The sequence below is a fragment of the Xanthomonas sp. MUS 060 genome (genome assembly GCF_000963215.1).
In the GTDB taxonomy this organism is placed as follows: domain Bacteria; phylum Pseudomonadota; class Gammaproteobacteria; order Xanthomonadales; family Xanthomonadaceae; genus Xanthomonas_A.
The window spans coordinates 1-164,764 of sequence record NZ_JZIM01000006.1 but is presented as its reverse complement, the minus strand read 5'-3'; the positions used below and the strand labels follow the sequence as shown (position 1 = coordinate 164,764).

Sequence of the window (164,764 nt, the reverse complement as noted above, 5' to 3'; positions counted from 1 at the left end):
GCCCATTCTTCATCGGATACGTCGGTCGGATAGGAGCGTGCTGGCTTCATCCGCTTACGATAGCCGCGAAAGCCTCAAGTTCATAACACGCTCTAGGATCAGATGCGCGTTGGCGGCGTGATCGACGCTGTATCGTCCGCGAGTACGGTTTCTGTTTCCTGCACGTCCGCTTCGAACAACTGCATCAGGTCCGCACGCGCGGCGCGCGCGGTTTGTACCACGGCCGCGTCGTCGTCGTAGACCAGGTGTTGTGCGCGCAGCAATTGTTCGTCGTGCTCGCGGAAGCGGGCGATGTGGTCGCGTGCAGTGGCCTGGTCCATGCCGAGGCCAAGCAACACGTGTTCGCTCAGTTCCAGGCTGGAGGCGAATACCTCGCGGAACGGCTCGGCCCCCAGGTCCATCAGCCGCCAAGCGTGCTGGCGGTTGCGCGCGCGTGCCAGCACCCTGGCGCTCGGATACAGGCGGCGGATCAGCCGGGTGGTCTTGATGTTGGTCTCTGGGTCGTCCATCGCCACCACGAACAAGCGGATGCTGTCGCTGCCGGCCGCACGCAGCAAATCCGGGCGGCTGGGATCGCCGTAGTAGAGTGTGTTTCCGAACCGGCGCAAGTCTTCCACGGTGTCCGGGTTGTGTTCCAGCGCCACGAACGGGATGCGTTGCGCGGTCAGCAGCCGTGCCACGACTTGGCCGAACCGGCCCATGCCGGCAATCAGCACTTGCGCACGTTGTGCCTCCACGGTGTCATAGCGGGTGGCTGGTATCGGTGGTGCACGTTTGGCCTTGGCCTCCGTGTCGCCATCGAGCAGGCGTTGTATGCCGATCAGCAACAGTGGCGTCAGCGCCATCGAGACGCTGACGATCGCGACCAGGCGATCGTGGCTGGCGTCGTCGAGCAAGCCCACGCGTTGTGCTTCGATCAACACGACGAAGGCGAACTCTCCACCCAGCCACAGCAGGCTGCCCAGTAGCAGCGCATTGCGCCACGGCAAGCGCAGCATGCGGCCGATGCCAGTCAGCAGGCCGAACTTCACCAACAGCAGGGTCGCCACGCCGGCGATGATCAGCCACGGTTCGGCGACGATGCGATGCAGGTTGATACCCATACCCACTGCGATGAAGAACACGCCCAATAACAGGCCCTTGAAGGGCTCGATCTGCGCTTCCAGCTCGTGCCGGAATTCCGAATCGGCGAGCAACACACCAGCTAAAAATGCGCCCAGGCTTGGGCTCAGTCCAGCCTTCTGCAGGAACCAGGCATTGCCCAGTACCACCAGCAGCGCGCTGGCGGTGAAGACCTCGGGCATGCGCGTGCGCGCCACCACGCGGAACAGATGGCGCAGCACGAAGCGGCCGCACAGCACCACCAGCGCCAGTGCGCCGAGCGCCTGGGCTACTTCTGTCCAGGTCAGCGTGTCGTTCTTGGCGCCGCCGAGCAATGGCACCGCAGCCAGCAGTGGGATCGCGATCAGGTCCTGGAACAGCAGGATGGCGAAGCCGAGCCGACCGTAGTCGCTATTGAGTGCCTTGCGCTCGGCCAGCAACTGCAGGCCTACCGCAGTGGAGGACAGCGCCAGCGCCATGCCCACCACGAGCGCGCTTTTCCAGTTCATGCCCAGGCACAGCAGCAGCACGCCCAACGGCAAGGCGCTCAGCGCGACTTGCGCGGTGCCTGCGCCGAATACCGCATGCCGCATCACCTTCAACCGTGCCGGCGACAGTTCCAGGCCGATCAGGAACAGCAGCATGACCACGCCGATTTCGGCGGCGTTGAAAATGCGCTGGGTATCCTGCGCGAAGCCGAACCCGTCCGGGCCCAGCACCACGCCTGCAACCAGATAGGCCAGCACCGCCCCCAGGCCAAGCCGCTTGAACACCGGCACCGCGATCACGGCGGCCAGCAGCAATACCAGCGCTAGTTCCAGCCCGCTGCTATGCACGCGTTGTCTCCATCGTCCTATTATGCGACTCATGCGACTGTTGATGCGAGCAGTGGCGGGTCTGGCTAAGCGTCGCTAACAAACGAATGCGCCGCCGCCGCATCGGCGCGGGCAGTACTCGGAATCTTGATGTACCCCTGTACACGGCGGTTCCTGCGCGCTGTCCACGCCCACCCGGCAGCGACTGTGACGTTTCGTTAGCCACGCTAAGACATCCGCATCTGCGCGCAGACAGGTGTCTCAATCGTGTCCAGGCCATCTTGCCGGTGCTGCCCACGTCGGCGTCAGGCGTGTACCGTGATGGCATCCGCTCGCAGGTCTGCTGTCACCATGAGTACCTATCATCTGCAGTCCGTGTTCCGTCCTGCCGCAGTCGCCGTCGTCGGTGGCAGTCCGCGCGAGCGCTCGGCCGGGCGTGCCGTGGTGCGCGCGCTGCACGCGGCGGGCTTTCCCGGCCAGATCGGCTGGGTCAGTCCGCGTTATCGGCAGATCGATGGCGTACCCACGGTGCGCCACCTTGCCGATCTGCCATGGGTGCCGGATCTGGTGGTCATCACGGCACCAGCGCGGATGGTGCCGCGCATCGTCGCGATCGCGGCACGCCGTGGCGTGGCTGCGGCGATCATCCTGACCGCTGGGCTCGGCAGCGGGCCGGGCTCGCCAGCGGCGCGGGTGGAGCACGTAGCGCGTGCCAAGGGGGTGCGTGTCCTCGGTCCGCACTGCCTGGGGGTGATCGCGCCGCACGCGCGGCTCAACGCCAGCATCGCCGCACACTGTCCGCAGCCGGGCGACCTGGCGCTGGTGTCCGAATCCAGCGCCATCGCCGCGGCGCTGGTGGAATGGGGCGTGGCGCGCGCGGTCGGCTTCTCCGCAGTGGTGTCGCTGGGCGATGCGCTGGATGTGGATTTCGCCGATTTGCTCGACTATTTCGCCACCGACGAACGCACCCGTGCAATCTTGCTGTACGTCGAGCATATCCGTGACGCACGTAAATTCATGTCCGCCGCCCGCGCCGCGGCGCGCGCTAAACCGGTGGTGGTGGTGAAGTCCGGTCGGCTGTTGCGCATCGGCTCTTCTGCCGATACCCATGTGCAGGCGTTGGCCAGTCCCGATGAGGTTTACGCTGCCGCCTTCGCCCGTGCCGGGTTGCTGCGAGTGCGCGCGCTGGACGAGCTGTTCGCCGCCGCGCAGACCCTGGGGCGGTTGAGCACTTTTCCTGGCCGGCGCCTGGCCATTCTCAGCAATGGCAGTGGTGTCGGTCGTCTGGCGATGGACACGCTGGTCGAGCTTGGCGGCACCCTGGCGGCATTGTCGCCGCAGACCCAGCAGCGGCTGCAACAGGCGTTGCCGCAGGAGCAGCCGCACGCCAATCCGGTGGACATCCTGGTGGATGCCGATGGCGAACGTTATGCCGCCGCGATTGCCGCGTTGTTGGACGATACACAGAACGACGCGGTGTTGGTGGTCAACGTGCCGACGGCGTTCACCTCTTCTGCGGAAGTGGCGCAGGCGCTGAACCGCGCGCTCGATCAGCGTCCGCGTCAGCATCGCGACAAGCCGGTGTTCGCGGTCTGGTTAGGCAACGACGCAAGCGCCAGCGCCGCGCGCATTCCCACCTATGCCACCGAGGCCGACGCGGTGCGTGGGTTCATGCACCTGGTGCGCTATCGCGAGGCGCAGGCGGCATTGATGGAAACCCCGCCCAGTCTGCCCGACGATGTCGTCTTCGATGTTGCCGCAGCGCGCGCGATTGTCGATGCCGCGTTGGCTGCTGGACAGGCATGGTTGGACCCGCTCGCGACCACGCAGCTACTGGCCGCTTACGGGATTCCCACCGCGCCTGTGGCGCATGCCGCGAGCGCCGACGCGGCGGCGGAGTTGGCTGCGCCGATGCTCGCACAGGGCGTCGCGGTCGCAGTGAAGATTCATTCGGCCGATATTCCGCACAAGTCCGATGTGGATGGCGTGCGCCTGAATCTGGTCAGTGTGGAGGCGGTGCGCGATGCCGCCGAAGGCATCCTGGCCCGCGCACGCGCCGCACGTCCGGATGCGCGCATCGATGGGGTGTTGGTACAACCATCGTTGTTGCGACCGAAGGCGCGCGAATTGATTGTCGGGATCGCCGACGATCCGGTCTTCGGTCCGGTGATTGTCTTCGGTCGTGGCGGCACTGCGGTGGAAGTGATCGACGACAAAGCGCTGGCATTGCCACCGTTGGACTTGCGCCTGGCGCACGAACTGATCGGCCGCACCCGCGTCAGCCGCATCCTCAAGGCTTACCGCGACGTACCCGCCGCCGACGAGCGCGCCGTGGCGATGGTGTTGGTCAAGCTCGCGCAACTGGCCGTGGACCTGCCGGAGATCCGCGAAGTGGACATCAATCCGTTGCTGGCCGACCGTGACGGCGTGATCGCCGTCGATGCGCGCGTGGTGGTGGCACCATCGCGGCGCTTGCACAAGGGGCGTGGCCATCCGCGTTTTGCGATTCTCCCCTATCCCAAGGAATGGGAGCGAAGCATTGTCCTCAACGATGGCGCCGAAGCTTTCGTGCGCCCGGTCCGGGCGGAAGACGATGCGCTGTTCCGGCGCTTCTTCACGCGTGTGAGCGAGGAGGATCTACGTTTGCGCTTCTTCCAGGCGTTCAAGCATTTCAGCCATGAATTCATCGCGCGCCTGACCCAGCTCGACTACGCGCGCTCGATCGCGTTGGTGGCAATCGAACCCAGTACGGGCGAAATGCTCGGTGCGGTGCGTTTGCATGCCGATGCCGATTACGGCCATGGCGAATACGCGATTCTGATTCGCTCCGATCTCAAGGGGCAGGGCATTGGCTGGCAATTGATGCGGATCATGATCGAATACGCCGGTTGGCTCGGCCTACAGGTCATCGAGGGCCAGGTCCTGCGCGAGAACCGCACGATGCTGGCGATGTGCCGGCAACTGCACTTCAGTGTCACCGCCGATCCTGACGATCCGATGCTGATGAATGTGATGTTGCCGGTGGGCAAGCATTGAGGCGTGTCGTTGCAGGATCGCGTCGATGCACGCCTAACTTGGCGGCACAGTGCAGATTGGCGTGTCTGGTTCAATCTGCACGGGCCTGGCACAGGCGTTCGATGACGCGTGGCTTGCGCGCACCGCAACGGCAGCGTGTCAGGGCGATGCCGTTCGCCGCTGCTCAGTCCTCATGGCTGTCTTCTTCGCGAGTGAACGCTGCCAGCCGCAGTTTCACCCGGTGCTCGACCCCGGCCGGGCATTGCCCAGGCGCGGGGCCGCGAAAATAGCTGCGTTGCCAGCCTTCGCGGCTGGCCGCTGAATCCGGCTGCGCCAAGTCCTGCAGAAACTGGCCACGGCTGCGCATCCACGTTTGATGTTCACGCTCCAGTTGCGGGGTCTGCGACAACGGTTGCCAGCGCGGCTGCGTCTGCGTCAGTAGCTGGCGCTGCACCGGGAAAAAGTGGCAGAACGGTTCGCCAGCGTCGAAGCGCACGCGTCCGGGCCGGGTGAACTGCCAGTTCATGGTGAAGGTGTAGGGACTCCAGTCGGTTTCGATCAAGCCGGTGAGGCCGGCGATACCGTCCTTGGGCCGGTTGACTGGCGCGGTCACGTACAGGTCCACACCCGACTCGGTGCGGAACAGGCAGGGCACGTGGAAGGTGAGCACGCCATAGCCGAAGTGGCTGACCGCTGGCGCTGGCGTGTCCAGTGACGGATGTACGCGCAGGTCCTCTAGCGCATTGCCGCCGTTCCACTCGGCCTCGAACGCGGTCTGGCACAGCAATTCCCAACCGTGCGCGTTGGCGATGTCCAGCGGCAGACAGCGGTAGGCGTAGCGTTCGGCGGTGCGGTCCATCCATGGCCGCTCGCGCGGCGCTGGACGCACGTCGAGCGTGTGGCCGTCGAGAACGTGAGCGGTGAGTTTCATGGCAGTGGCATGGCGAGGGGCGAATGCCGAGTGTGACGCGTCGCCGGCGCGCTGGCGACTGTGGCGGCGTGGCGCGATGGATCAGGCTGCTTCGAATTCCAGCAGCGCGACGCCATCGGCGACCAGCTCGCCTTCGCGCACGCGGTAGCCGTGGACGATGCCGTCGGTGGGTGCCTGCAGGGTGTGCTCCATTTTCATCGCTTCCAGCACCAGCAACGGCGTGCCGCGGGTCACTTGCGTGCCGGGTGCGACCAGCAGCGCCACCACGCGGCCTGGCATCGGCGCAGTCAGTCCGCCGCTATCGATGGCCGGCTGGTCCGCTTCTGCGATGGGATCGTGACGTTCGAACAGATAGCCCCGGCCGTCCACGAACAGATGCAATTGGTTGCCGACGAACACGGTGTCGGCCTGCACGCGCTGTGTGCCCAGGTGTGCGGTCAGGCGATCATCTTGCCATTGTCCGGTGACGTCCAGTTCTGCATTGGCATCGGTGTCGTGCATGCGCCAGCCGTTGGCATTGGCACTCAGACGCAGGCAACGACGCAGTTCGCCATGCTGCAAGGTCAATCGGCGTGGCGCGGGCGCGCCCAAGCGCCAGCCATCGCGCAGATCCCAGGGCGAGTGCGGATCGTCGGGGTGCGCGGCCTGCATGCGCTCGTGCAGTCGCCAGGCCAGTGCGGCCAGGTGCCAGATCGCGTCTGCGGTCGGCACCGTGCTGTCGAACAGCGCGGCGTGCTCGCGCTCGATCAGCGCCGTATCCAGGTCCGCCTGGGCGAATGCGCCGGTCGCGACCAGACGTTGCAGGAACGCCACATTGGTCGCGACGCCGACGACCTGGCATGCGCTCAGTGCCGTCTGCATGCGCCGCAGCGCGCCTGCGCGGGTCGTCTCCCAGACGATCACCTTGGCGATCATCGGGTCGTAATGCGGACCGATCACATCGCCTTGCTCGACTCCCGCATCGACGCGCGTGTGTGCATCGGCGGCGGGCAGGCGCAGGTGTCGCAATGTGCCGATGCAGGGCAGGAAGCCGCGTGTCGGGTCTTCCGCGTACAGCCGTGCTTCCAGTGCATGGCCGTGGATTGTCAGTTCGTGCTGGCGCTGCGGCAGCGGTTGGCCGGCCGCCACGCGCAACTGCCATTCGACCAGATCGGTGCCGGTGATGTACTCGGTGACCGGGTGTTCCACCTGCAGCCGGGTGTTCATTTCCATGAAGTAGAACGTGCCGTCGGGTGCGACGATGAATTCCACCGTGCCGGCGCCGACGTAGCCGACCGCACGCGCGGCTTCCACCGCAGCGTGGCCCATCGCGGCACGACGTTCTTCGTCCATGCCCGGTGCCGGCGCTTCTTCGAGCACTTTTTGGTGACGGCGTTGTACCGAGCAATCGCGCTCGAACAGGTACACGCATTCGCCATACTGGTCGCCGAACACCTGGATTTCGATGTGGCGTGGGCGTAGCACGTATTTCTCCACGAGTACGTGCGCATTGCCGAATGCGGTTTGCGCTTCGCGTTGGCAGGCGAGCAGTGCCGTGGCGAAGTCCTCGTTGCGGTCGACCCGGCGCATGCCTTTGCCGCCGCCACCGGCGCTGGCCTTGATGAGGACCGGATAGCCGATGGCATCGGCTTGCGAACGCAGGAATTCCATCTCCTGGCGTTCACCGTGGTAGCCAGGCGTCAGCGGCACGGCGGCGGCCTGCATCAGTGCCTTGGCCGCGCTCTTATCGCCCATTGCGCGGATTGCGGCCGGTGGTGGGCCGATGAAGACGATGCCGCGTTTGGCGCAATCCTCGGCGAAGGTCGGGTTTTCGGAGACGAAACCGTAGCCGGGGTGGATTGCTTGTGCTCGGCAGTGCTGTGCGGCATCGAGGATGCGCTCGCTGCGCAGGTAGCTTTCGCTTGGTGGAGCGGCGCCGATGTACACGGCGGCGTCGGCCATGCGGACATGGCGAGCGTTGCGATCAGCATCGGAATATACGGCCACGGTAGCGATGCCGAGTCGGCGGCATGTGGTGATCACCCGGCAGGCGATTTCGCCGCGATTGGCGATCAGTATCTTGTCGAACACCGTCAGATTGGGCGTTGCCATGGTTGAGTGCCTGGGGCAAGAAAGAGGCGATGGGCGAGGGAGTCGACAGACTGCGCGTGGCGATGGTGTGTTCGCTGTGGATTTTTATGTGTTTACGACCTTTGCATATCCTCAAACATCTACGTGCATATAAGGATTTCCAGCGAGCAGAGTTCACGAGCAAAATTGTTGCTGTTGCTGTTGCTGTTGCTGTTGCTGTTGCTGTTGCTGTTGCTGTTGCTGTTGCTTGTGCTTTTGACTTGGCGGGTTCCCTTCCGAAGCGGCGGCCATGACGGGGGGAAACCCCGCAGGGGCGGCGCACAGGGATGTGCGCCGTTCGCGGCAGGGGCATGATGCCCCTTCCGCGAATCCCCGGCATGGACGCGGACCCGGAGCGCGTAGCGCGGAGGGCGCGAGGCAGGGCGTGCTTTCTTTTGGTGACTTTTCTTTGCACGAGCAAAGAAAAGCCACTCGCCGAGAGGCGAAAGCTTTTGCTTTTGCTTTGTCTGTGTCCTGAAGTTTCAAAGCAAGAGCAGAAGCTTCCGCTCACGCGGGTCACTTTTCTTTGCTTGTGCAAAGAAAAGTAACCAAAAGAAAACACACCCCGCAACGCGCCTTCCGCGCTATGCGCTCCAGGTTCGCAGCCACGATGAGCATTTTTCGACGGCACATCCATGTGCCGACGAAAAACGACGCGCATCGTGCGCGTCGCCCTTCGAGTATTCGCCCATCGTGGCTGCCGCGTCGAGGGGGCCCGGTCAATCAAAAGCAAAACAGCAACAGCACAAGCAACAGCAAGGCTGGTTCTTGCGGACATGGCCGAATGTGTCACCCTCGACCACGTTGAAAGGCAAGTCAAACGCTTATACCGGCTCACATCCGGAACACTCCGAACCGACTCGGCTCCACCGGCGCATTCAATGCCGCCGACAGCCCAAGCCCCAACACACGCCGCGTCTGCGCCGGGTCGATGATGCCGTCGTCCCACAGCCGCGCGCTGGCGTAGTAGGGATGGCATTGACGCTCGAATTGCTCGCGGATCGGTGTCTTGAACGTGTGCTCCTGCTCGGCCGACCACTGCCCGCCCTTGGCGTGGATGCCATCGCGACGCACGGTCGCCAATACGCTGGCCGCCTGTTCGCCTCCCATCACCCCGATCCGCGCGTTCGGCCACATCCACAGGAAATTGGGCGAGTACGCCCGCCCACACATGCCGTAATTGCCGGCGCCGAACGAGCCGCCAATCACCACGGTGAACTTGGGCACCTTCGCACAGGCCACCGCCATCACCAGCTTCGCGCCATCCTTGGCGATGCCGCCATGCTCGTATTTGCGCCCAACCATGAAGCCGGTGATGTTTTGCAGAAATACCAGCGGAATGCCGCGCTGCGCGCATAACTCGATGAAATGCGCGCCCTTGAGTGCGGATTCTGAAAACAAGATGCCATTGTTGGCGACGATCCCCACCGGGTACCCATGCAGATGGGCAAAGCCGGTCACCAAAGTAGTGCCGTAGCGTGCCTTGAACTCGTCCAGGCGCGAGCCGTCCACCACTCGCGCGATCACCTCGCGCGCATCGAAGGGTTTGCGTGGATCGGCCGGAATCACCCCGTACAGTTCTTCGGCTGGATACAACGGTGGCTCCGGTGTGCGCAGCGCCAGTGCCGGCGTTGGTTTGCGCCAGTTGAGTTGTGCCACGATCGCGCGCACGCGCGCCAGCGCCTGCACATCGTTGTCGACAAAATGGTCGGCTACGCCGGAAATACGCGTGTGCACGTCGGCACCGCCCAGTTCTTCGGCGCTGACATCCTCGCCGGTGGCGGCTTTCACCAACGGTGGCCCACCAAGGAAGATGGTACCTTGTTCGCGCACGATCACCGTCTCCTCGCTCATCGCCGGCACGTAGGCGCCACCGGCAGTGCACGAGCCCATCACGCAGGCGATCTGCGCGATGCCTTGCGCCGACAGGTTGGCCTGGTTATAGAAAATGCGACCAAAGTGGTCACGGTCGGGAAACACCTCGTCCTGCAACGGCAGGAACGCGCCGCCGGAATCGACCAGATACAGGCACGGCAGCCGGTTCTGCTGCGCGATCTCCTGTGCGCGCAGATGCTTTTTGACCGTCATCGGGTAGTAGGTGCCGCCCTTGACCGTGGCGTCGTTGGCCACGATCACGCATTCCACGCCGCAGACCCGGCCAATCCCCGCGACCACGCCGGCGCATGGCACCTCATCGTCGTACAGGCCCAGCGCGGCCAACGGGGCGATTTCGAGGAAGGCGCTGCCTGGATCGAGCAGGGTGTCGATGCGCTCGCGCGCCAGCAGTTTTCCGCGTGCCTGATGCTTGGCGCGCGCGGCTTCGCTGCCGCCCAGGGCGATCCGTGCCTGGGTGCGTTGCAGATCGTCCACCAGCGCACTTAGCGCGGCGGCATTGGCCGCGAAGGTATCGCTACCGGCTTGCAACTGGGTCTGGATCGCAGGCATCGCGGGGGCCGTCGAGGAGAGTGGAGGGGAAACGTGTCTTGCGGAAACAGTGGGTGTTATTTGGTCTGCTCGAACAACTCGCGGCCGATCAACATGCGGCGGATCTCCGAGGTGCCAGCGCCGATTTCGTACAGTTTGGCGTCGCGCCACAGGCGTCCTGCGGGATAGTCGTTGATGTAGCCGTTGCCGCCCAGGACCTGGATTGCCTGGCCGGTGAGCCAGGTCGCTTTCTCGGCCGCATACAGAATGGCGCCAGCAGCATCCTGGCGCGTGGTACGGCCAGCGTCACAGGCGCGGGCCACGGCGTACACATAGGCACGGCAAGCATTGAGGCCCACGTACATGTCGGCCAATTTGCCCTGTATCAGTTGGAAGTTGCCGATCGCCTCGCCGAACTGGTGGCGCTCGTGCACGTAGGGCAGTATCACGTCCAGCGCCGCCGCCATCAGCCCCAGTGGACCACCGGAGAGCACCACGCGTTCGTAATCCAGGCCCGACATCAGCACGCGCACGCCACCGCCGACCTCGCCGAGGACGTTCTCCGCAGGCACTTCGCAGTCCTGGAACACCAGCTCGCAGGTGTTGGAGCCGCGCATGCCGAGCTTGTCCAACTTCTGCGCGGTGGAGAAGCCGAGCATGGTCTTCTCGACCACGAACGCGGTGATGCCGCGCGCGCCGCCAGATGGATCGGTCTTGGCATAGACCACCAGCACGTCTGCGTCAGGACCGTTGGTGATCCACATCTTGTTGCCGTTGAGGACGTAGCGGTCGCCGCGCGCTTCGGCGCGTAGTTTCATCGACACCACATCCGAGCCGGCGCCGGGTTCGCTCATCGCCAGCGCGCCGACATGTTCGCCGCTGCAGAGTTTGGGCAGGTAGCGCGTCTTCTGCGCGGCGTTGCCGTTCTTGCGCAACTGGTTCACGCACAGATTCGAATGCGCGCCGTAGGACAGGCCGATGGCACCGCAGCCACGCGAGATCTCCTCCATCGCCACCACATGGGCCAGATAGCCCATCGCACTGCCGCCGTATTGCTCCTCGACGGTGAGACCGAGCAGGCCTTGTTCGCCGAGTTTGCGCCACAGCGACACGGGGAAGGCGTTGTCGCGGTCGGCCTGTGCGGCCAGTGGTGCGATCTCGCGTGCGGCGAAGGCGGCGACGCTGTCGCGTAGCAGATCGATCTCCTCCCCCAGCTCGAAGTTCAGTGACGGCATCAACATGCGGCAGGCTCCGGAGGTGGCAGGTGGCCGGCGATGCCGCGCATCCGGGCGGCATCGGCGAAGTGAACGCAGCTCCAGCGTAGTCGGGGACGGCAAAGAAGTGAATACGAATTCACTAATTGGACATAAAATCACGTCATGGCCTACAAACGCTCTGCGCTGATGCAAGAACGCCTTGCCGGCAACCGTCAGCGCATCCTGTTGGCGGCGCGGCGGTTGATTGCCATAGGTGGGTTCCGTGGCGCGCCGGTGATCGCGGTGGCCGCCGAGGCGGGTGTCTCCACTGGCCTGATCTACCGTCACTTTCCGTCCAAGGCCGAGCTGTTCGTGGAGGTGTTGACGGCGGCGGTGGAGCACGAATTGACCATCCTGCGTGCGATCGCCGCCGAGCCGGCACCGGCGGCGCAGCGTTTGCGGCGGGCCATTGCCGCGTTCGTGCGGCGTGCCTTGGCCGGCCCCGGGCTGGCCTATGCCTTCATCGCCGAGCCGGTGGAGCCAGAGATCGATGCCGAACGCATCCGCTGCCGGCGCCTGCTCGGCGAGGTGTTCAAGCATCTGCTGACCGAGGGTGTGGCTGCTGGGGAGTTTCCGCCGCAAGATTTGGAGGCGGCAGCGGCTTGCTTGGTCGGTGCCTACACCGAGGCGCTGGTCGGCCCGACTGCGCCCAGCCGCGATGGCCTGCGCGACAACGAGCGGCTGGTGGAGGCGGTATGCAGTTTCTGTCTGCGCGCGGTCGGTAGCGCCTGACCTGTAGCTGCCCGCAACGGTGGGCTGTTGCGATGCAGCACGTTTCGTCTGCGCTTGAGGGCATTGCCCGCGTGCCGTGCGAGGCAAACGCTGGCTATACTCGGCGCGTAGCGGCGGTCCGATCACCACGTGCCAAAGGGGTGTGATGTGCGGAATTACGACCTCGAATTTCTCAAGCGCTTTTCACTGGTGATCGGCCTGCTGATGCTGATCACGGTGGGGCTGATGGTGTTGGCGTTCTACTTGCAGCGGGCGATTCCGCCGGAAGTCTCGCCGGTCGCGCTCAAGCGCACCCAGGAGCGCATCGCGCCGGTCGGCGCGGTCTATGCGGGCAGTACCGGCGCTGCGGCGCAGGCCGCTGCGCAGGCGGCGGCCCTGGCCAAAGCCTCGGCGCAGGCGGCCTACGGTGGCACCACCGACGGCAAGACGATCTTCAACAACCTATGCACCGCCTGCCACACCAATGGCGTGGGCAAGGCGCCGACACTGGATCACGCGCACTGGGATGCACGTATCGCCCAGGGCAAGCCGACGCTCTACAAGCACGCGATCGAGGGCTACAACGGTCCCGATGGCGGGATCATGCCGCCCAAGGGCGGCAACCCTGGGCTAACCGAGGCGCAGATCCACGCCACCGTGGATTGGATGCTGTCCAATCTGAAGTAAATCTGGCGTCGTGTCGCGCGCCGCTGTCGGGTGTCGCATGCGTCAGCATGCAGATGCCGATCCCGCGTTACAGCAAAAGATGCTCAAACGACTGAAACCCTCGCATCTCCCCGATGGCATCGATTACAAGGCGTATTCGCTTCTGGTGGATCGTGTGCGGATCAACCTGAAAAAGCCTCAGCTCTACGGTAGCCAGTTTCATCGGGTCGACAACACGTGGGTGCCTTACCCTATCGATCATCCTGCCGATGTCGATCAACGGCGCCAAGCTCTAGGGTTGATGCCCTTGCGACTGTACGCGTGCGTGGTGGTCGCTGCGAATACGTACAACGGCAATTGAGGCAATTGAGTTGCGTTGGCGTGCGCGTTGCAGTCGTTCGGCTCAGGAACTGCAACGTTGCCGGTGCCGCCGCCAGTTCCACAGGTGCGCGCCGGCCAAGGCCAGACTGCCCGCGACGGTGATGGGGGTTTCGTTGTCTTTGCCGGCAAGATCGAGCGCACCGATCAGTAAGCCAGCCAGCCCCAGCACGGCCAGGGACCACAGCGGCCAGGGCAGCGGCTCATGCCGGTGTGCGCGCCACAGCGCCAGCCCGGCCAGCGGCGCGGCGATGCTGACAAACAATACATGCACCCACTCCGCTTGCGCCCAGGTGCCGAACAGCGGCAGGGCCGCCGCCAGCAACGGTAACGCCAGACAATGCAGCAGGCATAAGCCGGACAGCAGCATTGCGGATGCATCGAGGAAGGGTTGCGACAAGGATTTCACGGTCAACGGTTCGGGCACGTATTGCGTTATAGGCTAACATTCTCAGGCGCACCTGAGCGCGTCTCACGCCGATGTCCGCCATGACCATGTCTGCCGTCTCCGACCGCCGTCTTCCCGTCACCGTGCTGTCCGGCTTCCTTGGCGCCGGCAAGACCACGCTGCTCAATAACGTGCTGCGCAACCGCGAGGGGCGTCGGGTGGCGGTGATCGTCAACGATATGAGCGAGATCAACATCGATGCGGCGCTGGTGCGCGAGGGCGGCGCCGCGCTTAGCCGCACCGAGGAAACGCTGGTCGAGTTCAGTAACGGCTGCATCTGCTGCACTCTGCGCGATGATTTGCGTCAGGAGGTGCAGCGTCTGGCCGGTAGCGGTCGTTATGACTATCTGCTGATCGAATCCACCGGCATTTCCGAGCCGATGCCGGTGGCGGCGACCTTCGCCATGCGCGATGCCGATGGGCACGGTCTGGCCGATGTCGCGCGGCTGGACACCATGCTCACTGTTGTCGATGGGGTGAGTTTCCTGCGCGATTTCGCTTCGGCCGAGCGTCTGGCCGATCGCGGTCTGCGGGCCGGTGACGATGACGATCGTGGTCTGGTCAACTTGTTGGTGGAACAGATCGAGTTCGCCGATGTGATTGTCATCAGCAAGAGCGATCTGGCCGATACGGTCACGCTCGAACGCACCCGTGCGGTGTTGCGCGCGCTCAACCGCCAGGCGCGCATCGTCGAAGCCATTCGTGGCGATGTACCGCTGGATTTAGTGCTGGAAACCGGTCGTTTCGATTTCGTGCGCGCGCAACTGGCACCGGGCTGGATGCAGGCACTGCGCGGCGAACATGCGCCGGAAACCGAGCAGTTCGATATCGGCAGCTTCGTGTATCGCGCACGGCGTCCGTTCCATCCGCTGCGCTTTGCGCAATTGACCCAGCGCGGCTTGCACGATGTGATCCGCAGCAAGGGCTTTTTCTGGCTGGCTAGCCGCATGGACTGGGTCGGCGAACTGTCGATTGTCGGTCCGGCGATCCAGACCCAGGCCGCTGGCTTCTGGTACGCCGCGCGCGAGCGTGTGGACCAGGGATTGTTGGAAACCCCGTTGGTGCTGCCGCCGTCGCCGCTGGTGTACACCGAATTGGGCTGGCAACGGCAACACACCGCATGTTGGAACGCCCCGCCGCCGCAGGCCGAGGACGTTGGCGATGCGCGCGAGTATGCCGCGCTGCGCGCCATGTGGCATCCGTTGTGGGGCGACCGCCGTCAGGAGTTGGCCGTGATCGGGGTCGGCCTGGACGAGGCGCGGGTGCGTGCCGAACTCGATGCCTGCTTGCTCGACGATGCGGAGTTGGGTCAGGGTCCGGTGGCATGGCAGGGGCTGGACGATCCGTTTCCGGCGTGGCGTCGCTGAGGTCGGAGTCGGGCTTCGACACGGCACATTGTCCGTTGAGATAGCGCGCCTCACGCGCAACATCCGGTTCGGAAAAGAACGCTGCGTGCGTCATGTGCGCATGTGGTTCGCATCCCACCCCGGTATGATGTGAGGATGACATCTCCTGCTTTCCCAGCGGTTTCTGCTGTATTGACCCTGCATGGCCCGGCCGGCCCGATTGAGGCGGCCGTGGATCTGCCCGATGCCGACGTCGTCGCATTGCCAGTCACCGCGATCATTTGCCACCCGCTGTCCACCGAGGGCGGCAGCATGCACAACAAGGTGGTGACGATGGTCGGGCGCGCGCTGCGCGAACTCGGCGTGCGGGTGGTGCGTTTCAATTTCCGCAGCGTGGGTGCTTCCGCCGGCGGTTTCGACCACGGTGTGGGCGAGCAGCAGGATCTGGCCGCCGTGGCCGCCTGGGTGCGCGCGCAGCGTCCGCACGATGCGCTGTGGCTGGCCGGTTTCAGCTTTGGTGCCTATGTGTCGCTGTGCGCCAGCGCTGCGCTGCAGCCGCAGGTGCTGATCTCGATCGCACCGCCGGTCGGGCGCTGGGATTTCGATGGTGTGGCGCCGCCGCCGCAGTGGCTGGTGATCCAGGGCGATGCCGACGAAATCGTCGATCCACAGGCGGTATATGCTTGGTTGGAGACGTTGGCGTCGCCACCACAACTGGTGCGCATGCCCGATACCAGCCATTTCTTTCATCGTAAGCTAATCGATCTGCGCGGTGCCTTGCAGCACGCGGTCAAGGGCTGGTTGCCGGCGGCACAGGCGTGAGTGCGGCGACAATCCCTTCGCGGCGCTACGCCGATGGCGTGGCGCGTGGGGACTGGCTCGACGATCCGGCACAGCATGCTGCGCTGGCCGAACTGGATCGTCTCCACACGGCGATCGTGGAGAGCGAGCAAGACGGCTGGCTGGACCGCATGGCGGCGTTCTGGAAGAAGCCCGAGCCGGTGCGCGGCTTGTACTTCTGGGGTGGAGTAGGGCGCGGCAAGACCTTCCTGGTCGATCTGTTCTACGACGGCTTGCCGATCGAGCGTAAGTACCGCACGCATTTCCATCGCTTCATGCGCGGTGTGCACGAGCGCCTGCGCGAGCATGCCGGGCATAGCGATCCCCTGGCCAGAATCGCGCAGGAGTGGCGCACCCGTCTGCGGGTGCTGGTGCTGGACGAATTCTTTGTGACCGACATCGGCGATGCGATGTTGCTGGGACGATTGCTGGAGCGCTTGTTCGCCGAGGGTGTCACCCTGGTGACCACTTCCAACACCGCGCCGCAGAATCTCTACCTCAACGGTTTGCAGCGGGCGAGCTTCCTGCCGGTCATCGCGCTGCTGCAAAAGTACTGCGTGGAGTTATACGCCGAAGGCACCGAGGACTACCGCATGCGCGCGTTGACGCGCTCGCCGGTATACCGCACGTCGCTGGCCGAGGAGACCGACGCATGGCTGGAACAGCGTTGGAGCGAGCTGACCGGCAATGCCGAGGCGCGATGTGGCAACATCGAGATCGAAGCGCGCAAGATTCCGGTGCGCGCACGTGGCAAGAGTATCGTCTGGTTCGATTTCGCCGCGTTGTGCGAGGGGCCGCGCAGTCCGAATGACTACATCGAAATCGCGCGCGAGTTCACCACTCTCCTGCTTGGCGGTATTCCTCACTTTGGTCGCGCCAACGAAGACGCTGCACGGCGCTTCGTCAACCTGATCGATGAGTTGTACGACCGGCATGTCAATCTGGTCTGCACAGCGCAGGATCCGCCGCCGCTGCTGTACACCGGTGAGCGCCTGGCCGGTGCGTTCGAACGCACCGCCTCGCGCCTGATCGAAATGCAGAGCGCCGAGTACCTGGCCGCCGCGCACCGCGCCTGAGTGCCGGGGCTGCGCGGCGGCATGCCGGTCGCGATGACGGGACTGCCTGCTTGGGCTGTGCTCAGCGCACCGCCCCGGGCGCACACAGCCCGGCGACGAAGCGTGGCATCAGTCCCGCGCCATCGATTTCTTCCAGATAGGCGGCCGCCAGGCAGCTGGCGCCGTCTCTGTCCGCGCAGCGCGCTGGCCCCAGGTCGCCCTCCTGTGGCAATTGCCGTTCCATGGCCTGGCGCTGTGCTGCGGGCAGGGCGTCGCGGAAAGTTTCTTCGGCATCGAGCAGGGCGGATGGGAAGAGCCGGTTGGTCGGCACCGTCGGGCATTGGCGGCGTGTTTCACGGGCCAGCGCCTCGGCACCGGGGCCGACCAGGGTGTCGCCGTCGGGCAGCGTATTGGGCTCGGTGTCGGTGGGCGTACCGCTGAGCGCGGCCAGCAGCAGCAATGGTGCGAGCATGCGACACCCTCCTTGAGTATTGCCTGGCGGCATAATCCCACCTTAGCCGAGCCGGTGGCGGATCTGACCCGCCGCCAGCGGCCGGCCTCGGTGACGAGTTGGTTCTCGAATAAATATAGCTTGCTATTTAATAGCTAGCGATTTAATATCGTGGACATGAATCGTCCTGCCGCTGCTGCCACCGACCTGCTCCGGCTGGACAACCAGTTGTGCTTCGCCCTGTATTCGGCCAACTTGGCCATGCACAAGCTCTACAGGCGGCTGTTGCGCGCGCTCGGCCTGACCTATCCCCAGTACCTTGCGATGCTAGTGCTGTGGGAGCAGGACCAGTGCAGTGTTTCAGACATCGGCGAACGCCTGTTCCTGGATTCGGCCACGCTGACGCCGCTGCTCAAGCGCCTGGAGGCGCTCGGTCTGCTGACCCGCCGCCGTGCTATGGAGGACGAGCGCCGGGTGGTGGTCGCGTTGACCGAGCGCGGTCGCGCCTTGCGCGAGCGGGCGCAGGTGTTGCCGGAGCGTGTGTTGTGCGCGGTTGCCTGCGATCTGGAGCAACTGAACCTTTTGAAACACGAACTGGAGGACATCCGCGGCAAATTATTGGCCTCGCCTTGAGTCTGGCCTGCGTCTACCTCGCCGATTTTGCTGTGTCCTAACTCTGTGTTCGACTCTCCCCATCCCTGACGCTGCGGCGTCGTCCTTCGAAGGAGTATCACCATGGCTTCACCGACCACCATTGCTTACACCGCCACCGCCACCGCCACCGGGGGCCGCGACGGCCGCGCCGCGACCCCTGACAAGGCGTTGGACGTCAAGCTATCGACTCCGCGTGAACTGGGCGGCGCCGGCGGCGACGGCACCAACCCGGAACAACTGTTCGCGGCCGGTTATTCGGCCTGTTTCCTCGGCGCGATGAAGTTCGTCGCCGGTCAGGAGCAGCTCAAGCTGCCGGCCGAGCCGACCATCGAAGGCCAGGTCGGCATCGGCCAGATCCCCGGCGGATTCGGCATCGCCGTGGAACTGCGCATCGCGGTGCCGGGCATGGAGCGTGCGGCGTTGCAAGCGCTGGTGGACAAGGCCCATCAGGTATGCCCGTATTCCAATGCCACCCGTGGCAACATCGATGTGAATCTGGTTGTGGTCGCCTGACTCAGCAGTGCCCGACCCGCCGCACGACGGCGGTGTCCGGCACTGCGATGTCCTCTGCTCCTTGAGTATTGCCTGGCGGCATAATCCCACCTTAGCCGAGCCGGTGGCGGATCTGACCCGCCGCCAGCGGCCGGCCTCGGTGACGAGTTGGTTCTCGAATAAATATAGCTTGCTATTTAATAGCTAGCGATTTAATATCGTGGACATGAATCGTCCTGCCGCTGCTGCCACCGACCTGCTCCGGCTGGACAACCAGTTGTGCTTCGCCCTGTATTCGGCCAACTTGGCCATGCACAAGCTCTACAGGCGGCTGTTGCGCGCGCTCGGCCTGACCTATCCCCAGTACCTTGCGATGCTAGTGCTGTGGGAGCAGGACCAGTGCAGTGTTTCAGACATCGGCGAACGCCTGTTCCTGGATTCGGCCACGCTGACGCCGCTGCTCAAGCGCCTGGAGGCGCTCGGTCTGCTGACCCGCCGCCGTGCTATGGAGGACGAGCGCCGGGTGGTGGTCGCGTTGACCGAGCGCGGTCGCGCCTTGCGCGAGCGGGCGCAGGTGTTGCCGGAGCGTGTGTTGTGCGCGGTTGCCTGCGATCTGGAGCAACTGAACCTTTTGAAACACGAACTGGAGGACATCCGCGGCAAATTATTGGCCTCGCCTTGAGTCTGGCCTGCGTCTACCTCGCCGATTTTGCTGTGTCCTAACTCTGTGTTCGACTCTCCCCATCCCTGACGCTGCGGCGTCGTCCTTCGAAGGAGTATCACCATGGCTTCACCGACCACCATTGCTTACACCGCCACCGCCACCGCCACCGGGGGCCGCGACGGCCGCGCCGCGACCCCTGACAAGGCGTTGGACGTCAAGCTATCGACTCCGCGTGAACTGGGCGGCGCCGGCGGCGACGGCACCAACCCGGAACAACTGTTCGCGGCCGGTTATTCGGCCTGTTTCCTCGGCGCGATGAAGTTCGTCGCCGGTCAGGAGCAGCTCAAGCTGCCGGCCGAGCCGACCATCGAAGGCCAGGTCGGCATCGGCCAGATCCCCGGCGGATTCGGCATCGCCGTGGAACTGCGCATCGCGGTGCCGGGCATGGAGCGTGCGGCGTTGCAAGCGCTGGTGGACAAGGCCCATCAGGTATGCCCGTATTCCAATGCCACCCGTGGCAACATCGATGTGAATCTGGTTGTGGTCGCCTGACTCAGCAGTGCCCGACCCGCCGCACGACGGCGGTGTCCGGCACTGCGATGTCCTCTGCCCGCGGCATTGGCGCCGGGCAGAAGCGCATCCCCCGCAGCGGGCGGCCATCGGCCGCCCGTTTGCGTTGTGCCGACAGCCCGCCGTCCCCCCGTTTTGGCCGCGCGCCCTGGTTGTTTCACAAGGCCATCACGGCCTCGATCCCGGTGATGGAGGCCGGTTGCGCAGGCAAACCATTGGCAGGCTTAGCTTTTCGTGATTACACCTACATTTAGCGTTGACGCCACTATGACACCCCACTATCTTGGGGTTGTCGGTTCCTGAGGCATCTCGCCTCGGGATCAAAAGGGAAGCCGGTATGGCGTGTGAGCGCCAACGCCGGTGCTGTGCCGCAGCGGTCATTGGGAACGAACCTCCAACTGCCTGAGGCGCACGCCTTGGCGGGCGAGGGGCTCGGAACTGCCCAGTAGCCGCGGTCTATCAGCCCGAAGACCTGCCGACAGCCGCGTGAAGCACACCGCGTGGCGCCGACCTTGTGTCTCCGGGGGGAGATCTTGGTGACGCAGATGACCGCTCGCAGGCCCCGCTTGTGCGGCTGGTTTTCCGTGACACCGCATCACCTTCGCCGATTCGGTCGGACCGCTGCCTGAGGGGGGGGCGGGTGGTTGTGTGCATAACGCTTGGAGAGATTTTCATGAGCCAGACCCACAGCCTGCCGGCTGCCGCTTCCATCGACGACGCCGTCGATTCCACGACCGCCGCCGCCATCGCGCAGCCCACCACGGCCAGCAGCGAGCCGAGCAACGATCAGCGCGCCGTCACTTGGATCGTCAAGGACGGCGGTAACCGCCGCATGGCTTTCGACCGTTCGCGCCTGCAGCGCACTTTGGATCGGATCCACGCCGAGTTTCCGCAGCTGGACGTGAGCGACTACGAGCGCAAGGCGTTCGCCTTCATCGAGAAGAAGGAAAGCCTGTCCGCCGACGAGATGGTCGACTACCTGATTCGCGAAGCCGAATCGCGCGTGGACATCGCCACCCCGGAGTGGGAGTACTTCGCCGCGCGTCTGTACCTGGACCGCTTGTACAAGCGCGCCAGCAAGAACCGTTTCTACGATGCCGGCGAGAAGTACGGCTCCTACGTCGGCCTGCAGGAGAGCCTGGCCGATCGCGGTGTGTATTCGATCGACATCCTCAAGAATTATTCCAAGGAAGAGCTGGCCGAGGCTGGCCGGATGATCGATCCCGAGCGCGACAAGTTGTTCGCCTACAACGGCTTGTACTTGCTGGCCACGCGCTACCTGGCCACCGACAACTCGCGCAAGGTCTACGAACTGCCGCAGGAGCGCTGGCTGACCATCGCGCTGTACCTGATGCAGGACGAGAAACCGCGCGAGCGCCGCATGCAACTGGTCGGCGAGGCGTATTGGGCGCTGTCCAACCTGTACATGACCGTCGCCACGCCGACCCTGTCCAACGCCGGCAAGATCGGCGGGCAGTTGTCGAGCTGCTTCATCGACACCGTCGACGACAGCCTGCAAGGCATCTACGACTCCAACACCGACGTGGCGCGCGTGTCCAAACATGGTGGTGGCGTCGGCGCCTACCTGGGCTACGTGCGTTCTTCCGGCTCGGCGATCCGTGGGGTCAAGAACTCCAGCGGCGGCGTGGTGCCGTGGATCAAGCAGCTCAACAACACCGCCGTGTCGGTGGACCAGCTCGGCCAGCGCAAGGGCGCCATCGCCGTCTATCTGGACATCTGGCACCGCGATATCGAGGCGTTCCTGGATCTGCGCCTGAACAACGGCGATCAACGCCTGCGCGCGCATGACGTGTTCACCGCGGTGTGCGTGCCGGATATCTTCATGGAAGCGGTGGAGCGTCGTGGCGAGTGGTATCTGTTCGACCCGTATGAAGTGAAAGAGGTCAAGGGTTGGTACCTGCAGGACTTCTTCGACGAAAAGCGTGGCGAAGGCAGTTTCCGCGCCAAATACGAGGAAGTGGTGGCCGACGAACGCATCGGTCGCAAGGTGGTCAAGGCCATCGACATGTTCAAGCGGATCATGGTCAGTCAACTGGAGACCGGCAATCCGTTCATGTTCTATCGCGATGAAGTCAATCGGATGAACCCGAACAAGCACCAGGGCATGGTCTATTCCAGCAACCTGTGCACCGAGATCCTGCAGAACATGAGCCCGACCCGGGTCATCCAGGAGATGATCAGCGGCGATCAGATCGTGACCACCAAACAGGCTGGCGACTTCGTCGTGTGCAACCTGTCCTCGGTCAACCTGGGCCGTGCGGTCACCGCGCAGCCGGATCTGCTGTCGCCGGACATCCTGGAGCGGCTGATTCGCATCCAGGTGCGCATGCTCGACAACGTCATCGACCTCAACGACCTGCCGGTGCCGCAAGCCACCATCACCAACCAGAAGTACCGCGCCATCGGCCTGGGCACTTTCGGCTGGCACCACTTGCTGGCGCAGAAGGGTATCGAGTGGAATTCGCGCCAGGCCGAGGACTACAGCGACACGCTGTACGAGCGCATCAATTACCTGACCATCCAGGCGAGCCTGTCGCTGGCCAAGGAAAAGGGCGCCTACAAGGTGTTCAAGGGCAGCGACTGGCAGAACGGCGAGTATTTCAGCAAGCGCGGCTACGACAGTGCGCAGTGGCAGGAGCTGGCCGCGCAGGTGAGCGTGCATGGCGTGCGCAACGCCTGGATGGTGGCGGTGGCGCCGAACATGAGTACCGCACAGATCGCCGGTTCCACCGCGTCGATCGACCCGATCTACAGCGCGTTCTACTACGAAGAGAAGAAGGATTTCCGTCGTCCGGTGGTGGCGCCGGGGCTGACCGTGGACACCTACCCGTACTACGAAAAGGGTGCCTACAAGGTCGACCAGTTCGCCAGCGTGCGCCAGAACGCCCGTCGTCAGCGCCACGTCGATCAATCGATCAGCTTCAACTTCTACGTGCCCAGCGGCATTCGCGCCGGCACGCTGCTGGACCTGCACATGACCGCGTGGAGGGAAGGCCTGAAGACCACCTACTACGTGCGTTCCAACGACATCGATATCAGCGAATGCGAGTGGTGCTCCAGCTGATCGCTGGCACCTAGTGCCCAGCGACGCGCACGCCAGGGATATCCCGGTGCGCGTCGCGCGGTTCCGTCGCGCCGCATGTCGGCGCCGTTCACCCGATTTACGAAGCAAACACCATGGCCATCGCGCTCGATCGCATCAAAATTCTCGAACCGCTGCACCCCAACCGGTCCACCGGCATCATCAACGGCACCACCAGCGGCATCCTCAACTGGAACGACATCCCGTATCCGTCCTTCTATCGGGCGTACAAGGAGTTGTCGACCAACTTCTGGATTCCCGACGAAGTGGACATGAAGGGCGATGCCAAGCAGTACAGCGAACTGTCGGCGCGCGAGAAGAATGCCTACGACTCGATCATCGGCTTGCTGGCCACGCTGGATTCGCCGCAGACGCGCTTCATCTACAACGTTGCCGAATACATCACCGACCCGGCCGCGCACGCCAATGCCGCGATCATCGGCCAGCAGGAAGTGATCCACAACGAGAGCTACTCCTACGTATTGGCGTCGATCGCCGGTCTGGCCGACCAGAACCGCGTGTTCGAAATCGCGCGCACGCATCCGACCATCATCGCGCGCAACCAGCCGATCATGCAGGCCTACGACGACTTCATGCGCGAGAAGACCGCCGAGACCCTGCTGCGCTCGCTGATCCAGTCCTCGATTCTGGAAGGCATCAACTTCTATTCGGGCTTTGCCTACTTCTACAATCTCGTGCGGCAGAACCGCATGACCGGCACCGGCAAGATCATCAGCTTCATCAACCGCGACGAACTGGCCCACACCAAGTTCATCAGCGAACTGATCCGCGCCATCATCGGCGAGAACGCCGAGCTGCAGACCAACGAACTCACCGATTACGTGCACCAGGCTTTCGAGCACGCGATCCGCCTGGAAACCGAGTGGTCCTCGGAAGTGCTCGACGGCATCGAGGGCATCGACGTGGACGAGATGATTCAGTACGTGAAGTACCGCGCCAACAAGATGTCCGGCATGCTCGGTATCGAAAAACTGTACACCGGTGCCAGCGACAACGTGATGCCGTGGATCAAGGCCTACGCCGACAACTTCACCGAGACCAAGACCGACTTTTTCGAAATGCGCAACGCCAGTTACAAGAAGACCAACTCTGACAACGGCTTCGACGACCTGTAAGCAGACCGCGCGCGGTCCGATCCGCATCGCGCGCGCCACTTGTTGCACACATCCATCGTCATGCAGATCCTGCTCGCCTACGCCTCGCTCAGCGGCAACACCCGCGACGTCGCCCGCCGCGTGCATGCGCAGTGCGAGGCCGCTGGTCATCAAGTGACCTGGATCCACACCGATCTGCAGACCTTGCACGGCGCACTGGGCGATCCGGCGCGTGCCGCCGGCTTTGATCTGCATCTGCTCGGCAGTTGGACCGATAACGCCGGCCGCACGCCCTCGGAAATGAAGCGTTACATCGCCGAACTGGTCGAAGCGGCAGGCCGGCATGCCGAGGTGGCAGTATTCGGTACCGGCGAGACGCAGTGGGGTTTGGAATACTATTGTGGTGCGGTCAAGCGCATCGCGCGGTTCTTCGATAGCGCCTATCCGCTGCTGGAGATCGAGCAGATGCCGCATGGAGACCGCGATACGGCGGCGATCGATGCCTGGTGCGCGCAGGTGTTGGCGTTGCGCGCCGCGCGCCCTGCGTCGGCCGGTCAGGCCGGTCAGGCCGGTCAGGCCGGTGTTGCGATGCTGCCAGTGCATGGCAGTGATTGATTGCGCCGTTTTTTCCTTTCCGCTCTCGCGCTGGCCGTTGCCGCGCCGTGAGTCACGCGCCATACGAGGTTCTGTTGCATGCTTACCACCATCACTGTTTCCAGCCCAGAGCAGTTCGCCGAGGCACTCGCCGCACACCCGCGCGTGTTGGCCGATTTCAACAAGGACAATTGCCCCGGCTGTCGCATGCTGGACAAATCGCTGGAGCGCTTCGCCGAGAGTGACAGCGCGCAAGGCGTCACCTTGCTCAAGGTGAAAATGGAAGACGTGGGCGAAGCGTTCTTCCGTGCTCAGGGTCTGCGCCAGACTCCGACGCTGATGCTGTTCCGCCACGGCGCGGAAGTGGCGCGCGTGCCCGGCTTCGTACCGCCTGCAAAGATCGATGAAGCAGTACGCGCGCACCTGGGTTGAGTCTACTGTGCGTGCGCGCTGCCGTTAGTCAGCAACGGTCTGGTGAATCCTGCAAGACGCGCCACCACAGCCTCAGCAACCATCAGAACCGTAGCGTACCCTGTAAGTCGCCTGGCACGAGGTCGCAGTGAAGGCGCGCGCATGCCGGTGTCAACACTTGCATCCAATCGCTGTTCAGCGCGATGCACAGCAGCCTCGCGTCTGCACCGCTGCCGCTCGCCCCGCGGCGGTAGCAGAGCGATGCCGGGGTGAGATCGCGTCACGCTTGTGCGCTACCTCGCGCGTCTGCCGCGATGGCGATGGGGTCTTGCGTCTACGCGCCGCATGCCCAAGATAGAGGCGAGTGTAGCGTCGTCGATGGGCTCGGCTGAGCGGTTGCGGCGCATCCAGACCATTTCCGGGAGCTGCGCCATGCCCCAGTTGCTGCAGGATCCGTCCGACTCCGCGCATGCGGCGGTCACCGCGTTGGAGGCGTTCGTTGCGCGCCATCGTCGCCTGTTCATCCTCACTGGCGCCGGTTGCAGCACCGATTCGGGCATCCCCGATTACCGCGACGCCGCCGGGGAGTGGAAACGCACCCCACCGGTCACCTATCAAGCGTTCATGGGCGCGCTGGCGACGCGGCAGCGCTACTGGGCGCGCAGCTTGATCGGTTGGCCGCGCTTCGGTCATGCCCGGCCCAACGCGACGCACGCCGCGTTGGCACAACTGGAGGCGCGCGGGCAGGTCGCGCTGCTGCTCACTCAGAACGTGGATGGCCTGCACCAGACCGCCGGCAGCCGCGCGGTGATCGACTTGCACGGTCGCTTGGATGTGGTGCGCTGCATGCAGTGCGAGCAGCGCATGCCGCGCGAAACGTTCCAGCAGCACCTGCTGCAGCACAATCCGCATTGGGCGACGCTGCAGGCCGGGCAGGCTCCCGATGGCGATGCCGATCTGGATGATGTGGATTTCGCTGCGTTCGTCGTGCCGGCGTGTCCACATTGTGGCGGCGTGCTCAAGCCGGACGTGGTGTTCTTTGGTGAAAACGTCCCGCGTGAGCGCGTGGCTAGCGCATTCGCGCATCTGCAGCAGGCCGACGCGATGTTGGTGGTGGGTTCCTCGTTGATGGTCTATTCCGGCTTTCGCTTCGTGCAGGCGGCGGCCAAGGCGGGCATGCCGATTGCCGCGATCAATCTGGGCCGTACCCGCGCCGACGATTTGCTGGATCTGAAAGTGCCCCAGCCGTGCGCGCAGGCGCTGGCATTCCTGCAGCCCCCTGCTGGTCTGGTGTAGCACGATGTGTTGCGAATCCGGACACGAACTGATCCATCGGCAGTGGTTGATCCACCGCCGTGGTAAGCGTGCAATAGCTGTCTGCCCGAATCGTGCGGGCGTCTTTTGCGGAATGCCATCGTGAGCCTGTTGTTTTCGCCCCTCGCACTGGGGCCGTTGTCGCTATCCAATCGCATCGTGATCGCGCCGATGTGCCAGTACGCCGCCGATGCCGGCCGCGCCAATGACTGGCATCTTCAACATCTCGGGCAGTTGGCGCAGTCCGGTGCCGGATTGCTGATCCTGGAAGCCACGGCGGTGGAGCCACGCGGGCGCATCAGCCCTGCCGATCTTGGGCTGTGGGACGACACCACCGAGGCGGCGCTACGCGAGGTGTTGACGTCCGTGCGGCGTTGGTCGCCGATGCCGCTGGGGATCCAGCTTGCTCACGCCGGACGTAAGGCATCCACGCACACGCCTTGGGACGGTGGTGCTGCGATTGCGCCGACCGAGCCGAATGGCTGGCAGACCGTAGCACCATCGCCGCAGCCTTTCGCGGCCGATGACGTGCCGCCGCAGGCGCTGGATCTCGCGGGTATCGATGCGATTATCGCCGCGTTCGTTGCTGCGGCGCAGCGCGCCGAGCGGCTTGGTTTCGCGCTCATCGAGTTGCATGCCGCGCATGGCTACCTGCTGCACCAGTTTCTGTCGTCGCTGAGCAATCTGCGCGAAGACGCCTACGGCGGCAGCTTGAACAATCGCATGCGTTTATTGCTGCGCGTGCATGCGGCAGTGCGTGCGGCGGTCTCGCCCACGGTCGCGGTGGGTGTGCGCATCTCGGCCACCGATTGGATCGAAGGCGGTTGGGACGCCGCTCAAAGCGTGGTACTGGCGCAAGCGTTGCAGGCGCAGGGTTGCGATTATCTGCATGTATCCAGCGGTGGACTGGACCGCCGCCAGCGCATTCCGGTCGCGCCGGGTTATCAAGTGCCGTTGGCCGAGACCTTGCATCGCGCGGTGAACATGCCGGTGATCGCGGTGGGTTTGATTACCGAACCGCAGCAGGCCGAAGCCATTCTGGTCGAAGGCCGCGCCGATGCGATCGCCTTGGCGCGTGGCATTCTCTACAACCCGCGCTGGCCGTGGCATGCCGCTGCGGCGTTGGGCGCCACCGTGCGTCCAGCACCGCAGTACATGCGCTGTGCGCCGTATGCGGCGCGCAGCCTGTTCGATGCATGATGCGCTTCGACTCAAGCATGTCGATTGTGGCCAGCCTGTGGATTCCTTCAAGGAGCATGCAATGAATATCGGGTTTCTCGGACTGGGAACGATGGGCCGGCCGATTGCGCACAATCTATTGCGCGCCGGACATGCGTTGACCGTCTGGAACCGCAGCACGGGCGCGGCGCAGCCGTTGGTCGAGGTGGGTGCGCAACTGGCTGCGCAACCAGCCCAGGCCGTGCGCGCGCCGGTGCTGTTCTCGATGCTGGCCGACGATACGGCGGTGCGCGAGACGCTGTTCGAACGCGGCGCACTGGATGCACTGACCGCCGGCAGCGTCCACGTCAACATGGCCACGATCTCGGTGGCGCTGGCGCGCGAACTGAGCGCGTTGCATGCCGAGCGTGGCGTTGCGTATCTGGCGGTGCCGGTGCTGGGGCGTCCCGAGGTGGCCGCTGCCGGCCAACTCAATTTGCTCGCTGCCGGTGATGACGCCGCGCTGGCGCGGGTGCAGCCGCTGCTGGACGTGCTCGGGCGCAAGACCTGGTACTTCGGTGCGGCGCCGGAGCAGGCCAACGCGGTCAAGCTGGCGGCCAACCTGTGTTTGGCCAGCGCGATTGGCACCATGGCCGAGGCGGCAGCGCTGGTGCGCGGGCATGGTGTGGAAGCGGCGGAGTTTCTGCTCATGTTGACCAGCAGCGTGTTCGCCGCGCCGGCCTACCAGACCTATGGCGACATGATCGCACAGCAGCGTTATAGCCCGGCCGGTTTCAAGGCCACGCTGGGATTGAAGGACGTGCGATTGGCCTTGAGCGCGGGCGAGACCCGGCATGTGCCGATGCCGCTTGCGGCGGTATTGCGCGATCAGTTCATCGAGGCGATTGCCCATGGCGACGGCGACTTGGATTGGTCGGCGTTGGCCAAGGTGGCTGCGCGCCGTGCTGGGCAGGCGTAACGCGCCATCGTTTCCAGCACTTCTTGGCGACGTCGAGCGGCGGGCATGGTGGTTGGCGCTGATTGAGCACGAGCGCATCGAGCCGGTGCGTGCGTGGACATGTCGAACACCCGCATCCTGCTTTGTGGTCAGTGTCCGCTGGTGGTGTGTCGGTCACTGAGCTGGGGAATCGGAATGCGCCGGCATGGCGCACTCCGATTCCATCCGACGGTCAGCGTGCCGCGCTGGCGTTCATCGTCGCGTTGCGGCTCGCGTCCAGGAACTGCGCTGGATAGTTCATGCCTTGGTTATGGCATTCGCCGGTGGTGTGGCCCATGTTGACGCCACCAGGCAACTGTCCGTTGACTTTTTCAACGATGCCGTCATTCGGATCGCTCAGCACCATTTCCGTGCGCTTGTCGCAGTAACTGTCGTACCACCGCTTCTTGGTGAAAGAGGTGGTGTAGTAGTTAACTTTCGCACGTGCCGAATTGGGAATGCCGGCCAGCCATGCCTTGGCGCCATCGTAGGTCATGTCCCTGTTGGAACCGCAACCCTGGCCGAAGTACTTGCCTGCCGCGGCCATGACGCCGGCCAGGTTCGTGCCCTGATAGGGCGTGCCCACGGATTGCATCACCAAGCCACCGCTGGCGTTGTCTAGGCCGCTCCAGTAATAGGCGTAAAGTTGCAGCGCGGCCATGCCACCCTGACTATGCGCGATGGTGCCGAAGGAATGCCATTGGCTACCGAACTGCCCAAGCAGCTGCGCGAATTGGTCGTTGCTGCGATTCTGGTTGATGTCCAAAAACAACGCCGCATTGGTGAACTGCTGCAGCGGCCATACATTGCCGTCCGAGCAGTAGCCGTGTACCAGCACCAACTGCTGGCCAGTTCCTTGCGGTTCCGTACCGTCCAGTGTGCGCAGGGTCGCCGGGCGTTCGCCCATTCGCATGCTTTCGTCGATGGCACCACCGCGGGCGATGCTGTCGCTGCGCAATGTCGGCAACGTCAGCGCCAGCGTGTCACGCGTGGCCAGAGGCACGAAATTGTCCGGATCCTCGACACGCAGATGATGCAGGGTGAAGGGCGCTTGCGCACCGGCACGCACGATCCAACGTTCGTCCAGGCTCAATGGCAAGCGTCCGTCCTGGGGCGCGATCATGCCGCCGAGCCAGGCGACCGGCACCGCCGTGCCGTTGTGGCCGGTGCCCCACAGTTCGCCAAGCACGCGATAGTGCGCTGGCGTTTGACTACCGCCAGTGCGCATCGGAATCGGCAGGGTTAGGCGAGTACCGGGTTGCGCGTTGGCGGCTACCGTATCGGCGGCGATGCGCAGGGTCGTGTCCAGCACCGGCAGCACATGCTCGCTGGTGCGGACGAAAGCCTGACCGCTGGCGTCGTGGCCGTGCACCACCACTTGCGCGACGTAGGTGCCGGTCGCCGTCGCCGGGAAATCGCCGGCATACACGCCGTCGCCAGCGGCACCATCGTTGTGGCGACCGTCATCGGCCATTGGCCATTGGCTGACTGTGCCATCTGGCGCGATCACCCGTAGTTGTGCGTTGTCGATGCGACCAGCGCCGGCCTTGCCGAGCGCGATGGCACCTTGCGTGTCGATGCTGCTGAGCATGGCCGTTAGGCCGATGCGTTGACCACGTTGCAGTTGCCCCCGGTCACTCTGATACGAGGCCAGTTGGGTGCGGGCGTCGCCCTCCATCAGCACGTAGCCGCGTTGGGCGGTGTTGTTGTCCGCCTGAAGGGTCAGGGTCCAGTCGCCGTTGGCGGCGCTGTCCACTTGGTAATCGAGCGTCTGCACGGCGGCTTTGCCAGACCCCAGGCGACCTGTCTGGGCGCTGGGAGTGAGCACAGTGGTGGTCGCGTTGGCTGCCGCTGGCGTGCTCAGGCGTGGCTGCCAATCGTGTCCGTTGGACAGGACCAAAAAATGTAATTTGCCGTTCTCCACCGGGAGCGTGGCATGCCACTGCGCGGGGCTGCCGCTATGCGCAGCTGAGAATTCCACTGGCAGTAGCGCGCTTCTGGAGAGGATCGCGGTCTCTGCTGGCGCTGGTGCGCGCATCTGCGCGAATTCTTCCGGCGGGCCGGCCAATTGTTTCGGAATCAGTTCTGCCGCCTGCAACGCACTGGCGGGAATGACCAGACACAGGATGCAAGCGGCGTAAAGTTTAGGACGTCTGATTAGCATGATGCACTCTCCATATGAGGGGGAATCACACGTGGATGCAGAGAGTAGGGTGCTGCCTGCATGGCTGCGAGGGCGCTGTATGCCCCTCGCCAAGCGATTGGGCCTACTGATAGCAGTCTGATCGTGATGGGCAAGAGTATGTTGTGCCTTCATCGTTCCGTGATGAAAACAGGTGCTGTTCGAAGATGCCCGGCGCACTGCTGCGCCGGGCATCCTCATTTCACGCGGCCTGGGCGTGTTGCGTGCGCAATTGCTGCGCCGCCTCCACCATCGCCTGGAGCGCACTGCGCGTCTCCGGCCAGCCGCGGGTCTTTAGGCCGCAGTCGGGGTTGACCCAGATATGTTGCGGATCCAATACCGCGCGCGCTTTGTCGAGCAACTCCACCATTTCCCGGGTGCTGGGCACGCGCGGGGAATGGATGTCGTAAACGCCCGGGCCGATCCCGTTCGGATAGCGGTAGCGCACGAATGCTTCGAGCAATTCCATGCGCGAGCGCGAGGTTTCGATCGAGATCACGTCCGCATCCATGGCCGCCACCGATTCGATGATGTCGTTGAATTCGGAGTAGCACATGTGGGTGTGGATCTGGGTCGTATCGCGCACGCCCGCCGCGCTGATGCGGAAGCACTGCACCGCCCAGTCCAGATACGCCTGCCAGTCGGCGCTGCGTAGCGGCAAGCCCTCGCGGAACGCGGGTTCGTCGATCTGGATCACGTTGATGCCGGCGGCTTCCAGGTCGCGCACCTCATCGCTTAACGCCAGTGCGATCTGCCGGCAGGTTTGCGCGCGTTCCTGGTCGTCGCGCACGAACGACCACTGCAGCATCGTCACCGGGCCGGTCAGCATTCCCTTCATCGGCCGATCGGTCAGCGACTGTGCATACTGCGACCAGCGTACCGTCATCGGTGCCGGACGTTGCACGTCGCCGTAGATGACCGGTGGTTTCACGCAGCGCGAACCGTAGCTCTGCACCCAGCCGTATTGGGTGAAGGCGAAGCCGTCGAGTTGTTCGCCGAAGTATTCGACCATGTCGTTGCGCTCGAACTCGCCGTGCACCAGCACGTCCAGACCGAGTTGTTCCTGGATGCGGACGCAACGCTCGGTCTCCGCGGCGATGAACGCGTCGTACTCGGCATCGCTGAGCTTGCCCGACTTGTGCTGCGCACGCGCCTGACGCACCTGCTCGGTCTGCGGGAACGAGCCGATGGTGGTGGTCGGATAGGCCGGCAGTTGCAGTACGGCCTGTTGCGCTTGCTTGCGTTGCGGATACGGTGCTTGACGGTGTCCGGCATCCTCCTTGAGCGCGGCCAGGCGTTGCGCCACTTCGGGGCGATGCACGCGCGTGGAAGCGCGCCGCGCCGCCAGGGCATCGCGCGCGGCGGCGAGCGCCGTCTGCGCTTGCGGCAGATCATCCAGCGCATCGGCCAGCGTGCGCAGTTCCTGCAGTTTTTGTTTGGCGAACGCCATCCAACTGAACAGATCCGGATCCAGGCGGGTTTCTTGCTGCAGATCCACCGGCACATGCAGCAACGAGCACGACGGTGCCAGCCACAGCCGTTCGCTGCCGAGATGGCCGCTGGCATAGCGCGCCAGGGTCAGCGCGTTGTCCAGCGGCGTGCGCCACACATTACGGCCGTTGACCAATCCGGCGGACAGGATGCGGTCTGCCGGCAGCGCCTGCAGCACGGCATCCAACTGCGCCACGCCGCGCACCAGATCCACATGGATGCCGTCCACCGGCAGCGCCATCGCCAATTCCAGATTGTCGCCGAGCTCGCCGAAATAGGTGGTCAACAGCAGCTTCGGTCGCGGCGTCTGCGCGAGGAAGGCATAGGCGCGGCGGTAGGCGTCTTGTGTCGCCTTGTCCAGATCCAGCACCAGCGCAGGTTCGTCGATCTGCACCCATTGCGCACCGGCGGCTTGCAGTTTCTGCAGCAGTTCGGCGTAGACCGGCAGCAGGCTATCCAGCAGCGCCCAACGGTCGCTACCGTCCACGGTCTTGGACAGTGCCAGGAACGTCACCGGCCCGATCAGCACCGGACGGGTGATGATGCCCTGCGCCTTGGCTTCCAGGAACTCGACCAGCGGCTTGTCGCCGCGCAGACGGAAATGCTGATTGCGTGCCAGCTCCGGCACCAGATAGTGGTAGTTGGTGTCGAACCACTTGGTCATTTCCAGCGCGTGCAGATCCAGGCCGTTTTCCTGCGTGCCGCGCGCCATCGCGAAGTAGCCGGCCAGCGGGTCGGCATCGGCGAGCGCGCGATAGCGCTGCGGGATCGCATCGAACAGGAATGCGGTATCCAGCATCGTGTCGTACAGGCTGAAGTCGTTGCTGGGCGGCACGTCGACCCCTGCATCGCGTTGCAGTTGCCAGTGACGCTGGCGTAGTTCGCGCGCGGTGTCTTGCAGCTGCGCGCTGTCGGTTTCGCGGCGCCAGTAGCGTTCCAGCGCGCGTTTGAGCTCACGCCGCGCACCGATGCGCGGGAAGCCGAGATTAGTCACGATCGTCATGTTGCGTTTCCTCATTGCGGTCAAGGGCATTGAGGAACGAAGGAACCGCGCGCCGCGCGCCCGTTTGCACGGAACGCTCGTCACACCAGCGACCTTCGCCCCCGCGGGCGAACCGATACCCTGCGGGCAGGCAGAAAACGTAGCGAAGCGCGAGGCCGCGTCACGGTTCCAGCCGCCTCCCCGCGGAGGTGCCAGGTCGAATCAGAGGACGCACTGTCCTCCGGCCGGGGCCGGTATTCGGGCTGATGGACGTGCGCACCGTGCCGGCTGCGCGCCTACTATCCGTCGCTTCCCAGGCCGGCATGCGCCACCCAGTGCCATTGACGGAGGTCGTTTCCATTCACCGCTGCGGGGCAGCTCCGGAATGGGCGGGCGCTTGCGGCGCCAGCATTCACCGGATTCCCGTTTAAATCCATCCCTTCATCCGAATGAAGCGATGGATACCTTCGGCGAGCGCACCATAGGCTGAATTTGGCTGGCGGTCAAGCAGCATTGCCGGTGTGTCTGCCGCGATGGTGAATGGTGGCCCGGCGATGCGCGCGCCGACCGATCCGGTTGCGCGCCGTTGCGCTGCGGTTGGCGGCGGCATGCGGTTGTTCAAGGTGCACGATTGGCTGTAGCGCCGGGCGACAGAAAACACACCAGGGTCAAATGCGATGCCTCTGCAATCGGGCCGTGTGTTGCATCGTTGCGAGCGTTGAATGACCGTCAAAAGACCGGATAAACCGATACGCCAATTGGCACGCTACGGCCCTGCATTCCACAGGAAGGGAGCCCTTGAGGCCGCAGTCGATCCGGCTGCGGCAATCTCCGGCGGGAATGCGCGCTCGCACCGGCAACGTGCGTGGCGAAGGTGTAAGCTATTGATCCCAAAGTCAAAGCCCTAGTGCTGCGGCGTGCCGCCGAACCACTGCCCTGCCGTGCCGACCACGCTCCCGCTCCTCGCTGCGGACCTGCCCGCGCGCTACGCCGCTTCGTTGCGCCTATCCGTCGCCCCGATGATGGATTGGACGGATCGCCACTGTCGAGTGTTCCACCGGCTGCTGGCGCCGTCGGCGCGGTTGTATACCGAGATGGTGCATGCCAATGCGGTGGTGCTGGGCGATCGCGCACGTCTGTTGGATTTCGATGCGGCCGAGCACCCGCTGGCGTTGCAGTTGGGGGGAAGCGATCCGACGCTGCTGGCGCAAGCAGCGCGGATTGGTCAGGACTGGGGCTACGACGAGATCAATTTGAATTGCGGTTGCCCGTCCGACCGGGTGCAGGCCGGGCGTTTCGGCGCCTGCCTGATGCGTGAGCCGGGCTTGGTGGCCGAATGCGTGGCGGCCATGGCGGCGGCGGTGGACGTGCCGGTGACGGTGAAGTGTCGGCTGGGTGTCGATCAGGACAACGACTATGCCGCATTCCTGGCGTTTGTCGATCACGTGGCGGCAGCGGGATGCCGTCTGTTCGTCGTGCATGCGCGCAATGCCTGGCTGCAGGGCTTGTCGCCCAAGGAGAACCGCGAGGTGCCGCCATTGCGCTACGACTGGGCATATCGGCTCAAGTGCGAACGTCCGCAATTGCAGGTCGTCTTGAACGGTGGCCTGGCCGACGTGGAAACGGCGCAGGCGCAGTTGGCGGCGGTTGATGGGGTCATGCTGGGGCGGGCGGCCTATCACGACCCTTACGTATTGCATCGGCTGGACGCGGCCCTGACCGGCGCGACGCCACGACCACGCGTGGAATTGCTGCGTGCATTACAGCCCTACGTGCAGGCGCGTTTGGCCGAGGGGCTGGCGCTCAAGCACATCGCTCGGCACTTGCTCGGGTTGTTCCATGGCCAGCCAGGTGGCCGCGCCTTCCGTCAGGTGCTCAGCGAGGGCGCGCATCGCTCTGGCGCGGATTGGGGGCTGCTGGAGCAGGCGATCCAGGTCACGGAAGGCGTGCGCCGCGTGGTCGCCTGATCACAGGCGCTAAATCCAGCGCTTGTTTGGGGTCTGGTGAGCTGATGGTGTATCCCCCGGCTGCTGTGGCTGTGTTCCGCATGCCACTGGCACGCGCGACCTGTGCGCTGCTTTTTCGTTCCTAGTCTGTTGCTCCGTTCAGGTTGCTGCGGTGTCCGGCGATCTCGTGTCCTGTGCCCGTAAACCCCTGCGTAGAGGGGCGCTCGCGGCGTGCGCTTGCTCTTCATGAGTGATGCAAAAAATTCATTTTACTAAACCTGTCGGGGCTGGGATGGGAAAGTTCAGATCGGATTCACCCCGAAAAATCAAGAATTTGCCTCAGATTTGACGCCGCCATCGCGTTCCTGAAAGGCGTCATATTTCACAAGTTTTGAACGTCCCTGAATAGTCCGTTAGGATGCCAGTTGTGATCTTCTCCGCTCTACGTCATCGCCGTTTCGCCCCCGTGATCGCGCTTGCGTTCGCGTCGGTTGCGGCTGGTCACGACCGGGGGCCGCAGCAGGCCGCTCAGGGGGCGGTCGTCCGCTCGGAGCCAGATGCGGGGCGAGTCCGCGAGTCCGTCGGCAGCTCGTTGTCCGATGCGGTGCGTCGCGTGCAACGATCCACTGGCGGGCAGATTCTGGGGGCTGAGCGTGTGCCGTTCGATGGGCGCGACATCAACCGGGTCAAGTATATGGATGGACGAGGACGGGTGCGCTACATGGACGACCCGCAGCCCGGTCGCGCGCCGTCGCAGGCGACCAGACCGAGCGAGCCGGACCAACCACCACGCGACAATCATCTGTGAGTGTGGATAGTCCGTTCAGTCTGTTACACACCGTTCCGGCCATTGGCCATCTGTCAGTTACTAGGGAGAGTTCATGCGTATCCTTCTGGTCGAAGACGAAGCTCCGTTGCGAGAGACCCTGGCCGCTCGCCTGAAGCGCGAAGGCTTTGCGGTGGATGCGGCGCAGGATGGCGAGGAAGGCCTGTACATGGGCCGCGAGGTGCCCTTCGATGTGGGCATCATCGACCTCGGTTTGCCGAAGATGTCGGGCATGGAGCTCATCAAGGCCTTGCGCGACGAGGGCAAGAAGTTCCCGGTGTTGATCCTTACCGCGCGCTCCAGCTGGCAGGACAAGGTCGAAGGGCTCAAGCAGGGCGCGGACGATTATCTTGTCAAGCCGTTCCACGTCGAGGAGTTGCTGGCGCGGGTGAACGCGCTGCTACGCCGTGCCGCCGGCTGGAGCAAGCCGACCCTGGAATGCGGCCCGGTCGCGCTGGATCTGGCGGCGCAAACCGTCAGTGTCAGCGGCAGCAATGTCGACCTGACCAGCTACGAGTACAAGGTGCTCGAGTACCTGATGATGCACGCGGGCGAACTGGTCTCCAAGGCCGATTTGACCGAGCACATCTACCAGCAGGATTTCGACCGCGACTCCAATGTGCTGGAAGTGTTCATCGGGCGCTTGCGCAAGAAGCTGGATCCGGACGGCGAATTGAAGCCGATCGAGACCGTGCGCGGTCGCGGCTATCGGTTCGCGATTCCGCGCACCGAAGGCTGATTGCAGCCGCTCGCGAACAAGCCAAGGAAGCGACCGCGTGGCGGCACGATCCAGTTGGTATAAGCGCTGGCGCCCACGTTCGTTGCAGGCGCGCCAATTGCTCGCCGCCAGTCTCAGTCTGGTGGCGTTCCTGGCCGCAGCCGGCTACGCGCTGGATCAGGCCTTCGCCGATACGGCATTGAGCAATCTGCGCGAGCGCCTGAAAAGCTACGCCACCGCCTACGCCAACAATATCGACGTGGCCCGCGACGGGTCGCTGTACATCAACAACGACAAGCCGCCGCCCGATCCGCATTTTGATCGTCCCGGTAGCGGTTTGTATGCGCAGATCGTGATGCCCAACGAGCGCTGGATCTCGATGTCCAGCGAAGGCCCATTGCCGCCGCGTGGCGGCATGCTCGAGCCGCGCCAGGAAACCTTCGACGGCCCTTGGCCGATGACCCAAATCGACGGCAGCGTCGGCGAGGTCTATCGCTACGGCATCGGCCTGGCTTACGTGCGTCGAGACAAGGAAACCCCGGTCACCATCTACATCATGGAGGACACGCGCGCGTTGGGTGCGCAGTTGCGTGTGTTCCGCGGTCGGGTGTGGTTCAACCTCGGTGGTGCCGGCTTGATCCTGCTGGTGTTGCAAGCTTTCATCTTGCAGTGGAGCTTGCGGCCGCTGCGGCGGGTGATCAACGAACTGACCAAAGTGCAGCGTGGCGAGGCAGTCCGCATGGGCGATCGCCACCCGCGCGAACTGGAGCCGCTGACCGACAGCATCAATGCCTTCATCGAGAGCGAGCGTGAGAATCTGGATCGTCAGCGCAACACACTGGCCGATCTGGCGCATAGCCTGAAAACGCCGCTGGCGGTGCTGCGCACCCAGCTCGACAGCGATGCGCAAGGGCCGGAACTACGCGAGGAACTGGACGCGCAACTGCGGCGGATGAACAACCTGGTTTCCTATCAGCTCGCCCGTGCCGCTTCCAGTGGCCACAAACTGTTCTCCGCGCCATTGCCGATCGAGCCCAGTGCCGAGGAGATCGTGCGTGGGCTGGAAAAGGTCTACGCCGCCAAGGGCGTGCTGTGCGAGTTCGACATCGAGCCGAGCGCACGGTTCCACGGCGAACCAGGCGATTTGCAGGAATTGCTCGGCAACCTGCTGGAGAACGCGTTCAAGTGGGCGCGCCGACGGGTGCTATTGAGTGTGCGCCCGACACCGGCAGCCGGCAGCCGCCGTGCCGGCCTGGTCATTGTGGTGGAGGACGATGGTCCGGGTATTGCTCCGGAGGAAGTGGTACACATCCTGCAGCGCGATGTACGTGGCGATGAACGCGTGCATGGGATGTCCAGCGAAGGCCCATTGCCGCCGCGTGGCGGCATGCTCGAGCCGCGCCAGGAAACCTTCGACGGCCCTTGGCCGATGACCCAAATCGACGGCAGCGTCGGCGAGGTCTATCGCTACGGCATCGGCCTGGCTTACGTGCGTCGAGACAAGGAAACCCCGGTCACCATCTACATCATGGAGGACACGCGCGCGTTGGGTGCGCAGTTGCGTGTGTTCCGCGGTCGGGTGTGGTTCAACCTCGGTGGTGCCGGCTTGATCCTGCTGGTGTTGCAAGCTTTCATCTTGCAGTGGAGCTTGCGGCCGCTGCGGCGGGTGATCAACGAACTGACCAAAGTGCAGCGTGGCGAGGCAGTCCGCATGGGCGATCGCCACCCGCGCGAACTGGAGCCGCTGACCGACAGCATCAATGCCTTCATCGAGAGCGAGCGTGAGAATCTGGATCGTCAGCGCAACACACTGGCCGATCTGGCGCATAGCCTGAAAACGCCGCTGGCGGTGCTGCGCACCCAGCTCGACAGCGATGCGCAAGGGCCGGAACTACGCGAGGAACTGGACGCGCAACTGCGGCGGATGAACAACCTGGTTTCCTATCAGCTCGCCCGTGCCGCTTCCAGTGGCCACAAACTGTTCTCCGCGCCATTGCCGATCGAGCCCAGTGCCGAGGAGATCGTGCGTGGGCTGGAAAAGGTCTACGCCGCCAAGGGCGTGCTGTGCGAGTTCGACATCGAGCCGAGCGCACGGTTCCACGGCGAACCAGGCGATTTGCAGGAATTGCTCGGCAACCTGCTGGAGAACGCGTTCAAGTGGGCGCGCCGACGGGTGCTATTGAGTGTGCGCCCGACACCGGCAGCCGGCAGCCGCCGTGCCGGCCTGGTCATTGTGGTGGAGGACGATGGTCCGGGTATTGCTCCGGAGGAAGTGGTACACATCCTGCAGCGCGATGTACGTGGCGATGAACGCGTGCATGGCCACGGCATTGGCCTGGCGATCGTCCAGGATCTGGTCAAGGGTTATCGTGGCGAGCTGCAGGTGAGCCGCTCCGAGGAACTGGGCGGCGCCAGTTTTCTGGCGACCCTGCCGCCTGGTTTGTAGCCGCGCAGACCGTAGGTCCGGCCGAGGTGAATCCCGTGGAAATGAACGCGAAATATCCAACGGCGACTTAACCCGGCAAACTTCCAGATGCGGATACTGCGCCGACTTTCAACCCGTTTTACCGACTAGGAGTATCCGCATGCCCGAGTTTCGGCATCGTCCTGTCGCATCGCGCTTGCGCGTGCATGGTCGCCGTGTATTGCATACGACCCAGCGATTGATGCTATCGCTGCTGTTGGTGCTGTTCACGGTGGGTGCCATCGCCGCCAGCCAAAAGTTACTTGAGCGCGACGATGCGCGCTGGTTGCAATCGATGACCAACGGTCTGGACGGCCCCAGCGTGGCGCAGTTCCAGCACGATGGACGCAAGCGCTTCCTCCGCGCGCAATTGCAGGCACCCGATGGCGATGCGACCTTGCCTGCGCCGGTGCGTGCGGAACTGGACGGCTATGAGGCATTGCACACGCCAGTGGAGGAATTGCTTCGGCAGCAGGCCAACGCTCAGGAGGCGATTAAGGCGATGCCCGACGGCGAGGCCAAGGTCGCGGCGAAGAAGGCGACTCAGCATCACGCCGATGTGCTGCTGATGCAGGCCCGGCAGGCGCAGGTGCTACGCGCGATCTATGCGCCTGACCAATTGCGCGAACAGATGGTGTGGTTTTGGCTCAACCATTTCAGTGTATTCGCCAATAAGGGCCGACTGCGCTGGACCGTCGCCGACTATGCAGACAACGCAATCCGTCCGCATGCCTTGGGCAAGTTCTCCGATCTGCTGCTGGCAACGTTGCAGAGCCCAGCGATGCTGGAATATCTGGATAACGCCCAGAACGCCAAGGGGCGTATCAACGAAAACTACGCGCGCGAATTGATGGAGTTGCATACGCTGGGCGTGAATGGTGGCTACACCCAACATGACGTGCAGCAATTGGCGTTGATCCTCACAGGCGTCGGCATCGCTCCTGCTGACCGCGCTGCACCGCCGAAGTTACCGCCGCTCTTGCAGTCGCAGTACCTGCGCCGCGGTGCATTCGAGTTCAATCCGGCGCGACACCAACCAGGCGATAAAACGCTGCTCGGTCAACGCATCGCCGGTGGTGGTTTCGATGAAGTCGAACGTGCGGTGCAATTGATTGTGCGTCAGCCTGCGTGTGCGCAGTTCGTGTCGCGACGCTTGGCCGAATCCTTCGTCGCCGACGATCCACCGCCGGCGCTGGTACAGAAAATGGCGCGGACCTTCCAACATCGCGATGGCGATATCGCAGCGGTGCTGCAGGTCATGTTCACTGCACCAGAGATGACGGCCGGAGCGCCGCATAAGTTCAAGGATCCATATCGTTTCCTGGTGTCGGCGCTGCGCTTGGCTTACGACGGGCAGATCATCCTCAATCCGCAGCCGTTGCTGGGATGGTTGAATCAGATGGGCGAGCCGAGTTTCGGGCGCATTACTCCCGATGGCTGGCCATTGCAGTCCAGTGCCTGGAACAGTTCGGGGCAGATGGCGCAGCGCTTTGAGATCGCACGCGCGATTGGTAACGGCAACACGCAGTTGTTCACTCGCGATGGACAGCAGGGCGGCGGCTTTCCACAACTGAGTTCGCCGCTGTATTACCAGGCGATCGAGCCGCAACTGAGCGCCGCCACGCGCCAGGCACTGGCACAGGCGCGCTCTGCGCAGGAATGGAATGCGTATCTGCTGGCTTCACCCGATTTCAATTACCGTTGATTTGCGGCTAACGTCGCACGGAGATTCGTCATGCACCGCCGCCATTTCCTGCTCGCATCCGCCACCGCTGCGGCGGGCCTGCCGTTCGCTGGGCGTTTGTTCGCTGCGCCAGCGCCTTCGCCACGCTTGCTGGTGGTGTTCCTGCGCGGCGGTTATGACAGCAATAACTTGCTGGTGCCGTATGCCAGCGACTTCTATTACGCTTCGCGACCGAGTCTGGCGATCGCACGGCCGGACCCGACCAATCTGCAAAGCGCCATTGCACTGGATACCCAATGGGGCTTGAATCCACGCTTGCGCGACACGTTGCTGCCGCTGTGGAACGATAAGCACCTGGCATTCGTGCCATTTGCCGGCACCGATGATCTGTCGCGCAGTCATTTCGAAACCCAGGACAGTATCGAGGCCGGGCAGCCGGCGGGATTGCGTAGCGACTACCGGACCGGATTTCTGGCGCGTCTATCGCAGGTGGCCACGGGTACGCCGTCGATCGCCTTCACCGATTCCTTGCCGCTGAGTTTTCAGGGGGGGCGCGATATTCCCAATCTCTCGCTCAAGCGCAATCCGACGCCTGCTTTCGACCAGCGTCAGGCCGACATCCTGGCCGGGATGTACCACGGTACACCGCTGGCCAGCGCCGCACATGATGGCCTGGTACTGCGTCAGCAGGTTTCGCAGGCACTGGGCGAGGAGATGCAGCAAGCCAACCGCGGTGCCGCCAGTGCGCGCACCTTCGCCGAGGAAACGCGCCGCATCGCCACGCTGATGCGCGAGCGCTACCGGCTCGGCTTCGTCGACGTTGGTGGCTGGGACACGCACGTCAACCAGGGCAGTACCGATGGCGCGCTGGCCGACAACCTGGCCAATTTGTCCGAAGGTTTGACCGTCTACGCCGACACGCTTGGCCCGGAATGGCGCAATACCGTGGTGGTGGTGCTGTCCGAATTCGGCCGCACTTTCCGCGAGAACGGCAACAAGGGGACCGATCATGGTCACGGCACCACCTATTGGGTGATGGGCGGTGCGATCAACGGCGGGCGCATCGCTGGCGAGCAGGTGGCGGTGAGCAAGGATAGGTTGTTCCAGGATCGCGATTATCCAGTGTTGACCAATTATCGCGATCTGTTCGCCGGACTACTTGCACGCATGTGGGGGCTGTCGCCGGCACAATTGCAGACGGTGTTCCCGCAGGCGCATGTGCGGGATCTGGGGCTGGTTTGATCGATGCCGGCCGTGCGCCTAGTCGGCGGCGAACGGGGAGGGGCCATAGAACCGTTGCAGGTGCGCGGCCACCTCGGGCATCTCGCGCTGCAACCGTTGCGGTGCCGAGAAGTGGTATTCGCTGACCACGGCAAAGAATTCTTCCGGTGCCTCGGCGGCGTAGACGTCGATCTCGCTCGCGCGAGCGCTGTCCACACGTTTGCAGAAGGCGTCGTAGTTGCGTTGAAAATCTATCGCCCACTGTCGCTGCCATGCGTGTGGCAGCAGTGGCGTGCCATCCAGCACGCCGTCGAGGGCATCGAGTTTGTGGGCCATCTCGTGCACCGCCACGCAGTAGCCGGCGCGCGGATCGTCCAGGTCGGCCTGCACGTCGGCCCAGGACAGGATCAGCGGCCCGCTCTCCCAGGATTCGCCGATCAATTCGTCTTCCCATTCGTGTAGTACGCCTGTGGCGTCGATGTGGCTGCGTTGCACCCGGAACGCATCCGGATACACCAGCAATTGCGACCAGCCCTGCAGGCCGCCAGCACCGAATTCCAGCAGCGGCAGACAGCACAACGCAGCGAGTACGCTGCACTGGGCCGCATCCAATTGCAGGCCAGCCAATGGCGAGATGGTTTTGCGATGCAGGAATTCGGCGGCGAGCGCGCGCAGACGTTGTTCGCGCGGGGCATCCAGCGACGCCACCCATGCACAACGACGCCGGACTTCCCTCCAGAGCCTGTCGTCTATGGCCGCAGGCGCCGGCCATAGCGCACGCAGCCAGCGTGAAATCAGCGGAACATTCCTGGCAGGAAGCTGTGCCATTTGGGCATGCGCATGTGCGGGGCCAGATCACTGTCGCCACCACCACCACCACCGCCATCGGATGCGTTGTCGGATTTGGCCGTGGAGGCGTGCGTGCGCGAGGCGGGTGTCGGGCGTATCCGTGCCTCGTCCATCTCGGTCGCGTCGTTGTAGGCGCAGTCGCTGTGTTGCTTGTCGGCCGTCACATTGGAAGCGTGAGCGACAACGAGCAGAAGCGGCAGCAAGATCAGGCAGGGCAGGAGACGGCGCATCGTCGGCATCTGGTGCGGGCGGCGGTGACCCTCGATTCTAACGCGATTTTCATGTGCTGCATGGAACAGCGCTGGGCGTGCGCTGTGTGTTCGCGCATACTTTTCCGCTCCGAGGTCGCGCCCTGACGGGTGCCAGGATTGAAACGAGGCGATGGAACCTGCGTTGGACGAGCGCGAACTATTGACCCGGCTCAGCCAAGGCCGCCTGTCCGGCGATGCCCTGGCCCGCTCGTGCGGGTTGACCCGGGCCGCGGTGTGGAAGCGGATCCAGGCGCTGCGCGCGGCTGGCGTGGAGATCGATGGCCGCGCCGGCGAAGGCTATGGCCTGGTGCGGCCGCTGGAGCTGCTCGATGTCCAGGCCATCCGCGCCGGGCTGGTCCCGGCGGCACGCGAAGCGCTGGCCAGCCTGGAGGTTGCCTGGACCCTGGTGTCCAGCAATACGACCCTGCTGGCGCGGCCGGTCCCGGCGCATGGCGGCGAGGTGTTGCTGGCCGAGCGCCAGACCGGTGGCCGTGGGCGTCGCGGCCGGGTCTGGGCCTCGCCGCTGGCGGCGCATCTGTATTTGTCCGTGGCCCGTGGTTTCCAGGGGGGGCTGGGGCGGCTGGGCGGCTTGAGTCTGGCCGCCGGCGTGGCGGTGGCCGAGGCACTGCACGCCGCCGGTTTCGCCACGGTCGGGCTGAAATGGCCGAACGACCTGCTCGCCGACGGCTGCAAGCTGGGTGGGCTGCTGGTGGAAGGTGGGGGCGAATTCGCCGGGCCGGCGCGCGCGGTGATCGGCCTGGGCTTGAATGTGCGCATGCCTGCGGCCAGCGCTGGGGCGATCGATCAACCTTGGACCGACCTGACGACGCTGGCCGCCACGACGGTATCGCGCAACGCCATCGCTGCGCTAGTGCTGTCGCATCTGCTGCCAGCGCTGGCGTTGTTCGATGAGCAGGGACTGTCGCCGTTCCTGCCGCGCTATGCCGCGCTTGATCTATTGGCCGGGCGCGCGGTGCGTATCGACGACGGTGGTGTGGTGCGTGAGGGAGTGGCGCTGGGACTGGCCGAGGATGGCGCGTTGCGGGTGGCGTTCGCCGATGGCGAGCGGCCGCTGCATGCCGGCGACGTCAGCGTGAGGCCGGTATGAGTGATTGGTTGTTCGACCTGGGCAATTCGCGTTTCAAATTCGCCGCGTTGGAGCACGGCCAGCTAGGGCCGGTGCAGGCGTGGCCGCACGGTGCCGAAGCGATGGACATGGCGGCGGTGGCGGCCTTGCCGAGCGGCGCTACCGCGTATGTCGCCAGCGTCGCCGCACCCACTTTGAGGGCCGTGGTGCTGGAGGCGCTGGAGGCCCGCTTTGCACAGGTGCAGGTGGTACGGACCACGGCCGTCTGCGCCGGCGTTCGTATTGCCTATGTGCAGCCGCACTCTTTCGGGGTGGACCGTTTTCTGGCATTGCTCGCCGCGCATGGTCAAGGCGACGTGCTGGTGGTCGGTGTCGGTACCGCGTTGACGATCGACCTGCTCGATCGCGATGGCCTGCACCGTGGTGGTCGCATCGCGCCGTCCCCGACCACGATGCGTCAAGCCCTGCAACACCGCGCCGCGCAACTGCCGGCCGAGGGTGGCATGTATCACGAATTCGCCGCCGACACCGCCGATGCATTGGCGTCGGGATGCGATGGCGCCGCGCTGGCGCTGATCGAGCGCAGCCTGCAGCAAGCCGACGCGTTGCTGGGGCGGTGGCCGCGGCTACTGTTGCATGGCGGCGGTGTATCACCCCTGTTGCACGCGCTGCCGACGGCGGAGTTGCGCGCCTCGCTGGTCCTGGAGGGTTTGGCGCTGTGGGCGCAGGCGCATGCGGTACCCAGGGATGCTCGGTAGACTCTGGCCATGCTCGTTCGTGCTCTGCTCGTCGTCCTGACGACACTCAATCTCGGCGTCGCGTTGTGGTGGGCGATGCAGTCGCCTGCCCCGCTGACCACGCCGTTGCCGGCATTGCCGGTCGGGGTGGCGACATTGCAATTGGTGCAGCCACCATACGCTGAGGCACCGCCACCGCCCGACGACGCCCCTGCGGCGAGTGTAACGGCTGCGGAAGCCACGGTGCTGTCGGTGCCTGCTGGTACCGAAAAGGCGGTTGCTGTTGGCGCAGCTGAGGTTCCGTCGCCTTCGGCCGCTGTCGCGACGGAACAACAACCAGTCGCGACGCCTGCGCCCGCCGCACCTGTCTGTCTGAGCTTGGGGCCGTATGCGGACCGCGCGACCGCCGAGGCCGCGCTCGCCGCAGTGCCGGCGACGCAGGCGCATCCGCGCGAGGTTGCCGATAGCGGTACCACCACGTTCCGTGTGTTGCTGCCGGTCATCGGTGGTGAGGACGGCCTCAGGGTCGCCACCGAGCGCATCGCCGCTGCCGGCATTGGCGATTACTACCCGATTCACCAGGGCGAGACCGGCAACGCCATCGCCCTGGGCCAGTACCGCAGCCGCGAAGGTGCCCAGCGCCGCATCGCCGAACTGGCCCTTGCCGGCGTCAACGCCGACCTGATTCCCGGCACTGGCCACACGCAATGGTGGCTGGACTTGCGCGTTGACTCGGCAGCACAGGCGGCGGCGCTGCGCCGGCACCTTGGCAGTGTGCGGCAACACCCGTTGGATTGCGCCACGTTGCGCTAGAATAGCGCTTGCATGCAGTGGCCACCGAGCGATAACGGTGCATACTGCGCCATCTCGCATGCCCGTGTGGTTCTTCATTGCCGCTTTAGCTCAGTCGGTAGAGCAACTGATTTGTAATCAGTAGGTCGTCCGTTCGATTCGGACAAGCGGCACCATTCTTTCCAAGTAAAAACAGCCAGTTGCGCGAGCGCTGCCGATCTGGCTTCGTGCTCTGGCCTGAGGTTGGTGCCTAACCGGTACCGACATGTTCCTGGCTGGCGCTGCCCTAGCTCTTCTCGACGGCCTTCCGAACGCAGCATTCGTGCAACCACGACACCTGCCACGACGCTTTCCGGCCAACCGTGAGCGGCTTGGAGAACGTGCCGGCCTTCATGTCCCGGTAGATTTTCTGCTTTCGGCTGGCTTGGTGCCTCCATTGCGCGCGGCAGCGGTGCAAGTTATTCGCGTTCACTCTCCGCCATGGCCGCCTCCATGCGTTTGGAGCATGCGATCGGCGAATCGCTAGGTGGCTTCGCTGCATTTTTTTCATGCTTGCCCATGACCCAGGCCATAGCAATGATGGCGATGCGCTAGCGAAAGGATGTGCTCGCGTAGCTCAACGTTGCGATCTTCGCGCACGCACTAGCGCTATTGCCGATGGCTAGCAAGGCCGGGGCTCGCTGACACCACGTCCGATCCACTCGCGCACCAGCGAAAGACATAGTGGTGTGCGCACCATTTTTTCGCAGTGCATCCTTAGATCGGGTCGTTCCTGGACATTTCATGTCCATGAAAAATACTGAATCCGGAGGTATCCATACGCAGCAAGCGTTATGCGGATGAATGCAAGGCGGTCCGTCGCCGGCTTTTTTCCCGCTGGGGGCCGGCAAGCGCAGCCTCGGGGGACCGCATGATAAGGTGGCAATAGCCGCGTATCCTGCGCTTATGGCGGTGGCGGGGCATGCCTAAAAATCCCACGCACCGCCTGCTCCCGCCAGCACCTGGCCCACCTTCGATCACACAACGCCCGCCATGCCCGACTATCGCTCCAAGACTTCCACCCACGGCCGCAACATGGCGGGCGCCCGCGCACTGTGGCGCGCCACCGGCATGCAGGACGCCGATTTCCACAAGCCGATCATCGCCATCGCCAATTCCTTCACCCAGTTCGTGCCGGGCCACGTCCACTTGAAGGATCTCGGCCAGTTGGTCGCGCGCGAGATCGAGCGCGTCGGCGGCGTGGCCAAGGAGTTCGACACCATCGCCGTGGACGATGGCATCGCCATGGGCCATGACGGCATGCTGTACTCGCTGCCCAGCCGCGAGATCATCGCCGACTCGGTGGAGTACATGGTCAATGCGCATTGTGCAGATGCGCTGGTGTGCATCTCCAACTGCGACAAGATCACGCCCGGGATGTTGATGGCCGCCTTGCGCCTCAATATTCCTACCGTGTTCGTTTCCGGCGGGCCGATGGAAGCGGGCAAGACCAAACTCGCCGATCACAACCTGGACTTGATCGATGCGATGGTGATCGCCGCCGATCCCAATGCCTCGGACGAAAAAGTCGCCGAATTCGAGCGTAGCGCCTGCCCCACCTGTGGCTCGTGCTCGGGTATGTTTACCGCCAACTCGATGAATTGCCTCACCGAAGCGCTTGGCTTGGCCCTGCCCGGCAATGGCACCGTGGTCGCCACGCATGCCGATCGCGAGCAGTTGTTTCTCAAGGCTGGACGCACCGCCGTCGAGTTGTGTCACCGTTGGTACGGTGCAGAAGATCCGACCGCCCTGCCGCGTGGCATCGCGACTTTCAAAGCCTTTGAAAATGCGATGACCCTGGACATCGCCATGGGTGGTTCCACCAACACCATCTTGCACTTGCTCGCCGCCGCGCAGGAAGCCGAGGTGCCATTCACCCTGCAAGACGTGGATCGTCTGTCGCGGCGCGTGCCGCAGCTGTGCAAGGTCGCGCCGAACACGCCGAAGTACCACATCGAGGACGTGCACCGCGCCGGCGGCATTGTCGCCATCCTCGGTGAACTGGCGCGTGGCGGCTTGCTGCACACCGATCAATCCACCGTGCACAGCCGCAGTCTGGCTGACGCCATCGCTCAATGGGATGTCGTGCAGAACAACGACGATGCCGTGCACACGTTCTACAAGGCTGGTCCGGCAGGGATTCCCACGCAGATTGCCTTCAGTCAGGCCACGCGCTGGCCGAGCCTGGATACCGACCGCGCCGCCGGTTGTATCCGCGCGGTGGCACACGCCTATTCGCAGGAAGGTGGCTTGGCGGTGCTGTATGGCAATATCGCCCGCGACGGCTGCGTGGTGAAGACCGCTGGCGTGGACGAATCGATCCACGTCTTCGAAGGTAACGCCAAGGTCTTCGAGAGCCAGGAAGCAGCGGTCAAAGGCATCCTGGCCGACGAAGTGCAGGCCGGCGACGTGGTGGTGATCCGCTACGAAGGCCCCAAAGGCGGCCCCGGCATGCAGGAGATGCTGTATCCCACCTCGTATCTGAAGTCCAAGGGCCTGGGCAAACAATGCGCGCTGCTCACCGACGGCCGTTTCTCCGGTGGCACTTCCGGTCTGTCCATCGGCCACGCCTCACCCGAAGCCGCGGCTGGCGGTGCCATCGGCCTGGTCCGCGACGGCGACAGGATCCTCATCGATATCCCCAAGCGCCGCATCGATCTGCTGGTCTCCGACGAGGTACTGGCTGCCCGCCGCGCCGATCAGGATGCCTGTGGCTGGAAACCGGCCGAACCGCGTCCGCGCAAGGTCAGCACCGCGCTGAAGGCGTATGCGCTCCTGGCCACCAGTGCCGACAAGGGGGCGGTGCGGGATCGGGCAATGCTGGAGGGGTGACGTCGATTACGCTGCCGCATCGGATCGACTGCTCTGGCTCACATGTTGGCGCAACACCCCGCAGATCGGCTCGCCTCGTGGGCACCATGATGTCGCGCCACAAACTCGATCGGGACCGGAAGCTGTGGTCGATCTCCGCGTGGGCCGCATCGCACTGCCCTGCACGACATGCTGCTGCGTACAACCTATGGAGATGAGGTCATTGCTTTTACTGGCGTTCTGCTCGTCGACGAATAGGACAGCGTGCTCGTCATCGCCAAAAGATCGTTGAAATTCCGCCAATGCCAATGCCAATGCGCAGCACACATTGAGAAACGCCTCAAAATCATGTTGATGGCGTTTTCTTGATCTTGTGGTTTTATTGGTCCCATCCGAAATACGGTGCTTGGCGAAAATCGCTTCGTTTGATTTTTAGTGACTCCAAGCCCGATGTATGGCTCATATCAATGTGCGCTTTCATCGCGAAGGCGCACTGGTTGCAGCTCTTTCGTCTGGTGCAGTTTCCGATCTCACTCACAGTCCTCAGCATGGATCGAGCTGGGCGCGGTCATGATCCTAGCGTCGACGATCAGGCCGCCACCCAGACTCCGGCCCTTGCCCCACCGCGATGGGTTGACTCGGTCGAGCAGCGCGATTGCGCTATCAAACCACCGAGGCCACCTGCCACACTGGTAATCTTCTACCATCGTCCACTGGCGTGGCGTTACTGTGTCCATCACGATCAACTTCGATCTGTACCCATATGAACACCACGGCCCCCAGCATTGCATCTCCTCTACGGCTATTCGTGGCACGTGTCCTGGTCGTCATGACGCTCGGCGGGTTGGCGTTGCTGGCCTGGCAATTGTCCGAACTGCTGTTGATCGTGTTCGGTGCCATCGTCGTCGGTGTGCTGTTGCACGGCCTGGCGTCCGTACTATGTAAACGGCTGCCGGTACCGGAGTGGGTAGCGCTTGCGTTGGTGATCTTGTCGTTGCTGCTGGCGTTGTCGGCAATCGTGCTGCTGTTCGGCTCGGAAGTCGCAGCGCAGATCGATGCCTTCCGTACCACCCTGCCGGCAGCCTGGAACAAGTTCCATGCCTGGTTACAATCCGGCCCGCTGGGGCCGCAGATTGATCGTATCCCCGAACAATTACGCAATGGTGCATCGACCCTGGCCGCGCATGCCGGCGCCATCGTCATGTCCGCTGGCGGCGGCCTCACCAACGCGGTGCTGATGATGGTCGGCGGCATCTATCTGGCCGCGCAACCACGGCTGTATCGGCAAGGGTTGCTGCGGCTGCTGCCGCGCGACCAGCGTGGTGTTGCCGATGCGGCCTTGGGAGCCAGCGGCCAGGCCCTGCGTGCCTGGCTTGCCGGTCAACTGTTGGCGATGGCGGTGATCGGCACGTTGACCGGGGTGGGCTTGTGGCTGCTGGATGTGCCAGTGGCACTTGGGATTGGCTTGCTGACCGCGTTGCTGGACTTCATTCCGATCGTCGGCCCGATCGCGGCGGCGGTCCCGGCGATTTTGCTGGGCTTCACCGTCAGTCCGCAGGTGGCGCTGGGTGCGTTACTGCTGTTCGTGGTGCTGCAGCAACTGGAGGGGCATGTGCTGCAACCGCTGATCCAGGCACGCGCGGTGGATCTGCCCCCGGCGCTGCTGCTGTTCTCGTTGTTCGGGATCGGCATGCTGTTCGGGCCGATGGGTGTGGTCCTGGCAGCGCCCCTCACGGTTGTGACCTACGTGCTGATCAAGCGCCTGTACGTCCAGCATGCGCTGGGCGATGCCGAGGCAGCCGAGTCCGCCGCGCCGACGGCGTGATGCGGGCCAGGGAGAGCCGGTGGTCGTCGCGCGGCTGAACCCGCATGACGCGATTCCAAGAGCCTGTGAGACGCATACTGAACGCGTCATACATCTCTCGCGCCATGTGCTTCCGATTGTCATTCACCCAGCCCACACTGGCGGGTGCCCTTTCCCGCCGTTCGTGACATCGTGAAAAAATCGCCTCAGGACCCGACGTCCACACCCACCGACCCCACTCCCGAGAACCCGCAACGCCGGCGCCTGCTCGGTGGCATGGCCTTGGCCGGCGGCGCGCTGGCGATTGGTCCGGCGCAGGCGCACACCGACACCGCGCGGCACAAGCCCCAGCGTGCGCTGTCGGCGACTGCGGTGGACCGGCACTTGCGGGAAAAGATCCAGCATGTCGTGGTGATTTACGCGGAAAACCGCAGCTTCAACAACTTGTTCCCGGATTTTCCCGGACTGCAACACCCAATGTCGCAGGTGACGCCGGCGCAGGCGCGGCAGGTCGACCGCGATGGCAATGTCCTGGATGTCCTGCCGCCGATCTGGGGCGGATTGGCACCAGAGGAACAAGTGGTGGAGCACCGTCGCTACAAGATCGGCGAGGACGCGATTGGGCCGTTGCCCAACGCGCCCTATCCACTGCGCACGGCCGATGGCAAGCCCTTGCCGCATGGCGTGGTGACCCGCGATCTGGTCCACCGGTTTTACGAGAACCAGATGCAGATCAACGGTGGCCGCAACGACCGCTTCGCGGCCTGGAGCGATGCCGGTGGTTTGGTGATGGGCCACTATGGCGATGCCCCGGCGACCTTGCGGCTGTGGAGCCTGGCGCGCGAGTACACGCTGTGCGACAACTTCTTCATGGGCGCGTTTGGCGGTTCGTTCCTCAATCACCAATACCTGGTGGCCGCACAAGCACCGTATTACCCGAACGCCGATAAGAGCCCGGCGCGGCTGCAAATCAGCAAATTGGCCAGCGACCGGCCCGACGAAATCCATCTGGCGGAGCAGGAAGATTCGCCCGGTTCCGCCCTCAACGGCAAACCGCGCTTCGTGCGCAGTGGCGCGTTGACCCCGGATTTCTGGGCGATCAACACCATGAGTCCGCCGTTCCAACCCAGCACCAGCCAGGATCCGACGCGCCGGGATTACGCCGCAGCGGACAGTCCCAACACCTTGCCGCCGCAGACCCATCGCCACATCGGCGACGCACTCGACGCCAAGGGCGTGGAGTGGGCGTGGTATGCCGGCGGCTGGGGTCTGGCAGTGCAAGGCAAGGGCGACACCGGCGACACCAGCGAGTTCCCGACCAGTCCTAATTTCCAGATTCACCACCAGCCGTTCAACTACTTTGCCAATCTCGCCCCCGGTACGCCTGCGCGTGCGCGACGCTTGCGCGACGGTGGGCTGGGCGACAGTGCTCCGGAGAACCGCTTCCTCGCCGACGTGCAGGCCGGCACGCTACCAGCCGTCACCTTCTACAAGCCGCAGGGCAACCTCAACATGCATGCCGGCTATTCCGATGTGGCCGCGGGTGATCGCCACATCGCGATGGTGATCGATGCCCTGCGCAATAGTCCGCTGTGGGAGAAGACCGTCGTCTTCATCACCTTCGACGAAAACGGTGGCTGGTGGGATCACGTAGCGCCACCGAAAGCCGACCGCTGGGGTCCTGGCTCGCGTATCCCGGCACTGGTCGTCTCGCCTTACGCCAAGCGTGGTCATGTCGATCACACCGTGTACGACACTGGCTCGATCCTGCGCTTCATCAGCCGCCGTTTCGGGCTGGAGAAACTACCTGGTCTGGCCGAGCGGGAGCGGACGATGCAGGCCGCCAGTGGCGTGGTCCCGGGCGATCTGACCGCTGCGCTGGACTTCGGCTAAGCCAGGTCGGAGGCCACCCTGCGAGCAGCAGCACGCCGCTGCGAGCGTGCTGCATGCGGCGGATTGCATCGGCAGTGGTGTAGCGGCAGAACCGGCTCAACCGGCGCTGACGCTCACCCCGCCGCGCTGGCGGCGGAACAGCAGCAACGTGCAGCTCAGGCCGATCAGCGCCGCCAGCGACAGCCACAACGCTGGCGCGGCCGGGCTGTGGGTGGTGTGGATCAGCCACGTGCACACGACCGGTGTGAAACCGCCCATCGTCGCCGTGGCCAGACTGTAGGCCAACGAAAAACCGGTGGTGCGTACCTCTGTCGGCATCAATTCGGTCAAGGCCACCACCATCGCGCCGTTGTAGGTGCCATACAGGAGCGACAGCCATTCGCCGACCAGCAGCAGCCGCGCGAACGAAGGAGCATCGACCAGCCAACGTAGCGCCGGCCACACCGTCAGCAGCATGGTCACTGTGGCGAACACCAGCAACGGCTTGCGACCGATGCGATCACTCAGCGCGCCCATTACCGGCAGCCACAGAAAGTTCGATAGACCGATGCAGCCGGTGACCACCAGGCTGTCCAGCTCGCTCAAGTGCAGCTCCGAGCGGCCGTAGGTCGGCATGTAAGCGGTGATCAGATAGAACGACACCGTGGTCATCAGCACCAGCCCGACGCTGGCCATCACCAGCCCGGCGTTGGCGCGCAGGGACCGGGCGATGCCAGCCATGTCCGGTGCCTGGCGCGCGGCGAACTCCGGTGTTTCTTGCAGCGAACGGCGGATCAGGAAGATCAACGGCACGATCAGGCTGCCGATGAAGAACGGCACGCGCCATCCCCAACTGTCCATCATGCTCTCGGGCAACAGCGTATGCAGGCCGACGCCGAGTGCCGCAGCAAACACCACCGCGACCTGCTGGCTGGCCGATTGCCAGGCCACATAAAAACCGCGCCGGCCCGGCGTGGCGATCTCGGCCAGATACACCGACACCCCGCCCAGTTCCGCGCCAGCAGAAAAGCCCTGTAGCAGACGGCCCAGCAACACCAGCACCGGCGCGAGCATGCCGATGCTGGCGTAACCGGGCATAAAGCCGATCAGCAACACACCCAAGGACATCAGGCCCAGGGTCAGGATCAGACCCTTGCGACGCCCATGCCGGTCGATGTAACCGCCCAGCACCAAAGCGCCGATCGGACGCATCAGGAAGCCCGCGCCGAACGTCGCCAGCGACATCATCAGCGAGGCGAATGCGCTGTCTGAGGGGAAGAACGCATGACCGATGGCGGTGGCATAGAAGCCATAGACCATGAAGTCGTACATCTCGAGAAAATTGCCGGTGACCACACGGAACACTGCGGCGGCGCCATGCGGTGAAGCATTCATCGGGGCAGTGGGAGTATCGGAAGACGTCATCGGTCGTGGTCTGCTGAAGATTAAGAGTCATCGCCGCGCAACAACACGCAAACGCTGCGGCCGGACTTGCGCGCTGTCACAGTACAACACGCCATATATGCCCACCGCTAGATGTAACACGTCATGCTCGGGAGCTACGGTGGCGGAGGTCATATCCACAACAGTCTATCCATGCAGTGGTGCTCAGGCTTCTGAAGACATTGCAGATGAAACGGTCGAGCAAGACAGCACGCTTGCATCGGACCGATGATGACCGGGCTTTTCCTGTTGTGGATGCCCAATGACGACCGTGTTGGGGTAGTAACAGTCAAATGATTTATCGGGAGAGTGAGTTGCTTTTATTAGCCGATGAGTGGGTTTGAGGCTGGCGAGGCGGTGTGTGTCGTGGTTTCGACCATCGATGCACCTCAGCAGCGCCGTCCTGGCGGCAACGCTGCGAGTTGCAGATGTTAAAGCAACAGGATCCGGGTGGGGATGTCGTAAATTTGCAGGGAGGGCGTTAACCGCAGCGCTTGCGGATACCGGATGAGCCCGTCTGTCAAGCCTGCATCCGCTGCGTGGATGAATGCCATCGCACCGACGTGGAGCGCCACCCTTGGCGTTGGCGAGGTGATCCCCATACCGTGCGGTGCCGGCAGTGGGCCGGTCCTCACATCCGGATACGCGTATGACTCCGCAAGAGCAGCAGCTTCTCGAAGACTTCCTGGCGCGCTTGCGCAGCGCCAGCGGGGTGGTCAAAGACCCGCAGGCCGACGCGTTGATCCATGCGCGTCTGGCAGATCAGCCCGATGCGGCTTATTTGCTGGTACAGCGATCATTGTTACTGGAACACGCGCTGGAGGCCGCCAAGGCGCAGATCGCGCAGTTGCAGCAAGCCACCCCACCGCCGCCGCCAGCGACCAGTTTCCTGGGCCAGGGCTTCAATGCCGCGCCACCGCCGGTGCCGTCCGCGCCTGCGCCTGCGGCACCTGGGTGGCGGGAGCGTTTGTTCGGTGGTGGCGCGGCGACGCCCGAACCTGCGCCTGCGGCGGCCCGTGGTCCAAGCTTCCTCAGCACGGCCGCCACCACCGCAGCCGGCGTGGCCGGCGGCATGTTCTTGTTCGAAGGTGTGGAAAGCCTGCTGGGTGGGCGCCACGGTGGCTTCTTCGGCGGTGGTGGTGGTGGACAGCAGGGGGTCGTGGTCGAGAATGTCACCAACAACTACTACGACGCACCGATGCAGGATGATCAGGACGTAAGCCAGGATGATCAGGACGATACCGACATGGGCGGCGACGACTGGGTCTGAGAGGCGTCGGGTATCGGGCATTGCCGGCGCCTCGGTTCACCTGCGCCGAGTGCTTCGGTCCAAGTGCCGTCATGATCGGCGCGTGCGCAGGCGATGCGCACGCGCCGATTCAGTGTGGTCGCCGCGACAGGGCGCGACAAAGCGTGCGCGATCTCTGCGCCATTGGGGTTAGGCCGTCGCCGCTGGCATGTGGTCGTCCGTGGCAGTGGCGTTCTCGTTGTCGAGTGGACACGCGTATTTCCCGGACCGGGGGGCGGATCGCCATGAGACACCGTCTGCCTCGCATCGACACGAGACGGCCACCATCGCCACGATGCGATGTCGTGGTTGTCCGCATGCCGCTGCATGCGCGGTGATTGTGCGTAGTTGCGCATCAGAGTGCGGCAATATGCACAAGTGCCTGCGGTTGCGGGCGCGCACAATGCCTGGGCGCTGCGCGTCGCACGATGACGTGCGGCTTTCCGCCATCTGACGAGTGCTCTATGCCCCAGTCCCGGTTTCCGCAACGCGTGGGCGTTGTGTTGTTCCTTGCGCTGCTGTTCGTGGCGTGCCCGATGCGGTCGCTGCACGCGCAGGCCACGCGCTATCGCGAGGCGCCGCCGCTGCTGCTCGGTGCGGCCTGGTATCCGGAACAGTGGCCGGAGCCGCAATGGGAGCACGATCTGGCGCTGATGGAAGCCGCGCATGTGCGCATGGTGCGGATCGGTGAGTTCGCCTGGAGCCGGATGGAGCCGCGCGAAGGGCATTACGACTTTGCCTGGATGGACCGCGCGATTGCCGCCGCCGCCCGCCATCACATCATGGTGGTGCTGGGGACCCCGACCGCCGCGCCGCCGGCATGGCTGACCCAGGCCTATCCGGAGACCTTGCGGGTGAGTCAGGACGGTGTGCGTGACGAACACGGCAACCGGCAGCATTTCTCCTTCGCCAGTACGCGCTACCGTCGGTTCGCGCACGCCATCGCCGAGCAGATGGCCCAGCGCTATGGTCACACTGCCAATGTGGTCGGCTGGCAACTGGATAACGAGTATGCGCAGGCCTCGTTCGATCCCGAGGCCAAGGCGCAGTTCCACGCGTGGCTGCAACGCAAGTACGGCAGCATCGACGCATTGAACCAGCGCTGGGCGACCGCGTATTGGAGCCAGACCTACAACGATTTCGGGCAGATCCCGGTGCGCGAAAACGAAGAGAACCCGGCCTTGCTGCTGGAGTGGAAGCGCTTCGTCAGCGACACCTGGGCCGATTATTCGCGCAACCAGATCGAGGCGATCCGCCCGCATGCCGATCCGCGCCAGTTCATCACCACCAATACCATGGGCTGGTTCGCTGGTTTCGATGCCTACACCGTGCATGCTCCGCTCGATATCGCCGCCTGGGACGATTACGTTGCCGGCGAGCGCTACGATTGGGTGGACAATGCCGTGCGTCACGATCTTGCCCGTGGTTACAAGCGGCGCAATTTCTGGGTGATGGAAACCCAGCCGGGTTTCGTCAACTGGCGTCCGACCAACATGGCGTTGCACAAGGGCGAAGTGCGGGCGATGGCATGGCAGGCGGTGGCGCATGGCGCCGATGCGGTGTCGTACTGGCAGTGGCGCGCCGCGCCCAACGGGCAGGAGGAATACCACGGCACGCTGGTCGGCGCCGATGGCGAGCCGGTGCCGGTGTATGCCGAGATCCAGCAGATCGGTGCCGAGTTCGCCAAGGCCGGTGCCGCGCTGGCGGGGACCACACCGCAGGCGCAGGTGGCCTTGATCAACGACTTCGACAGCCGTTGGGCAATCGGTTTCCAGAAGCATGCGGCCGATTTCGATCCGGTCGCGCAGATGAAGGCGTTTTATCGTCCGCTGCGGCAGCAGGCGCAGGTGGTCGACGTGGTTTCGGCGCTGGCACCGCTGGATGGCTACAAGTTGGTGGTGGCGCCTTCGCTCAACGTACTCAGCCAAGTGCAGATAGAGCGGCTCAAGGCCTATGTCGAACACGGTGGGCATTTGGTGTTGGGGCCGCGCAGCGGCATGAAAAACAGCGACAACGGCCTGTATCCGCAGCGCCAGCCCGGTCCGCTGGCGACGTTGCTCGGTGGCCGTGTGCAGCAGTTCTACGCCTTGGAGACAGCGATTCCGGTTGTCGGCGACGGCGCCGATGGCAACGCCAAGATCTGGGCGGAACAGTTGCAGGCGACCCGGTCCGACACCGATGTACCGATGCACTATGGCACGGCCAACGGTTGGTTGGATGGTGCTCCGGCGCTGTTGACGCGGCGTGTCGGCAAGGGCCGTATCACCTATGTCGGGGCTTGGTTCGACGAGGCCACGCAGGATCGCCTCACCGCTGCGTGGTTGCGTCAGGCGCAGGTGCGTGCGCCGCTGGCGGATGTGCCGGCGGAAGTGGAGGTGGGCGTGCGTAGCGCTGGCGCGCGCCGTATCGTGGTGCTGATCAATCACGGTACGGTTGCGCAGACGGTGCGCCTGCCGGTACCGATGCGCTCGCTGTTGCATGCGGACGCCGCCAGCGAGGTGGTGCGTCTGGACCCTGACGACGTGGCGGTAATGGAGCAGGGCCGCTAAGCATGCGCCAAGCTCGTGGGCTCGTCCGCAGCGTTGCGGGAGATGGGGGGGCGCGTGCACACCGGCGTGGCGGTGAGTCTTGCGTGCGCTGGACGTGGATGTCGCAGCGCTGCAGAACCCTAGCCGCACGGCGCTGCCTACCGCGCTGGCGAACCAAGCGCAGACATCAGCGCGGGCGATCCTGCCGCCCGCGCTGTGTCTGTGTCATCCGCATGCTTAGACTCTCAACTCCCACCAAGTGCAACGCCGCGCAATCACGTAATGCATGCATGCCAATCGCGTCATGCACAGCAAAACTCCGCCGCCGGTTGGATTCTGCGTGGTGGCACTGACATCGGCAACGCGGCAGCCCGTGACGCGATTGGCAGTCGCGCGTATTAACGGTTGTTGTCTTTAACTTTACGGATAGATGTTTAGCATTGTGTTGGTAATATAAATAGTTGTACTAGTAATATTCTTGTTAGGCACTTTGTAATAATGCGAGGACAGGTTGTTTATACGCTGACCACCTCCTGTGCAGTCGGTTGAGCTCAAGGCATACACACTGTAACTATAGCCGTATAATATTGCTGGGCCATCGCTTTCACCGGGGCTTGCCACGGATATACACGCCCATCCGTTAGGATTATTTTCGTTTTGTATCCAAACGCCTTTCACGTTGGAGTTGTCGTTTTTTATATGAACCTGCACAGCTTGTGCGCTAAACGATGTGGAGGCACTTGCCGCCAGTGCGAACACGGTGCACAGCGCGGCTTTGCGGAAATGACGAGTGGCAGAATATGTTGTCATGATGATTGCGCTCAATTTGATGGGGGAATGCTGCTTGTTTGTCAACTGTTGGGGACACTGCACTAATGGAATGTGCTGGTAATTATTATTAAATTACTTGCCATTGCGTCTACCGCAAAGTAAATATTTATAGGAAATTTGGAGTAAGCTTCACAAATATATTGTGAAGCACCTGCTGCAACGGTTTCCAGGTGCAGCCGCATTGTTCCTGCCTGCCAAGAGGCGCACCATGGGATGCTACGCAATGCATGCTTAAACTCAACTTCCAAGAGCAACGCCGCGTAATCACCGCAATCACGTAGGGTGTATGTATGGGAGAAAAATATCGCCAGATGAGTTTCGAGGAACGCGCGTTGCTGCAGATCGAGCTCGGCAACGGTGCGAGCATCCGCCCCATTGCGCGCCGACTCGGACGAAGCGCATCCACGTTGTCGCGTGAAGTGATACGCCAGAACGAGCCTGTGTACACTGCCAGTCTCGTGGCAAAGCGCTATCGGCAGTATCCTAGCGCTTGTGTTGGAGGGCTTTACGCGACAGATGAAGAAACTTCCTCATTTTCTGCTTGGTAGCCTGACCTGCGATCTTGGTACTGAGATAATGGTTATCCAGAGCTGATGAAGCGACTGAACATCGCCTTTGATTCGCCGATCCGCATGCATCATGGCAACGGGGAGCAATGAGAATGTCAACGGACTGCTGCGCCGGTTGATGCCAAAGGGTCGGGACTTTCCCAGGCAAGTCAGGAATATCTCAACAACCTTGTTGACCTGATGAACGCTCGACCACGTCGCACGCTCGGCTGGAATACGCCAAATCGGGTGCTGGAAGAACAGATCACTCGATTCAACTGACGTGTTGCACTTGCACGTTCAGACGGCCACGCCCTGTGCCGCGAGCTTAGCGGCGTGTTGCCAGCACGCCATCCAGCGCCAGTTGCGTGGTGAATCCGGCTTTCTCCAGGCGCTTGGCGACTTCCCTGGGCACGTCGCGGCCACTGGTGAGCTTGTTCGGGCTGCCGGTGTAGTGGAACAAGCGGCCGCCGCGACGCAGCACGCGCGCGAGTTGATCGTAGAATGTCTGCGCGTAGAGTTCGCCGGCGATGCCGAAACGTGGCGGGTCGTGCAGGATCGCGTCCATCGCGGCATCGGTGATCCCGGTGATCGCTTCAACGATATCGGCATGGGTCAGTTGCAGGCGACCGTCGCTCGCGGCCGGGTCAGGCGACCATGGATTGAGCGTGCGCAGCCACAGCACGTTGGCGTTCTTTTCGAACGAGTGCATCCGCGCCACATCCGCCTCCAGCGCGCAGGCGGCGAAGTAGCCCAGCCCGCCGCAGGTGTCGAGCACTTGCTTGCCGCGTGGTTCGATCAGTGCGACTTTGTGCCGTGCATCTTCGAACGGCGACAACTGCGCGCTGGGCAGCATCTTGATGCCATCGATCTCGAATGTGGGCGCGCCCCATTCGGTCGGCACCAGCTTGATCAGCGCGTCGCCGAAACGCGAGACCGCCGCGAAGTCCTCGCCGTCCCAGTAGTAAAGCGTGCGGTCCTTGAGCTTGGGTGGGTAGGGATAGTTCTGCCCGCGCCACTGCCAGTGGTCGTCGGCGAGCTGTGCTTGTTGTTCGCTGCGCTGAAGATCCAGCGATCCTGACCAGAGGACGGCGCCTGCATCGCGCGCGGCGAGTAGCGCCGCAGCGAGAGGTTTGGTCAGCAGGGGGCCGCAGTAGTGGGTCACGTCGGATCTGCCGACGCGGACGGCGCGGCATGTTGTTCGGAAGCGGGAGCGCATCGTAACCGATGCGTCTGCGTCCGTGGCACCGTCGCAACGGTCGCGATCAGCCATGTCACCGTGCTGCTACCGCCTTGTGCGCGATCAGGATTCCAGCGGATAGCGCAATGCCAGGACTTGCGCGATCAGGGGTAAAGTGGCCGGATCCAGCGGTGTTTCGCAACGTGTTTCGGCCATGAAGTGGCCACCGCGACCGGCGGGGTTGAACGCGCGCACGCCGTCTTTGGGAATCGGACCTTCGATCCACCAGCCTGGTAGCGCCAGGGCCGGCTTCACCGGGATGGTCTGGCCAAGCGTGTGTTGCAAATGACGTCGTAGCCATTCGGCTTGCTGCTTGGCCTGCTTGATCGGTTGGTCGCTGCGAAAATCGGGGAATGCCAGGGATGTGCCGTCGTAGATCACCTTGAAGTGGTCCTTGCCATCGCCGGCGCGCGGCTTGCGAAACGACTTGGTTTCCACCGCATAGACGCTGGTCGCGCCGATGACGACATGATCCAGGTTGAAGCCGTCGCCTGGGACATCGTGAAACACAAGGCAACCGTGTGCTTGTAGCCTGTTCAACTCCTGCGCCGTATACAACTCTGCCCGTAGCCCCTGCAGTGCATCGCGTCGCCGTTTGCTATGTACGATGATGCGATACGCCGCCGTACTGCTGATCGCGACGAACACGGCGAGAAACAGTGCTTCTCCCAGCCCGAAACGAACATGTCGGATGTCGACATGCAGCAGGGCCCAGATGGACAGTAAATAAGGGCCGATCAAGACGGTCAGGGTGATTCCGTCGGTGATTTGATCGCCATGTTCTTCGATGCGTTTGCGCAATTGCTCGCCAGCGCCGTGGATGCGCTTATTGGCGATGGGGGAGCGCCGCCCGTCGCGTGCGCGCCATCTCCGATGCAGCGTCAACAGGCACAGGGTGATTGCCAATGGCGCCACGCTGATGGTCACCACGATCAAGATTGGAACGAACGTCATGACATCCATGTATGGGGCATGGGAAGCGAAGGGTGGAAGCTGGAATGCTAGCCTTGTGGTGTCAGGCGAGGGTGGACAAGTCGTCGTGGCCCTGGCGGAATCGGTATTGTCAGCGCCAGCTCAGCCGTATCCACAGCCACGGCGGCAGGCGCGCGGCAAAAGAGGGATACTGCAGCTCCTCCATCTGCAGGGCCTCGCGGTGTCGCGGCGGCCAAGGTCATTGATGCTCAAAGGTAAGGCAACCGTGTGCTTGTAGCCTGTTCAACTCCTGCGCCGTATACAACTCTGCCCGTAGCCCCTGCAGTGCATCGCGTCGCCGTTTGCTATGTACGATGATGCGATACGCCGCCGTACTGCTGATCGCGACGAACACGGCGAGAAACAGTGCTTCTCCCAGCCCGAAACGAACATGTCGGATGTCGACATGCAGCAGGGCCCAGATGGACAGTAAATAAGGGCCGATCAAGACGGTCAGGGTGATTCCGTCGGTGATTTGATCGCCATGTTCTTCGATGCGTTTGCGCAATTGCTCGCCAGCGCCGTGGATGCGCTTATTGGCGATGGGGGAGCGCCGCCCGTCGCGTGCGCGCCATCTCCGATGCAGCGTCAACAGGCACAGGGTGATTGCCAATGGCGCCACGCTGATGGTCACCACGATCAAGATTGGAACGAACGTCATGACATCCATGTATGGGGCATGGGAAGCGAAGGGTGGAAGCTGGAATGCTAGCCTTGTGGTGTCAGGCGAGGGTGGACAAGTCGTCGTGGCCCTGGCGGAATCGGTATTGTCAGCGCCAGCTCAGCCGTATCCACAGCCACGGCGGCAGGCGCGCGGCAAAAGAGGGATACTGCAGCTCCTCCATCTGCAGGGCCTCGCGGTGTCGCGGCGGCCAAGGTCATTGATGCTCAAAGGTGTGCTGCTCGGTTTCTCTTGTTACGCGGCCTATTCGATCAGCGATGCGTTCGTGAAAGGTCTGGACGGTACGCTGCCGGCCTATGAAGTGGTGTTTTTCGGTGCGCTGCTGATGCTCACGGCGCTGCCGTTCCTGAAGAAGCCGAGCGACCGCTGGCGCGAAGTGGTGGTGGCGCAGCGGCCGAGTATCTGGTTGTTGCGCGCCTTCACCGGTGCGGCTGGGAATCTCTCGGCGGTCACCGCGTTCACCTTGTTGCCGATGGCCGAGGCGTTCGCGTTGATCTTCCTGATGCCGATCTTCGTCACTGTATTGTCGGTGTTGCTACTCAAGGAGGAGGTGCACTGGCGGCGCTGGCTGGCGGTGATCGTGGGTTTCATCGGTGTGCTGATCGTGTTGCGCCCAGGGTTCCGGCACCTGAGCGAGGGGCATGTCGCGGCCATCGTCTGCGGATTGGTGGGCGCGGTATCGGTCATCAGCCTGCGTATGGCCGGGCCGGGCGAGAAGCGGTTGACTCTCTACGGTGCCAGCGTGTTTGGGCCGTTGCTGATGGGCGCGTTGTTAATGTTGCCGCACTTCGTCTGGCCGACGCTGACGCAATGGGGGTTGTTGATCGGCTACGGTTCGTTGGCCGGACTGGCGGCGATCTTCATGATGCGTGCTTCGCACGCCGCGCCGGTCAGCGCGGTCGCGCCGACCCAGTACAGCCAGATGCTATGGGCCATCGGCTTCGGCTACTGGGTGTTTCACGATCACCTGGATTGGCCGATGGCGGTGGGGATCGCGTTGATCCTGGGTGCCGGGTTGTTCACGCTCGTGCGTGAGGAAAAAGTCACCCAATGGTGGCGGCGGACCAAGATCGTGTAAGCGAATCGTCTCACCGCTTCGAGCGCGCCAATGCGGGGCCTGCACACGGGCATGTCCGCGGCCAGGCCGGCCTGGATCAGGAAATCGCCGATATGTCCGCATGCGCAGCACGTCGATGCTGTGCGTTCAAGGATGAAGTGCGGCAGCGGCACATGCGAGGCACGGCATCGGGCCGGCCGCATCGGCGCTGCGGCACGGTCCTCGTGTCTGCCGACCGTCACGACCATCGGATGGATTTCCTTCTATCGAACAGGAGCGTGTGATGAGCAACAATGCGATGGAGCAATTGCTCGATGCGACACATGGGGCCATGACCAATGTGCGTGTGGTGGCGGGTGTGGTTGGCGCGGACGCCGTGGTGCGTCACGGGTCCGGATTCTCGGTGACGCATGTCAGCACCGGGCATTACCGAGTGAATTTTCAACCGCCGTTCCAGGTACTGCAAGGCGCCTCGGTCACACAGATCTACGGCGCAGACGGCAATACGTGCGATAACGCGGTCATCATCCTTGTGGAGGCGACGCAGTTGCTGCTCAAGACCGGCGATGGGGGTGGCAATCAATCCGACCGCGATTTCACTTTCGTGGTGATCGGGCAGGGTGGTGCGCCGGCCTGATTCGGATTGCTTCGGCATTCCCGGTGGCGACGTCGTTGGGGATGTCTGGGGTCCATTGTTCGCCTGTGTCGCTGGCGCGCGCTGCCGCCATCTTTTATGTTTGTAGGCCATTCCCTCGCGATGGCCTGTGCCCATGACCGATCCATCCGCTCAGCCCGACCACCTGCAGCGCAGCCTGTCCAACCGTCACTTGCAGTTGATCGCGATCGGCGGCGCGATCGGCACCGGCCTGTTCATGGGCTCGGGCAAGACCATCAGCCTGGCCGGGCCGTCGATCCTGTTCGTGTACCTGATCATCGGGGTGATGCTGTTCTTCGTGATGCGCGCGATGGGCGAGCTGCTGCTGTCGAACCTGGAATACAAGTCGTTCATCGATTTCTCCACCGATCTGCTTGGTCCGTGGGCCGGGTTCTTCTGCGGCTGGACCTACTGGTTCTGCTGGATCATCACCGCCATCGCCGACGTGATCGCGATCGCCGCCTACGCGCAGTTCTGGTTCCCGACGCTGGTACCGTGGATTCCGGCGATGGTGTGCGTGTTGTTGCTGTTGAGCTTGAATCTAGTGACGGTGAAGCTGTTCGGCGAAATGGAATTCTGGTTCGCGTTGATCAAGCTCGTCGCCATCTGCGCGCTCATCCTCACCGGCGCTGGCTTGGTCGCCTGGGGTTTCCACACGCCGTCCGGGCACGTGGCCTCGTTGGCGAACCTGTGGAACGATGGTGGTCTGTTCCCGAAGGGGCTGGATGGCTTCTTCGCCGGTTTCCAGATCGCGGTGTTCGCTTTTGTCGGCATCGAACTGGTCGGCACCACCGCCGCCGAGACCGCCGACCCACGCCGCAACCTGCCCAAGGCGATCAATTCGATTCCGGTGCGGATCCTGGTGTTTTATGTGTTGGCATTGGTGGCGATCATGGCGGTGACGCCGTGGCGGCAGGTGGTGCCGGGCAAGAGCCCGTTCGTGGAATTGTTCGTGCTCGCCGGTGTGCCCGCTGCCGCCAGTCTGATCAACTTCGTGGTGCTGACCTCCGCTACCTCTTCAGCCAATAGTGGCATCTTCTCCACCAGCCGCATGCTCTATGGCCTGGCCGAAGAGCGGCACGCGCCGCGTGGTTTTGCTCGGCTTTCGCACGCGGCGGTGCCGGCGCGTGGGTTGCTGTTTTCGTGCGCATGCCTGCTCGGCGGCACGCTGTTGATGTATCTGATCCCGAATCTGGTCACCGCCTTCACCTTGGTCACGACGTTGGCGGCGGTGTTATTTATGTTTGTCTGGTCGCTGATCCTGTGTGCGTACATTGCTTACCGGCGCAAGCGCCCGCAGGTGCATGCGGCGTCCGCCTTCAAGATGCCCGGTGGCGTGGTGATGTGTTGCGTCTGCCTGGCGTTCTTCGCCTGCGTCCTGGCGTTGTTGACTCTGCAGGCCGACACCCGTCAGGCATTACTGGCCAGTCCGGTGTGGTTCCTGATCCTCGGCGTGGGGTATGCGCTCAAGTGTCGCAACGAGGCTGCTTGAGGCCATGCGTGTGCGGCTGCCGTTGACGCTGCGCGCCCGGCAGCGGATGCTCGCGTTCTTGCCGTCTGCGAGCCGCGCCCGATGATGACGATCCACCGCATTGGCGGAACGACCGACGCACCACTGTGCTGGGTGGATCTGTGTCAGCCCAGTACCGAGGAGTTGGCTGAAGTCGATCGCAAGGTCGGCTTTGCCGTGCCTACGCGTGCGGCGATCAGCGAGATCGAATTCAGTAGCCGCGTGCGGATTGAACGCGATGTGGTGTTCCTCAATGTGCCGCGCTTCCAGGACGACGACGGTCCGACTGCGCCGCTCGGCTTTGCCGTGTCGCCACGGGTACTGGTGACTCAACGCGAGCAGCCGATGGGCTCGCTGGATGCAGTGGCCGCGCAGTTGCAGCGCAGCCCGTGCCGCAGCAGCGACGACCTGCTGCTGCGCCTGCTCGATCAACTCGTCGGACGCTTGGCCGACCGGCTGGAAGCGCTGGAGGTGCAGATCACCGAGACCACGCGTTTAGCATTCGACAAACCGCATGCGCGTCACAAGGCGCGCCATCTGGAGCGGATGCTGCGCGATGTCGGCGACATGGGCCGACGGCTCGGCGGAATGCACAACGCCGGTCATGGATTGCTGCGCCTGACCACGTACCTGGACGATGCCGCGCCGGAGTGGTTCGGCGCGGACGCGGCCAAACGTATCGGCCTGCTGCGCAAGGATCTGGTGACGCTCAGCGAATTCGAGCAGCAATTGAACGACCGCATCGAATTCCTGCTCGACAGCGTGCTGGGCATGATCAACGTGGACCAGAACAACGTGATGAAGGTGATGGCGGTGGCGTCGGTAGTGGGCATTCCGCCGACGGTGCTGGTGGGTATTTGGGGTATGAATTTCGCGCACATGCCCGAATTGAAATGGCACAACGCGTACTACTGGTCCCTGGGCGTGATTGTCTTGAGCATGTTGTTGCCGCTGGCATGGTTCCGTCGCCGCGGTTGGATCTGAGCACGGCGCGGCGAGCGGGGTGACTTGTCGCACGCGATGGCGCTGGTCGGCTCGACGGCGACGGGGCACGACCAGCATGTAGGTCAGCGCGAATGCGGCATGATCGGGTGTTGCATGCCGATTGATTATCTCGGCATTCTTACTCACTCTCGCGGCGTGAGCGTTGCTGGCTTGGCCGGCGAGGTGTCGGTTTCCCCCAGCCAATCGGCCACGATCCGTGCGTAGGTACCGCTGGCCTTGCTCAGGTGCAACCACTGATCGACGTAGGCTTTCCAGGCGACGTCGTCGCGCGGCAGTAGGAACGCTTTCTCGCCATACTGCAGTGGCTGCTGCGGGTTCACCGCGCATAGCCCGGGCGTGCGTCGTTGTTGGAAGCGGGCTTCCGAGGCATCGGTGATCATCACGTCGGCTCGGCCTTCGCGCAGTTCGCGGAAGATCGCGGGGTTGTCGTCGGACAGGGTCAGTTGCGCGTGTGGCAATGCACGGCGCGCGAAGGCTTCGTTGGTACCGCCGCGCGGTTCGATCACGCGGACCTTGGGTTGATCGATTTCGGCGACGGTACGGTAGCGTTCGCGGTCGCTGCAACGCAAAAGCGGGATCTTCCCGTCGACCTCGAGTGCGGCGCTGAACCATGCCTGGCGCTGCCGCGATAACGACACCGAGATGCCGCCGACCGCGATGTCGCAGCGGTCCGCGAGCAGGTCCGGCAGCAACGTCGGCCAGCGTGTGCGTACCCATTGCACCCGTACTTCCAGGCTGGCCGCCAACGATTGTGCCAGGGTGATGTCGATGCCTTCGTAGCCGCCGTCCGCGCGCAGCACGCTGTATGGCGCATAGTCGCCCGTGGTGCATACGCGTAACGTGCCACGGTGCATGATGTTATCCAGATGCGACGGGCTGGCGTATAGGGGCAGCGCGAGGACGGTGCCGAGCAGGCCGGCGGCGAGGCCTCGTGTCATAGGATTCTCCTCGATGGCATGCGGATGTCTGTGCGCGCCGACGATTCGCTGGCGGTTGTGCCGCCGACGCGGACTACCTTAGCGGGTTTCTGCGCGATAGCGATGCAGCCTGCGGACGTGCTTTCTAAAGCAACATTGCATGTTCAGCGCAGCCAACTCGGCAGTGATACCAATGACGATGCTTGTAAGGCCTCGTCGATTGCGTTCGAGAAAGCGCCTGAGCTGGGTGGGGAGATAAGACGCTTGATCCGTCAGTTGCTGATCGAGCATGAGCAGCGCCGCGATGTAGGTGTGGTGCCGCAGTATGCGTGTGTGCTCAGAGCATGGCCGGTTCCAGCATCGCTTCGGACATCGATCGGTGCTGCGTCTGTGGCGATGTAGCACTCTTCGGCGCGTACAGATCCAGCAGCAACAAGGTCACGCCGTTGGTCCAGCCGAAGCCATCCTGTAGCGGGTATTCGCCGCCGCCGCCGCCGTTGGTCTGGCCATCTACCGCGTATTTTTCCACCAGTGTGTGCCGCTGCGCGAATAGTGCCTGCACGCGTGCCAGAAAGCGGCTGCCGATGCGTTGGGCGATGGCGTCCTGGCCGTAGCGGCGCAGGCCGTCCACTGCGATCCATTGCAGCGGCGCCCAGCCGTTGGGTTCGTCCCATTGTTGGCCGGTATGCAAGCGGGTGGTGGCCAGGCCACCTGGGCGCAGCAATTGCGCCTGCAAGGTGTCGGCGCTGCGCTTGGCGCGGTCGTGTGAGGCGAGACCCACAAACAATGGGTACAGTGCCGCTGCGGTGACCTGCTCGCGCAACTGGCGCTTTTGCCAGTCGTAGTCGGCGTAGTAGCCAGCGCTGCTCCACAGATGCTTGTCGATCGCGGTCTTGCGTGCGCGGGCCAGGGCTGCGTAGTCGGTGTCGCAGCCGGCAGCGCCCGGGTTCTTCGCGCAGGCCAGGGCCAGCGTGCGTTCCAAGTGATACAGCAGGCTGTTGAGATCGATCGGGACGATGGCGGTGGTACGGATGCTGGCGAGTGTCTTGCGGTCGCCCAGCCAGCGGCTCGAATAGTCCCAGCCGCTTTCGGCGCCGGCGCGCAGATCGCGGTAGACTTCCGCGGCGACACGGTGCTTGGCGGCGGCGGCGGTGCGGACATCGTGTAGCCAGGCTTCTGGACGCGGGGTGTCACGCGCATCCCAGTAGCGGTTGAGCAGGCTACCGTCGGCCAGCCGCACCACGTGCGCCTGTGCGCTGCCCGGAGTCAGTGTCTGCGCGCCGTCCATCCAGTACGCGTATTCCTTCTGCAACTGCGGCAGATAGCGCGCATAAGCCGCATCGCCTTCCACCTGTGCCTGCAATTGCACCATGTGCGAGAAGAAGGGCGGCTGCGAACGGCTCAGGTAGTAAGTGCGGTTGCCGTTGGGAATGTGTCCGTAGGTGTCGATCAGATAGGCGAAGTTGTCGAGCATCTGCCGGCTACGTTCGCTCTGGCCGCTGTGCACCAGGCCGAGCATGGTGAAGTAGGAGTCCCAGTAGTAGATCTCGCGGAAGCGTCCGCCGGGCACGACGTATGGGTGCGGCAATGCCAGCAGACTGCTGTGGGCCGGCACTTGCGTTTGCTGCCGCACCAGCATTGGCCACAGTGTGTCAATGTGCGTGCGCAGGTCGCTGTCTTCGTGGATCGCCTCGGGCGGCACCGGGTCGGACTCCTCGAAGTTGGCGGAGATGAAGTGGTGCAGATCGAAGTCGGGTTTTTGGCGCTGCGCCAAATAGTCGTGATTGATGAGCGCGGGATCACGCCGTGGTGTCGCATCGGCGAAGTGTTTCTGGTCGTCGAACAGGGCCTGTTCCTGCACGTCCTGGAAAAGTTCCGGATAGGCCAGATCCGGCGTTTGCGGCGGTTCCTGCATGGTCTGTGTGAGCACCGGCACGGCCTTTTCGGCAGTAGCGTCGCAGTTGCCGAGTAGCAGGCCGAGCGACAAGCTCAGCAGCGGTGTGCAAGAAGCAGGAGCGGCATGGCTCATGTCGGGTTCAGAGCAGGATGCGTGAGGCATGGTAAACGACCGAAGCAAAATGTTAGCACGAACGAATGCAGGCCGATCACTGGCCCATGATAGAATCGCATGCAAGAAATGTGCCGTTTGCGGCCAATGGCCTCATACCTGCGGCAGTCCAATGCCGTCGCCGCATCTGCGGATGGGGACCCAATGCCTAGGTCGTGTCTTGCTGATAGCGGTCCTTTTCGCCACTGAGCGCGGCTTCGGCGCGGATAAAGACTTGGCCGATTGGTTCGTCTGCACAGGTGGCTTCGGCATCGCCCACCAGCACGGTCAGCCCCAGTGCACGCTGTCGTGCTGCGATCTGGCGTAAGCCGTGCAATTTCCGCTCGGCATCTGCACCGTGCAGCATGACGATGAACTCTGCATTCTCGGTCGCGCGATCCACGCTATCGGTCCCACCGTCTTGCACGTAGCTGGTGAGGGTGCGGTCGAGCTGTTGCAGGGCACTACCCAGCAGACGTTCGCTTTGCTGATCGACCAGGGCTGCCAGCTCCTGCACTTCCAGGATCACCACCCAATAACGACCATCGGCGTCGGTGTGCTGGACATCGGTTGGCTGGTGCGATTGCAGGATCGCTTCGCGCTCACGTTGTAGTGCGTGCAGCCGCTCGTCCAGCAGGCGCATGGTCATGCGTCCCAGTGCGTGCAGACCCTCGCGCTGGGTGTCGTTGAGTCGGCGCGGTGCGATATCCAATACACACACAGTGCCTAGCGTGATGCCCTCGCCGGTGACCAGCGGCATGCCAGCATAGAAGCGTGCACCGATGTCGCCGCTCACCAGAGGCATGTCGGCGAAGCGCGCATCCTCGGCGAGGTTGGGGATTTCCAGCAATTGTCCGGGGTGACGGATGGCGTGATCGCACACCGCCTGGCTGCGTGCGAGTTGCTGTGCCTCCATGCCCACCCGTGCCTTGAACCACTGCCGGCTGCGATCCAGCAGCGAGATGAGGGCAATGGGCGCATCGCATAGCGACGCGGCGATCTGCACGATGTCCTGGTAGGCCTCCTCGGGCGGGCTGCCGACGATGCGATAACGGTCTAGCACTTGCTGGCGCATTGCTTCGTCGGTCATGGCAAGGGTGTTCATCGATTTTGGTAAAGATCGCGTAACACCACATACCATAACCCACACCACTGCGGCACGTCATAGACGTACCGCAGTCGTGATGTTGCGCCCGCACCATGTATTACCTCGTGGTTGTCGCCATCTCCACGGGCGCTGTGTCCGCGCTGCGATTTGCGCGCAGGCGCGGCGCACGTGGTCGTGGATCAATGCTTGATCGGTTGGCCGTCGCTGTCCAATACCTGCACATCGCCTAGTTTCAGTGCGCGCACTGGAGCTTGGATCTGTTTGAGGTCGCCGACGATGACCCAGGTCATCGCCTGTGGTGCGACGATTTCCTTGATCGCCGCTTCCGCAGCGGGTTGATCGACCGCTTCCAGGCGCTTCTTCAAGGTCTGCACGTAATCATCCGCACGCCCGTACTGAACGATGCTCTCCATCGCGCCGAGCACCGCGCTGGTGGTCTCGAAGCGACCTGGCAGGGCGCGGATGCGTTGGTTCTTGATCTTGGCGATTTCTTCGCTGGTCAAGGGCTTGTCGCCGATCACCGCCTTGGATTCCTTCAGGATCTCGGCGGCGGACTCGGCGGTCTTATCGGTCTGTACTGGTGCGAAGAGCAGGAATGGACGCTGGCCCTGTGCATCGAGCATGAAGCTGTTGGCACCATAGGCCCAACGCTTGTCTTCGCGCAGGTTCATGTTCAAGCGCGAGGTGAAGCTTCCACCGAACGCATCGTTGGCCACGCTGATGGCCGGATTGTTCGGCGCCTTGGTCGAGGGGGCCAGCAGGCCGGCCATGATCAACGATTGCGGCGCGTTCTCGTGCTTGATCAGGAACACCCGTGGCTTGGGTTGTGCGGCGACCTGCGGCAGTGACTTGGTTGGGCGCTTGCTCTTCGGTGGCTGCCAGTCGCCGAAGACCGTGTCCAACTGCGGAATGATCTGCGCCAGCGTCGTATCGCCGGCGACCAGGATGCGCAGATTGTCCGGACGCAGCCAGTTGTTCTGGAAGGCGCGCAAGTCGGCGGCATTCAAGTCCTTGATCGCCGCTTCTGTCCCGGTGCCGGTGAGCGGCACGCCGTAGGGATGCTGTGGACCGTACAGCAGCGGTGGCAGGATACGCAGCGCCAGCCCCTCTGGTTGGGTTTTTTCCTGCGCGATGGAGGCCAACCATTGGTTGCGGATGCGTGCGATATCCTCTGCCTTGAATGCTGGGTGACGCACGATGTCGGCGAATAGTTCCAGCGACGGTGCCAATTGGTCGTTGAGCGCATTGAGTGAGGCGTCGCAGCTGTCCAGTCCGCAAGACATGCCGGTCATCGCACCCAGGCGCTGGCGGCGTTGTGCCACTTCCACCGAATCCAGGGTACGTGTGCTCTCGTTCATCAGCGCCGCAGTGAAGTTGGCGGTGCCGAGCTTGTGGCCTTGGTCGGTTGCATAGCCGGCGTCGAACAGCAGTTCGATCTGAGTGACCGGAATGGTGTGGCGCTCTGCCAGCATCACCTCGATACCGTTTTTGAGTTTGCCGCGCTGCAACTGCGGGAAACGCAGGGTAGGGAACTGGGTGATGTTCGGTACGCCGGCGGTGCGGTCAACCTGATTCTTGCCGACGCTGTAGCTGGCTTTGGGCGGGAGCCTGGTCGCGGGCTTGCCCGGTGCGGTGGGTAATGGCGTGACCGCTTTGTCCTCGGCGGCTTCATCGAAACCCTCTGGCGCTGGTAGGACGGTCAGCACATAGTCGCCTTTGCCGAACCAGGTGGCAGCGGCCTTGCGCACGCTATCGATAGTGGCGGATTGTGTGCGCTTTAGATCCTGCAGGTAGGCGCCTGGATCGTTGCGGTAGACCTGGCCCTCGGCCAGGATCGCGGCCTTGCCGCCGAGGCCGCCGACTTTTTCCAGTGCACGCACGAAGCCGCCGCGGTAGCTAATCTGAGCGCGTTGCAGTTCGTCGGCGCTCGGGCCTTCGGCGATGAACGTCTGCAGTTCGTCGCTGATGGCGGCTTCGACCTTGGCCGGGTCCACGCCGTCCTTCACGTCGGCGGTGATCTGCAGCTGACTGGCCAGCGCGAACGTCTGCACGCTGGCAGAGACGTCGTCGACCAGCTTGTCGCGATAGACCAGACGCTGATACAGACGGCTGGTCTTGTTGCCGCCAAGCACGGTTGTGGCTAGATCCAGTTGTACTGCGTCATCGGTGCCCAGTTGCGGTGCCACCCAGGTGCGGTAGATGCGCGGTTGCGCGACGTGGTCGTGCTGCACGCCGCGGGTTTGCTTGGTTAATGGTGTGATCCATGGTTGCTGGTGCGGCACCGGCCGGCCCGCCGGGATATCGCCGAAATAGCGCTCGGCTTTGGCGCGTGCCTGCGCCACGGTGATGTCGCCGGCCAGCACCAAGGTCGTATTGGCGGCGCCGTAGTTGTCGTGGAACCAGCGTTTGACGTCGTCCAGCGAGGCCGCATCGATGTCGGCCATTGAGCCGATGGTGGTGTGCTGGTAGGGATGATTGGCCGGGAAGATGTGCGCCTGTATGTTTTCTTCCACACGGCCGTAGGGTTGATTTTCGTTCTGGCGTTTTTCGTTCTCGACCACGCCGCGCTGGGTATCCAGTTCCTTTTGCCCGATCGCGCCGAGCAGGTGACCCATGCGGTCCGATTCCATCCACAGTGCCGTATCCAGCGCGGTGGTCGGTACGGTTTCGAAGTAGTTGGTGCGGTCGAACCAAGTGGTGCCATTCATGTCGGTGGCGCCGACTTTCTCGAACGGTTGGAGATAGGTGCCCTTGTGGTGCTCCGAACCGGAGAACATCAAGTGTTCGAACAAGTGCGCAAAGCCGGTCTTGCCGGTTGGCTCGTCGCCGGAGCCGATGTGATACCAGATGCTCACCGCCACGATCGGTGCCTTGTGATCCTCGTGTACCACCACGGTCAGGCCGTTGGGCAGAGTGAAGCGAGTGTAGGCGATGTCCGGCAAGGTCGGTGCTGGGGCGACGGCCATGGCCGCAGCGGGCAAGCCGCCACTGCTGAGGGCGAGAATGCTGCAGATCAATAACGATCGTGGTCGGAGCATGCGCATAGTCCGATGATGGAAGTGCCTCATCATAGAGGCCAGGGAGGCGATTGAGTAATATCGCCGGATCGCACGGCACAGGCGTCTCACTGCAAGCTTTGGCCAACGATTGCTAGTGATGCGTGATATCGGTTGCGGCTGGTGTCAGCGTGCGCGCATTGCGCTGGATGCGGACCTGCATGGCTGCACCGCGACGCCCCTGATGATCGGTGGCTGTAACGGGTGCCCATGCGTTGCGATGAACAAAAACGTCAACGGCAGCGTCTTGCGACGCTGCCGTTGGCAAGTCACCGTTTAATCCACACGGTGACGGTATTACCGCATGACTCAGCGATTGGCACAGAAGCCGAACTCGGTCATGGCACCGGGCGCCAGCGTCTTGTTCGAATCCAGACCACTGGTGCTGAGCGTGCTACCGGACTGCGTCCAAGTGGCATTCCACAGGTTGTTGACCTTGCCGCTGATCGTCTGAGTCAATGACCAGTTGCCGGCGGTGCCGCCGGTGTTGGTAACTTGCACACGCTCGCAATAGCCAGCTTGCCAATCGCTGTCGACGATGACCTTAGTACTGAAGCTAGGGCTGCCGCTGCTGGTGCCGCCGCCGCTGGTGCTACCACCGCTGGTGCCACCGCCGCTGGTGCCACCGCCGCTGGTGCTACCACCGCTGGTGCCACCGCCGCTGGTGCTACCACCGCTGGTGCTACCACCGCTGGTGCCACCGCCGCTGGTGCCACCACCGCTGGTGCTACCACCGCTGGTGCTACCACCGCTGGTGCCACCGCCGCTGGTGCCACCACCGGAACCGTCGGTGCCCCACAGCTTATGCAACAAGTTAACCTTATCGGTACGCACCGTAGTCCAGTCGCTGTTGAGGATGCCGCCGGTATCGCCGCTGTCCGCATTCCAACACCAGTAGAAGGCGCTGCGCATGTTCTTGCCGACCAGGTAATCGACCAGCGCGTTCTGCCAGGTCACGTCCTTCGAGTCGCCCTGGCCGTATTTGCCACCGACCGAACTCGCCCGGTATCACCGCATAGTTGGCCGAGAAGCGACCGAAATGTTGTTCCCAGATTTTCGGCATGTTATTGGGGAAGGTGGAATCGCTGAAGTACACTCGCCCGGTATCACCGCATAGTTGGCCGAGAAGCGACCGAAATGTTGTTCCCAGATTTTCGGCATGTTATTGGGGAAGGTGGAATCGCTGAAGTACGGCTGCCCNTGGAGCCGCCACCACCCGTGGAGCCACCGCCACCCGTGGAGCCACCGCCCTTGGAGCCGCCGCCGGAACCGTCGGTGCCCCACAGCTTATGCAACAAGTTGACCTTGTCGGTGCGCACCGAACGCCAGTCGTCGTTGAGGATGCCGCCGGTGTCGCCGCTGTTCGGATTCCACGACCAGTAGAACGCGCTGCGGAGCTGCTTGCCGACCAGGTAATCGACCAGCGCGTTCTGCCAGGTCACGTCCTCGTGGAGCCGCCACCACCCGTGGAGCCACCGCCACCCGTGGAGCCGCCACCACCCGTGGAGCCACCGCCACCCGTGGAGCCACCGCCCTTGGAGCCGCCGCCGGAACCGTCGGTGCCCCACAGCTTATGCAACAAGTTGACCTTGTCGGTGCGCACCGAACGCCAGTCGTCGTTGAGGATGCCGCCGGTGTCGCCGCTGTTCGGATTCCACGACCAGTAGAACGCGCTGCGGAGCTGCTTGCCGACCAGGTAATCGACCAGCGCGTTCTGCCAGGTCACGTCCTTCGGGTCGCCCTGGCCGTATTTGCCACCGAACTCGCCCGGTATCACCGCATAGTTGGCCGAGAAGCGACCGAAATGTTGTTCCCAGATTTTCGGCATGTTATTGGGGAAGGTGGAATCGCTGAAGTACGGCTGCCCGTACACGTCCGGGCCGTACACGTGCGAACTCAGCACCAGGTGATCTGCGGGGATCTTGAGTGGGGCGCACTCCTGGGCCTCCAGGTTTTCGCCCCAGAAGTGGGCGTCGTTGCTGGAGCAGCTCGGATTCGAGGAGACACCTTCGACAAAGATCAGCCACTTCGGTGCGGCGCTCAGCACGACTGCGGAGGCGCGTTCTGCGGCCGAGTTCCAGTCGGTGGCAGCGTTGCCCGTGCCCCAGGTCGCTGCGCCGTGCGGCTCGTTCTTCAGGTCAAGGCCGATCACGCCCGGCACGTTGGCGTAGCGCTTGGCGACGAATGCCAGATCATCCTTCCACTCACTCCTGGGCCTCCAGGTTTTCGCCCCAGAAGTGGGCGTCGTTGCTGGAGCAGCTCGGATTCGAGGAGACACCTTCGACAAAGATCAGCCACTTCGGTGCGGCGCTCAGCACGACTGCGGAGGCGCGTTCTGCGGCCGAGTTCCAGTCGGTGGCAGCGTTGCCCGTGCCCCAGGTCGCTGCGCCGTGCGGCTCGTTCTTCAGGTCAAGGCCGATCACGCCCGGCACGTTGGCGTAGCGCTTGGCGACGAATGCCAGATCATCCTTCCACTGCGCTTCGCTGTAGGAGTCGGTGTACCACAGTTCGGAGATCGCATTGCAATCGGGCCTGTGGTGATCGAGCAGCACGTACATGCCGCGGCGGCTGAGTTCGTTGATGATCGTGTCCATCACCTGCAGCGAGCTCATTCCTTGCAGGTCTGAGTTTTGGCTGTAGTCGATGCTGCCGGGCGACGCACCATGCAGAGTCTGCGGGCAGAATGGCAGGCGCACGGCATTGAAGCCCAGGCCTTGCATCTGCGTGATCATGTCCTTCCAGTTGCGTGTCCACAGACCATGCGTGATATGTTCCGGGGTCTCGAAACCGAACCAGTTCACGCCGCGTAGCTGCACAGCGTTGCCGCTGTCGTCCACGACCTGCCCGTTCTTGACGGCGTAGCTCCAAGCTGAACTGCTGGCCACCATTAAAGCTGCTGCCAACAGGCAGCGGGTGATGCGGGGCTTGATTGACCGAGTCATTGTGTTTCTCTCCAAGAGTGGTTGGCCCAAAAGAGGCCAGCCTAAAGTTTTAGTGGGTAATGGACTGCCTGACTGCCATCATCAAGATTGTTTGAGAAGGAAGTCGTGAATTTCCGCACATCGGTTTTATTTGTCCACGGATTGCCCATCACAACGTGACGGCGATACGTGTTTATGCGGTTTGGATTTGCAAGCGATTTGGAAAATGCGAGCTGTGTCGCTATTTGGGTGGTGCGTTTAATTGCATCGCCATGCACTGGAAATGCGTCAGTTCGATTTTTTGCTCGCGACCAGCCATGCACGTGCAGTAGCTAAAGGCTTGGTCAGTACGCCCAGCTTGATCCAAACCCAAGTCAGCGGCTCGATGTTGCTGCCTCGGGAAGGAAGTTGCCGTCGTTGCTGGAGCAGGTCGGATTGCCGACGCTTGCCACTACCAGCGACCAGCGATTGCGGCGTCGGCTTCAGCGCCGCTGTCGAGCCGAACAAGTGGATGCTGCGCAGTCCCGCGCGTTGGCGTCGCGGTTAGGGGGCGGGCCTTCGAGACTGGCGAAGGCCGTATGCTGGAGACCTCGGCTCAGCTCCCGCTGGCCTGTTCTAGCGAGGGGGTGCGCCAGCCGGAGCGCACGCCCCAGAAATAAAACACCAGTGCGACCACACCGACCACGATCAGGTCCGGTCCGTAAGGCAGGTAGCCCTGTCCGCCGAAGGTGGTGCTGCCGGCCCACGACAGTAGTGCGATGGTCGGCATGTAGAGGATCAGCCAACTGGCGCCGCGCAGGTGCCGGTGGAAATCCTTCCAGCCCTGACGATCCTGGTAATAGGCGTACACCGGCAGCGCCACCAGCATCAGCAGGATAATGTTGCCGGTCAGCGGCCAGCGCGCCCAGTACAGCAGTTCGGTGGCCAGCACGAAGGCCGCTGCTGCCAGCACCGGCAGGCCGATCAGGCGCAGCGGTCGGTGTATTTCCGGTGCGTGCCGCCGTAACGCCATCACGCTGATCGGACCGGTGAGGTAGGAAATAATGGTTGCCACTGAAATCACCGCCGCCAGGGTGCCCCAGCCGCGGAAGAAGAACAGGAACAGGTAGGACACCGCCAGGTTGAAGAACATCGCCGGGCGCGGTACGCCCCAGTGTGGGTGTAACTGGCCGAATATCTTGGGCATGGTGCCATTGCGCTCCATGCCATAGATCATCCGCGCTGTGGTGGCGGTGTAGGTGATGCCGGTGCCGCTTGGGCTGATGAAGGCGTCGACATACAGCAGCATGGCCAGCCAGTGCAGGTTGACGATGATCGCCAACTGCGCGAACGGCGAGCGGAAATCGATGCCGTGCCAGCCGGCCTTGGCCAGTAGGTCGGGTGGCACCGCGCCGAGGTAGGCCACCTGCAGCAGCAGGTAGACCACGGTTGCCAGCGCGATCGAGCCGAGCACCGCGAATGGAATGCTGCGCCCGGGATTGCGCGCCTCCCCGGCCAGATTCACCGGACTCTGGAAACCATTGAAACTGAATACGATGCCGGCGGTGGCCACCGCCGTCAGCACCGCGGCGAAGTCGGTGCTGTAGGCACCGCCGTGCAGTCCCACGTGCAGGTTTTCGCTGTGGAAGCCGCTGGCGATCAGCGCGATGCCGCTCAGCGCCGGCACCACCAGCTTGAACACAGTGATGAGGCTGTTGGAGCGGGCGAACAGTTTCACGCTCCAGAAGTTGAGCAGGAAATATACACCAGCACCAGGGCTGCGGCGATGATCAGGCCCGGCACCGACAGCTCGCCGTGGCCGCCGGGTTGCTGCATGTACAGATCTTGCGCCCATTGCCAGGGCCAGGACGCCATGTATTGCACCGACGCCTCGGCCTCGACCGGAATCACCGACACGATCGCAATCCAGTTCGCCCAGCCGGCGATGAAGCCGACCAGCGAGCCATGCGAGTAATGGCTGTAGCGGACCATGCCGCCGGATTCTGGGAACATCGCCCCCAATTCGGCGTAGGTCAGGGCAATCGTGGTGATGATCAGGGAGCCCAGCACCCAGGCCCAGATCGCGCCAGGGCCGGCCAGCCCGGCGGCGCGCCAGGCGCCGAACAGCCAGCCGGAGCCGATGATCGAGCCCAGACCGGTCAGCATCAGAGCGAATGGGCCGACATCGCGGCGCAGAGCGGGTTGGGTCATGGCAGGGTCCGGATGCGGCGGCAGACCCGAGATGATCGCAGATACATGACAAGGTCGCACCATGGACTGTGCTGGGAGCCCGGCTTTCCAAGCCGATGGTCTTACGCAAGATTTATGTCCATGTGCCCCGTTGATCATAGCGTGCTTACGCCGCACGGGCCTAAAGTGCGGCACGTCGTTTCCGTTGGATGTATGTCATGTCGATTCTGCTGATACAGGGCCCGCACCGCGATGCGCCGGCCATCGCCGCGGCTCAGCGTCTGGCCGCCTCGCACGCTGCGCATGTCGTGCCAGTGGCCTGTGCCGATGCAGCGCAGATCGTGGCCCGGTTGCAGCAGGGGGCGCACGACGAGACCGAACTGGTGCTGCTGGATTCCGGCGAATTGCCCGCCGCAGATTTGGCCGATCACGCCCCGCAATTACGCGCGGCACTCGATGCGCTGGGTCATCCTTACATCGAAGTGCACGACGCCAGTGCGCAAGCGCTGGAGCCGTTATTGCAGCCGCGCCATGCGCCGTTGCTAACGGTGATCGCCAATGGCGCGTTGGCCGATAGCTATGCGATTGCGCTGGGTGTGGCGACGCGTCGTCTCGGCGCGCGTGCGGCAGTGGCAGTTTGAGGGTGCGCCCATGGCCATTGTGTTGCTTCGCGGTCCGCAAAGCGTAGCCGGTCATCGTGGTCGCCCGGGCCGTATCGCTGCGCCGGTGATGACCCAGTTATTGGACCATGCTGGCCGCGCCGGCAAGAGTCTGGCGGTGCGCAGTTGCGCCAGCGAGGGGGAACTGCTGCAGGCGCTGATCCAGGTCGATTGGAGCGGGGTGGAGGTGTTGTTGCTGGATCCGGGTGCGTGCTCGGATAGCGCCGCGACCGCTGCCGCTGTGGCGCAGTTGCAGCGGCCATACGTGGAGGTCCACGACGATGCGTGCGATTGTCGCGAACCGTGTTTGCGCACGGCATCGCCGCAACGTCTGGGGCAGGTCGGTGGCTATCGCGCGCAGGGCTATGCGCTGGCGCTGTCGATCGCGCTCGAACATCTTGGCTGCCATGGTGATGAAGGCGATGTCCACGTCGGCACTTGAGTGCACGCGTCACTATCTGGCCGACTATGACGCCTATAGTTACGGCCAACGCGTTGCCTGGGGTACGTTGGCGCACAGCTGGTGCGACGACGCGCCACTGGATCCGGACCTGTTGCTGCAGCGCATGCGCGATCAGGCTGCGCGGCGACATGGTGTGGACAGTGGCGATATCCGTATCCGTAGCGTCAGCCGTTTGTAACGGCTGCTGGCGTATTGTCGGTCAGCCCGGCGATGGCCGTGATGTGCCGATGTAGTAGTGCGCTTGCGTAGCGGTCATTGTCTGTGCATGCGTATGTTCAGTACACCAGCACCAGGGCTGCGGCGATGATCAGGCCCGGCACCGACAGCTCGCCGTGGCCGCCGGGTTGCTGCATGTACAGATCTTGCGCCCATTGCCAGGGCCAGGACGCCATGTATTGCACCGACGCCTCGGCCTCGACCGGAATCACCGACACGATCGCAATCCAGTTCGCCCAGCCGGCGATGAAGCCGACCAGCGAGCCATGCGAGTAATGGCTGTAGCGGACCATGCCGCCGGATTCTGGGAACATCGCCCCCAATTCGGCGTAGGTCAGGGCAATCGTGGTGATGATCAGGGAGCCCAGCACCCAGGCCCAGATCGCGCCAGGGCCGGCCAGCCCGGCGGCGCGCCAGGCGCCGAACAGCCAGCCGGAGCCGATGATCGAGCCCAGACCGGTCAGCATCAGAGCGAATGGGCCGACATCGCGGCGCAGAGCGGGTTGGGTCATGGCAGGGTCCGGATGCGGCGGCAGACCCGAGATGATCGCAGATACATGACAAGGTCGCACCATGGACTGTGCTGGGAGCCCGGCTTTCCAAGCCGATGGTCTTACGCAAGATTTATGTCCATGTGCCCCGTTGATCATAGCGTGCTTACGCCGCACGGGCCTAAAGTGCGGCACGTCGTTTCCGTTGGATGTATGTCATGTCGATTCTGCTGATACAGGGCCCGCACCGCGATGCGCCGGCCATCGCCGCGGCTCAGCGTCTGGCCGCCTCGCACGCTGCGCATGTCGTGCCAGTGGCCTGTGCCGATGCAGCGCAGATCGTGGCCCGGTTGCAGCAGGGGGCGCACGACGAGACCGAACTGGTGCTGCTGGATTCCGGCGAATTGCCCGCCGCAGATTTGGCCGATCACGCCCCGCAATTACGCGCGGCACTCGATGCGCTGGGTCATCCTTACATCGAAGTGCACGACGCCAGTGCGCAAGCGCTGGAGCCGTTATTGCAGCCGCGCCATGCGCCGTTGCTAACGGTGATCGCCAATGGCGCGTTGGCCGATAGCTATGCGATTGCGCTGGGTGTGGCGACGCGTCGTCTCGGCGCGCGTGCGGCAGTGGCAGTTTGAGGGTGCGCCCATGGCCATTGTGTTGCTTCGCGGTCCGCAAAGCGTAGCCGGTCATCGTGGTCGCCCGGGCCGTATCGCTGCGCCGGTGATGACCCAGTTATTGGACCATGCTGGCCGCGCCGGCAAGAGTCTGGCGGTGCGCAGTTGCGCCAGCGAGGGGGAACTGCTGCAGGCGCTGATCCAGGTCGATTGGAGCGGGGTGGAGGTGTTGTTGCTGGATCCGGGTGCGTGCTCGGATAGCGCCGCGACCGCTGCCGCTGTGGCGCAGTTGCAGCGGCCATACGTGGAGGTCCACGACGATGCGTGCGATTGTCGCGAACCGTGTTTGCGCACGGCATCGCCGCAACGTCTGGGGCAGGTCGGTGGCTATCGCGCGCAGGGCTATGCGCTGGCGCTGTCGATCGCGCTCGAACATCTTGGCTGCCATGGTGATGAAGGCGATGTCCACGTCGGCACTTGAGTGCACGCGTCACTATCTGGCCGACTATGACGCCTATAGTTACGGCCAACGCGTTGCCTGGGGTACGTTGGCGCACAGCTGGTGCGACGACGCGCCACTGGATCCGGACCTGTTGCTGCAGCGCATGCGCGATCAGGCTGCGCGGCGACATGGTGTGGACAGTGGCGATATCCGTATCCGTAGCGTCAGCCGTTTGTAACGGCTGCTGGCGTATTGTCGGTCAGCCCGGCGATGGCCGTGATGTGCCGATGTAGTAGTGCGCTTGCGTAGCGGTCATTGTCTGTGCATGCGTATGTTCAGTAATCCACGCCGACAGAGAACAACAAGGTGCGTGGATCGCCCAGGGCGACAGCGCGTTGCAGGCCGCCGGTAAAGTAATCGTGGTCGAACGCGTTTTTCAGGTTCAGCGCGTAGTGCCAGTGACGTTGGCGATAAGCCAGGCCGGCGTCGAACACCATGTAGCCGGGAATGCGGTGGCCATAAGCGCTCTTCTCACCCTCGGCGCGGGCGCCGCCGCTGATGCTCCAGCCGTCGGCCGCCCCGTGTGCGGCGTACTGCAGCCACAGCGAGCCGCTGTGCCTGGGCACGTTGTTCAGTGGCTGTCCGACGCTGCTGATGCGCTGTCCGCCGTCGTCGCTGACCACCGCATCGGTATAGGCGTAGCCGCCGAACAGGCTGAGTCCGCTGCCCAGGTCGGCGGCGGCATTGAGTTCCACGCCGCGGCTGCGTTGTTCGCCCACCGCGATGCTGTAGCCGTCGTGGAGCGGATCGTTCTGTAGTACGTTGCGTCGGCGCAGCTCGTAGAGCGCCATGCTCAGGCTGGTGTTGGCGCCCACTTCCATCTTCGCACCCAGTTCCACCTGACGGCCATGCTCTGGACCGAACACGGCGCCCCGCACGTCGGTGCCGACGTTGGGATAGAAGGAGGTGGCGACGCTGGCGTAGGGGTGCACTCCACCGCCGGCATCGAACATCAGCGCGGCCGAGCCGGTGGTCGCGTTGGCGTCGTTGCGCGTCTGGGTGCCGGCGCCGCGGTCTTCGCTGCGGTTGTGGCTGAGATCGTGGCGCAGGCCCAGCAGTAACTGCCAGTCGGGGGCGAACTGGATGCGATCGCGCAGATACGCGCCGCCGGAGGCGACAACGTTGAGCGTATGACGGCTGGGGGTGGTTGGGCACATGATCGGGCTGCCGTAGACCGGGGCGAATACGTTCAACGTGCCGACCTGGCAATTGGATTGTACGTTCCACTCCCAGGTTTTGAACGCGTCGGCGCCGGCGGTCAGCGTGTGTTGCCACGTGCCGGTGACGAAATCGCCCTGGAGATAGGTGTCCTGCACCCAGGTGCGTCCGTCGAATGCTTGCCGCATGCCGGTGCGGCGCAGGGTGCGCAGGTCGGGCGCCAGGCCGTTGCTGGCGATCAGCAGGCCATCCAGGCCGAATGTCTGCCAGCGCGCGGCATGGTGCAGGGTCCAACCGTTGTCGAAACGATGGTCGAGCACGTAACCCAACCGGCTCTGGTGGCTGTGGTAGGGCGTCTGCCCTGGTTCGCCGGTGAACAGGCTGCGGTCGATCCTGCCGTTGCGATTAGGGGCGACGCTGCCTTCCCAGGGGAGCCCCTGCTGGCGGATGTAGTCGCGCTCCTGATAGCTGGTCAGCAAGACCAAATTGGTGCGTTCGCCCAGGTCCAGCGCCAGCGCCGGTGCGATCCAGCGGCTGCGAAAGTACACATGGTCGGTCGGGTCGTCGCTGTTCATCGCCAGGGCAGTGAGTCTTAGCGCGGCCTTGCGATCGGTGGACAGCGGCTGGTTGAGGTCCAGGCTGCCCTGGCGCAGGCCATCGCTGCCGAGGCCCAGATCGACCCGGCGCAGCGGTTCGGCACCGGGACGCTTACTGATCAGGTCGACCAATCCGCCCGGCAGCACCTGTCCGTAGAGGAGCGATGCTGGACCTTTGAGAACCTCCACTTGCTGCATGCCGAACAGTTGCTCGGCGACGCGATTGCTGCCGGCGGTGCGCAGGCCGTCCACGAACACGGTGTCCGATGCGGTCTGGCCGCGGATGATCAGGTCGTCCCAGCCGCGCCGGCCATAGGTGTTCGCGACCACGCCGGAGACGTTGTGCAGGGCGTCGGCCAGAGTCAGCGATTGCTGGCTGTCCAGCAGGGCGCGCGGCACCACGGTGATCGAGAGCGGGGTCTGCGCCAGCGGCACATCCGACTTGTCGGTCTGCACCGGGGCCGTGCTGCGGAAATCGTTCTGGGTGTCGGCGTGGACCTTGATGGCCGGCAGGGCGGTCGCGCGGGGGGCGTCACTGGCATCGGCCACATCGGTTGCGTGGGCAGATGTACAGATCGCCATGCTCAGCAGGCAGGCGAACGAAAGGGGATGCAGGGTCATCGAGAGCGGTGGGGGAAGTCCTAATCGAGAATGATTATATTTCGCGATGAGGCGATTGGGAATGCCCTGACGCCATGTGGGCATGACCGACACGCGATGCGCGGTCGCTCATACCGACATTGCCCCGGCCAGGCGCCTGACCGGGGTGATGTCGATTTGCGATCGATACGCCTTGTGTGCGGCGACTGCTGCGATGGCCGGTCGCACGCCATCATCCAGCGTGATCGTGCCGACGCAGCGCGTGCAAGCCGTGTAGGTCGGTTGTGGCCGGGCTAGCTGGCGACGCGGAACACGCCGCTGTGGCCGCCGGGCGGCGTGCCTTCGAACTGGATCAATGAGGCGACCAATTCGGCATGCAAGCGGATACGGCCCATCTCGCGCATGATCCGGATGTCCTCGTGGCGCAATTGGCGATTGGCCACCACCTCGCGTTTGTAGTCCAGGATCTCCGGATACTTGCGCGCCATGTTCAGTGCATCGGCGACGCATTCCACGGTATCGGCGTCGGCGGAGAGCCGCTCGCGACTATTGAATGCGGTGAGCCAGCGCTCGAAACCGGCGGTGCGGTCGAACATGTTGGCGATGAACCAGATCACGAACAGGATCGCGACCCACGAGGAGAAGACGATGACGATGCGCGAGAAGGTCAAGTGATAGTCGTGCTGCCACAACTGCGCGGTGATCACGCCGAGCAGGATCAGCGAGATCGCCTGCCAGCCGATGATCGACGCCACCAACCATTGTTGCTTGGCCTTGGCCAGCAGCGCGACTTCCTCGTTTAGCTGTGCCTCGCTCTTGTGCTGCCAGTGCGCGACTTGTTCGGGAAACGAGCGCTGGTGCAGCGCATTGTCTTCGAGCAGTAACCCCAACCCTTTGAACAAAGCGATCATGACAGGCTCCTTGGTAGATGCGGTGACGGAAGCGGAATGTCGTTTGCGATCTTCAAGCGCCTTCTTTCTAGCACAGTGGCCGGCAATGGCATGCTGCGACCGCACATGGGCGTAGCGCCTGGTCTTTGGCTAATCGCGTCATCACAGAGTGTCCACGCCCATTGGTACGGATCGCTGCATTGCGTGCTTAACCTGCTGCTTGGTCCATCCGACCCTTAGATCCTGCGCAGGATCTGCAGCGCATCCTCAGGCGCGGCGACGATGAGGGTGGAGTGCCGACGAGAGATTGCGTGCCCGTGCAGCGCTTTTGTCGCCCTATTGAATCTGGTGATGAGGGTTGGCACATCGGTTGCCGTGAGCGGACAGGCCGTGAAGTCTTTTTTACATGACTGAACACAGGCGTATTACGCGCGGTCAAGATACCCAATTTGCGGCCGTTGTATGCCGGACCAACGCCGCTTCCTATCTTAATGCCGCACACTTTGATCGCTGACAGGAAGCAAGACCTACGTTTTGGACACAGCCTGCGGCGCATCGTGCGCGCGCCATTGCGTGCGATCGTGGTCTGGGGCGCGTCTTTGGCTGTGATATTTGCATGCGCAATGGTGCTGTTATTGGCGCAGGATCACCATAACCGGCTGGCTGCGGTGCAGCGGCAGAGTCTCTCCTTGGCGACCAGCGCCGATGATCTGCTACAGATGGAATTGACCAATCTCGGTCGGTCCCTGCGCGGCCAGGGTGTGAGCGCACAGACATTTCTGACCGATGCTCCGGCGCGTGCGCCGGGCTTGATCGAGGCTTCGTTACGCGGACTCCTGATGCGGCATCCGGAGTTGCGCGCGGTGGCGGTGCTCGATGCTCAGGGGCAGCGACGTTTCGGAGGCGCTGGCGATCCGCAACTGCCCACGTGGACCACGCGCGTGCACTGCGGTGGCAGCCAGGTGTGCGTCGGGCCGGCGCAGCGTTTGGCCGACAGCGAGATCGTGCTACCCATCGCGGTATCGTCGGCGGGCGGAAACTGGATTGTGGGGCAACTGCGTGCAGCCGCGTTGCAACACATCGTGCGCGATGTCGACATCGGAGCCGATGGCGTGGTCGCACTGATCGATGCACAGGGCGTGCCGCTGGTCGTGAGCGGTCCAGGTGTCGATATGCAGCAATGGCTGCGGTCGGCACTGCTTGGGCGATTGCCGCAGCGCGTTGCGCTGGGCATGCGCACCGATGTTTTCGACGCCGAACCAAGAATGCTGGCGATCAGTGGAGGGCAGGCATATCCATTACGCGCGGTGGCCGGCTTGGGTGTGCGCGAGACGCTGGTGCGCTGGTGGTGGTTCGTTGCGACGGCTGCATCAGCCTACGTCCTCTACTTGCTCGGCTTCGCTTATTTGCTTGGGAGCCTGCGTCGCGCCGAACGTCGTCAGCGCCAGTTACTGCAGCGGCTGAGTCGTGGCGACGAGGAGCTGCGCTTGGCATGCGACATGGGCGGCATCGGCACCTGGCGCATCGATACGCAACGGCGTTTGATGTCGTTGTCCGAACCCACTGTGGCGATGCTCGGGCTGCAGCGGATGCAGCTGAGCCTGGATGAGTTCCTGGCACAGGTACACGACGAAGATCGCATGCGGGTGGCGCAACTGTACGAAGATGCGGTGCATAGCCATGGCGAATACAACGCCGCGTATCGCATCCACATGCCAGATGGCCGGGTGCGCTGGTTGGCCGCGCGCGGCGCGCTGGTGCAAACGCAAGAGGGTCTGTGCATGACCGGTGCGGTGCAGGACGTCACCGAGCGGCTCGCGGTGCAGGCGCGCCTGTTCGATGCCGAGCGTCAGTTCCGTTTGATGTTCGATCGCAATCCGCTGCCATATTGGGTATTTGCGGTGGGTAGTCTGCGCTTCCTGGAAGTGAACCAGGCCGCCATCGGCCACTATGGCTACAGTCGCGATGAATTCTTGGAAATGAGCCTGCTCGATTTGCATCCGCGCGAGGATGCCTTGCGGTTGCTGTGCGATGTGCGGACAGCGCGCGCGGGCTTTAGCGCGCCGGACGTATGGACGCATCGGCGCAAGGACGGCAGTGTGTTGTCGGTGTGCGTCCACAGTTCCGATCTGGAGTTTGCCGGCATGCCAGCGCGGCTGATTCTTGCCGAAGAGGTCACGCAGCGTCTGGCACACGAGCGCGAACTGGCGTTTCGCGCCAGTCACGATGTCGCTACCGGGCTGTTCAATCCGCACGCATTGGCCGAGGCCTTGCGTGTGCATGCGTGCCAAGCCTATGCGATCGCCTACGTGCAGTTGCGCGGGCTGGCGCTGATCGGCGATACCCTGGGGCGGACGACCGGCGATGCGGTGCGCTGCGTGGTGGCCGAACGTCTGCGTGGCCTGGGTGAGCGCTTCGGCCTGACCGCGCACCAGCCCTCACAGGATTTCGTGCTGGCGGTACTGGACCCGCAGGCGCTGGAGCAGGCGTTGCAGGCGCTGTTGGAGGCAATGTCGGCGCCGGTACAGGGTAGCGATTTTAGTTTGCAACTGCAGGCGCATATCGGCGTGGCGTTGTGCCCGCACGATGCCGTCGATGCAGAGGAAGCCATCGGTTGCGCCGCGCAGGCCGCGCATGCGGCGCAGGCCGATGGCTGCAGCATGCTGCGCTTTGATCGGTCCATGTCCGCGCGCATCGGCGAACGTCTGCGTCTGGCCGGACGTTTGCACGAGGCGATCGAACGCGAGGAGTTCGTGTTGTACTTCCAGCCGATCATGGATACCGACAGTGGTGCGCCGCGCGTGCTCGAAGCCCTGATCCGCTGGCCGCAGGCCGATGGCGGCTTCATTCCGCCAGACCAGTTCATCCAGGGATTTCGTGCTGGCGGTACTGGACCCGCAGGCGCTGGAGCAGGCGTTGCAGGCGCTGTTGGAGGCAATGTCGGCGCCGGTACAGGGTAGCGATTTTAGTTTGCAACTGCAGGCGCATATCGGCGTGGCGTTGTGCCCGCACGATGCCGTCGATGCAGAGGAAGCCATCGGTTGCGCCGCGCAGGCCGCGCATGCGGCGCAGGCCGATGGCTGCAGCATGCTGCGCTTTGATCGGTCCATGTCCGCGCGCATCGGCGAACGTCTGCGTCTGGCCGGACGTTTGCACGAGGCGATCGAACGCGAGGAGTTCGTGTTGTACTTCCAGCCGATCATGGATACCGACAGTGGTGCGCCGCGCGTGCTCGAAGCCCTGATCCGCTGGCCGCAGGCCGATGGCGGCTTCATTCCGCCAGACCAGTTCATCCAGGTGTGTGAGGACACGGGCCTGATCCTGCCGCTGGGGCGCTGGGTCATGCGGATGGCGGCGCAGGCGCGACGCGAGCTGGTGCGGCATGGCTGGTCGGATTTGCCAGTGGCGGTGAATGTGTCGGCACTGCAATTCTTCGATGGCGATCTGGTCGCGGACTTGGTGCAGGCATGCGCTGATGCCGATTTGGGCGTGGATGCCTTGCATCTGGAATTGACCGAGAGCAGCCTGATGCGTCAGCCGCAGCAGGCGCGCGAAGTGTTGCAGCAGTTGCGTGCGCTGGGTGTGCGAGTGGCGTTGGATGATGTCGGTACCGGATTTTCCAGCATGGCCTATCTGCGCGATTTGCCGTTAGATGCCTTGAAGATCGACCGCAGCTTTATCGACGGCGTGGATGGCGATGCGCGCAATGCGTCGATCTGCGATGCGTTGCTGACTCTGGGCCGCAGCCTGGGGCTTGAAGTGGTTGCCGAAGGCGTCGAAACCCAAGCGCAATTGCAGTGGCTGCGCGCACGCGGATGCGGCAGCGTGCAGGGTTACCTGCTCGGGCGCCCAGCACCGCTGGAGCAGGTGCTGCAAACGCTCGGTGCAGTCCCGGCATGAGGTCGACGCGGTGATGGTCAGTCAGTGACATTGGTTGTGCCGCTCAATTGACCAGGTGGCGGCTTGGAGAGTAGATCCAGCCAGAGCGAAGCATCGCGTATGCCGAGATGGTGGGGCAGACAGGACGATTGCCGTAAGCGCATGCGTCGATCTTGTTCGCCGCTCAGTTGAGGACCGTCCCGGTCACACGATTGCGTCCGTTGCGCTTGGAGGTGTACAGCGCCTGGTCGGCGGCCACGACCAGCGTTTGCCATTCGGCTTGCGCCTGGATGGAAATGCAGTAGCCGATGCTCACAGTACACGTCAGTGTGTCGCCAGATGAGTCAGTAACCGGTTGCGATTCGATGGTGCACCGCAGGCGCTCGGCCAATGCGTGTACAGCCGCTTCGTTGCCATGGGGAACCAGTACCATGAATTCCTCGCCGCCGATCCGTGCCAACATATCTGGGCGCTGGATTTGCTGTGACATTAAATTGGCGATCGTTACAAGGGCGATGTCGCCTGCGGCATGGCCATGACGATCGTTGATGGCTTTGAAATTGTCGACGTCGACCATCAGTACCGCCACCGGTTCGCTTTTACGTCGGGCGTCCTGTGCTCTGGATTCGCCGTACTGCCACATGACACGTCGATTGGCGACCCCGGTGAGCGCGTCTTGCGAGGCATGACGCATCAATTCGTCGTTCATCTCATGGGTCAGCATCCACAGAAACCCTGGCGTGATGATGGAGGTCAGCACCATGCGCGAGAGCAGCCCGAAGGTCGAGGTAGGGTCGTAGTTCACATTCACATCGGGATGCGTCCACCACCAGCCGATGCGCAGCAATAGCATCAGCGCCCAGAGAAAATGGAAGATGGCGGTGAAACGTGCTGCCATGCATGAGATCTTTCTGCCGTGGCGCCAGAGCATGGCACCGGTGGCGATCGTCAGCAGACCGCGCAGGCTGCAGCCGAAGATCACCATGACAAAATAGTCGTGGTTGGATTTTTGCAGTAAGTAAACCTCGGTGATACCGATCGCCGCGACGGGAAGCAGTAGCCACCATTGCAGCAGTGGCTGGCATAGATAGGCGCTGACCGCGAACAGGACCAGTAGGGTGGCCACGTCGAGGATGAGGTTGCCCAAGATGCTTACATGTGGGAAGTTGATGCCGAACGCCGGCAGCAGAATCACCGCGAAGCCGGCGGCGTATCCGACATAACTCACGCTGAGCATGAGTAGCCCCTTGACTCGCTTTGCCTTGCGATCGGTCAGGTACAGGGCAAGGAACATCAGGGAGGAGACAGCCGCCAGCAACGCGTTGACGATCAACAACGTGCTAGCGTTGACCAGATGCCCAATCCATTCCACAGGTGTCCCAGTCCGCGGCTGCGAGAAGATTCAGAATGAGGTCGATTATAGGGTAGTTTGGAGGCCCCAAAGGGCTGACTCGCTTGGTCTTCGGGGGGATGCGCTGGTCTGTCGGCATCGACTCTCTGTCACTGTCGTTATCTCTGCCTCGGCAACCTTGGCGGTGCGCTCAGCGTCTGCGGCGCGGCTCGTACCAGAAGTCGAGTCCCTCGCGTGAACGCAGCATGCCGCGTCCGTGGCGTAGCAGTTGCAGCAGCATTGCCAGGTGTTCGCTCTTGCTGAAGCTGCGTAGCTTGCGATCGGAGCTGTACACCGGTTCGCGCAGAATCACGAAGCGTCCGTGCCGTGCCAACGCGCGGCTCAACGCCACGTCCTCGCCAGCGTAGTAGCGCTCGTCGAAGCCCCCGACGGCAAGGAATGCACTGCGTGTGCAGAACATGAAGCAGCCGGGTGCGATGCCGGTGCAGCGGAACAGCCAGCCGAATGCGGCCAGCCCCAGTCGCTCGTGCCAAGCGATGTCCCCGAGCATGTGGACCCGCGCGCCGCCGCCGACTGCACCGCTGTGCAGGGTACGCAATGCGGCCGCCAGCAGCGGCGTATTGACCTGGGTGTCGGCGTCGACGAACAGTAGGTGATTGCCGTGGCTGGCGGCGGCCCCGGCATTGCGTGTGGCGGCGATGTGCCGTAACTGCACTTCCAGCACCTGCGCGCCGTGCCGGCGGGCGATCTGCGCGGTGTCGTCGGAGCAGGCATCGGCGACGACCAGTATCTCGTACTCCAGCTGCAACGCTTGCGCGGCCAGGTGCAGCGAAGTCAGGGTATCGCCGATCAGGGCGGCTTCGTCGTGTGCGGGGACGATGAACGAAATCACCTGGACATGATGCGATGCCGGCACGGCGCTGACAATCGCGCGCTGCTGCTGGATTGGCGCGGGTTCAGCCCTGCAGTGTGGCCATCATGGCGGTCGGATAGCGGGTGCCGGCGGCGGCGTCGGCCGGGAAGATGGCCTGGATTTGTGCCAGTTCCTCGGCGTCGAGCCTCACCTGCAGTGCATTCAGGTTTTCCTCCAGGTAGGCCAGGCGTTTGGTCCCCGGAATCGGCACCAGATCCTCGCCTTGCGCCAGTACCCAGGCCAGCGCCAACTGGCCGGGGGACACGCCCTTGGCCACGGCCAGGCGGCGGACTTGCTCCACCAGTTGCAGGTTGCGGGCGAAATTTTCGCCTTGAAAACGCGGCGAATGGCGGCGGTAGTCGTCGGCCTCGAAATCCTCCGGCGTGCCGATCGCGCCGGTCAGAAAGCCACGGCCCAGCGGCGAGTAGGGCACGAAGCCGATACCCAGCTCGCGGACCGTGTCGAGCACGCCATCGTGCTCTGGATCGCGCGACCAAAGCGAGTATTCGCTCTGGACGGCGGTGATCGGGTGCACCGCATGGGCGCGGCGGATGGTCGCGGCAGCGGCTTCGGACAGGCCCAGGAAGCGCACCTTGCCTTGTTCCACCAATCGCGCCATGGCACCCACGGTGTCCTCGATCGGCACGTTCGGATCCACTCGGTGCTGGTAGTACAGGTCGATGTGGTCCACACCCAGGCGGCGCAGGCTGGCTTCGCAGGCGGATTGTACGTACTGCGGACTGCCCTCGATGCTGCGTGCGGCGGGGTTGGCCGGGTCCAGCTTGATGCCGAACTTGGTTGCCAGCACGACCTGCTCGCGGCGTCCGGCCAGCGCCTTGCCGACCAATATTTCGTTGGTGTGGGGGCCGTACATGTCGGCGGTGTCGATCAGGTTGACGCCGCGTTCGAGCGCGGCATGGATCACCGCGATCGCGCTAGCGTCGTCGCGACGGCCTCCGTAAAAAGCGCTCATGCCCATGCAGCCCAGGCCGAGGGCGGAAACACGAAGGCCATTGCGGCCAAGGGTGCGGGTTTGCATGCGAACGTACTCCTTGCGTGGGATCGTGGCGTTGCGTCAGGACAATGCGCGAACAGCAGGTGCCGAAGCTGTGGATGCACAGCGTCTACCCGTGCACGGCCAATGCGCAGGTGGCGCTGCCAGCGTGGACCGGCAGGCCGCCACGCCGCGTTCGAACACGGCGGCGCGATGCGCCGTCGGTGACGTGCTCAGCCTTTGAGCTTGCTTGCGAACTCGGCCACACGCTTGCCGAGCAGGCGTGCGGTTTCCAGATCGCCACGGCGTGGCGCCTCGTCCGGCGATGCGTCGGCCGGGGAGATCGCCAGCGCACCGCCGGAGCCGGCGGTCCAGTTCACATCGTCGGGACCGTGTGCTTTCGTGTTGGATGGCATCACGCCGGTGCCGACCCAGAGCTGGCCGTGCTGCTGCGACAACGTCCAGAAATAGGCGATGGTGGAAAACTTATCGCCGTTGACCGAGGCCGAGTTGGTGAAGCCGGCGGCGATCTTGTCCTTCCATGCCTGCGTGAACCAGGGTTTGGAGCTGGCGTCGGCGAATTTCTTGAACTGCCAGGCCGGGCCGCCCATGTAGGTGGGGCTGCCGTAGACGATGGCGTCGGCCTGGCCGATTGCTTCCCATGCGCCGTCGGGTAGGTTGCCGTCCTGGTCGATCCGATACAGCGTGGCCTCGCCGACGCTGGCGGCACCGGCATGCACGGCCTCGGCCTGTTTGGCGGTGTGGCCGTAGCCACTGAAGTAGATGATCGCGATCTTGCTCATCGTTGGACTCCTGAGAGTGAAGGCGGAATACACGCGTATTGTGTGCATCCGCGTTGGTCGCCATGCGTGCTACTGGCGGAATATTGTGTTCGACCGGGGCGTGCCGCTCACGTGTCCGGCGCGATGCGCATGTCGCGCTCGATGCCGACATCGACAAGATAGTCGATGAAACTACGTACTTTCGGTGCCAGGTGGCTACGGTTGGCGTAGACAGCGTATACCCCGATTGCGCCGAACTGATGGTCGGGCAGGATCCGCACCAAGCGTCCATCTTCCAGCGCGGCTTCGGCCATGAAGTCGGGTTGTAGCACGATGCCCATGCCGGCGATGGCCGCTTCGCGCAGCATGTCGCCGTTGTTGACGCGTAGACTCCCGTGTACTCGGACCTGGGTATCGCCGTGCGGGCCATGCAGAAGCAGTGTGTCCAGCGGCATGTAACTGTAGCTAAGGAAGGCGTGGTCGGCGATCTCGCTGGGTTGGCGCGGGGTGCCGGCACGCGCGAGATAGGACGGTGCGGCGCACAGGTGCATCTGTGCCTCGCCGAGCTTGCGTGCGATCAGTGTTGGTGCCACTTGTCGGGTGATGCGGATCGCTAGATCGAAACCCTCCTCGACGATGTCCACCACCCGGTCCGACAGCGACAGGTCCAGCGCGACCTGCGGATAGCGCGCGCGATAGCCGGCCAGACGCGGCCCCAGTCGGGCGATGCTGAAGCTGAAGGGAGCGTTGATCCGCAATGTGCCCGATGGGGTCAGTGCCTGTTCGCCGACCGCCGCTTCCATCTCGTCGAACTCGGCCAGCAGCAGCTGGCAGCGCTGGTAATACGCGGTGCCGACGCTGCTCGGGCTGACCCGCCGGGTGGTGCGGTTGAGCAGCCGCGACCCCAGCCGCTGCTCCAGCCATGCGACCTGGCGGGTGACGCTGGCGGTTGAGATACCGAGTGCGTCGGCGGCGGCATTGAAGCTGTTGCGATCGACCACGGCGACGAACACCCGCATCGCCTCGAGCGTATCCATTGTTGCTGTTCCTGATATGGATTGTCGGTTTGAGGGTAATTTATTTCGCACATGCGCGGGAATACCCTGCGGTACTGCAAGCGCGCGCCGCCCCCGCGCCCTTGCGGTGCTGTGGTGTCTAGTCAAGTTTGGAAACCTGCCTATGGTCCGTTTGCCTTCGCTCTACATTTCCCATGGTTCGCCGATGACCGCCTTGCAGCCTGGTCTGCTCGGGACCCGACTGGCGGAACTGGCCGCAACCCTGCCGCGACCACGCGCCATCGTGATCGCCTCGGCGCATTGGATGGGCGGGCAGCCGCTGGTCGGCGCTGCGGCGCGACCGCAGACCATCCACGATTTCGGCGGTTTTCCCGACGCACTGTATGCGATGCAGTATCCGGCGCCGGGTGCGCCGGCACTGGCGCAGACCGTCGCCGAGTTACTCGAGCGCGCGGGCCTGCATCCGGCCATGGACCAGAGCCGTGGCCTGGATCACGGCGTGTGGGTGCCGCTGTCGCTGCTGTATCCGCAGGCCGACATCCCGGTGGTGTCGTTGTCGATCCAGCCGCAGTTGGGCCCGGCGCACCATCTGGCCTTGGGACGTGCGCTGGCGCCATTGCGTGCCGATGGCGTGCTGGTGATCGGCTCGGGCAGCATCACCCACAACTTGCACGACCTCGGTCGCTACGCCGAGGGGAAAGAGCTGCACTACGTGCGTCCGTTCATCGAATGGGCCGAGCAGGCGCTGCGCGGCGACGACCTGGCGGCGCTGCTGGACTACCGTCGTCAGGCACCATTCGCCGAGCGCGCGCATCCCACCGACGAACATTGGTTGCCGATCTATGTGGCGATGGGAGCGGCCGGCACCGTCGGTCTGGGCGCGCAGCGCATCGATGCCGGCATTGACGCCGGGCTGTTGGCGATGGACATCTATCGTTTCGACGGCGCGTCTGCCTGAACGCCGCCGCGCACGGTCGAGCTGAGCGGTTCATTGCAATGCAAGCTGCCTCCGGCCTGAGTCTCACAGCGTGAGACTCAGGCCGGGCATCCTTGACCAGTGAACCTCCTCGATAAACTCGCCGTGCTCGCCGACGCAGCCAAGTACGATGCGTCCTGTGCCTCCAGTGGTGCCGCTGCGCGTCACTCGCTGCGCAGCGGTGGTATCGGCAGCACCGAAGGCATGGGCATCTGCCATTCGTACACGCCAGATGGGCGTTGCGTGTCGCTGTTGAAGATGCTGCTGACCAATTTTTGCGTGTTCGATTGCGCCTACTGTGTCAATCGCGTTTCCAGCAATGTACGCCGTGCGCGCTTCACTCCTGCCGAAGTGGTCAAGCTGACGCTGGATTTCTACAAGCGTAATTACATTGAGGGTCTCTTCCTTTCCAGCGGCATCATCCGCAACAGCGACTACACCATGGAGCAGTTGGTGGAGGTGGCGCGGCAGTTGCGACAGGAGCATCGCTTCGCTGGTTACATTCACCTCAAGACCATTCCCGATGCGGCGCCGGAACTGCTGGCCGCCGCTGGTCGCTATGCCGACCGGCTCAGCATCAACGTTGAGTTGCCGACCGAACGCGGTCTGGCGCAACTGGCGCCGGAGAAGAGTGTCGGTGGCATTCGCGCGGCGATGGGCGAGCTGCGTTGGCGGATCGAGGAAGATAAAGAGGCACGCCAGAGCGCACCGCGGCGGCGCGCCAAGACGCCGCGTTTTGCCCCGGCCGGGCAGAGCACGCAGATGATCGTCGGGGCCGATGGCGCCGACGACCGCGCGATCTTGCGCACTAGCCACAATCTTTATGGCAATTACCGTTTGCGACGGGTTTACTACTCCGCGTTTAGCCCGATTCCCGATGCCTCCAAGATACTGCCGTTGCAGGCCCCGCCACTGCAGCGCGAACATCGTTTGTATCAAGCCGACTGGTTGCTGCGTTTCTACGACTTTTCGGTGGAAGAAATTGCGCCGGCCACAGCCAGCGGTATGCTTGATCTGGACGTGGACCCCAAATTGGCCTGGGCGCTACGCCATCCGGAGCGTTTCCCGGTGGATTTGAACAGCGCCGCGCGCGAATTGCTGTTGCGCGTGCCAGGCTTGGGGGCACGTAACGTTGAGCGGTTGCTGCTGGCGCGGCGGCATGCGCGGCTGCGGGTCGAGGACCTGGCACGGTTACGGGTGCCGTTGAAGAAGCTGCTGCCGTTCGTCAGCGTGCTCGACCACCATCCGCGGCAGCGGTTGGACGATCCGCAGCGCTTGCGCGCGCAGTTAGCACCACCGCCGCGTCAGGGTGGCCTGTTTGACTGAGAACAATCATCGCGCGTTGCAACTGCCGACTTCGCGCTGTGGCAAGGGCGCAAGCGACGCTCATCGCGATGACCGTGGTGAGGTACGTGTGTCGTGCGTGCCGGTTCTGTTGTAGGCGTGCGCGGGCAGCGCGGTGTTTCAGGCTGAGATACATCCGCCATGGAGCCTAGAGGCGTGGCGCGGTGCGGCGCGGGCGGCATGGTGTGCGCAGGTGACGCCGGAATTACTGCTGTGGAACGGCGATGCGCAGGGCTGTTTGCTGGCGGGCACAGAGTTGGCTGGACTGTCGGCGAGGGTGCCGCCGCCGCGGGTGTCGGCGCAGTTCCTGGCGCTTGCTGGCGCAGTGTTGTGTCATCGCGATCCACAGCGGCATGCGCTGTTGTACCGCCTGCTGTGGCGCATTGCCGGTGGTGATCGCACGCTACTGCAACGGGTGACCGATGCCGACGTGCATCGCGCACAGCAGTGGGCGCAGGCAGTGCGCCGTGGAAGTCACAAGATGAAGGCATTCGTGCGCTTCCGCGAAGTGCCAGGCGAGCACGATGCCTACGTCGCTTGGTTCGAGCCGGAGCACTACATCGTTGATCGCATCGCCCCGTTTTTCGCGCGTCGTTTCGCCGGGATGCGCTGGGCGATTCTCACCCCCTACCGTAGCGTGCGCTGGGACGGTAGCGCGTTGCAGTTCGGCCTGGGCGCGCAGCGTGCCGATGTGCCGGCCGACGATGCACAGGAGACGTTGTGGCGCACCTACTACGCCAACATCTTCAACCCGGCGCGACTCAATCCGACGATGATGCGCCAAGAGATGCCGCAGAAATACTGGAAGAACCTGCCGGAAGCGCAATTGCTGCCGGCGCTGATTCGCGATGCCGGGCCGCGCGTGCGCGAGATGGCCGAACGCGTGCCGGTGCCGGTGCGCCGGCGCATCCCGGCGGCGTCACCGGCACCGGCCGTCCTCGCCGATGACAGCTTGGACGGGCTGCGTGTGGCCGCGCGCGCGCGCCGTCGCTGTGCGTTGTGGCAACCGGCGACGCAGAGCGTGTTCGGCGAGGGACCGCAGACCGCCGCAGTGATGGTGGTGGGCGAACACCCTGGCGACGAGGAAGACCTCAGCGGGCGGCCGTTCGTTGGCCCGGCCGGGCGCTTGTTCGACTGTGCGCTGGAAGAACTCGGCATTGCTCGCGATGGCCTGTACCTGACCCATGCAGTCAAGCATTTCCGCTTCGCGCAACGCGGCAAGGCACGGCTGCAGCGCAAGCCCGAACGCACGCATGTAGAAGCCTGCGGCATCTGGCTGGCCGGCGAGTTGGCGCGGGTGCGTCCACGCATCGTGCTGTGTCTCGGGGCGACAGCGGCGCATGCGGTACTCGGCAGCAGCTTTGCGCGGATGGCACGGCGCGGCCAGTGGCAGACCTTGGCCGATGGCACCCGCGTCCTCGTCACCGTGCATCCGTCATGGGTGTTGCGTCAGCGCGGCAGCAAGGCGGGCGAGGCCGCCTATCGCGGTTTCGTCGCTGATCTGCACACGTTGGCGCAGGATCCGAGCACTCCCCGCATGACAACACATCCACAGGGCGCGGCGAGTGAGCGGTGCACCGCCGTTGATGACACCATTTCCGGTGCCTGAGGTCGATCTGGACAGGTGTGTGGGGAGCTGCGGCGCGTGTCGATTTTTCCACAAAGCGCAGTCACACGAAGTGGGTAGGGACTGCGCAACGTGGCGTCGACGCCTCGGCGAAGGCAGGGTCTCGTCTGGCTGTTTCTGCGCTAGAGCATCCGCCGATAAAACGCGCCCGTTTCCGTAGCGAACCCGTCGAGCGGAAAGGCACATCTGGACACAGGGGCCGCCGGCCGATCAAGCGCCATCCCTGCTTGCTTGGTCATGGCCGCGCCTGTGTGTCTGCTTGGGCGGATAGGGTGGGGAGTTGCGATAAATCAGGTTTCGTCCGCTCGACGTTGCAGCGCTTGGCGCCGATCCTGTGTTCGCACTGTCTTCCCGATGACAAGCCGTGCATCTGAATCACATGGATGCCGCAGGCTCTCGCCGACACAACGTGATCGGCCTCAGCCATTGATTGGATGTCGGGGGCGTGCCTATCAACCGCACGATCAAATCGCAGAAATGGAGGATGGCATGAAGTACTACCACTACGGTCCGATGTCGATTCTGGACAAGGTAAAGCGGCTGGGCGGCAGGAAGGGCTGGGAATTCATCGAGAGCGCGCAGGATCAGTCGGAAGGCAAGCCGACGGCGTGCTATGTCACGCGCCTTTCGCCGCAGGAGCTCGCCGAAAACAGTAGCCCCGTGGCGCGCGTGTTGGGTCTGAAAGCAACGCAAGGCGATGCTTGGCTCTGCTTCGAAATGGACCTCCCCGATACCTGGGAGCAAAGCGGAGCTGCCGTGCTCATCACTCCAATCAAGGGCGATAGGGGCAAGCAGGGAATCGCACTATTTCTGGCCAAGCAAAGGGGCTATGCCGAAAGCCTCGATCAAGACGTAGATGAGCGTAGCGGCTACATTTATATCAACCGCGCCTATTGCACGCAGATATGGACCATCAGCACGGCGACGGGCAAGGGAAAGAAGTTCGAGGAATACAACACGTAGTCGGCGCTGGCGTCTGCCGTGGCGTCTGCTCGCACGAAGATGTCGGGGGACGGATGCGGCTCCGCGCAGCAGAAGCCAGGATGAATGATCGCCGCCTTTGGGCGCGCCTGCGCAGCAGGGGCGTTCAGAGGCGGATCCTTTGATCGCCTGTCGGTACGTTGCAGCAAATAGCGGCAACCTTGCACCGCTGTCATCGAGCGTGTAGCTGTCGCAAAACATGCGATGAGGCGCCGCTTGGCATGGACGTACAGGCCCTGGCGAAATGCTCGCCGATCAGGTCTGGAGCAACCGATGCCTGGCTTGCGTCCTGTGAAAATGACCGACGCCCACACACTTTGGCCTGTACTTTTTGCAGGCCGTGCCGAGGTCATGCGTCGCGGCTGCGGGGCGTGGTCGAGGCATTTGCGTCCAACCGCCTACCGCAGCACTGTGGCGAAATGCTCGCCGATCAGGTCTGGAGCAACCGATGCCTGGCTTGCGTCCTGTGAAAATGACCGACGCCCACACACTTTGGCCTGTACTTTTTGCAGGCCGTGCCGAGGTCATGCGTCGCGGCTGCGGGGCGTGGTCGAGGCATTTGCGTCCAACCGCCTACCGCAGCACTGGACATCGCCGCCGTGTTGCGCTTTGCTTGCCGTTTCCCCCATTCATGGGGGGCGCCGCCGCGCGGCGCCGCCCGGACGAGCATGCATTCGATTGAAGTGGTTTTGGCGATGTTGTTGGCGGTGGTCGCCAGCGGCTATCTGGTGCGCGTGTTGCCGTTTTCGTTGCCCTTGCCGTTGGTGCAGATCGGCTTGGGGGCCATCATCGCCGGCGTGTTCAAGAAGGGCTATGCGCTGGAGCCGGAACTGTTCTTCCTGTTGTTCCTGCCGCCGCTGTTGTTCCTGGACGGCTGGCGCATTCCCAAGCAGGGGCTGTTCCGCGACAAGGGCGCGATCCTGGAACTGGCGCTGGGGCTGGTGGTTTTCACCGTGGTCGGTATGGGCTGCCTGATCCACTGGATGATCCCGACGATGCCGCTGGCGGTGGCTTTCGCGCTGGCTGCGGTGGTGGCACCCACCGATCCGACTGCGGTGTCTTCGATTGCCGCGCGCGCGCCGATCCCCAGGCGGCTGATGCACATCCTGGAAGGCGAATCGCTGCTCAACGATGCCTCTGGCCTGGTCTGTTTCCAGTTCGCGGTGGCTGCGGCGATCACCGGTACGTTTTCGCTTGCCGCTGCCTCGCTGACGTTCCTGTGGGTGGCCTTGGTCGGCGTGGCGGCCGGGGTCGTGGTGGTTCTGGGTACCAGTCTGGCGCAGCGCTGGATCTGGCGACACGTTGGCGAGGAGCCGGGCGCGGCGATCCTGGTCAACTTGCTGCTGCCGTTCGCCGCCTACCTGTTGGCCGAGTCGATCAATGCCTCCGGCATTCTCGCCGCGGTCTCTGCCGGTATCAGCATGAGTTACGTGGAGTTGAGCGGCCGTGCCCCGGGGAGCATGCGCGTGCAGCGCTCGGCGGTGTGGGATATGGTCCAGTTCACCCTCAAGGGCATCATGTTTGTGCTGCTCGGCGAGCAGTTGCCGGGCATCGTGCAGGGCGCCATGCACAACATCGACGAGGCCGGGCACCTGAATCCATGGTGGTTGCTCGGTTATGCGCTGGCGATTTACATCGGCCTGTTGCTGTTGCGCTTTTTGTGGGTATGGCTCTCGCTGCGCTGGAACTTGCTCAAGGCGCGGCGCCGTGGCGAGCACCGACGCAGTCCACCGTGGCGCGTGGTGGTAGCGACGTCGCTGGCTGGGGTGCGCGGTGCGATCACCCTGGCCGGTGTGCTGACGTTGCCGTTGGCGCTACCCAGTGGTGCCGCATTTCCGACGCGTGATTTGGCGATCTTTCTAGCCAGCACGGTGATCGTCACCTCGTTGTTGGTCGCCAGCCTGGCGTTGCCGCGTCTACTACGCGGCCTGAAATTACCCGAAGAATCCAGCGACCGTTTGGAAGAGGATCTGGCCCGACGCGAATCTTCGCGTGCCGCGTTGGCGGCGGTGGAGAAACTGCGTCAGCGGCTGGTACAGGACAGCGAACATGCCGATCTCTACAACGAAGCGGCCAACCGGGTCAGCATGCTGTATCAGCGCCATCTCGACCATGGCGATGCGATGGAGAGCGATCCGGAGGAGGCGCGACGCCTGGACAACGTCGTGCGGCAGTTGCGCAATGCCGGCCTGCAGGCCGAACGTCAGGAATTATTCAAGCTTACCCGTCAACGCAAGGTTTCCGACGAAATCGCGCGGCGCTTGATCCGCAACCTGGATCTGCTGGAAGCCCGGCGCAAGAGTTGAACGACTCCGGTGTGCCGGAGCGGTAAACCGCGCGAACGGATTGGTTGCGAATGTGGCCTGGAGGCCGGTAGCACGCCGACGCGGTTCGTCGGCGTGGCCGGTGGGTTTTTCCGCGTGCGCATCGTCTTACTTGGTTGGGAGCCAGTACGCTTCGACGGTGCCCTTGATCTTCATCGTCATCGGATTACCACGGCGGTCGCGCGATTTGCCGACCTGCACGCGGATCCAGCCTTCGCTGATCGAATACTCTTCTACGTTGTCGCGCTCCACCCCATTGAAACGGATGCCGACGCCGCGCGATAGCGCCTGGGCATTGTGGAATGGGCTGTGCGGGCTGAGGGCCAGGTGATCGGGGGGCGTATCGGACATCGGATGAGTTGACGTGTGGCGGCGGACAGCGCCGTCTTCCGGTGGCGAAGCATAAATGCTCGCGACGCCGTTGCCGAGCTTCGTTGCGCTTCCGTCGCCGCGTCGGGCACGGCACACTGGTCGTCCCGTGATGCCGATTGCACCGCCATGCCCGATAACAGTGCCGACTACGAAGACCCCGAGGACGCGTTCGGCGATGTGGACGAGGACGACCCGGACACCCAGCAGGGGCTGATCTGGAACCTGCTGCTGCTGATCAATCCCGGCGACGAAGAAAGCGCGCTGCGTCAGTTCGATGCCTACCGCGAACTTGCTGGCGAGACTGAGCGCGCGGGCCAGGATTGGCTATGGGTGCTGAAGGACGCGATCGACTGGAGCGCCGGTTTCTACGTGGACGGCAACGATTGCGAGGCACTGATCGGGGCGATTGATGAATTGGCCGCGCGCTGGAACCTGCGCATCGATTGGGGCGGCGACGTCGATGACGAGGATTTTTTCGAGCGCCACGATGCCGTGTCGCTGTTGACGCTGGCCGATGAGCGCTTGCGCGAATATGGCTATAGCGTCTGGTGCTGGGACACCGGCAACGCGTTCCGTGCCGGCTGGATGGCACGCAGCCGCGATGACCAGGATATGCAGCGGTTGGCCGCGATACTCGGGATCGATCTGCGCCCAGGCAGCGACCCGTTTTGATGGATGGAATGTGCCGGATCAGGTCCGGGCCGCGAAGGGCCCAGACCGGCTTGCCTCAATGTCAGTTCTTCGCCGTCCTGGCGACCGCCGCTTCGCTTACCTTCGAGCCGCCTTTGTTGATGGAGACGACCAGGAATTGGTAGATCGTGTCGGGCGTGAAGCCTTGCAGTGTGGATTGTGTGCCACGGGTGACCGTATACGAGATGATTTCGCTGGTGTTGTAGTTATACGCGATGACCAAGTAGCCGGTCGCGTTGGTCGCAGGGTTCCATTGCACCATGCTGGTCGTCTTGGTGGTGCTGACGTTGATGCCGCGCACCTGACTCGGCGATGACGTGCTGCTGTCCTTGCCTTCCAGCAGTGAGCTGAACAATATCGACGAGGACACAATCGAACCCAGGCCGCTGGCGTTGTCGTAACCAATGCCTGAGGAAAATCCGGCGACGCCGTTGAACAGGCTGGCGTTGCCGTTGCTGCCATCGAGGATATCGCGGGTGATCGTGGACGTGTTGCCGCTGACGTTGCTGTAAAGGAACGGATTGGCGAAGCCGATCCGGCCCATTTGCACGTACTGATGTGCCTGGTTGGCGATGGTCATGAAGCTGGCCCAGATCGGCGCCGAGACGCTGGTGCCGCCAACGTTCATCCAGCCGCCTTGCAGTCCGGAGTAGATCGCAACCCCCGTGCTTGGGCTGGCCACAGCGGTCACGTCAGGGAAATTGCGCAGCGTGGACGAACCGCCGTTGGACGTGGCGATCGAGACCTTGGTGATTGTGCCGGGCCTTCCGCCGTCGCCGCGAACCATTTGGTAATCGGGGATTGGCCAGTAGTTGCTGAAGCCGCCGCCGGTCGCACCGTATCCGATACCGAGCAGATTCCAGGTTTCTTCGCCCAGATAGCTGCCATCCTGTCGCGTGAACAGCGCGGTGCCGCCCACGGAGGTGACCAGCGGTTGGGTACCCGGATCCTCGCCGTGCCGGCCGATGCCGAGCCGCGCGTAAGCACCTTGATCGCCGGCACTGACGTAGACGCCCTGACCTTGCGCCACCATCTGTGTCAGTACCTGGCCTTCCGCAGCCATTGCTTGAGTGCCAACCATTTCCTCATCTATTCCATAGGAAATGCTGACGGTCTGAGCCGTATTGTCGTCGGCCATCGCGCCCAATGCCGCCAGCAACGCTGTCGGGAACGCGTCGTCGCCTTCCTCGTAGACTTGGATCTGCTGCAACTGCGGGTTCACCGCGATCGCCATTTCGATGTCCAGCGCTGCCTCGCCAGCGATGCTTGGATCGTTGACAGCACCGCCGTAGCCGTTGACGCTGCGTACCTTTATCGGCACGTTCGGCAGTTTGAACATTTTCTCGTAAGTGGCGATGTCGCTGCTCAGGAAGCCGCCTAGCTCGAACACCGCCAGGGTTTCCGACTTGCCCGGCGCCAGTTGGTTGGGAATGCTATAGGCCTTGCGGATATCCTGCGGGCTGAAGCCGCCATTGGGGCCATGCCCGACGTCCTGGGGAATGGCTTGCAGGCCGCGCGCGGCGCGATCCTGGTTCATGGCGGCGCGTGCGGCTGGATCGGTGGGTGCGTGGATGGCCAGCGTTGCCGAGCGGTTGGCGTTGTCCAGTCCGACGATGCCACCGACATGGCCGACCAATTCACTGGGTAACTGCGGTTGTTGATCGGCCGAGAAGAAGGTCTTGCCGTCCTGATCCTGATAGCGGTCGAAGTTCACCCCGAGCTGCTTGGAGAAAGTGTCAGCCGACGCGCTTACGGTGATCAGCGAACCTGCGCCGCCGATACTCTTGATCTGCATGCCACAAGCTTGCGCGTATGCTTTGACCGCATCGATATCGCTCTGGCGCGCGCCGAAGCGCGTAGCGAATTCACTGGAATTGAGGTAGTGCCCGTACAGTGGATCGCCTGGTTGCGAGACGTGCATCGCGTAGTCGTAAGCGCCAGCGCCGTCTTTCAACGGCAGTATCATCACCAGGTTGATCGCTGTGCTGGGTGCCAATGCACTGAGCTTTTTTGCACTTTGTAACTGCTTTGGCAGAGTGGTCAGCTCCGGTGTGGTGGTCTGGTTTTGCTGTGGCGTGGCGATCGCGTTGGCGGAAAGTGCAGCCAGGAAGGCTAGATACAGGGAGAAGTGGCGGAACAGGGGGACATCTTTTTTCATGCGGAAGTGCCTTCGTTTTAGGAGGGACTACGAATCGCATTGCCTGAACGGCGTTCACGCGCACGCCGCAGCACCGGCAGACCGGGATGCGAGGACATGGATAAGAGGGAGAAGAGTCTCGGCGACTCGGTTTCGAGTATAGGTCTGCGACTGTCCGTACCGTAGACAAATGGCGGGGCGGCTTCGGCAGCATGTGCACAGCGAAATAGTGCTGGAATGTCCGTGTGACTGGCGTTTGACGTTGCACATAAGCTGTTGCATGCCATGTTGTTGTGGCGCGCTTGGAGCCCGCCATGCATGGCATTTTTTCACGCGATTTTTCGCGTCTTATCGTGTTGGTTTTTAGCTGGCCTCGCCACGGACTTGCGCGCGGGCTTGGTGGATCATCACCTTCATCTGTTCGTGAAGGGTGTATCGCGACATCGGGATTGCCCCCAGGCGGATCGCCTCCTCGCGCAGCGCGGCGGGCATGGCGTCGTGCGCGTTGTGATACTGACAACGCGTTCCGTGCCGGCTGGATCGCACGCAGCCGTGACGATCAGGATATGCAGCGGTTGGCCGCGATACGTGGGATCGATCTGCGCCCAGGCAGCGACCCGTTTTGATGGATGAAATGTGCCGGATAAGATCCGGGCCGCGAACGGCCCGGACTCACCTTGCATGGACGTCAGTTCTTGGCAGTCTTGGCGATCGCTGCTGTGCTCACACTCGAGCCGCCTTTGTTCAAGGAGACGACCAGGAATTCATAAGTCCTGTCCGGGGTAAAGCCTTGCAGTGTGGATTGCGTGCCGCGGCTGATCGTATACGAGACGAGGTTACCGATATTGTAGTCATACGCGACGATCAAGTAGCCGGTTGCGTTGGCCGCAGGGCTCCATTGCACCGTGCTGGTCGTCTTGGTGGTGCTGACGCTGACACCGCGCACCGGACCTGGCGGTGTCGTGCTGCTGTCTTTGCCATCCATGAGTGCGCTGAACAATAGAGATGAGGACGCAATCGAACCCAGGCCACTCGTGTTGTCGTAACCCATGCCTGCAGAAAATCCGGCCACGCCGTTGAACAGGCTGGCGTTGCCGTTGCTGCCATCGAGGATATCGTTGTTGATCGTGGATATGTTGCCGTTGACCTTGCTGTAAAGGAACGGATTGGCGAAACCGATCTTGCCCATCGCCAAGTACTGATGTACCTGGTTGGTGATGCTCATGAAGCCGGCCCAGATCGGCGCCGAGACGCTGGTGCCGCCAAGGTTGACCCAGCCACCTTCCAGTTCGGAGTAGATCGCAACCCCCGTGCTTGGGCTGGCCACAGCGGCCACGTCAGGGAAATTGCGCAGCGTGGACGAACCGCCGTTGGACGTGGCGATCGAGACCTTGTTGATGCTGCCTGGCGTCCCGCCGAGGCTGCTGGGGACCATCTGGTAATCGGGGATTGGCCAGTAGCTGCTGACACCGCCGCCGGTTGCACCCAAGCCGATGCCGAGCAGGTTCCAGGTTTCTTCGCCCAGATAGCTGCCATCCTGTTGAGTGAACAACGTGGTGCCGCCCACCGAGGTGACCAGCGGTTGGGTGCCCGGATCCTCGCCGTGCAGGCCAATGCCGCTGCGCGCGTAAGCACCTTGATCGCCTGCACTGACGTAGACGCCCTGACCTTGCGCCACCATCTGTGTCAGTACCTGGCCTTCCGCAGCCAGTGCCGGAGTGCCCATCAGCTCCTCATCCAGGCCGTAGGAAATGCTGACCGTTTGCGCCGTATTGTCGTCGGCCATCGCGCCCAATGCCGTCAGCAGCGCCGTCGGGTACGCATCGTCGCCTTCCTCGTAGACCTGGATCTGCTGCAACTGCGGATTCACCGCGATGGCCATGTCGATGTCCAATGCCGCCTCCATGGACACCAGTGAGTTGTTGACCGCTCCGTTATAGCCGTTGACGTTGCGCACTTTCACCGGCACGTTCGGCAGCTTGAACGTCTTCTCGTAAGTGGCGATGTCGCTGCTCAGGAAGCCGCCTTGCTCGAAGATGGCCAGCGTTTCCGATTTGCCCGGCACCAGTTGAGTGGGAATGCTATAGGCCTTGCGGAGGTCCTGCGGGCTGAAGCCGCCATTGGGGCCATGCCCGGCATCCTGGGTAGAGGCTTGCAAATTGTGCGCGGCGCGTTGCTGATTCATGGCGGCGCGTGTGGCCGGATCGGTGGGCGCTTTGATGGCCAGTGTTGCATAGCGGTCGGCGTCGTGCAGTCCAACGATGCCGCCGACATGGCCGACCAATTCGCTGGGTAACTGCGGTTGCTGATCGGCCGGCATTTTTTCACGCGATTTTTCGCGTCTTATCGTGTTGGTTTTTAGCTGGCCTCGCCACGGACTTGCGCGCGGGCTTGGTGGATCATCACCTTCATCTGTTCGTGAAGGGTGTATCGCGACATCGGGATTGCCCCCAGGCGGATCGCCTCCTCGCGCAGCGCGGCGGGCATGGCGTCGTGCGCGTTGTGATACTGACAACGCGTTCCGTGCCGGCTGGATCGCACGCAGCCGTGACGATCAGGATATGCAGCGGTTGGCCGCGATACGTGGGATCGATCTGCGCCCAGGCAGCGACCCGTTTTGATGGATGAAATGTGCCGGATAAGATCCGGGCCGCGAACGGCCCGGACTCACCTTGCATGGACGTCAGTTCTTGGCAGTCTTGGCGATCGCTGCTGTGCTCACACTCGAGCCGCCTTTGTTCAAGGAGACGACCAGGAATTCATAAGTCCTGTCCGGGGTAAAGCCTTGCAGTGTGGATTGCGTGCCGCGGCTGATCGTATACGAGACGAGGTTACCGATATTGTAGTCATACGCGACGATCAAGTAGCCGGTTGCGTTGGCCGCAGGGCTCCATTGCACCGTGCTGGTCGTCTTGGTGGTGCTGACGCTGACACCGCGCACCGGACCTGGCGGTGTCGTGCTGCTGTCTTTGCCATCCATGAGTGCGCTGAACAATAGAGATGAGGACGCAATCGAACCCAGGCCACTCGTGTTGTCGTAACCCATGCCTGCAGAAAATCCGGCCACGCCGTTGAACAGGCTGGCGTTGCCGTTGCTGCCATCGAGGATATCGTTGTTGATCGTGGATATGTTGCCGTTGACCTTGCTGTAAAGGAACGGATTGGCGAAACCGATCTTGCCCATCGCCAAGTACTGATGTACCTGGTTGGTGATGCTCATGAAGCCGGCCCAGATCGGCGCCGAGACGCTGGTGCCGCCAAGGTTGACCCAGCCACCTTCCAGTTCGGAGTAGATCGCAACCCCCGTGCTTGGGCTGGCCACAGCGGCCACGTCAGGGAAATTGCGCAGCGTGGACGAACCGCCGTTGGACGTGGCGATCGAGACCTTGTTGATGCTGCCTGGCGTCCCGCCGAGGCTGCTGGGGACCATCTGGTAATCGGGGATTGGCCAGTAGCTGCTGACACCGCCGCCGGTTGCACCCAAGCCGATGCCGAGCAGGTTCCAGGTTTCTTCGCCCAGATAGCTGCCATCCTGTTGAGTGAACAACGTGGTGCCGCCCACCGAGGTGACCAGCGGTTGGGTGCCCGGATCCTCGCCGTGCAGGCCAATGCCGCTGCGCGCGTAAGCACCTTGATCGCCTGCACTGACGTAGACGCCCTGACCTTGCGCCACCATCTGTGTCAGTACCTGGCCTTCCGCAGCCAGTGCCGGAGTGCCCATCAGCTCCTCATCCAGGCCGTAGGAAATGCTGACCGTTTGCGCCGTATTGTCGTCGGCCATCGCGCCCAATGCCGTCAGCAGCGCCGTCGGGTACGCATCGTCGCCTTCCTCGTAGACCTGGATCTGCTGCAACTGCGGATTCACCGCGATGGCCATGTCGATGTCCAATGCCGCCTCCATGGACACCAGTGAGTTGTTGACCGCTCCGTTATAGCCGTTGACGTTGCGCACTTTCACCGGCACGTTCGGCAGCTTGAACGTCTTCTCGTAAGTGGCGATGTCGCTGCTCAGGAAGCCGCCTTGCTCGAAGATGGCCAGCGTTTCCGATTTGCCCGGCACCAGTTGAGTGGGAATGCTATAGGCCTTGCGGAGGTCCTGCGGGCTGAAGCCGCCATTGGGGCCATGCCCGGCATCCTGGGTAGAGGCTTGCAAATTGTGCGCGGCGCGTTGCTGATTCATGGCGGCGCGTGTGGCCGGATCGGTGGGCGCTTTGATGGCCAGTGTTGCATAGCGGTCGGCGTCGTGCAGTCCAACGATGCCGCCGACATGGCCGACCAATTCGCTGGGTAACTGCGGTTGCTGATCGGCCGAAAAGAAGGTCTTGCCGTCCTTATCCTGATAGCGGTCGAAGTTCACCCCGAACTGCTTGGAGAACGTGTCAGCCGACGCGCTCACGGTGATCAGCGAACCTGCGCCACCGATGCTCTTGATCTGTATGCCATGGGCTTGCGCGTATGCTTTGACCGCATCGATATCGCTCTGGCGCGCGCCGAAGCGCGTAGCGAATTCGCTGGGAGTGAGGTAGTGCCCGTACAGTGCATCGCCTGGTTGCGAGACGTGCATCGCGTAGTCGTAAGCGCCAGCGCCGTCCTTCAACGGCAGTGTCATCACCAGATTGATCGCTGTGCTGGGTGCCAGTGCACTGAGCTTTTTTGCACTTTGTAACTGCTTGGGTAGAGTGGCCAACTCCGGTGTGGCGGTCTGGTTGTGCTGTGGCGCGGCGATCGCGTTGGCGGAAAGTGTAGTTAGCAATGCCAGAAATAGGGGGAAATGGCGGAACATGGGGACATCTTTTTTCATGCGGAAGTGCCTTCGTTTCAGGAGGTACTACGAATCGCATTGCCGGAACGGCGTTCACGCGCACGCCGCAGCACCGGCAGGCCGGGATGCGAGGACATGGATAAAAGGGTGAAGAGTCTCGGCGACTCGGTTTCGAGTATAGGTCTGCGACTGTCCGTGCCGTAGACAAATGGCGGGGCGGCTTCGGCAGCATGTGCACAGCGAATAGTGCTGGAATGTCAGTATGACTGGCGTTTGACGTTGCACATAAGCTGTTGCATGCCATGTTGTTGTGGCGCGCTTGGAGCGCGCCATGCATGGCATTTTTTCACGCGATTTTTCGCGTCTTATCGTGTTGGTTTTTAGCTGGCCTCGCCACGGACTTGCGCGCGGGCTTGGTGGATCATCACCTCCATCTGTTCGTGAAGGGTGTATCGCGACATCTGGATTGCCCCCAGGCGGATCGCCTCCTAGCGCGGCGCGGCGGGCATGGCGTCGTGCGCGTTGTGATACTGACAACGCGTTCCGTGCCGGCTGGATGGCACGCAGCCGCGATGACCAGGAGAGATGCAGTGGTTGGCCGCGATGCTTGGGATCGATCCGCGCCCAGGCAGCGCCCCGTTTTGATGGCATAAGGTCCGGGCCGCGAACGGCCCGGACCACCTTGCTTGTACGTCAGTTTTTGGCCGTCTTGGCGATCGCTAATTCGCTCACATTCACGCCGCCCTTGTTCACGGAGGCGATCTGGAATTCGTAGAGCGTGTTGGGCTTGAGGCCTTGCATCGTGTATTGCGTGCCGCGGGTGATCCCATACGAGATGCCGTGGCCGGTGCTGTAGTCATACGCGACGATCAGGTAGCCGGTCGCATTTTCCGCAGCGTTCCATTGCACCGTGCTGGTCGTCTTGGTGGTACTGATGCTCACGCCGCGCGGCTGACCCGGCGGTGTCGTGCTGCTGTCGTTGCCATTCTGCAGTGCATGGAACAATAGCAACGGAGACGATATCGAACCCAGACCGGTCGTGTTGTCATAGCCTAAACCGGCGGAAAAGCCGGCGATGCCGTTGAACATGCTGGCGTTGCCGTTGCTGCCGTCGAGGATATCGTTGATGCTCGTGGAGACGGTACCATTGAGGTTGCTGTAGAGGAACGGATTGGCAAAGCCGATCTGGCCCAGTCCCACATACTTGCGTGCATGGTTGATGATGGTCATGAAGCCGGCCCAGATCGGCGCCGAGACGCTGGTACCACCATAGTTGAGCCAGCCGCCTTGCAGTTCGGAGTAGATCGCAACCCCCGTGATTGGGTTGCCAACGGCGGCCACATCGGGAAAATTACGTAGGTTGGACGAACCGCCGTTAGGCGTGGCGATCGATACCTTGTTGGTGGTGTCGGGCGTCCCGCCTTTACTGCTGGGGACCAGTTGGTAATCGGGGATTGGCCAGTAGCTGCTGATGCCGCCGCCGCTTGCGCCTAATTTCTCGCCGAGCGCATTCCAGGTGTCTTCTACGCCATAGCTGCCATCCCGTTGCGTGAACAGCGTGGTGCCGCCCACCGAGGTGACCAGTGGTTGGGTGGCCGGATCCGAGCCTTGCAGGTCACCGTTTCCCCCATAGGCTCCATTGTCGCCGGAAGAGACGTAGACGCCCTGGCCTTGCGCCACCATCTGTGTCAGTACCTGGCCTTCCGCAGCCATTGCCTGGGTGCCGAGCAGTTCCTCATCTATTCCGTAGGAAATGCTGACGGTCTGCGCCGTATTGTCGTCGGCCATCGCACCCAATGCCGCCAGCAACGCTGTCGGGAACGCGTCGTCGCCATCCTCGTAGACCAGGATCTGCTGCAACTGCGGATTCATCGCGATTGCCATGTCAATGTCCAGCGCTGCCTCACTAGCTACGTTTGCATCGTTGACCGCACCGTTATAGCCGTTGATGCTGCGCACCTTCACCGGCACGTTCGGTAGTTTGAACGTCTTTTCGTAAGTGGCGATGTCGCTGCTCAGGAAGCCGCCTTGCTCGAACAGCGCGAGCGTTTCCGATTTGTCCGGCGCCAGTTGAGCGGGAATGTTATAGGCCTTGCGGAGGTCCTGCGGGCTGAAGCCGCCATTGGGGCCATGCCCTGCGTTCTGGGGAGCGGCTTGCAGGCCGTGTGCGATACGTTTCTGGTTCATGGCCGCGCGTGCCGCTGGATCGGTGGGCGCTTTGATGGCCAGGGTTGCGGAGCGGTTGGCGTCGTCCAGTCCGACGATGCCGCCGACATGGCCCACCAGTTCGCTGGGCAACTGCGGTTGCTGATCGGCCGAGAAGAATGTCTTGCCGTTCTGACCCTGATAGCGGTTGAAGTTCACCCCGAGTTGCTTGGAGAAGGTGTTGGCGGGCGCGCTCACGGTGATCAGCGAACCTGCGCCACCGATACTTTTGATCTGCATGCCATGGGCTTGCGCGTAAGCTTTGACCGCATCGATGTCGCTCTGGCGCGCGCCGAAGCGCTTGGCGAATTCGCTGGGGGTGAGGTAATGCCCGTACAGCGCATCGCCTGGTTGTGAGACGTGCATCGCGTAGTCGTAAGCGCCAGCGCCGTCCTTCAACGGTAGTGTCAGCACCAGGTTGATCGGTGTGCTGGGTGCCAGTGCACTGAGCTTCTTTGCACTCTGTAACTGCTTGGGCAAAGTGGCCAACTTCGGTGTGACGGTCTGGTTATGCTGTGGTGCGGTGATCGCGTTGGCGGAAGGTGCAGCCAGAAATGCCACATACAGGGGGAAGTGGCGGAACAGGAAAACATTTGTTTTCATACGAAAGTGCCTTCGTTTTAGGAGGTACTACGAATCGCATTACCGGAACGGCGCGCACGCGCACGCCGCAGCACCGGCAAGCCGGGATGCGAGGGCATGGATAAAAAGTCTGATTCAGAGTCTCGGCGACTCTGAGATCGATTATAGTTTAATACACTTTTCAAGTATAGTTCTGCGCCTATCGATAATGTAGACAAATGGGGGGCTTCGACAGCGTATGCGCAGCGAGATATTGCCAAAATGCACGTGTGGCTAGGGATAGACGTTGCAAATAGGCTGTCGCATGTAATGTTGCTGTGGCGCGCTCGGAGCGCGTCATGGCGTTTTTCACGCGTTTCTTACACTTTATCGTGGCAGTTTTTTAGTCGGCCTCGCCACGGACTTGCGCGCGGGCCTGGTGAATCAGCGCCTTCATCTGTTCGCGATGGGTGTGTCGCGACACAGGGATTGCACCCAGGCAGATCGTTTCCTCGCGCAGCGTGGCGGTAAGGTTGTGGTGCGCACGGTTGCTTGTTCTGGAAGGCGCGGCGGGGAATACCGAGTTGCGCCGCCATTGCGTGGAGTTCGTCCGGCGTATCGGCGAGAATGATGCCCACAACGCTGGCCGCGCCAGGGATGCACCGCATCGTCGATGTAGACCGCCATCGTGTCCGCTCAGACGTGGGATTGCGTCACTGCGTTGTTGGCGTTGCTCGCTGTTGCGTCTGTCCCTGCAACCGCAGGCGCATCATGCTCGGCGCTAGCGTGGCCGTCATCGCCGAGCGTTGTGTTGTCTTGCTCGGCGAACTCGGCGACCAACGCGTCGAGGTACTCGGCTGCGGTCTTGCTTTCCGCGGCGGCCAGTGCGTCGATCATCTGTTGCAACTGCGTCGAATAGTCGAGGGTGATTGTGTTGCCTTCCTGCTCCTGCACGTTGGCCAGATGCTTGAGCATCGCCAGCATCGGCACCGGGTTGTCGGCGTTGCCCATGGTTTGTCCACCGACCGCCAGTAGCCACTGTCGGCCTTGCAGGCCGATTGCGGCCAGTACGCGACCGTTCTTGTCCTGCAATACGGCGTGGTTGGCGATGGGCTGCTCGCGATCCAGGCGGGCGAAGGCACGCTGCGGCTGCTGTTTCTTGCGCTTATCGCGCTTGGCTTTGGAGGTCTTGGACACGGTGAGTCTCGTCTGCGAAGTCGCGTCCATTGTAAACACCGTCGTGCGGACCATCCCAACGCAGTCGTTACCGACCATGACGCCGTCGATGGAATTCCGGCTGTGTCAGGGTTGGGCGGTAGTTTCCGTGTTTGTGATCTTTGTCACCGTGACCGTGCCGTTGATCGTGCGCAGCGCGTCGCGGGCGGCCGCAGCGGCGACTTCCGGCGGGGTGGTGCGAGGCGATGCGGTTTGCACTTGCGCTTTGGCCGCTGTCGTGGGTGCCGCCGCAGGCGTCGCTGCTGGCAGCGTGGCGGGCACTGCGGCGGGGGTGGTCGCGGCCGCACTCATGTCCGGTACTTTGGTGTCGGCATCGGTTTGCAATTTGCCAAGAGCGAGGCTGTGGCCGGTGTCGGTGCTCGCGGCTTCTTCCGCATCTTTGGTCATCACCACGATGCTGATGCGACGGTTGATGGGATTGTTCGGCACCTGCTTGTCGAACAGCACCGACGAGGACAATCCGACCACGCGCGAAACTTTGTCTTCGCTCATGCCGCCAGTGACCAGTTCGCGTCGCGCGGCGTTGGCGCGGTCGGCACTGAGTTCCCAGTTGCTGTAGCCGTTCTTGCCGCTGTATTGGGTGACGTCGGTGTGGCCGGTGATGCTGATGTGGTTGGGAACCTGGTTGATGAACCCGGATAGCTCGTGGAGGATGTTGCGGGTATAGGGCTTGAGTAGCGCACTGCCGAGATCGAACATTGGGCGGTTTTCCTTGTCCACGATCTGGATGCGCAGCCCGTCCGGAGTCAGGTCCAGCAGCAACTGGTCTTTGAACGGTTCCAGTGCTTGACTCTTGTCGATGGCCTCCTTCAGCTCCTGCATCAGCGATTCCAGGCGCTGTTTTTCTTTTTCGCGTTGTGAGCTCTTGCTGTCGTCGCCCTTCAAACTCTTGCTGCCGAACGGATCCTTGTTGTTGCCACGCTGCAACTCCCCGGAACCACCGAGTTTGATCATCGAGGTGCTGGCACCGCCGGGCCCGGCCATGCCGGGGCTTGGCGCCGGGCTCTTGCCCGCCAGCGGACTGGGATTGCGAAAATACTCGGAGATCGCCGCCCGCTGTTCCTTGGTGGTGGCCGCGACCAGCCACAGCACCAGGAAGAACGCCATCATTGCGGTCACGAAGTCGGCATAGGCCACTTTCCACGCGCCACCGTGGTGCCCACCGCCCTGGACCTTCTTGACCCGACGGATGATGACGGTGGATTTGGTCTCGGCCATGACCGCGTTACTTGATCGTCTTCAGATGCGACTCGAAGTCGGCGAAACTCGGACGCACGTTGGTTGGCAGCGTTTTGCGCGCGAATTCCAGTGCGATCTTCGGGTTGTAGCCGCGCAGGCAGGCCAGCAGCGCGGTCTTCACCGATTCGTAGATGCGTCCGTCCTGTTCGGCGCGCGCTTCCATCGCCGCCGACAGCGGCGAAACGAAACCATACGCCATCAAGATGCCGAGGAAGGTGCCGACCAGCGCAGCACCGACGTGGTGGCCGATCTCCTCGATCGGGCCGCCGATGGACCCCATCGTGATCACGATGCCCAGCACCGCGGCGACGATGCCGAAGCCCGGTAGACCGTCGGACACCTTGCTCAGCGCGTGCGCCGGCGCCAGTGCCTCGTGGTGGTGCTTTTCTAGTTCCAGTTCCAGCAACGGTTCCAGTTCGTGCGGTTCGATGTTGCTACCGATCATCAGCCGCAGACAGTCGGTGATGAAGTCGAGCAGGTGATGGTCGGCCAGCACTTTCGGATAATTGCCGAAAATCGCGCTGGAGGCGGGGTTCTCGACATGGTCTTCCAGCGCCATGAAGCCATCGCGCCGTGCCTTGTTCAACAGCTCGTAGATGAGGGTGAGGGTGCCGCGATAGTCGTCGGCTTTGTACTGCGGTCCTTTGAACACGCCGACGATGCCGCCAAGGGTTTCCTTGACGATCTTGCCTGGTGTGCTGACCAGGAACGCGCCCAACGCCGAACCGCCGATGATCATCAGCTCGTAGGGCTGCCACAGCGCGCCGAGTTTGCCGTGCGAGAGCACGTAACCACCGACGACACTGACAAGGACGACGATGAAGCCAACGATAATGAGCATGGCAGGGGAGCCTGCGGACCGAAACGGGGATACCCTGTTGTCGGCTTGGCGGCGTGTTTCTGAAGATGCGACCGATGACCGAAGCGGGGCCGAGCTCGGATGCGGGGCGGTGTTGGCCCCTTGCATGTTCGCTGATGTGGTTGTTCAGCCGATCGCGCCACTGCCCTGGCGGACGCATTTGAGTGTCTCTCCCTGCCCGGACAACGTCAGCGTGGCTTGGTCAGGCAGGGGCTGCCAGAACGTGTTGCCGAGTGCATCGGCGTAGCGGGCTCCCGGTTCGGTCCCGGTCCCGGCACGGTGCAGATCCAGGCGGATGCCGCGCACCCGTAGGGCCAGGCGCTCGCCGGTCGCGTCGAGTGCGGCGGGGACGAGTTCCTCGCCGCAGCGCCATTGCACGGGCAGGACGTCGGACTGCCGTTCGACCGCCGTGGCCGCTGGCGCGGTGGTCGCTGCGGACCCTGCCGGTCTGCCCTGCGGCGATGTTGTCATGCGCTGGCAGGCGCTCAGGGTCAGCAACAGCGCCAGAAAGACAGTGAAACGGCGTGACGCGCGCATGCTGGTTCTCCTATGGGGCGGCGGTGTCGCGAATCAGGCGGGTGCGGTCTCTGCGCCACCACGGCGCAACGGATTGGGCAGCGCCTGGCCCTGCTCGGTGAACTGTAGCGAGACAGAATTCAGACAGTGACGTTCGCCGCTGGGGGGCGGACCGTCCGGAAACACATGGCCGAGATGGCTATCACAGCGTGCGCAGACGATCTCGGTGCGGATCATGCCGTGGCTGGTGTCGCGCACCTCACGCACGTGGTCCGGGTGATAAGGCGCGAAGAAGCTGGGCCAGCCCGTGCCGGAGTCGAACTTGGCGCTGGAGCGGAACAGCGGTAGTCCGCACAGTCTGCAGGTGTAGACGCCATCGAGCTTGTTGTCCAGGAACGCACCGCAGAACGGCGCCTCGGTGCCATGTTGCAACAGGACCCGCCGGGCTTCGGTATCGAGTCCGGCGATCAGGTGCTCGCGTTCGGCGGCGCTGGGGGGCGTGAGGTCGAATGGGTGCATGGCATGTCCCGTGGCGGGGTGTGAGTGTGAAAGATGTGGGCTTTCGATAGGGGATCAAGCCGCGGCCGGTGGCGACGGCGGGCTGCCCAACGGCGACGGGCGCCGCATTCGTTCTTGGGCGAAGAAGGCCGGTGCTTTTTTAACAGCGATACGTCCTCGCGCAGCCGCTGGTTCTCACGCTCCAATCCACGGATGCGTTCTGCTCCAGCGTCAGCGGCCGGCCTAGTCCTTAGCTGGGCGGTTTGCTCGGCATGGTACTGGGCCAGCCAGCGGCGCACGGCGCTATCGACCAGATCCAGGTCGCGCCACACTTGGCCCATGCTGAAGCCATTGCCGCGGATCATGTGCATCACCTGCAGCTTGAAGGTTGCTACGCGGGCGGAAATTCATGTCGTCTTCGATCCCCGTTGGGGAGGATCGTCCGCTATCGAGATGTCCACGAGAATTAAACTAAGACAGTTTCATTGTGGAACCACTGGCAGGGTGATGCGATCGCGTCTGCAAGTGTCGCGCCCGGTCCATCACCGATATTGTTTGACGCTGATAGTTAATGATTGAATTGCTGTCAAGCGCGTTAAAAAATGAAGGGCGCTTTGCACTGGCACCCGCTGGGCTAGAGTTTAACAATGCATGCGCATCCTCTGCCACATTACAAAGGAATAGTCATGGGCGCATATTCTGCCAAACGTCACTTTTGCAAGAGTGCCATGTGTGCCGTGTTCGCACTGGCGGCCGTTGCCGTCACATCGGTCGGCGCACAACAAACTCAGGCTGCGAATAGTTTTGCATACAATTATAATCTCGATGCAAAGTATATTATGATAAAAACGCCAAAATTTCTGGCGGCGAGACGTGTACGCCCTTGAGTCCGCCGCCAAGGGACGCTCAAGGTAACTTCACTGGCACTGGCAGAGGTCAGCACCTGCTAGTAGGTTTCACTTTCAACATGCAGGCGATGCGCGATGCGGACTTTACCATCCCTTTGGAGGGTATATACCAAAATGGGTACGTAGTACAGAGTCCGCGGAGGTTGTTTATTCGTATTTCCAAATCAAAGATCCTGATCAGTACCGGCTGATCAGTAGCGTGTAACAGCCGTTGATTATGCGCGGTGGCCCACCGTGACACGGGTCGCCGCGTTGCCGATGTCAGTGTCGCCGCGCAGAACCCACACATCCGGCGGTGGCGTTCATCATCTCCGTGTCCTTTCGGGCAAGACGTTGAACAGGCGCCGTCATACTTCCGGCCGGGTTCAACGTCAGCTGGTCTGTCGTGGTGGCGTATTGGCGGCTGAGATCGGTATGCACTACCGTCCGTGCGTGGGCTGGCGCAGGACGATGGTCCTCTGCAATCCGGTGCAGATCAGCTCGGCGACCAGATAGGCTAGCTTGAGGTAGTGCGGGTCCAGCCGCGCGTAGTAGCCGGTGATGGCGCCATCGCGTTCGAGCCGGCGTATCCGCTCGATGCAGCGGGGGGCACAAGCCCCGCCTGTCCCCAGTTCGGTAAACCAGATGCGGCTCTCCTGTTGCAGGATGCGTAGGGTCTTGCGCGCTCGATCTTGTCCAGTTTGCGGGGGTGTGGGGCCATATGCGTGAGTCTCAGTGTTTTAACCTACCGTGTGAGCCAAAATTGGGGGAAAATCCGCGGGTGGCTGCCTATACTGCGGCTAAACCCATCCATGGCGCTATTCAGCCAGGGATTTGATCCAGACGAGGTAGAAGCATGCGCGTCCTGATTTTGGGCAGTGGTGTGATCGGTACGGCCACGGCCTGGTATCTGGCCCGCAGCGGCTGTGAGGTGAGCGTGGTCGACCGCCAGCCGGCGGTCGGGCTGGAGACCAGCTATGCCAATGCCGGGCAGGTCTCGCCCGGCTACGCCTCGCCGTGGGCCGCACCGGGGGTGCCGCTGAAAGCGTTGAAGTGGCTGTTCCAGCGCCATGCGCCGCTGGCGATCACCCCCACCGCCGATCTGAAGCAGTATCTGTGGTTGGCGCAGATGCTGCGCAATTGCACGGCTGAGCGCTATGCGATCAATAAAGCACGCATGGTGCGCCTGTCCGAATACAGCCGCGATTGTCTGGATCAGTTGCGTGCCGAGACCGGCATCGCCTACGAAGGACGTCAGCTCGGCACTACCCAGTTGTTCCGTACCCAGGCCCAGTTGGACGCCGCGGCCAAGGATATCGCGGTGCTGCGCGAGTACGGCGTGCCCTACGAGTTGCTGGACCGCGCCGGTATTGCCCGAGTCGAGCCGGCCCTGGCCGACGCGCCTGCCACGCTGGTCGGTGCGTTGCGCCTGCCCAACGACCAGACCGGCGATTGCCACCTGTTCACCCAGCGTCTGGCCGCGCTGGCGACGGCGGCAGGGGTGCGGTTTCGTCATGGCGAGACGATCCAGGCGTTGCTGGCCGATGGCGACCGCCTCGATGGCGTGCGCATCGGCGGCCGTGTGGAGCGTGCCGATCGCTATGTGGTTGCTCTGGGCAGTTATTCCCCGGCGTTGCTCGCGCCGCTTGGCATCCGCCTGCCGGTATATCCGCTGAAGGGCTACTCGTTGACCTTGCCGATCCGCGACCCCGCACGAGCACCGAACTCCACCATCCAAGACGAAACCTACAAGGTGGCGATCACCCGCTTCGACCAGCGCATCCGCGTCGGTGGCATGGCCGAACTGGCGGGTTTTGACCTGTCGCGGCCGGCGCGACGCCGCGCCACGCTGGAGAAAGTGGTGCGCGAGCTGTATCCGCACGGTGGCGATCTGGCCGCGGCCGAATTCTGGACCGGGCTGCGCCCCGCGACCCCGGACGGTACTCCGGTGGTCGGCGCCACCGGCTACCGGAATCTGTTTCTCAATACCGGCCACGGCACCCTCGGCTGGACCATGGCCTGCGGTTCCGGTCGCTATCTGGCCGACCTGATCGCGTCGCGTCAGCCGCAGATCGATGGCGAAGGTCTGGACCTGTTCCGTTATTCGCGTCCTGCCGGCGTACCCGCTGCGGAGGCCCCTGCGTGCGCCCAGCCCGTGCGCTGATCGATCTCCACGCGCTGCGCCATAACTATCGTTTGGCCAGGCGGCTCGGGGGCGGCAAGGCGCTTGCAGTGGTCAAGGCCGATGCCTACGGGCATGGCGCGGTGGCGTGCGCGCGTGCGCTGGAGGCCGAGGCGGACGGGTTTGCGGTGGCTTGCATCGAGGAGGCGCTGGAACTACGTCAGGCTGGCATCGCGGCACCGATCCTGCTGCTGGAAGGCATCTTCGAGGCCGACGAATTGCCGCTGGTCGCCGAGCATCGGCTGTGGTGCGTGGTGGCCTCGCCCTGGCAGGTGGAGGCGATCGCCGCCTTCGCCGCACCGCAGCCGCTGTGCCTGTGGTTGAAGCTGGATAGCGGCATGCACCGGCTCGGCCTGGCCCCGGACGCATTCCGTGCCGCGCATGCACGGCTGAGCGCATTGCCGCAGGTCGAGCGGCTGGTGCTGATGAGCCATTTCGCGCGTGCCGACGAGTTGGAGAGCGAGCGCACACTGGAACAGGTCGAGGTGTTCCGGCAGGCCACTGCCGACCTGGCTGGCGAGATCAGTCTGTGCAATTCGCCGGCGTTGTTGGGTTGGCCGCAGGTGCGCAGCGACTGGGCGCGTCCGGGGTTGATGTTGTATGGCGCAGACCCGTTCGCGGCGGCAGCGGTGCTGCCGGGCGAACTGCGCCCGGTGATGACCTTGCAGTCCAAGATCATCGCGGTGCGCGATCTGGAACCCGGCGAGCCTGTCGGCTACGGTGCCCGCTTCGTCGCGCCACGGCCGACCCGGGTGGGCGTTGTGGCGATCGGCTATGCCGATGGTTATCCGCAGTTGGCGTCGAATGGCACACCGGTGCTGATCGACGGTATGCCGGGTGAGCTGATCGGACGCGTGTCCATGGACATGCTCACTGTGGATCTGACCGAACATCCGCAGGCCGGGCTTGGCAGCCTGGTGCAGTTGTGGGGCGCGCAACCGCGCATCGATGCCCTGGCCGCACACTGCGCTTCCAGTGCCTATCGCCTGCTGTGCGGGTTAAAGCGCGCACCGCGCCACTACCTGGGCGATTAATGGCCGGCTCGCGCCCGCGTCGCATCAGCGCTCGGCGACGGCGGCGTCCTTGCGCAGCTCGCGATGCAACCAGTCTTCAAGCATGCGCTTTTCGTAGCGTAGTGGATCGGTACTCAGGCCGACCGAGCGATTGAGCAGATAGCTGCCGTCCAACAACTTGCGCTTGCCCTGTGCCAGCACTTGGCCATTGGCGCCGTATAGCGTGAAGGTCAGATTGATCCGGGGTGGGTAGATGTCGCGCATCACCCGCACATCATTCCATTGCAGACCGTGCCAGGGCTCGTAGTCGCCGGCGCGCTTGATGTCGGTCAGTTCGATATTCAGGCGCTGGCCCGGCTGCAATTGTCTGCTCGCCTGCTTCTGTAGGTAAACGGCCAGGTCGTGTACCCAGTCGCCGCGCTCGGCGTCCCAGCGGTTGCGGCTTTGGCGTAGTTCGCTGAACGTGGCCGGGTCGGCCCAGCCGACTTGCACCGGGCTATCGCCGGCGATGCTGCGCGGGGCCTGCGGATCGGTGACGTTGCGGATCTCTGCGTGGGCTCCGCCCGCCCACAGGCAGGCCACAGCCAGCGCCATCCAGGCAGAACGGATCGTCATGGCGGATCTCCAGGAGGTGTCGGTCAAGTGTGTGCGCGTGCTGCCATGTCTGCAATCGCGGTGACGCCGATGGCACGGCGGATTGTTCGCTGATTCATCTGCGCGCCGTCCACACACGTTTGGCTGCTGCGCAGTCGTTTTGTTAGCCGCTCTAAATGCTGTCCCCTGGCCCGTATCCTGACAGGGCGGGGCGGGGCGATCGTGTCTGGAAGCATTGCGCTCGGTCCGCTGAAAATATTTTTTGATACTAAAAGCATTTTGTGATCGTTGTTTCAAGCCACCGTACTACGGGTCGTCGCGTTGCCGATGTCTGTGCTGCCGCGCACAATCCATCCAGCGGCATGCATGATGTCCGTATCTCGGCCAAGGCGTTGCAGATGCGCTGCCATGGGTCCGACCCGCATGCCACAGATGGATTGCCGAAGGTACCGAAGCGTTCGTGCAGTGCGTGTCGCTGGGTCTGCTGGGGCATGTGGCGCTTCTGCCCGGGCGCGCCAAGGCTTGACGGCGGCCGTGCCGCTTCAACAAGATGGAGGTTCATCCTTGGTGTCCTGGCGTGCTGTGTTGCTGGGTAGGCTGATCGCATCGCCCATTCCTCAACGCAGGCCGCGTCTAGAACAATTGCCGTCATGTATGCCAGTTCCGATCCCTCCTCGGCTCCGCTTGCGCAGGCGAATGATCTGCGTTATCGCGAGATTTTCGACAAGATCGACTGCGGTTTCTCGGTGGTGCAGGTGTTGTTCGATGGCGCACGTGCAGTGGATTACGTGTTCCTGGAAGTCAATGCGGCGTTCGAACGCGAAACCGGCATGCATGATGTGGTCGGCCGACGCATCCGCGAGCTGTCGCCGGCTCATGAGGAGCACTGGTTCCAGCGTTACGGCGAAGTTGCGCTGAGCGGCCGTTCGGCCAAGTTCGAGAGCTTTGCCGCCGATCAGGGCCGTTGGTGGGCGGTGGATGCGTTTCGTATCGGCGTGCCAGAGCAGCGTCAAATCGCCGTGCAGTTTCTCGACATCACCGAGCGCAAACGGGTTGAGCGCGATCTTGCCGAAAGCGAGGCGCGCTTCAGCGCGCTCGCCGAGGGGTTGCCCATGCCGGTGTGGGTGCTGGATGTCAGTGGCGAATTGCGTTTCACCAATACCGCCTACGCGGAATTTTTCGGCATCGATGCGCAGGCCGACGCGACGCGTCCGAGTTGGAGCGATGTGCTGCATCCGGATGATGCTGGCGTGTTTGCCGTCGAGTTGCGCAATGCGCTGTGCGATCAACGCAACTTACGTGCGCTGGTGCGTGCGCGCCGTCATGACGGCCAATGGCGCTGGGTCGAGATGACGGCAGTGCCGCGTTACTCCGCCGAGGGGCAATTCATTGGCTTGGCCGGTAGCAGTCCGGACGTTACCGAACGCCGCGATATCGAATTGGCGCGGGAGCAATTGCTGGACTCCGAGCGCAGTGCGCGTAACGCTGCCGAGAGCATGGCACGGCTGAAGGACGAGTTTCTGGCCACCTTGTCGCACGAACTGCGCACGCCGTTGACCACCATTCTCGGCTGGAGCGATCTGCTGTTGCAGCGATTGCCGCCGGACGATCCCAGCAGCAAGGGATTGTCGGTCATCGCCAGCAGCGCGCGTGCGCAGCAGCGGCTGATCTCGGACATGCTCGATCTGAGCAGCATGCTGCTGGGCAAGGTGCAGTTGGAAGTGGAAGCGCTGGATCTGGCCGAGCAGGTGCGCGAGGCGATGCGCGCGCAGGAGCCTGTGGCCAATGGCAAGGACCAGGCATTGACCCTGCAGGCGCCATCGCAGCCGTGCATGGTGCTGGGCGACGCCACGCGCTTGCAGCAGGTGTTCTGGAACCTGTTGTCCAATGCGATCAAATTCACGCCTGCGCATGGGCGTATCGCCTTGACGATCGAGGTGGATGCCGACGGCGAGCACGTCAATATCGCGGTGCGCGATTCCGGCGATGGTATTTCTGCCGACTTCCTGCCGCATCTGTTCGGCCGGTTTCGCCAGGCCGACAGCACCACCACCCGCTTGCATGGTGGGCTGGGTCTTGGCTTGGCGATCGTGCAGCAGTTGGTGGAGATGCACGGGGGGCAGATCAGCGCGGCCAGCGAAGGTCGCGGTTGCGGCGCGGTGTTCACCGTGCGTCTGCCGTTGCACCGTGATGCCTCGTGCAAGCGTCCGTTGCGCGAGGTGCGCGCGTTCGCGACGTCCGAGAAGGTGGTCGAGGCGCATGCGCTCAAGGGCATGCGTTTGCTGGCAGTGGAAGATCAGCCGGATATGCTCGATTACCTGCGTCGTCTGCTCGAAGAGCAGGGCGCGCAGGTCATCGTGGCCGGTTCCGCCAGCGAAGCCTTGGAGCTACTCGGTGGTGATGGTTATACCGCCATCGACGTGATGGTGACCGATATCGGCATGCCGGGCATGGACGGCTACGGCCTGATTCGCACTGTGCGCGAGATCATGTGCCTGGGTGCGGCCGAACTGCCGGCGGTGGCGGTGACCGCGCTGGCGCGCGATGACGATCGCCGGCGCGCGTTGCAGTCCGGGTTTCAGGAGCATCTGGCTAAGCCGTACAGCGTGGCGCAGTTGGTATCGGCGGTGCGCTTCGCTCGGCAGGGCTGATGGCGGTTGCCGGCTGGCGTGTGGAGTGCATGCGAGGATGGCAGCGTGCGCTTCCGTTATCGTCTCGACGGTGCAGGTGATGCCGCCATTGCGCAGCGTAGCTGATGGCGCAGGAGGGGCGGCCTAGAAGTTGCGTCGATGACCTGGCCGATGCTGTCGATACATCGTCCGCATTTGCTGGTCGCATGAATCCGCGCCGTGCGCTGGTGCTCACGGCGTTCCTGGCGCTGTGATTGCCGTGCCGTCACCTTGACGTAGATTTCACTTTTTCTCTGGCGCGGCTGTGCATTATCGCCGTTCGCCCGGTTTCCTGGATCTCCACGACGCATGGCTATTTTTTCGCCGATTCGTGCATGTTGGGTCGTGTGCGCCCTTGCGGTTGTCTTGCTCGCCGCTTGTGGCGATACCGCCAAACATTCCATCGAGGATGGTATGGGACCGAATCCGGTATTGCCCGATCCGGTGAGGCGGATGATTCCCACGGTGAAGATCGCGCAGGTCAAGCGCTGGGCCGCCGGTGCCGCACCGGTACCGGCCGATGGCTTGGCGGTGCAGGCATTCACGCGCGATCTGGATCACCCACGCTGGCTCTATGTTCTGCCCAATGGCGATGTGTTGGTGGCTGAGACCGCGGCACCGCCAGCGCCGAACAAGCAAAGAAGCAGCGGTCTGCGCGACAAGATCCAGGGTGCGATGATGGCCAAGGCTGGCGCCAGTATGCCCAGCGCCAATCGCATTACCTTGCTGCGCGATGCCGACGGCGATGGCGTGGCCGAAGTGCGCACGCAGTTTTTGACGGGCCTGCATTCCCCGTTCGGGATGGCTTTGGTGGGGCATCGTCTGTACGTTGCCAATGCCGACGCGCTGGTCAGCTTCCCTTACAAGGAGGGCGATACCCAGATCAGTGCCGCGCCCAGTGTCCTGGCCAATCTACCGGGCGGTATCAATCACCACTGGACCAAGAGCCTGTTGGCCAGCCGTGATGGCAAGAAGCTCTACGTGGGTGTGGGTTCCAATAGCAACGTCGCCGAGAATGGCATGGAACAGGAGCTCAACCGCGCGGCAATCCTGGAAGTGGACGTGGCCAGCGGTGCCACCCGGGTGTTCGCCGGTGGTCTGCGTAATCCGGTGGGATTGGCCTGGCAACCCGGTACCGACACGCTGTGGACGGTGGTCAATGAGCGCGACGAGCTCGGCAGCGATCTGGTCCCCGACTATTTGACCTCGGTGCGCGAGGGCGGTTTCTACGGCTGGCCCTATAGCTATTACGGCCAGCATGTGGACGAGCGGGTGCAGCCGCAGAACCCGGAGCTGGTGGCGAGCGCGATCAAACCGGACTATGCGCTCGGCGCGCATACGGCGTCGCTGGGGCTGGTCTTTTACGAGGGGGCACTGTTGCCCGCAGCTTACCGTGGTGGCGTCTTTGTCGGTCAGCACGGCTCCTGGAATCGCGATCCGCCATCGGGTTACAAGGTCATCTACGTGCCCTTTGTCGGCGGCAAGCCCAGTGGCAAGCCGCAGGATGTGCTGACCGGTTTCCTGGATGTCGAAGGCCACGCACAAGGCCGCCCGGTAGGGGTGGCGGTGGACAAGCCCGGTGCATTGTTGGTCGCCGACGATGTCGGCAACGTGGTCTGGCGGGTCACGCCGAAGATGGGTAGATAAGCATGATCGGTTGCCGCAGTTGCCGCATCGGTTCGCGCTGGAGAGGCAACTGCATCGAATGGGCTCAATGCGCCACCAGCGCCGGCTCCACGCCGAAGCGGCGTGCGTAGCCGCGTTCGTCGAATACGCGCTTGACCTCGGTATCGTCCAGTCCTGGTGCGGCGTAAATGGCGTAGATCACGCGGCCGTCGTCGTGTTCTCCACGCTGGTGCAGACGATAGCGCAAGCGTTGGCTGTCGGCGCTGTTCGGATAGTGCAACGGTGGTTGGTTGCCATCCAGCTCCACCTCGCTGTTGTCGACGACACCACCGATGAAGACTGCGCGCATGCTGCTTCTCCAAGCATTGAGTGCATCCACACTAGGCGCGGGCATGTTGTCGGCGCATCAACACGACGTTGGATTGGCGCACAGTCCGGTCGACTGTCGCACTCCCGGTAGAATGCGCGTCCCACCCGAGTGCGATTCCCGATGCCGGCTGTCCAAGATGCTCCCCTCGACACGCTGTTCCTGCCGTTCGCCCAGGGCAGGCTGCCCTGGCCAGCCGGCAAGGTGCTGTTCTTGCGCGCGCGCGAGGGTTGGGCGCTGCGCCAGTATGCGCAGGCGACGCAACTGGTCTGCGAACAGGACTACCGCCCATTCGCAATGGCGTTGCAGCAGGGTGGGTGGCAGGTTCGCGCGGAGCAGGCAGGCGCTCATGACGATCCTGGTGGTTATGCGCTGGTGCTGGTGCTACCGCCACGCCAACGCGAGGAGGCAAGGGCCCTGCTGGCACGTGCGTTGGCGCTGGCCGCGCCGGGCGGCGTGGTGGTCGCCTGCCAAGCAAATAATGAAGGCGCGCGCTCCGGCGAAGACGATCTGCAGCAATTGGCTGGCCTCGGCGGCAAACTGATGAAACACCATTGCCGTGTGTACTGGACCGCGCCCCTGCACGGAACGCACGATGCCACCCTGCAACAGCGCTGGGCCGCTGCGGACGCGCCGCGACCGATCCTTGGTGGGCGCTTCCTTAGCCGTCCCGGCGTGTTCGCCTGGGACCGCATCGACCCGGCTTCGGCGCTGTTGGCCGAGCATCTGCCAGTGGACCTGCGCGGGCGTGCCGCCGATCTCGGCGCTGGTTACGGTTATCTGTCGTCCGAATTACTGGCGCGCTGCGCGCAGATCACCGCGTTGGATCTGTTCGAGGCCGATGCGCGCGCGCTGGCAATGGCGCGCCATAACCTGGCACAGACCTCGGCCACGGTGACGTTGGGCTTCCACTGGCACGACGTCACCGCGGGGCTGCCTGCGCACTACGACGTGATTGTCAGCAATCCGCCGTTCCACGCGCCCGGTCGGATGGAGCGGCCGGACATCGGTCGCCGTTTCATCGCGGTGGCCGCGCAGGCGCTGACGCCTGGCGGGCGCCTGTATCTGGTCGCCAATCGGCACCTGCCCTACGAGGCGGTGCTCGATGCCAGCTTCGGCGCGACCGAGGTGGTCGCCACCCGCGACGGTTTCAAGCTGATCTGTGCGGTGCGCGCTCGCACGACGGTACGCCGATGAAGCTGGTCAAACATCTGGCCAACCTGGGGTATGGCAGCCGCAAGCAGGTGGCGCTGATGTTTCGCGAGGGACGTATCACCGATGCCGACGGCGATGTCCTGTATGCCGACGATCAGGTGCCGCATGCGGCGATCCGGGTCGATGGCGAGGTGCTGGACCCGCCGCCGGGGCTGCTCCTGGCGTTGCACAAGCCGGTCGGCTACACCTGTTCGACCAAGGATCCCGGACGCATCGTCTACGATCTGTTGCCGCCGCGATTTCGCCTGCGTTCGCCCCTGCTGTCCACGGTCGGACGCCTGGATCGCGACACCAGCGGCCTGCTGTTGATGACCGACGATGGCGTCCTGCTGCATCGCATCGTCGCGCCGAAGTCGCGTTTGGCCAAGATCTACGAGGCGACCCTGGCCGAGGATCTGCGTGGCGATGAGGCCGCGCAGTTCGCCAGCGGCACGTTGTTGCTGGACGGCGAAACCACGCCCTTGCTGCCGGTGGAAATGGAGGTGCTGGGCGCGCGGCAGGTGCGTGTCGCCTTGCACGAAGGGCGTTACCACCAGGTGCGGCGGATGTTCGCCGCGGTCGGCAACCATGTGATCGCGCTGCACCGTTGCCGTATCGGTGGCCTGGCGTTGGACGAGCTGCCGGCTGGGCAGTGGCGTGTGCTGGAGTCGGCCGAGCTGGCGCAACTGTTTGGATAGCAGTCTGGATTCGCAACGCGCTGAGACGTGTTGCGTTGAACATTGTGGCTTGAGTAAAACCACGCTGCGCGATGTGCGGTGTGGCTAACAGGCGTGATCGGGAAAGTGGGTTGCACCTCAGCGTGCGCGCTTGCAATCGCTGATTGTTGCCAGTGGAAAATCTCCGCTGTGGTGGCGCAGTGGAGGATCGACGGGGTCACTCGAACAGCTTTTCCCAGCCGTCCACGCCAAGTTTCTCCAGCGTTTGCAGGTTGCGTTCGACGATCACGTCCGCGTCCGGGAACGCGGCCACCGCGCGTTCCACGCTGTCCTCGCGCAGCAGGTGCAGGGTGGGGAAGGGCGCGCGATTGGTGTAGTTGCCGATGTCGTCCGCTGCGGTGCCGGCGAACTGGTAGTGCGGATGGAAGCTGGCCACTTGCAAAATGCCTTGCAGATCCAGTGCTTGGACCGCAGCGTCAGCGTTGTCGAGGAAGTCGTTGTAGTCCAGGAAATCCTGCAGCACGTGTGGATGCACGATCAGCGTGGTGTCGATCTGTTCTGCCGGGGTATCGCGCAGCAGCAGCAGTTCCTCGGCCAATTCTTCGAGCAGGGCTTCGGGCGTGGTCGCATCGCTGAGCACGTAGCGCACTTGCTGCTTGACGGATACCGCCTTGGCGAATGGACACAGGTTCAGGCCGATCACTGCGCGTTCCAGCCATTGGCGGGTCAGTGCGATGGGATCGGCGGTGTGGCAGGGGGGCGTGGGATCCATGGCGACGGTGACGTTGGGTAGAGCGCTGGCGCGCAAGTGTATGCCGGATGCGGGGTGTCCCGGTGCGGCCGCTGGCATGGCGCGGGCAGCGGCGCGGCGGCGACATCGGTAGGATAGGTGCTCTTTTTCCGAGGAGTCGCCATGCCGTCTTTCGACGTCGTTTCCGAAGTGGACAAGCACGAACTGACCAATGCGGTGGATCAGGCCAACCGGGAACTGGCCACGCGCTTCGACTTCAAGGGCGTGCAGGCCACCTTCGAGCTGGACAATCAGGTCATCGCCCAGTCCGCGCCCAGCGATTTCCAACTCAAGCAGATGACCGATATCTTGCGCGCGCGCCTGCTTGCGCGTGGCATCGACGTGCGCTGCCTGGAGTTCGGTGACGTGGAGACCAATCTGGCTGGCGCGCGGCAGAAAGTCACCGTCAAGCAAGGTATCGAGCAGAAGCTGGCCAAGAAGATCGTCGCCACGCTCAAGGAGGCCAAGCTCAAGGTCGAAGCCCAGATCAATGGCGAGAAACTACGCGTCAGCGGCAAGAAGCGCGATGATCTACAGGACGCGATCGCCCTGCTGAAGAAGAGCGATTTCGAGCTGCCATTGCAGTTCGACAACTTCCGCGATTGAGCCCCCGGCGGTGCATGGCCGCCGCCGCATGCCGATAGGCATCGGACGTGGATCGCGGCGATAATCCGCGCATGCCCCGTTCCCGTTCCAATGCTGTGGCTGCGGCGTGGATGATCGCTGCGGTCGCGTTTTTCTCGCTGATGGACGTGGCGATGAAGTTGCTCAGCGCGCATTATCCGGCGCTGCAGATGGCGACGTTGCGTGGCGCCGCCTCGCTGCCATTCGTGTTGTTATGGGTACTGATTAGCGCTGGGCCACGCGCGATCATGCCGGTGCGCTGGGGATTGCATCTGTTGCGCGGTGTGCTCGGCATCGCGATGATCGCCTGCTTCGCCTGGGCGTTGCGCCACCTGTCGCTGTCCACCGCCTATACCATCTACTTCGTTTCGCCGCTGCTGGTGGCGGCGTTGTCGGTGCCGTTGCTTGGCGAGCACGTCGGCCCGCGGCGCTGGGCCGCGATTGGCCTCGGCTTGGTGGGCGTATTGGTGGTGCTGCGGCCGGGTGTGGGAGGGCTGATCTCGCTGCCAGGTCTGATGGTATTGCTGGCGGCCGGTGCCTATGCGGTGGCGACGATCCTGGTCAGCCTATTGGCGCGCAGCGATACCCCGCAGTCGCTGGTGGTCTGGTTTTTATTGCTCATGGCATTGGGCGCTGGTGCGTTGGCGCTGCCGGGATGGACACCGCTGCAAGCGGCCGATGCGGGCTGGATCACCCTCATGGGGCTGGCCGGTGCGCTGGGCCAAGTCGCGCTGACCCAGGCATTTCGCCGTGGCGACGCCTCGCTGATCGCGCCGCTGGAATACAGCGGCCTGCTGTGGGTGATCCCCTGGGATTGGCTGCTCTGGCGCACGCTACCCGATGTCTGGACCTGGGTGGGGGGGGCGATCATCGTCGCCAGTGGCCTGTATCTGCTGCATCGCGAGCGGATACGTGCCGTGTCCCATCCGCCGCCGCAGATGCACCCCTGACCTGGTCGGTGCCGGCCATGCGATGCGGGCGTTAGCGTCGCTAACACAACGACGGTCTCGCCCTCGGACAGGCGCGGGCATTGCTCGGAATCCTCATGTACTCCCTGTACACTGCGGTTCCTGCGCGCTGTCCGCGCCCACCCGACAGCGACTCGCGACGTGTTGTTAGCCACTCTCAAAATCCGATGGCATAACACTCGCCATCCTGGCCTGATAGGCTTTGCCCCCTTTCTTGAGGGCACCGTGTGGTGATCCAGTTCGAGCGCCTGCACAAGTCCTATGACGTTGCCGACCAGCCGGTCGTGGCCCTGCATCCGCTCGATCTGCGGATCGAGGCCGGCGAGGTATTCGGCATCATCGGCCATTCCGGTGCCGGCAAATCCACCCTGATCCGGTTGATCAACCGGTTGGAGGAGCCCAGCGGCGGACGTTTGCGCATCGACGACGAGGACGTCACCGCGCTGGATCGTGCCGGGCTGCGCACGCTGCGCCAGCGTGTGGGCATGATCTTCCAGCACTTCAATCTGTTGTCCTCGCGCACCGTCGCCGGTAACGTCGCCTTTCCGCTGGAGCTGGCCGGCACGCCGCGTGCGCAGATCGATCTGCGGGTGGCCGAACTGCTGGCTCGGGTCGAATTGACCGAACACGCCAGCAAGTATCCGGCGCAATTGTCGGGCGGACAGAAGCAGCGTGTCGGCATTGCCCGCGCCCTGGCCACGCGGCCGCGCATCCTGCTGTGCGACGAGGCCACCAGTGCATTGGATCCGCAGACCACCGCCTCGGTGCTGGCGTTGCTGGCACAGATCAACCGCGAGTTGGGCCTGACCATCGTGCTGATCACTCATGAAATGGAGGTGATCCGCCGGGTCTGCGATCGCGTAGCGGTGCTGGATGCCGGGCACTTGGTGGAAATCGGAGCGGTGACCGATGTCTTCCTGCACCCGCAGCATCCGACCACCCGCCGCTTCGTCTCCGAAGCCGAGCATGTGGATGAGAGTGAACTGCATCGCGACCTCGTCGCGGTCGCCGGGCGCGTCTTGCGGTTGACCTTCCTCGGTGCCGACACCTACGCGCCGCTGCTCGGGCATATCGCCCGTACCACCGCAGTGGACTACAACATCCTGTCCGGGCGCATCGACCGGATCAAGGACACCCCGTATGGTCAGCTCACTTTGGCCCTTGTTGGTGGCGACATCGACGCGGCGCAGGCCGCATTCGTCGCTGCCGGCGTGCATGTGGAGGAACTGCGTCGATGAGCTGCTTCGCGATTGCTGCCGGTGGCCTCTTCCGCCATCTCGATGCCGATAAATGGAACGAGATCGGCCGTGCCACGCTGGATACGCTGATGATGCTGGGTGGCGCGCTACCGCTGACCTTGCTGATCGGTTTACCGCTAGGCGTGTTGTTGTTTCTGGTCGGACCGCGCCAACTCCATCGGCGGCCGTTGCTCTACGGCATGCTGGCGCTGGCGATCAATGTGCTGCGTTCGGTGCCCTTCATCATCCTGATGATCGCGATGATTCCGCTGACCCTGTGGGCGATGGGTACTTCGTTGGGGGTACGTGGCGCGATCCTGCCGCTGGTGGTGGGCGCGGCACCGTTCTATGCGCGCCTGGTGGAGACGGCGTTGCGCGAAGTGGAGCGTGGCGTGGTCGAAGCCAGTCTGGCGATGGGCGCGACCACCTGGCAACTGGTGACGCGGGTGCTGTTGCCGGAGGCGCGGCCGGGCCTGATCGCCGGTGCCACCGTCACCACGATTGCACTGATCGGCTTCACCGCGATGGGCGGCGCGATTGGCTCCGGTGGCCTGGGTGACTTGGCCTATCGCGATGGCTATCAACGCTCGCATGCCGACGTGGCGCTGGTCACGGTGCTGTTGCTGCTGGTATTGGTGCAGGCGTTGCAGATGCTCGGTGATCGTTTGGTTGCGCATTACAGCCGGCGCTGAGTGCAGTTCTCGCAGTGGCTTCAGCCGCGCATGCGTTGCATGCAATTCCTCGATGACGGCAAATCCGTTGCGAACATCAGGATTGTTTCGCACGCTGCAGTCAGGTCTGCTAGCGTGCGTCCATGGCGGTCGCCAGCCGCACTTCTTTTTCACGTTTTTGGATTCTTGCCATGACCCGACTCCCCTTGCGTCTCTTGCTCGCCGCCGCTGCCGTGCTTGCACTGGGTGCCTGCGCCAAGTCCGATTCCGCTGCCGACGTGTCTCACCTCAGCATTGCCGCCACGGCTGTGCCGCATGCCGAGATTCTGGAGGTGGTCAAGCCGATGCTGGAGCAGCAGGGGGTCATCCTGGACGTGCGCGTATTCAACGATTACGTGCAGCCCAACGACCAGGTGGTGCAGAAGCAGATCGACGTGAACTACTTCCAGACCGAGCCGTATCTGCAAGCCTATAACCGTGACCGCAAGAGCGATCTGGTGACCGTGGTCGGGGTGCACATCGAGCCGTTCGGTGCCTATTCGCGCCGTTTCAAGTCACTGGCCGAGTTGCCGCAGGGCGCCGACGTGGTGATTCCCAACGATCCCAGCAACAACAGCCGCGCATTGATCCTGCTGGACAAGGCTGGGGTCATCAAGCTCAAGGATCCGGGTAACGCGCTCTCGACGCAGCGCGATATCGTGTCCAATCCCAAACAGTTGAAGTTCCGCGAGCTGGATTCGGCGATGTTGCCACGGGTACTGGAGCAGGTCGATCTGGCGCTGATCAACACCAACTACGCGCTCGATGCCGGGCTCAACCCGACCCGTGACGCGCTGGCGATTGAAAGCAAGGATTCGCCATACGTCAACTTTCTGGTCGCTCGCGCCGACAACAAGGACGACCCGCGCGTGCGGAAATTGGCCAAGGCGTTGACTAGTCCGGAGGTGAAGGCTTTCATCCTGCGCAAGTATCAGGGCGCGGTGCTGCCGGCGTTCTGATGCGGGGGCGGTTGGTCAGGCAGTTGTGGTCTTGGTCGGCGTGTCGTGTCGCGACAAAAACAAACGGGCCCGTTCGGGCCCGTTTGCTTATGCGATGGAGCGAAGGTGCTTAGAAGCGTGCACCGATACCGAAGCTGACCAACCACGGATCCAGCATCAGTTCCTTGCCGGTGCCGCTGCCGGCAACTTCCACTTCCGGGCGCGAGCGCATGTAGCGCGCGTCGGCACGGGCGAACCAGGTGGAGTTGATGTTCATGTCCACGCCGACGGTGCCCATGACACCCTTGGCGGTGTCCAGACTCACGTGGTCGCCGGTCGCCGAGAGCCCGTCGATCTTCTCGTGGCTGAAGTTGGACTGGTAGTAGCCAACGCCCACGAACGGACGGAAGATATTATCTGCCGCACCGAAGTGGTACTGGCCGCTCAGCGCCACCGGCTGCTGCTTGACGCTGCCGACCTTGCCGACGGCATCGGTACGGACGCGGTGGCTGAACTTGTCTGCCGCGCCCCACAGTTCGACCGCCCAGTTGTCGTCGATCAGCCAGCTGGCGCTGATGGTCGGCGCCGGGCCGCCGTCGACATGCAAGCCATTGGCAGGCTTGGAGTGCGGATCGATCAGCGTCGCACTACCAACGACAGAAAAATGCTTGCCGGATGCGGTGTCGGCATCCTGCGCGAACGCGGCAGGCGCAAAAGCAAGGGCGGAAAGCACAGCCAAGCTCAGAATTTGAATGGACCGCATGGGAATCTCCTCATCTTTTCTTGTTGGCCACGGGAAGTGGGCGGGGACAACGTATCCACGGAAAGATGAATCCCCGCCGACCCTGGCCGGGCGAGTGAGGATGACGTTCAGGCACGTCCTTGCGATGCTTCAAATAACGAGGTTTTAAGACTTATGGGCGTTCAATTATGTGATGGCGACGTGAAGAATTCGCCATTGTTGCAGGGCTTACCTGCGCAGATCCGCGACGATTGTCGTGTGCTCGTACTGGGTTCGATGCCCGGTGCGGCTTCCTTGCAACAGGCGCGCTACTACGCGCATCCACGCAATCGGTTCTGGCCCCTGATGGCGACGCTGTGCGGTTTCGATCCGGCCCTGGACGAGATGCAGCGCCTGCGCGCGCTGCACCTGGCCGGTATTGGTCTGTGGGACGTGATCGGTCAATGCCAGCGCCGTGGCAGCCTGGATGCGGCGATCGTGCGCGGCAGCGAGGTGCCCAACCCCTTGCCTCAGCGGATCGCGCAGTTGCAGCATTTATGCGCGATTGCCTGCAACGGTGCTGCTGCAGCGCGGGCGTTCGCCCGTTTCGTGCAGCCGCAGTTGTTGCCACGCGATCCACCGTTGCACCTGCTGAAATTGCCGTCCACCAGCCCGGCCAATGCGGGCTTTGCCCTACCGCGCTTGTTGCAGGCGTGGATGCCGCTGCGGGCGTGGTTGACGTTGCCGCTGACGTCGCGTTGAACGTCAGCGCCGCGCGCGCAACCACAGTGTCTGTGCCACCAGTGCCGCGGCCAGTGCCAGTGCCGCCCATGCCGCGCTGTACGCCCCGTCCAGGGGGCTGCCAATCTGCTTGACGTAGACCGCCGCCAGCGCCCACAGTGCGGCCGCGGCGTAGACCGGGTTGCCGCGCATCGCACGGTTCATGCTCAGTAGCAGCACGGCTGCCAGTGCGAGTAACGCCAGGCTCCACGGCAACATGTGCGTGGTCGACAGCCAGCGGTAGGCCACGATCACCTGCGCGGTGTTCAGGAAAGCCGCCAGCGAGAGCCAGCCGGCATGCAGCGACAGCGGCAACCATGCCCACGTTGTCTGTTTGGGCTTGGTAGCGCGCATGCGCGACAGCCGCAGCGCCGCCAGCGCGACGCTGCCCAGCGCCGCCCAGATCACCGCCAGCGCCAGCAGGAAGTGCTGTTGCGAAAACACCGGCATCCAGGCCGCAGTCAGCGCGAATCCCAGCGCCGCCGGCCAGCGCACCCGCGCCAGGGTGCCGTCGTGTCGCCGTGTCAGTTGCCACAGGCCGAAGCCCACGTCGAGCAGGAAGATCACGCCCCAGATCGCGAAGGCGTAGCCGGCCGCGATGATCAGGGTGGGGTAGTTGTCCGAGATCGCGCCGTTGCTCGGGCCAAACGCGCCACGTTGTGAAAACCAGGCGACCAGCGGCATCGCCAATGACATCAAGAGCACCAAGATCCGCATGAGCATCCTCACAAAAACTTGGGGGATGTTAAAGAAGCCTTCGTTAAGGCAGTGCGCCGTCGCACGCGGCGCATCGGGTCAACATGCGCAGGCGTACAGTCCCTTGCCGATGTGGCTTGTGCCGTTCGGCAGGGGCGCGGCGATGGGCCATGACGGGTTTTTGCTCCGACAATGGTTGGCGCTGCGGCTGCGGACGGCCACAATAGGGGTTTCCTCTCATCAAGTTGCTGGAGTTGCCCGCATGGCCGAAATCAAGGAAGCACGTGTCCCCGATATCGGTGACTACAGCGATGTCCCGGTAATCGAAGTACTGGTGGCGGTGGGCGACACGGTGAAGAAAGACCAGAGCCTGGTCACGCTGGAATCGGACAAGGCAACGATGGAAGTGCCATCGCCGTTCGCTGGCGTGGTCAAAGAGGTCAAGGTCAAGGTGGGCGATAGCCTGTCCGAGGGCAAGCTCGTGGCGCTGATTGAGGTGTCCGCAGAGGGCGCCTCCAGCGCGCCTGCGGCCGCGGCCAAGGCGCCGCCCGCGCCGGCCAAGCAGGACGTCGCCCCGGCAGCGCCCATCAAGCAGGAGACGGCCACGTCAGTACCGGCTGCGGCTGGCGGGGTGGTCGAGGCGACGGTGCCGGACATCGGCGACTACAGCGACGTGCCGGTCATCGAAGTGCTGGTGGCCGTCGGCGACACGGTGAAGAAAGACCAGAGCCTGGTCACCCTGGAGTCGGACAAGGCGACGATGGAAGTGCCTTCGCCGTTCGCTGGCGTGGTCAAGGCGCTCAAGGTCAAGGTGGGTGATCGCCTGTCTCAAGGCAAGGTGGTGGCGCTGATCGAAGTGGCTGGCGCCGCCGCTGCGCCGGCCGCCGCCGCGCCGGCGGTTGGTGCGGTGCAGCCAAGCGCTCAAGCTGCTGGCGGTGCCTCGGTGCCGGCCGCGTCCACGTCAGGCGCGCAGAGTCCGGTCAAGGCCGCCGCGTCGTCCGCGACGCAGAACAGTCCGCCGGTGGAGTTCAATGCCGATAGCGTGCTGCCGCACAAAGTGCCTTACGCCAGTCCGGCGGTGCGGGTGTTCGCGCGTGAGCTGGGAGTGGATCTGTCCCAGGTCAGCGGTTCCGAGCAGGGCGGTCGCATCAGCAAGGACGACGTGCAGCGCTACGTCAAGGCGGCGTTGTCCGGCGCTGCCCCCGGCGCTGTGTCGGCAGCCGGCGGCAACGGTCTGAACTTGCTGCCGTGGCCGAAGGTGGACTTCGCCAAATTCGGCGAGGTCGAGGTCAAGCCGTTGTCGCGGATCAAGAAGATTTCCGGCGCCAATCTTGCGCGCAACTGGGCGATGATTCCGCACGTCACCCAGTTCGAGCAGGCCGACATCACCGATCTGGAAGCGCTGCGCGTGGCGCTGAACAAGGAGAACGAGAAGGCTGGTATCAAGCTGACCATGCTCGCCTTCCTGCTCAAGGCCAGTGCCGCGGCGCTGAAGCAGTTCCCGGATTTCAACGCTTCGCTGGACGCCAGTGGAGAGAACCTCACCCTGAAAAAATACGTCCATATCGGTTTTGCCGCCGACACTCCGAACGGATTGGTGGTGCCGGTGATCCGCGACGTGGACAAGAAGGGCGTGGTCGAACTGGCGCGCGAGAGTGGCGAGCTGGCCAAGAAGGCTCGCGATGGCAAGCTCGGCCCGGCCGAGATGAGCGGCGGCTGTTTTTCGATCAGTTCGCTCGGCGGCATCGGCGGCACCGCGTTCACGCCGATCGTCAATGCGCCGGAAGTGGCGATCCTGGGCGTGTCCAAGTCGTCGATTCAACCGGTTTGGAACGGCAAGGAGTTCGCGCCGAAGTTGCTGCTGCCGCTGTCGCTGAGCTACGACCACCGGGTCATCGACGGTGCCGCCGCCGCCCGCTTCACCACGTATCTGAGCCAGGTGCTGGCGGATATGCGCCGCGTGCTGCTGTAACGCTAGCTGCGCCGGTGCCGCGCTTGTCGCGGCGTCCGTTACCCCTTTACCTGCGTGCGTCGCGTTCAAGCGCGGTGCGTGCCGACGAACTGCAAACGCCCATCGCTGCGCCGATGGGTCACAGGAGAAGCTGCATGGCGGTCATTGAGGTCAAAGTCCCGGATATCGGCGACTACAGCGACGTTCCGGTCATCGAGGTGCTGGTCGCCGTCGGCGATGTGGTGAAGAAGGACCAGAGCCTGGTCACCCTGGAATCGGACAAGGCCACGCTGGAGGTGCCGTCCGCGGCGTCCGGGGTGATCAAGGAGTTGAAGGTCAAGCTCGGCGACACCTTGTCCGAAGGGGCGGTGATCGCGTTGTTGGAAATGGCGCAGGACAATGCCGCGTCGCCTGCCGCCAAGGCCGAGGCGCCTGCCAGCGCGCCGTCGGTACACTCTTCGCAGCCTGCCCCGGCCGAGCGGTCGGCGCCGACGCCCGCCTCCTCCAGCGGCAAGCCTGCCGACATCACCTGCAAGATGGTGGTGCTTGGCGCCGGCCCGGGGGGCTACACCGCCGCGTTCCGGGCTGCCGACCTAGGGTTGGATACGGTGCTGGTCGAGCGCTATCCCAGCCTCGGCGGCGTCTGTCTCAATGTCGGCTGCATTCCGTCCAAGGCGCTGCTGCACGCGGCGGCGGTGATCGATGAAGTCGCGCATGCCGGCGAGTTCGGCGTGGATTTCGGCGCCCCCAAGATCACCCTCGACCGGTTGCGCGAGTACAAGGAGAAGGTCGTCGGCAAGTTGACCGGCGGCCTGGCTGGCATGGCCAAACAGCGCAAGGTCCGCACCGTCACCGGCGTGGCCAGCTTCGTTTCGCCCAATGAGCTGGAGATCGTCGGCAGCGATGGCAAGACCCAGTTGCTGCGTTTCGAGTATTGCGTTGTCGCCGCCGGCTCGCAGGCGGTGAAGCTGCCGAACTTCCCGTGGGACGACAAGCGGGTCATGGATTCCACCGACGCGCTGGAATTGCAGGAAATCCCCAAGACCCTGCTGGTGGTCGGCGGCGGCATCATTGGTCTGGAAATGGCCACGGTGTACAGCGCACTGGGCAGCAAGGTCACCGTGGTCGAGTTCATGGACCAACTGATGCCCGGTGCGGACAAGGACCTGGTCAAGCCCCTGGCCGATCGGCTGAAGCAGCAGGGTGTGGAAATTCACCTGGGAACCAAGGCGGCGGCGGTCAAGGCCGAGAAGAAAGGCATCACCGTGACGTTCGAGGCCGCTGCGGCGGGGGCGGCGCCGGCATTGGCCGCGACCACCTACGACCGCGTGCTGGTTGCGGTGGGGCGCGCACCCAATGGCAAGAAGATCGGCGCCGACAAGGCCGGCATCCACGTCACCGAGCGCGGCTTCATCCCGGTCGATCGGCAGATGCGTACCAATGTGCCGCATATCTTCGCTATCGGCGACATCGTCGGGAACCCGATGCTCGCGCACAAGGCCACTCACGAAGGCAAGCTGGCCGCCGAAGTGGCCGCCGGCGAAAAGAAGGAGTGGGTGGCGCGGGTGATCCCATCGGTGGCCTATACCAATCCGGAGGTCGCCTGGGTCGGTGTCACCGAGACCGAAGCCAAGGCCAAGGGGCTGAAGGTGGGCGTGGCCAAGTTCCCGTGGGCGGCCAGTGGTCGCGCCATCGGTATTGGCCGCACCGAAGGCTTCACCAAGTTGATCTTCGACGAGCAGACGCACCGGGTCATTGGCGGCGCCATCGTGGGCGTGCATGCCGGCGACTTGCTGGCTGAAATCTGCCTGGCGATCGAGATGGGAGCCGAGGCCGAGGACATCGGTCATACCATTCATGCGCATCCGACCCTGAGCGAGTCGGTCGGGATGGCCGCCGAGGTCTATGACGGCACGATTACCGACCTGTACATCCCGAAGAAGAAATAGCATCCGCGCCGCGCCGCTTCCTGCTCACGCTGAAGCGGCGCATGCGGCCAGCGGCATGCCGCGTGTTGTGCGCGAAAGCATGCGACGACTGCACGCAAGTGCGGCGCCATCGAGCGCCTGGCAGCGGCGAAGGATGGGGTGGATCGCCTAAATGCTTAATGCTTCAGGTTGGCTGTCGTGGTGCCGCGACAACAGTGTTCGCCATTGGCGGGAGTCTGTGGCGGCCTTGTGCTTGTAGGAAATAAGCCGAAGGCTAGAGAAAAGAGCCCCGGGGCGAGCCGGGGCTCCGTGGGTCTGCGCTGTGGTGCTGACGAGGATGCGCGCAGTCCTATTGCATTGGACTAGTTGGCGCGATCAAAAGTTCCCGCGCAGATTTTTGTTGTGCTGCGGCAGTCCAGGACAGGTATCGCAGGCGCTGCGTGTTATGGTGGTCTAGCCCGTGGCTGACGTTAGGGGCGGCAAAGAGCCGATGGCGGTTGTCTGGCAAATTGTCCCATTGCTATAATTCTGCGTCTCGACGGACGCCAAAACGTCCTCAATCCACCACCAACTGCAGGTTTTTCCGTGCTGAACTCCGTTGATGCGAGTCGGCGGCTGATGCTGCGCGCAGCGATTTACCCATTGGTGGCGGTGGCCGTGGTGTCCTTGGCGTTTTCGTGCCTGGGGGTGAAATACGCCATGGGTACTGCTGTGACCGGGCTGGCGACGGTGGCAGGGGGATGGTTGGCGGCCCGCATGGCGCTCGGTGGCGGTGTGCAGGCGGCGGGTTCGGCGATGGCGCGGTTGGTCGTGGCCATGGTGTTCAAGTGGGTGTTGGTGTTCGCGGTACTGGCGCTAGGTTTTGCCTGGTGGCGGTTGCCTCCTCTGGCCCTGTTGGCGGGTATCGCCGTCGGGTTGATGTTCCAGGTTCTGGCTCTGGCCAGACGTTGATCGAATCGAAAAAGGCTCAGGACTCATGGCGGGCGAGGCAGCAACCCCTACCTCCTACATCCAGCATCACCTCAAGAACCTCACCTTCCAGGTGCAGGAAGGCGGCTTCTGGCAATTGCATATCGACACGCTGGTGATGTCGTTGCTGATGGGCCTGCTGATGGTGTTTGCCTTCTGGATGGCCACGCGCAAAGCCACTGCCGGTGTGCCGGGCAAGTGGCAGGCGTTCGTGGAAATCATGCTGGAGTTCGTCGACCGTCAGGCCAAGGACACCTACCACGGCACCAGCAAGCTGGTGACGCCGATTGCGATCACGCTGTTTTTCTGGATCCTGATGATGAACTTCATCAAGCTGATCCCAGCGGACTTCATCGCCATCCCGCTGGATTTGGCTGGCGTGCATCACTGGAAGCCGGTGCCCACGGCCGACGTCAATGCCACGCTCGGCATGTCGATCAGCGTGTTCTTCCTGATGGTGTTCTTCTCGCTACGCTCCAAGGGCGTGGGCGGGATGGCCAAGGAATTCCTCACTGCGCCGTTCGGCAAGTGGATGTTGCCGTTCAACCTGATTCTCAACGTTGTCGAATGGCTGAGCAAGCCGGTATCGCTGGGTATGCGACTGTTCGGCAATATGTTCGGCGGCGAGATCGTGTTTTTGCTGATCTGGGTACTGGGTGGCGCTGGCATTTTCGGTGCGCTGGCCGGCGGCGCGTTCGGCTTCGGTTGGATGCTGTTCCACCTGCTGGTGATTCCGTTGCAGGCGTTCATTTTCATGATGCTGTCCATCGTGTATCTGAGCCTGGCGGAAGACAGCCACTAACGTTTCGTTTTCTGTTTCACCTGTTTCTTTAACCCTTCGTTCGTTTCATCATCCTCAAGCAACTTGTTCCTGGAGAAAACCATGTTCTTTGCTGTTCTGACCAACCTCGCCCAAGTCCAGAGCTCCACCATCCTCGCTGTCGGCATCATGATCGGTCTGGCCGCGCTGGGCGCTGGCCTTGGTCTGGCCATCATGGCCGGCAAGTTCCTGGAATCGGCCGCGCGCCAGCCGGAATTGATCCCGGTGCTGCAGGTCCGCATGTTCATCACCGCCGGTCTGATCGACGCCGCGTTCATCATCAGCGTCGCGGTTGGTCTGCTGTTCGCGATTGCCAACCCGATGATCGGCGAGTTCGTCGCGCGTCTGCCGCAGGGCGGTTGATCCCGTCGCATCGGCACGCGGTCGCGTCAGGCGGCCGCCGCTGCGCAGGAAGGTTCGGACGCGTTCGCCGTGCTGGCGGCGCGCCCACCACGTCACCTTTGGTTGAGCGTACCCCATGAATATCGGTCTCACCCTCTTTGCCCAGGCGCTTGCCTTCGCCGGTCTGATCTGGATTGTCGCGACCAAAATCTGGCCGCCGCTGATGCAGGCCATCGAAGCGCGTCAGCAGAAGATCGCCGAAGGCCTGGCTGCTGCCGATCGCAGTCAGAAGGATCTGGCTCAGGCGCAGGAAAAGGTCAACGAAGCGTTGAAGGACGCGCGTAGCAAGGCTAACGAGATTATCGACCAGGCCCACGCGCGCGCGAATCAGATCGTCGAGGCGGCCAGACACGAAGCAGTCGTCGAAGCCAATCGGCAGAAGGATCTGGCGCAGGCCGAGATCGAGGCCGCGGCCAATCGCGCGCGCGAAGACCTGCGTCGCCAGGTATCGTTGCTGGCGGTGAGCGGTGCCGAAAAGCTGCTCAATCGCGAAATCGATGCCAATGCGCACAAGGCGCTACTCGACGCGCTGGCGGCGGAGCTCTGAGATGAGTCAGTCCCTCACCCTGGCGCGCCCCTACGCCCGTGCCGCGTTCGCTGCGGCTAGCGATGCTGGCAAGCTCGTGCCGTGGTCGCAGGCGCTGGCGTTTTCCGCTCAGCTCGCGGCCGATCCACGCGTGGCCGCGTTGTTGCACAACCCGCAGTTGCAGCGCGAGCAAGCGGTGACGTTGCTCGCGCCGGAGCAGGCCGACGAGCAGTATCAGCGTTTTCTGAGCCTGCTGGCGGAAGGTCAGCGCCTATCGCTGCTGCCGGAGATCGCTGGGCTTTACGATCAATTGCGTGCAGACGCCGAGCGCGTGGTCAAGGCCAATGTGACTTCTGCCGCCGCGTTGAGCGATGCGGAAGTGGCCTCGTTGAAGCTGGCATTGCGGCAGCGTTTTGGCCGCGAGGTCGAGATCACGACGGCGGTGGATGCCTCGCTGATCGGCGGTGCGGTGATCGACGCGGGAGACGTGGTCATCGACGGCTCGTTGAAAGGCAAGCTATCGCGTCTGCAGTCCGCATTGGCTCACTAAGAACCGGGAATGGCGAAGAGAGAAGAGAGAACCCGGCCTGACGACGACGTCATGCGCGATTCCCGATTTTCCACTCCCGATTCTCAAAAAAGCTAACCACACGTCGCCATTCGCCTCTGTGCGATGGACGATCCGAAGGAAACCAAGATGGCAACCACGCTCAACCCCTCCGAAATCAGCGAACTGATCAAGAACCGTATCGAGCAGGTCAAGCTGGCCGCGGAGTCGCGCAACGAAGGCACGGTCACCAGCGTGTCCGACGGTATCGTGCGCATCTTCGGCCTGGCTGACGTGATGCAGGGCGAAATGATCGAACTGCCGAACGACACCTACGCCCTGGCACTGAACCTGGAGCGCGACTCGGTCGGTGCCGTGGTGCTTGGCGACTACGAGAACCTGCGCGAAGGCGACATCGCCAAGACCACCGGCCGCATCCTGGAAGTGCCGGTGGGCAACGAGTTGCTGGGCCGCGTGGTCAACGCGCTGGGCGAGCCGATCGACGGCAAGGGGCCGCTGGGCACCCATCTGACCGCGCCGGTGGAGCGTGTGGCGCCGGGTGTGATCTGGCGCAAGTCGGTCGATCAGCCGGTGCAGACCGGTTACAAGTCGGTCGATGCGATGATCCCGATCGGTCGTGGTCAGCGCGAGCTGCTCATCGGCGATCGTCAGACCGGCAAGACCGCGCTGGCCATCGACGCGGTGATCAACCAGAAGACCACCGGCATCAAGTGCGTGTATGTGGCGATCGGGCAGAAGGCGTCGACCGTCGCCAACATCGTGCGCAAGCTGGAAGAGAACGGCGCGCTGGCCCACACCATCGTGGTCGCCGCGACGGCCTCCGAATCGGCGGCGATGCAGTACATCAGCGCCTACGCCGGCTGCACGATGGGCGAATACTTCATGGATCGCGGCGAAGACGCACTCATCGTGTACGACGATCTGTCCAAGCAGGCCGTGGCCTACCGGCAGATCTCGCTGCTGCTGAAGCGCCCGCCGGGCCGCGAAGCGTATCCGGGCGACGTGTTCTACCTGCACAGCCGCTTGCTGGAGCGCGCCGCGCGCGTGTCCGAGGAGTACGTGGAGCAGTTCACCAAGGGCGCGGTCAAGGGCAAGACCGGCTCGTTGACCGCGTTGCCGATCATCGAGACCCAGGCCGGCGACGTGTCCGCGTTCGTGCCGACCAACGTGATTTCGATCACCGACGGGCAGATCTTCCTGGAAACCGACTTGTTCAACGCGGGCATTCGCCCGGCGGTGAACGCCGGTATCTCGGTGTCGCGTGTCGGCGGTGCCGCGCAGACCAAGATCATCAAGAAGCTCTCCGGCGGCATCCGTATCTCGCTGGCGCAGTACCGCGAGCTGGCGGCGTTCGCGCAGTTCGCCTCGGATCTGGACGAAGCCACGCGTAAGCAGCTCGAGCGCGGTCAGCGCGTCACCGAGTTGATGAAGCAGAAGCAGTACCTGCCGATGTCCATCGCCAACCAGGCCTTGTCGATCTACGCGGTCAACGAGGGGTATCTGGATGACGTGCCGGTCAGCAAGATCGGCGCGTTCGAGGAAGGGCTGCACGCGCACTTCGCCAACACCGCTGGCGAACTGATCGCCAAGGTCAACGCCAGTGGCGACTGGAATGGCGAGATCGAGGCGGCGTTCAAGAAGGGTATCGGCGAATTCAAGACCACCGGTAGCTGGTAAAGCGCCGGGCCCCGGAATCCGGAGCCCTGGACCCGCGAAAGCGGAGTCCCGGGACCGTGACCTGGGCGCCGGGTGACAACAACGAGTCGTGATCCAGGGCCTTTAGCGGGTCCTGGGTTCCGGGTCCCGAGTCCCGAGAAGAGAGATGGCAGGCGGACGCGAAATCAAATCCAAGATCAAGAGCGTGCAGAACACCCGCAAGGTGACGCGCGCGCTCGAGATGGTCTCCGCTTCCAAGATCCGCAAGGCGCAGGATCGGATGAAGACCTCGCGGCCTTACGCGCAAGCGATGAAGCAGGTGATCGGGCATCTGGCGCAGGCCAGCACCGAGCACACGCATCCATTTCTGGTGCAGCGCGAAACGGTCAAGCGCGTCGGCTATATCGTGATCTCTTCCGATCGTGGCCTGGCCGGCGGATTGAACAACAACCTGTTCCGCAAAATGCTCGGCGAAGTGCGTCAGTGGCAGGACCAGGGCGCCGAGGTGGACGTGGTCACCATCGGGCAAAAGGCGTCGGTGTTTTTCCGCCGGCTCAAGGTCAATATGGTCGGCAGCGTCAGCCACCTTGGCGATGTGCCGCACCTGGAACAGTTGGTCGGTGTGATCAAGGTCATGTTGGACGCGTTCACCGAGGGCACGCTGGATCGCGTGTATCTGGTCTACAACCACTTCATCAACACGATGACGCAGAAGGCCAGTTTCGACCAGTTGCTGCCGCTGCCAGCGGCGGAACACAAGGTCGCGCACCACGACTGGGATTATCTATACGAACCCGATGCCGAGACCGTGCTGGAGCATGTGATGCGCCGTTACATCGAGTCGCTGGTGTACCAGGCGGTGCTGGAGAACGTGGCTTCCGAGCATGCGGCGCGCATGGTGGCGATGAAGGCGGCCAGCGACAACGCCAGCAAGCTGATCAGCACCTTGCAGTTGGTTTACAACAAGGCGCGTCAGGCCGCGATCACCCAGGAAATTTCCGAAATCGTCGGCGGCGCGGCCGCTGTGTAGCCGGGAATCGGGAAAGATGCCGGAGGGCGCGTTGTCGCAAGCCGCTCCTCCCGCGCCAGATTCCCCGTTCCCCATTCCCGATACCAGATTCGCATAGACATAAGTGGAGTTACCCAAATGAGTCAGGGCAAGATCGTTCAGATCATCGGCGCGGTCGTCGACGTCGAATTCGCGCGGGCCGATGTGCCGAAGATTTACGACGCATTGAAGGTCGAAGGCACCGCCATCACGCTGGAAGTACAGCAGCAGTTGGGCGATGGCGTCGTGCGCACCATCGCCCTCGGCTCCACCGATGGCCTGAAGCGCAATCTGATCGCGACCAACACCGGCCGCGCGATCGCGGTGCCGGTCGGCGCGGGTACGCTGGGCCGCATCATGGATGTGCTGGGCCGTCCGATCGACGAAGCCGGCGAGGTGCAGGCCACCGACCATTGGGAAATCCACCGCGCTGCGCCGACATACGAAGATCAGTCCTCGGCCACCGAATTGCTGGAAACCGGCATCAAGGTCATCGACCTGATGTGCCCGTTCGCCAAGGGCGGCAAGGTCGGCCTGTTCGGCGGCGCCGGTGTCGGCAAGACCGTCAACATGATGGAACTGATCAACAACATCGCCAAGGCGCACGCGGGCCTGTCGGTGTTCGCCGGCGTGGGCGAGCGCACCCGCGAGGGCAACGACTTCTACCACGAGATGAAAGACTCCAACGTCCTGGACAAGGTCGCGATGGTGTACGGCCAGATGAACGAGCCGCCGGGCAACCGCCTGCGCGTCGCGCTGACCGGCCTGACCATGGCCGAGTACTTCCGTGACGAGAAGGATGCCTCGGGCAAGGGTAAGGACGTGCTGTTGTTCGTCGATAACATCTATCGCTACACCCTGGCCGGTACCGAAGTGTCGGCGCTGCTGGGGCGTATGCCGTCGGCGGTGGGTTACCAGCCGACCCTGGCCGAGGAAATGGGCGTGTTGCAGGAGCGCATCACCTCCACCAAGAACGGCTCGATCACCTCGATCCAGGCGGTGTACGTGCCTGCGGACGACTTGACCGACCCGTCGCCTGCGACCACCTTCGCCCACCTCGACGCCACCGTGGTGCTGTCGCGTAACATCGCCTCGCTGGGTATCTATCCGGCGGTGGACCCGCTGGATTCGACCAGCCGCCAGCTCGATCCGAACGTGATCGGCCACGAGCATTACGACACCGCGCGCCGCGTGCAGTCCACCTTGCAGAAGTACAAGGAGCTGAAGGACATCATCGCGATCCTCGGCATGGATGAACTGTCCGAAGAGGATAAGCAGGCCGTCTCGCGTGCGCGCAAGATCGAGCGCTTCTTCAGCCAACCGTTCCACGTGGCCGAAGTGTTCACCGGATCGCCGGGCAAGTACGTGTCGCTGAAGGACACCATCCGCGGCTTCAAGGCGATCGTCGATGGCGAGTACGACCACCTGCCGGAGCAGGCGTTCTACATGGTCGGCGGGATCGAGGAAGCGGTCGAGAAAGCCAAAAAGATGGCCGAAAAGGCCTGATTCGTGCAGCCGGCCGCACGCGGTCGGCGCACGCATCCGCACGTCAGTTGTCAGCTATCGTCAAGGTGGGGCGCAGGACATCGAAGTACCGGGCAAGTCACGCGGCTGTTGAGCCGCTTGGCCAATCCCGCCGCCGCAGTCCAGCGTCCCGCCTCATCCAGTGAGGCACCATGAGCACCATCCGTTGCGACATCGTCAGCGCCGAGAATGAGATCTACCACGGCGACGCGACCCTGGTGGTCGTCACCGGCGAGCTGGGCGAGTTGGGCATCGCACCCAAGCATGCGCCGCTGATCACCCGGCTCAAGCCCGGCAAGGTGGTGGTGACCACCGCTGGCGGCGAGCAGTTGGACTTCGCCATTTCTGGCGGCATCCTTGAGGTGCAGCCGCAGGTGGTCACCATCCTGGCCGACACCGCGATCCGCGCGCAGGATATCGACGAGGCGTCCGTGCGCAAGGCCAAGGAAGAAGCCGAGCGTTTGCTGGATGGTCGCGGCGAAGGCATCGACGTGGCCGAGGCGCAGGCCAAGCTTGCACAAGTGACCGCACAGTTGCAGGCGCTGGAACGCCTGCGCAAGAACCTCAAGCACTGAGTGTCGTGCGCGGCGATGGGCCGCCGCATGCGCTTGAAGACGCCGGCGTTTGCCGGCGTTGTTGTTTCTGCGTGGTGCCATGCGGCTGTCGCTTCAAACCAACATGCGCGTGACGGCGCGACAGAAAGTAATCGGCGCCGTGATCGCGCAGGGCGTGTTTCGATCCACACACATGCCCGTGAGGGTGTGACTACGTCGAGATCTCCGGCAACAGCATCTCCTTTCCGTTTCAATCCACACGCCCGTGCCGGAGATGCTGGAGGCGCCCACTGCATCGATGTCGTGGTCGATTGTGACGCGAACCATGTTTCTGGCTTTATTGTTGCTGACTCGATGGCCGGGGCGAGAGACAACCACGCGTTGTGTCATTGCATGGCCCGACGACTGCGGCAAAATATCCGCCCGATCTGTGCATCCTTCCCCTCTATTGCAGACGGTTTTCGGAGAATCGTGATGACCGCAACCGCTTCCTCTCCCCTTGCGCATGCGCTGACGGCGCTGCTGGCCGGTGTCGCCTTGATGGGCTGTGCGATCCCCGCCGCTCGCAGCTCGACCCCGCTGGAGCCGCTGTTGGATCGCATCGTCGCGCGCAATGCCATCGGCGACCAGGTGGCGCTGAGCAAATGGGATAGCGGCAAGCCGGTGCTCGATAGCACGCGTGAAGCCGCCGTGCTGGCCAAGGTGCGCGAACAAGCCCCAGCGCATGGTGTGGATCCCGACGATGCGGCGCGCTTCTTTGGCATGCAGATCGAATCCAACAAGCTGGTGCAGTACGAATTGCTATCGCGTTGGCACCTGCGTGGTCGCGCGCCCGACCGTCCGCGTCCTGACTTGAACGCGCTGCGCGCACGCCTGGATCAATTGCAGGGCGAGATGCTCGATGCCCTGCAGGCCAGCGCGTCGCTGCGGCAGGCGCCGGAGAGACAACCACGCGTTGTGTCATTGCATGGCCCGACGACTGCGGCAAAATATCCGCCCGATCTGTGCATCCTTCCCCTCTATTGCAGACGGTTTTCGGAGAATCGTGATGACCGCAACCGCTTCCTCTCCCCTTGCGCATGCGCTGACGGCGCTGCTGGCCGGTGTCGCCTTGATGGGCTGTGCGATCCCCGCCGCTCGCAGCTCGACCCCGCTGGAGCCGCTGTTGGATCGCATCGTCGCGCGCAATGCCATCGGCGACCAGGTGGCGCTGAGCAAATGGGATAGCGGCAAGCCGGTGCTCGATAGCACGCGTGAAGCCGCCGTGCTGGCCAAGGTGCGCGAACAAGCCCCAGCGCATGGTGTGGATCCCGACGATGCGGCGCGCTTCTTTGGCATGCAGATCGAATCCAACAAGCTGGTGCAGTACGAATTGCTATCGCGTTGGCACCTGCGTGGTCGCGCGCCCGACCGTCCGCGTCCTGACTTGAACGCGCTGCGCGCACGCCTGGATCAATTGCAGGGCGAGATGCTCGATGCCCTGCAGGCCAGCGCGTCGCTGCGGCAGGCGCCGGATTGTCCGGTCACGACCGCCCGCGCCGCAGAACTCTATGCGCTGCGCTGGCAACTGGATCAACTCCACCGCACCGCGCTGGTCCGCAGCCTGGGCGATTTCTGCCACTGAGTGTGGAGGTGGTGCGGCGGGTGTCGCACCGAAGTGCTTCAGGAACGCGTCCAGTCGCGGCTGCGCGGTTGTCCGTCCTGTACCGGTCGCGGCCAACAGCGTTGACATGAACAAGCGCGTGCGATGGCGTCCATGCCATCGCACGTGGTCGAGCGCCGCATACCGTGTGGTCAGCGATACACCAACTGTCGGCCGAGAAAGAACGACACCACGGACAGCATGCCTTCGACCAGCGGCTTGCCCAACCAGGCCAGACGCAGACCCAGCGCGTTCGCGCATAGCGACACCAGCCAACTGCTGAGGACGGTGAGCGCAAGCCACAGAGCGGCGAAGCGAGCGAAGCGTTGCCAGCCCAGGCGGGGGACGTTGTCATTGGCGAAGGTGATGCGGCCGTTGAGCCAGAATCCGAGCATGGCCCCGCAGATGCGGCCCAGCACATTGCCGGGAATCGGCGGCATGCCCGCGGCGGTCGCCCCGACGAACACGCTCCAATCGACCAGCAATTGCAGCAGGCCGATCAGCATAAATTGGCTGCTCTGTCGCAGGAGACTCATGCAGATCCGGGGGAAGAGGCAGATCGCGCATGCTAGCGGTTGCCGTGCCCAGATACACCCCTGCCGCGTGCAGGACACAGCGCACGGCACGGCCAGCCTTTAACATTGCACATCATCCGAAACGGAACCGCCGCATGAGCCTGCCACTGCACGTCGTGATTCTCGCCGCCGGTGCGGGTAAACGGATGAACTCGGCCAAGCCCAAGGTGCTGCACTGCATTGCCGGCCGTCCGATGCTGGCGCACGCGATCGAGGCCGCGCGCCAGTTGCAGCCGCAGGCGATCCACATCGTCTACGGACATGGCGGCGACGCGGTGCGGGCCGCCTTCGTCGAGCAGACCGATTTGCTGTGGGCCGAACAGGCCCAGCAACTGGGAACTGGCCATGCGCTGCAGCAGGCGATGGCGGCAGTACCGGACGCGGCCACCGTGTTGGTGCTGTATGGCGATGTGCCGTTGATCCGCGCCGAGACGTTGTTACGCCTGTTGCACGCGCCAGGCCGTTTGGCGGTGCTGGTCGCCGAGCCGGACGACCCCACTGGCTATGGCCGGATCTTGCGCGATGCCGCCGGCAAGGTCGCGGCCATCGTCGAACAGAAGGACGCCGACGACGCGCAGCGTCGCATCCGTACTGTCAACACCGGCATCGTCACTGCCGAATCCACGGCATTGCGACGTTGGTTGGCGGGGCTGCGCAACGACAATGCGCAGGGCGAGTATTACTTGACGGATGTGTTCGCCGCCGCCGCCGCCGAGTTCACTCCGGCGGAGATGGTGCTGGTGGCCGATCCGATCGAAGCCGAGGGCGCCAATAATCCGTGGCAACTGGCCCAGTTGGAGCGTGCCTGGCAACTGCGCGCAGCGCGTGCGCTATGCGAACAAGGCGTGCAGGTGCTGGATCCCAATCGCCTGGACCAGCGTGGTCGCGTGCGCGTGGGTCGCGATGTGCGCATCGATGTGAATGTGATCCTGGAAGGCGAGGTGGAACTCGGCGACGGTGTCAGCATCGGCCCATTCGTGCGGCTGAAAGATGTGATGCTGGGGCCGGGCACCGAGGTGCGCGCGCATTGCGATCTGGAGGGTGTGGTCGCCGAGGGTGCGGTGCAGATCGGGCCGTTCGCGCGGCTGCGGCCGGGCACCGTGCTGGCTGATGGCGTGCACATCGGCAACTTCGTCGAGACCAAGCAGGCGGTACTCGGTGTCGGCACCAAGGCCAATCACCTGAGCTATCTGGGCGATGCGAAGATCGGCAGCGGGGTCAATCTCGGCGCCGGCACCATTACCTGCAACTACGATGGGGTGAACAAGTCGCAGACCATCATCGGCGATGACGTGTTCGTCGGTTCCAACAGTGCGCTGGTAGCACCGCTGGAGATCGGCGCAGGTGCCACGATCGGTGCCGGTTCGGTGATCACCCGCAGCGCGCCGGCCGGCAAGCTGAGCGTGGCCCGCGTGCGTCAGGAAACCATCGAGGGCTGGGAGCGCCCGCGCAAGCGCGACTGAGTCGGCGACGTGGGATGGCGTGGAGTGCGATTCAGCCCAGGCTGTTGATCGAAGTGGTGACCGGCAGCGCAATGGTCACGCACAGCCCGCCCGCCTCCCGGTTGTGCAGCGACAGGCGGCCATCGTGTGCTTCGACGATTTCGCGGGTCAATGCCAGGCCAAGGCCGGTGCCATTGCGTTTGGTCGAGTAGAACGGCATCAGGGCCTGATGCAGCACCGCTTCGCTCATGCCGCTGCCGCGGTCCAGCACTTCGATGCGCAGCCAGTCCGGGCGCGCGGAGACGCGCACGCGCACGCCGTCGGCTGACATTGGCGCCTCGGGACTGGACTCGTGCGCGTTCTTGATCAGATTGAGCAACGCCTGCTGCAGTTGTGCTGGATCGGCTCTGCTGTGTAGATCCTGCGCTTCCATCTCCAGTGCGAATGGAATCTGCTGCTGGAGTCCGGCCAGGAACTGCGCCCAGTGCACGGTCTGCAGTTGCGGCTGTGGCAGCTTGGCGAAGCGCGCGTAGCCGCGGATGAAGCCTTCCAGGTGCCGCGCGCGTTCCTCGATGGTGCCGAACACCTCTTCCAGTCGCTCTACTTTCTGTCGTCGTACCAACTCGGCGCCGGAATGTGCCAGCGAAGCGATCGGGGCCAGCGAGTTGTTCAATTCGTGGCTGATGACCCGGATGACTTTCTTCCAGGTATGCACTTCCTGCCGCCGCAGTTCGGCGGTGAGCAGGCGTAGCAGGAGCAATTCGTGCGGTCGCCCGTTGAGATGGAAGCTGCGTCGCGATAGATGGTAAATCTGTTCTTCCTCCGCATCCTGCTGGTCGTTTTCGATTGAGAACAGGCTGTCACCGCCGCGTGCGATGGCGTCGCGCAACGGCGCAGGGACATCCAGTAGCAGATTGTCCAGGCGTTGGCCTTCCAGCTTCCAGCCGCCATGCAGCAGCCTGCGCGCAGCCAGGTTGGAGAAGATCACGCGTTGCAGGCCGTCGCCGCCCTTGCAGGTCAGCAGCATCGCCACCGGAGTGTTCTGCACCATGGTGTCGAGCATCAGTTCGCGCTGCACCAACGCTTGTCGTTGCTCGCGCAAAATCTCGCCGAGTTGCTGGTGCGCCGCCACCACCTTCCCCAGTTCGTCGTTGCTGTGCCATGACACGCTGACGTTGTATTCGCCGTCGCGGTAGCTGCCGATGGTGCTGGCCAGGGCACGGAACAGCGAGCGCATCGATGCGGTGGCGTGGTGCAGGGCCAACCACGCCAGTGCGATCAACACCAGGGCCGACAGCGTGATCGTGACCCAACTGCGTTCTATCCAATGTGCCAGCAGCCACGGCAACGTTGCCGCCAGCGCCAGCAGTGGCAGCAGGTGCAGGAACAAATCGGTAGTGAAGGAATAGCGCTGTCTCATTCGCGCGGGATGCCGTGGCGCTCCATGCGTCTGTACAGTGCTTGTCGGCTCATGCCCAGCTCGGCTGCAGCCTGGGCGATGACGCCGTGAGCACGTTCCAATACGGCCACGATGCGTTCGCGGTCCGGTTCGTCCGCGTTACTGCGGCGTTGCGGCGCTGGCCTGGGCAGATTGAGGTCGGCCGATTGGATCTGCGCGCCGTTGGCCAGTAATTCGGCGCGTTGGATCACGTTGCGCAGCTCGCGCACGTTGCCGGGCCAGGCATGCCGTTGTAGTGCCTGCATCGCGCCGAGCGATAGCGTCTTGGTGCCGGATAGGAACGCCTCGGCCAGTGGCAGGATATCGCCAGGACGCTCGGCCAGCGCCGGCAGCGACAGTTCCACCGCATTGAGCCGGTAGTACAGATCCTCGCGGAACGTACCTGCGCGGATCATCGCGCTCAGGTCGGCATTGGTCGCGCTGATCACCCGCACCTTGACCTGCCGCTCGCGGTTGGAGCCGAGTCGCTCGAAGCGGCCGGTCTCCAGCACGCGCAGCAGTTTCATCTGTCCAGCCAGCGAGAGGTTGCCGATCTCGTCCAGGAACAGCGTGCCACCATCGGCGGCTTCGAACTTGCCTTCGCGGACTTTGTTGGCGCCGGTGTAGGCGCCGGCATCGGCGCCGAACAGCTCGGCTTCGATCAGTTCGGCGGCAAGCGCGCCGCAATTCAGCGCGATGAACGGGCCGTCTCGCATCGGCGAGTTGGCCTGGATGATTTCGGCGATCTTTTCCTTGCCGCTGCCGTTGGGGCCGGTGATGAGTACTGGCAACGCCGAGCGTGCGATTTGGCAAGCCAGGGCGATGACGCGCGCGCTGGCGGGATCGGCGAACACGGCGCCGCGCAGATCGTAGCGCAGTGCCAGATCCGCGCGATGGCGGCGCTCGCCGTCGCGGCGCCGCTCCAGTTCGCGACGGGTTTCCGATAGCTCCAGCAAATTGTTGACCGTGGTCAGCAGCTTGCGATCGTCCCATGGCTTGGCCAGATAGTCGGCGGCGCCCGCCTTGACCAGCTCGACCGCGCTGCTGAGTTGCGTCCAGGCGGTCAGCAAAATCACCGGCAGGTCCGGGTGGTGCGTGCGGATCGCCTCGAACAACGCTGCCCCCTCCTCGCCGGAGGTGGTGTCGGTACTGAAGTTCATGTCCTGCAGTACCAAATCGATGCCGCCCTCGGCCAGGCGTTGCAGCCCGGCTTGCGGGTTGTCGGCGTAGACGGTTTCGATCTCGTGCAGGGAAAACAGCACCTCCAGCGCAGTGGCGACGGCGGGGTTGTCGTCGATGATCAACAGACAGGGCATCGTGAACCTTGAAGGCGGACCGGCATGCCGACGTTGGTAGCTGGACAGGATGGCATCATCGCAGCCCGTGCCGAGCTTGTCGTGCGGATTGCCAGGCGATCAGGCATGACGGGTGGCGATGGCCGGTGGCACGGCGGCGGCGCGGCGTGCTGGCCAGAACACGGCGAGCTGACCGAGCATCAACACCACACCCACTCCGATCGGTAGGCAGATCGCCGGCAAGCGTGACAGTTCGTAGTGCTGCATCAGCCACAGATTGGCCGCGTAGGCCAGGGGGATGCCGAAGGTCAGCCCGGTGCCGATGATCAGCAGGTTCTCCAACTGAAACTGATGCAGGATTTGCGAGCGGGTCGCACCGAGTGCGCGGCGAATGCCGATCTGGCGCGTGCGTTGCTGGATCCAGAAACCGCTGAGGCTGGCGATGCCGATCAAGGTGATGGCCGTGACCAGTGCGCTCACCGAGCCGAACAGCCATACTGCGGCGCGGCGTGGTTTGAGCACTGCATTGCGCTGCGATTCGTAGGCGATGATCTTCGGTTCGGTGCCGCGCATGATGTCTTCACCGAGTGCGCGCTTGAGTCCCGGCCCGATGTGTTGCATGACCGCATCGCGTTGTTCGGGGGCGATGCGCAATGCATAGTTCAGCACCGGCATGCCGGTCAATCTGCCGGGAGTCAACACAGAGAACTCGGCCTTGCCGTCGTCGAGTTCGTCGATCTGGTAGCGCAGCAGGTGCCGTACCAGGCCGACCACCACGAAGTGTTTGGGTTTCTTCGGATCCCCGTCGCTGAGTATGCCGCCTAGGGCCGAGCGTGAACCGAACAGCCGTCGTGCCAGCGCTTCGGTCAGGATGATCGGGGTTTGCCCGTCAAACAGGGCCGCCGTGGAAAGGTCGATGTCGCGCATTTCCTCCGCGCTGAAGCGACGTCCAGCGCTCAGTTCCAAGCCCAGCGCATCGAGTACGTTGTCGCCGATGTACACGCTGGGGATTTCCGATCCGGCCGGACCTTTTAACTCGGTCGCGATCATCATGGAGGAACTCATCGGCATTCCAAGCGTTGGCGATACGGCCTTGACACCAGGGATAGCGCGCAGCGCATCGGTTCCAGTGCGAATCTGTGCAGCGTTCCAGTAGCCGCTCTTGTTCATCACATTGTCCACCAAAACCAGTTCGCCGCGTGGGATGCCGTCGGGGATCAGCATCGGCGCCAGCTTTTGCCAGAGCAGGAACAGCACGTTGAGCAGGATCGCGCACGCCAATGTGGTCTGTCCGATGACCATCAGTGGCATCAGCGGGTGGCGGCGCAAAGGAGCCAGGTAAGGACGCAAACGAGACATGAGGACCTCAGAGACTCTTGACTTGCATGGCCGGCGAGAGCCGCGATGCGCGCCATGCAGGGATGAGGCCGACCAGTAGGCCGGTGCAGATTGCCAGCAACACTAGGAGACCGAACAGCCCAGTACGGAACTGTGCCAGATGGCTGTAATTCGCATCCTGTAGACGCACCACCCACAGGCCGAACAGCGTCAGTGGCAGTGCCAACACGCCGCCCAGTAATCCGATCAGGCCCGACTCGACCAGGCAGCGGGCGAAGATGGCGCGGCGCGGTGCACCCAGTACGCGGTGGACACCGATTTCGCTAGCGCGGCGCAGGAAGCGTGCCGCGAGCAGGCCGGCGACATTGAGAATGCATAGGCCCAGCAGGGCCATGGCCAACCACAGGTTCAGTTGCACGGTGTCGGGCACGACATTGTTGCTGTCCAGCCATGTAGGCACGTCGTAGAGCATCGCCTGCGGCGGACGCGGGAACACGCCTGCGGCGTGTCGCGCTTGCGCGAAGGCCAGTAGCGCGTTGCGGTAGTCGTCCTCCTGTCTCTTGGTCTGCAGTTGCGCCCAGAGCATCAACCAGCGGCATGCGCCCAGGTCGATGTTGACGCGCATGCTGCCAGGGCCATCATCGCACTGCTTTGCAACCAACGGTTGGGCATCGGCGTCGAGCGCGGCTTGCACCGGGACTAGTAATTCGGTCGGTGTGCTGTCCCAGGCCTGCTCCCGTGATTGAGTGAAGTAGAACGCGGGTTGGGGTCCCCAGTCGCCGCTGATGCCGATGACCCGGAACAGATGTTTGCCTAATCGCAACTGATGGCCCAGCCCATGTTCGGTGCCGAACAACCGCAGACTTTGCTGATGGCCGATGATCGCGACCGGCACGCGGTCACGCTCTTCCTGCTCGGTCCAATAGCGGCCTTCGCGCAGTGGCACGCCGAACATGCGCGGCATCGGGCCCAATGCCACTACGCCGCGCACGAACGCGCTCTCGTGCTGATCCTCGCTGGCGATATTGAAATTGCTGGAAGCCAGTGCAGTCTGTGTGATGTCGTGGTGGGACGCCATGAAGGCCTGAACGTCGGCCAGCTTCCACTGCGATGGCGGTAGCGCGTCCGGTTCGGTGAAGGTGTTGTTGGAGAGTTGGCGCGAGTCCACCAAGCCAAGATACAACTGCTGGCTGATGCCTGGTAATGGATCGGCCGATAGCACCTGGAGCAATGTCAGCATCGTCATCACCGCGGCCAGGCCGAGCGCGAGTGTCAGCACGGTTAGCAGCATGGTGCGCGGATGGCGGCGTGCGCCGTGTATCCCCAGTTCAATGGCGTATGGCAGTGGCATCAGTGGCTCCGCGAGGATAGGGGTGGGGACGCACGCTGTGTCATGGCCGCACCGATGGACAGCACCATCAGCGCGGTGAGCACTGGGCTGCGGCGCAGGCTGCGTAGTGACAGATGCAGGTAGTAGCCGAGCATGGCGTTCTTCGTGGTCCGTTGCGGTACCGGTTACGGGTTCGCCGCGATGCCATTGCCGGTATCGGTCAGCATCGGTTCGCGCAGCAAATCGGTGGCTTGGCCATCGACGATATGCACGTTGCGTTGCGCACGTGCGGCCAGGTCGGGGTCGTGGGTGACCATGACGATGGTGGCGCCCTGCATGTTGATTTCCTCAAGAAGTTCCATCACCCCGCGCGCCATCTGCGAATCGAGGTTGCCGGTCGGTTCGTCGGCCAGCAACAGGCGCGGACTGCCGGCCAGCGCCCGCGCGATCGCCGCGCGCTGCTGCTGTCCACCGGAGAGTTCGGATGGGTAGTGTTTCATCCGCCCACCCAGTCCAACCCGGCCCAGTGCGTCCTCGATGCGTCGCTTGCGTTCGGCGGCGGCCATGCCGCGATAGCGCAACGGCACATCGACGTTGTCGAACAGGTTTAGATCGGGGATCAAGTTGAAGCCCTGGAAAATGAAACCGATTTTTTGGTTGCGCATGCGCGAGCGCGCATCGTCGTTGAGATGGCTCACGTCTTGCCCGTCGAGCAAATACTGGCCGCTGCTGAAGGTTTCCAGCAGCCCGGCGATGTTGAGAAATGTTGTCTTGCCAGAACCGGACGGTCCGGTCACGGCGACAAATTCGCCTTCGCGCACATGCAAATCCAGCGAGCGCAATGCATGTGTCTGGACCTGTTCGGTGCGAAAGACCTTGGAAACGGAGTGCATTTGCAGCATGACGGTGTTCCTTGAAGCGGAGTGGTGTGTGGAGTCGGGATTGGCAAACGTCAACGTATTCGATTCGCCTGTGCCGTTGCTGTCGATGTGTCGGTTGTCTGTTCCGAATCGCCGAGGTCAGTGGATCCTCACGCGCGGCGCATCCCCGAACAGGTCGCTGCCGGAGACCACGACCCGGTCGCCTACCTGTAGGCCCGAACGCACCTCGACTTCGCTCAGGCTGGTGACGCCCAGTTGCACCGGGCGGCGGACGGCCGAATCGCCGTCCATGACGTAAGCGAAGTGGCCGCCGGATTGTTCGACGAATGGGCCGCGTTCGAGTTTGAGCACGTTGTGGCGGGTGTCCAGCAATACCCGCGCGCTCATCCGCTGGCTCTGGCGTAGGCCCGGCGGTTGTGTGTTGGTGAAGCGAATGCGCGCGTTGACTTCGCCGTTGACCACTTCCGGCGACACCGCCGAGATCGCGCCGGCGAACGGTTCGCCGGTACCGCCAGTCAACTGCGCCGGCATGCCGATCGCCAGGTCGCGGGCGAAACTTTCCGGCACATTGATTTCCAGTTCGAACTTGGACAGATCGACCACGCTCAATACCGGTGCGTTGGCGGCCAGGTTGGTGTGCTGCGACACCTGCACCTGACCGACCTGACCATCGAACGGCGCGCGCAAGGTCAGCAGGTCCACCTGGCGTTGCACCTCGGCGACCACCGCGCGTTGGCGCTCGGCCAGCAGGCGCTTGTTGCGCGCGTCCAGGCTCGCGCCGCGGCTCTGCAGGTCTGAGTCTTTTTGCGCGTGGCGCATCGCGATATCGGCTTTCTTCAAGGTGTCCTCGGCCCTGGCCACCTCCACCTGCGGCACCGCGCCGCCGTCATAACCGTGCTGGTAACGCTCCAGGTCGCGGCTGGCGGCCTGACGCTCGATCTGTGCCTGGTCGATGGATTTGCTGGCGTTGGCACGCGCCAGCACCGCATCCAGATCGGCGCGGCTTGCCTCCGCTTCCAGGCCGGCCAGTGTTGCTTCTTCCTGGGCCAGCTTGCTGCGCAGTTCCGGGCTGTCGATTTCGGCCAGTTCCTGATTTTGTTTGACCACATCGCCTGCGACCACTTTCAGCGTCACGGTGCCGCCAGAGATCGCGTACAGGATGGGGCTATTGGTGGCAATCAGGCGACCGTCGGCGGAAAGATCGCGCACCAGGTCGCCCCGATTGACCGTGGCGATGCGCACCCGTTGCGCGTCGAACGAACGGCTGCCGGCGATCCAGCCACGCACAGCGAAGCCGATGCCCAGCAGTACTGCCAGTCCGATCAGTCCCGGCCACAGCCAACGGTGCCATGTGGCGCTGCGGGAGCGGGTGAGTACCTGGTCCTGGGTGGAGGTGTCACGGATCATCGAACGGTGGCTGCGCGGCAGTGAGGATGGTTCATTGATCGCACAGTGCGTGCCAAGTGCAAGCTATTGAACTGCATGGTATTCGTGCGGGTGAGTGGCGTGTCCGGCTGTCCGCGGACGTGTTCGCGGACACCTTGTCTGCTCAACGTCAATGGCGAGACATGTCGTGGACAAGGCGAATAAAATGTACGCTTTCAGTGAAGAGAGAGCGTGCCATGTGCGGTATCGTCGGCGCGATTGCCGATCGCGATGTCATCGCGCACCTGATCGAGGGGCTGAAACGCCTGGAATACCGCGGTTACGATTCCGCTGGCATCGCCGCGATTGCCGGCGGTCACGTGCATCGCGTGCGTCGTACCGGGCGTGTTGCGGAAATGGAAAGCGCGGTGCTGTCGGAAGGATTGCAGGCCACACTGGGCATCGGCCACACCCGTTGGGCCACCCATGGCGGCGTCAGCGAGGTCAATGCGCATCCGCACGTGAGCCATGGCGACCTGGCTCTGGTCCACAACGGCATCATCGAGAACCACGAACAGCAGCGCGAACGCCTGCGTGCGCTGGGCTATACGTTTCAATCGCAGACCGACACCGAAGTCATCGCGCACCTGATCCACCATCACATGGCCCAGGGCCGTGACCTGCTCGGCGCGTTGCAGGCGACAGTGAAGGAACTGACCGGCGCCTATGCGCTGGCGGCACTCAGCAAGGCCTATCCGGATGTGCTGGTCTGTGCGCGCATGGGTTGCCCATTGCTGATTGGTTTGGGCGAGGGCGAACACTTCATCGCCTCCGACGTGTCAGCGTTGATCCAGGCGACGCGTCGGGTGATGTTCCTGGAGGAGGGCGACACGGCGCTGCTGCGCCGCGACGGCGTGCAGGTGTACGACGCTGCCGACCATGCGGTGCAGCGCGAGGTGCACCTCTCCGACGTCTCGCTGGCGTCGCTGGAACTAGGGCCTTACCGCCATTTCATGCAGAAGGAAATCCACGAACAGCCGCGTGCGCTGGCCGACACCTTGGAAGCATTGTGCGATGCCGGCAGTTTTGACAGCGCGCTGTTCGGCGCCAACGCCGACGGGTTGTTGGCCGATGTGGACGGCGTGCAGCTGCTGGCGTGCGGTACCAGCTACTACGCCGGGCTCACCGCGCGTTACTGGATCGAAGCCATCGCCGGCGTGCCGTGCAGCGTGGAGATCGCCAGCGAATATCGCTATCGCGACGCCTGTGCCAACCCGCGATACTTGATCGTGACCATTTCCCAGTCCGGCGAAACCCTGGACACGATGGAAGCGCTGAAATACGCCAAATCGCTTGGTCACACCAAGACCTTGTCGATCTGCAACGTGCCGGAGAGCGCGATCCCGCGCGCCAGCGAGTTGGTGCTGTACACCCGCGCCGGCGCAGAGATCGGCGTGGCTTCGACCAAGGCATTCACCACCCAATTGGCGGCGCTGTTCCAACTTGCTTGTGTGCTGGCCAAACAGCGCGGACGGCTGAGCGCGACGCAGGAAGCCGACTACATGGAGCAACTACGTCATCTGCCGGGCAGCGTGCAGCACGTACTCAACCTGGAGCCGCAGATCGCGGTGTGGGCCGAGCGTTTTGCCGGCAAGCACAACGCGTTGTTTCTTGGTCGCGGCCTGCATTATCCGATTGCGTTGGAGGGCGCGCTCAAACTCAAGGAAATTACCTATATCCATGCCGAGGGTTATCCGGCCGGCGAACTCAAGCACGGCCCGCTGGCGCTGGTGGATGCTGCCATGCCAGTGGTGGTGATCGCACCCAACGACGCACTTTTGGAGAAGGTGAAATCCAACATGCAGGAGGTGCGTGCGCGTGGTGGTGAATTGTTTGTGTTCGCCGATCAGGATAGTAATTTTCACGCGTCCGAAGGCGTACACGTGATCCGCACGCCACGCCACGCTGGTCTGTTGAGTCCGGTGCTGCACACCGTGCCGGTGCAATTGCTTGCTTACCACACCGCCTTGGCACGCGGCACGGATGTGGACAAGCCGCGTAATTTGGCTAAGTCGGTGACGGTGGAGTAGTTCAATGTGTTCGTTTCAATCCACGCGTCCATGTGAGGGCGCGACAGCACAATCAATTTCAGGGCGTGTGAATCGCCCAGGATTCCCTAAACATTTCAACGGTGATGCCAGCAATGCCCAAACGACAAGGTGATGCTGGGTTTTTCAGCGGTCACTAATCGAACTGATACGACACCCCCAGCATGCCTTGCGTGTCGCGGTAGCCCTTGCCGCCCACTTGTTGCGCCAGGGTCGCCCAGATGTCCAGATTACGACTCAGCCGGCCTTTCACCCCGGCTTTCAGTTCGCCCACATTGCGCGATCCGGCGAGATAGACCGCATCATCGTTCATCCGCACGCCGATATTTTTTGTGTTGTGAAGCCAGTTCACCTCCACGAATGGCTCGAACGCGCGTTCGCTTGCGGCGTGTTCGCCGCTTTCCTGGCTCATGTAGGCGCGCAGGCCCAACGCCGTCTGGATATTGTTCGTACCGCGTCCCTGCACACGGGTGCCATTGAACTCGGTGTGCGCGTCCGCCTGGATGCCGCTCCAGGTGACCTGTGCGTGCGGCTGCAACCACAGCCACTGCCACATCCGGTCTTGCCCCTGCGTCGCGCTCGGCAGCGTGCTAAGACGGCGGTTGTAGCCGATTTCCGCCGAGGCACTGGCGCCTTTACTGCGGTAGGCCTCCGGGCTCAGCCCAACTCCCTCGACCTTGTTGTTGAACCAGCCGTATTGCACCCAACTGTTCGCGTACAGGCCCGATTCCTCCGACGGGTTCTGCTGCCAGATGCCGTAAACCCCCACGCTGCGACCGTTGACACTGCCCTTGGCCGTATAGCCGGTCAGGCTGTCGCGTGTGGTGCTGTGCTGGTTGGCATAGCCTCCCATCATGCCCAGCACCAGCGTACCGTTTTGGGTGGATTCGTGTGTCAACAGGTCGCTACCGAGCTGCAAGACGTAGCGTTGGGCGGTGAGGCTGTTCTGCCCACCGGACAGGTCAGCCGTGCTGCGGCCACCTTCACTACGCACCCAGACCGAGCTGGCGCGGACTTCGCCGGTGGCCGGGTCGGCATATTGGGTCTGCTGGCCGGCCCGCTCGTGCAGGGACAAGGCGAACAACGCGCCGGATGCCCGCAGGTTGGTCGCATAGGCGCCGGTTTCCGGGCGGATCATCCGACCGTCATCAGGATTCACCGGATTCACCGGATTCACCGGATTTTCCTCGGGGTTTACCGGATTTTCGAATGAGGTCAAATACCAGCCCTTGCCATCCGTGCCGGAGGCATTGCCCTTTTGCAAGCGATAGTCGAACGCTCCTGCGACCACACGATTGCCCTGCGTAAACGTGCCGTTCGACATGCCGCCGACGGAAACCACTCGAATACCCTCCAGCGTCTGCGCTCCAGAGCCATTTTCGTTGGCAATGTTCAGCACGCTTGTCCCTGCGGTATCGCCGGTAATGACAAGCCGGTCAGTGAGCGAATCATCTTCGGTCAACACACTGCCCAACGTGACACGACTGCCGCGCACACCGGTGTAGTTGCCACGGATGAGCAGGGTGTTGCCGGCGCTGTGGCTCGTCGGGTTGAGCACAATACTGCCGCTGTTGGTGACATTGCCTACGACATTGCTTACGACGTTGGCGCTTGTATCCAACACCAACGTGCCGGCATTACGCATCGTCCCCGTCAGCGTTGAGTTGTTTTTCAGGGTGATCTGTCCCTGATTGTCGATTCCTGCGGGACCGGTTGCGGTCCAGGCTGTTCCATTCTTCAGCGTTAGCTCGGTGCCTTGCGCAGTGCTCACACCGGCTTGTGTCAATACATTGGCGGCGATGATGTTCGCGCCGTTTTTCAGATTCAGTTGCCCGGTACCGCTGATCGGGTTGTCGACTTGTCCGGTCGCACCACTGTAGGTGAGCACGGCGTTATTCGTGATGGCGCCACTGCCGGCTGCGGCGACGTTTGCCAATTTTAATTCCCCTGCATTGACGGTGGTGCCGCCGGTATAGGAGTTGTTCGCCGTGAGCACCAGCGTACCGGTGCCTTGCTGGGTCAGGTTGCCGCTGCCGCTGACGATCCCGCCGAAGGTGTAACTGTCGCTGCGGTTGAACGCAAAGGTGCCGTTATCGGTGACGTTGCCAACGAGGCTGCCGCTGGTGCCGCCATTGCCAAGTTGTAGCGTACCTTCGCTGATGGTGGTAACACCGGTATAGGTATTGTTCCCGGTCAATACCAGCGTGCCGTCATCGGTCTTGTCCAGGCCCTCGCTACCGCTCAGCACATTACCGATCGTGGCGATCATGGTGCTGTCGGCACTGGAACCGTTGCCGACGCGAATGATCGGCTTCACCCCCTGGTTACCGACAAGCGTCAGGGTATCCCCGTTCATCGTGTAATTGTTGGTGGCAAACTGCATTCCGGAAACACTAATTGGACCGGCGCTTTGATCCACTGTCACCTTGCCCGGTGTGCCGTCAAAAATCACAAAATCCGCTTGTGTGGTGGATGGATGATTGGGGACCGTGCCGGTTGCATCCGTCCATGTCTCTGACGTGGCGGACCAGGTGCCGTTGCCGCCCCCTATCCCGGACGCAGAGGCTTGCCCATTCGCGTTCCAGACATTCAGCGTGTAGCCTGTACTGTCGATCAGGTTGATTTGTTTCTGCGCCGTCAGTCGCTGCAAATACAGGTTTCGGCCGGCCGGCGTACTGCCCAGTGCAAGCCCGCCGTTGTTTTCGGTCAGCGTCCCGCCCCAGGCGAGCACGTTATACAGGCCCGGCCCCATTCCGCCGACATCGGTGACGTTCATGGTGGCGCCGTTGAGCGTCAGGTTGCCACCCACGGTCAGACTGTCGCCGTTGCCGCCGGTTTTAAAATCGGCCCCTGGTGCGCCGAATTCGTAGTTGAATATGCTGCCTTGTGCGGAGGTGAAATTCCCTCCGACTGTCAGCTTGCCGATGGAATGCCCTGGCGCCACACTGGCGCCGCTGGCCAGTGTGACATCACCGCCGATACTACCGTGACCGCCCAAGGTGGCATTGTTTCCCACGTTGACGTTTCCACCCAGGACGGCACCCTTGTTGTCTGTGCTGCCAACGATGAGCGAGCCTGCATTCACAGTGGTGTTGCCAGTGAATGCTCCGCTGTTGCCATCCAGCACCAGCGTGCCGGTGCCTTGCTGGGCCAAGTTGCCATTGCCACTGACGATCCCGCCGAAGGTGTAGCTGTCGTTACGGTTGAACGCCAAGGTACCGTTATTGATGACGTTGCCGTTACCACCGAGGCTGCCGCTGGTACCGCCATTGCCGAGCTGTAGCGTCCCGCCGCTAATGGTGGTCGCACCGGTGTAGGAATTATTCCCAGTGAGGATCAGAGTGCCGAGACCTTGCTGGGTCAGGTTGCCGTTGCCGCTGACGATCCCGCTGAAAGTGACGTTGTCGCCGCGGTTGAACGCCAGGGTGCCGTTGTTGGTGATGTTGCCGTTGCCATCGAGACTGCCGCTGGTACTGCCGTTGCCGACCTGTAGCGTGCCGCTGCTAATGGTGGTAACGCCAGTATAGGTATTATCCCCAGTGAGGATCAGTGTGCCGGTGCCTTGTTGGGTCAGGTTGCCGCTGCCGCTGACGATCCCGCTGAAAGTGACGTTGTCACTGCGGTTGAACGCCAGGGTGCCGTTGTTGGTGACGTTGCCGTTGCCACCGAGACTGCCGCTGGTACTACCGTTGCCGAGCTGTAGCGTGCCGCTGCTGATGGTGGTCGTACCGGTATAGGTATTATCTCTGGTGAAGATCAGCGTGCCGGGGTCTTCTTTGACAAGGTTCCCTTGGCCGCTGATGACACCCGAGTAGTTTACAGCCGCATTGCCGGTAGGCTGATCGAACACCACGGAAGCACTGCCATTGGTAACGGGAGCGAAGCTGAGATTTCCCTTGAAAGTATCGGCATTGCCTTTCAAAGTGCCATCGTGAATAGTCCAGTTCTGATCCGCATCTCCAGTGCCGGTTAACGTCCAGGTACCGGTCCCGCTTTTTGCGTAGTTGGTGAAGCCGTAGTACTGGGGCGTGTTGTTCCAGACGATGGGGATTGAAGTGACAATATTCGACAAGTCGAACGTACCGTCGGTTTCGCCGCCTAATGCCAGCGTGTCGCCACCGTTGTTGTTGCCGCTGGTGCTGGCAACATTCCCCATGATCTGAGCACCGGGTTCCAGCGTTAGGGTATTGCCACTACCGGAAAATATCATGGCATAGTAGCCAAACAAAGGGACTGGTTTTCCAAGGCCACCGTTGGTTTGGCTACCGGTAGCAAGGGTCACCGAGGTGTTTCCTAAGCCTCTCACTGCGACGCCCCCTGTACTGTTGATGATGCCATGGCTGATGCTGCTGTCGCCGCCGTCACCGCCATTGATAGTGCCACTGTTGTTCAAAGTGAACCCAGAGCCGCTTATGCCGTCACCGCCGTCACCGCCGCCGGCACCGCCGCCGGCACCACCGTCACCACCGGCACCGCCTTTAATTAACATTCCCCATGATCTGAGCACCGGGTTCCAGCGTTAGGGTATTGCCACTACCGGAAAATATCATGGCATAGTAGCCAAACAAAGGGACTGGTTTTCCAAGGCCACCGTTGGTTTGGCTACCGGTAGCAAGGGTCACCGAGGTGTTTCCTAAGCCTCTCACTGCGACGCCCCCTGTACTGTTGATGATGCCATGGCTGATGCTGCTGTCGCCGCCGTCACCGCCATTGATAGTGCCACTGTTGTTCAAAGTGAACCCAGAGCCGCTTATGCCGTCACCGCCGTCACCGCCGCCGGCACCGCCGCCGGCACCACCGTCACCACCGGCACCGCCTTTAATTATTATGTTGCTGTTTACATTGATTTTCGAGTTAGGGCTAGAAACAAAAATTCCCACACCACCGCCGCCACCGCCGCTACCGCCGCCACCACCGCCACC

The 164,764-nt window shown here is 63.2% G+C and carries 132 protein-coding genes, 1 tRNA gene, 2 other RNA genes, 11 pseudogenes and 2 riboswitches; of the genes and pseudogenes, 83 read left to right on the top strand and 63 right to left on the bottom strand.

Annotated elements, in window-relative coordinates:
* Positions 1 to 98: 98 nt before the first annotated feature.
* On the bottom strand, positions 99 to 1,937 hold the full coding sequence (locus XANALMUS060_RS08950; protein WP_045738090.1) for a monovalent cation:proton antiporter-2 (CPA2) family protein: 1,839 nt from the start codon (positions 1,935 to 1,937) through the stop codon (positions 99 to 101).
* Positions 1,938 to 2,066: 129 nt separating this feature from the next.
* On the opposite strand from XANALMUS060_RS08950, the gene XANALMUS060_RS18525 reads away from it, so the two are divergent.
* Positions 2,067 to 2,140: non-coding RNA, sX9 sRNA (locus XANALMUS060_RS18525), on the top strand.
* Between the two features lie 127 nt (positions 2,141 to 2,267).
* Positions 2,268 to 4,952 carry a bifunctional acetate--CoA ligase family protein/GNAT family N-acetyltransferase gene (locus tag XANALMUS060_RS08945; RefSeq protein ID WP_045738089.1) on the top strand — a complete coding sequence of 895 codons (2,685 nt, stop codon included), beginning with the start codon at positions 2,268 to 2,270 and terminating at the stop codon, positions 4,950 to 4,952.
* Between the two features lie 163 nt (positions 4,953 to 5,115).
* Here the strand turns inward: XANALMUS060_RS08945 and XANALMUS060_RS08940 are convergent, their stop codons facing one another.
* On the bottom strand, positions 5,116 to 5,862 hold the full coding sequence (locus XANALMUS060_RS08940) for a DUF6065 family protein (protein WP_045738088.1): 747 nt from the start codon (positions 5,860 to 5,862) through the stop codon (positions 5,116 to 5,118).
* A gap of 81 nt (positions 5,863 to 5,943) precedes the next feature.
* The gene (locus XANALMUS060_RS08935) at positions 5,944 to 7,953 is read right to left on the bottom strand and encodes an acetyl/propionyl/methylcrotonyl-CoA carboxylase subunit alpha (protein WP_045738087.1); all 2,010 of its coding nucleotides are present in this window, start codon (positions 7,951 to 7,953) and stop codon (positions 5,944 to 5,946) included.
* 2 nt (positions 7,954 to 7,955) lie between these two features.
* Between XANALMUS060_RS08935 and XANALMUS060_RS20535 the strand changes: the two genes are divergently transcribed.
* A complete protein-coding gene (locus XANALMUS060_RS20535; RefSeq protein WP_161795398.1) occupies positions 7,956 to 8,225 on the top strand; it encodes a hypothetical protein in 270 nt (89 codons plus the stop codon).
* Between the two features lie 580 nt (positions 8,226 to 8,805).
* Here XANALMUS060_RS20535 and XANALMUS060_RS08930 read toward each other — a convergent pair.
* Both XANALMUS060_RS08930 and XANALMUS060_RS08925 read right to left on the bottom strand, forming a co-directional pair.
* Positions 8,806 to 10,416 carry a carboxyl transferase domain-containing protein gene (locus tag XANALMUS060_RS08930; protein WP_045738086.1) on the bottom strand — a complete coding sequence of 537 codons (1,611 nt, stop codon included), beginning with the start codon at positions 10,414 to 10,416 and terminating at the stop codon, positions 8,806 to 8,808.
* 56 nt (positions 10,417 to 10,472) lie between these two features.
* Positions 10,473 to 11,636 carry an isovaleryl-CoA dehydrogenase gene (locus XANALMUS060_RS08925; protein WP_045738085.1) on the bottom strand — a complete coding sequence of 388 codons (1,164 nt, stop codon included), beginning with the start codon at positions 11,634 to 11,636 and terminating at the stop codon, positions 10,473 to 10,475.
* A 138-nt stretch (positions 11,637 to 11,774) separates the two neighbouring features.
* Between XANALMUS060_RS08925 and XANALMUS060_RS08920 the strand changes: the two genes are divergently transcribed.
* The 3 genes from XANALMUS060_RS08920 to XANALMUS060_RS08910 all read left to right on the top strand — a co-directional run bounded on the left by XANALMUS060_RS08920 (position 11,775) and on the right by XANALMUS060_RS08910 (position 13,389).
* Positions 11,775 to 12,383, top strand: coding sequence for a TetR/AcrR family transcriptional regulator (locus tag XANALMUS060_RS08920; protein WP_045738084.1), 609 nt, complete (start codon positions 11,775 to 11,777; stop codon positions 12,381 to 12,383).
* 147 nt (positions 12,384 to 12,530) lie between these two features.
* On the top strand, positions 12,531 to 13,049 hold the full coding sequence (locus XANALMUS060_RS08915) for a c-type cytochrome (RefSeq protein ID WP_045738083.1): 519 nt from the start codon (positions 12,531 to 12,533) through the stop codon (positions 13,047 to 13,049).
* Between the two features lie 37 nt (positions 13,050 to 13,086).
* Complete coding sequence (locus XANALMUS060_RS08910) at positions 13,087 to 13,389, top strand: DUF6624 domain-containing protein (protein WP_045738082.1); 303 nt, start codon at positions 13,087 to 13,089, stop codon at positions 13,387 to 13,389.
* A 42-nt stretch (positions 13,390 to 13,431) separates the two neighbouring features.
* Here the strand turns inward: XANALMUS060_RS08910 and XANALMUS060_RS08905 are convergent, their stop codons facing one another.
* Positions 13,432 to 13,815: a MerC domain-containing protein gene (locus XANALMUS060_RS08905; protein ID WP_045728858.1), complete on the bottom strand. Its 384-nt coding sequence runs from the start codon at positions 13,813 to 13,815 to the stop codon at positions 13,432 to 13,434.
* Between the two features lie 80 nt (positions 13,816 to 13,895).
* Here XANALMUS060_RS08905 and XANALMUS060_RS08900 point away from each other — a divergent pair, with 80 nt between their 5' ends.
* The 3 genes from XANALMUS060_RS08900 to zapE all read left to right on the top strand — a co-directional run bounded on the left by XANALMUS060_RS08900 (position 13,896) and on the right by zapE (position 17,116).
* Complete coding sequence (locus XANALMUS060_RS08900) at positions 13,896 to 15,221, top strand: GTP-binding protein (protein WP_045738111.1); 1,326 nt, start codon at positions 13,896 to 13,898, stop codon at positions 15,219 to 15,221.
* A 135-nt stretch (positions 15,222 to 15,356) separates the two neighbouring features.
* Positions 15,357 to 16,022, top strand: coding sequence for a CocE/NonD family hydrolase (locus XANALMUS060_RS08895; RefSeq protein ID WP_045738081.1), 666 nt, complete (start codon positions 15,357 to 15,359; stop codon positions 16,020 to 16,022).
* Complete coding sequence (gene zapE, locus XANALMUS060_RS08890; protein WP_045738080.1) at positions 16,019 to 17,116, top strand: cell division protein ZapE; 1,098 nt, start codon at positions 16,019 to 16,021, stop codon at positions 17,114 to 17,116. Before XANALMUS060_RS08895 ends, zapE begins: the two co-directional genes overlap by 4 nt.
* Positions 17,117 to 17,177: 61 nt before the next feature.
* On the opposite strand, the gene XANALMUS060_RS08885 is transcribed toward zapE, so the two are convergent.
* The gene (locus XANALMUS060_RS08885; protein WP_045738079.1) at positions 17,178 to 17,567 is read right to left on the bottom strand and encodes a hypothetical protein; all 390 of its coding nucleotides are present in this window, start codon (positions 17,565 to 17,567) and stop codon (positions 17,178 to 17,180) included.
* Between the two features lie 156 nt (positions 17,568 to 17,723).
* Between XANALMUS060_RS08885 and XANALMUS060_RS08880 the strand changes: the two genes are divergently transcribed.
* From XANALMUS060_RS08880 to XANALMUS060_RS08830, 11 genes are all read left to right on the top strand, one after another.
* Positions 17,724 to 18,179, top strand: coding sequence for a MarR family transcriptional regulator (locus tag XANALMUS060_RS08880; RefSeq protein WP_045738078.1), 456 nt, complete (start codon positions 17,724 to 17,726; stop codon positions 18,177 to 18,179).
* Between the two features lie 102 nt (positions 18,180 to 18,281).
* On the top strand, positions 18,282 to 18,713 hold the full coding sequence (locus tag XANALMUS060_RS08875; RefSeq protein ID WP_045738077.1) for an organic hydroperoxide resistance protein: 432 nt from the start codon (positions 18,282 to 18,284) through the stop codon (positions 18,711 to 18,713).
* 205 nt (positions 18,714 to 18,918) lie between these two features.
* Positions 18,919 to 19,374, top strand: a complete 456-nt coding sequence (locus XANALMUS060_RS08870) for a MarR family transcriptional regulator (RefSeq protein ID WP_045738078.1) — start codon at positions 18,919 to 18,921, stop codon at positions 19,372 to 19,374.
* Positions 19,375 to 19,476: 102 nt separating this feature from the next.
* A complete protein-coding gene (locus XANALMUS060_RS08865; RefSeq protein ID WP_045738077.1) occupies positions 19,477 to 19,908 on the top strand; it encodes an organic hydroperoxide resistance protein in 432 nt (143 codons plus the stop codon).
* Between the two features lie 294 nt (positions 19,909 to 20,202).
* Positions 20,203 to 20,421: riboswitch (cobalamin riboswitch) on the top strand.
* A 178-nt stretch (positions 20,422 to 20,599) separates the two neighbouring features.
* Complete coding sequence (locus XANALMUS060_RS08860; protein WP_045738076.1) at positions 20,600 to 23,011, top strand: ribonucleoside-diphosphate reductase subunit alpha; 2,412 nt, start codon at positions 20,600 to 20,602, stop codon at positions 23,009 to 23,011.
* 113 nt (positions 23,012 to 23,124) lie between these two features.
* Complete coding sequence (locus XANALMUS060_RS08855) at positions 23,125 to 24,165, top strand: ribonucleotide-diphosphate reductase subunit beta (protein WP_045726622.1); 1,041 nt, start codon at positions 23,125 to 23,127, stop codon at positions 24,163 to 24,165.
* 60 nt (positions 24,166 to 24,225) lie between these two features.
* A complete protein-coding gene (locus XANALMUS060_RS08850; protein ID WP_045738075.1) occupies positions 24,226 to 24,759 on the top strand; it encodes a flavodoxin in 534 nt (177 codons plus the stop codon).
* A 78-nt stretch (positions 24,760 to 24,837) separates the two neighbouring features.
* Positions 24,838 to 25,170: a thioredoxin family protein gene (locus tag XANALMUS060_RS08845; protein ID WP_045738074.1), complete on the top strand. Its 333-nt coding sequence runs from the start codon at positions 24,838 to 24,840 to the stop codon at positions 25,168 to 25,170.
* Between the two features lie 411 nt (positions 25,171 to 25,581).
* The gene (locus XANALMUS060_RS08840; protein ID WP_045738073.1) at positions 25,582 to 26,445 is read left to right on the top strand and encodes an NAD-dependent protein deacetylase; all 864 of its coding nucleotides are present in this window, start codon (positions 25,582 to 25,584) and stop codon (positions 26,443 to 26,445) included.
* 120 nt (positions 26,446 to 26,565) lie between these two features.
* A complete protein-coding gene (locus XANALMUS060_RS08835; RefSeq protein ID WP_045738072.1) occupies positions 26,566 to 27,663 on the top strand; it encodes an NADH:flavin oxidoreductase/NADH oxidase in 1,098 nt (365 codons plus the stop codon).
* Positions 27,664 to 27,724: 61 nt separating this feature from the next.
* Positions 27,725 to 28,600 carry an NAD(P)-dependent oxidoreductase gene (locus tag XANALMUS060_RS08830; protein WP_045738110.1) on the top strand — a complete coding sequence of 292 codons (876 nt, stop codon included), beginning with the start codon at positions 27,725 to 27,727 and terminating at the stop codon, positions 28,598 to 28,600.
* A 211-nt stretch (positions 28,601 to 28,811) separates the two neighbouring features.
* Here XANALMUS060_RS08830 and XANALMUS060_RS08825 read toward each other — a convergent pair whose 3' ends face one another.
* Together XANALMUS060_RS08825 and metE are read right to left on the bottom strand one after the other, a co-directional pair.
* A complete protein-coding gene (locus XANALMUS060_RS08825) occupies positions 28,812 to 30,782 on the bottom strand; it encodes a choice-of-anchor X domain-containing protein (protein ID WP_045738071.1) in 1,971 nt (656 codons plus the stop codon).
* A gap of 220 nt (positions 30,783 to 31,002) precedes the next feature.
* Entirely contained in the window at positions 31,003 to 33,294 is a 2,292-nt protein-coding gene (gene metE / locus XANALMUS060_RS08820; protein WP_045738070.1) for a 5-methyltetrahydropteroyltriglutamate--homocysteine S-methyltransferase, read from the bottom strand.
* 210 nt (positions 33,295 to 33,504) lie between these two features.
* Positions 33,505 to 33,757: riboswitch (cobalamin riboswitch) on the bottom strand.
* A gap of 457 nt (positions 33,758 to 34,214) precedes the next feature.
* On the opposite strand from metE, the gene dusA reads away from it, so the two are divergent.
* The 7 genes and pseudogenes from dusA (at position 34,215) to XANALMUS060_RS08790 (ending at position 42,153) form a co-directional block, all read left to right on the top strand.
* Positions 34,215 to 35,240 carry a tRNA dihydrouridine(20/20a) synthase DusA gene (gene dusA, locus XANALMUS060_RS08815; RefSeq protein WP_045738109.1) on the top strand — a complete coding sequence of 342 codons (1,026 nt, stop codon included), beginning with the start codon at positions 34,215 to 34,217 and terminating at the stop codon, positions 35,238 to 35,240.
* Between the two features lie 409 nt (positions 35,241 to 35,649).
* On the top strand, positions 35,650 to 36,027 hold the full coding sequence (locus XANALMUS060_RS21950) for a hypothetical protein (protein WP_235430428.1): 378 nt from the start codon (positions 35,650 to 35,652) through the stop codon (positions 36,025 to 36,027).
* Between the two features lie 73 nt (positions 36,028 to 36,100).
* Entirely contained in the window at positions 36,101 to 36,784 is a 684-nt protein-coding gene (locus tag XANALMUS060_RS08805; RefSeq protein WP_003469280.1) for a response regulator transcription factor, read from the top strand.
* Between the two features lie 82 nt (positions 36,785 to 36,866).
* A pseudogene (locus XANALMUS060_RS19770) lies at positions 36,867 to 38,108 on the top strand (ATP-binding protein); the annotation flags it as partial.
* Between the two features lie 6 nt (positions 38,109 to 38,114).
* Positions 38,115 to 39,209: an ATP-binding protein gene (locus XANALMUS060_RS23025; RefSeq protein ID WP_152640450.1), complete on the top strand. Its 1,095-nt coding sequence runs from the start codon at positions 38,115 to 38,117 to the stop codon at positions 39,207 to 39,209.
* Between the two features lie 139 nt (positions 39,210 to 39,348).
* On the top strand, positions 39,349 to 40,932 hold the full coding sequence (locus tag XANALMUS060_RS08795; RefSeq protein WP_045738068.1) for a DUF1800 domain-containing protein: 1,584 nt from the start codon (positions 39,349 to 39,351) through the stop codon (positions 40,930 to 40,932).
* Between the two features lie 30 nt (positions 40,933 to 40,962).
* The gene (locus XANALMUS060_RS08790) at positions 40,963 to 42,153 is read left to right on the top strand and encodes a DUF1501 domain-containing protein (RefSeq protein WP_045738067.1); all 1,191 of its coding nucleotides are present in this window, start codon (positions 40,963 to 40,965) and stop codon (positions 42,151 to 42,153) included.
* 18 nt (positions 42,154 to 42,171) lie between these two features.
* On the opposite strand, the gene XANALMUS060_RS08785 is transcribed toward XANALMUS060_RS08790, so the two are convergent.
* Positions 42,172 to 42,960 carry a M90 family metallopeptidase gene (locus XANALMUS060_RS08785; RefSeq protein ID WP_045738066.1) on the bottom strand — a complete coding sequence of 263 codons (789 nt, stop codon included), beginning with the start codon at positions 42,958 to 42,960 and terminating at the stop codon, positions 42,172 to 42,174.
* Positions 42,927 to 43,211, bottom strand: coding sequence for a hypothetical protein (locus tag XANALMUS060_RS08780; RefSeq protein WP_235430423.1), 285 nt, complete (start codon positions 43,209 to 43,211; stop codon positions 42,927 to 42,929). The genes XANALMUS060_RS08785 and XANALMUS060_RS08780 overlap by 34 nt, the downstream gene beginning before the upstream one ends.
* A gap of 163 nt (positions 43,212 to 43,374) precedes the next feature.
* Here XANALMUS060_RS08780 and birA point away from each other — a divergent pair, with 163 nt between their 5' ends.
* The 4 genes from birA to XANALMUS060_RS08760 all read left to right on the top strand — a co-directional run bounded on the left by birA (position 43,375) and on the right by XANALMUS060_RS08760 (position 46,024).
* Entirely contained in the window at positions 43,375 to 44,340 is a 966-nt protein-coding gene (birA, locus tag XANALMUS060_RS08775; protein ID WP_045738107.1) for a bifunctional biotin--[acetyl-CoA-carboxylase] ligase/biotin operon repressor BirA, read from the top strand.
* On the top strand, positions 44,337 to 45,077 hold the full coding sequence (locus XANALMUS060_RS08770; protein WP_045738064.1) for a type III pantothenate kinase: 741 nt from the start codon (positions 44,337 to 44,339) through the stop codon (positions 45,075 to 45,077). The genes birA and XANALMUS060_RS08770 overlap by 4 nt, the downstream gene beginning before the upstream one ends.
* 9 nt (positions 45,078 to 45,086) lie before the next feature.
* Positions 45,087 to 45,869, top strand: a complete 783-nt coding sequence (locus tag XANALMUS060_RS18510) for a hypothetical protein (protein ID WP_045738063.1) — start codon at positions 45,087 to 45,089, stop codon at positions 45,867 to 45,869.
* Between the two features lie 79 nt (positions 45,870 to 45,948).
* Positions 45,949 to 46,024, top strand: a tRNA-Thr gene (locus XANALMUS060_RS08760).
* A gap of 385 nt (positions 46,025 to 46,409) precedes the next feature.
* Here the strand turns inward: XANALMUS060_RS08760 and XANALMUS060_RS21240 are convergent.
* Positions 46,410 to 46,606 (bottom strand): annotated as a pseudogene (locus XANALMUS060_RS21240) (IS3 family transposase); the annotation flags it as partial.
* A gap of 274 nt (positions 46,607 to 46,880) precedes the next feature.
* On the opposite strand from XANALMUS060_RS21240, the gene ilvD reads away from it, so the two are divergent.
* The 3 genes from ilvD to acpA all read left to right on the top strand — a co-directional run bounded on the left by ilvD (position 46,881) and on the right by acpA (position 52,395).
* On the top strand, positions 46,881 to 48,719 hold the full coding sequence (gene ilvD / locus XANALMUS060_RS08755) for a dihydroxy-acid dehydratase (protein WP_045738062.1): 1,839 nt from the start codon (positions 46,881 to 46,883) through the stop codon (positions 48,717 to 48,719).
* Positions 48,720 to 49,527: 808 nt separating this feature from the next.
* Positions 49,528 to 50,523 (top strand): AI-2E family transporter, encoded by a 996-nt coding sequence (locus tag XANALMUS060_RS08745; RefSeq protein WP_045738106.1) that lies wholly within the window; start codon positions 49,528 to 49,530, stop codon positions 50,521 to 50,523.
* Between the two features lie 171 nt (positions 50,524 to 50,694).
* On the top strand, positions 50,695 to 52,395 hold the full coding sequence (gene acpA / locus XANALMUS060_RS08740) for an acid phosphatase (protein WP_045738060.1): 1,701 nt from the start codon (positions 50,695 to 50,697) through the stop codon (positions 52,393 to 52,395).
* Positions 52,396 to 52,491: 96 nt separating this feature from the next.
* Here acpA and XANALMUS060_RS08735 read toward each other — a convergent pair whose 3' ends face one another.
* Positions 52,492 to 53,799, bottom strand: a complete 1,308-nt coding sequence (locus XANALMUS060_RS08735) for an MFS transporter (RefSeq protein ID WP_152640444.1) — start codon at positions 53,797 to 53,799, stop codon at positions 52,492 to 52,494.
* A gap of 667 nt (positions 53,800 to 54,466) precedes the next feature.
* Here XANALMUS060_RS08735 and XANALMUS060_RS08730 point away from each other — a divergent pair.
* From XANALMUS060_RS08730 to XANALMUS060_RS21940, 3 genes are all read left to right on the top strand, one after another.
* Complete coding sequence (locus XANALMUS060_RS08730) at positions 54,467 to 55,087, top strand: DUF2076 family protein (RefSeq protein ID WP_045738058.1); 621 nt, start codon at positions 54,467 to 54,469, stop codon at positions 55,085 to 55,087.
* 482 nt (positions 55,088 to 55,569) lie between these two features.
* Positions 55,570 to 57,654 (top strand): beta-galactosidase, encoded by a 2,085-nt coding sequence (locus XANALMUS060_RS08725; RefSeq protein ID WP_045738057.1) that lies wholly within the window; start codon positions 55,570 to 55,572, stop codon positions 57,652 to 57,654.
* Between the two features lie 1,100 nt (positions 57,655 to 58,754).
* Entirely contained in the window at positions 58,755 to 59,012 is a 258-nt protein-coding gene (locus XANALMUS060_RS21940; protein WP_343122971.1) for a helix-turn-helix domain-containing protein, read from the top strand.
* Between the two features lie 328 nt (positions 59,013 to 59,340).
* Here the strand turns inward: XANALMUS060_RS21940 and XANALMUS060_RS08720 are convergent, their stop codons facing one another.
* From XANALMUS060_RS08720 to XANALMUS060_RS08710, 3 genes are all read right to left on the bottom strand, one after another.
* On the bottom strand, positions 59,341 to 60,231 hold the full coding sequence (locus XANALMUS060_RS08720; protein WP_200894028.1) for an SAM-dependent methyltransferase: 891 nt from the start codon (positions 60,229 to 60,231) through the stop codon (positions 59,341 to 59,343).
* An 84-nt stretch (positions 60,232 to 60,315) separates the two neighbouring features.
* Positions 60,316 to 61,206, bottom strand: a complete 891-nt coding sequence (locus XANALMUS060_RS17485) for a nuclease-related domain-containing protein (protein ID WP_161795397.1) — start codon at positions 61,204 to 61,206, stop codon at positions 60,316 to 60,318.
* Between the two features lie 217 nt (positions 61,207 to 61,423).
* Positions 61,424 to 61,885 carry a hypothetical protein gene (locus XANALMUS060_RS08710; protein ID WP_152640443.1) on the bottom strand — a complete coding sequence of 154 codons (462 nt, stop codon included), beginning with the start codon at positions 61,883 to 61,885 and terminating at the stop codon, positions 61,424 to 61,426.
* Positions 61,886 to 62,108: 223 nt separating this feature from the next.
* Here XANALMUS060_RS08710 and XANALMUS060_RS08705 point away from each other — a divergent pair, with 223 nt between their 5' ends.
* The 4 genes from XANALMUS060_RS08705 (at position 62,109) to XANALMUS060_RS08690 (ending at position 66,112) form a co-directional block, all read left to right on the top strand.
* Complete coding sequence (locus tag XANALMUS060_RS08705; RefSeq protein WP_045726646.1) at positions 62,109 to 62,984, top strand: DMT family transporter; 876 nt, start codon at positions 62,109 to 62,111, stop codon at positions 62,982 to 62,984.
* Between the two features lie 262 nt (positions 62,985 to 63,246).
* Positions 63,247 to 63,600, top strand: coding sequence for a hypothetical protein (locus XANALMUS060_RS08700; protein WP_045738054.1), 354 nt, complete (start codon positions 63,247 to 63,249; stop codon positions 63,598 to 63,600).
* A 133-nt stretch (positions 63,601 to 63,733) separates the two neighbouring features.
* Positions 63,734 to 65,110, top strand: a complete 1,377-nt coding sequence (gene cycA / locus XANALMUS060_RS08695) for a D-serine/D-alanine/glycine transporter (RefSeq protein ID WP_045738053.1) — start codon at positions 63,734 to 63,736, stop codon at positions 65,108 to 65,110.
* Between the two features lie 81 nt (positions 65,111 to 65,191).
* Positions 65,192 to 66,112: a CorA family divalent cation transporter gene (locus tag XANALMUS060_RS08690; RefSeq protein ID WP_045738052.1), complete on the top strand. Its 921-nt coding sequence runs from the start codon at positions 65,192 to 65,194 to the stop codon at positions 66,110 to 66,112.
* Between the two features lie 143 nt (positions 66,113 to 66,255).
* On the opposite strand, the gene XANALMUS060_RS08685 is transcribed toward XANALMUS060_RS08690, so the two are convergent.
* The 10 genes and pseudogenes from XANALMUS060_RS08685 to XANALMUS060_RS08640 all read right to left on the bottom strand — a co-directional run bounded on the left by XANALMUS060_RS08685 (position 66,256) and on the right by XANALMUS060_RS08640 (position 78,372).
* A complete protein-coding gene (locus tag XANALMUS060_RS08685) occupies positions 66,256 to 67,071 on the bottom strand; it encodes a transporter substrate-binding domain-containing protein (protein WP_045738051.1) in 816 nt (271 codons plus the stop codon).
* 316 nt (positions 67,072 to 67,387) lie between these two features.
* Positions 67,388 to 69,079: an alpha,alpha-trehalase TreA gene (gene treA, locus XANALMUS060_RS08680; RefSeq protein WP_045738050.1), complete on the bottom strand. Its 1,692-nt coding sequence runs from the start codon at positions 69,077 to 69,079 to the stop codon at positions 67,388 to 67,390.
* Positions 69,080 to 69,266: 187 nt separating this feature from the next.
* Positions 69,267 to 70,202, bottom strand: coding sequence for a GAF domain-containing protein (locus XANALMUS060_RS08675; protein WP_045738049.1), 936 nt, complete (start codon positions 70,200 to 70,202; stop codon positions 69,267 to 69,269).
* Between the two features lie 182 nt (positions 70,203 to 70,384).
* A complete protein-coding gene (locus XANALMUS060_RS08670) occupies positions 70,385 to 73,243 on the bottom strand; it encodes a pitrilysin family protein (protein ID WP_045738104.1) in 2,859 nt (952 codons plus the stop codon).
* A gap of 327 nt (positions 73,244 to 73,570) precedes the next feature.
* Positions 73,571 to 74,354 (bottom strand): annotated as a pseudogene (locus XANALMUS060_RS08660) (cellulose binding domain-containing protein); the annotation flags it as partial.
* Between the two features lie 181 nt (positions 74,355 to 74,535).
* Positions 74,536 to 74,697, bottom strand: a pseudogene (locus XANALMUS060_RS21935) (endoglucanase); the annotation flags it as partial.
* A 122-nt stretch (positions 74,698 to 74,819) separates the two neighbouring features.
* A pseudogene (locus XANALMUS060_RS08655) lies at positions 74,820 to 75,455 on the bottom strand (cellulase family glycosylhydrolase); the annotation flags it as partial.
* A 22-nt stretch (positions 75,456 to 75,477) separates the two neighbouring features.
* A pseudogene (locus tag XANALMUS060_RS08650) lies at positions 75,478 to 76,203 on the bottom strand (glycoside hydrolase family 5 protein); the annotation flags it as partial.
* Between the two features lie 267 nt (positions 76,204 to 76,470).
* Positions 76,471 to 76,689: a hypothetical protein gene (locus XANALMUS060_RS08645; RefSeq protein ID WP_045738047.1), complete on the bottom strand. Its 219-nt coding sequence runs from the start codon at positions 76,687 to 76,689 to the stop codon at positions 76,471 to 76,473.
* Positions 76,690 to 76,777: 88 nt separating this feature from the next.
* A pseudogene (locus XANALMUS060_RS08640) lies at positions 76,778 to 78,372 on the bottom strand (APC family permease).
* Positions 78,373 to 78,569: 197 nt separating this feature from the next.
* Between XANALMUS060_RS08640 and XANALMUS060_RS08635 the strand changes: the two are divergent.
* The 3 genes from XANALMUS060_RS08635 to XANALMUS060_RS08625 are packed head-to-tail and all read left to right on the top strand — an operon-like array spanning position 78,570 to position 79,651.
* Positions 78,570 to 78,992, top strand: coding sequence for a hypothetical protein (locus XANALMUS060_RS08635; RefSeq protein WP_045729232.1), 423 nt, complete (start codon positions 78,570 to 78,572; stop codon positions 78,990 to 78,992).
* 10 nt (positions 78,993 to 79,002) lie between these two features.
* Positions 79,003 to 79,452, top strand: a complete 450-nt coding sequence (locus XANALMUS060_RS08630) for a type II 3-dehydroquinate dehydratase (RefSeq protein ID WP_045738045.1) — start codon at positions 79,003 to 79,005, stop codon at positions 79,450 to 79,452.
* Positions 79,433 to 79,651 carry a hypothetical protein gene (locus XANALMUS060_RS08625; protein ID WP_045738102.1) on the top strand — a complete coding sequence of 73 codons (219 nt, stop codon included), beginning with the start codon at positions 79,433 to 79,435 and terminating at the stop codon, positions 79,649 to 79,651. The genes XANALMUS060_RS08630 and XANALMUS060_RS08625 overlap by 20 nt, the downstream gene beginning before the upstream one ends.
* A 100-nt stretch (positions 79,652 to 79,751) precedes the next feature.
* On the opposite strand, the pseudogene XANALMUS060_RS08620 reads toward XANALMUS060_RS08625, so the two are convergent.
* Positions 79,752 to 80,201 (bottom strand): annotated as a pseudogene (locus XANALMUS060_RS08620) (APC family permease); the annotation flags it as partial.
* A 197-nt stretch (positions 80,202 to 80,398) separates the two neighbouring features.
* On the opposite strand from XANALMUS060_RS08620, the gene XANALMUS060_RS08615 reads away from it, so the two are divergent.
* The 3 genes from XANALMUS060_RS08615 to XANALMUS060_RS08605 are packed head-to-tail and all read left to right on the top strand — an operon-like array spanning position 80,399 to position 81,480.
* The gene (locus tag XANALMUS060_RS08615; RefSeq protein WP_045729232.1) at positions 80,399 to 80,821 is read left to right on the top strand and encodes a hypothetical protein; all 423 of its coding nucleotides are present in this window, start codon (positions 80,399 to 80,401) and stop codon (positions 80,819 to 80,821) included.
* Between the two features lie 10 nt (positions 80,822 to 80,831).
* A complete protein-coding gene (locus tag XANALMUS060_RS08610; RefSeq protein WP_045738045.1) occupies positions 80,832 to 81,281 on the top strand; it encodes a type II 3-dehydroquinate dehydratase in 450 nt (149 codons plus the stop codon).
* Positions 81,262 to 81,480 carry a hypothetical protein gene (locus XANALMUS060_RS08605; RefSeq protein WP_045738102.1) on the top strand — a complete coding sequence of 73 codons (219 nt, stop codon included), beginning with the start codon at positions 81,262 to 81,264 and terminating at the stop codon, positions 81,478 to 81,480. Before XANALMUS060_RS08610 ends, XANALMUS060_RS08605 begins: the two co-directional genes overlap by 20 nt.
* A gap of 97 nt (positions 81,481 to 81,577) precedes the next feature.
* On the opposite strand, the gene XANALMUS060_RS08600 is transcribed toward XANALMUS060_RS08605, so the two are convergent.
* Positions 81,578 to 83,677, bottom strand: a complete 2,100-nt coding sequence (locus XANALMUS060_RS08600; RefSeq protein WP_045738044.1) for a TonB-dependent siderophore receptor — start codon at positions 83,675 to 83,677, stop codon at positions 81,578 to 81,580.
* A 272-nt stretch (positions 83,678 to 83,949) separates the two neighbouring features.
* Positions 83,950 to 84,567 carry a hypothetical protein gene (locus XANALMUS060_RS08595; protein ID WP_045738043.1) on the bottom strand — a complete coding sequence of 206 codons (618 nt, stop codon included), beginning with the start codon at positions 84,565 to 84,567 and terminating at the stop codon, positions 83,950 to 83,952.
* Positions 84,568 to 85,169: 602 nt separating this feature from the next.
* On the opposite strand from XANALMUS060_RS08595, the gene XANALMUS060_RS08590 reads away from it, so the two are divergent.
* Positions 85,170 to 87,506, top strand: coding sequence for a PAS domain S-box protein (locus tag XANALMUS060_RS08590; protein ID WP_235430421.1), 2,337 nt, complete (start codon positions 85,170 to 85,172; stop codon positions 87,504 to 87,506).
* A complete protein-coding gene (locus XANALMUS060_RS21930; protein WP_343122972.1) occupies positions 87,484 to 88,446 on the top strand; it encodes an EAL domain-containing protein in 963 nt (320 codons plus the stop codon). The genes XANALMUS060_RS08590 and XANALMUS060_RS21930 overlap by 23 nt, the downstream gene beginning before the upstream one ends.
* Positions 88,447 to 88,609: 163 nt before the next feature.
* On the opposite strand, the gene XANALMUS060_RS08580 is transcribed toward XANALMUS060_RS21930, so the two are convergent.
* The 5 genes from XANALMUS060_RS08580 to XANALMUS060_RS08555 form a co-directional block, all read right to left on the bottom strand.
* Positions 88,610 to 89,761 carry a GGDEF domain-containing protein gene (locus XANALMUS060_RS08580; protein ID WP_235430419.1) on the bottom strand — a complete coding sequence of 384 codons (1,152 nt, stop codon included), beginning with the start codon at positions 89,759 to 89,761 and terminating at the stop codon, positions 88,610 to 88,612.
* A 205-nt stretch (positions 89,762 to 89,966) separates the two neighbouring features.
* Positions 89,967 to 90,668 carry a glycosyltransferase gene (locus XANALMUS060_RS08575; protein ID WP_045738100.1) on the bottom strand — a complete coding sequence of 234 codons (702 nt, stop codon included), beginning with the start codon at positions 90,666 to 90,668 and terminating at the stop codon, positions 89,967 to 89,969.
* Positions 90,669 to 90,732: 64 nt separating this feature from the next.
* Positions 90,733 to 91,728, bottom strand: coding sequence for an aldo/keto reductase (locus XANALMUS060_RS08570; RefSeq protein ID WP_045738040.1), 996 nt, complete (start codon positions 91,726 to 91,728; stop codon positions 90,733 to 90,735).
* A 188-nt stretch (positions 91,729 to 91,916) separates the two neighbouring features.
* On the bottom strand, positions 91,917 to 92,486 hold the full coding sequence (locus XANALMUS060_RS08560; protein ID WP_045728667.1) for a flavodoxin family protein: 570 nt from the start codon (positions 92,484 to 92,486) through the stop codon (positions 91,917 to 91,919).
* Between the two features lie 107 nt (positions 92,487 to 92,593).
* Entirely contained in the window at positions 92,594 to 93,502 is a 909-nt protein-coding gene (locus tag XANALMUS060_RS08555) for a LysR family transcriptional regulator (RefSeq protein ID WP_045738039.1), read from the bottom strand.
* A gap of 142 nt (positions 93,503 to 93,644) precedes the next feature.
* Between XANALMUS060_RS08555 and XANALMUS060_RS08550 the strand changes: the two genes are divergently transcribed.
* From XANALMUS060_RS08550 to XANALMUS060_RS08530, 5 genes are all read left to right on the top strand, one after another.
* Positions 93,645 to 94,439: a class III extradiol ring-cleavage dioxygenase gene (locus XANALMUS060_RS08550; RefSeq protein WP_045738038.1), complete on the top strand. Its 795-nt coding sequence runs from the start codon at positions 93,645 to 93,647 to the stop codon at positions 94,437 to 94,439.
* A 99-nt stretch (positions 94,440 to 94,538) separates the two neighbouring features.
* Positions 94,539 to 95,783 carry a putative DNA modification/repair radical SAM protein gene (locus tag XANALMUS060_RS08545; protein ID WP_045738037.1) on the top strand — a complete coding sequence of 415 codons (1,245 nt, stop codon included), beginning with the start codon at positions 94,539 to 94,541 and terminating at the stop codon, positions 95,781 to 95,783.
* 133 nt (positions 95,784 to 95,916) lie between these two features.
* Positions 95,917 to 97,410 (top strand): UdgX family uracil-DNA binding protein, encoded by a 1,494-nt coding sequence (locus XANALMUS060_RS08540; RefSeq protein ID WP_082064985.1) that lies wholly within the window; start codon positions 95,917 to 95,919, stop codon positions 97,408 to 97,410.
* 507 nt (positions 97,411 to 97,917) lie between these two features.
* Positions 97,918 to 98,391 (top strand): hypothetical protein, encoded by a 474-nt coding sequence (locus XANALMUS060_RS08535; protein ID WP_152640442.1) that lies wholly within the window; start codon positions 97,918 to 97,920, stop codon positions 98,389 to 98,391.
* A 686-nt stretch (positions 98,392 to 99,077) separates the two neighbouring features.
* Positions 99,078 to 100,715 (top strand): Na+/H+ antiporter, encoded by a 1,638-nt coding sequence (locus XANALMUS060_RS08530; RefSeq protein WP_045738035.1) that lies wholly within the window; start codon positions 99,078 to 99,080, stop codon positions 100,713 to 100,715.
* A gap of 126 nt (positions 100,716 to 100,841) precedes the next feature.
* Here XANALMUS060_RS08530 and XANALMUS060_RS08525 read toward each other — a convergent pair whose 3' ends face one another.
* Complete coding sequence (locus XANALMUS060_RS08525) at positions 100,842 to 101,084, bottom strand: DUF3297 family protein (protein WP_045738034.1); 243 nt, start codon at positions 101,082 to 101,084, stop codon at positions 100,842 to 100,844.
* A 147-nt stretch (positions 101,085 to 101,231) separates the two neighbouring features.
* On the opposite strand from XANALMUS060_RS08525, the gene XANALMUS060_RS08520 reads away from it, so the two are divergent.
* Positions 101,232 to 101,777 carry a hypothetical protein gene (locus tag XANALMUS060_RS08520; RefSeq protein ID WP_045738033.1) on the top strand — a complete coding sequence of 182 codons (546 nt, stop codon included), beginning with the start codon at positions 101,232 to 101,234 and terminating at the stop codon, positions 101,775 to 101,777.
* 61 nt (positions 101,778 to 101,838) lie between these two features.
* On the opposite strand, the gene XANALMUS060_RS08515 is transcribed toward XANALMUS060_RS08520, so the two are convergent.
* The 13 genes and pseudogenes from XANALMUS060_RS08515 to XANALMUS060_RS21925 form a co-directional block, all read right to left on the bottom strand.
* Positions 101,839 to 103,953: a protease pro-enzyme activation domain-containing protein gene (locus XANALMUS060_RS08515; RefSeq protein WP_045738032.1), complete on the bottom strand. Its 2,115-nt coding sequence runs from the start codon at positions 103,951 to 103,953 to the stop codon at positions 101,839 to 101,841.
* Between the two features lie 342 nt (positions 103,954 to 104,295).
* The gene (locus XANALMUS060_RS22650) at positions 104,296 to 104,424 is read right to left on the bottom strand and encodes a hypothetical protein (RefSeq protein WP_255352365.1); all 129 of its coding nucleotides are present in this window, start codon (positions 104,422 to 104,424) and stop codon (positions 104,296 to 104,298) included.
* A 196-nt stretch (positions 104,425 to 104,620) separates the two neighbouring features.
* On the bottom strand, positions 104,621 to 106,252 hold the full coding sequence (locus XANALMUS060_RS08505) for a S53 family peptidase (RefSeq protein ID WP_052688130.1): 1,632 nt from the start codon (positions 106,250 to 106,252) through the stop codon (positions 104,621 to 104,623).
* 38 nt (positions 106,253 to 106,290) lie between these two features.
* Entirely contained in the window at positions 106,291 to 106,419 is a 129-nt protein-coding gene (locus XANALMUS060_RS22645) for a hypothetical protein (RefSeq protein WP_255352365.1), read from the bottom strand.
* Between the two features lie 196 nt (positions 106,420 to 106,615).
* Entirely contained in the window at positions 106,616 to 108,733 is a 2,118-nt protein-coding gene (locus XANALMUS060_RS08500) for a S53 family peptidase (RefSeq protein ID WP_045738030.1), read from the bottom strand.
* 654 nt (positions 108,734 to 109,387) lie between these two features.
* A complete protein-coding gene (locus XANALMUS060_RS08495) occupies positions 109,388 to 111,502 on the bottom strand; it encodes a protease pro-enzyme activation domain-containing protein (protein ID WP_045738029.1) in 2,115 nt (704 codons plus the stop codon).
* A 361-nt stretch (positions 111,503 to 111,863) separates the two neighbouring features.
* Positions 111,864 to 112,147: pseudogene (locus XANALMUS060_RS18500) on the bottom strand (DUF4031 domain-containing protein).
* Between the two features lie 9 nt (positions 112,148 to 112,156).
* Entirely contained in the window at positions 112,157 to 112,657 is a 501-nt protein-coding gene (locus tag XANALMUS060_RS08490; RefSeq protein WP_045738097.1) for a hypothetical protein, read from the bottom strand.
* 105 nt (positions 112,658 to 112,762) lie between these two features.
* On the bottom strand, positions 112,763 to 113,914 hold the full coding sequence (gene motB / locus XANALMUS060_RS08485) for a flagellar motor protein MotB (protein WP_045738028.1): 1,152 nt from the start codon (positions 113,912 to 113,914) through the stop codon (positions 112,763 to 112,765).
* 7 nt (positions 113,915 to 113,921) lie between these two features.
* Positions 113,922 to 114,776 (bottom strand): flagellar motor stator protein MotA, encoded by an 855-nt coding sequence (gene motA, locus XANALMUS060_RS08480; protein WP_045728657.1) that lies wholly within the window; start codon positions 114,774 to 114,776, stop codon positions 113,922 to 113,924.
* A gap of 144 nt (positions 114,777 to 114,920) precedes the next feature.
* Positions 114,921 to 115,331, bottom strand: coding sequence for a hypothetical protein (locus XANALMUS060_RS08475; protein WP_052688129.1), 411 nt, complete (start codon positions 115,329 to 115,331; stop codon positions 114,921 to 114,923).
* A 33-nt stretch (positions 115,332 to 115,364) separates the two neighbouring features.
* Complete coding sequence (gene msrB, locus XANALMUS060_RS08470) at positions 115,365 to 115,829, bottom strand: peptide-methionine (R)-S-oxide reductase MsrB (RefSeq protein WP_045738027.1); 465 nt, start codon at positions 115,827 to 115,829, stop codon at positions 115,365 to 115,367.
* A gap of 1,372 nt (positions 115,830 to 117,201) precedes the next feature.
* Positions 117,202 to 117,416 (bottom strand): annotated as a pseudogene (locus XANALMUS060_RS21925) (AsnC family transcriptional regulator); the annotation flags it as partial.
* Between the two features lie 135 nt (positions 117,417 to 117,551).
* On the opposite strand from XANALMUS060_RS21925, the gene XANALMUS060_RS08460 reads away from it, so the two are divergent.
* Both XANALMUS060_RS08460 and alr read left to right on the top strand, forming a co-directional pair.
* Positions 117,552 to 118,859 (top strand): D-amino acid dehydrogenase, encoded by a 1,308-nt coding sequence (locus XANALMUS060_RS08460; RefSeq protein ID WP_045738025.1) that lies wholly within the window; start codon positions 117,552 to 117,554, stop codon positions 118,857 to 118,859.
* On the top strand, positions 118,838 to 119,911 hold the full coding sequence (gene alr / locus XANALMUS060_RS08455) for an alanine racemase (protein WP_045738024.1): 1,074 nt from the start codon (positions 118,838 to 118,840) through the stop codon (positions 119,909 to 119,911). The genes XANALMUS060_RS08460 and alr overlap by 22 nt, the downstream gene beginning before the upstream one ends.
* 24 nt (positions 119,912 to 119,935) lie before the next feature.
* Here alr and XANALMUS060_RS08450 read toward each other — a convergent pair whose 3' ends face one another.
* Complete coding sequence (locus XANALMUS060_RS08450) at positions 119,936 to 120,505, bottom strand: DUF3016 domain-containing protein (protein ID WP_045738023.1); 570 nt, start codon at positions 120,503 to 120,505, stop codon at positions 119,936 to 119,938.
* Between the two features lie 629 nt (positions 120,506 to 121,134).
* Between XANALMUS060_RS08450 and XANALMUS060_RS08445 the strand changes: the two genes are divergently transcribed.
* Both XANALMUS060_RS08445 and XANALMUS060_RS08440 read left to right on the top strand, forming a co-directional pair.
* Entirely contained in the window at positions 121,135 to 123,135 is a 2,001-nt protein-coding gene (locus XANALMUS060_RS08445) for an ATP-binding protein (RefSeq protein WP_045738022.1), read from the top strand.
* Positions 123,136 to 123,462: 327 nt separating this feature from the next.
* Positions 123,463 to 124,800, top strand: a complete 1,338-nt coding sequence (locus tag XANALMUS060_RS08440; RefSeq protein WP_045738021.1) for a sorbosone dehydrogenase family protein — start codon at positions 123,463 to 123,465, stop codon at positions 124,798 to 124,800.
* Positions 124,801 to 124,864: 64 nt separating this feature from the next.
* Here XANALMUS060_RS08440 and XANALMUS060_RS08435 read toward each other — a convergent pair whose 3' ends face one another.
* Positions 124,865 to 125,128, bottom strand: coding sequence for a hypothetical protein (locus XANALMUS060_RS08435; protein ID WP_045738020.1), 264 nt, complete (start codon positions 125,126 to 125,128; stop codon positions 124,865 to 124,867).
* A 141-nt stretch (positions 125,129 to 125,269) separates the two neighbouring features.
* Here XANALMUS060_RS08435 and XANALMUS060_RS08430 point away from each other — a divergent pair, with 141 nt between their 5' ends.
* Together XANALMUS060_RS08430 and XANALMUS060_RS08425 are read left to right on the top strand one after the other, a co-directional pair.
* The gene (locus XANALMUS060_RS08430; RefSeq protein WP_045738019.1) at positions 125,270 to 126,343 is read left to right on the top strand and encodes a class I SAM-dependent methyltransferase; all 1,074 of its coding nucleotides are present in this window, start codon (positions 125,270 to 125,272) and stop codon (positions 126,341 to 126,343) included.
* The gene (locus XANALMUS060_RS08425) at positions 126,340 to 127,038 is read left to right on the top strand and encodes a pseudouridine synthase (protein WP_045738018.1); all 699 of its coding nucleotides are present in this window, start codon (positions 126,340 to 126,342) and stop codon (positions 127,036 to 127,038) included. Before XANALMUS060_RS08430 ends, XANALMUS060_RS08425 begins: the two co-directional genes overlap by 4 nt.
* 196 nt (positions 127,039 to 127,234) lie before the next feature.
* Here XANALMUS060_RS08425 and XANALMUS060_RS08420 read toward each other — a convergent pair whose 3' ends face one another.
* On the bottom strand, positions 127,235 to 127,789 hold the full coding sequence (locus XANALMUS060_RS08420; protein ID WP_045738017.1) for a DUF1415 domain-containing protein: 555 nt from the start codon (positions 127,787 to 127,789) through the stop codon (positions 127,235 to 127,237).
* Positions 127,790 to 127,930: 141 nt separating this feature from the next.
* On the opposite strand from XANALMUS060_RS08420, the gene XANALMUS060_RS08415 reads away from it, so the two are divergent.
* The 6 genes from XANALMUS060_RS08415 to XANALMUS060_RS08395 all read left to right on the top strand — a co-directional run bounded on the left by XANALMUS060_RS08415 (position 127,931) and on the right by XANALMUS060_RS08395 (position 132,306).
* Positions 127,931 to 128,413: a YajQ family cyclic di-GMP-binding protein gene (locus tag XANALMUS060_RS08415; RefSeq protein ID WP_045738016.1), complete on the top strand. Its 483-nt coding sequence runs from the start codon at positions 127,931 to 127,933 to the stop codon at positions 128,411 to 128,413.
* A gap of 71 nt (positions 128,414 to 128,484) precedes the next feature.
* Positions 128,485 to 129,381 (top strand): DMT family transporter, encoded by an 897-nt coding sequence (locus XANALMUS060_RS08410; protein WP_045738095.1) that lies wholly within the window; start codon positions 128,485 to 128,487, stop codon positions 129,379 to 129,381.
* Positions 129,382 to 129,476: 95 nt separating this feature from the next.
* Positions 129,477 to 129,552, top strand: a non-coding RNA gene (locus tag XANALMUS060_RS18490) — sX9 sRNA.
* A 77-nt stretch (positions 129,553 to 129,629) separates the two neighbouring features.
* Entirely contained in the window at positions 129,630 to 130,637 is a 1,008-nt protein-coding gene (locus tag XANALMUS060_RS08405) for a methionine ABC transporter ATP-binding protein (protein WP_045738094.1), read from the top strand.
* The gene (locus XANALMUS060_RS08400) at positions 130,634 to 131,329 is read left to right on the top strand and encodes a methionine ABC transporter permease (RefSeq protein WP_045738015.1); all 696 of its coding nucleotides are present in this window, start codon (positions 130,634 to 130,636) and stop codon (positions 131,327 to 131,329) included. Before XANALMUS060_RS08405 ends, XANALMUS060_RS08400 begins: the two co-directional genes overlap by 4 nt.
* A 170-nt stretch (positions 131,330 to 131,499) precedes the next feature.
* Positions 131,500 to 132,306 (top strand): MetQ/NlpA family ABC transporter substrate-binding protein, encoded by an 807-nt coding sequence (locus XANALMUS060_RS08395; RefSeq protein WP_045738014.1) that lies wholly within the window; start codon positions 131,500 to 131,502, stop codon positions 132,304 to 132,306.
* A 109-nt stretch (positions 132,307 to 132,415) separates the two neighbouring features.
* On the opposite strand, the gene XANALMUS060_RS08390 is transcribed toward XANALMUS060_RS08395, so the two are convergent.
* Positions 132,416 to 133,048, bottom strand: coding sequence for an OmpW family outer membrane protein (locus XANALMUS060_RS08390; RefSeq protein ID WP_045738013.1), 633 nt, complete (start codon positions 133,046 to 133,048; stop codon positions 132,416 to 132,418).
* A 180-nt stretch (positions 133,049 to 133,228) separates the two neighbouring features.
* Here XANALMUS060_RS08390 and XANALMUS060_RS08385 point away from each other — a divergent pair, with 180 nt between their 5' ends.
* Positions 133,229 to 133,768, top strand: a complete 540-nt coding sequence (locus tag XANALMUS060_RS08385; protein ID WP_152640440.1) for a DNA-deoxyinosine glycosylase — start codon at positions 133,229 to 133,231, stop codon at positions 133,766 to 133,768.
* A 3-nt stretch (positions 133,769 to 133,771) separates the two neighbouring features.
* Here XANALMUS060_RS08385 and XANALMUS060_RS08380 read toward each other — a convergent pair whose 3' ends face one another.
* The gene (locus tag XANALMUS060_RS08380; protein WP_045738093.1) at positions 133,772 to 134,503 is read right to left on the bottom strand and encodes a tryptophan-rich sensory protein; all 732 of its coding nucleotides are present in this window, start codon (positions 134,501 to 134,503) and stop codon (positions 133,772 to 133,774) included.
* A gap of 241 nt (positions 134,504 to 134,744) precedes the next feature.
* Between XANALMUS060_RS08380 and aceF the strand changes: the two genes are divergently transcribed.
* From aceF to XANALMUS060_RS08315, 13 genes are all read left to right on the top strand, one after another.
* Complete coding sequence (gene aceF, locus XANALMUS060_RS08375) at positions 134,745 to 136,454, top strand: dihydrolipoyllysine-residue acetyltransferase (protein ID WP_045738011.1); 1,710 nt, start codon at positions 134,745 to 134,747, stop codon at positions 136,452 to 136,454.
* Between the two features lie 134 nt (positions 136,455 to 136,588).
* The gene (gene lpdA / locus XANALMUS060_RS08370) at positions 136,589 to 138,382 is read left to right on the top strand and encodes a dihydrolipoyl dehydrogenase (protein ID WP_045738010.1); all 1,794 of its coding nucleotides are present in this window, start codon (positions 136,589 to 136,591) and stop codon (positions 138,380 to 138,382) included.
* Between the two features lie 564 nt (positions 138,383 to 138,946).
* A complete protein-coding gene (locus XANALMUS060_RS08365) occupies positions 138,947 to 139,312 on the top strand; it encodes a hypothetical protein (RefSeq protein WP_200893885.1) in 366 nt (121 codons plus the stop codon).
* A gap of 25 nt (positions 139,313 to 139,337) precedes the next feature.
* Positions 139,338 to 140,132: a F0F1 ATP synthase subunit A gene (gene atpB, locus XANALMUS060_RS08360; RefSeq protein ID WP_045728638.1), complete on the top strand. Its 795-nt coding sequence runs from the start codon at positions 139,338 to 139,340 to the stop codon at positions 140,130 to 140,132.
* Between the two features lie 81 nt (positions 140,133 to 140,213).
* Positions 140,214 to 140,513, top strand: coding sequence for a F0F1 ATP synthase subunit C (gene atpE, locus XANALMUS060_RS08355; RefSeq protein ID WP_045729222.1), 300 nt, complete (start codon positions 140,214 to 140,216; stop codon positions 140,511 to 140,513).
* A 115-nt stretch (positions 140,514 to 140,628) separates the two neighbouring features.
* Positions 140,629 to 141,099, top strand: coding sequence for a F0F1 ATP synthase subunit B (locus XANALMUS060_RS08350; protein ID WP_045728637.1), 471 nt, complete (start codon positions 140,629 to 140,631; stop codon positions 141,097 to 141,099).
* A gap of 1 nt (position 141,100) precedes the next feature.
* Positions 141,101 to 141,628 carry a F0F1 ATP synthase subunit delta gene (locus tag XANALMUS060_RS08345; protein WP_045738009.1) on the top strand — a complete coding sequence of 176 codons (528 nt, stop codon included), beginning with the start codon at positions 141,101 to 141,103 and terminating at the stop codon, positions 141,626 to 141,628.
* 147 nt (positions 141,629 to 141,775) lie between these two features.
* Positions 141,776 to 143,323, top strand: coding sequence for a F0F1 ATP synthase subunit alpha (gene atpA / locus XANALMUS060_RS08340; protein WP_045729221.1), 1,548 nt, complete (start codon positions 141,776 to 141,778; stop codon positions 143,321 to 143,323).
* 145 nt (positions 143,324 to 143,468) lie between these two features.
* Positions 143,469 to 144,332, top strand: a complete 864-nt coding sequence (atpG, locus tag XANALMUS060_RS08335) for a F0F1 ATP synthase subunit gamma (protein ID WP_045738008.1) — start codon at positions 143,469 to 143,471, stop codon at positions 144,330 to 144,332.
* A 117-nt stretch (positions 144,333 to 144,449) separates the two neighbouring features.
* Positions 144,450 to 145,856, top strand: a complete 1,407-nt coding sequence (atpD, locus tag XANALMUS060_RS08330; RefSeq protein WP_045738007.1) for a F0F1 ATP synthase subunit beta — start codon at positions 144,450 to 144,452, stop codon at positions 145,854 to 145,856.
* 170 nt (positions 145,857 to 146,026) lie between these two features.
* Positions 146,027 to 146,449 carry a F0F1 ATP synthase subunit epsilon gene (locus tag XANALMUS060_RS08325; RefSeq protein WP_045738006.1) on the top strand — a complete coding sequence of 141 codons (423 nt, stop codon included), beginning with the start codon at positions 146,027 to 146,029 and terminating at the stop codon, positions 146,447 to 146,449.
* 453 nt (positions 146,450 to 146,902) lie between these two features.
* Positions 146,903 to 147,655, top strand: a complete 753-nt coding sequence (locus XANALMUS060_RS22640; protein ID WP_255352362.1) for a chorismate mutase — start codon at positions 146,903 to 146,905, stop codon at positions 147,653 to 147,655.
* Positions 147,543 to 148,052 carry a chorismate mutase gene (locus XANALMUS060_RS08315; RefSeq protein WP_255352361.1) on the top strand — a complete coding sequence of 170 codons (510 nt, stop codon included), beginning with the start codon at positions 147,543 to 147,545 and terminating at the stop codon, positions 148,050 to 148,052. Before XANALMUS060_RS22640 ends, XANALMUS060_RS08315 begins: the two co-directional genes overlap by 113 nt.
* Before the next feature lie 170 nt (positions 148,053 to 148,222).
* Here the strand turns inward: XANALMUS060_RS08315 and XANALMUS060_RS08310 are convergent, their stop codons facing one another.
* On the bottom strand, positions 148,223 to 148,606 hold the full coding sequence (locus XANALMUS060_RS08310) for a GtrA family protein (protein ID WP_045738004.1): 384 nt from the start codon (positions 148,604 to 148,606) through the stop codon (positions 148,223 to 148,225).
* A gap of 134 nt (positions 148,607 to 148,740) precedes the next feature.
* On the opposite strand from XANALMUS060_RS08310, the gene glmU reads away from it, so the two are divergent.
* Positions 148,741 to 150,108, top strand: a complete 1,368-nt coding sequence (gene glmU / locus XANALMUS060_RS08305; RefSeq protein ID WP_045738003.1) for a bifunctional UDP-N-acetylglucosamine diphosphorylase/glucosamine-1-phosphate N-acetyltransferase GlmU — start codon at positions 148,741 to 148,743, stop codon at positions 150,106 to 150,108.
* Between the two features lie 31 nt (positions 150,109 to 150,139).
* Here glmU and XANALMUS060_RS08300 read toward each other — a convergent pair whose 3' ends face one another.
* The 7 genes from XANALMUS060_RS08300 to XANALMUS060_RS08275 all read right to left on the bottom strand — a co-directional run bounded on the left by XANALMUS060_RS08300 (position 150,140) and on the right by XANALMUS060_RS08275 (position 157,776).
* Complete coding sequence (locus XANALMUS060_RS08300; protein ID WP_045738002.1) at positions 150,140 to 151,507, bottom strand: ATP-binding protein; 1,368 nt, start codon at positions 151,505 to 151,507, stop codon at positions 150,140 to 150,142.
* A complete protein-coding gene (locus XANALMUS060_RS08295) occupies positions 151,504 to 152,841 on the bottom strand; it encodes a sigma-54 dependent transcriptional regulator (protein WP_045738001.1) in 1,338 nt (445 codons plus the stop codon). The genes XANALMUS060_RS08300 and XANALMUS060_RS08295 overlap by 4 nt, the downstream gene beginning before the upstream one ends.
* Positions 152,842 to 152,940: 99 nt before the next feature.
* Positions 152,941 to 154,179 carry an FtsX-like permease family protein gene (locus tag XANALMUS060_RS08290; RefSeq protein WP_045738000.1) on the bottom strand — a complete coding sequence of 413 codons (1,239 nt, stop codon included), beginning with the start codon at positions 154,177 to 154,179 and terminating at the stop codon, positions 152,941 to 152,943.
* Positions 154,180 to 154,186: 7 nt separating this feature from the next.
* Positions 154,187 to 155,509: an ABC transporter permease gene (locus XANALMUS060_RS08285; RefSeq protein ID WP_045737999.1), complete on the bottom strand. Its 1,323-nt coding sequence runs from the start codon at positions 155,507 to 155,509 to the stop codon at positions 154,187 to 154,189.
* The gene (locus XANALMUS060_RS22635) at positions 155,509 to 155,643 is read right to left on the bottom strand and encodes a hypothetical protein (RefSeq protein ID WP_255352360.1); all 135 of its coding nucleotides are present in this window, start codon (positions 155,641 to 155,643) and stop codon (positions 155,509 to 155,511) included. Before XANALMUS060_RS22635 ends, XANALMUS060_RS08285 begins: the two co-directional genes overlap by 1 nt.
* A 30-nt stretch (positions 155,644 to 155,673) precedes the next feature.
* On the bottom strand, positions 155,674 to 156,390 hold the full coding sequence (locus tag XANALMUS060_RS08280) for an ABC transporter ATP-binding protein (protein ID WP_045737998.1): 717 nt from the start codon (positions 156,388 to 156,390) through the stop codon (positions 155,674 to 155,676).
* 117 nt (positions 156,391 to 156,507) lie between these two features.
* Positions 156,508 to 157,776: an efflux RND transporter periplasmic adaptor subunit gene (locus tag XANALMUS060_RS08275; RefSeq protein ID WP_045737997.1), complete on the bottom strand. Its 1,269-nt coding sequence runs from the start codon at positions 157,774 to 157,776 to the stop codon at positions 156,508 to 156,510.
* A 215-nt stretch (positions 157,777 to 157,991) separates the two neighbouring features.
* Here XANALMUS060_RS08275 and glmS point away from each other — a divergent pair, with 215 nt between their 5' ends.
* Entirely contained in the window at positions 157,992 to 159,824 is a 1,833-nt protein-coding gene (gene glmS, locus XANALMUS060_RS08270; protein ID WP_045737996.1) for a glutamine--fructose-6-phosphate transaminase (isomerizing), read from the top strand.
* A gap of 154 nt (positions 159,825 to 159,978) precedes the next feature.
* Here glmS and XANALMUS060_RS17475 read toward each other — a convergent pair whose 3' ends face one another.
* Positions 159,979 to 164,331 carry an autotransporter outer membrane beta-barrel domain-containing protein gene (locus XANALMUS060_RS17475; protein WP_152640439.1) on the bottom strand — a complete coding sequence of 1,451 codons (4,353 nt, stop codon included), beginning with the start codon at positions 164,329 to 164,331 and terminating at the stop codon, positions 159,979 to 159,981.
* Positions 164,321 to 164,764 (bottom strand): annotated as a pseudogene (locus XANALMUS060_RS20525) (hypothetical protein); the annotation flags it as partial. The gene XANALMUS060_RS17475 and the pseudogene XANALMUS060_RS20525, both read right to left, overlap by 11 nt.

Bases quoted from the DNA above. Each gene is read 5' to 3' on its own strand.
- XANALMUS060_RS08945 (WP_045738089.1), top strand. From the start codon at position 2,268: ATGAGTACCTATCATCTGCAGTCCGTGTTCCGTCCTGCCGCAGTCGCC.
- XANALMUS060_RS08940 (WP_045738088.1), bottom strand. From the start codon at position 5,862: ATGAAACTCACCGCTCACGTTCTCGACGGCCACACGCTCGACGTGCGT.
- XANALMUS060_RS08935 (WP_045738087.1), bottom strand. From the start codon at position 7,953: ATGGCAACGCCCAATCTGACGGTGTTCGACAAGATACTGATCGCCAAT.
- XANALMUS060_RS08930 (WP_045738086.1), bottom strand. From the start codon at position 10,416: ATGCCTGCGATCCAGACCCAGTTGCAAGCCGGTAGCGATACCTTCGCG.
- XANALMUS060_RS08925 (WP_045738085.1), bottom strand. From the start codon at position 11,636: ATGTTGATGCCGTCACTGAACTTCGAGCTGGGGGAGGAGATCGATCTG.
- XANALMUS060_RS08920 (WP_045738084.1), top strand. From the start codon at position 11,775: ATGGCCTACAAACGCTCTGCGCTGATGCAAGAACGCCTTGCCGGCAAC.
- XANALMUS060_RS08910 (WP_045738082.1), top strand. From the start codon at position 13,087: ATGCGTCAGCATGCAGATGCCGATCCCGCGTTACAGCAAAAGATGCTC.
- XANALMUS060_RS08900 (WP_045738111.1), top strand. From the start codon at position 13,896: ATGACCATGTCTGCCGTCTCCGACCGCCGTCTTCCCGTCACCGTGCTG.
- XANALMUS060_RS08895 (WP_045738081.1), top strand. From the start codon at position 15,357: ATGACATCTCCTGCTTTCCCAGCGGTTTCTGCTGTATTGACCCTGCAT.
- XANALMUS060_RS08885 (WP_045738079.1), bottom strand. From the start codon at position 17,567: ATGCTCGCACCATTGCTGCTGCTGGCCGCGCTCAGCGGTACGCCCACC.
- XANALMUS060_RS08880 (WP_045738078.1), top strand. From the start codon at position 17,724: ATGAATCGTCCTGCCGCTGCTGCCACCGACCTGCTCCGGCTGGACAAC.
- XANALMUS060_RS08875 (WP_045738077.1), top strand. From the start codon at position 18,282: ATGGCTTCACCGACCACCATTGCTTACACCGCCACCGCCACCGCCACC.
- XANALMUS060_RS08870 (WP_045738078.1), top strand. From the start codon at position 18,919: ATGAATCGTCCTGCCGCTGCTGCCACCGACCTGCTCCGGCTGGACAAC.
- XANALMUS060_RS08865 (WP_045738077.1), top strand. From the start codon at position 19,477: ATGGCTTCACCGACCACCATTGCTTACACCGCCACCGCCACCGCCACC.
- XANALMUS060_RS08860 (WP_045738076.1), top strand. From the start codon at position 20,600: ATGAGCCAGACCCACAGCCTGCCGGCTGCCGCTTCCATCGACGACGCC.
- XANALMUS060_RS08855 (WP_045726622.1), top strand. From the start codon at position 23,125: ATGGCCATCGCGCTCGATCGCATCAAAATTCTCGAACCGCTGCACCCC.
- XANALMUS060_RS08850 (WP_045738075.1), top strand. From the start codon at position 24,226: ATGCAGATCCTGCTCGCCTACGCCTCGCTCAGCGGCAACACCCGCGAC.
- XANALMUS060_RS08845 (WP_045738074.1), top strand. From the start codon at position 24,838: ATGCTTACCACCATCACTGTTTCCAGCCCAGAGCAGTTCGCCGAGGCA.
- XANALMUS060_RS08840 (WP_045738073.1), top strand. From the start codon at position 25,582: ATGCCCCAGTTGCTGCAGGATCCGTCCGACTCCGCGCATGCGGCGGTC.
- XANALMUS060_RS08830 (WP_045738110.1), top strand. From the start codon at position 27,725: ATGAATATCGGGTTTCTCGGACTGGGAACGATGGGCCGGCCGATTGCG.
- XANALMUS060_RS08825 (WP_045738071.1), bottom strand. From the start codon at position 30,782: ATGCTAATCAGACGTCCTAAACTTTACGCCGCTTGCATCCTGTGTCTG.
- metE (WP_045738070.1), bottom strand. From the start codon at position 33,294: ATGACGATCGTGACTAATCTCGGCTTCCCGCGCATCGGTGCGCGGCGT.
- XANALMUS060_RS08805 (WP_003469280.1), top strand. From the start codon at position 36,101: ATGCGTATCCTTCTGGTCGAAGACGAAGCTCCGTTGCGAGAGACCCTG.
- XANALMUS060_RS23025 (WP_152640450.1), top strand. From the start codon at position 38,115: ATGTCCAGCGAAGGCCCATTGCCGCCGCGTGGCGGCATGCTCGAGCCG.
- XANALMUS060_RS08795 (WP_045738068.1), top strand. From the start codon at position 39,349: ATGCCCGAGTTTCGGCATCGTCCTGTCGCATCGCGCTTGCGCGTGCAT.
- XANALMUS060_RS08790 (WP_045738067.1), top strand. From the start codon at position 40,963: ATGCACCGCCGCCATTTCCTGCTCGCATCCGCCACCGCTGCGGCGGGC.
- XANALMUS060_RS08785 (WP_045738066.1), bottom strand. From the start codon at position 42,960: ATGGCACAGCTTCCTGCCAGGAATGTTCCGCTGATTTCACGCTGGCTG.
- XANALMUS060_RS08780 (WP_235430423.1), bottom strand. From the start codon at position 43,211: ATGCGCCGTCTCCTGCCCTGCCTGATCTTGCTGCCGCTTCTGCTCGTT.
- XANALMUS060_RS08770 (WP_045738064.1), top strand. From the start codon at position 44,337: ATGAGTGATTGGTTGTTCGACCTGGGCAATTCGCGTTTCAAATTCGCC.
- XANALMUS060_RS18510 (WP_045738063.1), top strand. From the start codon at position 45,087: ATGCTCGTTCGTGCTCTGCTCGTCGTCCTGACGACACTCAATCTCGGC.
- ilvD (WP_045738062.1), top strand. From the start codon at position 46,881: ATGCCCGACTATCGCTCCAAGACTTCCACCCACGGCCGCAACATGGCG.
- XANALMUS060_RS08745 (WP_045738106.1), top strand. From the start codon at position 49,528: ATGACGCTCGGCGGGTTGGCGTTGCTGGCCTGGCAATTGTCCGAACTG.
- XANALMUS060_RS08735 (WP_152640444.1), bottom strand. From the start codon at position 53,799: ATGACGTCTTCCGATACTCCCACTGCCCCGATGAATGCTTCACCGCAT.
- XANALMUS060_RS08730 (WP_045738058.1), top strand. From the start codon at position 54,467: ATGACTCCGCAAGAGCAGCAGCTTCTCGAAGACTTCCTGGCGCGCTTG.
- XANALMUS060_RS08725 (WP_045738057.1), top strand. From the start codon at position 55,570: ATGCCCCAGTCCCGGTTTCCGCAACGCGTGGGCGTTGTGTTGTTCCTT.
- XANALMUS060_RS21940 (WP_343122971.1), top strand. From the start codon at position 58,755: ATGGGAGAAAAATATCGCCAGATGAGTTTCGAGGAACGCGCGTTGCTG.
- XANALMUS060_RS08720 (WP_200894028.1), bottom strand. From the start codon at position 60,231: ATGCGCTCCCGCTTCCGAACAACATGCCGCGCCGTCCGCGTCGGCAGA.
- XANALMUS060_RS17485 (WP_161795397.1), bottom strand. From the start codon at position 61,206: ATGACGTTCGTTCCAATCTTGATCGTGGTGACCATCAGCGTGGCGCCA.
- XANALMUS060_RS08710 (WP_152640443.1), bottom strand. From the start codon at position 61,885: ATGACGTTCGTTCCAATCTTGATCGTGGTGACCATCAGCGTGGCGCCA.
- XANALMUS060_RS08705 (WP_045726646.1), top strand. From the start codon at position 62,109: ATGCTCAAAGGTGTGCTGCTCGGTTTCTCTTGTTACGCGGCCTATTCG.
- XANALMUS060_RS08700 (WP_045738054.1), top strand. From the start codon at position 63,247: ATGAGCAACAATGCGATGGAGCAATTGCTCGATGCGACACATGGGGCC.
- cycA (WP_045738053.1), top strand. From the start codon at position 63,734: ATGACCGATCCATCCGCTCAGCCCGACCACCTGCAGCGCAGCCTGTCC.
- XANALMUS060_RS08690 (WP_045738052.1), top strand. From the start codon at position 65,192: ATGATGACGATCCACCGCATTGGCGGAACGACCGACGCACCACTGTGC.
- XANALMUS060_RS08685 (WP_045738051.1), bottom strand. From the start codon at position 67,071: ATGACACGAGGCCTCGCCGCCGGCCTGCTCGGCACCGTCCTCGCGCTG.
- treA (WP_045738050.1), bottom strand. From the start codon at position 69,079: ATGAGCCATGCCGCTCCTGCTTCTTGCACACCGCTGCTGAGCTTGTCG.
- XANALMUS060_RS08675 (WP_045738049.1), bottom strand. From the start codon at position 70,202: ATGAACACCCTTGCCATGACCGACGAAGCAATGCGCCAGCAAGTGCTA.
- XANALMUS060_RS08670 (WP_045738104.1), bottom strand. From the start codon at position 73,243: ATGCTCCGACCACGATCGTTATTGATCTGCAGCATTCTCGCCCTCAGC.
- XANALMUS060_RS08635 (WP_045729232.1), top strand. From the start codon at position 78,570: ATGTCGATTCTGCTGATACAGGGCCCGCACCGCGATGCGCCGGCCATC.
- XANALMUS060_RS08630 (WP_045738045.1), top strand. From the start codon at position 79,003: ATGGCCATTGTGTTGCTTCGCGGTCCGCAAAGCGTAGCCGGTCATCGT.
- XANALMUS060_RS08625 (WP_045738102.1), top strand. From the start codon at position 79,433: ATGTCCACGTCGGCACTTGAGTGCACGCGTCACTATCTGGCCGACTAT.
- XANALMUS060_RS08615 (WP_045729232.1), top strand. From the start codon at position 80,399: ATGTCGATTCTGCTGATACAGGGCCCGCACCGCGATGCGCCGGCCATC.
- XANALMUS060_RS08610 (WP_045738045.1), top strand. From the start codon at position 80,832: ATGGCCATTGTGTTGCTTCGCGGTCCGCAAAGCGTAGCCGGTCATCGT.
- XANALMUS060_RS08605 (WP_045738102.1), top strand. From the start codon at position 81,262: ATGTCCACGTCGGCACTTGAGTGCACGCGTCACTATCTGGCCGACTAT.
- XANALMUS060_RS08600 (WP_045738044.1), bottom strand. From the start codon at position 83,677: ATGACCCTGCATCCCCTTTCGTTCGCCTGCCTGCTGAGCATGGCGATC.
- XANALMUS060_RS08595 (WP_045738043.1), bottom strand. From the start codon at position 84,567: ATGATCGCTTTGTTCAAAGGGTTGGGGTTACTGCTCGAAGACAATGCG.
- XANALMUS060_RS08590 (WP_235430421.1), top strand. From the start codon at position 85,170: ATGGTGCTGTTATTGGCGCAGGATCACCATAACCGGCTGGCTGCGGTG.
- XANALMUS060_RS21930 (WP_343122972.1), top strand. From the start codon at position 87,484: ATGTCGGCGCCGGTACAGGGTAGCGATTTTAGTTTGCAACTGCAGGCG.
- XANALMUS060_RS08570 (WP_045738040.1), bottom strand. From the start codon at position 91,728: ATGCAAACCCGCACCCTTGGCCGCAATGGCCTTCGTGTTTCCGCCCTC.
- XANALMUS060_RS08560 (WP_045728667.1), bottom strand. From the start codon at position 92,486: ATGAGCAAGATCGCGATCATCTACTTCAGTGGCTACGGCCACACCGCC.
- XANALMUS060_RS08555 (WP_045738039.1), bottom strand. From the start codon at position 93,502: ATGGATACGCTCGAGGCGATGCGGGTGTTCGTCGCCGTGGTCGATCGC.
- XANALMUS060_RS08550 (WP_045738038.1), top strand. From the start codon at position 93,645: ATGGTCCGTTTGCCTTCGCTCTACATTTCCCATGGTTCGCCGATGACC.
- XANALMUS060_RS08535 (WP_152640442.1), top strand. From the start codon at position 97,918: ATGAAGTACTACCACTACGGTCCGATGTCGATTCTGGACAAGGTAAAG.
- XANALMUS060_RS08530 (WP_045738035.1), top strand. From the start codon at position 99,078: ATGCATTCGATTGAAGTGGTTTTGGCGATGTTGTTGGCGGTGGTCGCC.
- XANALMUS060_RS08525 (WP_045738034.1), bottom strand. From the start codon at position 101,084: ATGTCCGATACGCCCCCCGATCACCTGGCCCTCAGCCCGCACAGCCCA.
- XANALMUS060_RS08520 (WP_045738033.1), top strand. From the start codon at position 101,232: ATGCCCGATAACAGTGCCGACTACGAAGACCCCGAGGACGCGTTCGGC.
- XANALMUS060_RS08515 (WP_045738032.1), bottom strand. From the start codon at position 103,953: ATGAAAAAAGATGTCCCCCTGTTCCGCCACTTCTCCCTGTATCTAGCC.
- XANALMUS060_RS22650 (WP_255352365.1), bottom strand. From the start codon at position 104,424: ATGCCCGCCGCGCTGCGCGAGGAGGCGATCCGCCTGGGGGCAATCCCG.
- XANALMUS060_RS08505 (WP_052688130.1), bottom strand. From the start codon at position 106,252: ATGCCGGCCGATCAGCAACCGCAGTTACCCAGCGAATTGGTCGGCCAT.
- XANALMUS060_RS22645 (WP_255352365.1), bottom strand. From the start codon at position 106,419: ATGCCCGCCGCGCTGCGCGAGGAGGCGATCCGCCTGGGGGCAATCCCG.
- XANALMUS060_RS08500 (WP_045738030.1), bottom strand. From the start codon at position 108,733: ATGAAAAAAGATGTCCCCATGTTCCGCCATTTCCCCCTATTTCTGGCA.
- XANALMUS060_RS08495 (WP_045738029.1), bottom strand. From the start codon at position 111,502: ATGAAAACAAATGTTTTCCTGTTCCGCCACTTCCCCCTGTATGTGGCA.
- motB (WP_045738028.1), bottom strand. From the start codon at position 113,914: ATGGCCGAGACCAAATCCACCGTCATCATCCGTCGGGTCAAGAAGGTC.
- motA (WP_045728657.1), bottom strand. From the start codon at position 114,776: ATGCTCATTATCGTTGGCTTCATCGTCGTCCTTGTCAGTGTCGTCGGT.
- XANALMUS060_RS08475 (WP_052688129.1), bottom strand. From the start codon at position 115,331: ATGCGCGCGTCACGCCGTTTCACTGTCTTTCTGGCGCTGTTGCTGACC.
- msrB (WP_045738027.1), bottom strand. From the start codon at position 115,829: ATGCACCCATTCGACCTCACGCCCCCCAGCGCCGCCGAACGCGAGCAC.
- XANALMUS060_RS08460 (WP_045738025.1), top strand. From the start codon at position 117,552: ATGCGCGTCCTGATTTTGGGCAGTGGTGTGATCGGTACGGCCACGGCC.
- XANALMUS060_RS08450 (WP_045738023.1), bottom strand. From the start codon at position 120,505: ATGACGATCCGTTCTGCCTGGATGGCGCTGGCTGTGGCCTGCCTGTGG.
- XANALMUS060_RS08445 (WP_045738022.1), top strand. From the start codon at position 121,135: ATGTATGCCAGTTCCGATCCCTCCTCGGCTCCGCTTGCGCAGGCGAAT.
- XANALMUS060_RS08440 (WP_045738021.1), top strand. From the start codon at position 123,463: ATGGCTATTTTTTCGCCGATTCGTGCATGTTGGGTCGTGTGCGCCCTT.
- XANALMUS060_RS08435 (WP_045738020.1), bottom strand. From the start codon at position 125,128: ATGCGCGCAGTCTTCATCGGTGGTGTCGTCGACAACAGCGAGGTGGAG.
- XANALMUS060_RS08430 (WP_045738019.1), top strand. From the start codon at position 125,270: ATGCCGGCTGTCCAAGATGCTCCCCTCGACACGCTGTTCCTGCCGTTC.
- XANALMUS060_RS08425 (WP_045738018.1), top strand. From the start codon at position 126,340: ATGAAGCTGGTCAAACATCTGGCCAACCTGGGGTATGGCAGCCGCAAG.
- XANALMUS060_RS08420 (WP_045738017.1), bottom strand. From the start codon at position 127,789: ATGGATCCCACGCCCCCCTGCCACACCGCCGATCCCATCGCACTGACC.
- XANALMUS060_RS08415 (WP_045738016.1), top strand. From the start codon at position 127,931: ATGCCGTCTTTCGACGTCGTTTCCGAAGTGGACAAGCACGAACTGACC.
- XANALMUS060_RS08410 (WP_045738095.1), top strand. From the start codon at position 128,485: ATGCCCCGTTCCCGTTCCAATGCTGTGGCTGCGGCGTGGATGATCGCT.
- XANALMUS060_RS08400 (WP_045738015.1), top strand. From the start codon at position 130,634: ATGAGCTGCTTCGCGATTGCTGCCGGTGGCCTCTTCCGCCATCTCGAT.
- XANALMUS060_RS08395 (WP_045738014.1), top strand. From the start codon at position 131,500: ATGACCCGACTCCCCTTGCGTCTCTTGCTCGCCGCCGCTGCCGTGCTT.
- XANALMUS060_RS08390 (WP_045738013.1), bottom strand. From the start codon at position 133,048: ATGCGGTCCATTCAAATTCTGAGCTTGGCTGTGCTTTCCGCCCTTGCT.
- XANALMUS060_RS08380 (WP_045738093.1), bottom strand. From the start codon at position 134,503: ATGCGGATCTTGGTGCTCTTGATGTCATTGGCGATGCCGCTGGTCGCC.
- aceF (WP_045738011.1), top strand. From the start codon at position 134,745: ATGGCCGAAATCAAGGAAGCACGTGTCCCCGATATCGGTGACTACAGC.
- lpdA (WP_045738010.1), top strand. From the start codon at position 136,589: ATGGCGGTCATTGAGGTCAAAGTCCCGGATATCGGCGACTACAGCGAC.
- atpB (WP_045728638.1), top strand. From the start codon at position 139,338: ATGGCGGGCGAGGCAGCAACCCCTACCTCCTACATCCAGCATCACCTC.
- atpE (WP_045729222.1), top strand. From the start codon at position 140,214: ATGTTCTTTGCTGTTCTGACCAACCTCGCCCAAGTCCAGAGCTCCACC.
- XANALMUS060_RS08350 (WP_045728637.1), top strand. From the start codon at position 140,629: ATGAATATCGGTCTCACCCTCTTTGCCCAGGCGCTTGCCTTCGCCGGT.
- XANALMUS060_RS08345 (WP_045738009.1), top strand. From the start codon at position 141,101: ATGAGTCAGTCCCTCACCCTGGCGCGCCCCTACGCCCGTGCCGCGTTC.
- atpA (WP_045729221.1), top strand. From the start codon at position 141,776: ATGGCAACCACGCTCAACCCCTCCGAAATCAGCGAACTGATCAAGAAC.
- atpG (WP_045738008.1), top strand. From the start codon at position 143,469: ATGGCAGGCGGACGCGAAATCAAATCCAAGATCAAGAGCGTGCAGAAC.
- atpD (WP_045738007.1), top strand. From the start codon at position 144,450: ATGAGTCAGGGCAAGATCGTTCAGATCATCGGCGCGGTCGTCGACGTC.
- XANALMUS060_RS08325 (WP_045738006.1), top strand. From the start codon at position 146,027: ATGAGCACCATCCGTTGCGACATCGTCAGCGCCGAGAATGAGATCTAC.
- XANALMUS060_RS22640 (WP_255352362.1), top strand. From the start codon at position 146,903: ATGACCGCAACCGCTTCCTCTCCCCTTGCGCATGCGCTGACGGCGCTG.
- XANALMUS060_RS08315 (WP_255352361.1), top strand. From the start codon at position 147,543: ATGGGCTGTGCGATCCCCGCCGCTCGCAGCTCGACCCCGCTGGAGCCG.
- XANALMUS060_RS08310 (WP_045738004.1), bottom strand. From the start codon at position 148,606: ATGAGTCTCCTGCGACAGAGCAGCCAATTTATGCTGATCGGCCTGCTG.
- glmU (WP_045738003.1), top strand. From the start codon at position 148,741: ATGAGCCTGCCACTGCACGTCGTGATTCTCGCCGCCGGTGCGGGTAAA.
- XANALMUS060_RS08300 (WP_045738002.1), bottom strand. From the start codon at position 151,507: ATGAGACAGCGCTATTCCTTCACTACCGATTTGTTCCTGCACCTGCTG.
- XANALMUS060_RS08295 (WP_045738001.1), bottom strand. From the start codon at position 152,841: ATGCCCTGTCTGTTGATCATCGACGACAACCCCGCCGTCGCCACTGCG.
- XANALMUS060_RS08290 (WP_045738000.1), bottom strand. From the start codon at position 154,179: ATGTCTCGTTTGCGTCCTTACCTGGCTCCTTTGCGCCGCCACCCGCTG.
- XANALMUS060_RS08285 (WP_045737999.1), bottom strand. From the start codon at position 155,509: ATGCCACTGCCATACGCCATTGAACTGGGGATACACGGCGCACGCCGC.
- XANALMUS060_RS22635 (WP_255352360.1), bottom strand. From the start codon at position 155,643: ATGCTCGGCTACTACCTGCATCTGTCACTACGCAGCCTGCGCCGCAGC.
- XANALMUS060_RS08280 (WP_045737998.1), bottom strand. From the start codon at position 156,390: ATGCTGCAAATGCACTCCGTTTCCAAGGTCTTTCGCACCGAACAGGTC.
- XANALMUS060_RS08275 (WP_045737997.1), bottom strand. From the start codon at position 157,776: ATGATCCGTGACACCTCCACCCAGGACCAGGTACTCACCCGCTCCCGC.
- glmS (WP_045737996.1), top strand. From the start codon at position 157,992: ATGTGCGGTATCGTCGGCGCGATTGCCGATCGCGATGTCATCGCGCAC.
- XANALMUS060_RS17475 (WP_152640439.1), bottom strand. From the start codon at position 164,331: ATGTTAATTAAAGGCGGTGCCGGTGGTGACGGTGGTGCCGGCGGCGGT.